155 protein-coding genes and 3 pseudogenes are annotated in these 161,652 nt (G+C 43.8%); 56 read left to right on the forward strand and 102 right to left on the reverse strand.

Features of this window, described 5'->3' with window-relative positions; all coding sequences use genetic code 11:
* The first annotated feature begins 145 nt into the window (after positions 1–145).
* The 3 genes from OH456_RS05520 to OH456_RS05530 are packed head-to-tail and all read left to right on the forward strand — an operon-like array spanning position 146 to position 1,632.
* A complete protein-coding gene (locus OH456_RS05520; protein WP_270032981.1) occupies positions 146–838 on the forward strand; it encodes an AzlC family ABC transporter permease in 693 nt (230 codons plus the stop codon).
* The gene (locus OH456_RS05525) at positions 835–1,152 is read left to right on the forward strand and encodes an AzlD domain-containing protein (protein WP_270032982.1); all 318 of its coding nucleotides are present in this window, start codon (positions 835–837) and stop codon (positions 1,150–1,152) included. Before OH456_RS05520 ends, OH456_RS05525 begins: the two co-directional genes overlap by 4 nt.
* Before the next feature lie 15 nt (positions 1,153–1,167).
* Positions 1,168–1,632, forward strand: coding sequence for a DUF3429 domain-containing protein (locus OH456_RS05530; protein ID WP_006072822.1), 465 nt, complete (start codon positions 1,168–1,170; stop codon positions 1,630–1,632).
* A gap of 22 nt (positions 1,633–1,654) precedes the next feature.
* Here OH456_RS05530 and OH456_RS05535 read toward each other — a convergent pair whose 3' ends face one another.
* A complete protein-coding gene (locus tag OH456_RS05535; RefSeq protein WP_252039746.1) occupies positions 1,655–2,029 on the reverse strand; it encodes a nitrous oxide-stimulated promoter family protein in 375 nt (124 codons plus the stop codon).
* 1 nt (position 2,030) lies between these two features.
* Complete coding sequence (locus tag OH456_RS05540; protein ID WP_031496709.1) at positions 2,031–2,510, reverse strand: LabA-like NYN domain-containing protein; 480 nt, start codon at positions 2,508–2,510, stop codon at positions 2,031–2,033.
* Between the two features lie 123 nt (positions 2,511–2,633).
* Between OH456_RS05540 and OH456_RS05545 the strand changes: the two genes are divergently transcribed.
* A complete protein-coding gene (locus OH456_RS05545) occupies positions 2,634–3,095 on the forward strand; it encodes a DUF4174 domain-containing protein (protein ID WP_124942051.1) in 462 nt (153 codons plus the stop codon).
* Positions 3,096–3,098: 3 nt separating this feature from the next.
* On the opposite strand, the gene OH456_RS05550 is transcribed toward OH456_RS05545, so the two are convergent.
* Positions 3,099–3,758, reverse strand: coding sequence for a potassium channel family protein (locus OH456_RS05550; RefSeq protein ID WP_006072826.1), 660 nt, complete (start codon positions 3,756–3,758; stop codon positions 3,099–3,101).
* 18 nt (positions 3,759–3,776) lie between these two features.
* Positions 3,777–4,295, reverse strand: a complete 519-nt coding sequence (locus OH456_RS05555) for an NUDIX hydrolase (protein ID WP_006072827.1) — start codon at positions 4,293–4,295, stop codon at positions 3,777–3,779.
* Positions 4,296–4,483: 188 nt separating this feature from the next.
* Between OH456_RS05555 and OH456_RS05560 the strand changes: the two genes are divergently transcribed.
* Complete coding sequence (locus OH456_RS05560) at positions 4,484–5,968, forward strand: DUF3943 domain-containing protein (RefSeq protein ID WP_270032983.1); 1,485 nt, start codon at positions 4,484–4,486, stop codon at positions 5,966–5,968.
* 208 nt (positions 5,969–6,176) lie between these two features.
* On the forward strand, positions 6,177–6,434 hold the full coding sequence (locus OH456_RS05565) for a putative hemolysin (protein ID WP_006072829.1): 258 nt from the start codon (positions 6,177–6,179) through the stop codon (positions 6,432–6,434).
* 69 nt (positions 6,435–6,503) lie between these two features.
* Here the strand turns inward: OH456_RS05565 and tdh are convergent, their stop codons facing one another.
* Together tdh and OH456_RS05575 are read right to left on the reverse strand one after the other, a co-directional pair.
* On the reverse strand, positions 6,504–7,535 hold the full coding sequence (gene tdh, locus OH456_RS05570) for an L-threonine 3-dehydrogenase (RefSeq protein WP_006072830.1): 1,032 nt from the start codon (positions 7,533–7,535) through the stop codon (positions 6,504–6,506).
* A 52-nt stretch (positions 7,536–7,587) separates the two neighbouring features.
* Complete coding sequence (locus OH456_RS05575; RefSeq protein WP_006072831.1) at positions 7,588–8,781, reverse strand: glycine C-acetyltransferase; 1,194 nt, start codon at positions 8,779–8,781, stop codon at positions 7,588–7,590.
* Between the two features lie 165 nt (positions 8,782–8,946).
* Here OH456_RS05575 and OH456_RS05580 point away from each other — a divergent pair, with 165 nt between their 5' ends.
* The 5 genes from OH456_RS05580 to OH456_RS05600 all read left to right on the forward strand — a co-directional run bounded on the left by OH456_RS05580 (position 8,947) and on the right by OH456_RS05600 (position 13,870).
* Positions 8,947–9,870 carry a LysR family transcriptional regulator gene (locus OH456_RS05580; protein WP_252039743.1) on the forward strand — a complete coding sequence of 308 codons (924 nt, stop codon included), beginning with the start codon at positions 8,947–8,949 and terminating at the stop codon, positions 9,868–9,870.
* 22 nt (positions 9,871–9,892) lie between these two features.
* The gene (gene gloA2, locus OH456_RS05585; RefSeq protein ID WP_006074341.1) at positions 9,893–10,279 is read left to right on the forward strand and encodes an SMU1112c/YaeR family gloxylase I-like metalloprotein; all 387 of its coding nucleotides are present in this window, start codon (positions 9,893–9,895) and stop codon (positions 10,277–10,279) included.
* Between the two features lie 363 nt (positions 10,280–10,642).
* Complete coding sequence (pdhA, locus tag OH456_RS05590) at positions 10,643–11,734, forward strand: pyruvate dehydrogenase (acetyl-transferring) E1 component subunit alpha (RefSeq protein ID WP_124942047.1); 1,092 nt, start codon at positions 10,643–10,645, stop codon at positions 11,732–11,734.
* Complete coding sequence (locus OH456_RS05595) at positions 11,727–12,725, forward strand: alpha-ketoacid dehydrogenase subunit beta (RefSeq protein WP_006074343.1); 999 nt, start codon at positions 11,727–11,729, stop codon at positions 12,723–12,725. Before pdhA ends, OH456_RS05595 begins: the two co-directional genes overlap by 8 nt.
* Positions 12,722–13,870, forward strand: a complete 1,149-nt coding sequence (locus tag OH456_RS05600) for a dihydrolipoamide acetyltransferase family protein (RefSeq protein WP_031493776.1) — start codon at positions 12,722–12,724, stop codon at positions 13,868–13,870. The genes OH456_RS05595 and OH456_RS05600 overlap by 4 nt, the downstream gene beginning before the upstream one ends.
* 17 nt (positions 13,871–13,887) lie before the next feature.
* Here the strand turns inward: OH456_RS05600 and OH456_RS05605 are convergent, their stop codons facing one another.
* The 7 genes from OH456_RS05605 to OH456_RS05635 form a co-directional block, all read right to left on the reverse strand.
* Entirely contained in the window at positions 13,888–14,256 is a 369-nt protein-coding gene (locus OH456_RS05605; RefSeq protein ID WP_270032984.1) for an MmcQ/YjbR family DNA-binding protein, read from the reverse strand.
* Positions 14,257–14,340: 84 nt separating this feature from the next.
* Positions 14,341–15,384 (reverse strand): NAD(P)H-dependent flavin oxidoreductase, encoded by a 1,044-nt coding sequence (locus OH456_RS05610; protein ID WP_124942046.1) that lies wholly within the window; start codon positions 15,382–15,384, stop codon positions 14,341–14,343.
* Positions 15,385–15,437: 53 nt separating this feature from the next.
* Positions 15,438–15,866 (reverse strand): NUDIX hydrolase, encoded by a 429-nt coding sequence (locus tag OH456_RS05615; protein ID WP_270032985.1) that lies wholly within the window; start codon positions 15,864–15,866, stop codon positions 15,438–15,440.
* Positions 15,850–16,287, reverse strand: coding sequence for an ACT domain-containing protein (locus OH456_RS05620; protein ID WP_270032986.1), 438 nt, complete (start codon positions 16,285–16,287; stop codon positions 15,850–15,852). Before OH456_RS05620 ends, OH456_RS05615 begins: the two co-directional genes overlap by 17 nt.
* A gap of 149 nt (positions 16,288–16,436) precedes the next feature.
* The gene (locus OH456_RS05625) at positions 16,437–17,180 is read right to left on the reverse strand and encodes a class I SAM-dependent DNA methyltransferase (protein WP_270032987.1); all 744 of its coding nucleotides are present in this window, start codon (positions 17,178–17,180) and stop codon (positions 16,437–16,439) included.
* 238 nt (positions 17,181–17,418) lie between these two features.
* Positions 17,419–18,363, reverse strand: a complete 945-nt coding sequence (locus OH456_RS05630) for an electron transfer flavoprotein subunit alpha/FixB family protein (protein ID WP_270032988.1) — start codon at positions 18,361–18,363, stop codon at positions 17,419–17,421.
* A 27-nt stretch (positions 18,364–18,390) separates the two neighbouring features.
* Positions 18,391–19,140 (reverse strand): electron transfer flavoprotein subunit beta/FixA family protein, encoded by a 750-nt coding sequence (locus OH456_RS05635; protein WP_270032989.1) that lies wholly within the window; start codon positions 19,138–19,140, stop codon positions 18,391–18,393.
* Between the two features lie 135 nt (positions 19,141–19,275).
* Between OH456_RS05635 and OH456_RS05640 the strand changes: the two genes are divergently transcribed.
* Positions 19,276–20,943 (forward strand): electron transfer flavoprotein-ubiquinone oxidoreductase, encoded by a 1,668-nt coding sequence (locus OH456_RS05640; RefSeq protein ID WP_270032990.1) that lies wholly within the window; start codon positions 19,276–19,278, stop codon positions 20,941–20,943.
* Positions 20,944–20,965: 22 nt separating this feature from the next.
* On the opposite strand, the gene OH456_RS05645 is transcribed toward OH456_RS05640, so the two are convergent.
* The 7 genes from OH456_RS05645 to OH456_RS05675 are packed head-to-tail and all read right to left on the reverse strand — an operon-like array spanning position 20,966 to position 28,530.
* Positions 20,966–21,724 carry an SDR family oxidoreductase gene (locus OH456_RS05645; RefSeq protein WP_031493739.1) on the reverse strand — a complete coding sequence of 253 codons (759 nt, stop codon included), beginning with the start codon at positions 21,722–21,724 and terminating at the stop codon, positions 20,966–20,968.
* Positions 21,725–22,648 (reverse strand): 3-hydroxyisobutyrate dehydrogenase, encoded by a 924-nt coding sequence (gene mmsB / locus OH456_RS05650; protein ID WP_240205318.1) that lies wholly within the window; start codon positions 22,646–22,648, stop codon positions 21,725–21,727.
* 11 nt (positions 22,649–22,659) lie between these two features.
* A complete protein-coding gene (locus OH456_RS05655) occupies positions 22,660–23,790 on the reverse strand; it encodes an enoyl-CoA hydratase/isomerase family protein (protein ID WP_270032991.1) in 1,131 nt (376 codons plus the stop codon).
* 9 nt (positions 23,791–23,799) lie between these two features.
* A complete protein-coding gene (locus tag OH456_RS05660) occupies positions 23,800–24,582 on the reverse strand; it encodes an enoyl-CoA hydratase (protein WP_006074358.1) in 783 nt (260 codons plus the stop codon).
* 24 nt (positions 24,583–24,606) lie between these two features.
* Entirely contained in the window at positions 24,607–25,761 is a 1,155-nt protein-coding gene (locus OH456_RS05665; RefSeq protein WP_270032992.1) for an acyl-CoA dehydrogenase family protein, read from the reverse strand.
* Positions 25,762–25,820: 59 nt separating this feature from the next.
* Positions 25,821–27,314: a CoA-acylating methylmalonate-semialdehyde dehydrogenase gene (locus OH456_RS05670; RefSeq protein ID WP_198558879.1), complete on the reverse strand. Its 1,494-nt coding sequence runs from the start codon at positions 27,312–27,314 to the stop codon at positions 25,821–25,823.
* Positions 27,315–27,330: 16 nt separating this feature from the next.
* On the reverse strand, positions 27,331–28,530 hold the full coding sequence (locus tag OH456_RS05675; RefSeq protein ID WP_270032993.1) for a thiolase family protein: 1,200 nt from the start codon (positions 28,528–28,530) through the stop codon (positions 27,331–27,333).
* A 244-nt stretch (positions 28,531–28,774) separates the two neighbouring features.
* On the opposite strand from OH456_RS05675, the gene OH456_RS05680 reads away from it, so the two are divergent.
* The 5 genes from OH456_RS05680 to OH456_RS05700 all read left to right on the forward strand — a co-directional run bounded on the left by OH456_RS05680 (position 28,775) and on the right by OH456_RS05700 (position 33,761).
* Positions 28,775–29,152, forward strand: a complete 378-nt coding sequence (locus OH456_RS05680; RefSeq protein WP_006074362.1) for a MerR family transcriptional regulator — start codon at positions 28,775–28,777, stop codon at positions 29,150–29,152.
* Between the two features lie 71 nt (positions 29,153–29,223).
* Positions 29,224–30,393, forward strand: coding sequence for an isovaleryl-CoA dehydrogenase (locus tag OH456_RS05685; protein WP_124942035.1), 1,170 nt, complete (start codon positions 29,224–29,226; stop codon positions 30,391–30,393).
* A gap of 11 nt (positions 30,394–30,404) precedes the next feature.
* Positions 30,405–32,018 carry a carboxyl transferase domain-containing protein gene (locus OH456_RS05690; RefSeq protein ID WP_270032994.1) on the forward strand — a complete coding sequence of 538 codons (1,614 nt, stop codon included), beginning with the start codon at positions 30,405–30,407 and terminating at the stop codon, positions 32,016–32,018.
* Positions 32,019–32,030: 12 nt separating this feature from the next.
* A complete protein-coding gene (locus OH456_RS05695) occupies positions 32,031–32,828 on the forward strand; it encodes an enoyl-CoA hydratase-related protein (protein ID WP_270032995.1) in 798 nt (265 codons plus the stop codon).
* A gap of 6 nt (positions 32,829–32,834) precedes the next feature.
* A complete protein-coding gene (locus tag OH456_RS05700; protein ID WP_006074366.1) occupies positions 32,835–33,761 on the forward strand; it encodes a hydroxymethylglutaryl-CoA lyase in 927 nt (308 codons plus the stop codon).
* Here the strand turns inward: OH456_RS05700 and OH456_RS05705 are convergent, their stop codons facing one another.
* Positions 33,762–36,176: a beta-mannosidase gene (locus OH456_RS05705; protein WP_270032996.1), complete on the reverse strand. Its 2,415-nt coding sequence runs from the start codon at positions 36,174–36,176 to the stop codon at positions 33,762–33,764.
* Positions 36,177–36,527: 351 nt separating this feature from the next.
* On the opposite strand from OH456_RS05705, the gene OH456_RS05710 reads away from it, so the two are divergent.
* A complete protein-coding gene (locus OH456_RS05710; RefSeq protein ID WP_006074368.1) occupies positions 36,528–37,094 on the forward strand; it encodes a PhnA domain-containing protein in 567 nt (188 codons plus the stop codon).
* A gap of 61 nt (positions 37,095–37,155) precedes the next feature.
* On the opposite strand, the gene OH456_RS05715 is transcribed toward OH456_RS05710, so the two are convergent.
* The gene (locus OH456_RS05715; RefSeq protein WP_270032997.1) at positions 37,156–38,097 is read right to left on the reverse strand and encodes an endonuclease/exonuclease/phosphatase family protein; all 942 of its coding nucleotides are present in this window, start codon (positions 38,095–38,097) and stop codon (positions 37,156–37,158) included.
* A gap of 577 nt (positions 38,098–38,674) precedes the next feature.
* On the opposite strand from OH456_RS05715, the gene OH456_RS05720 reads away from it, so the two are divergent.
* From OH456_RS05720 to OH456_RS05730, 3 genes are all read left to right on the forward strand, one after another.
* A complete protein-coding gene (locus OH456_RS05720) occupies positions 38,675–39,913 on the forward strand; it encodes an aromatic amino acid transport family protein (RefSeq protein WP_270032998.1) in 1,239 nt (412 codons plus the stop codon).
* A 144-nt stretch (positions 39,914–40,057) separates the two neighbouring features.
* Entirely contained in the window at positions 40,058–41,494 is a 1,437-nt protein-coding gene (locus tag OH456_RS05725) for a methyl-accepting chemotaxis protein (RefSeq protein WP_270032999.1), read from the forward strand.
* Positions 41,495–41,794: 300 nt separating this feature from the next.
* The gene (locus tag OH456_RS05730; protein WP_006074373.1) at positions 41,795–42,007 is read left to right on the forward strand and encodes a hypothetical protein; all 213 of its coding nucleotides are present in this window, start codon (positions 41,795–41,797) and stop codon (positions 42,005–42,007) included.
* Here the strand turns inward: OH456_RS05730 and OH456_RS05735 are convergent.
* Positions 41,982–42,641, reverse strand: a complete 660-nt coding sequence (locus tag OH456_RS05735) for an HAD-IA family hydrolase (protein WP_006074374.1) — start codon at positions 42,639–42,641, stop codon at positions 41,982–41,984. The two genes, OH456_RS05730 and OH456_RS05735, sit on opposite strands and share 26 nt — an antisense overlap.
* A gap of 124 nt (positions 42,642–42,765) precedes the next feature.
* Positions 42,766–43,266, reverse strand: a complete 501-nt coding sequence (locus tag OH456_RS05740; protein ID WP_198558870.1) for a flavodoxin — start codon at positions 43,264–43,266, stop codon at positions 42,766–42,768.
* A 73-nt stretch (positions 43,267–43,339) separates the two neighbouring features.
* On the opposite strand from OH456_RS05740, the gene OH456_RS05745 reads away from it, so the two are divergent.
* The gene (locus tag OH456_RS05745; RefSeq protein ID WP_006074376.1) at positions 43,340–43,816 is read left to right on the forward strand and encodes a CreA family protein; all 477 of its coding nucleotides are present in this window, start codon (positions 43,340–43,342) and stop codon (positions 43,814–43,816) included.
* Between the two features lie 52 nt (positions 43,817–43,868).
* Here the strand turns inward: OH456_RS05745 and OH456_RS05750 are convergent, their stop codons facing one another.
* Positions 43,869–44,816, reverse strand: coding sequence for a sensor domain-containing diguanylate cyclase (locus tag OH456_RS05750; RefSeq protein ID WP_270033000.1), 948 nt, complete (start codon positions 44,814–44,816; stop codon positions 43,869–43,871).
* Between the two features lie 213 nt (positions 44,817–45,029).
* Here OH456_RS05750 and OH456_RS05755 point away from each other — a divergent pair, with 213 nt between their 5' ends.
* Both OH456_RS05755 and OH456_RS05760 read left to right on the forward strand, forming a co-directional pair.
* Entirely contained in the window at positions 45,030–46,334 is a 1,305-nt protein-coding gene (locus tag OH456_RS05755; RefSeq protein ID WP_124942025.1) for an inosine/guanosine kinase, read from the forward strand.
* Between the two features lie 164 nt (positions 46,335–46,498).
* Complete coding sequence (locus tag OH456_RS05760) at positions 46,499–48,247, forward strand: formate--tetrahydrofolate ligase (protein WP_198558868.1); 1,749 nt, start codon at positions 46,499–46,501, stop codon at positions 48,245–48,247.
* 68 nt (positions 48,248–48,315) lie between these two features.
* Here the strand turns inward: OH456_RS05760 and OH456_RS05765 are convergent, their stop codons facing one another.
* On the reverse strand, positions 48,316–48,942 hold the full coding sequence (locus OH456_RS05765) for an OmpA family protein (RefSeq protein WP_124942023.1): 627 nt from the start codon (positions 48,940–48,942) through the stop codon (positions 48,316–48,318).
* A 189-nt stretch (positions 48,943–49,131) separates the two neighbouring features.
* Here OH456_RS05765 and OH456_RS05770 point away from each other — a divergent pair, with 189 nt between their 5' ends.
* Both OH456_RS05770 and OH456_RS05775 read left to right on the forward strand, forming a co-directional pair.
* Complete coding sequence (locus OH456_RS05770) at positions 49,132–49,758, forward strand: thioredoxin domain-containing protein (protein WP_006074752.1); 627 nt, start codon at positions 49,132–49,134, stop codon at positions 49,756–49,758.
* 15 nt (positions 49,759–49,773) lie between these two features.
* Positions 49,774–50,247, forward strand: coding sequence for an FKBP-type peptidyl-prolyl cis-trans isomerase (locus tag OH456_RS05775; protein WP_006074753.1), 474 nt, complete (start codon positions 49,774–49,776; stop codon positions 50,245–50,247).
* A gap of 65 nt (positions 50,248–50,312) precedes the next feature.
* Here OH456_RS05775 and OH456_RS05780 read toward each other — a convergent pair whose 3' ends face one another.
* A complete protein-coding gene (locus OH456_RS05780) occupies positions 50,313–50,909 on the reverse strand; it encodes a beta-phosphoglucomutase family hydrolase (RefSeq protein ID WP_256200716.1) in 597 nt (198 codons plus the stop codon).
* A gap of 269 nt (positions 50,910–51,178) precedes the next feature.
* Here OH456_RS05780 and OH456_RS05785 point away from each other — a divergent pair, with 269 nt between their 5' ends.
* Entirely contained in the window at positions 51,179–52,924 is a 1,746-nt protein-coding gene (locus tag OH456_RS05785) for a methyl-accepting chemotaxis protein (RefSeq protein ID WP_270033001.1), read from the forward strand.
* A 53-nt stretch (positions 52,925–52,977) separates the two neighbouring features.
* On the opposite strand, the gene helD is transcribed toward OH456_RS05785, so the two are convergent.
* Together helD and OH456_RS05795 are read right to left on the reverse strand one after the other, a co-directional pair.
* Positions 52,978–55,047, reverse strand: a complete 2,070-nt coding sequence (helD, locus tag OH456_RS05790) for a DNA helicase IV (protein ID WP_270033002.1) — start codon at positions 55,045–55,047, stop codon at positions 52,978–52,980.
* Between the two features lie 207 nt (positions 55,048–55,254).
* Positions 55,255–56,829 carry an arylsulfatase gene (locus OH456_RS05795; protein WP_270033003.1) on the reverse strand — a complete coding sequence of 525 codons (1,575 nt, stop codon included), beginning with the start codon at positions 56,827–56,829 and terminating at the stop codon, positions 55,255–55,257.
* A 307-nt stretch (positions 56,830–57,136) separates the two neighbouring features.
* Here OH456_RS05795 and OH456_RS05800 point away from each other — a divergent pair, with 307 nt between their 5' ends.
* Positions 57,137–58,702 carry an arylsulfatase gene (locus OH456_RS05800; RefSeq protein WP_006074758.1) on the forward strand — a complete coding sequence of 522 codons (1,566 nt, stop codon included), beginning with the start codon at positions 57,137–57,139 and terminating at the stop codon, positions 58,700–58,702.
* A 75-nt stretch (positions 58,703–58,777) separates the two neighbouring features.
* Here the strand turns inward: OH456_RS05800 and ssnA are convergent, their stop codons facing one another.
* The 8 genes and pseudogenes from ssnA to OH456_RS05840 all read right to left on the reverse strand — a co-directional run bounded on the left by ssnA (position 58,778) and on the right by OH456_RS05840 (position 71,700).
* Positions 58,778–60,106 carry a putative aminohydrolase SsnA gene (gene ssnA / locus OH456_RS05805; RefSeq protein WP_270033004.1) on the reverse strand — a complete coding sequence of 443 codons (1,329 nt, stop codon included), beginning with the start codon at positions 60,104–60,106 and terminating at the stop codon, positions 58,778–58,780.
* Positions 60,107–60,121: 15 nt separating this feature from the next.
* On the reverse strand, positions 60,122–63,238 hold the full coding sequence (gene ygfK, locus OH456_RS05810) for a putative selenate reductase subunit YgfK (protein WP_270033005.1): 3,117 nt from the start codon (positions 63,236–63,238) through the stop codon (positions 60,122–60,124).
* A gap of 411 nt (positions 63,239–63,649) precedes the next feature.
* A pseudogene (locus OH456_RS05815) lies at positions 63,650–64,129 on the reverse strand (MarR family winged helix-turn-helix transcriptional regulator); the annotation flags it as partial.
* 105 nt (positions 64,130–64,234) lie between these two features.
* A complete protein-coding gene (locus tag OH456_RS05820) occupies positions 64,235–65,593 on the reverse strand; it encodes an NCS2 family permease (protein ID WP_038223062.1) in 1,359 nt (452 codons plus the stop codon).
* A 116-nt stretch (positions 65,594–65,709) separates the two neighbouring features.
* Positions 65,710–67,026: a guanine deaminase gene (gene guaD / locus OH456_RS05825; protein WP_038223055.1), complete on the reverse strand. Its 1,317-nt coding sequence runs from the start codon at positions 67,024–67,026 to the stop codon at positions 65,710–65,712.
* Between the two features lie 118 nt (positions 67,027–67,144).
* Entirely contained in the window at positions 67,145–70,015 is a 2,871-nt protein-coding gene (locus OH456_RS05830; RefSeq protein WP_038226665.1) for a molybdopterin-dependent oxidoreductase Mo/Fe-S-binding subunit, read from the reverse strand.
* Complete coding sequence (gene ygfM, locus OH456_RS05835) at positions 70,015–70,812, reverse strand: molybdopterin-dependent oxidoreductase FAD-binding subunit (protein ID WP_270033006.1); 798 nt, start codon at positions 70,810–70,812, stop codon at positions 70,015–70,017. The genes OH456_RS05830 and ygfM overlap by 1 nt, the downstream gene beginning before the upstream one ends.
* A 294-nt stretch (positions 70,813–71,106) precedes the next feature.
* On the reverse strand, positions 71,107–71,700 hold the full coding sequence (locus tag OH456_RS05840; RefSeq protein ID WP_270033007.1) for an NTP transferase domain-containing protein: 594 nt from the start codon (positions 71,698–71,700) through the stop codon (positions 71,107–71,109).
* Between the two features lie 57 nt (positions 71,701–71,757).
* Here OH456_RS05840 and yqeC point away from each other — a divergent pair, with 57 nt between their 5' ends.
* The gene (gene yqeC, locus OH456_RS05845) at positions 71,758–72,561 is read left to right on the forward strand and encodes a selenium cofactor biosynthesis protein YqeC (protein WP_270033008.1); all 804 of its coding nucleotides are present in this window, start codon (positions 71,758–71,760) and stop codon (positions 72,559–72,561) included.
* Positions 72,562–72,583: 22 nt separating this feature from the next.
* Positions 72,584–74,173 carry a selenium-dependent molybdenum cofactor biosynthesis protein YqeB gene (gene yqeB / locus OH456_RS05850; protein ID WP_270033009.1) on the forward strand — a complete coding sequence of 530 codons (1,590 nt, stop codon included), beginning with the start codon at positions 72,584–72,586 and terminating at the stop codon, positions 74,171–74,173.
* Between the two features lie 261 nt (positions 74,174–74,434).
* Here yqeB and ygjK read toward each other — a convergent pair whose 3' ends face one another.
* From ygjK to OH456_RS05870, 4 genes are all read right to left on the reverse strand, one after another.
* Positions 74,435–77,236, reverse strand: coding sequence for an alpha-glucosidase (gene ygjK, locus OH456_RS05855; RefSeq protein ID WP_270033010.1), 2,802 nt, complete (start codon positions 77,234–77,236; stop codon positions 74,435–74,437).
* Between the two features lie 416 nt (positions 77,237–77,652).
* Positions 77,653–78,135 carry a tetratricopeptide repeat protein gene (locus OH456_RS05860; RefSeq protein ID WP_038226657.1) on the reverse strand — a complete coding sequence of 161 codons (483 nt, stop codon included), beginning with the start codon at positions 78,133–78,135 and terminating at the stop codon, positions 77,653–77,655.
* Between the two features lie 17 nt (positions 78,136–78,152).
* Positions 78,153–78,413, reverse strand: a complete 261-nt coding sequence (locus tag OH456_RS05865; RefSeq protein WP_006074772.1) for a hypothetical protein — start codon at positions 78,411–78,413, stop codon at positions 78,153–78,155.
* A 214-nt stretch (positions 78,414–78,627) separates the two neighbouring features.
* A complete protein-coding gene (locus tag OH456_RS05870) occupies positions 78,628–78,876 on the reverse strand; it encodes a DUF3297 family protein (RefSeq protein ID WP_006074773.1) in 249 nt (82 codons plus the stop codon).
* 295 nt (positions 78,877–79,171) lie between these two features.
* On the opposite strand from OH456_RS05870, the gene OH456_RS05875 reads away from it, so the two are divergent.
* Complete coding sequence (locus tag OH456_RS05875; protein ID WP_063603473.1) at positions 79,172–79,402, forward strand: PAS factor family protein; 231 nt, start codon at positions 79,172–79,174, stop codon at positions 79,400–79,402.
* A gap of 77 nt (positions 79,403–79,479) precedes the next feature.
* On the opposite strand, the gene OH456_RS05880 is transcribed toward OH456_RS05875, so the two are convergent.
* The 31 genes and pseudogenes from OH456_RS05880 to OH456_RS06030 form a co-directional block, all read right to left on the reverse strand.
* Positions 79,480–79,698, reverse strand: a complete 219-nt coding sequence (locus OH456_RS05880; protein WP_270033011.1) for a DUF7661 family protein — start codon at positions 79,696–79,698, stop codon at positions 79,480–79,482.
* 28 nt (positions 79,699–79,726) lie between these two features.
* Positions 79,727–80,191, reverse strand: a complete 465-nt coding sequence (locus tag OH456_RS05885; protein WP_198558855.1) for a GNAT family N-acetyltransferase — start codon at positions 80,189–80,191, stop codon at positions 79,727–79,729.
* A gap of 47 nt (positions 80,192–80,238) precedes the next feature.
* Positions 80,239–81,072: a DUF3626 domain-containing protein gene (locus tag OH456_RS05890; protein WP_270033071.1), complete on the reverse strand. Its 834-nt coding sequence runs from the start codon at positions 81,070–81,072 to the stop codon at positions 80,239–80,241.
* On the reverse strand, positions 81,065–81,580 hold the full coding sequence (locus OH456_RS05895; RefSeq protein WP_270033012.1) for a DUF523 domain-containing protein: 516 nt from the start codon (positions 81,578–81,580) through the stop codon (positions 81,065–81,067). Before OH456_RS05895 ends, OH456_RS05890 begins: the two co-directional genes overlap by 8 nt.
* A 245-nt stretch (positions 81,581–81,825) precedes the next feature.
* Positions 81,826–83,081 (reverse strand): annotated as a pseudogene (locus OH456_RS05900) (Nramp family divalent metal transporter).
* Positions 83,082–83,245: 164 nt separating this feature from the next.
* Positions 83,246–83,698, reverse strand: coding sequence for a GNAT family N-acetyltransferase (locus OH456_RS05905; RefSeq protein ID WP_198558853.1), 453 nt, complete (start codon positions 83,696–83,698; stop codon positions 83,246–83,248).
* A gap of 162 nt (positions 83,699–83,860) precedes the next feature.
* On the reverse strand, positions 83,861–84,325 hold the full coding sequence (locus tag OH456_RS05910) for a GNAT family N-acetyltransferase (protein ID WP_198558852.1): 465 nt from the start codon (positions 84,323–84,325) through the stop codon (positions 83,861–83,863).
* Between the two features lie 166 nt (positions 84,326–84,491).
* Positions 84,492–85,001, reverse strand: coding sequence for a hypothetical protein (locus OH456_RS05915; protein WP_198558851.1), 510 nt, complete (start codon positions 84,999–85,001; stop codon positions 84,492–84,494).
* A 61-nt stretch (positions 85,002–85,062) separates the two neighbouring features.
* Entirely contained in the window at positions 85,063–85,641 is a 579-nt protein-coding gene (locus tag OH456_RS05920; protein WP_270033013.1) for an O-methyltransferase, read from the reverse strand.
* A gap of 76 nt (positions 85,642–85,717) precedes the next feature.
* Positions 85,718–86,095, reverse strand: coding sequence for a DUF805 domain-containing protein (locus OH456_RS05925; RefSeq protein WP_270033014.1), 378 nt, complete (start codon positions 86,093–86,095; stop codon positions 85,718–85,720).
* Between the two features lie 43 nt (positions 86,096–86,138).
* The gene (locus OH456_RS05930) at positions 86,139–86,921 is read right to left on the reverse strand and encodes a carbon-nitrogen hydrolase family protein (RefSeq protein WP_270033015.1); all 783 of its coding nucleotides are present in this window, start codon (positions 86,919–86,921) and stop codon (positions 86,139–86,141) included.
* A gap of 112 nt (positions 86,922–87,033) precedes the next feature.
* Positions 87,034–87,498: an OsmC family protein gene (locus tag OH456_RS05935; RefSeq protein ID WP_270033016.1), complete on the reverse strand. Its 465-nt coding sequence runs from the start codon at positions 87,496–87,498 to the stop codon at positions 87,034–87,036.
* A 33-nt stretch (positions 87,499–87,531) separates the two neighbouring features.
* Positions 87,532–88,056, reverse strand: a complete 525-nt coding sequence (locus OH456_RS05940; protein ID WP_270033017.1) for a GNAT family N-acetyltransferase — start codon at positions 88,054–88,056, stop codon at positions 87,532–87,534.
* Positions 88,057–88,148: 92 nt separating this feature from the next.
* The gene (locus tag OH456_RS05945; protein WP_270033018.1) at positions 88,149–88,835 is read right to left on the reverse strand and encodes a hypothetical protein; all 687 of its coding nucleotides are present in this window, start codon (positions 88,833–88,835) and stop codon (positions 88,149–88,151) included.
* A gap of 157 nt (positions 88,836–88,992) precedes the next feature.
* A complete protein-coding gene (locus OH456_RS05950; protein ID WP_270033019.1) occupies positions 88,993–89,589 on the reverse strand; it encodes a DJ-1/PfpI family protein in 597 nt (198 codons plus the stop codon).
* Positions 89,590–89,619: 30 nt separating this feature from the next.
* Positions 89,620–90,150 (reverse strand): GNAT family N-acetyltransferase, encoded by a 531-nt coding sequence (locus OH456_RS05955; RefSeq protein WP_270033020.1) that lies wholly within the window; start codon positions 90,148–90,150, stop codon positions 89,620–89,622.
* 32 nt (positions 90,151–90,182) lie between these two features.
* Positions 90,183–90,659 carry a GNAT family N-acetyltransferase gene (locus tag OH456_RS05960; protein WP_270033021.1) on the reverse strand — a complete coding sequence of 159 codons (477 nt, stop codon included), beginning with the start codon at positions 90,657–90,659 and terminating at the stop codon, positions 90,183–90,185.
* Between the two features lie 68 nt (positions 90,660–90,727).
* Positions 90,728–90,964, reverse strand: a complete 237-nt coding sequence (locus OH456_RS05965) for a hypothetical protein (RefSeq protein ID WP_124942006.1) — start codon at positions 90,962–90,964, stop codon at positions 90,728–90,730.
* An 8-nt stretch (positions 90,965–90,972) separates the two neighbouring features.
* Entirely contained in the window at positions 90,973–91,473 is a 501-nt protein-coding gene (locus OH456_RS05970; protein WP_270033022.1) for an opioid growth factor receptor-related protein, read from the reverse strand.
* A 37-nt stretch (positions 91,474–91,510) separates the two neighbouring features.
* Positions 91,511–92,287 carry a carbon-nitrogen hydrolase family protein gene (locus tag OH456_RS05975; protein WP_270033023.1) on the reverse strand — a complete coding sequence of 259 codons (777 nt, stop codon included), beginning with the start codon at positions 92,285–92,287 and terminating at the stop codon, positions 91,511–91,513.
* Between the two features lie 104 nt (positions 92,288–92,391).
* Positions 92,392–92,829, reverse strand: a complete 438-nt coding sequence (locus tag OH456_RS05980) for a GNAT family N-acetyltransferase (protein WP_270033024.1) — start codon at positions 92,827–92,829, stop codon at positions 92,392–92,394.
* 146 nt (positions 92,830–92,975) lie between these two features.
* Positions 92,976–93,440, reverse strand: a complete 465-nt coding sequence (locus OH456_RS05985) for an acyltransferase (protein WP_270033025.1) — start codon at positions 93,438–93,440, stop codon at positions 92,976–92,978.
* Positions 93,441–93,552: 112 nt separating this feature from the next.
* Positions 93,553–94,038, reverse strand: a complete 486-nt coding sequence (locus tag OH456_RS05990; protein ID WP_270033026.1) for an AAA family ATPase — start codon at positions 94,036–94,038, stop codon at positions 93,553–93,555.
* 50 nt (positions 94,039–94,088) lie between these two features.
* A complete protein-coding gene (locus OH456_RS05995) occupies positions 94,089–94,355 on the reverse strand; it encodes a hypothetical protein (protein ID WP_236110317.1) in 267 nt (88 codons plus the stop codon).
* Between the two features lie 145 nt (positions 94,356–94,500).
* Entirely contained in the window at positions 94,501–94,911 is a 411-nt protein-coding gene (locus OH456_RS06000) for a GNAT family N-acetyltransferase (protein WP_006073496.1), read from the reverse strand.
* Positions 94,912–95,053: 142 nt separating this feature from the next.
* On the reverse strand, positions 95,054–95,791 hold the full coding sequence (locus tag OH456_RS06005; protein WP_270033027.1) for an SDR family NAD(P)-dependent oxidoreductase: 738 nt from the start codon (positions 95,789–95,791) through the stop codon (positions 95,054–95,056).
* A gap of 86 nt (positions 95,792–95,877) precedes the next feature.
* Positions 95,878–96,198: a DUF4144 family protein gene (locus tag OH456_RS06010; RefSeq protein WP_270033028.1), complete on the reverse strand. Its 321-nt coding sequence runs from the start codon at positions 96,196–96,198 to the stop codon at positions 95,878–95,880.
* Between the two features lie 80 nt (positions 96,199–96,278).
* A complete protein-coding gene (locus OH456_RS06015) occupies positions 96,279–96,695 on the reverse strand; it encodes a GFA family protein (RefSeq protein ID WP_270033029.1) in 417 nt (138 codons plus the stop codon).
* A gap of 125 nt (positions 96,696–96,820) precedes the next feature.
* Positions 96,821–97,288 carry a VOC family protein gene (locus OH456_RS06020; protein WP_270033030.1) on the reverse strand — a complete coding sequence of 156 codons (468 nt, stop codon included), beginning with the start codon at positions 97,286–97,288 and terminating at the stop codon, positions 96,821–96,823.
* A gap of 146 nt (positions 97,289–97,434) precedes the next feature.
* A complete protein-coding gene (locus tag OH456_RS06025) occupies positions 97,435–97,974 on the reverse strand; it encodes a DUF1353 domain-containing protein (RefSeq protein WP_270033031.1) in 540 nt (179 codons plus the stop codon).
* 314 nt (positions 97,975–98,288) lie between these two features.
* Positions 98,289–98,771 (reverse strand): hypothetical protein, encoded by a 483-nt coding sequence (locus OH456_RS06030; RefSeq protein ID WP_270033032.1) that lies wholly within the window; start codon positions 98,769–98,771, stop codon positions 98,289–98,291.
* Between the two features lie 111 nt (positions 98,772–98,882).
* Between OH456_RS06030 and OH456_RS06035 the strand changes: the two are divergent.
* A pseudogene (locus OH456_RS06035) lies at positions 98,883–99,152 on the forward strand (transposase); the annotation flags it as partial.
* 22 nt (positions 99,153–99,174) lie between these two features.
* Here OH456_RS06035 and OH456_RS06040 read toward each other — a convergent pair.
* The 13 genes from OH456_RS06040 to OH456_RS06100 form a co-directional block, all read right to left on the reverse strand.
* Positions 99,175–99,879, reverse strand: coding sequence for a hypothetical protein (locus OH456_RS06040; RefSeq protein WP_270033033.1), 705 nt, complete (start codon positions 99,877–99,879; stop codon positions 99,175–99,177).
* 155 nt (positions 99,880–100,034) lie between these two features.
* Entirely contained in the window at positions 100,035–101,147 is a 1,113-nt protein-coding gene (gene gapS4b, locus OH456_RS06045; RefSeq protein WP_270033034.1) for a GapS4b family protein, read from the reverse strand.
* Positions 101,137–102,084 carry a GapS4a family protein gene (gene gapS4a / locus OH456_RS06050; RefSeq protein ID WP_270033035.1) on the reverse strand — a complete coding sequence of 316 codons (948 nt, stop codon included), beginning with the start codon at positions 102,082–102,084 and terminating at the stop codon, positions 101,137–101,139. Before gapS4a ends, gapS4b begins: the two co-directional genes overlap by 11 nt.
* A gap of 192 nt (positions 102,085–102,276) precedes the next feature.
* Positions 102,277–103,122, reverse strand: coding sequence for a hypothetical protein (locus OH456_RS06055; RefSeq protein ID WP_270033036.1), 846 nt, complete (start codon positions 103,120–103,122; stop codon positions 102,277–102,279).
* A gap of 140 nt (positions 103,123–103,262) precedes the next feature.
* On the reverse strand, positions 103,263–103,679 hold the full coding sequence (locus OH456_RS06060; protein WP_270033037.1) for a GFA family protein: 417 nt from the start codon (positions 103,677–103,679) through the stop codon (positions 103,263–103,265).
* Between the two features lie 143 nt (positions 103,680–103,822).
* Positions 103,823–104,326, reverse strand: coding sequence for an AAA family ATPase (locus tag OH456_RS06065; protein ID WP_270033038.1), 504 nt, complete (start codon positions 104,324–104,326; stop codon positions 103,823–103,825).
* A 223-nt stretch (positions 104,327–104,549) separates the two neighbouring features.
* Entirely contained in the window at positions 104,550–104,780 is a 231-nt protein-coding gene (locus tag OH456_RS06070; protein ID WP_270033039.1) for a hypothetical protein, read from the reverse strand.
* 169 nt (positions 104,781–104,949) lie between these two features.
* On the reverse strand, positions 104,950–105,213 hold the full coding sequence (locus OH456_RS06075) for a hypothetical protein (protein ID WP_006073519.1): 264 nt from the start codon (positions 105,211–105,213) through the stop codon (positions 104,950–104,952).
* 179 nt (positions 105,214–105,392) lie between these two features.
* Positions 105,393–106,235, reverse strand: a complete 843-nt coding sequence (locus OH456_RS06080) for a histidinol-phosphatase (protein ID WP_270033040.1) — start codon at positions 106,233–106,235, stop codon at positions 105,393–105,395.
* Positions 106,236–106,423: 188 nt separating this feature from the next.
* Entirely contained in the window at positions 106,424–107,068 is a 645-nt protein-coding gene (locus tag OH456_RS06085; RefSeq protein ID WP_006073522.1) for a M91 family zinc metallopeptidase, read from the reverse strand.
* 261 nt (positions 107,069–107,329) lie between these two features.
* A complete protein-coding gene (locus tag OH456_RS06090; protein WP_270033041.1) occupies positions 107,330–108,442 on the reverse strand; it encodes an NADH:flavin oxidoreductase in 1,113 nt (370 codons plus the stop codon).
* A gap of 211 nt (positions 108,443–108,653) precedes the next feature.
* On the reverse strand, positions 108,654–111,152 hold the full coding sequence (locus tag OH456_RS06095; RefSeq protein ID WP_270033042.1) for a hybrid sensor histidine kinase/response regulator: 2,499 nt from the start codon (positions 111,150–111,152) through the stop codon (positions 108,654–108,656).
* A 154-nt stretch (positions 111,153–111,306) separates the two neighbouring features.
* Positions 111,307–111,702, reverse strand: coding sequence for a hypothetical protein (locus OH456_RS06100; protein ID WP_270033043.1), 396 nt, complete (start codon positions 111,700–111,702; stop codon positions 111,307–111,309).
* 283 nt (positions 111,703–111,985) lie between these two features.
* Between OH456_RS06100 and OH456_RS06105 the strand changes: the two genes are divergently transcribed.
* Genes OH456_RS06105 through OH456_RS06120 form a run of 4 tightly spaced genes read left to right on the forward strand, consistent with a single transcriptional unit; the run spans position 111,986 to position 115,254 of the window.
* The gene (locus tag OH456_RS06105; protein WP_270033044.1) at positions 111,986–112,819 is read left to right on the forward strand and encodes a phosphate ABC transporter substrate-binding protein; all 834 of its coding nucleotides are present in this window, start codon (positions 111,986–111,988) and stop codon (positions 112,817–112,819) included.
* 2 nt (positions 112,820–112,821) lie between these two features.
* Complete coding sequence (locus OH456_RS06110; protein WP_270033045.1) at positions 112,822–113,679, forward strand: PstC family ABC transporter permease; 858 nt, start codon at positions 112,822–112,824, stop codon at positions 113,677–113,679.
* The gene (locus OH456_RS06115; RefSeq protein ID WP_062459099.1) at positions 113,676–114,536 is read left to right on the forward strand and encodes a PstA family ABC transporter permease; all 861 of its coding nucleotides are present in this window, start codon (positions 113,676–113,678) and stop codon (positions 114,534–114,536) included. The genes OH456_RS06110 and OH456_RS06115 overlap by 4 nt, the downstream gene beginning before the upstream one ends.
* A 1-nt stretch (position 114,537) precedes the next feature.
* A complete protein-coding gene (locus OH456_RS06120; protein ID WP_270033047.1) occupies positions 114,538–115,254 on the forward strand; it encodes a phosphate ABC transporter ATP-binding protein in 717 nt (238 codons plus the stop codon).
* A gap of 115 nt (positions 115,255–115,369) precedes the next feature.
* On the opposite strand, the gene arcC is transcribed toward OH456_RS06120, so the two are convergent.
* The 8 genes from arcC to OH456_RS06160 form a co-directional block, all read right to left on the reverse strand.
* On the reverse strand, positions 115,370–116,311 hold the full coding sequence (gene arcC, locus OH456_RS06125) for a carbamate kinase (RefSeq protein ID WP_006073540.1): 942 nt from the start codon (positions 116,309–116,311) through the stop codon (positions 115,370–115,372).
* A 94-nt stretch (positions 116,312–116,405) separates the two neighbouring features.
* Positions 116,406–117,842: a dihydropyrimidinase gene (hydA, locus tag OH456_RS06130; RefSeq protein ID WP_270033049.1), complete on the reverse strand. Its 1,437-nt coding sequence runs from the start codon at positions 117,840–117,842 to the stop codon at positions 116,406–116,408.
* Positions 117,843–118,029: 187 nt separating this feature from the next.
* Positions 118,030–119,250 (reverse strand): YgeY family selenium metabolism-linked hydrolase, encoded by a 1,221-nt coding sequence (locus tag OH456_RS06135; protein WP_006073544.1) that lies wholly within the window; start codon positions 119,248–119,250, stop codon positions 118,030–118,032.
* A gap of 101 nt (positions 119,251–119,351) precedes the next feature.
* Positions 119,352–120,554 carry a diaminopropionate ammonia-lyase gene (gene dpaL, locus OH456_RS06140; RefSeq protein ID WP_006073546.1) on the reverse strand — a complete coding sequence of 401 codons (1,203 nt, stop codon included), beginning with the start codon at positions 120,552–120,554 and terminating at the stop codon, positions 119,352–119,354.
* A gap of 76 nt (positions 120,555–120,630) precedes the next feature.
* Complete coding sequence (gene ygeW, locus OH456_RS06145) at positions 120,631–121,818, reverse strand: knotted carbamoyltransferase YgeW (RefSeq protein WP_006073548.1); 1,188 nt, start codon at positions 121,816–121,818, stop codon at positions 120,631–120,633.
* 411 nt (positions 121,819–122,229) lie between these two features.
* Positions 122,230–123,525, reverse strand: coding sequence for a nucleobase:cation symporter-2 family protein (locus OH456_RS06150; RefSeq protein WP_006073549.1), 1,296 nt, complete (start codon positions 123,523–123,525; stop codon positions 122,230–122,232).
* 11 nt (positions 123,526–123,536) lie between these two features.
* Complete coding sequence (locus tag OH456_RS06155) at positions 123,537–124,043, reverse strand: (2Fe-2S)-binding protein (RefSeq protein WP_006073551.1); 507 nt, start codon at positions 124,041–124,043, stop codon at positions 123,537–123,539.
* A gap of 12 nt (positions 124,044–124,055) precedes the next feature.
* Complete coding sequence (locus tag OH456_RS06160) at positions 124,056–127,280, reverse strand: molybdopterin cofactor-binding domain-containing protein (RefSeq protein ID WP_240205249.1); 3,225 nt, start codon at positions 127,278–127,280, stop codon at positions 124,056–124,058.
* Positions 127,281–127,805: 525 nt separating this feature from the next.
* Between OH456_RS06160 and OH456_RS06165 the strand changes: the two genes are divergently transcribed.
* A complete protein-coding gene (locus OH456_RS06165) occupies positions 127,806–129,557 on the forward strand; it encodes a sigma 54-interacting transcriptional regulator (RefSeq protein WP_006073555.1) in 1,752 nt (583 codons plus the stop codon).
* A 130-nt stretch (positions 129,558–129,687) separates the two neighbouring features.
* Positions 129,688–130,731, forward strand: a complete 1,044-nt coding sequence (gene selD, locus OH456_RS06170; RefSeq protein ID WP_006073557.1) for a selenide, water dikinase SelD — start codon at positions 129,688–129,690, stop codon at positions 130,729–130,731.
* Between the two features lie 3 nt (positions 130,732–130,734).
* On the opposite strand, the gene OH456_RS06175 is transcribed toward selD, so the two are convergent.
* The 4 genes from OH456_RS06175 to OH456_RS06190 form a co-directional block, all read right to left on the reverse strand.
* Positions 130,735–131,604: a hypothetical protein gene (locus OH456_RS06175; RefSeq protein WP_270033050.1), complete on the reverse strand. Its 870-nt coding sequence runs from the start codon at positions 131,602–131,604 to the stop codon at positions 130,735–130,737.
* Positions 131,597–132,247, reverse strand: coding sequence for a DUF1007 family protein (locus tag OH456_RS06180; protein WP_006073561.1), 651 nt, complete (start codon positions 132,245–132,247; stop codon positions 131,597–131,599). Before OH456_RS06180 ends, OH456_RS06175 begins: the two co-directional genes overlap by 8 nt.
* Positions 132,240–133,538: a peptidoglycan DD-metalloendopeptidase family protein gene (locus OH456_RS06185; protein WP_270033051.1), complete on the reverse strand. Its 1,299-nt coding sequence runs from the start codon at positions 133,536–133,538 to the stop codon at positions 132,240–132,242. Before OH456_RS06185 ends, OH456_RS06180 begins: the two co-directional genes overlap by 8 nt.
* 184 nt (positions 133,539–133,722) lie before the next feature.
* Positions 133,723–134,649 carry an aldo/keto reductase gene (locus OH456_RS06190; RefSeq protein ID WP_124941979.1) on the reverse strand — a complete coding sequence of 309 codons (927 nt, stop codon included), beginning with the start codon at positions 134,647–134,649 and terminating at the stop codon, positions 133,723–133,725.
* A gap of 96 nt (positions 134,650–134,745) precedes the next feature.
* On the opposite strand from OH456_RS06190, the gene OH456_RS06195 reads away from it, so the two are divergent.
* The 4 genes from OH456_RS06195 (at position 134,746) to OH456_RS06210 (ending at position 139,393) form a co-directional block, all read left to right on the forward strand.
* Entirely contained in the window at positions 134,746–135,144 is a 399-nt protein-coding gene (locus OH456_RS06195; RefSeq protein WP_088878304.1) for a DNA-binding protein, read from the forward strand.
* A 343-nt stretch (positions 135,145–135,487) separates the two neighbouring features.
* Positions 135,488–136,720 (forward strand): porin, encoded by a 1,233-nt coding sequence (locus tag OH456_RS06200; protein WP_124941978.1) that lies wholly within the window; start codon positions 135,488–135,490, stop codon positions 136,718–136,720.
* Positions 136,721–137,131: 411 nt separating this feature from the next.
* Positions 137,132–138,331, forward strand: coding sequence for a porin (locus tag OH456_RS06205; protein WP_270033052.1), 1,200 nt, complete (start codon positions 137,132–137,134; stop codon positions 138,329–138,331).
* 165 nt (positions 138,332–138,496) lie between these two features.
* Positions 138,497–139,393 carry a hypothetical protein gene (locus OH456_RS06210; RefSeq protein WP_124941976.1) on the forward strand — a complete coding sequence of 299 codons (897 nt, stop codon included), beginning with the start codon at positions 138,497–138,499 and terminating at the stop codon, positions 139,391–139,393.
* A 47-nt stretch (positions 139,394–139,440) separates the two neighbouring features.
* Here OH456_RS06210 and OH456_RS06215 read toward each other — a convergent pair whose 3' ends face one another.
* Positions 139,441–140,322 carry a LysR substrate-binding domain-containing protein gene (locus OH456_RS06215; RefSeq protein WP_124941975.1) on the reverse strand — a complete coding sequence of 294 codons (882 nt, stop codon included), beginning with the start codon at positions 140,320–140,322 and terminating at the stop codon, positions 139,441–139,443.
* Positions 140,323–140,415: 93 nt separating this feature from the next.
* Between OH456_RS06215 and OH456_RS06220 the strand changes: the two genes are divergently transcribed.
* The 4 genes from OH456_RS06220 (at position 140,416) to OH456_RS06235 (ending at position 144,704) form a co-directional block, all read left to right on the forward strand.
* Positions 140,416–141,297 carry a DMT family transporter gene (locus tag OH456_RS06220; RefSeq protein ID WP_006070438.1) on the forward strand — a complete coding sequence of 294 codons (882 nt, stop codon included), beginning with the start codon at positions 140,416–140,418 and terminating at the stop codon, positions 141,295–141,297.
* A 91-nt stretch (positions 141,298–141,388) separates the two neighbouring features.
* Positions 141,389–142,399, forward strand: coding sequence for an ABC transporter substrate-binding protein (locus tag OH456_RS06225; protein WP_006070439.1), 1,011 nt, complete (start codon positions 141,389–141,391; stop codon positions 142,397–142,399).
* 167 nt (positions 142,400–142,566) lie between these two features.
* Entirely contained in the window at positions 142,567–143,460 is an 894-nt protein-coding gene (locus OH456_RS06230) for an ABC transporter permease (protein ID WP_006070440.1), read from the forward strand.
* Positions 143,460–144,704: a quaternary amine ABC transporter ATP-binding protein gene (locus OH456_RS06235; protein ID WP_062459154.1), complete on the forward strand. Its 1,245-nt coding sequence runs from the start codon at positions 143,460–143,462 to the stop codon at positions 144,702–144,704. Before OH456_RS06230 ends, OH456_RS06235 begins: the two co-directional genes overlap by 1 nt.
* 1 nt (position 144,705) lies before the next feature.
* Here OH456_RS06235 and OH456_RS06240 read toward each other — a convergent pair whose 3' ends face one another.
* The gene (locus OH456_RS06240) at positions 144,706–145,086 is read right to left on the reverse strand and encodes a nuclear transport factor 2 family protein (RefSeq protein WP_031495514.1); all 381 of its coding nucleotides are present in this window, start codon (positions 145,084–145,086) and stop codon (positions 144,706–144,708) included.
* A 117-nt stretch (positions 145,087–145,203) separates the two neighbouring features.
* On the reverse strand, positions 145,204–145,872 hold the full coding sequence (locus OH456_RS06245; RefSeq protein WP_270033053.1) for a hypothetical protein: 669 nt from the start codon (positions 145,870–145,872) through the stop codon (positions 145,204–145,206).
* Between the two features lie 443 nt (positions 145,873–146,315).
* On the opposite strand from OH456_RS06245, the gene OH456_RS06250 reads away from it, so the two are divergent.
* From OH456_RS06250 to OH456_RS06295, 10 genes are all read left to right on the forward strand, one after another.
* Entirely contained in the window at positions 146,316–146,933 is a 618-nt protein-coding gene (locus OH456_RS06250) for a TfoX/Sxy family DNA transformation protein (protein ID WP_270033054.1), read from the forward strand.
* Between the two features lie 376 nt (positions 146,934–147,309).
* On the forward strand, positions 147,310–148,932 hold the full coding sequence (locus OH456_RS06255) for a peptide ABC transporter substrate-binding protein (RefSeq protein ID WP_270033055.1): 1,623 nt from the start codon (positions 147,310–147,312) through the stop codon (positions 148,930–148,932).
* A 252-nt stretch (positions 148,933–149,184) separates the two neighbouring features.
* Positions 149,185–151,302, forward strand: a complete 2,118-nt coding sequence (gene nosR, locus OH456_RS06260) for a transcriptional regulator NosR (protein ID WP_270033056.1) — start codon at positions 149,185–149,187, stop codon at positions 151,300–151,302.
* A 73-nt stretch (positions 151,303–151,375) separates the two neighbouring features.
* Positions 151,376–153,268, forward strand: a complete 1,893-nt coding sequence (gene nosZ, locus OH456_RS06265; RefSeq protein WP_270033057.1) for a TAT-dependent nitrous-oxide reductase — start codon at positions 151,376–151,378, stop codon at positions 153,266–153,268.
* Positions 153,269–153,339: 71 nt separating this feature from the next.
* Complete coding sequence (locus OH456_RS06270; RefSeq protein ID WP_270033058.1) at positions 153,340–154,665, forward strand: nitrous oxide reductase family maturation protein NosD; 1,326 nt, start codon at positions 153,340–153,342, stop codon at positions 154,663–154,665.
* A complete protein-coding gene (locus OH456_RS06275) occupies positions 154,662–155,585 on the forward strand; it encodes an ABC transporter ATP-binding protein (protein ID WP_270033059.1) in 924 nt (307 codons plus the stop codon). The genes OH456_RS06270 and OH456_RS06275 overlap by 4 nt, the downstream gene beginning before the upstream one ends.
* Positions 155,582–156,400: an ABC transporter permease gene (locus OH456_RS06280; RefSeq protein ID WP_270033060.1), complete on the forward strand. Its 819-nt coding sequence runs from the start codon at positions 155,582–155,584 to the stop codon at positions 156,398–156,400. Before OH456_RS06275 ends, OH456_RS06280 begins: the two co-directional genes overlap by 4 nt.
* Before the next feature lie 25 nt (positions 156,401–156,425).
* Positions 156,426–156,911, forward strand: coding sequence for a nitrous oxide reductase accessory protein NosL (locus OH456_RS06285; RefSeq protein ID WP_270033061.1), 486 nt, complete (start codon positions 156,426–156,428; stop codon positions 156,909–156,911).
* Between the two features lie 303 nt (positions 156,912–157,214).
* Complete coding sequence (locus OH456_RS06290; protein WP_270033062.1) at positions 157,215–157,715, forward strand: hypothetical protein; 501 nt, start codon at positions 157,215–157,217, stop codon at positions 157,713–157,715.
* A 171-nt stretch (positions 157,716–157,886) separates the two neighbouring features.
* Positions 157,887–158,240 (forward strand): SMR family transporter, encoded by a 354-nt coding sequence (locus OH456_RS06295; RefSeq protein WP_270033064.1) that lies wholly within the window; start codon positions 157,887–157,889, stop codon positions 158,238–158,240.
* 63 nt (positions 158,241–158,303) lie between these two features.
* On the opposite strand, the gene OH456_RS06300 is transcribed toward OH456_RS06295, so the two are convergent.
* Both OH456_RS06300 and OH456_RS06305 read right to left on the reverse strand, forming a co-directional pair.
* Positions 158,304–160,070 (reverse strand): DUF1501 domain-containing protein, encoded by a 1,767-nt coding sequence (locus tag OH456_RS06300; RefSeq protein ID WP_270033065.1) that lies wholly within the window; start codon positions 160,068–160,070, stop codon positions 158,304–158,306.
* Positions 160,071–160,076: 6 nt separating this feature from the next.
* Entirely contained in the window at positions 160,077–161,576 is a 1,500-nt protein-coding gene (locus OH456_RS06305; RefSeq protein WP_270033066.1) for a DUF1800 domain-containing protein, read from the reverse strand.
* Positions 161,577–161,652 lie beyond the last annotated feature (76 nt).

Raw genomic sequence — 161,652 nt, forward strand, 5'->3', positions numbered from 1 at the left:
ATGAAACTAGATAGAGCTCTAATAATATTAAGGGGAGCAAGATATTATCAGGTCGTCAAATACAAAAATAATTTTGATTTCATATATCTACACACTTGAAAATTGACATTACAAATACAATCTCTTGCTTATAAAGGAGTGTTATATGGAAAGTTCTAAAACCAAATTCAAGAGGCTCGCCCAAGGAACTATAGCGATGATGCCGCTTAGTCTAGCGGTAGTACCATGGGGTTTTCTAGCCGGTTCATTTGCGATCGATTCTGGTTTATCACCACTAGAAGGACAAGCGATGAGCGCAATTCTTTTTGCAGGAGCGGCTCAACTTGTTGCTATGGGAATGATTAAGTCTGGCGCAACCTTGTTGGCTATGGTCATCACCATTTTCTTTATTACCTCTCGACATTTTTTATATGGCCTCTCAATGAGAAACCATATTTCTGTCTTACCGTTACGTTGGCGAGTCGTGCTCGGTTTCTTGCTCACTGATGAGCTTTTCGCTCTTTGCGGCCACCACGATCCTAAAAAGTTTGATCGTTGGTACGCACTCGGAGCGGGACTATCATTTTATTTGATATGGAATATCGCTACCTTCGTCGGTATCGTCATAGGATCCCAAATACCAGATTTACAGCAATACGGTTTAGAGTTCGCGGTAGCGGCAACGTTCATCGCTATTGTAGTGCCAAACATAAAAACGACGCCAATTTTCCTAGCAGCATTGTCAGCTCTTTTGGCATCTGTCGCGTTTGCCGCGCTTGATATTGGTATGGGTTTAGTATTGGCAAGCCTAATTGGAATGACAGTGGGTTATGTGAGTGAAGAGAGACTCAAACGATGACGTATTTAGTTATTTTAGTGTTGACCGCCGTAGTATTTATAAGTCGTTATTTGTTCTTAGAACCTAAAGTACCGTTGCGGTTGAGTAGTTCTGCTCAGCGATTTTTAAGTTACGCGAGTCCTGCTGTTCTAACCGCTATTTGGGGACCTATAGTATTTCTACCTCATGGAGAATTCTCACTTGCAGATAACTTACCTTATATGCTCGCCGCAACGTTTGCTGTTGCTATGGCATGGGTAACCAAAAATGTTTTATTAACGACAATAGTTAGCATCTTAGTATTTCTCGTCTTAAACTTGTTGATATTCAAGTAATAATAGGAAGCCACTATGATTGCTAAGGAGCGACTCCAACTTGTAAAGATGATGAACTGGTTGGGCTATCTCGGATTAATCCCCTTTGCGCTTTGTATCGCTAGTTTTAATGCCAATGCAGAACTTTTCGGCATAAATACCAGAATAGTCTTCATCGCGTACAGTGGGATTATATTGAGCTTTTTGTGTGGCATTCTGTGGTCACATGCCTTGTCTGGCGAAAACAAACCACTGTCGCTGCCTATGCTTTTACTCAGCAATCTGATTTGTTTGATGGCTTGGCTGGTTATTTTGATTGCTCCACAACAGTTTCAGCTAGCATTAGTAGTATCAATGGTGGGGTATATCTGTGTTTGGGCCGTAGAAAAAGCCAAGTTATCTACGGCAGGTTCATCCTTCCCTTCAACCTACTCGACTCTGCGCAATCATTTAACATTGGGTGTCCTTGTTTCACACGTTATTGCGCTCGCAGGCTCATAATTCCATTAGCTATCCAATGCGCTTACTTAACTTTACGCTTCGCTCGATTAGACTGCCCCGCCTCGGGCTTCTTAGGAACCTCTCTTCTCTCGTGTAAAAGGTGTCGAATTGATAAGATCGGGTGTGGCAGTAACATTCTTGGTCCAGAATAAACCATGACTTCTTTCATCTGAGCTTTAGGTTCTGGTTTATAACAGTGTATCGGACACTTGTTACACGTAGGCTTCGACTCACCATATGGGCAACGATCCAGTTTCGTCTCAGCGTAGACCAGCAATGATTTGCAATCTTCACACAACTCATCGCTTCCATGATGCTTTTTGCAATAAATGCGCATCATCGCAGAAACTGTCTTGAATTCTGTGGCTAGTGCGCCATTGAGAAGGTTGCTTTTCATTCTATTGACCTATCAACAAATCAGAATCAATTTCAATATAGTCGTCAGCTGCTTGGATTAGGTTATTGGCCGTCAACGATCTCACACCTGCTACCGTAACTTTGGTGTTAAACCTCTGCTGAATACGTTCCACCAATACTTGAAAATCACCATCTCCAGATATCAAGACGATTCTATCTACGCTATTTGCGGTTTCGTACACATCCAAAGCCAACCCTACATCCCAATCTCCTTTTGCGCTGCCATCTAAACGCTGAATAAAGGGCTTTAGCTGAACATTAAAACCAATACCTCTTAGAATGTGATGAAATTGCCTCTGCTTAGGGTCAGTTGACGAAATAGCGTAGGCTCTTGCAATGTCAATTCGATAACTTTGGCTCAGCTTAGCCCAAAGCGCATTGTAGTCAAATCGGCGACCGAACGCCTGACGGGTGGTGTAGTAGACATTTTGTACATCTACAAATATCGCTATTGATTCCATAATAAACATCTTTATCAATTTGCCGTCCATGATACCAGAATTCATGTTTGATTGTTTTAGCAATAGAAAACTCAATTGCTAAACTTAACGTATAACCGTTTGAGATAGCTCTAGGAGGTAACGATGAAAAATGTTGGACTAATCGCTCTGTTGACATTGTTGAGCGGCACCGCCTGTGGTTATCCAGAATATGGGTCTAGACACTCTGAAGAGGTTCATTACGATATGTCGCATCGAAGCGTGATGTACTTTGCACCTAGCAACGACGACAAAGTGAAAGAGTTTTTGTTGGGTACACTTACTAATGAATGCTCGTTAGATGAAAGAGATGTTGTCACTCTGGTTATTACCGAGGACGGGTTCTCCTCCCCTGCGTGGGTAAAAGAGACTTTTGATTACGCAACACTTATCAAAATGTATGGAATTAATAAGGGTGAGCATGCAGCTGTTCTAATTGGTAAAGATGGCTCGGAAAAACTGCGCTGGGGAGCAAAAACAGATTGGGCCCTAGTAAAGGAAACTATTGATGCAATGCCAATGAGACAGGCTGAAATGAAAAGAGCAGCCAGTCGCTGCTCTATCTAAGTACTAGTGGATTTCTTTTTGGGAAAGATGGCTGCTCACTAAACTGGCGACCATTATTGCTAAATAGAAGCTGCCTGTAATCGATTCTAGAAAAACGAAAAACTTGGGAATAGCAAGTGCCGGTGAGATGTCACCGTAGCCAACAGTCGTTAGTGTGATAAAACTAAAATAGATGACTTCGAAAAGGTTATCCAGCCATGGTTTTGCTTCCAAGCCGTTAAAGGGTTCAACAAACAGTTCAAGCTGTATCAGGTATATAAACGCAAACGACAAGCCAAAGAGCAAGTAAACGCATATAGAGCCCACAATCTGATTCAGTGTGACTTTTTTAGGTGTCATCACCTGCTTCAAAGCGGAAAAGGTTTGCGCTAAAACGAAGAACAACATCGCAAACATAGTGACTAATGAAAGGTCATAGTCTTCAAAAATAGAGATACTACCTGAAATCACGACCACGGTTATCATTACAGCGTACCAAGATCGATAAAAGGTCTGTTTTCTATGTACGCCGACAATCGACGTACTCATACAAAGAATGAGTAGTGCGAGAACATAGTCTTGCGCATCATCTTTGAACTGATGAACGACAGCACTTAAGAAAAACAATACCAGTAGAGAACCAAGCAAGAAAAAGAAATTGTCGTCTTTAGTCATCAATTTCATTGTGTAATCCCTTAAACTCTATAGCATTTCTTTTGCGATCAAGTGTAGCAAGTAGGTTTCCCTTTCGATGCTCATCCCTTTTTTATCGCTTTCTGCCATGGTCTTTTCATTAAAGGCGATTGCCTCGTGGATGTTTATCCAAACCGCTTTCATACCATTCTTTACTTCATAATCTTCGTAAGCAGTCGCGCCAAGCTCTCGGTCGACTTTGCATGAATAACAGTAAGAAATCATATGCATTACATCTGCATCATCTTTATACCATGGACGAAATTCTTCATATATTCCAAACGGCTTAATTGAATGGATATTTTGAGCACCCGTTTCTTCTTCTAGCTCTCTCACCATACCTGCGATAACGTCCTCACCTTCATCTAATCCACCTCCTGGAAGAGAATAGTCATGATAACGTTCCGTAAACAGCAGCAAAATGTTTTCACCGTCAATCGCAATTGCGCGAGTTGCATTACGTTTGATGATTTTTTTATCATCGAGATGTTCTATATCAGGATGAATAGCCGTGGTAATTTGTCTCACTTGTAACCTGCTAACCTATGAAATATTGCGAGAAGTCTATCACAAAAACATTCTTTTACACTTAGACACAGTTTTGCCCTGACTAAATAAGCGACTAACATAAATGAACGCTGTATTATTGCTCCCTCGCTTAAAGGGACCTTAAGCAACTAATATTATAAATTCGTTTGCCAAGTTCCTCTTACAATATGAAACTTCAAAAATCGCTAATCGCATTATCTATCTTAGTCGGCGTTCCAACGACTTTCGCTCAAGATGACACATTGTCCTCTGATAATCATAGTCCTGCTATTTCTCAGCAAGATTTTGTTCAACAAGCCATCGCTGAAGATCAGAAATTATCTGACTCAGAGTTTAACTCAACTCAGTCTTCACAACTGAATAGCCTTGGATACCGTTCCATATCTACTAACAGCAGTTTTGAAGAATTACGTATAGCAAATGAGTCAGACAACCCAACAAACTTTTATGATTCTCCATATCGTGTGTCTCTCTTTAACCCTCAGAATGGCGAAGACAGTGAAAGACTTTGGTCTCAAACTAAATCTATTTTTGCGTATGGCGTTGGTGTAGCTGGTGTTTTAGCACTGATGCCCGAATCTATTACTAACTGGGAAAAAGATGATGTCCAGTTAATGAATAAGTGGTGGGATAACGTGCGATCGGGTCCTGTCTGGGATCGCGATGACCACATTATCAACTACATCGGACACCCTTATTTTGGTGGTGTTTATTACCAAGCTGCTCGGAAATCTGGTTATAGACAATGGGATGCGTTTATGTATTCCACCCTTATGTCCACCTTTTATTGGGAATATGGTATCGAAGCCTTTGCAGAGATCCCATCAATTCAAGATTTGGTTGTTACCCCTACCCTTGGCTGGGTATATGGTGAATGGGCATTCAACAAAGAAAAAGAAATTCGCTTACGAGGAGGAACTGTTTGGGGTTCTGATGCCCTAGGTTCAACAGCTTTGTTCTTCCTAGACCCTGTCGATAGTCTGGGGCGAGGCGTAAACAACATTGCAGGGCGCGAAGTAATTAAAGCTGGTACTGGTTTCGTCGGCGTTCATTCCAATGTCATGCGCAATGGTGAAGTAGAGACTAAGTACCAAATGCAAGTTAACTATGCCTTTGGTGCAGGTGAAACGGATGACAGCCTTAAACGTAGACAGAAAAAGAACTACCATCAGTACACAGACGACCCCGTTACCTACGGTATCGTTGGTGTGAGTGCCGGCTTTGCGTATCCGCAATTGGATAAAGAACGTAACCTGAAAAACGACTTTGCTCCTGCCTTTACATTGGGCTTGTACTTCACAGAGCAGTTTTCTACTCGCTTAGGCTATATGCAAGGAAATTATGACTCGACGGTAAGCAACGAAAAGCACATCTATGAGAACTATAGCTTAGATATTCAGTACTACTTTATGCCCGGCAGCGCATTTAAACCTTATTTAAATGCTGGCGTAGGTGAAGCCATGTTGGATAAAGACCGCGATACTAAAAAGCTACAATGGAACATTGGCACCGGTGTACACTATTCCCTCAATGCCAATTGGTCTCTGCAGGCTGACTGGAAATACGCTTACCATCGTAATTCTGGTGCTCGAGACCAACTATGGGGAACTCGACTTATCTACCGTTTTGGTGAAGGTAACAAGTATATTTAGCGCTTCGAAGCGACTAAACGGTGAGTTTCATACTCACCGTTTTGTTCTTATTTAATCAATGAAGCACCGTTTGTAGGAATTTTGGGAACGAAACGACAATTGACCGGTCATTCTCATAAAATATTGAATAATTTGACTCAATCAAAACACTTTTCCTTTGAAATCTCCTACACTTAACTCAAAGCGTGAATTCCAACTAGGAGAAAGAATGAAAAAGTTACAATGGGTGATTGGCGCATTAGCGGTGGGAGTTATGGCTGGTTGTGCGAGCGAGCCAGATAAATATGATGTAGACGAAATAACGGTTGAAAGTGACCCTGCTTATGTTTACTGCGTTGAGCAAGGACATAAATTAGAAAGATTCTCAGAAGAAGGTAAACGTGTACCTTATTGCGTTATCTCTGACGACGAACGTTACACCGTTTGGGACTACTACGAAAATAGAGATAAAGAGCAAAACAATTAGTCGCTATTTATTAAATAAAAGAGCCAGAGAATTATCTCTGGCTCTTTTATTTCACAATATGCCTTAAAGTTATTCCCAATCGAGAATAACTTTTCCAGACTGCCCGCTGCGCATGACGTCGAAGCCTTCTTGGAAATCATCAATCTTATAATGGTGAGTGATAATTGGCGTCAGATCTAAGCCAGATTGAATCAAGCTTGCCATCTTATACCATGTTTCGAACATTTCACGGCCGTAGATACCTTTGATCACCAGACCTTTGAAGATCACTTGGTTCCAATCGATACCCATGTCTGATGGTGGAATACCTAGTAGTGCGATACGACCACCGTGGTTCATGGTTTCAAGCATTGAACTAAATGCCGCTTGAACACCAGACATTTCAAGACCTACATCGAAGCCTTCAGTCATGCCTAGTTCTGCCATCACATCTTTTAGGTTTTCTTTTGCAACGTTTACGGCACGTGTTACACCCATCTGTCTTGCAAGATCTAGACGGTATTCGTTAACGTCTGTAATAACTACGTGGCGCGCACCTACGTGCTTGGCAACCGCAGCGGCCATAATGCCGATAGGGCCAGCGCCTGTAATCAGTACATCTTCACCAACTAGGTCAAAAGACAGCGCAGTGTGAACAGCGTTTCCGAACGGGTCAAAAATAGATGCTAGATCGTCAGAGATACCTTCAGGGATCTTAAACGCATTGAACGCTGGAATAACCAAGTATTCAGAGAACGCACCAGTGCGGTTTACACCAACACCAACTGTGTTGCGGCATAGGTGAGTACGACCGCCACGGCAGTTACGACAGTGTCCGCAAGTAATGTGACCCTCGCCAGATACGCGGTCGCCAATTTCGAAGCCACGAACTTCTTGGCCAATACCAACTACTTCACCTACATATTCGTGGCCGACAACCATAGGAACAGGAATCGTGTTTTGTGACCACTCATCCCAGTTATAGATGTGTACATCAGTACCACAAATTGCCGTTTTCTTAATACGAATTAGAATGTCGTTGTGACCAAGTTCAGGCTTGTCCACTTCGGTCATCCAAATGCCTTGCTCAGGCTTTAGCTTAGATAGCGCTTTAATTTTCATAATGTAACCTTAAAGACAGGTTTCAGGTTCTAAACCCGAAACCCTAAAAACCTTAGATAAGACCCATATCCTTGCCAACTTCGATGAATGCATCGATAGCGCGGTCAAGTTGCTCACGAGAATGAGCCGCAGACATTTGAGTACGAATACGAGCTTGGCCCTTAGGTACTACTGGGAAAGAGAAACCAATAACGTAGATACCTTTCGCTAACGCACGCTCAGCAAACTCTGCAGCCACTTTTGCGTCGCCTAGCATGATTGGAATGATTGCATGATCGGCACCACCCATAGTGAAACCAGCACCTTCCATACGAGTACGGAAATGAGCAGCGTTCTCCCATAGGCGTTCACGTAGGTCACCACTCTCTTGTAGCAAATCTAGAACACGGATAGACGCATTGACGATAGCTGGTGCTACAGAGTTAGAGAACAGGTATGGACGTGAACGCTGACGTAACCAGTCAATCACTTCTTTCTTACCAGAAGTATAGCCACCTGACGCACCACCCATCGCTTTACCTAGCGTACCAGTGATGATGTCGATACGGTCTACAACGTCGTGAAACTCATGTGTACCGGCGCCGTTTTTACCCATGAAGCCAACTGCGTGAGAGTCATCAACCATCACTAGCGCATCGTATTTATCTGCCAAATCGCAGATTGCAGGAAGGTTTGCGACCACACCGTCCATTGAGAATACACCGTCAGTTACGATTAGCTTATGGCGAGCACCTGCTTCGTTAGCTGCGATCAGCTGCTGCTCAAGCTCTTCCATATTGTTATTAGAGTAACGGTAACGCATCGCTTTACATAGACGGACACCGTCAATGATAGAAGCGTGGTTTAGCGCATCAGAAATGATGGCATCTTCTTTACCCAAGATAGTTTCGAACAAACCTGTGTTTGCATCGAAGCATGATGTGTAAAGGATAGTGTCTTCTTTACCTAGGAATGTAGACAGTTTCTGCTCAAGTTCTTTGTGAATGTCTTGAGTACCACAGATAAAACGAACTGAAGCCATACCAAAGCCGTTTTTATCCATGCCCGCTTTACCAGCGTCGATAAGTGCAGGATGGTTTGCAAGGCCAAGATAGTTGTTCGCGCAGAAGTTTAGTACTTCTTCACCTGTTGAGATTTCAACAGCCGCTTGTTGTTGAGAAGTGATGATGCGCTCAGACTTATAAAGTCCTTCAGCTTTTACTTCTTCAATTTGCTCTTGGATTTGCTTATAAAACGCAGAAGACATAGTGGATTCCTTTTTCTATCCTATTTATCAATAGGTTATGTAGGGAGGTGATATTTACAGCGTATTGATTCGCCTTATATCTAGATTGGAATCATTTTAGTTCATTGTGGTGCAAACGATTATCCCTTAAGATGGAAAACCATTAGTGAATCTGAGGCAACAATAATGTTCAGCCATAAGCTATTAAGTTTATTACCTGACCTCGCATCTTTTATTTTGGTAGTAAACGAAGGCAGTTTTACCGCCGCCGCAAAAAAGCTGGGGGTCACGCCGTCTGCGCTATCTAAAACCATTACTCGTCTTGAAAGTGCGCTATCGGCAAAGTTGTTTGAGCGCACTACGCGCAAGTTGGTTATCACTCAGGCTGGGCAAAAGGTTTACGACCAAAGTGTGTTAATGGTGAACGCGGCACAACAGGCCATTGACGTCTCTCAATCCGACCATACTGAGCCAAGCGGGTCTATTACTGTCGCCGCACCGGAAGCGTTTCTTAACTCAGTATTACAACCTTTTATTACTCCCTTCCTAGTGCGATATCCGGAAATTCAATTGAAAGTTCGCGCCGTTGATGGCGAAATCGACCTGTTGCGCATGGGCATCGACGTTGCATTCAAGCTTACTGACAAACCAGACGAAAACCTCGTTATGAAAGAGTTAGGACCAACCAACCTCGTACTGTGTGCCAGTCCCGATTACATTGCTAAGCGTGGACTGCCCTATACACCAAGTGATCTTGAGAAACATGACTGCCTCTATCTTGCTGAAACGGAACGCGACAACACTTGGGATTTTCTCAAAGACGATGAGTTTCATACTGTGAAAGTAGCAGGACGCTATGCCATCAACCACTCTCAGATGCGCCTCCATGGCGTTAAACAAGGTCTCGGCATCGGAATATTTCATGATTTTGTTATTTCTGAAGCCATAGAAGATGGCAGTGTTGTGCCCGTCCTCTCGGATTGGACCATCAAGAGTAACTACCATGGAGCCGTTGCACTCCAATACGCACAAACCAAGTATATGCCGGCCCGCTTACGCGTGTTTATTGACTATGTCGTCAAGGAACTGCCATCCAAGCTAACCAATTAACCAATCAACGACGGAAGACAAAATGCTTAATGGGATCCATCACACCGCCATCATTTGTTCCGACTACGCAAAGTCGAAACACTTTTATGTCAACATACTAAAGCTGGAAATCATCGACGAGAACTATCGCGAACATCGAGACTCCTACAAACTAGATCTCGCCTTACCTGATGGCACGCAACTTGAGCTGTTCACTTTCCCTGGAGCTCCTGAACGTCCTAGCTTTCCAGAAGCTATGGGTTTAAGACATTTAGCATTTAATGTCACCAAACTAGAGCAAATTGTCGATTATCTAAAAGCAAATGATATTGACGTAGAACCAATACGAATTGACGAATACACTGGTAAGCGTTTTACGTTTTTCCAAGATCCTGACGGTCTACCACTCGAACTATGTGAAGAGATTTAGAGCTCAAGACCCACATATGGCAGAAAACCTGTTGTAGTTGCCCAACCTCTACATGAAATTACAACAGGTAATACCAGTGACATATATCACACCAAACAATCGCGCTCGTTCAAAACCAGTCGATATCCCCAGATTTGATTTTCAATTCCATATATTAATTCACATAAGTACCCCTGTAAGGTTAATTTTACTAGTATCAGGGCATCTAAATGCGGCACTTTTTAACAATTTGATTACACTTATAGTATCAATGATTCTTTTGTCTTCAGACGATTACCATCATGTCTGAAAACAAAAATCAAGGTTGTACCCTGGGATTTTCTAGCACTAGCTCTTATCAGAGCGTGCGAAAAGGAGTTCGAGATGAACGTACAAGCATTACCCATGCATCGTTTTATCGACTACCAAGGTAATCTCGTTAAGCCGTTGCCCCACTGGGCAGATGAGAACACCTTACTTCAGTTCTATCGCGACATGGTAGTTGCGAGAACATACGATGCAAAAGCCGTTGCTCTTCAGCGAACCGGCAAACTTGGTACCTACCCTTCCCATCTTGGCGCAGAAGCCATCGGTATCGCCATCGGTCACGCTCTCACAAGATCAGACGTCTTTGTTCCTTATTACCGTGATATGCCCGCTCTCTGGGTTCGTGGTATCGCTATAGAGAAAAACCTCCAATACTGGGGAGGCGATGAGCGAGGCAGTGATTTCGAATTTGATGATGGCTCACCATGCACCGATCTTCCCTTCTGCGTTCCTATCGCCACACAATGCACTCATGCCGTAGGAGTGGCGTCCGCGTTAAAAATTAAGGGGAACCACGATGTCGCTTTGGTAACTTGTGGAGATGGAGCCACATCTAAAGGCGACTTCTTGGAATCACTCAACTGTGCTGGTGCATGGAACATTCCTTTGATTTTTGTCGTCAACAATAACCAATGGGCGATTTCCGTCCCTCGCTCGCTACAATGTGGCGCAGAATTTTTAGCAGACAAAGCGGTTGGAGCAGGATTACCCGGCCTGACAGTAGACGGCAACGATGTTATTGCGATGTATGACACCATTTTACAAGCGGTCGATCGAGCTAGAAAGGGCAAAGGAGCCACTTTGATTGAAGCTATCAGCTATCGATTAAGTGACCATACTACCGCTGATGATGCTAGTCGTTACCGTAGTGATTCAGAGCTACAACAAGCGTGGGACTATGAACCAATAAAACGTCTGAAATCCTATCTAATCGCGCGCAGCCTTTGGTCTGATGAACAGGAACAGTTACTGGTTCAAGAAGCCAAAACCATCGTTGAAGAGGCTGTTACTCGCTATTTAGCCACCCCACCTCAACCACCAGAGTCGGCATTCGATTATCTCTACGAAGCCCCGCCAAGCGAGCTAGCACCGCAAAGAGATACGCTGATTAATAAGACGTTGCGAATGCAGGGAGGCAAACATGATTAATCAACAAACTCCCGAAATCACGCTCATTGAAGCGGTTAACTTGGCACTTCATTATGAAATGGAGCACGACAACAACGTCGTGCTACTAGGCGAAGACGTTGGAGACAACGGCGGTGTGTTTCGCGCTACTGTCGGTTTAAAAGAGAAATTTGGATTAAGAAGAGTGATTGATACTCCTCTTGCCGAAGCCCTAATAGGAGGTGTTGCAGTTGGCATGGCAACACAAGGGTTAAGACCTATTGCGGAATTTCAATTTCAGGGCTTTGTCTTTCCTGCGATGGAACACCTCATCTGTCATGCTGCAAGAATGAGAAACCGCACTAGAGGTCGGTTAACCTGCCCTGCGGTATTTCGGGCACCGTTTGGTGGCGGCATACACGCCCCTGAGCATCATTCTGAAAGCATCGAAACCCTGTTTGCTCATATTCCTGGATTAAAGGTCGTTATTCCCTCCTCTCCTCAACGAGCATACGGACTTCTGCTAGCTGCAATTCGTAGTAACGACCCTGTAATGTTTTTCGAGCCAAAGCGAATCTATCGAACAGTCAAATCCCCCGTAGTAAACGATGGACAAGCTCTGCCTCTTGATACCTGCTACACACTAAGAAAAGGACGGGATCTCACGGTCGTCACTTGGGGAGCTTGTGTAGTTGAAACCCTGCAAGCCGCCCAATCGCTTTCGGAACAAGGAATTGAAGCAGAAGTCATCGATCTCGCGAGTATAAAGCCTCTCGATATGGACACCATTATTAAATCACTGGAAAAAACAGGACGTTTACTTGTCGTCCATGAAGCAAGCCAAAGCTGTGGTGTCGGAGCGGAGATCATTACTCGAGTTTCCGAACATTCTATGTGTCTTCTCAAAGCCCCACCTAGGCGTGTTACTGGGCTCGACACCGTTATGCCATATTACAAAAACGAAGACTATTTCTTAATTCAAGAACAAGACATCACACTTGCCGCACGCGAACTTGTGGAGGGCTGGAAATGAAGTCATTTTTATTACCAGATTTAGGGGAAGGACTCGCTGAGTCTGAAATTGTTCAATGGCACGTTAACGTTGGTGAACATGTAGACGTTGATCAGGTGATCTTAACCGTCGAAACCGCGAAAGCCGTTGTAGAAGTGCCAGCACCTTACAGTGGCAAAATCGTCAGCCGTCATGGGGAGGAAGGTGACGTCATCAACATCGGCAGTTTGCTGATTGAGATTGAAGAAGTGGTCACGGAAGCGTCTGCCACCCACTCTAAAGCCACATCAAGCGATGCAGCAACTGTTGTTGGCAATGTGTCAAATCACACACACCACGTTGAAGTTGATGACTTTTGGGTTGGGCCTGCTCATCATTCAAACTCAGAACAAACAGTCACGGCGATGCCGTCTGCTCGGCTTCTCGCTAAGAAGCTCGGTGTTGACCTATTAAAGGTGAAAGGAAGCGGACATGACGGTGTTATCACTGACACAGATATTTACAACGAACTCGACCGACAGACACCCGGAACGGAGGTGCTTAAAGGTGCAAGACGCACCATGGTCGGCACTATGGCGGAGTCACATCACAACGTTGCTTCTGTGACGATCACTGAAGAAGCGTTGTTGTCCAATTGGTCACAAAAAGAGGATATCTCCGGCCGTTTAATTAAAGCTGTTGTGTTTGCTTGCCAAAAAGAACCGGCTTTAAACGCATGGTTTGATGCCGATACAATGACACGTTGTGTTCATAGCAAAGTGAATATCGGAATCGCGGTAGATAGTAGCCATGGATTGTATGTCCCAGTACTCAGAAACGCCGACAGCTTTGACCAACAAGGAATTCGCCATTGGTTAAATGACACTGTAGAGGGAATTCGAGCCAGGCGAATAGGCAGAGAACAACTACAACACGCGACGATAACACTGTCGAACTTTGGTGCCATTGCCGGAATTTTCGCGACTCCTGTCGTCTCACCGCCTCAAGTCGCTATCGTAGGAGCTGGTCGAATTATCGAGAAACTAGTTTTACAAGACGGCCAGCCAATAGTCATCAAAGCGCTACCTTTGTCGATCACATTCGATCATAGAGCCTGTACTGGTGGCGAAGCGGCGCGATTCGTCAAAGTACTGGTTGAACACTTGCAGCAGCCAACTATTGACTAAACGTTAAACGGGGTGAGTTAGTCGTCAATCACGATACCTAGCTCACCACGTTTTTTCTTACTTAGACCTAACGCCACCAACCGATATGATTCTTTAAGGTAATATTGTAATTCTTCGTCAAGTCGACCAGATGTCTCCACCTGCTGTATCCACTTCATTCCACGACTCACAAAGTATGGCGCAGGCCGATAGCCTTCACTGTCACTAAGAAACTCAAAATTCAAATCCGACGTTTTGAAAGTAAACGCTGCCCCGCTCTCTTTGTTCCAGCCCCCAATAGCGAAGACTTTGCCACCGACCTTCCAGACATGAGCATCACCCCATTGAATAACATGACTGGTCGCTGGGAAAGCGCCGCAAAATTCGTTGAATTGGTCGTAATCCATTGTGGTTTCTCTATAGTAATTCGGGTTTATTAATAGCCATGGTTTATGAATAAATAAGGTTTATCGCAATATTACGTTAATTACTCAGACTCTAGCGAGATCTCTGAGTATCTTTTCTGCCGATACTTCTTTACAACCGTCAGTGCTTTCTCCACACCAAAGCGGTGAGAAGTCTGCGCTACCTTGCTGCTCTGCCTGTCCTCTGAGCTGCGTGATATCGATAGACGCATAGGGAAATTGCGGTGCTTCCTGTGTTACAAAACCAAGCTCCCTCATTGCACGATTGACTATTCCTCGTGCCGGTCGCCCCGAGTATACATTGGTAATTGCAGTATGCTGAGACTGAGTGCTTTTGATAGCATCACGATGTAACGCCGATGTCGTGGCCTCATCGCACAATAGAAATGCGGTCCCCACCTGAACTACCTCAGCACCTATGTTAAACGCGTGTTCAACCTTGTCAGCAGTGCTGATGCCTCCAGCCGCCACGACGGGTACAGTAACATTATCAACAATTTCCTTGATAAGATCTTCGACCGGTAATTGAGTATCAAGATCATCCGTTAGGAACATTCCCCTATGACCGCCCGCTTCCACTCCTTGAGCAATAATCGCATCCGCCCCGTTTGTCTCTAACCAAACCGCCTCTTCGACGGTAGTCGCCGAAGACAAAATACATGTCCCCCAGCTTTTTACTCGTTCTAAAAGAGCCTTGTTCGGCAACCCAAAATGGAAACTGATGTAAGGAGGTTTAAATGCTTCAATAGCATCAGCGATATCCTCGCTAAATGGCATGCGCGTTGCCATGCTAGGTTGAATGGCAATATCGAGTTTCAACTCTTCAAAATAGGGTGCAAGTCGATTACGCCACTGAGCTTGGCGTTCTTGATCAAAGTTAGGCATTAAGTGGCAGAAAAAATTAAGATTGTATGGTTTATCGGTCGCTGATGTAATGGACTCTAACTCTTCTACAATACGCTCTTTAGAAAGCATGCCACAAGGTATGGAGCCTAAACCACCAGCTTCGCTTACTGCTATCGCAAGCTTACTGTCTTGTACTCCGGCCATAGGCGCTTGAATGATTGGCAGCTCAGTATGCAGCCATGATGAAAACGTCCTTTGTTTCATATTCATTTCCTTGTTAATTTGTTCATCTATCCAGTCGTTTTCTCTCGCTATCCTCAGCGTAACATTTCTAAGATACCGTCTGGATAAAGCGGTATCTTTCCTGCTAATAACGCGCTTTCTTCAACCCATTTAACGACAAATTCCACTCCATTAGTTTCAACCCCGTCGATATGCGTCTTTTGATAGAAACCTTGATCAACAAATCGTCCCTGATAGACAAACACAATTTCATGTCCAGAGCGTCCATCGAAGGTAAAGAGGTTCTCACTAACGCCAAGAAGTTCAAGGGAGGTTACATCTGCGCCGATTTCTTCTTTTACTTCTCGTTCAGCGGCCTCTCGCGACGTTTCACCAAACTCAATGCCACCACCAACGGGGATCAGGTAGTGCTGGTCTTTTGCAGGGTCGTAACCTTCTGCAAGTAACACCTTTCCGTTATGTCGAAAAAGGCAAACGGCTTTAGCTCTAATGGCAGCGGTCATTAGATGCTCCATCATTGCTGGATTTGTCGTCACTAAACTCTTGTAAAGCTAGTAAAGCTTTTTGAGCTTCTAGTGATGGCACGAAAATATGATCGTGATAGTAGGCAGCAATGACGTTGGCACTAATGCCTTTGTCCGCCAATTTTGAGGCGACGGCTGCGGTTAGACCTACAGCTTCAAGGCTAGAATGAACATTAAGCGTAATTTGTTGAAATACTGACTCAAAACTCAATTTCGCTTTGACAGCTTCGGCTTTAGGTAGGACAAGTGTGAGGCCTTCCGCTTCAATGAAGGTAGCAATCAACTCGAGTTTTGTATATTCCTTAAGCGCCCCTTTCACATGACAGAATACGACTTCGTCTTCGAGAAGACATGGACTCATAGAGCTCAATAACTGCTCTAGATCGGTAATACCAGCCATCAAACATTCCTTAGTGACTTAAAACAGAGTGCATTATCCTGCAAGCGAACTGCACTCGCTTCAAGTTAAGGGTGTTCAATATGATAGCTAGGTTGCATATTTAACGAGCTTTGATTTATTTACTCTCGATGCAACCTAGCACGACGCTGTTACTTCTTAACGCAAACCGCTAGAACATTGCCCGATTGCTGATCCCAAGGCGTGATTTTTTCATAATCATGTTCAAACAGGTGTACGTCGAATAGCGGTTCTAATAGTGCTTTTAGTTCTTGGATAGTGAAAGCCACCATCGGGTGTTCATCAAACCAACTTTGCGTTTCGTCATCTGTGGTTTTTTCAATGTTAAGCTTAAGCGCCTGACGCTCACCTTGGCCTTCATAATACCAACCTGAACGAAACGTAAATTTACTGCCTTCGCTCTCTGCCGAATGCTGAACAAAAGAATGGTTATTGATTTTTAGCCTATCAACCGCATTGAAGCAAAATACACCACCGACTGACAGAGCATTAAATACACTATTGATGCACTGTTTAAGCCCTTCTATCCCGTCACAATAGTGAATCGAATAGAGAAAACAGGTAATCAAATCAAGTGGCTGTGTAACCGTAAATTCGCTCATATTTTGCACCGAAAACTGAGCTTCCGGACATCTAACCGACGCGAAATCCAACATAGGTTGATTGATATCCAAACCACTACTTTGATAGCCATAATCAATAAAGTGACGAACATGAGGGCCAGTGCCACATGCTAAATCAAGATGAGTATTTCCTTGGTTTCCAAACAATTGATGCAATCGTTTTACGTTATGACTCTGCGCTTGGTAATCAATATCGACACACATTAGGTCGTAGTAACCAGAAAGGTCAGTATAGAGAGAATTGGCGGACATGTTTGCCTAGTCGTTGCCGACGAAAAACTGCGGGTGGCGCATCCTATACGAAATCAACGATATTCATAACAAAAAGTTAGCACCTAAAAACAACTTCTCTACCAATTCATTTTTAAGAGCAAAATAGTCTTTACTATTCAACATATTGGAAATACATTATCGACTAACAACCAACCTCATACGCGCTGTAGGAATTGTCCTAACAGCAAAGTAGCGACTTTGTTTTTAACCCAAGCTCTTAAGGTACTTTGTCGATAAGCTCCGGCATAATGTCAAACAAATCCCCTACTAATCCATAGTCCGCAACTTGGAAAATGGGTGCTTCAGGATCACTGTTTATCGCGACGATCACTTTAGAGTCTTTCATCCCTGCCATATGTTGGATTGCACCTGAAATACCGATAGCAATGTACAAATCTGGCGCGACTATTTTACCCGTCTGGCCTACTTGCAGGTCGTTAGAAACAAATCCCGCATCAACCGCGGCTCGCGACGCACCAATAGCACCACCGAGTTTATCAGCGAGTTGTTCCACCAAAGCGAAGTTGTCTTTACTGCCTACACCACGCCCACCAGAAATAACCACACTAGCAGCCGCCAATTCAGGGCGCTCACTTTCATTTTGTTGCTGAGAGACAAATGCAGAAAGACCATTCCCAACATCATGACCGCCGACCGTTATCACTGTCGCTTGATTCGCGGGGTCACGCCCCACTGCTTCAAACGCCGAACCGCGTATCGTCATGAGTATTTTTTCCTCTGTCGACTTCACTTTCGCTAGCGCGTTACCGGCATAGATTGGACGGATAACCGTATCTGCCGTCACAATTTCCACGACATCAGATAGCTGGCCTACGTCGAGCAACGCAGCAATACGTGGTAGCATATTTTTCCCAAATGTCGTCGCTGGAGCCAAAATATGTGTAAAGTCTTTGGCAAGCTGCACCGCTATTGGCGCTCCGTTCTCAGCAAGTAAATGACTAAATTGTTCATTGTCTGCGACGATCACCTGCTTGACGATACCGCATTGGCCAATACACTCTATTACCTCCTGACATTGATACCCCATGACAAGCACCGAAATGTCTTCACCTATTTGCGCTGCTGCGGATAGCGTTTTAAAGGTATCAAGCGCTACGCTGTGGTTATCGTGCTCTGCAATAACAAGAATTTGCGTATTCATAATCCTTTCTCCTTGATACTCACCGGCTTAAAGTACTTTTGCTTCATTCGTTAACTTATCGATCAACTCATCTACAGTTGCGACTTTCACGCCTGCTGGACGCGCTTTGGGAGCTAAGACTTCCAAAACCTGATGTTTCGGACTCAAGTTCACGCCCAATGAGTCAACATCGATAACATCCAGTTGCTTGCGCTTGGCCTTCATGATGTTAGGTAAGGACGCATAACGAGGTTCGTTCAACCTCAAATCAGTGCTGATGATGGCTGGCAATGTCAGTTTCAAGATCTCCAATCCCCCGTCTATCTCTCTAGTGACTTCAACATGCTCACCCGACAGTATGACTTGCGAGGCAAACGTTCCTTGAGGTCTACTCGTCAGAGCCGCTAGCATTTGCGCAACTTGATTGTTGTCCGTATCGATCGATTGTTTGCCTAGTAGAACCAGTGTAGGCTGTTCTTTTTCAACCATCGCTTTCAAGACTTTTGCTACTGCTAGAGGCTCAGGTGATGCTGCCGCGTCTATGTGGATCGCTCTGTCAGCTCCTAAAGCAAGGGCATTGCGCAACGTTTCTTGCACTGTCTTATCACCAATACTCACCACAATCACTTCGTCTACAGAACCTGATTCTTTGAGTCTAATGGCTTCTTCCACAGCAATCTCACAGAAAGGATTCATCGACATTTTGACGTTAGCGGTTTCAACGCCACTACCATCTTTAAGGACACGAACTTTCACATAGGGATCAACGACACGCTTTACAGCAACTAACACCTTCATACCGACTCCTTGAATAGAACGAACAAGCCTAATGGTTATTATTTGAGCTTAGTAAAGTTTACGTTTACGTCAACTGCACTATAGTTATACGTAGAGTTCCGAAATGGGCCCATTTGGTAAAATTAGGTGGTGAACATGGAAAGAGAATGCATGGAATTTGACGTGGTTATTGTTGGAGCTGGCCCAGCGGGTCTTGCTTGTGCCATTCATCTTAAACAGCTAGCCTCACAAAACGACGCTGAATTATCAGTGTGTATCATTGAGAAAGGTGCCGAAGTTGGGGCTCATATTCTCTCTGGTGCTGTGTTTGAAACCAGAGCGCTTGATGAGCTTATTCCTGACTGGCAATCGCTAAACGCACCTGTGAACAATCCTGTGCAGCAAGATGACTTCATCTATCTAACTACCCAGTACAATCATCTAAACATACCGCCATTTCTGACGCCAGCCACCCTACACAACAACGAAGAGAATCACATCATCAGTCTTGGCTTGTTGTGTCAATGGCTTGCAGAGCAGGCAGAACGCCTTGGCGTTGAAATCTTTCCTGGCTTTGCAGCGCAGAACGTTCTTTATTCAGATACAGGCGCAGTAGTTGGTGTTTGTACTTCAGATATGGGATTAGATAAGCAAGGAAAACAAAAAAGCACGTTTGAAGCAGGAATAGAATTAAAAGGTAAGTACACCATTTTCGCTGAAGGTGCGCGTGGCCATTTAGGCAAGGAACTTATTCATAGATTTAAGCTCGATCAGGGCAAGCAGCCACAGCATTACGCTCTTGGATTCAAAGAAGTTTGGCAACTACCCGATGAGCAGCCCCACTACGCCAAAGGCAAAGTCATTCATGGCGTCGGTTGGCCCTTGCACGACTCTAAAACCACAGGAGGCACCTTTGTCTACCACTTGGACAATCATCAAATCGCTGTAGGTCTTATTGTCGACCTTAATTACACCAACCCTCACCTAAGTCCCTTTGACGAATTTCAACGCTTCAAACACCACCCAGCCATTGCGAAATACCTTCATGATGGAGAACGTATCTCGTTTGGTGCAAGAGCCATCGCTAAAGGTGGTCTTCGTTCGCTCCCCAAACAGCAATTTCCTGGAGGGCTGCTCATTGGTTGTGACGCTGGCACACTGAACATGGGCAAAATAAAAGGCACTCATACCGCAATGAAGTCCGGCATGTTATCTGCCGAGGCGGTTTATCAGCAACTCGCGAAGGGATGCGCGCATAATGAAGCGGATTATCAAACCTTGTTTGAAGCGTCTTGGCTCCATCAAGAACTCAGCGACACACAAAACTTTTGCGCTAACTTGCATCGTTTTGGCGAACCTCTAGGGGGCATGCTCAATGTGCTCGAGCAAAATGTGTGGACCCGTTTATTCAAACGCCCGATTCCTTGGACAGTCACTGATACCAATGACGATCATTCACAGTTAGCACATAAAGCCAACGTTCCTAACATTAGCTACCCAAAACCCGATGGCGTCTTGAGTTTTGACAAACCCTCATCCGTCTATTTGTCGGGTACCCAGCATGAAGAGAATCAACCGTGTCATCTGCAACTTCTCGATGTCAATGTGGTCACCGATAGCCATATTCCACAGTTTGACGAGCCTAGTCAGCGCTATTGTCCTGCTGGTGTGTATGAGATTATTGAGGTGGGAGGTCGCAAACAGCTGCAAATCAACGCCAGTAACTGTCTGCACTGCAAGACTTGCGATATTAAAGACCCATCAGCCAATATAAAATGGACCCCACCAGAAGGCGGTGGCGGTCCAAATTATCAAGCTATGTAATCGTCAATGAGAACAAAGGCGGTTAAATCACTAAGCCGCCATCCACTTCGATGACACGACCGTTCACGTATTCATTTTCCAGTATAAAACGCACCGTATGAGCGATCTCTGACGGATCGGCCATTCGTCTTACGGGAACCATATGCTCAAGTCTTTCACGAGCTTCTGGCTTCATTTGCGCGGTCATTGACGTCTCAACGACGCCCGGAGCAATGGCAGCAGCGCGAATGCCATAGCGCGCAAGTTCTTTCCCCCAAACAGAAGCCATGGTCGCCACCGCCGCTTTAGAAGCGGCATAGTTGGTTTGCCCCATGTTTCCCGCCCTCGACACGCTTGAGATGTTGATAATCACACCTCTTGAGTCCGTTTCGATCATTTTTACTGCGGCTTCACGGCCACATAAAAACGTACCGGTGAGATTGACGTTAATGACCGAGTTGAACTGGTCTAAAGACATCTTAGATATCTCACCATCTCTCGCTTTAACTAGCATGCCATCACGAAGAATACCGGCATTATTGATTAAACCATTTAGCGCACCAAAATCAGTGACAATGTCACTAAATACAGATTCCACCTGTTCTTCATTGGTCACGTCAACTTGGTAGATCTGTGCTTTAACCCCTAAATCCTCACACAACTGTTTGGTCTGTGCCAACGCTTCAAGGTTTACATCCATTAATGCGAGATGCGCTCCTTGTTGTGCGAGACTTGTCGCCATTGTTTGACCTAATCCTTGGCCAGCACCAGTAATGGCGATAACGCTCTGTTTCAGTTCCATCTACTTCTCCCTTTCACTACGAAAATACTCAAACAGACTGGAGAAATCTAACTCTGCATTGCCATTATTGTTATGAAATGCATAGAGATTACGCGCTAATGCGCCCATAGGAACAGCCGATTGGCTATTAGCCGCTGCCTGCATCCCTAACCCCAAGTCTTTTGACATCAACTTACTCATAAAGCCCGGAGCGTACTGATTGCTCGCTGGAGCGGATTCCATTACTCCCGGACAAGGGTTATATAGTTCTAAAACCCAGTTTCTTCCAGAGCTTTGTTGCATAATATTTGAGAGTACCTCAGGGTTGAGACCGTTATCGATACCAAGGCTTAAGGCTTCGCAGGTGCCGGACATTACAATACCCAATAACAAGTTATTACAAATTTTAGCCATTTGGCCATCGCCAGCTTGTCCGGCATGAAATATGTTCTTACCCATATGAGCCAAGATTTGTTTGGAGGTTTCAAACGCTTGATCAGTTCCACCAACAATAAATGTAAGCGTTCCAGCCTTGGCACCAGCTACGCCACCAGAGACAGGCGCATCAACAAAACTCAATCCATTTTTGGTTGCCTCTTTAGCAACTAACTTTGCGGAATCCGGCTCGATTGTCGAAGAATCTATAAGGAATGTACCCGGTTTTACCAGTTTGAGTAGCCCTTCTCCTCCATGGTGGTCACCTAAATACACCGCTCGCACATGCTCTCCCGCAGGAAGCATGGTTATTACAGCATCAACATTTTCAACCGCAGCTTCTAGGCTGATAAATGCCTTCGCACCGACAGACTCAAGCTGCTTAGCAAGCTCAGGGACAAGGTCAAAGACATTGACGGAAAAACCCGCTTTTAACAGGTTTTCCACCATAGGGCTGCCCATGTTACCAAGCCCAACAAACGCAATGGTATTACATTCTGACTGATTCATAGCGCTTCTCCTTAAACCCGACCAAGCTGAAATAGCGGATGTTCTTGCTCTCGCCACAATGAGGTAAACAACTCGTCAATTACGGCTTTATTAACTGAGTTGATGTTTGGATACTTCCAATGCGGTGCGCCGTCTTTGTCAACTAGACGTGAACGCACCCCCTCTTCAAACTCCCCCAATGTGGCACTCCTAACACCAAGAATCAGTTCGAGTCGAAAGCAATCTGCAAGTGTTAAATGACTATAATCGTTGATTTGTCGAAAGCAGATGTGAGCTGTGATAGGGCTGCCTTGTGACAGGTTATGCTTTGCCGCCACCAACCACTTATCGTTACCCGGTAACGCCATAATGTTGGCAAACACACTGCCAATGTCAGTGGCGTTACACGCTGCACAGATTTCATCCAAACGTGGTTTCAACTGTGATGCTGGTAAACTAGTGTCATCTTTTTCGGCCAATTTCTCCAAGCACTCAGAGAGAAATTCGTAACTGTCGTCAACGCAGCTCCAATCGGTTTCCTGCAATTGATTAATCAGTTTCTCTTTTGCATCTGGGGCAACTAGGTGATCTGCCATATGAATGTCCATCGCATCCGTGGCATTAAACATGACGCCGGTCAGTCCTAAAAATAGGCCCAAGCGGTCTTCAAGTTGATTAAGAAAGTAGGTAGCGCCAACATCGGGGAACAGACCGATGCTGATTTCTGGCATGGCTAAGCGTGATGTAGGCGTGACAACCTTATGGCTAGTTCCCATAAAAAGCCCCATTCCTCCGCCCATTACAATGCCGTCCCCCCAACCAATGATAGGCTTACAGTAGCTATGAATGAGGTAGTCGCATTCATATTCCACGCTAAAAAACTGCTCGCAATACGCTTTGGCCACATCCGCGGGTTGTGTCTTCATCATAGTGTGCATGGCTCTGACATCGCCACCAGCGCAAAATGCCTTTTCTCCCGCACCATCCAACACGACACACACAACTCGCTCATCCTGATGCCATTGTTCAAGTTGTTGTTTTAGTAACACAATCATATTGTGAGTAAGTGCATTCAATGAGGCGCCATTGTCTAGAGTGGCAACTGCGATAACATAACCACCTTCACCACAAGGAATTTCTTGAAAGTTAACCGTATCTGACATTTTGCTCTCCTAGCTGTTCTTCCATTCGGGTGGCCTTTTTTCTAGAAAAGCATTCACCCCTTCTCGCTGATCTTCAGTATCAAACAATCGGATGAACAGTTCTCGTTCTTTGACTAAACCATGAGAAATAAAATCGTGGCGATTTGACTGAATCAATGCCTTACATGCCGTTACCGAGCTCGGTGATTGATGAGCAACTTGCTCTGCCAATGCTACCGCAACAGACAACGCCTTACCCCTTTCGACAACCTCTTCAACCAATCGTATATCCAGTGCTTTTTGTGCCGACACTTGCTCTCCACACAAAATGATTCGTTTTGCCCAACCTTCACCTACCAGAGCCGTAAGATTTTGCGTTCCCCCCGCACAAGGTAGTAAACCCACTTTTGCTTCCGGAAGTGCTAAGACGGCCTGTTGCTCTGCAATTCGAATATCACAAGCGAGCGCTACTTCTAAACCGCCTCCCATCGCGTAGCCGTTAATAGCGGCAATTGATACGCCGCGAAAACCGGACAACGCCTCAAACGCTTCTCCGAACACTCTTGACATGGTGCAAGCACTTTCTTTATCCCCTTGAGCAAAAACCTTCAAATCAGCACCGGCGGAAAAGAATTTGTCTCCGTTGCCTGTGATAACCAGCGCATAGACATCTTTGTTATCGTTTAGCTCGAATATCAGCTGTTTAAGACGAACTAAGCTTTCACACGTCCACGTATTGGCGGGTGGATTGTGCATGGTTAACACAGCCACGTGATTATCAATGGTATAAGGAATCGAACTGACCTCTGACATTTTGTCTTCTCCGTGTTGAATGCGTTACTCAATAGCGAATGCGTCGCTTAGGACTCGTCTTGCGATGATCATACGCATGATCTCGTTGGTCCCTTCTAAGATTTGATGCACTCTGACGTCTCTGAAATGACGCTCAAGCGAATATTCTTTGATGTATCCGTAACCGCCAAAGAGTTGCAACACACCATCGCACACGTTAAATCCAACGTCGGTAGCAAATCGTTTCGCCATCGCGCAATAAGTTGTCGCATCTGGATGTTGGTTATCGAGTTTAAATGCCGCCAAACGTACCATCTGTCTCGCCGCAACCAACTCCGTTGCTAAGTCTGCTAACTTAAACTGTAAGGCTTGAAACTGACTCAAACTGCTTCCAAACTGCTTTCGTTCATGGAGATACTGAGCAGCTTGGTTTAACGCATGTTGTGCCGTTCCTACGGAACAAGTCGCGATATTAATTCGCCCGCCATCCAAACCTTTCATGGCAAAGGTAAAGCCTTGTCCCTCTTCACCTAAGCGATATTTCGCGGGGACAACAACGTTATCGAATGTTATGGCTCGCGTTGGTTGACTATTCCAGCCCATCTTAGGCTCTTTGCGCCCATAACTGATCCCATCACAATCTGCTGGTACAACAAATGCCGAAATACCTTTAGCAGCAGCGCCACCCGTTCTTGCCATTACCACTAGTACATCGGTCTCCCCACCTCCTGAGATAAAGGCTTTTGAACCGTTAATGATATAGCTATCGTCCTGTCTCTCAGCAGTTGTCAGCAGAGAAGCCGCATCTGATCCCGCAGTCGCCTCCGTTAGACAGTAAGACCCCAGCCAGTCTCCACTAATTAAACTAGGACAAAACGCCTGCTTAGCCTCTTCCGTACCAAAACTGGCTACCATCCATGTCACCATATTGTGGATGGTCATAAAAGCCGTGGTGGAGGTACAACCCATGCTTAGCTTTTCAAACACAATAGACGAGTCAAGGCGGCTTAATCCTAAGCCACCTTCTTGCTCTGGTGTATACAATGCCAAAAAGCCCAATTCACCTGCTTGCTTTAACACGTCTTTAGGGAAGATACATTCTTCGTCCCATTGTGCTGCATTAGGCATTAAGTGCTCATTGGCAAACTGAAAAGCCGTCTCCGAAAACGCTCGTTGGTCTTCATTCAGTTCAAAATCCATAGCATTACCTCACCATCCACTGTCATGACTTAATCACTCTGCGATTTTCCGCAGTGAAACTACTTAAGTTGAATCGTCAAATTAGGCCCATCAGGAATATCATCGTCAAACCAACGCGAGGTGACTGTTTTGGTTTCCGTGTAGAACCTTACGGCTTGCTTACCGTAAGCATGCAGATCACCATAAAAACTCCCACGCCAACCGGTGAAAGAGAAAAATGGTAGTGGCACGGGAATAGGAACATTGATCCCTACCTGACCGACAAGCACTTCGTGTTGATATTTCCTTGCGGCAGCACCACTAGCAGTGAAAATTGACGTACCGTTACCGTAGGGATTTCGATTTACTAGCTCAAGCGCCTGTTCGAGCGTATCCACTTCAACGCACACTAAAACCGGACCAAAAATTTCTTGTTGGTAGATAGACATGTCAGTCGTAACACCGCTAAATAAGGTGGGGCCAACCCAATTGCCATTGGGATAGCCATCTACTCTACAGTGACTACCATCGAGTTCGCATATTGCTCCAGATTGCTTACCTTCCTCAATAAATGACAAAACTCGCTGCTTAGCCTGTTGGCTGATTAATGGACCGTAAGCAGCTTCAGGATCCTCTTTGGGTCCAGGTTTAATCTTCGCCATTTCAACTTTCAGTTCGGCTATCCATTGCTTAGAGGAACCAACAAATACCGCGACTGAAATCGCCATACATCGCTGCCCCGCCGCGCCGACGGATGCTCCTACAAGGTTATTTATTACCTGAGCTTTATTTGCATCCGGCATAACCACCATATGATTTTTAGCCCCTGCAAATGCTTGAACCCGTTTGTGGTATTGAGTGCCTACTTGATAGATGTATTGAGCGGTCGGTACCGAGCCTACAAATGATATGGCTTTGATATCCGGATGTTTCAGCAAATAATCCACTTGAGGCTTAGTACCGTGAATCACTTGAAGAACTCCGCTAGGTGCACCCGCCTGCTGAAATAACTCGGCGAGCATTATGGATGTTAGCGGCACCTGTTCAGAGGGTTTGAGGATAAAGCTGTTTCCGGCCGCAATCGCAATAGGAAACATCCAAAGCGGAATCATGGCTGGAAAGTTAAAAGGCGTAATGCCACAGCAAACGCCAAGAGGCTGAACAATAGAATAGCCATCTATGTCTGTCGCTACATTCTCGACGGTCTCTCCCATCATATTGCTGGCAATATTGGCGGCTTGCTCGACGACCTCAATGCCACGCCAAACATCTCCCTTGGCATCCGCCAATGTTTTGCCTGTCTCTTTTGAAAGCAATTCAGCGATATCATCATGATGTTCCTTGAGTAAATGCTGATAACGAAGCATCACTCGCGCGCGTTCAGAAACAGGTACGTCTTTCCAATCCTTTTGCGCTTGTAAGGCACTTTCAATAGCACGCTGCATCTCAATGTCTAGCGTGACTGGTACCGAGCCAATGATTTCATTGGTCGCTGGGTTGGTGACGTCTAGCCATTCAGATGCTAATGATTGACGGCATTCACCGTCGATAAACAAAGGCACTTTCTCACTCATGATCTCCCTCTCCGTATTAACGTGGAATTTCCACAGCTATTGCGGTCGCTTCCCCACCACCAATACACAATGCAGCTACACCTTTGAGCGAGCTTTTCTCGCTCTCTGAATCCGCTAGTTTTGCTATCAAACTATGAATTAGAGTAACCAATATTCGTGCGCCACTTGCACCAAGAGGATGACCTAACGCACAGGCTCCTCCATTCACATTCACTTTGTCGCTATCCAATTTAAAATGATTCACCGCTATTTGCGTGACGACAGCAAACGCCTCATTGATCTCCCATCCATCCACGTCATCCACGCGCCATTCGAGTCTAGTAAGTAACTGTTTGATAGCTCCAACGGGGGCCAGGGTAAATTCACTAGGCTTTCTGGCAAACGATGCATGTCCTTTAATAATGGCTAAAGGTTTGAGCTGCTGAGCCATAGCCTGCTCTTTTTCCATCAGTAGAAGCGCAGCCGCTCCGTCAGAGATAGCACTTGAGTTCGCTGCGGTAATAGTGCCATGTTGACTAAAGGCGGGTGTCAGCTTTGGAATTTTGTCGAGATTGATGGTTTTTGGCAGTTCGTCATCATTAATGGGCCCATATCGCTTGCTATCGAGTGGCGCTATTTCGCTGCGAAATAAGCCTTGCTGCTGGGCATTGAGCGCACGCTCTGCAGACATGGTCGCCCAACGGTCCATTTGCTCGCGAGAGAAACCAAGCTCATCCGCGGCAGCTTGTCCGTACACGCCCATTAGCTTGCCTTCATAGGCATCCTCTAAACCATCGGTAAACATATGGTCGTACGCAGACTTGTGTCCGATTCGCATCCCTTGTCTTGCATTGGACAACAAGTAAGGCGCGTTGGTCATGCTTTCCATACCACCAGCGATCACACAGTTTGCCTCGCCAAATTGAATCATCGAATGGGCAAGCATTACCGTTTTCATGCCAGAGCCGCATACCTTATTAATCGTGGTACAAGGAACCGACTCCGCTATCCCAGCGCCCAGAGCAGCCTGTCTCGCTGGCGCTTGACCACAACCAGCAGGCAACACACATCCCATCAAGAGTTCATCAACGGAAGATCGGTCTAAAGCAACATTATTCAACACCGCCTTTATCGCAGCACTTCCCAACTGTGGAGCAGTGAATGACGACAGTTCACCTTGAAACCGTCCCATCGGTGTTCGTTTTGCAGCGACAATCCAGACTTCTCGTTGATGCATTACTCTCTCCTTGTGCCCTTGTGACGACGTTGGTCTTTAAACTGCATTCTCGACTATTTCCTTGACGTATGAGTAAGCATAGCACTAACATTTACGTAAACGTAAAGAAACAACTTAATAACGTATCATTTTTTCATTACGCCAATGTCGGACATCACTACATCAAACGACTGGGTAATGACTTTTAAAATTAATGCAGTGGTCGCGAAGCCTGACCAAAACATAGTTCGGAGAGCAGTAACCGATGGAAACTTATAAGATCAGCGAGCTCGCAAAAGAATTTGATGTAACAACTCGCAGCATTCGTTTTTACGAAGATGAAGGATTAATACAACCTGACCGTAAAGGCACGATGCGAATCTATCAACGAAGAGACAAGATTCGCTTGAAGTTAATACTGCGCGGTAAAAGACTTGGGTTCTCTCTTGCGGAGATACGCGAGTTATTTGAGCTTTATGATACACATCAGGGAGAGCATCAGCTCACGCAAATGCTCAACATCATTGATGAAAAAGAAGCGGTTTTAAAACGCCAACTTGAAGACATTAATGCACTACTGGAAGACTTATCTGTGGCAAAGAAACGTTGTATCGAAGCCTTAGGAAAGCAGAAAACAAGCTAATTGCTTCTGACGCTGTGATTCATTGCCAAAGTAAAAGGATGTAGAGTCTCTTCCAGATAAAGGGAGGTTCTATGATTAGTCAGTACAGCCCACTGAACTTTGGGCTTGATGAATCCATCAATTTACTGCGCGAGCATGTCAGTGTTTTTGCTCGCGAACGCATCGCCCCTATCGCTGCACGAGTAGATGCGGATAACGCATTTCCAAACCACCTCTGGCCAGAGCTTGGTGAGATGGGTCTACTCGGCGTAACCGTTGACGAGCAATATGGTGGCGCTGCCATGGGATATCTTGCTCATGTCATCGCTCTAGAAGAAGTCAGCCGCGCTTCTGCTTCCATTGCCCTCAGTTACGGAGCTCACTCCAACCTTTGCGTTAATCAAATCTTTCGAAATGGTAATGATGCCCAGCGAGCAAAATACCTCCCAAGACTCGTTGATGGTACTCACATTGGTGCATTAGCGATGAGTGAAGCGAATGCAGGCTCAGATGTCATAAGCATGCAGCTTCGTGCAGAGAGACACGGTGACCATTTTGTGCTTAATGGCTGCAAGATGTGGATTACCAATGGTCCAGATGCGGATGTGGTTGTGGTTTATGCCAAGACTGAACCTTCAGCGGCTCAACACGGCATTACTGCTTTCATTATTGAAAAACAATTCGAAGGATTCAGCCACGCACAAAAACTAGACAAACTTGGCATGAGAGGCTCCAACACCTGCGAACTTGTGTTTCAAAACTGCAAAGTACCCTTAGAAAATGTTCTAGGGGAAATCAATCACGGTGTTGAAGTACTGATGAGCGGGCTTGACTACGAGCGTGTCGTGCTAGCAGCGGGTCCGCTAGGCATCATGCAAGCCTGCCTTGATTTGGTTGTCCCCTACGTTCACGAACGAAAGCAGTTCGGCCGCTCTATTGGTGAGTTTCAATTGGTCCAAGCAAAACTCGCTGATATGTATACACGCTGCAATGCTGCACGTGCCTATTTGTATGCGGTCGCCAGCGCTTGCGATAGAGGCGAAATTACTCGAAAGGATTCTGCTGGTGTCATTCTCTACAACGCTGAGCTTGCAACACAAATGGCGTTAGATGCGATCCAATTGTTAGGCGGGAATGGCTATATCAATGAATATGCAGCAGGACGTTTGTTGCGTGACGCTAAGCTATATGAAATCGGTGCCGGCACATCAGAAATCCGCCGCATGCTTATCGGCCGAGAGCTATTCCAAGAGTCTCAATAGCGGAGGGATTTATGACTAAAATTATCAGTAAAGTGAAACCCAATTCAGAGCTTTATCTAAAAAACCAAAAAGCAATGAATGCGCTTGTGGCACAGCTTGAAACCGACCTTTCAACCATCGCGGAAGGCGGTGGCGAAAAAGCCATTCAACGTCAACGTGCAAAAGGAAAGCTTCCGGTTCGCGAACGTATTGATGCCCTGCTCGATCAGCATTCTGATTTCCTTGAAATTGGTCAATTTGCAGCATGGGAGGTATACGAGGACAAAGTACCTTGTGCAGGAGTCGTCGCTGGAATTGGTACGGTTTGCAACACTCAATGTATGATCATTGCTAATGATCCCGCCGTTAAAGGCGGAACCTACTACCCGCTGACCGTCAAAAAGCACCTTCGAGCCCAAGAAATAGCGGCGCGATGCCACCTTCCTTGTATCTATCTTGTTGACTCTGGGGGAGCAAATTTGCCTCACCAAGCCGAAGTATTTCCAGACAAGGAGCATTTCGGGCGCATTTTCTTTAATCAAGCTCGAATGTCGGCAAAAGGCATACCGCAAATCGCTGTGGTTCTCGGCCTATGTACCGCTGGCGGCGCGTATGTTCCCGCTATGGCTGACGTATCCATTATGGTCAAAAATCAAAGTACGATTTTTCTCGCAGGCCCCCCTCTCGTAAAAGCAGCGACCGGAGAAGAAGTGACCGATGAAGAACTCGGCGGCGCGGACGTACACTGTAAAAAATCCGGTGTCGCTGACTATTATGCCCACAACGAACAACACGCGTTGGAGTTAGCACGACAAGCCGTTTCGAGCACTAACATAAGCAATACGCTACCAGCCACTCATGCCGCGACAAAAACAGGATCACCTAGTTATGACCCAACTGAGATATATGGCATTGTAAACTGTGACTTGAGGCTTTCCTTCGATGTCCGTGAAGTGATAGCACGAATCGTCGATGACTCTGAATTTGACGAGTTCAAAGCACTTTACGGAGCAACCTTAGTCTGTGGTTTTGCTCGAATTGATGGACGACTCATTGGAATTGTTGCCAACAACGGCATCTTATTTTCCGAGTCAGCCCAAAAAGGCGCGCATTTTGTTGAACTGTGTGCCAAACGTAAAATCCCGCTGCTGTTTCTTCAGAATATCACCGGTTTTATGGTCGGCAAGCAATATGAAGAAGGCGGTATAGCAAAACATGGCGCGAAACTGGTCATGGCGGTCTCATGTGCCGATGTGCCCAAGTTCACTATCATCATTGGGGGTTCATATGGCGCAGGCAATTACGGCATGTGTGGCCGAGCCTACGACCCAACAATGATGTGGATGTGGCCAAATGCGCGTATCTCAGTGATGGGGGGATTACAAGCGGCCAACGTACTCACTCAAGTAAAACGTGAAGTGAAGAAACGTCAGAATCAACAATGGCTTGAACAGGAAGAGCAAAGCTACAAACAAAATATCGTCGACCGCTATAACAATGAAGGCCATCCCTATTATGCCAGTGCTAGGCTTTGGGATGATGGCATTATCGATCCCAAAGACACACGCCGTATTTTGACGCTTGCGATGCGTGCTACTGATAACGCTCCTATCCTCGATAGTGAATTTGGCATCTTTCGAATGTGACGGGCAACGGCTATGACTGAACTTAATGCTATTCAATTTACCGTCGACACCAAGGGAGTCGCTCACCTGACGTTAGATCGTCAACATAAAAGCAATGCCTTTGATGACGCGATGGTTGCCGATCTGCTCGATGCACTGCATCGCGTTGGGAACGACAAGAATATCCGCTGCTTAGTGTTACGTGGTAACGGAAAGCACTTCTCCGCAGGGGCTGATTTAGCCTGGATGAAATCCATGGCTAACAAAAGTCAAAACGCAAACTTGGAAGATGCCCAAAAACTTGCCGAACTAATGAAGCGTCTAGACACGCTAACGATTCCAACCGTAGCTGTCGTTCAAGGTTCGGCATTTGGTGGGGCTTTAGGGTTGCTGTGCTGCTGCGATGTAGTGGTTGCCCATGCCGACTGTCGATTTTGTCTTAGCGAAGTGAAACTTGGACTTGTACCTGCGACCATTGGACCTTACGTCATTCGTACCATAGGTGCCCGTTATGCTCGACGTTATATGCTGAGTGCTGAAGTCATGGGCGCCCCTCAAGCTCTGGAGCTTGGAATTGTTCACGAGGTGCTACTAGGTAGTAAGATAGATCCCTTCGTGGATGCACTGGTCGACAAATTCGTTGCCAATAGTCCAAATGCAATAGCAAACACTAAGGCTTTGATTCAGCACTGCCACAATCATCCAATCGATCCTCAATTGATTGATTTCACAAGCCAAGTTATTGCCGAGGCCCGTACCTGTTCTCAAGGTCAGAAAGGTCTGCAAGCCTTCTTCGACAAAGTGCCGCCTATTTGGAAAGAAGAGGAGTAAATTCTAATGGCTACCCTTACTAATCCTGTCCTTCCTAGTCACGTTAATATTGTTGAAGTAGGTCCGCGAGATGGATTACAGAACGAAAACAACGTAGACACGTCACACAAAGTGAACCTAATCAATCAACTGACAGCCGCTGGACTAACACATATTGAGTCAGGAGCGTTTGTGGCGGCAAAACGTATTCCTCAAATGGCGGATTCATCGGAGGTTTTTCAACAAATAACGAAGAAGGAAAACGTCACCTACTCCACACTAACGCCTAATTTACAAGGCTTAGAAGCGGCTATCTCAGCAGGTGCTGACGAAGTGGCCGTATTTACTTCCTGCTCTGAGTCTTTTACTCAACGAAACATCCATTGCTCAATTGGAGAAAGCATTCGACGGTTCATTCCCGTCATTGAAGCTGCTCATCAACACAATTTAAGAGTTCGTGGCTACCTCTCGTGCATCGTTGATTGCCCCTATGAAGGTAAAACCACGCCTGAGCAAGTGGCAGCGATCAGTGACACCCTAATAGAGTTAGGTTGTTATCAGGTGTCACTAGGCGACACCATCGGTACAGGAACACCGCTGAGAATAGCTAGGGTGTTAGAAGCTGTCTTGGAGAATGTCCCCACATCGCAATTGGCCGTTCATTTTCACGATACGTACGGACAGTCGCTTGCCAATCTTTATCAAGCGCTACTAATGGGTATTCAAACCATAGACAGCAGCGTCGCCGGACTTGGGGGATGCCCTTACGCCGATGGAGCGTCTGGAAATGTGGCAACTGAGGACGTGCTCTATCTCTGCCATGAGTTGGGAATCGCAACAGGTGTAGACCTTGAGTCTGTCGCCCAAGCTGGTTGGACAATCTGTAACGCACTGAACAAAGAGCCAGCATCAAAAGTGTCACTGGCTCTAAGGGCGAAGCAAGGTCAACGTTAATTAGTAGCTATTGCTTAAGTCATAAACACGTAGCGTCGATAGCAGTGTCTCTAACTCCTCACCAATATAGTTAACCTGATAAGGCTCATTAGGCAACAAAGTAAAACTGGAATCACTAAATCGCCCAGAACCGTCGTGCTCCAAATGAACGAAAAACGCTGGTTTATCGGAGGTTAATATTATCGTACTTCCATCGATCTCCACTTGGATTTTCGCTTTGTTAATGGCCAACTGTTTCACTTCCGGTTTGGCAAACCATGTATTCTGACTCCACTCACCTTGAGATTCGAAGCGGACAAAGAAGAAACCATGGTCAGCTCGCGTCTGCCACCGCGATTTGTTCAACGACCAAACTTCTTGATTTTCATCCGGTGCGATATCAAGGTTCAAATTCCAGTTGCCAAGTGGTTCACCATTCCAACTCATCCACATCACTTCAGCGGTGACCTTTTCTTGAGTTCTTCGATTGTTAACCAGCCTCAAGGTAAGGGCATCATCAGTCTCAACAAATGGTACATAGGTAGGAGCAAATACACGTTTGGCATGATAATGAAGTTGTTTCCAGCGACCGCTATATTCAATACTTGACCAAGAACTTACCGGCCAGTTGTCATTTAATTGCCAGTACAACATTCCTCGACAAATCGGAGATATAGAGCGCCAGTACTCACAACCGGTTTTAATCGCAATGGATTGTTGAACTTGGCTTAAATACAGCATCTGCTCAAAGCTAGCCGGAAAGCGAAAATATCTGGTAAACATCTCGGTAATAATGCTATTACCAGAGGCATTCTTTTGGTGTCCTTCAAATGTAGGTGAGGTTACGTTCCAATCTTCTTGCGGTACAAAGGTTTTTACTTCTGATAATGAAGGCCACGACTGAAAGCCAAACTCCGAACAAAATCGGGGTTTAATATTATGGTAAGCATTAAACGACGCACCAGAATGCCACACTTCCCAAAAGTGCATATCACCTCGAGCGTCATCGTGCCATGAATCGCCATAATCGAGTTCTCCGTTACAAGGAGACGAAGACCAAAACTTTCGTGATGGATCTTCTTGAGTGACAAAATCGGCGAGTTTACGATTTAATCGGTCATAATTTACGACATAGCGATCTCTGCTGTTTCTCGATTCTTCATACCAATTTAATGCACCTATTACTTCATTATCACCACACCACAAGGCAATACAGGCGTGGTCTTTTAACCGCTGAACTTGGTAGCGTACTTCGGGTTCTACATCGTCAATGAATGTCTGAGTGGATGGATAAAGCGAACAGGCAAACATGAGGTCTTGCCAGACTAGCAAACCTAACTCATCACATGTTTGATAGAAGATATCGGCTTCATACTGGCCGCCACCCCAAACTCGAATCATATTCATGTTAGCGGCGACCGCATCACCCAATAAGGACTCATAACGAGTTTTGCTTTCTCGCGCAGGCATGGCATCCATAGGAATCCAGTTCGCACCGCGCGCTGTAATAGGAAAATCGTTAATACGAAATTCCATCGCAGAGCCAATGTCATCTTCTGCATTGTTAAGCTCTAGCTTACGCAAACCAAGGCGTTTGTTTATTGTTTGACCGTCCATTGTGACGTTTAAATCATACAGTGGCTGCTCACCATATCCCGCTGGCCACCAGAGTTTGGGAGTCTCAATGGTAAAACTCACTGACGTCACCTCGCCGTCTGAGCTTTTAACTCGCGTTTCAATTTCATCAAATCCAATCGATATCTCTACGCCAGAAACAGCTTGGTGGTAAACCTGTACCACAACTTCAACTGAGCCGTCCTCTTTCCAGATTTGCTCCGTTGATACGCGATCTAAGCTAACTTCGTTAACCACGCTGATGAATACATCGTCATAGATGCCGGAAACAACTAGGCAAATTCCCCAATCCCAACCCGAGTGGCACTGGGTTTTACGGAGCAAGTTCATATGAGGAATTTGGTTATTGCTTCCCATCGAAGACGGTATTGGGAAAGGTAATGATATCGATCTATTTTTAGCTTCAAGATGGGCTGGCGTAAAAGTGATACAAATGGTGTTAACGCCAAGCTGAACATATGGCTTGATATCTATCCTACGCGAGACAAACATATTGGAAAAAGTGTCGACTTCTGTTCCGTTGATGACAAGCTTCGCTACCGTATCTAGGCGAGACAAGCACAAGAGTAACTGCTCAGAGGATAACTGCTGCTGACTCAATTCAAAGGCGCGACTAATTTGCCACTCACAATCCCGAACCCACTGAACCTCTTGCTCGTTACAACCCCAATATGGGTCGTTAATCACACCGGCTTTAAGTAGAGCAGAGTAATTATCGCCTGGTACTTGCATTGTTACTTCAACTTCCGGTTTTTGTTTACTTGTTAACAGCCAATCACCGTTCAGATTTATTCTCGTCATACACTTTCCCTAATATGCTTCAGACTTAAAATAACTATATAGTTTTATATTTACTCTTAAACTATATAGTTATCTAGTGAAACAAATGGGTTATGTGAACTGTTTATTTGTGGAGTAACAAAAGTTTGAACTCATACCCAAACCTTGCCTTGATGCCCATTTTAATCTCACTCAGTGAGAATATTCTTACAGCCCAAAAAGTCTATCGTGCGGTTTTAGTCGCTCCCGATCACACTTTTGGCTAAAACCATGTATAATGCGCGGCTATCAAACCGGTGATACTCAAAGTAAGTACCACATAACTATTCGGACGGAGGCTTAGGCCCGTCTCACCAAATAAAAGGTATAAGTATGTCTATTGAAGCAACTATGCTTGAACGCTGCGAAAACAAATGTGAACTATGTGGTGCTGAAACAGCACTTAAGCCTTTCGCGGTGGCTCCACATACCCAAATCACGGTTGATCACGCGATTATGCTTTGTGACACTTGCACAGGCCAAATTGAAAACCCAGAAACAATGGATGTTAACCACTGGCGCTGCCTAAACGACAGCATGTGGAGTCAAGTTGCTCCTGTTCAAGTTATGGCTTGGCGTCAACTTAAACGTCTTTCTGCTGAAGGCTGGGCTCAAGATCTTGTTGATATGATGTATCTAGAAGAAGAAGTAGCCAAATGGGCAGAACTTGGCCTAGATGAAAACATTGAAAAGCCACGTGATGTAAACGGCGTAGAACTTAAAAAAGGTGACGATGTAACGGTCATCAAAGACCTGCCAATCAAAGGCTCTTCTCAAGTAATCAAGCAAGGTACTGTGATTCGTGGCATCAGCGTTAACGCAGATGACCCTAAACACGTTCAAGGCAAAGCAAATGGCCAAGCCATGTATGTGATTGCAGAATACTGCCGCAAGAAATAATGATGTTCAATTTATAATGAACGAAAGAAGAGCGACCTTAGGGTCGCTTTTTGTTGCTCCCCTATAACTTAAAACGTGTTTCGACAGGAACATGGTCCGACCCATGAATCTGTTTCAAACTATCTCGAGAGCAAATAGTATTTTGCGAGCCACCGACACGCCTTATCCAAAAATGATCTATTGCAACAACAGGTACAAAAGGTATCGACCAACGTTTAATGAACCTAGGCCAACTGGCAACGGGTTGCTTGTCAAAGCTTGGTAGTATTTGATCGAATCGCTTTGTCGTACTCGCTAAATTAAAGTCCCCGACCACAATGGTCACATCTAACGGCGACGCTTGTGCCATATCAACAACATCTTCAATCACTTCATTCCTTTCGCGCCAGAGTACTTCTGATCGCGGTGATGGCGGATGGGCAGCTATCAAAAACAAATCTCGTTCGTTGGATGCTCGCCAGACCACTTGAATAATGTTGTGCCCCGATATCGAGGTGGTGGTATTCATACCATACAACGGTGCGCGGCTAAGTATCATTTGACCACTTGGATAACCGACTCGCCTCTGCCCACCATATTGATAAGGATAAAGATCTTTCAACAGTTTAAGCTGTTCCCCATGTTGCGGAGACACTTCTTGTAATACCAAAATATCTGGGCGTCGCTCACGAACAAAATCAATAAAGTTCCCAAGCTGCTGATTGTCATAATAGGTGTTGTATTGCATCACACTGACGTAATTCTCATCACAACCATCAGAAGTAATAAACTGTGGCGTTGTTCCGAATAGAACCAATGAGATAACCGACAACACCGCAGCCATCATTGCTGCTGACGTCTGTTTAATGATAATCAAAACAATCGTGAAGATAAGATAGCACGCGGGAATGAAGACAATAAATGCGGACAGATTTTCCAGCTGCCAGTTCAGGTCAAAATAGTAGAGATAACATCCCGAAAGTATGGGAAATAGAATAATGCAGAGTAGTAGTAATCGTTGCAAACCATCTCATCTCCAACCGAATTCATATATTCAGTGTAGCGGCTTTAAGTCTATGTGCTCACACAGTTAATTGGTACGAGCTGGTTTGCATGTAGTAATGTTGATTAGTCTTCCGTTTGCGACAATTCTTCGCAGTCAGGTAATTCGAAGCCGATCTCCATAGCATCAAGCCATTCGAGTGCTTCTTCGTTTGTTTGTGTTTCCATAATGTCATCCTGTTTTAGAACAAGCGCCTTTGTATTCATAGCCCTAAACACCAGACCGCTAACTACAAATCGCTTGAACACTCGTCATAGAGTTTTACCTAACGTATATGACAAAAGTAAGAAACCCAAGAGAAATCGACATTTATTTTGATACAACTCATTGTTAAACGATTGCGGAGCCAATAAATCTCCTACTCCAACACTCACTGCAAACAAAAATTTACACTAGATAAATTTATGTTTACATTATGCTTGTTATTTGGATTATTACACTGCATACTTCTCGAAAATTCAGCATTAATGACTCAAATTTGAGTGTTCGTTAAAACGATAATGCAAAGTAACCTACAAGCTGTAAAGTAGACTGTACAATGAAATCAAAAGTTCTCGGAAGCACACTTATTATTGCCGGTACAACCATTGGTGCTGGTATGCTCGCCCTTCCAATAGCCTCTGCTGGTATTGGTTTTGGTACTTCTTTAGTACTAATGTTCGCCTTATGGGCCTTAATGGCTTATACCGCTCTGTTGATGGTAGAACTTCACCAGTACGCCGATCATTCCGCGACATTACACACACTAGCTAAACAAGTACTTGGGAAAAAAGGTAAATACATCGCGAGTTTCGCCATGCTATTTTTGTTCTATGCACTTTGTGCGGCCTATATCGCGGGTGGCGGTGGCCAGTTCGCTGACCGTTTAGATATGCTTTTTGGTATTCGTTTGCCAGGAACCGTGGCCACTCTTCTTTTTACCGTTTTAGTCGCGTTAACAGTTACCATTGGTACTCATGCGGTAGATAAACTCAATCGAGTACTCTTTACGCTGAAACTGATCGCAATGGGCAGTGTTCTATTTCTACTAGCTCCTAATGTTACCCAAGGCTACCTGATGAGTATGCCTGTTCAGCAAGGTCTCATTGTCGCTTCTATCCCAGTCATTTTTACTTCTTTTGGTTTCCACGGCAGCATTCCTGCGATTGTGAACTACCTCGAAGGCAACACAAAAGCGCTGAAAAAAGCAATTGTTATTGGCTCTAGCTTACCCCTTGTTATTTATATTTTCTGGCAAATTGTTACCTTAGGCGTGGTACAACAAAGTACACTGATTGAAAACTCTGGTTTGTCTAACCTAATTGGCTTATTGGCGGAAGCAGTCCATGTCGAGAAGCTCGCTACTATTATCGGTGTATTCGCTGATCTAGCCCTAGTAACATCATTCTTGGGTGTGAGCTTAGGTCTTTTTGAATACTTAAGAGATTTGGGCAGCAAGTTCACTTCAAAACAAAATGGCACCAAGCAAACAGAAGGCCTGTCATTCTCTCAACGCGCAATTGCTGCGCTAGTGACATTTCTTCCACCGCTATGTTTTGCTTTGTTCTATCCACAAGGTTTCATCATGGCACTAGGGTATGCAGCGATCGCACTTGCTGTACTGGCTATCTTCCTACCAACCATCATGGTGGCCAAAACACGTAAACAGTTTACAAGTGAAACTGGCTATCAAGTCGCTGGCGGACACATTGCACTTTATTCCTCGATGTTGTTCGGTGTGATTATTGTTGGTTCTCAGTTACTTGTAACATTTAAGATCCTCCCTGCACTTGGCTAGTTAAGTGATCGTTGTCACATTTAAAATGAATGCCGCTAAGTGTATTTCATAAAATGTCGATATCATACCAAGATTGAAGGTCCTCAATGAGGGCCTTTAATTTTATCAGTCTATTCAAATAACAATATCACTCCCGGAGTTATCATGAGAGAAGTGAAATTTAGAAAGATCGACGCCTTGTTCATCAAGATGTCGATTAATGACAAGATGTGGGTACTATTTGCCCTATTTTTCGCCGCACTTACCTTTTCTGCGGTCAGTCGTTATCAAGACAGCGTCTCAAATGCAGAGCAACAAGCAATCGCTAGTGCTGAAGCCAAGCTATCTAGTTATTTAGAAGTAAGTTCAGCAACGGGTAACTCAAGCATTTTGAAAAACTTCAACGTTATAGAATCCATAAGCCAAGCATCTTCGATCAATAACGGTCAGGTAACAGCAACAGCTCGCGGGTTGGATGGCAAAAATTACAGCCTAACCACTTCAGCTTCTATACAAATAGACAACGCCAAGTCTCAAGCACTCACTTCTCTCGCTCTCACTTATCTCTGGCTACTGCCTTTTTCTATCTTTAGCTATTGGTTGGCCACTTTCCTCGGTGGTGCACTATTTACTCTTTACTCCACCACTCAGAAAATTGCCGACGGCGACCTAACCTCTCGTCTTAATTTTGTCGCTGGCCGCGATGAGTTTGGCACCATAGGTGTGGCATTGGACCGCGCTATGGACACTTTAACTGAGCTAGTCACCACCGTTAAGTCATCTGCAACCAGCCTGGAAGAAACAGCGTCTTCTTTTCAAGAGGAAATGGCGAAAAGTAACAACCAAATCAACAATCAATATGCGTCACTTGACTCAGTTGCTACCGCTATGGAACAGATGACGGCTTCCGCTCAAGAAGTGTCGAACATTTCTCGTCAGTCAAATGAACAGGCAGAAGAAGATACTAAGCAAGTTGAGCTCAGCTATCAACGCGTTCAACAAGCTATTGGTGATATCAATCAATTGTCTGCGTTTATCGAAGAAGCTTCACATTCTGTAGCGGCTTTGACGGATAATACGACCCAGATTAATGAAGTAATTACCACCATCAATGCAATCTCTGAACAGACTAACCTATTAGCGTTAAACGCAGCTATTGAAGCTGCAAGAGCGGGTGAACAAGGCCGAGGTTTCGCAGTCGTCGCAGATGAGGTTCGCACGTTAGCTGGTCGTACTCAGACAGCCACGGTCGAGATTCAAGCTATGATTGAAAAGCTTCAATCTGAAAGCCAAAATATTGCCGCCATTACTCAACAAACGGTAGAACAAGCCGAATCCAGTAGCGCACTGATTTCGGAGATTGGACATGACGTCAATTCTATCGCCGACTCATCTCGCGCAGTAATGGACATGAGTACTCAAATTTCTACATCAGCGGCGGAACAAAGCGCGGTGGCTGCTGAAATCGCAGCAGAGCTCAGTGATATTCGAGTTCAGTCCGGTACCATTCGCGAAGTAGCGGAACAAAGCGAGGTGGGCGTATCAAACCTTACTAAAGCGACGATTACACTGGGAGAAGTACTGACTCGTTACCGCACTTAACGTGCTCTGCTCATAAAACAGTATTTCAAATTAGAAAGCCAGCATAGCTGGCTTTTTTGTTGGCTTATTTTCAATATACAAAGAAACACCAAATACAAACCTAGATGCATATTAAATTACACATCAACACGCATATTCATTCGTTGAACCAATATCTCATCTGTACAAATAGCGACTAATAATGACTGTTAGTGACATAAGTCGCATTAGCGCGTGAAATCGAACAGTTTTCCACACTAGATATTTGAGCTCGTATTACTATTAGGAGGGTCAAGGTAACTTCGAGTAGTTAGGAGAGATATGTCACATAGCAAATCACAAGAACCATATACAGGACTATGTCCCGAGTGCGGAGCAGATGAAGGCCTGTTGTCTGAAGATAACGAAACGTTCTTGTGTGCGGAATGTGGCTACTACACCACAGAATTGACGAAGCAAACAACTCGTAGCTACCAACAAAAGTTCAATGCCACGTCAATCAAACCTTTTACGCTAAACTGTTCTGTTCATTAATGTGTTCAATGACCTGTTTCATTGATGTCAAACAGGTTGCATTTTTCTGTTCGTAGTCACAGCTGGTGGCAAAGTGTACGGTTCTAATACCCGCTGCTATGCCCATTTTGACGCCTTTCGATGTGTCGTCAATATAAACGCACTCATCCGGTAGAAAACCCATCATGGTTACTGAGTATTGAAGCAAATCGGGTTCAGGCTTCCAACTGTTGGCATCAAAAGCAGAAATGACTTTACCTCTGAATTTATCACTCAAGCCAACAATAGAGAGCATCTTTTGGGCTTTAGAAAGTGGACTGTTGGTAACAACACAATATTCAATGCCTTGTTGATCCAAGTGAGAGAGCAGCTCCAATGCTCCTTCCATAGGTCTAAGCTTCTGCTCAAACAAGCGTTGAGTTTCATTACGATAAATAGGTTCTAGTAAATCCAGCGAAACATGACTTTGTGCCAACGATTGAGCGGAAGATAGAACGTCCGCTATCTTGCCGCCCGAAAAGTTATCCGATACCGCTTCTATACTTAGCGTTACCCCTACCTGCTCAAACGTGGCAACTATCGCCTCACAACACAATCTTTCACTATCGACCAGTGTTCCATCACAATCAAACAACACACATTTTACTTTTGACATCAAACACCAAGCCTTACAACACTTATTTTTCGTAAAATATTAATATACTTCCCTGATCAATATGTGGGGCTAGGCGTGAGTTTTTATATATTGTTTTACTTGATGATCGAAACTTCCAAGCAGATCACCGTTTTTCAATCCAAAGGTCAGATTCTTTTGCAATATCTAAGGTTTGTATTAGAGACGCTATAATGGGCTCCGGGCTTAAATCCTGTGCGCTATGACAGGTAACTAAGTCCGAGAAAAGAATAACGGTGTCTTCTTTACTCACCAACACCGCGGCACAAGCTTCGCCACCCTCAAAGCCCAGATATAGGTCATGCGACTGGTCCAAAATAATTTGTGCGAAAAATTCCACTATCGCATTCTGATGGTGTTCAACCGCCCACCTTTTCGCCTGCAATAGAGCAAACATGACTGTTAATCTATGAAAATCAACCTTGTGCCACTCGATGTTCAATTCGCTTTCAGAATCCACCTTAAGCGACTCTAAGTAGTTGCTCGACAACGACTCCTGATACAATTCCCTTCCCTGTACGCTTTCAGGTGTTGGGAAATCAACGTCTATCTGGCTCGCTAGCCATTGATTTTTGTTGGTATAAAGTCGTTCTGCGACATCTTTCATAATAATCCTGTTCGATTTTTCGAGTAACCTTGGTTATGGTATACAAAAGCGTTGATAAAAAGGAATGCTCTCTATGTTTAAAAAGCTCTTGCTGGTCCCTGCTCTAACACTAGCCTTGTATGGTTGTGGTGATAAAGAGGTAGGTGATGTATCGCTGGGTATGTTCACATTAAAAGATATCAAACTCAATACTCTAACCGATCCTATTGTTACCGGTGTTACTTGCCATATTGCCAGCATTGAAGCTGACTTAAGCCTATCTGATCCAAGTGACAGCTCTATCTCATGTCGACAAACTGGTGAGATAACACCAGAAATGATCGCGCAAATCGATAAGTCGAAGTCAGGTGAAGTGGTCTTCAAGAAATCTAAGAGTATTTTCTTTAAGAGCATGAAAGTACGTCGCATCTATGACAAAGATAACCAAACGCTTATGTATCTTTCATACTCTACCAAAGAAACGTCAGGTAGCTTTAAGCACAGTCTCTCAACTGTTCCACTATGGAATACTGCTGCCTATGTTGAGCCGGCCACTGAAGTAGCCCAATAAAACATAAGCGGGTACTTTAATAATTAGAGGTACCCGCTTCCGCTAATAGTCATTATTTACATTGACCCGCTTGTATACAACCATTACAGCTTGTGACGGACTCTAAATGGTCACAAAACACGTAACTGGTATTCTTCCCTTTAGCGTTGAGCTTTACTTCCATTAAGGCTTTATCTGCCAATGCCAACAGTTGATCTTCCAATCCTTTTTGCAGAGATGCGACCCCAAGGCTTATCTTGATCTTGAACGGATGACCAGTGCTCGAATAGAGGGTTTTACTTGCTACTGATTCACGTACTCTTTCAGCCAATCTATAAGCATCGGGCAGCGAGGTTTTAGGAAGTAAAATAGTGAACTCATCTCCACCAAACCGAAAACAAAAATCCTCTTCTCGCACCGCTCCTAACAGGGTCTTACCTATCGACTGGAGAACGTAATCTCCAATACTATGCCCAAATCGGTCGTTAATGGATTTAAATCCATCCACATCCAACATTAAACAGGACATGTCATGGCCATGTCGTTTAAACGATGCGATCTCATGCTTTAATTGGAGTTCAAGAAATCGACGATTGTACAAGCCGGTTAGTACATCCCGAATGGCGAGGAACTCAAGTTCATTGTGGCGCGCCACGGTCTTTGAAATATCAATCGCTAACCCAAATATGCCGACCACCTCATTATGGCTGTTGAAAATGGGTGACTTCATATTTTGGTAGTGCTTAACCTCACCCGATTTCAACGTGTTCACTTCAACGTTTGAAACCGTTTTTCCATTCAGAACCGACACATCATTTTTGATAAGGTCACTTGCCTGCTCTATCGAGAAAAACTGATTGTCATCAGCACCGATAATCTCTTCTCTAGCACGAGCAAACAATTGACATACCGCTTCATTGACGTAGGTGTAACATCCGTTTTTGTCTTTGATAAAGAAATAACAATCCATGCGATCAAGCACTTCTTGAATTTTCTCTGGGCTTAGGCTCGAAATATTCAATATGCAATCCGTGTCATTGTAACTAGTCTTAGGTTAGTCGGCTGATAAACCATGTCAAGACTATGGTTATGCATTGGTTAACAGTCTGATTAAAGATTGGATTTCACCCCTTTCTGCATATGGTCAAAATCACACAAACGCTGCAATTTTATGAAACATTATTGAAGTCATTGTGATATCATGCCGCCAAATTTCGTTCCATCAGCGTTTACTATGAGATTCCCTGGACAACGTAAGTCAAAACACTATTTCCCAACTAGCAAGAAAGATCTGTCTGTTAGCCAAGCTCAGTCAGCTCCAAAGCTATTCCGACCGACTATTATTGGTGTTGGTCAAACGATCGTTGATATCGAAGCACGAGTTGACGATGCTTTTCTTGCTAAATACGACCTAAGTAAAGGTCACTCTCTGGTACTTGAAGAAAGTAAAGCAGACGCGCTTTATGAAGAACTGGTTGCTGAAGGACTAATTACTCACCAATTCCCAGGTGATACTATTGGTAACACGCTACACAACTATTCAGTTTTGGCAGATAGCAAATCTGTTTTACTGGGCGTTATGTCAAAGAACATTGAAGTAGGTTCGTACGGTTACCGTTATCTATGCCGAACGTCTTCACGCATGAACCTGAACCATTTACAAACTGTTGATGGTCCAATTGGCCGTTGCTACACGCTAATCACCGACGATGGTGAACGAACATTTGCGATCAACGAAGGTGAAATGAACCAACTTAAGCCAGAGAGTATTCCAGAGTCTGTGTTTAACAAGGCTTCAGCTTTGGTTGTTTCTTCTTATCTAATGCGTGGTAAGCCAGAAGATCCGATGCCTAAAGCGGTTGCACGTGCAATTGAGATCGCAAAATCTAAATCGGTACCCGTGGTGTTAACGTTAGGAACTAAGTGGGTTATCGAAGGCAACGAAAAGTTCTGGCAGGATTACATTAAAGACAATGTCACTATCGTTGCTATGAATGAAGAAGAAGGTGAAGCACTCACTGGATTCTCCGACCCACTACTTGCCGCCGACAAGGCGTTAGACTGGGTTGATTTGGTATTGTGTACAGCTGGTCCTGACGGCCTATATATGGCCGGTTATTGCGACAATGTTGCACTCCGTGAAACGACGCACGATATTCTTGAAGGCGAAATCGATGAGTTCAACAAATTTGAATTTAGCCGAGCAATGCGTAAAGCGGATTGTGCAGACCCGCAGAAAGTCTACTCTCATATTGGCCCATATTTAGGTGGCCCACTGGAGATTAAGAACACCAACGGCGCAGGTGATGGTGCTCTTTCGGCTCTACTTCACGACATGACAGCCAATGACTTTCATTGCCAGAATGTTCCAGAGTCAGATAAACATGTTGCACCTTGCTTAACCTACTCTTCTCTTTCACAAATTTGTAAGTATGCGAACCGAGTGAGTTACGAAGTCCTAACACAGCACTCGCCACGACTCACCCGCTCTTTACCAGAGCGAGAAGACAGCTTGGAAGAAGCATACTGGGATCGATAAAAAAGAGGCTTCGGCCTCTTTTTGTTTTCAAAACAATCAACTAAATAAAGAGTGATTAAAAATAGAACAGGTTGCTGAATATTTAACTTTACAAAGGATTTTTAACCAGTATTATCCTGACGCAAACGTTTCCTCAATAATTTTGTGGCTTTTAAGGACCGTTAATGCTATCTGATATTGATATCTGTCGTACGACGTCTCTTTCCCCTATTTCTGAGATTGCTAAGCAATCTGGACTACTCGACTCTGAGTTTCATCCTCAAGGTTTTCACAAGGCAAAAGTATCCTTAAACGCGGTAAACCGACTCAAAGACAATATTGATGGCAAGCTTGTTGTCGTCACTGCCATCACTCCTACACCACTAGGTGAAGGCAAAACCGTGACAACAATTGGTTTATCACAAGGTCTGAAAAAGCTTGGTCAATCGGTCATGGCGTGTATTCGTCAGCCGTCAATGGGTCCAATTTTCGGTGTGAAAGGTGGCGCTGCAGGTGGTGGCTACTCTCAAGTTGCACCGATGGAAGAATTGAACCTTCACCTGACGGGCGATATTCACGCGGTTACCGCCGCTCACAACCTTGCTGCTGCCGCAATTGACGCTCGTATTTACCACGAACAACGCCAAGGTTATGAAGCTTTTGAATCTCGTACCGGGCTTAACGCGTTAAAAATTGATATCAAGAATGTCGTCTGGAAACGCGTAGTTGACCACAATGACCGAGCACTTCGCATGGTGACAGTTGGCCAAAACGAGGTGAACAAAACCATTAATGGTTATGAGCGTGAAGACGGATTTGATATCTCCGCAGCCTCAGAGCTGATGGCGATTTTAGCACTATCGAAAGACTTAAAAGATCTGCGTTCACGTATCGGCCGCATTGTCGTGGCTTACTCTTTAGATGGTGAGCCAATTACCACCGAAGATCTTCAGGTTGCAGGTGCTATGGCTGTTAGTATGAAAGAAGCCATTGAGCCAACCTTAATGCAAACTCTTGAAGGTGTTCCAACGCTTATCCATGCGGGTCCTTTTGCCAATATCGCTCATGGTAACTCATCCATTATCGCCGATAGCATTGCGACAAAGTTGAGCCGCTATACGATCACTGAAGGTGGTTTTGGTTCTGATATGGGTTTTGAAAAAGCGTGTAATATCAAAGCCTCTGCAACAGATAAAAAACCTGACTGTGCTGTGATCGTGGCGACACTTCGTGGCTTAAAAGCGAACTCTGGACTCTATGACCTCAAACCAGGTACGCCTATTCCAGACTCTATCTACGGTAACGACTCGAACGCCCTGAAAGCTGGGTTCGAGAACTTGAAATGGCATATCAACAACGTAGCTAAATATGGTGTACCAGCGGTCGTCGCTATTAACCGCTTCCCTCAAGATAGTGACGAGGAACTTAACCTTCTAAAATCTTGGATTGAAGCGCTTGAACAAGATTGCCGAGTAGCAATTAGTGAAGGATTCGCAAAAGGTGGCGAAGGCACCAAAGAACTCGCACAGCAGGTTATAGCGGCCTGTGAGAACGAAGCGAACTTCAAACCACTTTACACACTCGATCAATCCATTGAATCTAAACTAATGGCCGTATGTGAAGGTGGTTACGGTGCCGCTCGAGTCACTCTGTCTTATCAAGCGCAAAAGCAGCTTGAACTATATGAAAAACATGGCTTCAATCACCTCGCCGTATGTCTTGCTAAGACCCCTCTGTCTATCACCACCGATGGCAGTATCAAGGGCGCACCAAAAGACTTTGATGTTGTAATACGTGAACTGCGTTTGTGTGCTGGTGCTGGTTTTATCTATGCACTTTGCGGCAATGTAATGACGATGCCAGGCTTACCAGACAAACCAGCCTTTATGTCTCTTGATCTTGATGACGAAGGCAACATCATTGGACTAAGTTAATCTACTTATCTGATTTAGCTATAAAAAAGCGACGTTACAACGTCGCTTTTTTTTAATCTATTAACTATCTACTGCGCTACTATCAAGGTCAATTCGACTCGCCTATTACAAGCCTTCCCATATTGTGTTTGGTTCGTGCACTCTGGAACATTTTCGCCATAACCACGCGTATAGATCATCTGCCTAGGTACTCGTTGACTGATCAAGGTTTGGCGAACGGACTCAGCACGTTTGTCAGATAGCTTATCGTTGATTGCCACAGTTCCGGTATTATCTGTATGTCCCCCGATTACAACATCAATCCCTTGCTGGCCAGATAAGAAGCTCGCCAGTTGTTGAAGCCATTGTGCAGAGGTGCTAGCTACATGTGCAGAGCCAGTATTAAAGTGGATTTTTTGCTTTAAACGGATCATGACATAGTCACCAGGAACTAACTCATAGTCGAGACCATTGTTGACCAAGTAGCGCTCAAGAACATTCCAAGACTCGGTGCGCATTTGCCCATAAGGTCCTTGAACGCTGGTTGAGGCGATTTTTGGCGCATCCGCCCATTCTGGATGCATCACATCAAACTCTGACTTCGGAGCCGTTTGCAGCATGTCTGGAAATAGTTTATTTGTTGTCGATGACACGGCACTACATCCCGCTAGTAAGGAGGCAGCCAATACCATCCCTGCTTGTTTCAACGTAAACATGTCACTCTCCAATTATTCCTTTATACGCTGTTAACTATCGGCGATTAATACAGAAACTTTATAGCGAAACATAAAAAAACTGACGGAATTTAGGTTTCGCTTTGTAACGATTTGACGAGCTGAATTGCTTGTAAGCAGACTTAAATAAAAGTTAAACTCTGTGAGTTATTTTCATATAGAAGCTCAAACATGTTTAAAACTCTTACTAAAACTTTATCCGTGATGGCCTTGGCTCTTGTTGTTTCGGCTTGTAGTGACTCTGATACAACACCCGTTGAGGGCAAGCAATATCGCACACTTGATGCCAACCTGAGCACACTGCGCTTACCTCAAGTTACCGAAGTATTCTCTCTAGGCTGTGGTCACTGTCGTAACCTTGAACCAATGCTCCCTGAGTTAGAGTCATTGACTGACAGCAAACTTGGTAAAGTCCATGTGATGTTTAATGAAAGCGCACAAATCGCTGGTATGTTGTTCTACTCTGCCGTCATGCAATCAGAAAACAACGTCGTTCCTGCTGACATGAAAGACGAGCTATTTGCACTCGTTCAAAACCCAGATATGGATGGCAGCGCAAAGAAAGTTGAATTGGATCGAATCTTTGAATCTCGTGGAATGGTTAGCCCATACAACCTGAGCGAAGCGCAGCAAAAAGAGCTGTTTAATTACATTCAAACCGCAGAAACCGTATCGACTAAAGCGCAAATTAATGCAGTTCCAACGTTTATCGTTAATGGTAAATACGAGGTGATGCTAGCGGGTCACCAAGACATTAATGAAATCGCTGAAACCATCAACTACCTAAAAACAAAATAACAATAAGGAATTACTGTGTCTAAAGTCTTAATCCCTCTCATTGTTCTGCTATTAGCGGCATTCATGATCTATCGAACTTGGACCAACAGCAAAGCTGGTGAGGAGAACTTTCAGCAAGGCCAAGCATTCCTTCTAGAAAACGCTAAGAAAGAAGGCATTATTACTACCGAGAGCGGCTTACAATATGAAGTGCTTGAAACTAGTGGCAATACTGAAAAACCAGGTCCTAAAAGCAAAGTTAAAGTGCATTATCACGGCACGCTTATCGACGGTACTGTGTTTGATAGTTCAGTTGACCGTGGTACACCAATTAGCTTCGGGCTGAACCAAGTTATCAAAGGATGGCAAGAGGGTCTTCAACACATGTCTGAAGGTGACAAATATCGCTTGTACATCCCAAGTACATTGGGTTATGGCAAGAAAGGTACTGGCCCTATCCCTCCGTCGGCAGTACTGATTTTTGATGTTGAATTGATTGAAATTCAATAATCAAAACTATAAACAAAAAGAGCACCTATAAGGTGCTCTTTTTGTTTCGTTCTCTATCGAAAAGGTCACTGTACCGGATGAAATTCAAAGCCTGACTCAGTAACCAAATAACAGTCCATTCCACCAGCATGCGCAGCTTGAAGGCCCAATTGAGTGTCTTCAAAAACTACACACTTCTTAGCGTCTACACCCATATTCTTAGCCGCTAACAAGAACGTTTCTGGATTAGGTTTGTGACTCTCAACATCGGTTGCCGACACTACACAGTCTAAGTCATTCAAAACTCCAGCGTGCGTCAATAGCTTCAAAGCAGAGTCACGTTGGCTCCCTGTACCTATCGACATGGGTTTGGTGCCTTTATATTGCTGAAACACTTCATAAGTGTGTGCTATTGGCTTACCTGTTAGTGGCAATTGTGCAAAAGCATTCATCTTAAATATCGACACTTGTTTCGGATCCAATTCGATACCATAACGCTTTGACACCTCACCCGCGATCTTGACACTTGGCATACCTCCCAGAGAATGCAGCCAATGGCGATCAAATGGAAAATCGAATTTCGTTGCCGTCATTTCCCACGCTAAGACATGGTTTGGCATGGTATCCAACAACGTGCCATCCATATCGAAGATAATTCCATCATACAACTCTAAATCTAACAACTGGTTAACCTCTTGTGGTTCATTAAGGGCATTAACATTACAAATTTATTACTAAAGAACGGCGTACGCTTACCGATACAATAGTAAATAATAAAAAAACGGCTTAGTTTTGTGTAGTCTTTCCATTTTTGAGTTTAGAAAAACTTTTATAAGTGACTAGAAATCAACAAGTTGATACATTCCGCGCTCAGAAATATTTAAGCACACATATTCATATTGCCAATCCAATTGCTGGCAATATCTTTCTCGCGAATATGAAAAGGTTGATAATGAAGATCAAGCACCAACTTCTACTTTTAGGGTCAATATCCGTATTGGCTATCGCCTCAATGTTAATGTCTAGTAGCTACTTTGCGAAGACTACAGATAACCTTACCAATGCTCTCACTAAACTGAGTCAACTTGAAGTCACTTTGTTGAATCTTCGTAGAAATGAAAAAGATTTTTTATTACGTAAAGACGAAAAGTATCTAGCAAAGTTCAGAGTCAACGCTAAACATTTCCGTAATCAACAGAATGAACTTCAACTCACCCTTGCCAACGCAGGTGTCTCTCTTCCAAATCAACTATCAGCGGAGCTTGCAGCGTACGAACAAGCCTTCACAAAACTGGTAAATGGTTACGTTGTACTTGGTCTAAACCTTTCACAGGGTCTGTCTAAGCAATTTCTTGAAGTATTCCATCAAGAGCTTGAGCGAGACATCACTCATGAATTATTGCAGTACCACGATGACGTTATGTTTGGCAATGTTGCGACCGTGAAACCAACCAACAACCCATCACTTAATACTGTTGGTCAAAATGTCCTTAAGCAACGTGAAGTCATTGGCTTTGCCTACGACCAAGGTTTGCTTGGGCTAACTCGCAGCAATTCTCATAAGATTGAAACAGATTTTGAGGATTTTAATGCTCAATTAAACCGTGTACTTGATGACAAGATCCAAACCATCATGACCGCAAAATGGACCATTTCTGTTCTATTACTTGTTGTCATTGCCGCTCTCATCACTTACATAGTCAGAGCGATCAACCTTAATGTAAACCGCTTGCAGTCTACTATCTCGGATATTGCTGAACACAATGACCTAACCAAAAGAGTGTCAGTTAAAGGCAACGATGAGATCGCCTCGATTGGTAAAGCCGTCAATTCATTGCTGGATAACTTTGCTTCATTAGTTGGCAACACACAGAAGCAGTCTTCAGAGCTTAGAAGCAGCAGTACCAATATGGAAGATGAATTGGAGAATGTGATTCATCAATTCCATAGTCAAAGTGACCACACTAACTCAATGGCAACGGCGGTTCAGCAAATGGTAACCACCATTGACGAAATTGCACAAACTACTCACAACGCCGCTGATGTGGTCAACAAAGCAGCGGACAACTCTCAGAACAGCCGCGCATTTGTTGAGAACACTGTCGGCAATATCGAGTCTCTTTCTTCCGTACTAGCGGAAAGTAACAATGAAATCCGTTCCTTGAACGAGCATGTTGGCAAAATTGGCGGAGCAGTTCATATTATCCAAGACATCGCGGAGCAAACCAACTTATTGGCACTAAACGCCGCTATTGAAGCTGCTCGAGCTGGCGAACAAGGGCGTGGATTCGCTGTGGTTGCGGATGAAGTTCGCGCCTTGGCTAGCCGAACCCATCAGTCAACGGAAGAAATCACCAACCTCGTCAGTGCAATTCAGGCTCAAATGACGACGGTGGTTACCGACATAGAGCAATGCAACGCTCAAGGAGCAGAAACATTGTCTGCCTCTGCGAAGCTTGATAGTGCACTACAGCAAATCTCTGAGGACATGGCCGAAATTCAGACCAATTCCGATCAAATTGCTGCGGCGATTGAAGAGCAAGGCATAGTAATGGGTCAGGTAGGCGAATCCATCACAGAGCTCAATGAGATCTCTAATGACAACATGTCGAATGCACGTAACTGCTTAGATGAAGTGAAAAACGTGTCTAGCCAAACCACCAAAATGGACAGTGCGATTTCAATCTTTAAGATTTAGGGAACGGTAACTAAGACAAAGGCCACATTAAAATGTGGCCTTTTTGTATTCCATTACTTTTTAACAAGCACTTGTTCGTGCTCCATAAGTTCGCGTACAAATATCGATGGTGAGGATTGATACGTCACCCACACTTTGGTTTTTGCTCTTGTTAATGCAACATAGAACAAGCGCCGTTCTTCAGCGTGTTCATAAGTATCAGTGCCTATGGTCAATGCATTATTTAGGTGAACGAACTTCCTTTTCGCTGGAAATTGTCCCTCATCAGCGCCTACCACAATAACGTAATCTGCTTCTTTGCCTTTACTAGAGTGACAGGTCATAAACTCCAAAGACAAGTTTGCAAACTGCTTACACCAATCACCAAACAATTCCGGTTTATGATAGTGGTTACGTCCTAACAGCAACACTGATTTGCCTTGTTTGGACTTGCTATTAAGTTCCTCGAGAATTTTCTCTACACGACTACCCTGCTCCACAATCACTGCCTTTTGCTTAGCGGATTTGTGGCTCTTAATATCTTTAGTCAGTTGTGTCGGATTGGCTTGAATGAAGTCAGACGCCACTTCCAACAACTTGTCATTAAAACGATAAGTCGTATCTAACAAGTAGATAGAGGCGTTAGGGAATCGCTGCTCAAAGCCTGTCGTCAAATCCACATCAGATCCAGTAAACTGATAGATGGACTGCCAGTCATCGCCCACAGCATAGAGTGTTGCATTGGTACCATCTTGAAGCTTTTGTTCACAAAGGGCTTGAACCAACTCCAAACGATCAGGGGAAATATCCTGATACTCGTCGACCATGACAAACTTCCAGTTCGATTTGAAGCGCGAAGCAGAAACATGTTTAGTCGCTTTAGTAATCATCGAGGTAAAGTCAATTTGCTCATTCTCTTTGAGCATTTTTTGCCACGCTTGATAACAAGGCCAACATAGCGCCAACTCACTATTAAGCCGCGCATACTCTTCTTCGTCTATGATCTTTTCTTGAATCGCTTTCTTCGATAATCCAGCAGAAATCAATTGGTCTAGTTGCTGTTCTAGCCACGCGATGAGCTTAGGGTTTTCACTTTGACTGCCAAGCTCCTCATCTCCTTTTAAGTAGGCAATAGGCCATTTAGATAAGTGCTTTTGCCAACGTTTGAAGTTGGTTGGTGTCATCCAATGCTTCTTCAGCCAGTCAATGCACCAGGCAGTTTTTTGTGTTTGCTCAGTCGCTAATGGCGTTAATTGAGGTGGTTGATTCTCAGTTTCTTTGAGTATCTTCAGTCCTAATTGATGGAAGGTCAGCACCGAAATAGCGTCAGCCGTTTGCCCCAGCTTTTTCTCAAGACGTTGCTTCATTTCATTAGCAGCGTCCCGACCAAACGCCACCAATAGTATCTGGTCAGCCTGTGCGAGATGACTTTGCAGCAGATAGGACACACGCGCCATCAGCACACTCGTTTTACCTGAACCTGCTCCGGCAAGGATCAAATTTTGATCATTGTTATGCAGGACCGCCATTTGTTGTGAGTAATTAAGTGGAGATGACTCAGATTGCGAGAATAATACTTGCCAATTCTCACGCTCATTTTCCAACCATGTTTGGTTTCGTTCTGCTAGCACTGTCGCTGTATCATCCAACCATGGAATGAGGTTGTTGATTCGCTTTGGCATTGTGCGCATCGCTTCAGAAAGTGACATGTTGATTTCAAGAAACTCGGAGTTTACTTCATCCGCCCATGACACCATTTGTGATTGAGGCAAAAATTGTGGCAGAGAACGCAAGCGTCGTAACTCATCTTCCCATTTCGGTAGATAGGTATTCAGCAAACCGCATTGTTTATGGTGCCATTGCTGATAACAACTCACAGCATGTTTGGCAAAGTCCTGCGCTTCTCTCCAAGGTACCCCCTGAACCACCCAGCACACCTGTTTGCCATTCTCTTCGTGCGCAAACACTGACACGGATGACCATACTAACCCTCGCTTAACACTTAATTTTCCCGACCATTCACTAAACGGAATTCGAACCTCGGCGCGCACCGAGTGCAGCACAAGGCTATCGCCATTAAGTTCAAGGGAGCGAAATTCGTGTTGAGTAAATAACTCAGCGGTTGGGGAGGCAGTTAGCAGCATGTTGTTCTAAGGGTTCTAATCAGCAAATCTCTCACTAGTCTACTGTATCAGCCAATGATTTCCAGATAACTTTATGTAAAATCTGCGAAAAGGAATCCAAACTCGAATTACGATTTCCTATTATTCTCTAACAGACAGAGTGCTTTTCATTACGAACATGCACAAAAAAGCGCCCAATACTTAGGGCGCTTTCCGGACACAGATTAACTACTTATTCGTCGGGGTCTGAAGTTTGTCCATAACCTCATCCAAGTTAAAGCTTGCTGCTTTTTGCCTTGGCGGGAATTCTTTAAAGGTCTCTAAGAACTTCCCTACATAGACTTGAGCCGGAACTAACAAGTAAACACGATCCAACATCCAGTCATAGTAAGTATTGGAGGTAACATCAGCGACCTCATAAGGGTCCATTCTCAAGTTAAAGATTTTTGGCACGCGGAGTGTCACGAAAGGTTCTGCCCATATTTGCAACGTCCCCTCTACCCTCTGCTCCATAAATACGACTTTCCAGTTGTTATAACGCAGTGCGGTTAAATCACCATCGTCTGAGAAGTAGAAAATCTCCGCACGCGGTGACTCTTTACTTTCACCTGTTAAGTAAGGAAGAAAGTTGTAACCATCAAGGTGAACTTTAAAGGTTTTGTCACCGGCTTTGTGCCCCTTAAGAAGTTTCTCTTTTACATCAGGCTCACCAGCCGCTGCTAACAACGTAGGCAACCAATCCATGTGATGCATAATATTGTTGGAGACCGAGCCCGCTTCGATTTTACCCGGCCATTTCACCATCGCAGGGACACGATACGCTCCTTCCCAGTTAGTGTTTTTCTCACCTCGGAAAGGAGTAAGACCCGCATCTGGCCACGTATTCATGTGCGGACCGTTATCCGTTGAGTAAAAGACAATTGTGTTGTCTTCGATTCCCAACTCATCGACTTTTTTAAGGAGTTCGCCTACTTGGTTGTCGTGCTCAATCATCCCGTCAGCATAAAAACTAATGCCTGATTTACCGAGGTTTTCATCTTTCACATGAGTACGGAAATGCATGCGTGTCGCATTCCACCATACGAAGAAAGGTTTCTTGGCCGCTACCGCGCGATCCATAAAGTCTAGAGCCGCAGAAAGAGTCTCTTCATCCACGGTTTCCATACGCTTACGAGTTAAAGGGCCAGTATCTTCAATTTTGCCGTCGGCATAGGATTTGATAACCCCTCGAGGTCCAAATTGTTTACGGAATTCGGGATCTTTCGGATAGTCGATATTTTCAGGTTCTTCCTCAGCATTTAGGTGGTAAAGGTTACCAAAGAACTCGTCAAAGCCATGATTGGTAGGTAAAAACTCATCTTTGTCGCCAAGGTGGTTTTTACCAAATTGCCCTGTCATATAACCATGAGGCTTTAGAAGCTCCGCAATGGTTGCATCTTCCGCTTGTAACCCAAGGTCAGCCCCCGGCAGACCCACTTTACTTAAACCTGTGCGCAATACACTTTGACCGGTTATAAATGTCGAACGTCCTGCCGTACAAGATTGCTCGCCGTAGTAGTCGGTGAACATCATGCCTTCTTTCGCAATGGAATCAATATTAGGCGTTTTATACCCCATAAGACCAAATGTATATGCACTAACATTGGACTGACCAATGTCATCCCCCCATATCACCAAGATGTTGGGCTTATCTTCTGCATATGCACTGGCTGATATACCAAATAACGCGGTAGCCAAAACTGCTAAGCTCCGCTTAAACCTTCTGTGTGTTGTCATGTAAACCTCTACGTAAGTTGGTCGCATCCTGCCCATTAACGTATAGTCGCAAACACTCATAAGCGCCAAAAATCTAAGGCAATTTTCACTATTAATAGATTAATAAACATTAGCCAGATTTTTTGATTAATCTCACATAGCACTAAAGTTGTAAGTGACCACCCCATTGGAACTCAACCTTATGATTTAGATAAGAATATTTACCAGTTATAACTTTTTTTTATAGTGTTTATAAGACGACACCATCTCTGACCTCAAATAGAGTGCGAGGCAAATAAGCACCTCACTGGGTGTTTACTGCAAAATCAATGAGTAAAAGACGATGGAGTCTAGAATGGCAAACCACTTAAGTAAGATTGCAATGGGCGTTGGGCTTATTGCTACATCTTCAGTTGCAGTTGCAGCAGATAAACCGAATATCCTTGCGATTTTCGGCGACGATGTTGGTTATTGGAACATTAGCGCGTATAACCAAGGCATGATGGGGTATGAAACTCCAAATATCGACCGTATCGCTAACGAAGGTGCACTTTTCACTGACCATTATGGTCAGCAATCTTGTACAGCAGGTCGCGCAGCCTTCATTACTGGTCAAGAACCTTTCCGTACTGGTCTATTAACAATCGGTATGCCAGGTTCAACACACGGTATTCCAGACTGGGCTCCAACCACTGCTGATCTACTCAAAGAGCAAGGCTACATGACGGCACAGTTTGGTAAAAACCACTTAGGTGACCAAGACCAACACTTGCCAACTAACCATGGTTTCGATGAGTTCTTTGGTAACCTTTACCACCTAAATGCTGAAGAAGAACCAGAAACTTACTACTACCCTAAAGATCCAGAGTTCCGTAAGAACTATGGCCCTCGTGGTGTAATCAAGTCTTTTGCTGACGGCAAAATCGAAGATACTGGTCCTATGACGCGTAAGCGTATGGAACATGCTGATGAAGAGTTCCTAGAAACGTCTCTCGCGTTTATGGAAAAGGCAGTAAAAGCTGATAAACCATTCTTCATCTGGCACAACACCACACGTATGCACGTTTGGACTCGTCTACAAGAGAAGTATCAAGGTAAATCTGGTATCTCTATTTATGCCGACGGCATGCTAGAGCACGATGACCAAGTTGGTATCCTGCTAGACAAACTGGACGAGCTAAACATCGCTGACAACACGATTGTTATCTACTCTACTGATAACGGTGCTGAAACAGTTAGCTGGCCTGATGGCGGTGCGACACCATTCCACGGTGAAAAAGGCACAACTTGGGAAGGCGGTATGCGCGTTCCTCAACTTGTCCGTTGGCCTGGCGTAATTGAACCAGGTACTAAGATCAACGAAATGATGGCTCACCAAGACTGGCTACCAACGCTTCTTGCTGCAGCAGGTGTTCCTGATGTGAAAGAAAAGTTAGCTAAAGGCTACAAAGCAAACGGTAAAGACTGGCGCGTACATATTGATGGCTACAACTTCAAACCATTCTTTGAAGGTAAAACTGACAAAGCACCTCGTGAGTCTCTACTTTACTTCACAGCAAACGGCGAATTGAATGCGGTTCGTTGGAATGATTGGAAACTACACTTCGCAACGTTAGAAGGTAACATCACTGACGCGGTACGTTTCTCTCCTAACTGGCCGAAGATCATTCACCTACGTGCTGACCCATTTGAGAAAGCACCACACGAATCTGGCATGTACCTACGTTGGATGGCAGACAACATGTGGCTATTCGTTCCAATTCAAGACGTACTTGGCGAATTCTTCCAAACTCTGCCTAACTACCCAATGCAGCAAGGTCAGATGATGAACCCTGCTTCGATTGACTACCAGTCTCTGGGTCTTCAAGGCAAGATGAAGCAACTTGACCAGCTTCAAAAACAAGTACAACAAATGAAGTAATCACCTCAGATTCTCTTCATAAAAAAAGACCAGCTTATGCTGGTCTTTTTATTATTGGTCAATCAAGCGAAAGGGTTAATCAAGATTGTCCATGTCTTTCCATAAACGAGCTGCGACTTCCCTCGCCTCTTTATAGATAGGCTCAACGTCGAATGGGAACTCACGGTTTAGATAAGAGAACTTACCTTCCACCATCACACTGTTTACGTTGCTCGCATTGAGTGCGAATGCAAAGTGACCCGGCAAGTTATCAGCAACCAAAGGTGTTGGTGAGGTGTAATCAAGAATCGTTAGATCCGCTTTATATCCTGCTTCCAAACGACCAAACTTAGCACCAAAGTTACGACCAAGAATCTCGTTGCCGTTCCATAGATGGCGCATAAAGCTATCAGGCCACATTTGACCACCAGCATCACGATGCTTGAAGAACGCAAATTTAAGCTCTTCAAACATATCCGCACCAATGCCATCGGTACCAATCGCGACATTTTTGAACTGACGTAACTGATGGTTATAACCTACATTGTTGTTCATATTCGAACGTGCATTATGAACCAAGAAACCATCGTGTTTGTTCAAGATATTAATGTCCTTCTCGGACAAGAATAAACCATGAGCAAGCAGTGTTTTGCTATCGATTAAGCCAAAGCTATCGAGACGCTCAACAATATCTTGGTCGTAATGATGATGACTATGAGTCACATCGTAACGGTCTTCTGCAACGTGAATATGTAAGCCACGCCCAGTCGCTTTCACCGCTTCCGACAGCATTGCCATACCTTCATTCGACACGGTAAACGGAGCATGAGCGCCGATATGAGCTTCAACCAGATAAGGCTCAACACCTCGCTCTTTTTCTGCATCCACAAGTTGTGCGAAGCGAATATTCTCTTCTACACCTGCCGCCATTTCTTCAACGCCGCCGTTACGGTCAGTCGTCTCAAAACAGGTCATACCGCGAAGGCCAGCTTTTAAGAAGCCTTTACGAAGTGTCGCCAGAGACCCTTCAATGTAGTTCGGTGAGGCGTGATGGTCGATAACCGATGTACAGCCATGACGAATGGCTTCTAATGAACAAATCAAACCGCTGTAGTACAAAGCTTCTTCATCCAACGCACGGTCCATTCGCCACCATAGGTTCTTCAGGATGGAGATAAAATCTGGACTTGGTTTAATGTCCGCCATGATGCCGCGAGCCAATCCGGAATAGAAGTGGTTGTGAGAACAGACAATGCCCGGCATTACTAACTTACCAGTAAAGTCCTTCACTTCAGCTTTTGGATACTTGGCACTAAGAGACTCACCGACTTCTATGATAAGGTCGTTTTCAATCGCAATATCAATCCCTTCCTTAATAAAGGCAGGTTCCATCTGTACTGCTGTTGCGTTCTTAATTATCAACATAATTCTATTCTCCTTTTACACTTCTACAGCGCCAAGCAAGTATTTGTGGTTCGATAGAACGTACTGAATAATAGTGGCTTCATCAGCTAACGTTTCTGGCAACTCGATTTGACCATTTTGATTAATTGGATACGTTGCGACTTCCCCTTTAGCTCTTAGCAACAGTTCATCGCCTTGAACCAAGAAACCTGGGTTAGTGCTTGAATCAAAGTCTTCTTTCAGACTGAACAACGTAAATTTGTCTTTGTATGGTTTGCTGTCCCAAGGGCAGAACTGAGCACAGTTGCCACACTCGTTACAGTAAGCATCAAGGTGGAGCGTTTGATACTGGTCTTTAAAGCCCGGAATCGGCAGTGACATGTTGGCTCGGTTCGGACAAACATCCACACACTTACTACACACATAAGAACACTCTAAGCAACGCTCTGCTTCTTGCTTAACAAACTCATTGCGGTCATTTTCTTCAAGCTTGTTCGCTTCAAGCAGTGCAACTTTGATTTCGCCCTTCTTACGATACACTTCCGCTGCCGTCACTGAAGACTCAACTTGAGCCAACGTTTCAGATTGAAGTTCACGTTCGATAATTGTCGACGCCGCTTTACGACCACCAGAAATTGCCGAAACAATCGATGATGGACCAGTTTGCGCATCACCTAACAAGAACACGTTTTCGACCTGAGTCTCACAAGTGTCATTGTTGACTGCTGGCCAACCGTCGTCACCCATTGGTACACCGATACGCGTTAACACATCACGGTTCGCTTGCTCACCTACCGCTGTAATGACTGCGCTGGCCTTGAGTGAAATAGTTTCATCGGTTGCTACTGGACGTCTACGGCCTTTCTCATCAGGCTCACCCAATGTCATGACACGCGCTATGATAGTGCCATCTTGATGGAACTCTTCTGGATTGGTTAAGAACTTGAAGTTCACGCCATCTTCGACCGCTTCGTCATACTCTTCTTTGTATGCTGGCATTTCAGCTTCAGTACGGCGATAAAGTACTGTTACTTTCTCAACACCTTTGACTTTAAGCGCGGCACGCGCACTATCCATCGCGGTATTACCTGCCCCAACTACTACCACATGGTCACCAAGCGCTAACGCCTCGCCATCGTTGTAGCGACGTAAGAAGTCTAGAGACTTGTAAATGTTGTTATTGTCACCCGCTAACTTGATAGGGTTACCTTTATCCGCACCGATACCCAGACAGATATACTGATAGCCCTGCTCTTTCAGTTGGTCGATAGTGATATCTGGATTCGCGCCATACTCAAATTCCACACCATGAGCTTCAACAAACTCAATGTCATGTCTAATGGCTTTCTCAGGAATTCTGAATTGAGGAATAATGTGTTTCACCACACCACCTGCGCTCTCTTCTTTCTCGAAGATTTTCACAGGGTGACCAGCTCGAGCAATGAAGTACGCCGCTGATAGACCTGCAGGACCTGCTCCAATAACCGCGACTGGCTGTTTGGTTGTATCCAGATTTGGATGATGCCATTTAGATTGGTAGCCATCCCAACCTTTATCCAGCGCAATTTTCTTCATTTCACGAATGTTCAATGCACCTTCGTAATCGCGACGAGTACAGTTGTATTGGCATTGGTGATCACAAATATGACCTGTGATGGAAGGTAGAGCGTTTCGAGCGTAAATGACTTCCAACGCTTCGGTATACTTGTGCTGACCCATTAGGCGTAGGTATTCAGGGATATCTTGGCTGATAGGACACGCTGTTACACAAGGTGCGACATAACAATCCGTTAGTGGCACTGGTTGTTCGACAGTAATTTCTTCTGGACCACGCCACTCTTTTTGCGTGTATTCAGCGCACAAAGATTTCTCTGCCAGTTTTTCCAAACGCTCTAGGTTAACACCACGCATTGCCCAATCAGTGCTCACTTCAAGCTCTTTGGCACAGTCAGCAAGGCGCAAGTAGCCGCCTGGTTTGAGCAGATCTGTCGCCATAGTGATTGGACGAATACCAGTTTCAAAAATCTCTCTGATGTTAAACTTGCTTGCACCACCAGAATACGAGATTGGTAACGTGCCATTAAATTCGCGAGACAATTCCAACGCCACATTGATAGATAGCGGGAACAATGCGCGGCCAGACATGTACATTTCTTTGTCAGGAAGACGGCCTTTATTGTTCAATGTACCAAGAGTGTTGGTCAGTTTGACACCAAAGCCGATGTTCTTATCTTTACCAAGCTTAACTAAACGATGAAGCATGGCCTTCGCATCTTGCAGTTGCAAGTCGTGAGAGAACGCTTCTTTGCTAAGGGAGATATAGTCAAAACCCGTTTGATCAAGAATGCTGCGAACACGGTCATAACCTAGCAGCGTAGGGTTTAATTTAACGAAGGTATTGATACCCTTGTCTTCCAACATATAACGACAAATCGCTTCGATTTCGTTTGGTGGGCAACCGTGCATGGTTGATAGTGTTACCCCTTCAGTCAAACTAACCGGGATATCATCTACCATTTCGAATAATTGTTGCAGTTCAGTTTCTGATGTTTTGCTATTCAACAGTTTATTATTGGCAATAAAGTCTTTTAACTCTGTTGAATATTGTGCAAATTTTGGATGCTTTGAAGAATCGAGCATATTATCAATATACTCTTGCATTGGCTCGGTCAAAATACCATCTAAATCATAGCCAACACTCATGTTAAAAATAAATGATTTCGCTTGCTTCGCCGCTTTACTATCAAATACTGATTCCAGTAGATGGAGCGCAAACCATGCTTTCAAATATTCGTCATACGCTTTGTGTAACGTAAACTCGGTTGACCATTCTGTATTAAAACACTCATCTTCTGCATCAATACATGGTTTAGCAATTTCAAGACGATCTAACTTCTGAACAGTCTTAAGCTCCATGAAGCGACCACCAGCAAGCCAAGACGTAACTATATTCTGAGCTAATTGAGTATGAGGTCCGGCGGCAGGTCCTACAGGGGTTTCGCAGTTTTCACCCCATACCGCAAGGTGTTGGTTTGTCTGTTTTTTATAGAACTGCTTTTCTGGGATGCCGAAAATCGATTTGCTTTGATGATACTCACCAAACATGCGTTCAAGCAGCTCGGTGAATGGAATTGGGCGCATGATATCTCCCATGGTAACACTCCTTTATTAATTCGCTTGTACTTCTGTGTAAATGAATTAATGAGATAAGAGCAATCACTAAGCCAAGGTTGTCTAATTACTTAACATGAAGACATTTTAACTGCTATTTCGTGACAGAGGTCTGATAATAAAGGCTATTGAGAATAGTTATTAATTTGATTAAAGTGTAATCTTATTTAATACCGTTTTTTATGATAGTCAGCTCGAGTGTTTTGTTAATTACATCTATCATAACAATAAAAAAGCTATCATATTGATAGCTTATTATTCTCACAATAATTGTCTGCTAAATGTTTAGCTTTCTAATACGACTTCTGACTGGTTAGGTATATCGATCGCTTTAGCTTTACGCTGCCGTTGGAGTACATTCTCGTCCTGCTTCGGCTCCGCATAACCACCTTTCTCTACATGCTCCAACCAAACTTTCAAATGCGCTGTGGTTTGTTGTCGTTGTTCCAAAGAAAGACCGGACACCAACTGTTTTTGCTTATCAACGTGAGCATCAATCAGAGCGTTAGCGATGTCATATCCCGTTTGTGTAAGTTGAACCACAACACAACGTCTATCGCAGTTCGAATGGTATCGGGCAATCAGTTTTTTACTCTCTAAACGATCCAGCCGATGGGTCATTGCGCCTGATGTCAGCATTAAAGACTGTGTAAGTTCACTGGGAGTTAAACGATAAGGTGCAGAAGAGCGCAGTAGTGAAGCTAGCACATCAAACTCTCCGGTTTTTAAACTGTATTGACGGCATAAACTCGCGAGTTCTTGTTCCACACATTTACTCACTCGCATTAATCGCCCAATAAGAACCATTGGCTCTGTATCTAGCTCCGGTCTCTCGTGTTTCCACAGTTCAGCAATACAATCCATCAGGTCCATATTAATCCCCTTCCAACCAACAATAAGGGCACCAAGAAAGTGATTCGAGGTGCCCTTGCTTTTATATACTAATAATCACGTTCATCGAGCTCATCGACATGCGTCTTAAATCGCCCAACCACCCGCGTAGAACACCACCAATACGATAGTAATCAACACAGTACCAACGTTAAGTTTTTTCCATTCGCCTGATACTACACGGCCACATACTAGTGTTAGGAAACCAAGCATGATACCTGTCACGATGTTACCAGTTAGTACGATGAATACCGCACAAACAAGACCTGATAACGCATCAACAGAGTCATCGAGATTAAGCTTGCTGACGTTACTCATCATCAATAAACCTACATACATCAGCGCAGGTGCAGTAGCGTAAGAAGGAACAAGGTAGCTCAATGGAGCAAGGAACAGTAGCAATAGGAACAAACCACCTACCACAACGGCTGTCAGACCTGTTTTACCACCCGCTGCAGTACCTGCTGCAGATTCGATATAAACCGCAGCTGGCGCACCACCAACAAAACCAGAGAAAATACTACTGACTGAGTCAGACGTCAGTGCTTTACCACCGTTGATGATGTTGCCATCTTTATCGAGTAGATTAGCTTGTCCCGCTACCGCACGAATCGTACCAGTCGCATCAAAAATCGCTGTCATAACCAAGGCTAATACACTTGGTAGAACAAGTGGACTTAATGCACCCATAATGTCCATTGAACCAAGTAGTGAGCTTTCACCTGAACCAAACGATGGCATGGCGAATACACCTTGGAATTTAACGCTTGGGTCAAACATCAGACCTAGCACAGAAATCGCAACAATAACCAGTAAAATGCCTCCAGGAACACGACGCTTCTCTAAGCCGAAAATCGCGGCTAAACCAAGTACTGACATGATTACTGGGAACGATGTAAACTCACCCAAGCTAACAGGTAGACCTTCCACTGGGTTTTTCACCACAAGTCCAACACCATTCGCTGCGATAAGTAGCAAGAACAAACCGATACCAATACCCGTACCGTGTGCAATACCAAAAGGTAGGTTTGTTAGGATCCACTGCCTTACCCCTGTAACGGTAATCGCAGTAAAGACCACACCCATTAAAAAGACCGCTCCCAGCGCAACAGGTATAGATATTCCTTGCCCGAGCACCAAGCTGAAAGCGGTAAAGGCGGTTAGGGATATCGCACAACCAATAGCCATCGGCAAGTTAGCCCAAAAGCCCATGAGCAGTGAACCAAATGCCGCAACCAAACAGGTGGCGATAAAGACGGAGCCTTGATCGAACCCAGCAACACCAAGCATGCTTGGTACTACGATCACTGAGTAAACCATGGCTAAGAAAGTAGTAAGCCCAGCAATTAACTCTTGCCTAAAATTACTACCACGTTGTGAGATTAAGAAGTAATTGTCGACCCAACTATTGTTGGTTGACGTGGGTTTATCTTCAGCAATCTCCATCGTACTTTGCTGATTTGAGATATTTTCGGACATGTTATATTCCTTTTGATTAAGTCTTGGTCATCCCTTGTATTGAGACCAATGCATCTGCTGTATTTGCTATATTTGCCATAAAATCAGCTGCGCTCATAAACCAAACACCCGTCAACGTAGGTACGATAAATACTTCTATCGTCGCCGAGGGTCATGAGCACAAACAGTTTTTCAATAAGTTCAGAAGAGTTGTCGTATCGAAGTTGCTGGAGCGGTGTCGCACAAGGATCAATCACAACAAAGTCAGCTTCTTTGCCAACCTCAAAGTTGCCCAATAGGTGGTCTAGTGAGAGTGCTTTCGCTCCACCTAATGTCGCCAAATATAATGCCTCAAACGCCGAGAGCTTCTGCTGCTGCAATTGAGCAACTTTGTATGCCTCGTTTAACGTTTGCATCATATTAAAAGTGGTTCCTGCGCCGATATCCGTCCCGATACCTACTTTCACGTTTCGTTTCCACGCCTCCTGCATTTTGAACAGGCCGCTGCCTAAATACAGGTTGGAAGTTGGACAAAACGCGATAGCTGAATCCGTTTCTTGTATGCAGTCCCACTCTTGGTCCTCTAGATGAACACAATGTGCGAATACACTCTTTGATCCAGTCAGGCCATAATGGTGATAAACATCTAAATAACCGTCTTGTTCAGGGAAAAGTTCTTTAACCCAAGCAATTTCGTTCGTGTTTTCTGACAAATGCGTATGAATATACGTATCTGGGTATTCCTCTCTTAACTTATGCGCCATTTCCAACTGTTCCGGTGTGGAAGTGGGTGCAAATCTTGGGGTAATCGCGTAAAGCAGACGGTCCTTTTTATGCCATTTCTCAATCAGTGTTTTTGTTTGGTTGTAACTTGTCTCCGGTGTGTCTAGTAAGTAATCTGGCGCGTTGCGGTCCATCATGACCTTACCCGCGACGATTCTCATATTGAGTTTGTTTGCTTCAGAGAACAATGCATCTACGGACTCTGGATGAACCGTTCCGAATACCATGCCTGTCGTCGTGCCATTTCGAAGCAACTGCTTAATAAAGAACTTAGACATCTCCTTGGAGTAGTCTCTGTCTTTATAGCGCGCTTCTGTTGGGAACGTATAGTTGTTCAGCCATTCAAGTAGCTGTTCACCATACGCGCCAACCATTTCTGCTTGTGGGTAATGAATATGGGTATCAATAAATCCTGGCATGACAATTTTGCCTGGATAAAAACGAATACGTACTGAGTCTGGGACTTTATCTTTGCCTTCTTCCCACTCGCCGACCCACTCGATACGACCTTGGTCAACAAGAAGAAGTCCATCTTCAATAAAACGTACGTGCTGTTCGATATCTTCAGGCTTATCAACTACTTTTGTGATATCAAGTATTGAAGCCCTAATAGCCTTAATTGATTGGGTATATTGCATAATTACCTCGACCTTAACGCCCCTATTCACTACTTTGCTCACTAACAGAGGCATTGCTTCCCGTTATTTGGAATAAATGTGCGGCAGCGTTTTTTGGTCTCCGCTGCCGCACTGTTTGTTATAATTTATTGAGACCTTTGAGGATTTTCTCTGGTGTAAAGTGCCACTCACGTAGCCATACACCACAAGCGTCATGAATTGCTGTTGCAATGGCAGGCGCTGCACCGTTTACACCAATTTCAGAGATAGATTTCGCACCGTACGGTCCAACTGGATCATCACTTGGCACCAACACCGCTTTGAAATCTTTTGGAATGTCACCAATCTTCGGCGCACCATAGCTCTTAAGATCGGTGTTGATTGGCACACCGTTGTCGTCGTAAATAAGCTCTTCAAACAAGCTGTGACCGATAGCGCGCATACTCGCACCGTAGATTTGACCAAGTGCCAAATCTGGATTCACTGGAGTACCGCAATCGAGCAATGCATGGAACTTATCAAGTCGGATTTCACCGGTTCTAGTATTGACGGCAACTTCTGCAAAGTTCGCCCCGTAAGGGAAAGCGAACTCAGCAGTAGTGAAGCATCCTGAAGCCAACAGTTGTCCCCAACCCGTTCCGCTTTCTGCTTTATGCGCGATGTCGAAGAAAGTTACTTCACCAGCAGGCCCTTTTACCAAGCCAGGTGCGACGATTTGTACATTTTCAACCGACTCTTCAAGCATTTCCGCACCGTACTTCAAGATTTTCTCACGCATCGCTTCTGCAGCGCGTTTTGCTGCATTACCTGAGAAGCAAGTGCCAGAAGAGGCATACGCGCCTTTATCGAAAGGTGCATGGTCAGTGTCACCAGAATGAATCGTAATATCTTCCAGTGGACACTTAAGAACTTCAGCAGTTAATTTGGCGATCACTGTATCAAGACCTGTACCGATGTCTGCGCCACCTGAATGAACGATGAAAGTACCATCGGAGGCCATCTTGATGCTGCAGTTCGCTTGGTCGATATCAGGAATTCCTGATTTCTGTTGAATGATCGCTACACCTCGACCCACTTTCCAATCACCTTGATGATCTTTTGGTGAATCCCATTCGATGAGCTTACGACCTTCACGAAGAATTGCTTCTAACGCACAACTGTGTACCTTAGGAGTGGTGGTAGGCATTTTACCTTCGCCGATAGCACCAAGAATCTTAAGCTCTTGGCCTTCAACGACTCGGTTTTTCTCAATCATATCGAGATGGTCAATACCTAGCTCTTCCGCAAGTTCCGCCATCGCCATCGTCAATGCGTAGTTACCTTTCGGCGCACCATAACCTTGATAAGCACCTGTTGGACAGATATTTGAATAGTACGTAGTAACTCGGAAATCGACGTTGTCACAAGGGTAAAGCGGCAGTGACAAGGCAGGACCATTTGATGGTACCGTCAATGCGTGGTTACCATAAGGGCCAGTATTCGCGAGGAATTCCATATCAATAGCGGTAAGCTTACCGTCTTTGGTCGCCCCAAGTTTCACGGTCACTTTCGCTACGTGACGAGTGGAGTTACAAATAAACTCTTCTTCGCGAGTATGGTGGAAATATACTGGACGACCCGTGGTATAGGTTGCCCAAGCACAGACGTCTTCAAGAAGGATGTCTTGTTTTGAGCCGTAGCCACCACCAACACGCTCTTTGACGATGTGAACTTTGTTCTGTTTCACATTAAGGATCTTGGCGACTTGGCGACGTACGTGCCAAGGCACTTGCGTAGAGTCGTGCATGATGACGCGATCGCCATCCATGTAGCTATAACAGATATGGGTTTCGACTGGCAGTTGCTGTACCTGCTTCGACTCATAAGTACGCTCTAAAATAACGTCCGCTTCTGCAAAACCTTTGTCTAGATCACCAATGTGTCCACGAACGCCTGCTGCGATGTTCTTTCTTGGCTCACAGCCAATTGGGAAATTCACAATCAGCTTACCTTCGCGAGGATCGGCGTTGGCGTTTTGTTGCTCTAGATCGTCTGGTGCCCCTACTCCATATTCAATAGGCTCATTATGGACGATTGGTGCATCTGGAGCGCGCGCTTCGTCGATACTCATGACAGGCTTGAGTACTTCATACTCAACATCGATCAGTTTCAGCGCTTCGTTAGCAATGTCTACTGACTCGGCAACAACAGCAGCAACGCGGTCACCAACGTGACGCATTTTTTGGCCGAACATACGTCGATCAAGCGGTGAAGGCTCTGGCGCACTTTGACCACCCGGCGTATAAGGAATATCAGGACAGTTAAGGTGAGTGATGACACTTACTACACCTGGTAAGGCTTCGGCTTTAGATACATCTAGATGCGTGATCCAAGCATGAGCATGTGGGCTGCGCAGCATTTTGATGACACAAGCATTTGCAGGAATTCTATCTTCTACATAACAAGGCTTAGCCTGAACCATTTTCGCAGAGTCGAGTTTTGGACAGTTCTTACCAACTACATCCAAGTCATCTCTAAACTCTGGCGCAAACATCTCGGTGTATTGAGGATCAGCTTGGCGTTTCACCGCCAATTCAACAACTTCATAGAATTGTTGGTAACCAGCGTCACGGCTAAACAAACCAGATAGAGCATCGTCTATTTCTTCGCGTGTAGGTTGTTGAATACGCTCTAGTAAATCAGTCAACAGCAATGCCAATGCAGGGTCGTTATATCCCGATTGAACAACACCAACATCGATCATCGCTTGTTGAACTAAACTGAGTTGATTCCAAGAAGACAGTGCTTCGGCCGTTTTGACTTCACCACCTTCCAATTGAGCTGCAATAAGCAGTGATGCGTTGACAAGTTTACCGTTGAACAACACAACATCTGAGCCCGCGAAACCCCAACCATCATCACTATTTCGGACCGAATGCAGTCCCATAGAATGCAATAGTGTTTGAACGTTGGTTTCTGGTGCGCAATGAGCCGTTTCAGGTCGGCCATTAAGATTAAATTGAATAGACATTACGCTACCCCCTTCGCCATTTCACGGCATTCAATTAGTAGGTCAGAGATCACGATGGCACTTAGGTAAGTTTTGTACTCAGCGCTACCACAAATATCCTCCACGGCGTGAATTGAATTCTTAATGGCTTGCTCTAATTCATCACCAGTAAATGTCAGACCTTCAACATCGCGCAGTCTTATTGGCTTAGCGATTTCGTCAAAACGAGTCGCGACCCCTTCCATAGCAACAATCTGTTTGCCTTGCTTATCTACAGACACCGACGCATTGATTACGCGTAGGCCATCAGCGCTTCTTGCTACTCGTTTGCTTAGTGCAGCAAGCGTGATGTCAGGAATGACGATCTCTTTAATAAGCTCATCACTTGGTTGCTGAATGTAAGCTTCCAATTCAACCTGCTTGTCATCCGCGAAGCGAACTAAAGCATTGAGAGCCATAAGGACAGGAACTAGCGGAGCTTCACACTGATGCGCAGCTATTTCACCACCAATCGTTGATTGATTTCTTAGATGTCTTGAATAGATGAAGCCCGCAGCTTGTTTAATGTTGCTTGGGACTAACTCACTATCGACAAGATCTTGAATTCGGCTCATAGCGCCCAAAGTGAGGGTGTTGCCATCTAGTTTGATATAGTCCAAACCAAGTTTGTCGATTGCGACAAAAACACCTGCATCACTGCGAGTCGGTGCTGCGTTTAACTTAGATCCTCCGGCAAACCACACCGCTTGACTTCCATGGTTAGCTTTAAGCTCCAACGCTGCACTCACTGTGTCCGGCGTGAGGTATTTAATATTCATATTCTTCGCCTTTTAGCATTGATTAGATTGAATTACAGAAAAACTGTTACTAGGTAAAAGGCAACATTTGAGCCAATGCTTACTTTGTTATTTAGTATTCGTGAGCTCGGTCTAATATTGAAAGAATTTGCGATATAGATCGTGATTTTCAATATCAAATTAAACTGTACAGACTAGCCAAGTGTTATTTATTGTCATTGATTTTAACCATCAATTAACAAATTAATTATTCATTATTAGGTGATAGATGAATATCAAATTGATACTTTCGATACTATTTTATCAAGTTGATAGTTAATACTTTGATTGCGTTAACTTAAGCAGTTTTTGGTAGGCTTCGGGAGTATCTACATCTAAATGAATAGTTGGGTCGCAAAGTCTAAGGTATGCCATCTCTCCTAGTTTTAGAATCGACTTCATCGAGTCAAAGTTTCTCTGGTCTCGTTGAGCCTTAAAGCTTGCCGTATGTATCAACACAGGGTGGCCTGTTGCGCGTGGTTCACCGGGGAATAACGTGCCAGTAACCTTATGTTCCCAAAGAGTTTTATAAATTCCCTTTTCGATACAAGGCATATCACCATGGCTGATATAGAAGAACTCCGTGTCGACCTCATTAATGCCTAATTGAAGTGAAGAAAACATACCTGAGCGGTAATGTTGGTTTCGTACAATGGTGACCTTTTTGTTGTCTTGAAACTGCTCAATCAACTCGTCTTCTCTATGCCCAACCACTAAAATCACACGAGTACAGAATGACAACGCATTTGTGATACTTTGCTCTAAGATCGTATTGTCTTTATAAGGTAGAGTTAATTTCCAGCATCCCATTCGAGACGATAATCCGGCTGCTGGAATGACACAGTCAATGTTATTTTTATTTTTTATCATACGAAATTCGAATTGAGTTTTTTGTATTTTAATCTATTGAATTGGGTAAATATGCCAATGTCGTCAAATAATTCTTTTTCCGAGTTTGCACATTCATTAATTTCAAGAGCCACCAGTACCCGTGAACCTATAACTATTTCTTTGGTGGGTGGCGGAGGAAAAACGCAACTATTGTATCGGCTTGCTAATGAATACCAGCAATTCGGGCACAATGTATGTGTTACGACAACCACCAAGATGTATTTTCCTAATGCACCAGAGCTGAATCAAGTCACTGACTTTGCCTCGCATTCACCATTGCCATCAACGGGTATTGCTTTTGTTTATAGTGAACGTTTGTGCCCAAACGACAACGATACAAAAGTGAAAGTTCGTGGCCTCTCTAACGAGCAGATTGAATCCCTAAAACGTCAGCAACTGTACTCTGTTTTTATCGTCGAAGCCGATGGTTCACACCGACTTCCTCTTAAGGCACCTGCTAGGCACGAGCCTTGCATTCCTAACCATAGTGATGTGGTAATTGGTGTCACTGGTGCAGATCCGATACTTAACCCGGCTAATCCTGAAGCCATTCATCGTTGGAATGAATTCAGTATGTTAACGAAATGCAACGAAGGGTCAGTCATCGGGAAAAATCAAATTCAAGCACTAGTGCATAGCGACCAAGGTCTGTTTAAAGGATGCAGTGAGCAACAAAAAAAAATATGGGTCATCAATAGATTCGATTTAGCCAGCGATAAAGCACAACTGACTGAATTGGCCAAGCAGATATTTGATGAAGAACCTCAGCTCGCTCAACTCGCGATAACACAAATGACGACAGATAACCCAATCCACCACATTTTCAATCGGACTCTATAGCATTTACACAGAGGTAGTTTGGATGAACATTTTCGCCAAGGCAGCACATTTAGAGCAAACCAATACACCATTTGCGTTTGCCAATATCATTGAAACAAAAGGCTCTTCTCCTCGTCATACTGGAACCATGCTCGTAGAACAAAGCGGACAAATTCATGGCACTATTGGTGGTGGGATGATAGAGCGCTACGTTATTGAGCAAGCTATTGAAGCAATAAAAGAAAACAAACCTCGCGTCGTTACTGGACGAATGACGCGTACCGGCCCTGAAGCGATGGGTATGGATTGTGGCGGTGCAATGACGCTTTCAATTGATGTTTATGGCTCTCGCCCTCGCCTTTACCTAATTGGGGCTGGTCATGTAAACAGAGCAGTTGCCCAAGCCGCCGCTCAATTAGGATTCGATATTACTGTTGTCGATGCTTATGAAGGAAGCTTAGCAGAGGAGCATTTCCCCCAAGGCACTCATCGAGTACTAGGCGACACCATGCTCAGTGCCATTGACTCTCTTGATATCACACCAGATAGCTACGTCATTATCGCCACCAACCACCAAGATCAAGACGCTATCAACGCAATCGCCCAGAAAAAGACCACGTATACAGGTTTAATGGCCAGCCGCAGAAAAGTACAAACACTATTCCAAGGTTTACGCGAATTAGGCACCAGCCAAGAAGAAATCGATCATATCCACTCTCCTATCGGCTTTGATATTGGCGCTGAAACACCAGAAGAAATCGCCATCAGTATTTTGGCTGAAGTACTTAACGCGAAAAATGGCGCTTCAGGGGCCAAATTGAAAGAAAGCGTTGGTAGCTTCAATCAAAAACTGGTACTAGTACGCGGTGCGGGTGATATCGCAACCGGAGTCGCTGCGAGATTGCACAATTCCGGCTTTAAAGTAGTCATGAGTGATATTGAGAAGCCAACAATGATTCGCTGCACGGTTTCATTCGGCCAATGCCTCTATGGCAAACCTGTCACGGTAGAAGGCATTACGGCAGAAAAAGTTCAGTCTTTTGATAAAGCCTGCCGATTGTTAGAAAAAGGCAAGATTCCTGTGTTTGTCGACGAAACAGGAAAACTCGCCGAGGCCATCAAGCCTGATTTTGTCGTTGATGCCATTCTTGCGAAAAAGAACCTTGGCACACACAAAGGAATGGCACCAGTCACCATCGCTTTAGGCCCTGGTTTTACCGCTGGTGAAGACTGTCACGCAGCAATAGAAACCAATCGTGGACATCAACTCGGTCGAGTAATTTACGACGGTCCATGTCAGCCTAATTCAGGTATACCAGGTAGCATTCTAGGTTATACAGAGCAACGGGTGATTAGAGCGCCTGGCGTAGGTATCTTCACTGCGGAAGTGAAACTTGGCGATTTGGTTGAAGAGGGGCAACCTATTGCGAAAGTCGATGACATGGTTGTTTATGCACCGTTAAGCGGTAAAGTCAGAGGCCTGCTAAATAACGGATTGAGCGTTCATCAAGGCTTTAAGGTGGGCGATGTCGATCCGCGTGGTGAAAGTGTTGACCACTGCACGATTTCTGATAAAGCGCGCGCTGTTGCAGGCGGTGTTCTTGAGGCGATGCTATGTTTAAGTGGTCGGTAGTGGGTATTAATAACCCATCACCCTCATAACGACGCCTTACTGGCTTACGTCCGTCATCCTCATGAAAATGAGGACCTTCTACAACGCGTAAAAAACCAAACGTGGTGAGCACGTTAAGTAAATTGAGTTTACGATGCGCTAGCGGAGATTTCCTTTTTCAAGGAAATGACGAAGGTTTTTGATATCACTACATTTCAACAAACAACGCCTGATGGTCTCATCAGGCGTTTTCTTTTATTAGAACTTACAGAGCTAACTCACCTACTTTCCGTAGAAGTTACGGTACATCATGTAAGTGTGAGCTGCTGACCAACTGAAGTTGCTGGCACCTTGAACCGCACCTGTTTCTGGGTTGTAGTTTTCACGAATTGCGCCGTCGCTACCAAAGCCTTCGCCGTTTTGGAACAGGTCTTCAGCGATACGTACCGCATCATTATGGCGTCCATACTTCTCAAGAGCTTGAAGGCCGAAATAGAATTGATCCAACCATACACGCCCACGCCAATAGATATCAGCTCCGTAAGCTGGGTTATCACGACTTGCCGTCCCTAATGACACCCCTTCACCTTGATATTCTGTAGAACTATCAAACTTACTCGCATCAAGCATGACATCCATGACTTTGTCCGCGTTCGCTTGAGTCGCCGCACCGTTAAACAATGGAGACCAGCCGTCTGGAGCCTGACCGCGCTCAGTTAGTACGACACCCGCACAGTAAACATTTTTGCCTTGATAAGGCGTATCCACTCGCTTCAAATTAGCCCCAGGTACTGGATTTCCTGATGAATCTAAGAAACTCTTACCATCTTTGTCAACAAGTCGAATGTCGTAGTAGAACGAGGTAGCAGAATCAAACATACAAGTGTTGATGTAGTCTTTAATAAACTCTGCATGCTCCACAAATTCTTGTCCACGGTCTTTCCCTTCAACGCCATCAGAGACTAAGCCAGCCATTTCAGATAAATACTTGTTGTCACTGTACATGTAAGAGGCTTGGTCTACCGATTCTTGCAGCATAGAGAAGCCAACTAGGTTGCTGCCACTATCGTGGTTCTCACCAAAACGCACCTGCCAGTCTTTGCGTGCATCACGCAGTTTTGCCATGTTTGCATCAGAAACGTCACTGTAGGCCCAGTTTTCTGACGAGCCCGTAATCGTGTTATCGAAGTTATAGTGCTGTTGAGCATAGCGACCTAACTGATCGTATTCCGTTGCTGCAGATACTGTTGTGATCCAATCGCGAGAGTTGGTTTTCGCTAAATCATAGATAAAGCCAAAACGAGCGGCATCATCCATACCCGATTCCCATGACGTCGCTGTTTGTGAACCATTGCTGTAACCAGTAATAGCCAGCTCTTCGTAGTTATCCAGAACCAAGTTATACGAGTCCACACCGATAACTTGATACTGCTTCGACGTGCCATTGCTATCAATCTCTTTCACCTTATCAGCGCCTACCAGAGCTTTTAGATCGTCACCTAACTCTGTCCACACTTTAATGTACATATGCCCATCATCAGTGTTGTGCGAAGGATCAACAGCTGCACCGTACTCTGGGACACCGTTCGAGTTGTGGTCGCGATTTGATAGCCACCAATCATGATACGCCACCAACTTTGGATACATTTCATCAATCCACGCTTGAGCATCATTAGCACGGCCAAATTCGTTGATAAGAGAATGGTAGATTTCCATTACAGCCCAAGCCGCTAACGAAGGCTTTGTATTACGCTCATTCCAATTCATTGACGCATCGTTTTGTGCCGCAGAAGGAATGTCGTATTTGTCGTCGTAATAACCAGAATCAATTCGATCTTGTGGTAGCGAGTAGTTAACAACATCCAACAAATAGCCTGCGTCTTGCGGTCTGATTGGGTCGTCATTTTTGACTTGAAACTGGAACACAGTACGGATATTTTCCATCGCCACATCTGGATTAAAATGAGCCATCGCATACGCGTGTTTCCATGTATCCCAAGGCCAGGTATTGTTACCTGAGAACCAGATAGCCGTTACCGATGGCGTAACAGTACCGTGTTGAACAATACCCGCCGGTGAGCGCCAGTTTCCGTTAAGGGTCATCATGGCTTTCACTGCAACATTACTTTCGGCTTTAGTCGCAGAGTCGTTAGCTAATCCATGCTTTAAATAGTCATTCCAGCGAGCCTTAGCGGTGCTCATTGCTGTTGCGCCTTGCTGCAACAACGTGCTCACCGCACTTGCTTCACTAATAGCTTCTGTTGGGTTGTGTACATAAGAGTACGCGTTATAGAAAGTAGTATTGCCATTCGCGTTAATAGTGACCGAACCTTCAGAACGATAGTTATAGTCGGTCACTGCAGTAGTTGCATTACCGATAGAGCGAGTCACAAAAAACTCAGCTCCCTCTTCACTCTTTAAGCCCGACCAAGACGCTGCTTTTTTAAACGTCAGCTCAACACCACCGTTTTCGCCAGTAAGCGCCTTATAAACCGTATTAGCGGCGACATCATCCCCTACCGTACTAAAGTCTCTTAGGAAACCACCCGTCCAAACAAGTTTAAGATTACGCACTTGATCTGACTTGTTGCTGATTTTGGTTTCAATAATAGATGAACGATTAGTACCAAAACGTGTCGTCATTTCTATCTTAAATTCATTATTTTCGATAACTTGATGTAACGCATCTGGTGTAGAAAAAGCCTTAACCTCCGCAGATAGTAAACTTATTTCTTGATTGTTATCTGCGTCAATTAGAGTAAGTTTGTCAAAGTTTTCATTAGCGATATAACTAGAGTACTCCTGGTCAACAATCATAATACCACCAGCAGAACCTATCGCAGAATCATCGCTTGGTAATAAATGACCATGCCATGCGCCTAAGTCTGTAAATGCGTTATAACTTAAGTTACTTTGCGCATCACGGTCTTTCATTCGATCCGGATTACCTACTCTATCTAATACGTTAACAAAATTGCTTACGTCTGTTGAAGGTAGTGTTTCTGTCGAATCTGAACTCGAACTGTTGCAACCAGAGAGGGAAATAACCGAACCTACAAAAATAGCCAAGATAGTCTTTTTCATCTTTCAATCCATTTATTGTGATATTTATCACTATTATTAATTGAGATTTGCAGAACAAATCTCTACGCAGGGGATGTGGGATGAATAGTACGCACTAGCGTTATTCACTCAATAAATGTCGAAGGGAAATTTGTGGTTATGGGGAAAGATTACTTTCGTTGCACTACATTACTTGACAATTTAAATAGTATTATTCGCCAAATGAATATAAAGCAAACCAATATTTATATAAATACCGAAATAATGTTAAGTTATTTACGAATAATATGATAGTTTATATTTTCAGGCTAACAAATATACTAAACAAACGCCATTTACTAATAATAGAATGGTAAATGACGCTCGTTAAATTTGGAATGAATATCATATTCCTTTTCACAGCTTCGATTTAGGCTTTCAATCTATTACGCTTGTTTTTACCAAGTTCTGTCGAGATCATCTGAATACAAAGAGATTGCTCGTTTATATTCCTTTATAGCTTCGCTATTGGTTGTCGACAATAAGAGATTCAATAACAACTGCACGGCCTCTTTGTGCCGTCCTAAGTTGTACAAGCACATTGCATAAAATGGCTGGACTTCTTCTGCTTTTGGGTATTCAGACATGGTCTGTTCAAAGTAATGCAACGCCTCAACATATTCTCCTAAGCTTCTGTAGGTACAAGCTAAGCCAAACAATGTGTCAAAACGCTCTTGATTCGCTAACTTACCAAGTAATGCCGATTTATAATGTGGAATCGCGGATTTTTCTTTGCCTTCATTATCGTATGACCATGCAATCTGTAAATGTGCAGAAGCAGCGTACAGTGGATCAACAAGTAAAGTTTCGAGGAGTTGACGAGAGTCTTGATGCTTTCCGGCTTTGCGAAGCGCTATGGCTTCTGAAATGACGGTGTTCATAGGGGAATAACGAGTCCTTATCTTTTATGTACTTCAGCCTTACCGCATCGGTCGCATCGATACAGTTGCTCATCATCAGGATAGTCGACTATTTCGATTTCGCGACTCGAAAACAGACTGATAAGTAACCCAAACAACGTGTTACGTGTCGAATCACTGGCAGCTTTTCGCTGAAGTTTTAACTCTGAGTTGGGGCTATAGATCAACAAATGTGGCGTTAGTTGATTACAATGGCGGCAGAGAAATGGGCGCGTCTGATAGTCGCTATAGAGCTCCATGACCTAACCTTCCTTGAGATCTCATTAGAACATTTCAATTTAACGTAATGTAGATAAGATAAATTAACATATCTTAATCTGAGTGATCGTAAGGAACTGTCAAAGTAGACAAGGAATAATGCAGAAAGTGATGTGGAGTGGAAAGTGGAATATCAACACATAAAGACATCGGGCGATACCTCTATGTGCTGAACAAGCAACCGTGGTTAACGAATTAAACGTAGTACGCTTCCACAGTGCCTTTTAATTTGATTAGTATAGGTTGACCGCGACGATCCAGTGCCTTTGGTGAAGGGATTTTTACCCAACCTTCGCTGATGCAGTATTCTTCAACATCAGTACGCTCTTTACCGTTTAGGCGAATACCAATCTGGTGCTCAAAACACTCAGCTACGTGGTGTGGGCTGCGTGGGTTACCTGAAAGATGATCTGGTAAAGCTGGCTTTGCGTTGTTGTCGCTCATGATTATGACCTAATGTATTTAAGAAGTGGCTTATTGTAGTCAATACCGTACCAGCGCTCAAGAAAAGTCATGGCATAGCGAATCTCGACTGCTCTAATAATGCGCAAACCAGCAACACCAATCTATGGCTCTTCGAACTATACAACTTAATGGAAGGAAAAGCGTCCCCACTCTGGTGCGCAACCAAGCACATATTTTTACATTTCAATTACAACATCGATCTACATCACAGAGATTCTGCTACAAAAAAGGCTAAACTTGGGGTCCCCCGAAGCTACACACAAAATAATGAACCATGGATACTACTAAAACTCTTATTTACGATACTTTAATTCGTCTTGCTGATCATGCCCCGGAACAACATGCACAAATCCGTCAAGATTTGTATGAGCAACTAGAACTGCCCTTTAGCAAGCAGGTTGCTCTCTATACCAACGTACTTGCTCCAGCCAGCCTAGGACGACTTGACGACAAAGAACGTCTCGACAATGCCGTTAATCTTGCCGATTCAATCTTGAACTCATAAAAAATAAGCGTTGATTCTCAAAATGTTAGAATCAACGCTCTGTTTGTAGTCATACTCCATCACCCACTTTTTATTGTTCACAGCTTCAACACTCTTGGAAATCTAACGCTGGCCATCTCATGGTAAATATCATCTAAATAGGTGACTAAATCCTCTTCCTTTAAGTCAGAAGGTATCACGACATCATAGATCTTTGCCCTAATACCCACTTGTGATTCTCGATACAAAACCCAAGTATCGTGCTCTCGTGTCACTGACATGATTTGACCAAACACATTAAACTTTAATCGCGTCATCGAATCACCCTGTTATTCCCCGGTTAATTTACACGTGGCCAAAACACTGCCTTGTAACCAAACCCCACTTGTGGTCTTGATACTTATCTTCCACATAGTTTTGTGAGGTGTACTCACCAACGACATCACGCCAGAAACTCACTGCGTGATCAGCTCCGGCGACTTGTTTGATTTCCCACGTACCTTGGAGTTGCATAAATAATTGAGTAATAAACTGCTTACCGACTTTATTCTTACGAAAACAAGGAAGTACATAGAAATCACAGATTTCATAACATTTTGGTGTTTTTTCTTCAATCGCAGCTAATGCCGCGAGTACTCCATCCAAATAAAGTAAATAGCCTGATACCTTGCCCTCGATTTTTGGATAGATTTCGAACAGTCCACTAGCATCTGGTTTGTCATCAATGATTCTTGAAAATTCGGCCGCATAACCCTGATATAAATTTGCGTATATCTGCATATTTGAGCTATCAACTTTTACAATCTTCATAGCGTGCTCTCAACAATAGCCAATCACATTTTGATCGCCTTTATGGCTTAAGCTCGATATCCAAACCTCGCTAAGTAGTGCCAGATTTTCTTAATATCTTGCTCGTCAAAGTGCTGCTCCGTTACCGCCAAACCAAGTAACTTTGCATCGATCATTCCATCTCGCGCTAGTTCTCTCGCTAATTCGATAAACTGCACACCTCGATAATCGGGGTATTGATTCATTGTTTCAATAGACAGTTGATAGCCGTTATGCCACTGGATGGGAATACCCAATTCAAGCGCATATTGTTCAATCATAGTGGCTTGGAAAACAGGATCTAAGACTAAGCACTCAACGTCATCTTTTAACGATACTGTCCCGTGAATGTGTGCTTCAATGTAGTCATCAAGTAAGTCTCCAGAAGAAGACGTTGCGATATTGATCAGGTTATTCAGCGTTTCTGAAACAGCAAAATCTTCTGGTTCAAAAAAACTGTCTGGGTAACAATACGTCGCTCGTTCGAGCACATGCGGTTTTAACTCAAAATACGCCGACCCAAACCTAGGTGACGCTCCGTTCGCATAGTTTCGGAAGTTAACCGCGCCGTACTTCGGCCTCAAATTCATAGGTGCACGGTCATAAGCACCATCAAATACCCGTTGTTCCCATAACCAACGGTCGCCACCTTCAAAAGCCGTCAAGCCGCCGTTACTCGTATTGGTTTCAAACTGGGATTTCAGCTCACCATCTTTGGCGATGGCGAGCAAAAGAGGCTGCCCTTCAGGCGTGTATCTATCAGGATGAAAGTTGATCGTAATGCGGCTAGTATTCGTGGATGGCTTACCCTTCGATTTAGCTCGTATATTATCCAGTGCTGTACTTATGATGTCTTTATCCATGAACTTCCATCCGCTCATGCAACTCCAACGTTTCCAACTCATGTTTGAGATTGGAGAGAGTATGTTGACTATACACCTTGATGCCTTCCCTAATTAACATGGCGGCAGTCACTCCTTGCCCGGGAGTTTTTACGCCTGTGAATGTGCCATCATAAATCTGTACGCTGCCACATGACGGACTACCCTCTGCTAGTATGGCGTAACGAATACCCTGTTCACGACACTTCTTAAGTGCAAGCTCTGCACCGTGCAAAAATTCAGCGGTCACCTCATGACCGTCATCCCCAACAACAGAAGCTTTGCGATCAATAACATCGGCACCTTGTCCTAAAACAATTTCTGCTGGCGGTCTCGGCGTAGGAAGACCTGCCGAGACTTCGGGACACATAACTATTAATTCGACATTCAGCTTGAGCCAAACTAAATCTTGCTCAGAAATAGATAACCCACTCGCATTGTAACGAACCTTGTTACCTAGCAAGCATGAACTAATCAAGACTTTTTCCAACGTTTTCTCCTTGATAGGTTGTAAAGCAAGGTGATAATCAATTGAATGACGTGTACTAAGCATAATCGATAATTGGAGTTAGATATTCAATCAGTAAATCAAGATCTTGTCGAACTTCTAACAATTGTGTGTTTAAGGGTTTCAAGTTTTTATAAGATAAAGAAAAGACGCTTTGAAAAGCGAATAGTCTAAAAGCAAAAAAACGGAAGCCGCTCGGCTTCCGTTATATTGAGAAATAATCACACTTAGACGATTAATGTGAACATCAAGTAGGCGTTCAAAGCGAGCACTAAACTTACAATCACCATACCCGCATAAGAAACCCATTTGTTATTTCTGAACTCTCCCATTAAACGTTTACTGTTGGTAAAAATAAGCAATGGGATAATGGCGAGAGCGATCCCAAAGCTCAATACAACTTGGCTCATCACTAGGATATCAGTAGTGTTCATCCCCATACCTATAACGACAAACGATGGCGCCATAGTAATAAAGCGACGTAACCACATCGGAATAGAAAAGCGAACAAACCCTTGCATCACGACTTGACCCGCCATAGTACCAACGACAGTAGAAGATAAACCCGAAGCAATTAGTGACACACCAAATAAAACCGACGCTGCTTTACCGACTAATGGTGTTAGTGTCATATAAGCCGTTTCAATTTCAGCAACGTGTTGGTTGCCAGAGTAATGAAAGACCGCTGCTGCCATCGCCACAATGGCGATATTGACGAATCCTGCAATAACCATCGCGATCAACACATCAAATCGAGTACTGCGAAGGCGAGTCTCAGTACTTTCCCCAAAGCTGTTCTTAAACAAAGCAGAATGAAGGTAGATAACATGAGGCATCACCGTCGCCCCCAGAATCCCTGCGGCAAGATAGATTTGACGAGAATCAGTAAAGCTAGGTGTAAGCAAGCCTGTCATCATCTCACCACCTGCTGGGTGAGCGAAGAAGAGTTCGGCAATATAAATAACCGCAACAAGCATGAGTAAAGACCCTATCACTACTTCTAAAGGTTTTTGTCCTTTTTGATGCAGCATTAGGATCATAACTGTCACAACGGCGGTTATCAGAGCCCTTCCATTAAGCTTATGCCAAATACTAATTGGAAACCGACTGCGGCGCCGATAAACTCGGCTAGATCAGTGGCAATGGCAATGATCTCTGCTTGAGTCCAGTAAAATCCAACCGCCCACTTATTCGGTAGATGATCACGTAAATGTTCGGCTAAGTTTTTACCTGTAACAATACCTAGCTTGGCAGACAAGTACTGAATCAACATCGCCATTAAGTTCGCCCAAAGCACTACCCAAAGTAGTTGGTAACCAAATGAAGATCCTGATTCAATATTTGTTGCGAAGTTACCTGGGTCGATGTAGCCAATCGCTGCAATAAACGCTGGGCCTAACATCAGTAACTTACGTTTTATTTTGGCAAATGATGATGCTTTTTGTGCCGCATTAGCATCTACGTATATGGATGCGCCGTTCATAAGTATCATTCCTCTTTCGTCTATAAGAGAAATGATACCCGCACGCAAATGATAATCAATCGCATCTTTGTGCGTAAAAGTGATAACTAAGTTTTCACCACTTAATTGTCAACAATTAATACATATTACCTATCAAAAATCAGATGCAACTTTAACCATCACGATCAGTAAACGATGCTTGCTGCTATATCTCCCCAATCGAATCGTCCGTATTCTTTAAACCCAAGTTTTTGATAGAATTGTTGGGCTACCTTATTCTCATCACAGTAGCCTATGTGTATCGCTTTAGGTTTAAGTTCTTCAATTTCTTTGATAAGTGCCTCCATCATCAACCGGCCATACCCCTTTCCTTGATACGACTTATCCGTCATCACACGAAAAATATAGTACTCACCAAGTTTGTCACCCGTTGCCCATGGCGCATTCTTCCATTCGCTATACATGACAAATCCTATGACTTCACCATCAACCATAGCAACTCTCGGTTGATAATCCGGATTCACCGCAGCTTGAGCCATTGAGACAACATTTTCTGAGACGAAATCGCGTTGTGCTTCATCCAATTGCAACGCCAATACCGCATTTAAATTGTTATTCGTTACTTTCTCTAATTGCATGCTTTGATCGTTCCTATTAAAGATATTTTGCTATTAACACGGCATTCCTCGTGAACCACGTTAAGCCTTTCTTTGAAGTAGATTAACCACTCATAATGTCGCGAAGCTTGTGAGCCAGAAAACATGAATTGATAATCACTTCCTCCGTGCGAACACACTTCACTAATCAGCATTAGTGAAGTTCGAATCCAAAGAAAACACCAACTCAATCTCTCGCCCTTCCACTAAGGTGCCAGTCTCGACAAAACCACAGCTTAGGTAAAAGTGCCTAGGCCCTTTTTCATCACGAACGACACTCGTAAACAAATCTATTGTTCCAAACTCTTGTCTCAACTCCTGATAAAGCAAAGTGATAGCTTGTCTACCGAAGCCTTGCTTTTGATAGTTTTTATCTAACATAAATCGCCACAGTGAAAGTCTATTGGATTGTGAGTCGACGTTAACCAGAATAAAGCCAATGGGTTGTTCTTTGGCATAGATAGCTCTATACCACGGAGACGCCATAAAATTTGCTTCCGCTAGAGAGATAGCATTGCTATCAATATGTGAAGTTTGATGAGGGGCGACTTCAAGCTGACAAATTGCGTAGAAGTTGTCACCCGTGATGGTTCTTAACGCTATGTTCATGTTTCAGTTTCTAAAAAGGAACTCGGATGGAATGAAAATATCATGGTAAGTAGAGCTTAAACATAGTTAATTTCAACATTTAGATTTTTAATACCTAGAAAACAAAAAAGGTTCAAAACCCATGTTCCGAACCCTTATTGATATATCAAGCTCTCCAAATCAAAGCTCAATTCATGGCTATATGATTGTACCTAAGCCCTGCTTCTTGAAGAATTTTCTCTAGTGCCTCCTGAATCATCAGATCAGGATCTTTTCTAGCTAATGACGTACGGTAAGATTCACCCGTAATCAATAGTTGCCTACTTGCTGCTTTTCTAAAATCAATCTTTATTTTTATCATGTAGTTTGTAATGTCCCACTGCCAGTTATCAACATATGTAATTACAATGTCCGCATCATCAGGGATGTTATCGCTATTAAGTGGTGTAGCAGGATAACCCAACAAAGTTAACTTATCGGCAATTACATAATTCAAGTGTCTTTTGTCTGGCGAGAAATGCTGGACATATACATTCCCCAACTCACTTAATGACTGTCCCGGAGCAACCGTGGCTTCCAGCCTAGTCGCACATCCCGTTAATAACGCAAAGACACCTAATGACAGCAGTAATTTTATTATTTTCACATTCATTCTCATATTGTTATGTTTTTGGGAAACAAATACTAAACCAAGCACTTATGAAACTGAATGACCTTGAGCAATTTTTTCAAAACAACCTTATGATTTTATGACGATTCTATCTTTTCAAGACCAGCAACTCCCCCTTCCCAACAGGAACCAACGACGTAGTTAAGTTACTCTGGCTCTTTACCCAAGCGACAAACCCTTCTAGCTCTGAAGTATGAGATATGGCATTGTCACACACAAGCAATCCACCTGGTTTTAGGCGTGAGAACAGAGGCTCAGCAATGGACAAATAATCGCTTCTGTCTGCATCGAGAAAAATGAAATCGACCTGTTCCGGTGTCTGCTTTAGAACCTCACAAACATCGCCTGACCATTGGGTAATATTCTGCAAAACTTGAGCTTGTTCGAAGTTGTCACGGGCCTCTTCTATCTTGAGAGGGTTTACTTCAATGGTATGCACCATTCCGGTGTTCGGGATTGATGCGGCTAACCAAATCGTTGAGTATCCATTTGAGGTGCCAATTTCTAAGATACGCTGAGCATTCGTGGCTTTAACCAGCACTGAGAGAAACTCACCGGTATCTTTTGTAATGTTGAGGTACTTTTTCGCTCGCTCTGACTGCAGACGATCGTTGTCATTGCCTAATCGCTCCAATCGTTCTAAAACCTGTTGCGTCTTAGTATTCATATTTCAGCTTCCTTGTATGTGGCGCTAATTAAACAAGACCAGCTCAGATCTGAACTCCAGATCTGAGCAAAAACGATTATCCATTAATCTCGTATGCCTTCGGGTTACTACCATACTGATTGGACTCTGGTTTGCTGTCCAACACCAAGAAGTACAGTAGTATTAAAAAACCGATTATTGGAATGATATACAGCAACATCCACCAGCCGGAGCGACCGGTATCGTGTAAACGACGTGCGGTGACAGCTAAGCTCGGTAACAAAATCAACAGCGTGAACACCCCGCTCAAAATCCCGACTTCTTCGGCAGAGTTGTACCAGCCAAGTGCATTATCTATCACTGACAAAACGATCGTTAATATCAAACTGTATAAAAAGAAATACCAATACTCTTTCCGCCTGGCGCGACCTTTAAAATCAACAGGCCGTTTTAATACACTTAGAAACCAATTCATAGACCACTTACCTTTTGTTTGTTATCTCATTAAAGAACAGACTTTACTTAAGCTTCTTTTCTATCTGCCCTATCTCACTTATCAGATCCACACCAATCACTTTCTTGGTCTCGATCTTACTCAGTTCGATAGTTTCAACAGCAGCTACTGATTTCAGCTGCGCCAAAATTTCACCACTGGGCGATATCACTTGGCTATTACCACAATATTCGCCAACGATATTCTGGGTTTTATCTGTACCGACTCGATTACATGTCGCTACATAACAGTGGTTTTCAATCGCTTTGGTACGAGAGAGAAGTAGGCTCTGTTCGCCACCAAAGTTTGCTGGATGCAACAAAATATCGACATTAGATATTGCGTATTCGCGAGTAATTTCCGGAAACCACAAGTCAAAACAAATCGCGACTCCGAAAACATAACCTTGGTATTCAAACGTCAGCAATGAATCACCGCGAGAGAAGTACTGCTTGTCGATATTGGTTTGGCTGATTTTTCTATAGCGGTGCTGTAGGCCAGTTCTATCTATAACGGCAACGCTATTGTAGAAACGCCCTTCATGATGCTCTGCAATGCCAGCAACGATGACTGATTGATAAGTCGCAGCCAGTTGCTGTAACGTTTCAATGGTGGGACTGTGTTGATACTCCTCACACAACTCATGGATATCCTGAGGCGAGTCGAAAATATAGCCAGTAGAAAACAATTCAGGCAGCAAAATGACATCCCCAACCTCTCGAGTTTCTGAGAGAAGTTGAGCGACTTGAAGTAGATTCTGATGTTTGTCTTTATAGACCACATCGGTTTGAACAATAGAGATCTTCATCACTGAATAGCCTTGTCCTTGTTAAACTTGATCTAACATACGATAGCTATTCAATGAATTGTATAGTGGTTTTGTCGGGTATTGTCAGAACTCGATCGGACGACACCAATCCTTAACTAATTTCGGTCATAATTTCAGTCTTTACAGAATTGGCGATAAAGCAGTTTTCATGCGACAAATGGTGCATTTTTTCAAGCTGTTCTCGGGTAGGTACGCGCTCTCCAGAGAACACCACATCCGGGCGCAAAATGACTTTGGTGACTGCCATTCTTCCCACTTCATTCTCTGCAAGTATTCCAACAGCTTTATCGATGTAGCTGTCGATAACATATTTTCGTTTTGCAGCAATCGATAAGAAAACCAGCATATGGCAGCTTGATAAAGCAGCAATATAGGCTTCCTCTGGATCAATGTTTTCTTCTATAGAGAGAGGCAACGGCACCACATGAGGTGAAGGTGATGCAGGGACCGTCAAACCGCCATCAAATTCCCATACATGACCACGGCTATAGTTATTATCACTAAATACTTCGTCCTGTTTTCGCTGCCAACTTATCTGTGCGTAATGCTCTGACATTTCATCCTCCTGATAGCAATGGCGATAATTAAACTAACCTTGAATGCATTCAACCCAATATCTCGCAATTGGGTTAGGAAACACCTCCCCCATGACGATATTTTCTAACTCACCGCCATTGGATTCAATAACGCGTCTTGAAGCGACGTTATCTTCATCTGCGGTCACCAAGGCTCGTTCTATGCCTAAGGCATTCGCTTTAGGTAAAACAAGTTTGAGCATATGCTTTCCATAGCCTGCCCCTCGATATGAAGGGGCAATGTCGTAACCAATATGACCACCTTCTGATGACAGAAATTCATTATTAATATGATGACGGACACGAATCGCACCTAGAATTCTCTGTTCAGAATCTAGCAACCAAAAATGACTGCAAGGCACATAGCCTTGGCGTAAATTGACGCCCTTTTCTTCATCGATTAAACGCTGAACATATTTCGGAAAATCACTGACGCCTTCGCGGTAATACTCCGCATTGTCCACATCGTGGAGCTCAAAATCTTGATAGAAAACCGCAAAGGCTTGCATCCGTTCTAACGAAGGAGTAACGAGTTCCATGTTATTGATTCCTTTATCTTTGCAAGGTGCTAGTTCTTTATGCCAACAACCATAGCAGACATAATACCTTCGCTTCTAGACAGCTGAGTCGATTACTTCAAAAACTCCGTGACTTTTTGAAGATTGAATCTCAGTAACCGCTTATCAAAATCGCTGGCACTTTCGCTATCCACCACACCATTTTTGAATTCATAGCGAGAGCCAACTTTTTCGACGTATTTATTAAAGTCGACCGTTTGCTCGTACTCCGTGAATATCTGTTGCAGTTTCGCATCGTTTATCATTACGTCGTTGATTGTCCATTTCCAATGATCACGCCCCATCACAAACAAGCCATCGATGTAGTGTTCTTCTGGCTTTTCGACAAATGGCAACCAATCAAAAGAGAACCAGTTATTCTCGTCTTCTTTTTGCAACCTAATGCTCACGCCAACTTCATCTGAAAACAGAAACGGTATCCAAAAATTATTGCGCTTAATCTTGAGCGTATACGCGCTGCCATCCATTAAATCGAAACGCTTCAACAAACTAATGTAGAGTAAAAAGTTTTGGTTGTTACAAGTCCCAGGCTCGTCGATATTCACCAAATGCGAATCAACGGCAATAGGAAAGCAAGGCGCAGAAAAATCTTCGGTTTTAAACCTCTTAAAGCGCTCGCTGAGTACTTCATTGATTCTATGATTCTCTCCCATCAAACTCGCTCCCGCGAATATAGTAAGAAACACAACAATCAATGAGAATGTCAGAAATAAAGGAATGGTTCGTTTAGATTTGCCCATCAAACACTGCCTACATGAATATGCTTTATCGGTGCTGGCCGATAATATTTTTATCCATTAAGAATAACACCCATAAAGAGCGTGATATGTATGGAAAGGTCGTCTTGTGTCTACGTAGGAACTAACAATGAATGACGTTGGTTGTAAAGTCGTTTTGCTATAAATATGCCCCAACCACTGATAAGCAATGCTCGACCGATTTTTCTTTCTCACCTACAGGGGCGACGTAATGTATCGCGGCCTTCGCATGCTCTATGTCAGCAAGTTTACCTATTACCCAAGCCGCTAAGTACTGCGAAGACATACAACCACCGGATGTAGCCACATTACCTTGTGCATTTAGAGGTTGTTCCAGCACCTCGATTCCTAGATCTTGGACCCAAGGTTTCGTGGTGAGGTCGGTACAAGCGGATACTCCATTCAGTAAATCCAACGCTGCCAGAAGCAACGTACCGGAACACTGTGCGCCAATGATTTGCCTGTTAGGGTCAAGAGAAAGTCGTGACAGAATGGTTCGGTCCGTCGCAATTTGTCGCGTCAACATACCGCTGCCAAACAACACGGCATCGGCTTGATTTGCAAACTCTAACGGCTGCTGCGCTACCACCTCTACACCATTCATTGATGTCACCACATCCGTCGGACACGTTATCTGAACATTCCACCCGTGCGGTTTCATACGATTCAAAATTGCCGAGGCAATAAAAGAGTCCAGTTCGTTAAATCCATCAAACGTTAGTATTGCTATATCCATATAACCCTGCTCCTAAACAACCATCGCTTTCTATAAACTGATTTTTGAGTAAATCACCGTGTTACATAGCTCACCGTTTGGCAATCGCCGTTCATTGAGCGCAATACCCTCTAAGTGATAGCTGCAACGCTCAGCAACTGAACGACTTTTTGCGTTCGTTTCAGCAGCTCTGATAATCACCCGGTTCGCCTCTAATGATTCAAAGGCATACTGCTCAACAAGCTTTACCGCCTCAGTTACATAACCGCAGCCTACGCTTGATGTATTCAGCCAATAACCAATTTCGAAAAATGGCACCGCCTTATCACGAATGATCAGTCCCACGGCGCCTACTAACGTATCGGTCTCTTTATCAATGATTGAAAAGCGCAGTTCATTTTCGAAGTTTTCAAAATCTGCCATCGCTTGTTTGGTGGTCTCCACCGATTCTTCTTGGGTCAAAGCATATGGTACCCAAGGAAGATATTCTCCAAGCTCCGATTTACTCGCTTGGATTGCCGCCAACATTTGAGGCTGGTACTCCAATGAAGGAGGAACGAGTTTTATTCTGTCTGATTCCACGGGCATTACTCCTTAATAAACTCCAACTTGGCCTAATCATTTTCAGTAACATCTAATACCATCGGGATATCAACCATACCTTTCTCACGTCTTACTCCGTCTATACGTTTAAAGCCAAACTTCAGATAAACGTTCTCTGCACTAAGCGCAGAATTAACGGTAAACCGGCCTTTATTTCCGTTTCGTAACGCAAACCCTTTCACGCTCTCCCAAAGTTGGCGCGACAAACCTTTCCCTTGATATTCATCATGAACAAACAAGTGGTACAAGTGCGTATTATCACGAACGCCACCAACGCCGATAACCTCATTACTTTCCGATACAGCGACAACGTAGGAATAATTGCTTGCCATATACCCTTCAATGCGTTCTGGAGACATAGAGCCTAGCAACACATTGTGTACAGATTCATCACAGTCAGGGCAGACGTATTTGTTGGTTAGAGGGATAATTAACTGACTGATTGCGAGTGCATCACTTGCTCGTGCTTTTCTGATTGTGAAGTGCATAAGGGCTCCAATTTGGGGGTAAATCTTCGTTATAGACTCTATTAACGCCGAAGCGCTATATAAGAAAATCAATCTAAATGATCAGGAGTATGCAGGTAGGTTCCACAGTTCTGGCATTTATAATCCCCTGTCGCCTCTCCATCCATCAACGACGTTAATATCGCTGCAAATAGCCCAGAGAAAAAGCCCGTAGCTTCGTTCTTTGGGTGTTTACCCTCTGTTCCAAACGAGGTGTATTTATGCTGTGTTAACGCCTTGCAATTACAACAGAACGCCTTCATCTTCTCCGTACTGTACTGGCTCATTAGTTGTCCTAGTCCTCCAAGGCATTACGCCAATATTGGATCGTTTTATCCGACACAGTGCCGTCTTCTCTAGCTGCAGTAACGAGAAACTCAGATAGGTTTATTGCAACCTGTTCATTGCCCAGCAAATACAAACTACGAATTGCTCGTGTCAGTCTCAATTGATTATGATCGTGACTTTTTAACCAAACGTGATTCTTCCCACTCAGCGGTAAGACAGAGGTGATTTCAAATCCATTTCTCTGCATTCCCCAAAAATCCAACATGACATCAAGTATCTTCAAATGAGCAACTCGAAGCGCTTCTGAATTGGCAAACACGTCTCTATCTTTCTGCGTTACTAAAGGAGCATGCTGATTAAACTTGGTTCCCTCGTCGATTGGGAAAAACACCTGAATATACTTATGGTCATGCTCCAACCAAAAGTGGTTATACGCCAAGAGCTCATCAATATAACGACCAAATTTATCTGGACTTTCTCCAATTATAAAACGAGCAATCTCACTCATTTATTCACCCTGACAATAGTTATTGTTGTATTTTTAGTTATAAACCTAATAGCTTATTTGAGTATGTGACACAGCCTTTGGCACCAAAACCATGCTCCGTCTTTTCATAGTCGAAATAGGTGATAGATTTCTTGTTTCGCTCTGCTTCAACAACAAGATTACCCTGTTTATCGATAACTGCCGTCGGAGCGGTTTGCTCAAAGGTTGTCGAGTTAACCGATATCACTGAAAACACATTTTCAATCGCCCGAGTCACAAGGTGCGATTTAATAATCGAATAACGATTGGCATCAAACTCTTGTTGAACATCACATAAGCTCACGATAGCAACATCGACCTGTTCTTTATAGAGTTCTCTAAAGAACTCAGGGAATCGAATTTCATAACAGATTCGAACACCAACCTTAATACCCTGAATATCGACAACACCATTAAAGTCATTCCCTACGTCAAAATTCTCCGCATCCCAACCCCACAGGGCTCTTTTGTCATAGCAATACACCTCACCTGAGGGTTTGATGATCGCAACCGAGTTCGCCGCTTTATCTCCAAACTTGCGAATAAGCCCCAAGAAAACAGTGATCTGCGTGTGTTTAACCAAGTCTACAATCTGATTAAACGCAGCGTCTTGAAGTTCAAAATCAATATCGGCAACAGCACCAATTTCAATAGGTGGATAACCAGACAAGGCGCATTCTTGAGTAACTAACACATCTGCACCATCGCGCTTGGCTTCGAAGATAGCACGCTTGATTTGTTCATGGTTTTTGGTTGATTGAGCACTAATTGGGAACTGTAATAATGCAAACTTCACAGTGTCTACTCCTTGAAATCGTCTTCGGTGCTTAACAAAGAGGCCGCGTCAGCACTCATTTTATTAATCTAATCCATCTACGTTCTGCTATGTAAAATGCACAACTAAACAGCAGGTTCCACTTCGTACTTCATTTCAATAAGCTGATGCTCACCAACAATCTCAACTTCTCTGATATATTCAAATCCAAAGTTCTCGTAGTACTTTCTTAAATAAGCGTGGGCGTGGATATCGATACATCTCACTCCGATATTGCTGGCATGTTTTATTAGGGCCCGGACTATTTTTGATGCAACGCCATCACCACGATATTCCTCGGAAACCGCCACTCGCGCCATGGTCGACGAACAGTCTTGATTCACCGTTAAACGAGCGGTCGCTACAGGCTTATCGCCATCCCAGACTAGAGCGTGAAATGAGTCATTATCCAACCCATCCAAGTCCAACTCTGTTGGGATATTTTGTTCAAGCGTAAATACTTGATAGCGTATAGCCTGACCCATTGAGATCAGTTCAAGACTCTTGCCAATAGTAACGTCCATGGTCATTCCTTTGTTTTACTGCATGGTTGGTGTGGAGTTTCCAATACCACTTGCCACTCTATGCTATGTCGTTCACCAACTTACTCAGTCAAACAAAATATTATAGAAAATGGCGTTAACATCTTGTTTATAATTACTTTTCTAACTTAAGGCAAGCTTCGTAGTTTTTTAGCCGGATTCCCTGCGTAAATACCTTTCTCCGTAATGTCCTTTGTCACGACACTTCCGGCACCGATAACAACCCCTTCACAGATATTGACCGACAGAATCGTAGCGTTTGACCCTATCGTCACGTTGTCGGCAATAACAGTACGTCCCCAACTCTCTGGGTTTGGAGCGGGTTGACCGCTCTTAAAAAGGTCATTGGCAAACATAACCCCGTGGCCTACAAAGCAATCCTCACCGATAGTCACATATTCACAAATAAAGCTGTGCGATTGGATTTTAGTTCGAGCACCGACAACTGAGTTCTTTTGTATCTCAACAAATGGGCCAACAAAAACTTCATCTTTTAACTCACAGCCATAAACATTCGCAGGTTCGATAATCGTGACGTTTTCACCACAAACAATGTTGGTGATTTGAGACTTTAATAGTCTTGGGTTTGCCATTAGTACTCCAGAATATTTGGTTTTAAAAATAGATAGGTGTTAAACGGATGGGTCGGATTTAGAAGGGTTAACGGCTCGGTCCACGCAAGCCAATCAAGTTACCAAACGGGTCTTATATCTTCACTATGTTCAAACCTTCATCGTCCGTCGGTTCTTCAAAGTACTGCGTCACATGATGAAACACATCCTCAGTGTCAAAATGTGCCCTTTCTGGCTGCTCAACCCGACGCTTGCCGATTTGAACCAAACAAACCTCATCCGGCACATCGAGATAGCAAAGTTCATGAGCACATTGCACTTCAGAACATAGAGATGAAAACCACGAACGCTGTCTAACTGTATTGGCAGGAAAGTCCATTACCACATCAACGCCTACCGTTAATAAGCTCTGAACATGTGACTTAATAAAAGGTTTAATAAGAGTAGAGAACTTGATGTAGTCCTCAAACGATTGGATTTGATTGGGATAGTGTGCGGCTAACCACTCATCCTCAGAAATGAGTACCGCCCTTTGCTTGGCCGCAATTAGCTTGGATTGTGTTGTCTTACCTGCGCCCATTTTTCCGCAAAAGAAGACTAACTTCCCTGTACTTTCCATAAGCTTTCCTACTCTAAGAGGTTGAGTACAAGAGGAACTGACAGCAACCTCTACAACTTAATATCTACGTTATTTCGAACATAAGTAGGAGTCGACAACTCCTCGTCTAAATCCTTGAACTTCGGCTGCTTTGGCATTGACTCAATAATCGAATTCAATTCCTGATAACTGATACCTACCACACGGCAGGCCGTCATGATTCCATTGATAAAACACTTTTTATCGCGCTTTTGCTGATGCTCACTGGCAGGAATCGACGCGTATAGTTCACACTCTTTAACTAACAAGGCTAGAAGTTCTTCTTTTGGTGCTTCCATATAACCACTCACTCTCGACATATCTTATTGTTAATATCGGCAATTTCGCCATTGAAATGCAAACCAGAACATCTTGAGTCGAGTCATGATGACAAGCATCAACGCTTATACATCAACGAATAGAAGCTACCCACATGTTTTACGGCTATGCTCTTGGCTTAAATTTCTTGGTCATGCCTTGGCTAGATGGCGAAACCAACCTATACCCTAACTTTTCATAGAATGCAGGCTCGTCAGCAATCATGGAAACATACGAGCCATCCATAGCAACGTTGGCTAGGTAGTCATCAATGTATTCCATCACTTTTCGTCCTAAACCTTGCCCCTGATAACTAGGATCCACCGCCACGTCTACCACTTCAAAGTTACATGCTCCATCGCCTACCACGCGACCCATTGCAATCAGTTTTGCCCCATCTCTTACAGAAATACCATACAAACTGTTTGGCAGTGCTATCGTTGCCGCTTCTAATGATTTAGGTGATAACCCTGCGGTCACGCGCATTTCACAAAACTCTTTCGGACTTGGGACTGTCTGCTCGTATTGTAATGTCATTGTGTACTACTCCTTTCATATTAAACGGAGAATACACAACAATACTGTATAAATAAACAGTTGAGCTAATTTTGGTGGTTAAAGCCATGTCTGGTTAAATCAACGGCAACCACAACAGATCCAGCTAAAACTCATCCACTGCCTAGGTCAACGAAAGCCCACCATCGACCACCAGCGTATGGCCAACAACATAACTGGCTTTATCTGACAGTAAAAACTCTATCGCATTCACTATCTCGTCAATGTTCCCAAATCGTTTGATAGGCACTACCTCAGAAACATCAGCACGCACATTAGGAGACTCTATTTGTCTCTCTTCCCAGCGAGGCGTCCACGTAACACCAGGCGCAACAGCGTTAATTCGAATACCAGCACCAATGTTCTCCAGCGCTACGGATCGGGTTAACCCTTCTAAAGCATGTTTTGAAGCGCTGTACATAGATGCATTCGGAGTAGGTCTAAGACCGTTGATGGAGCTGACGTTTACAATCGAAGCACCAGTCTTCATTAGTTGCAGTTCAGCACGTAGGCATAGAGCTTGACTGAAAAAGTCCACCTGAAGCGTTTCTTTAAGTAGCGGTGTATCAACCTCAGACAGCTGCCCGCGCGAGACCAGTGCTGGAGAAGCGTTATTTACCGCAACGTCAAGCTTACCGTACTTGTTAGAGATATAATTGAACAGTTGATTTAATTGTTGTTCGTCAGAAATATCTACCGAGTGATAATCTACACTACTTAACTCTGGATACTCAGCAAGCGCGCTACTCCAAGCCTCTTTTGAGCGAGAACAGGTAACAACTTTATATCCTTGGTTTACAAGTCTCAAAACCACGTGCAAACCAATTCCTTTTGAACCACCAGTAACCAATGCAACTTTCACCGTCAAACTCCTTTCAATCTGAATCTCTAGACCGTAGCAACGTTAAAAACTCCCATGTCACTATCAACTCGAATCCTCTGCTCCATTTACTTCTCAAACGACAGCGATTGAATAGCCTGCTCCACAGACGCAAACTGTATTTTTGTCAAACACACTTTAGCCTTTGAAAACTCGTGCTCTTGAATAAGTTGAGTAATTTCAGATAACGACAAAACAGAGTCGCTCAGTTCGAATGTATAACGTCCGCTCGCTTGGCAAATTGTGAAGCTGTGACCATCACTATCGATCAAGCGATCAGAACTACTCCAAATCAAAGACTCTAATTCACTCGCTAACGCTGACTCAGAGCCAAAATACATAAGCTCCGGGTCGCCCTCTAGTTTGAAAATACACGGCCATCTAACCATTGTTGTTCCTATACACCTATGCCATAAGCACTAACGATAACAAGTGAGACACGCCATTGTAGCGTTCGCTCAATAGTGCTCTAAACCTCGTCAGCAAAATACGCCATGATCTCCTCAGTGGTCATTTCCTTGGTCTCATTCGCAAAGCAATAATACCCAGGGCGCATATCACTAAAATACTGCATATCCATTTCCAATCCTTCTACGTTAGGAAACAGACCTAATGACATATTGTAATCACCGGTTGCTTTAAATTTGTAGAAAAGATGAGTGCCACATTCTGTGCAAAAACCACGAGAGGCCCAAGACGATGATTGATACATTTTAACTTTATCACCACCTTCAATCTTCACTTGAGTGCCACACTTCACCGCAAAATATGGAGCACCGCCCCACTTCCTGCAGGATTGGCAATGGCACACAGTAAACTTGGGATTAACATTTTCGGCTTTGATTGTCACCGCGCCGCAAAGGCAACTTGCTTGTGTATAAGACATTGAACTACTCCTAATTTAATGAAATAGACTGTGATTTTTTCGAGTGACTGGCTCACTTAAATGGATGTTTGCTAACTGAAAAGTGGCTTGGAGGGCAAGTCTCTAAATAATGTACTCAGCATTTGTCATTGACGTTCATCTTCGCAGAATCGGAATAGGTAGCCATCAGGACTTTCGACAATAAACTGAGCTTGTGTGACCGTTTTACCGTCAACTGAATAAGATTTGCTTTCCATGGGAAGAAAGATCGAACTGGGTGCTTTTGACTGCACTGTTGAGTATAACGCGTTGATATCACTTACATCCCATTGGAAGTTAACACCTCGTCCAAAGGGATATTCTAAGTTGCCAGTTAACCATTTTCGGGAGTCGCCACCTACTCCCTCAAGCATCAAGTCAACTCCCTCAAGCATCAAGTCAACTCCCTCAAGCATCAAGTCAACTCCCTCAAGCATCAAGTCAACTCCCTCACGCGTTAAGTAAACAAACTCCTCTTCTTCTCGTTGGTACTTGATAGCAAAGCCAAGCACGTCGACAAAGAACGTGATGTTGTCCTTGATGCTTTGACAATAGAGTTCTGGGACGACTCTCATGTTGGGTTTTCCTTTATTCGGCTAACGTCCTGTTCAGAAGTCGACATACACTACAAAAGTTTCGGACTTCCCTAGAATCTATAGAACCTACAATAAAGCCTATATGTCACGCATATCGAATCTACTTGAACAGCCTGTTAGTTACTCTAATCCAGCTTTGTTTCGACAAGCATATCTAATTGATCTAAATCTTCTGTTTCAAGATAGCTTTCTGCAGAATCAACTATTTCCCAAAATTTTTGAGAAACATATTCATTTTCAGGGTTATTTCTATAAATTTCTTGTGAAGACAAATTAGCTGATTTAAAAACAGAGCTTAATTGCGCGGACCAAGACCCAAACCGAACACCAATGTATAAGATGGCGGCAAACCGTCGGCTACATCCTTCGTGACGGCAAGCCTCATAGAACATACGATCAGCTTTTTTTCTGTCTTCATTTGATACGTCAGGATTACATAATTCACCGACAGCGACATCATGGACTATTGACGATTTTCTATAGGTTCCTGAGTATGGAGAGCCTATAGCTGTCCATAAGGCCCTCGGGATTGTTGCTCCGTTTAAGCAACTCCCTTTAGGGGCATTCCATTTTGTTCCTTGATTATCTATGAAATAAAAGTCTTCCTCAAGATTCATATTTCTAGAGCCAGACCAACGGGTTAAAGGTTCACCAGAAAATGCCATAGTACTTATCCTTAAGTTAGCTATCAATTATTACAACGAACTCAGGCTGAGCAGTTCTCAGCCAATTAATAGTAAACTATAGGGAGCTAGAGAGGTACATATTAATCAATCAACAGATGACGCGTATTGGTAACAACTCCAAAGTGATAATTATATGTCTTGAAGTTTTTACTTAGTTAGCCAGTTTGAAACAGTGTTATCCCCAATAAACCACCTTCAGCATCATTTTACCTGTTATAACCACAATAATTTTTTCTCAAAGTCACTTAAAGCTGAATATGTCCATACTTTCCTCTCGGAGCATAAACAGATTATTATGTAATTTTATTGAGATAGAACACTACAGCTAAAGCAAAGGCAAACAAATTAGACAGTTTAGCCTTTTTCGTCGCATACTCATCGAAAACTGTAGAAAGACAAAGAAAACCCACTGACGTTGCCAAAACATAAGCTTCAAAATTTTCACCAGTTAAAGCTTGGGGTTGTGTAATGTAGAGTAGTACCGTTATAAGCATTAAAACGCACAAATTCATACCAAAGCCAATCTTAGCTAAAAGTTTCTGTACTGAGCGCTCCCAGCTAGGCTTTGGGAATGTCTTACGTATTTCTTGAACAGTTTTGGGGTCAAAGAGCGCACTATGAAAAGTACAATGCTCGCAAGAATCAACCTTAGAGATCAGAGCTTGCTCATCTTCTCTGGGAGTTTCAGTATCTTGTGACACAAAACCTAAAACACCTCTATGCGCACGTTGTGCTTCACAATATTGGGTAACTAAATATCTAATGTTATTTGTCAAAATTGCCTCTCTTATATAACACCTTGCGAAAGAGTAATAACGCGATACCAATCAATTTAAAACTGAGTCCTAAACACTGAAGCCAATTTATATGAAAATGGCCAAGCGCTAGGAATCGCTCCAATCACACGCGAAAGTGGACGCTACAAAGGTAAGCGTGTAATCCAAGGCGGTCGAGCGCAAGTACGAACCGTTTTATACATGGCGATGATGTCAGCCATGCAATGTAACCCTGTTTTCAAAACCACTTATTCACGACTTTTAGAAGCTGGGAAACCTAAGAAAGTGGCTATCATTGCCTGCGTTCGCAAGATGGTTGTAATACTGAATTCAATGTTACGAGATGGCGTCATGTGGGATGAAAATATAGCCAAAATTTAGCTATTGACGCCATAGTCGTTTGTTAACTCTCTTTTAGTGATGGAATTGGTCTAACCTCAATATGCTCTTGGGTAGCAATAGCTAGTTCTCTGCCATTCCTAGAAACAACGAAAATTGTATCGAATACCTCAAACACCGATTGCGCCAAACATGTTCTATGGAATTTAGTTAAGCCAACTTGAATATTGAGTTGTGGAACACCCCAATTGTCATCAATAAGTAGCCAATTCCTATCATGGTGTTTGAACCCATCATTGGACCACAACTTGACTTTACACTCCGTAAAGTAACTCATTGCTTGAGCCCAAACACGCTCAGGTTTATCTCCCATCATTGGTAATCCGGGACGATTCTCTTCGATCTCTTTCTTGAGTTGCTTACTTTTTTTCCGTCTTTCTCCTATCTCAGTTAGCAAAGGAAAATATACATCCGGTCCGCATCCCTTTTCCCTGAGGAAATCCGCATGAGCAGAGTTTTGTGACACGGCTTCGGTGACTTCAACGCCAATTGAAATATCGGAAGTTAAAATGACAAAATCGGGGCGATCTGAGTGCTCAACTTGAATTGGATACTTCAATAGGTCAGATTCCGAAATAGCAGCCAACAGATGAGAAATCGCGTACTTTTCTACATGCTCTGTTTTCCTACCTTCAGAACGTAATGGGACAACCAAGCTCATATTCTTCAGTTGATTCAATAGCGAGCTACTATTATCTGCATCGATCATAAATGTACCTTAAGAGTTAACGCCCAATTACGTTGTGAGCAACGCTACCACAAAACTAAACCATACCACCTTAAACACAAAACCCAACAATGGAATGAAAAATTCCAAGCGTTGGGAATCACTCTTAAATTGTTTGTTATAAGCACGAGAACACGTTACTTATTCGCATATTTCTCAAATAACTCAATTTTCTTAGGCTCTAAGTGTACTAATAACATCTCTTTCAGTTTACTTGTAGAAATCGATACATTCTTCTTACTAAACCTCAAGTTAACAACTTTGATTACCAACTCTGATGATTGATTCTCTTTTGCTACCAAATCTGGAAAATCAAACGATATACGACATGAACCTGAGTAGTCTTTATAGTCAAAACTGTAATCTGCATCAACTCGATGCATCTGTATATACTGATGATAAGACTTGTTATGAATAAAGAATGTGGAATGTAAGTTCTTGCCCTGTAAGATCAAGTTTGTAATTTTTTCTTGCATCCAAGATAGGTCTTCAGGAAGCTCTTTACTTGTATCTGGTCGGAAGCCGATATCTTTCGTATCTTTGAAAAGCAATTCATTGTCAAATTGCTTTTGACTTAACTCCTTCAAAAATTGAATTCTAGATTCATTCGTAAAATCATTAAACTTAATTGTTTTAATTGACGTATTACGATCAACCAAACCACAGTTTTTAAACGTATTTACAATATCCTTTGCTATTAAATTAGCTACTTCTTTAGTTTGAGGAGATGTATGTGACAAATTGATACATATATCAACATTATCATCACCTTTTTTAAACCTTACTTTCCCTGTAAATTGGGATCTGTTCTTATCCCAACTTTTTGTATAGTCAAACCTTTCGACGGTGAAAGACAACTCCACATGATCTTTATTTCCATCTATTGCTTTAAAACTTGGAGCTCCTAAGACTTTGTAATTCGAAAAAGGCTTTGATATTAACTTGTTGATATCATATGACTTGGGAACAGATTGTAATAGACTTTGCTCCCCACCCGCCCATTTAACCGTCTGAGTCTGAACCTTAGGGTTCTCTTCCTTTACACGGATTTTTTCTTGGACCTCAATTAACTCAGCTGGAGTTAGACCTGTACGACAAAGCATTGTCACATATGAGGGTCTGTTGTCACTCCCAACAAAAACACCTCTTCGTCGCAAAACTAATTTAAGGTCAGCCTTTGTAATCCCTTGATCATTCAATAAATCTCTTAATGCATCTCCATAAGGTAGAACAAACTTCTTATCTTTCATTAATTAAACCTCTAAAGTCGTTCTCATAAGAGTAAACTGAAATATCAACATGATTAGCTTTTTCCGCTAGAAGCCGAGTCGATTTTTTAACGACTGATTCATGACTTAAAGGATCATAATCTGGGAATAGGAAAATAAATTCATTTGTAAACTCAAGAGAGACATCACTTGCTAATGATAACAGCCTAGAAATCGAGCCTTCAGAAAAATTTTCCGAGCATGAAATGCAAAACTTAACCTTATTATTGGATACGACCCTAAATGGTAATATATTAGAAGTCAGGTACTCCACTGGAAGTACTTTCCCATATTTTTGAATAGATGGATCATTATAATTTGATGAACCAAAAGCATAATGAAAATAAATTTCATCTTCGGTGAATTTATTTTCAATGTAAGTTATTGAGTCATATATAAATGATGCTTTATTATTATCAACAATATGAATTGCACCAAATTCAAGATCTTTCTCAATCTGGACTGAGCTCACTTTAGAAACCACGTCTTGATCAGAAGACCTATCGTTAGTTAACCAAAATAAAACACCAGTATCACAAGCTTGGCTAATCCCTGTCATTTCATATGATTCGTTATTTTCCGACCTAAGCTCTGAGCACATAAAACACTCTATAGTTTGAGCTAAATCTTTTATATGAGATTTAAAAGTTGCACTAGGATTAGAAGGATATGGTTTAGATGTATATTTAACTGATATAATCACGTTATCTAACGTGTAATCTTGAAGTTGCGACTTTGATGAATAAAATAGATCAATACCGTGTGTCTTGCGGTCTGAGTCCTGCTTTCTCTTATGCTTTTGTGGCTCAGAACAAGCTAGAGACTCCCCTTCTTGAGCCCCACTCCAACCGATAACTTCGAGAAAGTTTCTAACAACTTTTTCACCGTGCTCACCTATACTCTTTGATAACTCACCCATAAGCCCTTCTAATATATAAAGTTTGTTTTTTTAGCATGATATACCAGTAGGAACCTACAAGCTACTTGTTGAGTGTAAAGTTGCTTATGTAGTGCTTATAACGCCAAGCTAACGGGCGATAACGCAATACCGCCCAACCTAAAATTTGTGCCCTAAACACTAAAGCTAATTTGGAATGCAAATAGCCAAGCGTTAGGAGTCCCTGTTAAGCGCCTTGTTAGGCAATTTATCACGCGAAACAAACCTTAGTTCAACATCAGCAGGGCATTGTTCAACTTTGCGGTGCCAAGCTTTTTCAATACGAGCCAATTCGCTAGAATCAAAGTAGTAAACTACCGTTAAAATAAGTTTAAAACTTGAATTGAAAAATTTATCGGCAACAACTGCATTATATAAAACACGATCAAGCATTATTGTGGACATTAAAGGTGATTTAATCGCTTTTACTTCCGCAAACATCGGTTTCTGATATGAAGCGGAGATAAACGCATCAAATGATACATCCGTGCCGCCTAAAGCTATATCTCGTTGTATTTCGCTATTGAATTCCTTTGCAAGGGAGTCAATGACCACACCTTCAACAACCTTCAAGTCTTGTCGGAACTCCTCATGCTCTCGCCTTCTAGCCTCTTTTTCAGCTTGATCAGATGTGTTTCTTTTCTGCTTACGAGTTGGAGGTACGTTATTTGGTTCTTCTACTTTCTCTTTTAAATCACCTAAGGTTTCGCTAACCTCATTTTCGAGTTTCATCTCTTGCTCTTCTGGAGATAATGTTCGTAGAAATGAGGTATCATCTTTGAAATCTGCAGGTGCATAGAGTTTTCCGTGATGGTTTGTAACCAAGCGATAAAATGCAATTAAAACTAGAACAGGGAAGACAACCACAAAGATGATTAATGGCCACCTTTCATTCTCGGTCAATTTCTCTGCCGATGAGTTTAGAAGCAAGCTGGCAAACCCATAGATTAACGAGATAAACAAAGCAATAATCCCCAATGGGTTTCTCGCAAACTCTTTCGCGCTTTTCAAAAATTCCATCAATACCTCTTGAATTGCCTAACGCCTTGTTAAGTAGCAGCTAACTACCAAGACACTCAAACAAAGCCACCGTAATCACTAAACTCACCCAAGCCAAATTCGCCAACTGTTAGCTGTCTGCTTGAACAATTTGTTAGCTGCTAGCTCGGCTGTTTGAGAAAGACCTTCACATTATTTGGTATCTGATACCAATCCAGTTTTTCACTAACCCAAACATGCGCTTGAGGTTCGAAAATATCAGTTAAAGATTGATCAATTGGTTTAAGCTTTAACTTAACTGTTTCCGGTGCATCTGGATTAAAGTGATAAATTCTATTTCCACAACTTGGGCAGAACATTGCACAGTTACGATTACCACTATCAGCTAAGCGCTCCCAACTTCTTAGTTGACCCGAAAACTCTACTTTAGATGCATCAACAACCGCAGTGATGCTAAATGGGCTGGTAGATAGCTTTTGACACTCTGTACAGTGGCAAGCAAAAACCATTAGTGGTTTTTCATGTAATTCATAGGTAACTTGTCCGCACTGACATGCTCCTTGAAGTGGGTAATCCATTTGTTCCTCCTTTGAACATGAATGACAGCTAACGCCTTGCTAAGTTGCAGCTAACGACCACAACACTCAAGCAAAGCCACCGTAACCACTAAACTCAACCAAAACACAAATGCCAAGCGTTAGCTGTCGACTTGAGCAATTTGTTAGCTGCTTTCTACCCACCTGACAATTTCTTTAGCCACGGAGGCTGGTGATAAATTAGTTGTATCGACTGAATGAAGGCTTAACTCCCTTAGCTCTCTTGCGTCTACGAGTGACTCTGTTATCTTGCTTTGTTGCCAACCTCTTTCCCAGAGGCGATTTATTCGAACTTGGTCGTCACAATCCAATAGCAACCACTCGATGTCTGTGAAAAAAGATGTATCTTGGGACTGAATGTCCTCAGGAGTGTTTGGGCAAAACCAAACGACAGACTTCCCATTTGCTGTAAGTGACTTCAAAATATCAAACCACAGATTTCCATATGGAACCCATGTGTCTGGATCTGTATAAATACTGCTCTTTGCCAGTGTACTTGCTGAATCTGCAATCAAATCTATGTCAAGAAAAACACAATTTGATTGGTAAGCGTATTCTAATAACTCATTCACTACCGTCGATTTGCCAGAGCCTGGGGCTCCAGTTACTATGCGCAATTTTTTATTCACATGTTTGCCCATAAATGTATTTAATAAAAACAGCTAACGCTTATTAGACGGATTTAATCCACCTAACTTCCCCACACAATGCAAAACTTACCCCTAACTTTCAATCACCTACAACAAAAAATGCAAATACAGTTGCATATTAAACAGAAAAAGCGGAATTATTCCGCCTAACGTAGGTAAATACGGATTTCTAGTCCTGCGAAGCACGCGTGAATGGTTATCGTCAGTCTTCGATGGTTTTAGTCCCGCATTGTTCGCAAATGCAATGACGTGAGAAATCGTCCATTGAGGCCAGAAATGCGCCAAATACCCAGCCTTTTAAAAAGCCAGTCAAAAACTCTTTGCGTTTACGCTTTTTGTCTTCTTTGAATGGGCTTTCTTTGCGTACCAATACGACGACGTGGTCAGTGTTTTTCCCGCAAACACTGCAATAACGGTTTTCTCTTTTTTCCATCACGGCTACCGCACTCTTTTTAGCAAGAGCAAGCTGTTGATTTTGTTAAAGTCTGTTAATGAGCGTTACTTTATGAAATTGTGGCGAAGGATACTGTTAACTTGGTTGCATAATTGATATGCAACCAATGTCGATTATTCGTACATAGGTGAGATGGGACTAATTTTAGCTAACGCTTTTCACAGTCTTTTTTGTTTTTGATGAGATTAGTAAGTGCGGTGGCTTCGGTGCGTTCAGCGTCTTGGTAGGCTTCGAAAACGTCGCCGTTGTGGTAGCCCATAATGTGTAACGTGACTTGAATGATAAAAGTGAAGAAGCCGATAATCAGAGTCAGGAAAGGAACTACGCCGAATTGTTCAAACCACAATAACGCAGCGGAAATCATAACGACAACCAATGCTGTTATGGCTTTGTTTTTACTAGACAGTGTCATACAACCACCACTCTACTTTTCGTCTGAGTTCATCCTAACGCCAATACGTTGCACATAATTGGGGTGAGTTCACGAAGCCGAGATACAGAGTACAGAATAGGAATAACTGTGAGCTAAGCCGCTTTACAACATACTTTACAATCGAGGCTTTAAAATTAGGTTCAAAAGCGGCGCTGCTATTAGAGAATGGACACATCCTGCCATTTACCATCAAGTAAGATACGCTGCTGTTGATACCCCGCTTCTAATAGGATTTCTCGACACTTCTCGTGATACACGCCTAAGTGATGAGGCGCGTGAGCGTCGGCGTTAATCTGTACTGGGATATTCTTTGCTTTGGCATGCTTAAGTAGCCAAGGGGATGGATAAACATCGTCGGTTGCACCGCGCAGCATACCGCCATAATTGACCTCCAATATCACGCCAGCCTTTGCAACGGCGTCTAGTGTGGCAATGGCGATCTCTTGGTACCAGCTATCTTGTTCATCAAAGAAAGCGAACGCTTTGTTGTGTTTTTTGACCAAGTCGTAATGACCTAAAATATCAAACCCACCAGCTTCGCATAACTCTCGAACGCGCTGGTAATAGACTTCAATCATCGAGCGCGCACTGCCGTTGTGCACTTCATCCAACAACACTTTAAATTCATCGTGTGGCCCGTCCACGCTTAGCATAGAATAACGCTCGTTTGGGGCATCTAATGTATGAACCGAGCCAATCTTATAGTCGAGGGGATACGCGTCCCACTTCGTATCGCTTGGCGCAGTCAAACCGACTATAAAGTCGATTTCTAATCCTAAATACACGTCAATGTCAGAACGATCTTTTTGCTGTTTAATGTCGGCAACGTAGGCCTCTAGGTTTTCCGCTAACATACAGAAATCGTTATCGAAAGGCAAAGGAGCGTGAGAGCTAAAGCCCACCGATTTAAAACCAAGGGATACGGCTTTATCCACCATCTCTTTTGGTGTTCCTTTCCCATCACAATAATGACAATGCATATGGTAGTTGCTTAGTAACATGGTTGACTCTCCAAACCCGTTAATCCTTATTTTAGCTATGGATATAGTAACCCTGGTTATCATCCAAGCAAGCGATAACTGCCTTGGTTTAACGTTGATTTTGTAAAGTGGTGTGATGAGCCAGCACGCAAAAGTAAAGCCGCAGTTTAAACACCGCGGCTCTTGTCTCACTGATTAGCAATAAAGGATTAGAAGTACTGAGTACGCTCCGCTAAGCCAAATTGACGGCGGAAACAGTTTTCACTCATTGGATTGTTGGAATATTTTCCTAACCCGGTTGTCCAGAGTTCCTCATCTTTCCCATCCATCTTTGTACCTTGAAGACAATGGAGCGAATGAATGAGCTCGTGAGCAAGTACGACATAAGGTTCCGCTTTTTCACCTTTGCGCGTCATCACCTGCACGTTAGTGAAGTGCATATAACACACTGAGCCAGTGGCATTGGTAGCTGCGGTTTGATTGACGGCGGAGTTATGACTACCACCAGCCATCCAGAACGGACAACCTTGGGGAGCAAACCTTGCTTGGTTACTCGCAGTCATGCCCGTTACGTTTGCTTGACCATCGCTGTCATAGAGCACATCACGCTTAAAGCCACTTTGAGTGAAGTTAAGGTGTGTTGGCACACAAATAACGTTGATGTTGTTAGGAAACGACCCCCGCGCCGCAGGCTTAGCCGCTTGAATTTCAGAGAGCAGCGATTTGCCCGCTGATACTTGTTTAAGTTTTCTTAGGTTCTCTTCCATGATTGGTCGAAAAAAGGGATTTTTGCTTGGATCGTACTGAACAGCGAATCCGGGGAAGTTATTAAGTACTTGCGTAATTAATGCCATAGCTTACCTCTATTTGAATACTCGACTACTCACTCAATGTTCATCCTGAACCGATCATTGCGATGATCGTATTGAGTTAATACTTAGTGTAGTCACTATTCAGAGGTTGTAGGCATAAAATGGAATTTTTCGTGCTAGATCATGAAGATTGGTATATCGACAAGAGCCAGTGGCATTCTGGCTCCTATACACTAATTCTGTTTGGGGCTAAGTTTACACAGCGACTTGGTTAGCAAATAGCGATGTTACGTAGCGGTAAGATTACATAGCGGCAAGCGCAACTTTTCTTTCCTTATTCACCACACAGAAGTTACCGCGCTTAGTACGACATTTTGAGCAGCGCTCACACTCTACTGGCGCTCGATCACCCTGTTTCCAACGCTTTATCAACTTAGGCTCTGACAACAATGGGCGTGAAAGTGCGAAGTACTCAATACCAGTACTTTCTGCAATGGATTCAATCGCAGCAATATCCGTCAAACCACCAACCGTAATCACAGGTACGTTCACTTCTTGGCTGATCGCATGACCGTATTCGTGAAAATAGCCTTCCTCTTGAATGGTATAACCATCGTGAGTTTCGCCAACCATAGTGTTAGCTTTGCCGTGGATATTGCCCGAGATAACCAGCGCATCAACGCCCATCGATTCAAGCGTTTTACATACCACTCGCGTTTCGCCGAACGTTAAACCGCCTTCAAAAAACTCAGTGGCTGTCAGTTTCACCAAAATCGGGAAATCATCACCAACTTGCTCGCGGCAAGCTTGATAGATTTCAACTAAGAATCGCATGCGGTTTTCTAAGCTACCACCATACTCATCATCGCGACGGTTATAGTACGGGCTCAGGAACTGGTTAATCAGATAGGTATGCGCGGCATGCAGTTCTACCCCATCAAAACCTGACTGTTTCGCTCTTAACGTTGCTTTAGCAAAGGCATCTACAATGTAGTCAATCTCTGCTTTGGTCATGGCTTTGCCTTGTGTTTGCGTACCCATTTCAGGGACATCACTCGGCGCAAAGATCACCCTTTCACCAACGTTAAACGTGGTTTTCGTGCCGCCATAAGCCAACTGCATTACAATCTTCGAATCATGCTGATGAACCAAATCGGTTAGCTTCTGGTACTCGTCGATAAAAGAGTCATCGTACATCCCCATCATGCCAGCATTGGGTTTTTCTTCTTTTACGATGTTGGCATAGCCAGTCACAATTAGACTAACCTCACCTTGGGCAAGTTCTTCATAGATGGCGTAAAGCTTGTCAGTCATATGACCGTCTTCTGTCGCCATATTTTCCCAAGTTGCACTTCGCATGAAGCGGTTTTTCAGCACCAAATTGCCGATGCGACTCTCTGTGAACAAGTGGCTCAACTCCAATCTCCTCAATGTATTGTTATGCTTATTATTGGTATCAAAAGCGAGGCGCGATAATACAGAGAATGGACGAGGCAAAACTTAATCTAGATTAATATATTGGCGTGCAATCAATGGAATGTTTGATTACTTCATTGGAATAGAAACTAAAAAGTCAGTCAGCCATAAACAACGACCTGACTGACTCATTTTTTGTGACATTGTCACGCTAAGCGCTAGTGCGATTTTCTGATTTGGAATCATCGTCGTCTATCTGACAATGAGATATCCAACGTTCCAGCGACTCACCAAGTGCTTTTGCGTTAATAGGTTTAGAAATATAGTCATCCATCCCTGCTTCTAAGCATTTTTCGCGGTCGCCTTGCAGTGCGTTTGCCGTCATTGCAACAACAGGAATCGAATGGTTGATGTTGATATTTTTAGTATTTCTTATCTCTCTCGTTGCTTCATAGCCATCCATTTCTGGCATTTGGCAATCCATATAGACAAGGTCGTAGTTGGCAGGTGTTCTAAGAGCAGCTAGTGCCTCAAGTCCATTCTTAGCTTTATCGACTTTGATACCAAATTTCGACAGCAGCGATTGCAGCACGACTTGGTTAGTGGTGACATCATCCACAATAAGAATGCGCGCGTTGTATTGGGCTTTCTTCGCCGGCGTATGTCGTGTCACAAACGCTTCACTTCTATCACTTCCCGACAATCCCGATACTTTTTCTAACACACTCAACAGGTCGGCTTGCTGCATCGGTTTAGTGAGATAACCGCTAAAGCCTGCCTTTTGCATTTTCTTCGCATCGCCACGCTGCACTACCGATGAAAACATCACCAAGCGAGTGTCATTGTAATTAGGGTTATCTTGGATTTGTTTGGCTAGCTCGACCCCGTCCATATTCGGCATTTGATAATCGAGAATCGCAATGGTGAAGGATTGCTGTTGTTTGTGGTTATCAGCTAAAACCCTCAACGCCTCTTCACCACTATTAGCTACCTGATATGGAATCTCCCAACGAGTGAAGATCTGCTCGAGTAAATTGCAGTTGGTATCGTTGTCATCCACCACTAAGATACGTTGTTTTTTCAGGTCTCCAGTAGGCAAATAAACCACGGACTGTCTAGATGAGTTTTCCAGACAAACTGTAAACCAAAATGTCGATCCTTTGCCCGTTTCACTGGTGACACCGATCTCGCCACCCATAATTTCCGTTAAGCGTTTGCTGATGGAAAGCCCCAAACCCGTCCCACCATATTTTCGAGTGGTTGAACTGTCTGCTTGCGAGAAACGCGAGAACAGCTTTTGTTGCTGCTCTTCACTAATGCCAATACCGGTATCGCGTATTTCGAATCTCAGTATACTGTCGGTGAGTCGTTTTTCATCCACGGTCACGTACACCGCGACTTCTCCGTCTTCAGTAAACTTAATCGCATTACTGACCAAATTGTTGAGCACTTGACGAATACGACCAGGGTCCCCTCGGTAACAAAGATCCATCACAGGTGTAGCCGGACATACCAGTTGAATCCCCTTCTGCTCTGCCGCAAAATAGAGCATAGCCCCGACATCCTCGACCACTTCACCCAAGTCAAAATCAATCAACTCTAAGTCAATCTTACCTGCTTCTATTTTCGAGAAATCGAGTATGTCGTTAATAATAGAAAGCAATGATTCAGCGCTATTTTTGGTGGTTTCAGTCATTCGTATTTGCTGCTCGTCGAGCTTGGTATCAAGTAGCAAGTTAGTCATGCCTATAACACCATTCATTGGCGTTCTAATTTCATGACTCATGGTTGATAAGAACTCACTCTTCGCTTTGGCTGCAGCTTCTGCGCGGTCGCTTTCATCACGAAGCTTCTGGTTGTACTCCTTCATTTTTTGATCATTTTTCAATAAGTTGAACGCCATATCTCTAAAGCTCGATGTGAGCATTGCGAACTCGTCTCTTCCTTTTAAATGGCGGCTACGGTTGAGTGTTTCTAATCCATTTTGAAGTTGCCCTTTAGCAACGAGTTGGGTTGCACTCAGTAATGTATCCATACGTTGTTTAACACGTTTAGAGCTCCATGCCGCTACAAAAAGTGAGACCAGTGCTGCAAACAAGGTTCCAAAAAACAACACAAAGGAGGTTTGACTCGCGGACTTTGACGACGCCATACTGCGAATAGTGATAAGCTCTTGCTCTATTTGAATAAACGTTGCAAATTCCCCACGTATTTCATCAATAATACGTTTACCTTCTTTCTGTTGTGAAAGGTCTTCGATGCTGTCTTGCTTCGCTAGTCCGTTCTCCAACAAACGTCTTTGAATAATGGCTTTGTCTGCAATGTCTCTGAGCCAAGTATTATGCAAAGTATTGATTCTGGTGAGTCGTTCGACTTGAACGGGGTTATCACTCACCTGTTTAGACAAGGTAGTGATTTTTTTATCCCACACCTCTAACGATAAATGAAAAGGTTCAAGAAACACTTCGTCACCGGTGAGCAAAAAGCCTCGTTTACCCGTCTCCATATCCACCGTAAGGCTCAGCAGTTCCTGCGCGCGACCAATAGCTTTGTGTGTGTGCTCAACCCAACGAGCGTCCTCCTCCATAGATTGAGTGTTTTGAAACACGGCTACAGAAACGGCAAGCATCAACAAAACAGGCACAGAAAAGCTGAGTAATAGCTTCTTGGTAATTGAGATGTCATCGAACCATCGATTGAGACTCGGCATAATCAACCTATCGCTACTGAGGTAATTATCTTTAGTCTAGGATAGGAAAATTGGATTGTTAGAAAATCGAAAGGACTGTAATAACTAATCATCTGAATTAGCAAAAGAAAACTGAGTCTCGCTACTCAGTTTTCTTGTTCTCTATCAGCAGGGTTTACTCGTCTTCAACGATACGAATCTCGATAGCAAAGATGCCATGCTGAGGTATCATTTCTTTATATTCATGGAAGCTGTATAACATTTCTATCCCTTCTTCAATGGTATTGCACAGCTTGGAGAGGACTTGCATACCTTCACTCGTCAATAGTGCTCTTGGATCGGGATATTGACGTACTTCGACTACTTCTACGATTAACGCATTTGGCTTAATGACATCCAAACCAACAAAAGGAGGGCCGGAAATCACCTGAAATGTGATTCTGTCTCCCGGCATTAGTTTGTCGTATTCAATCGCTTCGTAGCTATTATTGGTTCGAATCTCTACTTTCTTAACACCAGAACGTATAGCGTCTAACGGTGCTTGATAAATCTCTAATGGGTATTCAGTCATTGGTCTCTCATACTGTCTTTTGGCCTTTTAACGTTAAGATAGAAGGTGTAATTATTTAAAGCCATCCTTCCTTATCAAGACATTTCTCAAATAAAGTCCAAACCAACCTTAAATCATAAACATTTATGATTTAAATCAAACACTAATCGTCATTTCTGTCTAACAGTCACATAGTTTTCGAAAATGATTAGGCGTAATCTAGATTGGTTAATTTGACATGATTTACACCGAATACATTCCGTGATTCGTCCCTTATGTTTTCGATTAAGACAAAGGAGTAGTTATGCGTTTTAAAACTGGTTTCATCAGACTGTTAGCCTGTAGTCTGTGCTTTATTCCAGTCATTAGTCAGGCCGCAGATACCGATACATTTGCTGGCCAATCAGGCACCATTAATATTGCGGGCGGCACCGCACATATTCCCGTAATGAAACTCGCATCGCGCGCGATTATGAAATCCAACCCTGATATTCGTATCACCATTGCTGGAGGTGGTTCTGGTGTTGGGGCACAGCAAGTTGCCAAAGGTTTGGTTGATATCGGCAACACCGGTCGCGCATTAAAACCTAGTGAAGCTGAGCAGGGTTTGGTCACATTTCCTTTTGCGATAGATGGTGTGGCTATCATCGTTAATCCAGAGAACCCCGTTAAAGATCTAACTCAACAGCAAGTTATCGACATTTATTCTGGAAAAATCACCAACTGGAAAGCGCTGGGTGGTGAAGACCGTTCTATTAACCTTTTTACCCGCGATGAAGCCAGTGGCACACGCGCGGTATTCTTTAAAAAGATGCTCAACAGTACTGCTATCGTAACGAACGCCAACGTTATCCCATCAAATGGTGCCATGAAAACCGCCATTGCCCGTGACCCTGGCGCCATTGGCTATAGCAGTGTTGGTTACATCGATGACACAGTGAAAGCCCCTGCGCTCGATGGTGTCCACCCAACCAACGAATCTTGTGCATCAGGCGAATACAAAATCGTCCGCAAATTGTATATGAACACCAAAGGTGAACCTCAAGGTTTAGTCAGCGAGTTTGTTGACTTTATTTATAGTCCTCAAGGCGCAGAGTATATCAGCGCATCTGGTTATATCCCATTAAGCAAGCGTTAACCATGCGCCATTTGGTTGCACCAGAACGAGTACTACTTTCCCTAGTGATGGTAGTGCTCGTTTTGATGTCATTGTTGTTTGGTTTTCTGATTTGGTTTGCATTGCCTGTTGTTACTGACCCAAGCGTCGCCGTCTTTTCTCTTCAATGGCAACCTGATCAAGGACACTATGGCATTTTCCCCATGGTATTCGGCTCTGGTGTTCTTGCTATTACAGCCAGTTTAGTTGCCTTCCCTTTTGCTCTTGGCATTGCCAGTTTCTGCCAATATAGCAGTTACCAACCTATCGCTATTTGGATTCGCCGCTTAGTCAGGCTAATGGCTGGCATTCCGACTGTGGTCTATGGTTTAGCCGCGGTTTTCTTGTTGGTTCCACTATTAAGAGAGACCTTTCGTAGTGGTTCCGGCTTTTCCCTGCTTGCTGTTACGTTGATGATGGTGCTGCTGATCTTACCCGTCATGATCATGATGTTGGACTCTCGGTTTCAATCCTTGACGCAGCAGTTGCGATTAACCTCTTGTTCACTTGGCATGACCGACAGTCAAATGATTGCCCACGTCATCGTACCAAACTCAATGCACGCCATCGCAAGCGCCGCCTTGTTAGGGTTTAACCGAGCGATTGGAGACACTCTGTTACCACTGATGTTGGCAGGCAATGCACCACAAATCACAGGAAGTATTTTAGATTCTGTTCGCACCCTCACCGCTCATATTGGCTTGGTTCTCGCTACCGAAAATAGCAGCGCTATGTACAATTCGTTATTTGCTGCTGGCCTACTTCTACTCACCATTAGCGTTTGCGTTACTGTACTGATTCGCAAACTGACTCACTCAACTGATGGAGGAATAAACGGATGAAAGCTCGCTTATTCCATCTCTGGAGTGTGCTGTGCACGTTGCTGTTACTCGCAGCTTTGAGTGTTTTTATCGGCTTTATTATTTATCGCGGTGCACCAACGATAAGTACTGAGCTATTTTTTGGTGATGCATCACCCATTGACGCCATGTTAGGTCGAGAACCTATCTGGGATGGTATATGGCCCGCGTGCGTTGGCACACTGTCGGTCATCTTATTGGCGCTAACACTAGCCCTCTTGCCTGGACTCGCTACCGGAGTTTGGCTCGCGACGAGTAAACCTTCGTTGTTAAAACGTTGCCTTGCGATTGGCATCGATATTCTTGCAGGCATTCCGTCTATTTTGATGGGGCTATTTGGTTTTACTCTGATTCTCTCTTTAAGGCATTGGTTTTTACCCTCTGCCAATGCTTGTTTGCTGTTATCCGCACTATGCCTCGCTATGTTAATCATCCCTTATTTGGCCGTTGCTACACGAACGGCTTTACAAGCTCTTCCGTCATCACTCAACGTCACAGCTCTTTCTTTGGGGATGTCGCAATGGCAGGCGTTACGAACCGTTTTGTTACCACAAGCGAAAAGCGGCATTATCGGAGGCATTATGCTCGCCATAGGCAGAGCCGCCGAAGACACAGCAGTCATTATGTTAACTGGGGCAGTTGCCAACGCTGGATTGCCCGGTGGTATTTTTGAACGCTACGAAGCGCTACCTTTCACCATTTTTTACTACAGTGCGCAATATCAAAGTGAGACTGAACTACATATGGCGTTCGGTGCAGCGTTTACCTTACTTTGTCTAACTGCCAGCTTGTTTTCGTTAGCAGGACTCACTCAGCGTAAATCGATAAGGAGAGCCTGACATGAGCTTTCAACCCTCTTCACCGCTTGCTGGTTCAGTCTCAAATTTGACCATCGCCTTTGGCTCCAATCAAGTTGTCAGCAACGCCAATATGGATTTTTATCGGAACCAGATCCATGTGCTTACTGGAGCTTCTGGCTCTGGAAAAACCACTTTTTTACGCGCTCTGAATCGCCTCAATGACTGTTTTGCCGAGTGTAAAACTACAGGTGATATCAAACTTACACTCAATGATACTCAACATTGTGTTCAGAAAATGCCTGAACACCAACTTCCCCACCTTAGGCAAAAAGTCGGTATGGTATTTCAACATCCTCAACTGTTGCCGGGTTCAATTCTCGATAACCTGTTGCTTCCATTGAGAGTAGTCAACTCAGTCACTGGACAAAAGGCACATCAAATCGCCCAAACCGCACTCAAACAAGCAGCTCTTTGGGAGGAAGTCAGTGATCGCTTGAGTGATCATGCTGCTTCGCTATCGGGAGGACAGCAGCAACGGCTTTGTTTGGCGAGAACGTTGGCTTTGGAGCCAGAAATTTTATTACTTGATGAGCCTACCGCGTCATTAGATAAACACACGGCGCAGCAAATAGAGGCGTTGATTGTAGAATTAGCCAAGCGTTACACCATTATCATGGTGTCTCACTCAGCCAAACAAACGGAAAAGTTGGCTAACCGAGTTAGCCATTTTGAGTCAGGAAAAGTGTTTACACGTTAACCACATCGTCACGGAGTAAACTAATGTGTTGAGTAGAAATAAGGTATCGAATAAAAGTAAGGAAAAAAAACAGGCCGTAAAACAAACACGGCCTGAGTGGGTTAAGTTAAATCGTTTAAGCCGGAACCGCCTCAAAATCTAGCGATACACAAGTTCCGCAATTTTCAGCCAGTACATCTAAGCTCTCATCAAGTGCACCGATATACGCTCTGCCACCAAACTCTGCGAAGTCGACAACCGCATCCACTTTTGGTCCCATGCTACCTGCTGGGAATTGGTATTGTTTCAACTCACTTGGACCCACACTGCGCAGTGCTTGTTGGTTCTCTTTACCCCAGTTAAGGAACACTGCTGGTGCGTCAGTTAGGATAAGTAGCTTCTCTGCCCCTAGCTGTTTCGCTAACAAGGTTGCGGCTAAGTCTTTATCAATAACGCCTTCAACACCTTTAAAGCCAGATTCGCATTTACATACTGGGATACCACCACCGCCACAAGCGATGACAACTTGTCCAGCTTCTAGCAAGGTATCAATAGAGTGTTTGTCGATGATGTTTTTCGGAAGTGGTGAAGGCACTACTCGACGCCAGTATTCGCCATCGCGCTTCATCGTCCATGCGTTCTTCTCGGCTAAAGCGCGGCCTTCTGCTTCATCGTAAACTGGACCCACAAACTTAGTTGGATCAGAAATACTTGGGTCATCACAGTCCACTTCAATACGAGTTAGTAGCGTAGTCACGTCTCTTTCAGGCAATTTGTTTTGTAGCTCTTGAGCTAGCATGTAGCCGATCATGCCTTCACTTTCTGCGCCCAATACATCCAGTGGATAAGGTGATACTTTGTCGTACGCTAGGTTTTGCAATGCTAGCAGACCGACTTGAGGACCATTACCGTGAACAATCACCACTCGGTATTCTTTGGCAATTTCAGCGATCGCTTTGGCGGCAATTTTGATGTTGTCGAGTTGGTTAGCGAAGCTTGGCTCATCGCCACGTCTTAATAGTGCGTTACCACCGAGGGCAACCACTACAGTGCTTTTGTTTGTTTTGCTTGCGTTCATAGGGACTCCTTGAAAGACGCCGATCATTCGCTGTGCTCGGCCTCCACATTCTGTATAAGTAATAAATCGTGTGTTATTTGAGTTGTTTCTGTCGTTATTCTGCTGAGAAAGGCAGACGGTGAATAAACTGCCCGTCCCCCGCTTCTCCGGTAAATTCACCGTCGTACGCAACTAACTTACCTCGACTGAACGTCATGAGTGGCCAACCTTGACAGGCAATGGACTCGTAAGGCGTGTAGTCTGCATTATCATGTAAGCTATCGTGTCTTATGGTTTGTTTCTTGTTCGGGTCAAACAACACCAAATCGGCATCCGCGCCACAGCCTAGATGGCCTTTTTGTGGATAGAGACCAAACAATTTGGCAGGCTCATAACTGGTTAGAGACACGAACTGATTGGGGGTAATTCGTCCAGCTATGACACCTTCTGAGAACATCAGAGGCATGCGAGTTTCGACGCCAGGAATGCCGTTTGGTGTTTTGGTAAAATCTTTTGCGCCTAGCTGTTTTTGTTCTGCAAACGTAAACGAGCAGTGATCAGTCGCGACAGTATCAATCGAACCGTCCGCTAAGCCTTTCCAGAGTTTTTCGCTTTCCGCTTTGTCTCTTAATGGTGGACTAAGCACGTATTTCAGCGCGTCTTCACGTTCGTAACGGTCATTGTTCAACACCAAGTATTGTGGGCAAGTTTCAACCCACACTGGCTGGTTGTTCTCTCTTGCGAGGCGGGTGTAATCCAGTCCTAGACCGTTAGAGAGATGTACGATGTAGAGCGGCGCAGAATCAGCTAGTTGGGCAAGGTTGATCACTCTTGCTATCGCTTCCGCTTCACATTCTAGTGGACGACTTAGCGCATGATATTTCGCTTCTACTTTGCCCTGCTCTATGAACTGTTTGCGTTTCAGTGACAGTGCTGCATCGTTCTCTGGGTGAACCGTTGTTAGTGCGCCAACTTTTTTCAATTGCGTTAACGCTTTAAGGACCGAACAATCATCCAACTTGTAAGAGTACGTGAGGTACAGTTTGAAGCTCGGAATACCGCGCTCATGTACCATGGCATGCATCTGTTCCAAAATCTGGTCATCAATGTGCTGAATAACACCATGGAAACTGTAGTCAATGACCGCTTTATCAGCCGCGTAACCATGGTAAACATCCAATTGATGGAACAAATCACACCCTTTTGGACCAAAGCCCATATGATCGATGATCATCGTCGTGCCGCCACAAGCAGCCGCTCTGGTGCCAGTAAAAAAGTCATCACAGCTTCGAGTGATTCCTGCATCAATGTTGAAGTGGGTATGTACGTCAATACCTCCGGGCATGACGTACAACCCTGTTGCATCCACCACGCGAGTATCTTCACTCACGGGTTTTAGGTTTTCAGCGACTTGCTCAATCTTTCCATCAATGACCAAAACATCGGCTTTACGAATTTCAGCATGGTCAACCACAGTGCCATTTTGAATCAGCAATGGCGACGATGAATTATCGAGAAGGGATTCGATATTGTTGAATTGTTCAAAAGTCATAAGATCACCGGAAAGTTACATGTCGCATCAAGATAAAGGAGTCGCGATAAGCTGTGACGGAAAATCCCATCCTAGAGCGGACTCCGCCAACTTCAGGCAGACACAAGTTGGCACTCTAGGATGGAGAACGACGTGAGTCGTCACGCGCTAACTTATACAACTCAATGTGTTAGCGCGCGGTACTACCTTATTGGTTGCGTTTTTTCTCTAAATACATTTGAGGGATAACCGCGTACATTGCAGCACAAGTCACCAAATGCTCTTTCCAAGTTTTCTCGTTTGGCGCATGAGCTTCTGGCTCTTTACCTGGGCCAAAGCCGATAACTGGAATGCCGTAACGACCCATGATAGATACGCCGTTAGTAGAGAACGTCCATTTGTCGACAAGTGGTTTTTTGTCGAATAGTAGCTCGTATGATGCTTCTAGAGTCTTAGTTGCAATGTGGTCTTCGTCGATCTTCCATGCTGGGAAGTAACACTCTGTTGGGTAAACCAAACCGGTGTAAGCAGGACGGTCATAGTTGTACATAGACACTTTCGCGCCATACTTCTGAACTGCAGGTAGGTTTTGAATCTCTTCGATTGCGCCTTCCCACGTTTCACCCCAAGTGATACGTCTATCGATAGATACTGCACAGCTATCTGCTACCGCACAACGGCTTGGAGAAGTAAAGAACACTTCAGACACAGTTAGCGTACCTTTACCCAAGAATGGGTCGTCGCCAAGGTTGCCAGCCAATTTCTCGATATCGTTAAGAATGTGACCCATTTTGAAGATAGCGTTATCACCACGCTCAGGTGCAGAGCCGTGGCAGCTAATACCAGATACGTCTACGCGGATTTCCATACGGCCACGTTGACCACGGTAAATTTGGCAATCTGTAGGCTCAGTAGACACAACGAATTCAGGGCGAATATCGCTTTCTTCAATGATGTACTGCCAGCATAGGCCGTCACAATCTTCTTCTTGAACCGTACCAGTCACAAGCAATGTGTACTCGTCTTCTAGGCCCAAGTCTTTGATGATCTTACCTGCATAAACCATAGACGCCATGCCGCCTTCTTGGTCTGATGCACCACGACCACCGATAACTTCATCGTCTTCCATACCTTCGTATGGGTCAAAGTTCCAGTTGTCTAGGTTACCCACACCTACAGTATCGATGTGTGCGTCCATTGCGATCAATGTAGGACCGTTACCAATCCAGCCTAATACGTTACCCATCGGGTCGATGTCGACGCGGTCAAAACCTACTTTTTCCATTTCTTCTTTGATGCGAAGAACGACTTTTTCTTCGTCACAACTTTCGCTTGGAATCGCAATCATATCGCGAAGGAAACGAGACATATCAGCTTTGTATTCTTGCGCTTTTTCCAATACGGTTGCAAAAGGGATACTTACAGTCATTGTTACTACTCCAAATTCTGTTCCCAATGGAGCCTTGCCCCACCGGGAATGTTAATGCTTGAAATTACTAATCTTTCTTTGTCACTTTTTTCTGCGTTGTTTTAGATTGTCGCGTGCTTACCTTGCCAAACGACTTCGCGATAGTGCACAGGATCTGTGTCGCCTTCGGTGTTAATAACCAAAACAACAGAATCTTTATTAAGCGCTAAATGCTCTTTTAGGCTCTCTTTTTCACGGCTGTATTCCACCGCTGCCAATAGACCCAAACCAACCGCGCCAGACTCACCAGAGATAACCGCAGGATCGCCACTTAGAGGGTTGCCCAATACGCGCATACCAAACGCAGCTACACGGTCTTCGCAGGAAACAAACTGAGTGGCACAGTTTTTAAGCACTTCCCAACCCAATGGGTTTGGTTCGCCACAAGCTAGACCAACCATGATGGTGGCAAGATCGCCGTCTACGTTGACCATGTCGCCAGTCTCAGCAATACCTGAACGATAAATACAGTCTGCTTGGTTTGGTTCCACAACGACTGAGCGAAGCTGACCTGGGCCACAATATTCAGCCAGATAGCCCAATACGCCACCAGCCATTGCGCCTACACCCGCTTGTAAGAACACGTGCGTCGGTTTATCCAGACCTAGCTCAACCATTTGTTCAACGGCTTCCACTGCCAAGGTGCTATAACCTTGCATGATCCACGTTGGGATCTCGGTATAGCCTTCCCACGCCGTGTCTTGAACCACTTTCCAGCCATGCTCGTTAGCAGTTTTGATGGCTAGTCTTACGGTATCGTCGTAATTCATGTCAGTAACGATGCACTCTGCGCCAAGGGCACGAATGTTGTTAACGCGCTCATCAGCTGCGCCTTTTGGCATGTAGACAACTGCGTTTTGACCCAGTTGATTCGCCGCCCAAGCGACGCCACGACCGTGGTTACCATCAGTAGCCGTTGCGAAGGTCATTTTGGTTTTGATTTGAGTTTTGAAAGTTTCGAAATTGAAACCGTCGATGTCCATCTTGTATTCATCACACAAGAGTCGCGCGATAGCGTAAACGCCGCCTAACATTTTGAATGCGTTTAGGTCAAAGCGATACGCTTCGTCTTTAACAAGAATGTTCTTCACACCAAACTCTTTTGCAAGGTGGGTTAAATTGTGAAGAGGTGTTGGTTGATAGCCATCTAATTGCAAATGAAATCGGCGCGCTTTTTCGGCTTCACTGATGGAAAACTGATCGGAGAGGCGTCCATTAAAATGCTGGTTATCGGCAATATGAATATTAAAATTCAACTTTGACATAGCGATACCTTATTTAATCCATTTACACGCTCGCCTTCGTAGGAATAAAGGCGAGGTGTAATATTACGGGAGTACTTTATTTAACTCTTTTTTCTGATTCGTTTAGTAGCTCATCAAGAACGCCTGCGACATCTTGATATTTTCTGTTCAGAATCATTGCCGCGATAATATACGGCTTCCAACTTGCTTCTTTATAAGTTGCAATGCGGTACTTCTCGAATACAGACTCTTCTACTTCACCTTCTTCACAAGACACGCCTGTAATATCTGCAGGTAGACAGTGCATGTACAACGCTTCACCGCCTTTAGTTAGCTTCATCATCTCTTCAGTACAGTGCCAGTCTTTGTGCTGTGCGTTTTGTGCCAAGCACGCTTTCTCTAGCTCTTTTAGTCCATCATGGTCATTAGCGCGTAGCAGATCAGTACGCTCGCCCATAACTTTGTAAGGTGCCCAAGATTTTGGATAAACGATGTCTGCATCTTTGAATGCTTCTTCCATAGAAGTTACTTGAGTGAAGCTACCGCCAGACTCTTGTGCGTTTTTCTTCGCTTCTTCAACCACTTCAGGAATTAGGTCATAGCCTTCAGGGTGCGCTAGCACGACATCCATACCGAAACGGCTCATAAGACCGATGATGCCTTGTGGCACAGATAGAGGCTTACCGTAACTTGGCGAGTACGCCCAAGTCATCGCTATCTTCTTGCCTTTAAGTTGGTCTAAGCCACCGAAGTGCTCTTCCAACCATGCTAGGTCAGCCATAGACTGTGTTGGGTGGTCGATATCACACTGTAGGTTAACCAATGCTGGACGATGAGGAAGTACGCCTTCTTTAACACCATCATCTAACGCTTCACCTACTTCACGCATGTAAGCATTACCAGCGCCTAAGTACATGTCATCACGAATACCAATCGCATCAGCACAGAAAGAAATCATGTTCGCAGTTTCACGAACTGTCTCACCGTGAGCGATTTGAGATTTACCCTCATCAAGATCTTGTTGCGCTAGGCCTAACATGTTGATAGCGGAAGCATAAGAAAAGCGAGTACGAGTCGAGTTGTCTCTAAATAAGGAAATGCCTAGGCCGTTTTTAAATACATTAGTGGCGATATTTTCACCACGCATGGTTTTTAGTACTTGTGCAGTTTTTAATACTCTTTCTAATTCTTCTGGGCTTTGCTCCCACGTTAATAGAAAGTCTTTATCGTGAAGTTTTGATTCTAGTTGAGAAATTTCTTTAATCAGTTCATTCATATTTTTCATTTGCTATCCCATTATCCATCTAGATTAACTATAAAAAATACAACTCAAGATAATATTCGCATGCTATTTATATTTAACAGGCTAACAAAGCGTATTTGCCCTCTTGTTTGTATTTGTATTTACTCCTAACTGGCCGATCGTCTGGCCTTCAGATTTCTGTCACTGGTTCTTATATTCCAAGTTCTGTGCCAATAATTCGTATCAAATAAAAAAGAATGAAATTTCTTTGAAAGCCCCGTCTTATAAGGGTTCGTCGTTTGACAATGGAAGGGATGAAAACGATGACAGTCTCAACTATCAGTCTGATTAGAGCACCGAAACCAAATTGATAGCGATAGTAAAAGGGTGAGTATCATATTGATATTGGGTGATAGACACTCTTCTCAGGGCGAGAAGAGTGTCTTAGAAGGGTTATTCTTTGCTGGCTTTTGACTTAGGAAGGATAAGGTTTAGCGTAACGGCAGCTAAGGTGCCTGTGGTGATGCCAGAGTGGAAAACAAGTTTCAAACTCTCTGGGAAATGACGCAGCAGATTAGGCTCGTAGGTAACCGCTAAACCTGATGCTAACGCCACACAAACCACGATCGCATTGCGTCGAGAATCAGTGGCTTTCATTAGCATTCGAATACCCGCGTAAGCAATCATACCGAACATAACGAAACCAACCCCACCGAGCACAGGTTTTGGCACCGTCACCGCTAATGCTGCAAATTTAGGGAACAGACCACCAAGTACCAACAAACAGCCTGTCACTGCGACAACAAAGCGGCTAGCGACTCCACTAATACCAACGATACCAACGTTCTGACTGAAACTTGCCACTGGCATGGCTGAGAAGAACGAGCCAAAGGTACTGCCTAAACCATCGGCCAACAGTCCTTTTTTCAAGTCATTCCCTTTCAGCTCAACACGACAGTTGCTCGCCAGTGCCATAAAGTCTCCTGTTGCTTCTGCAACTACCACCAAATAGACCAAACTCATGGTAATAATAGCTGGGATGGAAAAACTCATCCCAAAGTGCAGAGGCATAGGAGCTGCCACCCAATTCGCTTCGCCAATTTGAGTAACATCGACCATACCCAGTGGAATAGCCATCATATAACCTGCGGCTAATCCAATGATGATACTCGATGCAGCGACAACGCCTTTACAGAACACTGATACGCCTATCACCACGGCTAACGATGCGGCTGCCAAGAATATTTTCGGCAACGTCGCGAACTCTGGATGACCTTGAGGCGCATCACCAATCCAGTTCATTGCTACAGGTAAAATGGTCAAACCAATCAAGGTTACAACCACACCACTAACAATGGTAGGAAATAGCTTGCGAATATGGCTCATATAAAAGCTTGAACCTACCACCAGAAATGACCCTACAAATGCGGCTCCAAGCACTGCATCCAACCCTTCGGTTTTGCCAATGGCGATAATGCTGCCAATAAAGGCAAAACTCGAACCCATAACGACAGGTAGCCGGATTCCGATCTGCTTAAAACCAATACATTGCACAATAGTGACCAAACCCGACACAAGCAATGACGCGCTGATTAGCGTGACAATGTCTTGAGGCGGCAAGCCAATCGCGCTTCCCGCTATAAGCGGCACTGCGACAATACCTCCTATTGATGCCAACATGTGCTGTACTGCGAGAAATAAGGTAACGCCATACGGGGGTTTTTCGTCTAGTTCATAGAGGAGTTCCATACTGCTTCCTTTTATAGGCTGTGCTCTACTTGAGATTGAGGAATGTTGCAAAACTCTGTGGCGCGCCTAATTGCTTCTACAATCGGCTGATAACCAGTGCATCGGCACAGGTTGCCTTCCAGAGCATCACGAATTTCTTCTTCAGTCGGGTTTGGATAGCGTTTAAGCAACGCCCAAGCACTGATGATCATGCCTGGCGTGCAGAAACCACACTGTGTTCCTCCGGTGGTCAAAAACTCATCCATAAGAACCACTCCCAGTGGATCCTTTCTTAACCCTTCAATGGTGACGATTTCACTGCCTTCGCACTGAATAGCCAGTGCCAGACAAGAACAAACCGGCTTGCCATCTTTAATCACGGTGCATGCACCGCACTCACCTACCGCACACCCTTCTTTCGTGCCAGTAAGTGACAATTGCTCTCTTAACATGTCGAGTAGCCGTGTATTACCCGTGACTTCGAGGTTATACACACCGCCATTCACCGTTAGCGATATTTGTTTTGTTTCTTTAACCATTGAAATGCACTCCTATGCTAACGACTGGTCATCTGACAGTTTGGTTTGGATTTCCGACATAAGCTCTCGGAACATGTTCAGATAAACAGGCTGTTTGTATGCAGCTGACCAACGTCCACCAATTTCTGTTTCGATAATGTCTGATAGCACGCTGATAGCACGGCCAATAACCTGCTCGTCTAACGTGGTTTCACACAACACTTCTTCTACTTGATACAAGCGTCGTGGATAGCTAAATAGCGCGCCATCAACAAGACGACACTCTTTGACTATGCCCTGTTCGACATTCATCAAACAGCTCAAGCTCAAACGCGTGATGTTCAGTGCATTACGACGTCCTAGTTGAACGTACTCGGTTAGCTCAAATGGTTTATCTGGAATCGTAAGAATGATCTTAGTCAGTAGCTCATCTGGTTGAATGTCCGTGCGATAACCGCCTTTAAGAAGCTCAGCTATAGGTAAGCGTCTCACTTGTTTTTCAGACGCTAGCTCAATTTCTGCCTTGTAAGCGATCAACGGAGGAATTGAGTCGGCACATGGTGCTGCATTGGCGATGTTGCCGCCTAATGTTGCACGGTTTCTGATTTGTGTTGAACCTATGGTTTTGCATGCAGTTGCTAATAATGGGAAGTGGTGACGTACTTCTTCGTGCTCCACGACATCAGTGATGCATGCACCACCACCAATCACTATGCTGTTACCTTCGTGAGTGATAGTTTTTAGCTCTTTGAGGCCCGTGATATCGAGTAGTGGTGCTGCGGTTTCTTGCAAACGATGCTGAACAAGCACATCGGTACCACCCGCTAAGATAGTCATTGAACCTTGCTGCATTAACGACAACGCCTCACCCAAGGTTTCAGGTCGAGTCACATTGAGATCGCACAAGCGGTTCACTTGATGATGGTTGTCGCCGCTGCATAAGAGTTCACTTTGACGCACTGGTTTTTTAAGGTTGTAGCCTAAATACACTTGCTCCAGTGTCAGTGGTAACGTTCTGTGACGTTTTTTGGTGGCAAACGCAACAGCATTAACGATGGCAGCAGCGGCGAGCTCTGCGGCAGGTTCACCAATACTTTTCGCGCCGTAAGGGCCTGCTGGGTCAGGATTTTCTATCGCGTGGATATTGAGGTTGGGAATATCTTTAATAGTGGGCATTAAGTAGGTATCGAAGTTATCGGATTTCACTTCGCTCTGTTCGATATTGTAGTCTTCTAAAATACCGAATCCGATACCTTGAGCGATACCACCCGCTACTTGACCTTCAAAACCGACAGGGTTAATGACTTTACCTACATCGTGTACTGCGGTTACCCCAAGTACATCTACTTTACCTGTCGAGGTATCTACTTTTACTTCTGCAACTTGGCAGCCGTAAACCCAAGTAAAATATGGCGAGCCAGTACCTTTCTCCTCATCCCAATGAATCGGAGGTGGATCGAACCAACCGTAGGCCGCAAGGTTAATCCCTTGCTGACGACAACGTGAAATCGCCTCTTGCAGTGGCACTTGAATATCAGACTGTAAGTTCGATTTAATCTGACCGTTGCGCCATGTGGTATCTTCAATTCGCGTGACTTTGAGGTCGGATTTTATGGTATCAAACAAACGAGCTCGGATGGTTTCTGCGCCGAGTTTCACCGCATTACCGCCCGTCATTGTGGCGCGAGATGCAACGGTAGGTCCGCCGTCAGCGATTAGGCTGGTTGGCGACTCTGAGAAACGTACCATATCCAAAGGCACACCTAACACTTCGCCCGCTATCATTGCCATGGTAGTTTGCAGGCCTTGTCCGTTCTCGCACACACCGGTTGAGATATTTAGACTGCTGTCTGCATTTAACGATAATAACGCGGTGGAGTTATCCGCACCTTCCGCTCCTAAAGAGCAGCCCCGATAACTAAGTGCTAAACCAATACCATATTTGATGGGCGAATTGACGTTGTTCTTGGCGTTCATTTCCGCCATACGCTCATAGAACTGAGATTTTTCCGCTGCGGTTTTCAATACTTCTGATGCTGAAACCGTATGCTGATCAAAACATTGTCCTGTCATGCTCAAAGAGCCTTGTTTCAGAACATTGCGTTCACGCACCGTAATTGGGTCGATATCGCATGTTAGTGCTATCTCATCCATCAAGGATTCGTGAGCGAAGATAATCTGAGGAGAACCAAAACCACGCATTGCGCCCGATACGCTGTTGTTGGTGTAAACCCCTGTCACGTCTACTCGAACATGGTCAATATCGTACGGACCCGCGGCTTGAACTGAAGATCGCCAAGTTACAAACGGCGTACAAGTCGCGTAAGCACCAGCATCCGCGATAATGTTGATTTTAATTCCTTCAATTTTACCCTCACGCGATACGCCTACTTTGTAGCGCATAGTGTATGGATGACGCTTGGTACTTTCGATAAGTGACTGCTCTCTGTTATAGGAGAACTTGACTGCGCGTTTAGTAAGGTAAGTAGATAGCGCCGCACGACAAGCAAGATGATCAATGGTGTCATCTTTACCACCAAACGAACCACCAAGCACAGAACGCTTCACGTTGATTGTTGCTTGCGGAATACCAAGGAAACCGGCGACAAAGCTTCTTACTCTATGAGGGTTTTGAATTGAACCAACGATAGTCAACTCGTTATTATTGGGGTCGAGATAAGTGGTTATTGATTCTGGCTCAATATAGCCATGTTCTTGATAGTGCGTTTGATAGGTGTGTTCGATAACCACATCGGCCTTCGCAATTGCCTTATCTGCATCACCTTTAACGGTGTGGTGAGTGTTAACGACATTAGAATCTTTATCCGGATGAATCAGTCTTGCATCACTTTCTAACGCTGACTCTGGATCAGTAACGGGCTGAAATGGTTCATATTCGACTCGGATCTTTTCACTTGCTTCACAAGCAGTCTCATAACTGTCTGCAATAACGAGTGCAATAACATCACCACTAAAACGTACCCATTCCTGACATATAGGGTAAAAGTCTCGAATGATCACCCCAACTTTGGGGTCTCCCGGAATATCGTCATAAGTAATGATTCGTTCGACTCCAGGGACTTTCATTGCGTCCGAGGTATCTAAAGAAAGAATTCTACCCGCAGGTATATCTGTGTAACGGCAAACTCCGTGAAGAGAACCCGATATGTGAACATCGTCGCCGTAAACTGCCGTACCTTCTACTTTGGCTCGTCCATCTACTCGAGGCATTCTGCTGCCTAAGCCAGCTTCATTCATAATAACTCCCTCTTGGTTGAATGAGGTGTGCATCACGATTCGCGGCACGCCCACGAAATAGAGCAGTAAAGCAGGCGTGCCGGAAAGCTAGATCAAAGCATTTATCAAGCCATTAATTTCATAAAGTCAGTCGTCAGCATAAATATTCTTGTTAAAAATGAACTACCTAAAAAACTGTGATGGAGATTTTATTTATCGGATGATATAAAGGCGATATATATCTTAGCTATAAAATACTCGAATCTAAGTTAATTTATTTATAAACCTGAAAATTGCAGATTATCATTGTGAGACTATCAATTTGATAGCCTCGCAGGCTGATAGACTCATTTCGGAAAATTCTCTTTTTCTGACATCAAATGGGAATAATGCTTATTTATTCAAAAGTGCGTATTGATAAATATGTGACCCAGATACCAAAGCTCTGAAAATTGACAGGCGTGTACATTTGTCTCTGACCTAAATCAAACTCATAAGGAGTAATTAAAAATAGAATGTCATTCTCTTAATAACGATTAAAACATTATGCCTGAAACTAAGAACGCTTCCGAACTCATGGCTATACAGCCAACCATCATCCGATTCACCCAGATGCTATCTACCGTTCTAAAGGTGGATGCTGAAGTGGTTGACGCGGATTTGGTCCGTATCGCGGGAACAGGCCCCTATAGCCAATTTTTTGGAAAAAAACTCAACGCCAGCTCACGACTTTTCAGATACATTATTGAAACAAAAGAAGAAAAAACACTCATCAAGTCTCAAGCCGATCCGCTCTGTGCCGAATGCACAACTAAGGATGCGTGCCGAGAAACTGCCTTCCTAGGTGTTCCTATTCTTCTTGAAGATCGTTGTATTGGCGTAATGAGCCTTGTCGCTTTTACAGAAGAATCTCAACAGACTATTAAAGACAACGCGAAGCTTTTTTCCGACTACATTAAACATACCGCGCAACTTGTTGTGGCAAAAGTCACAGAAAACCAAACACCGAATAAAGGCCTTGAAGATGTCTTTATTAACTTAATAGACAATATGGACCAAGGAGTTTTAGTTCTTGATGAAAATAACTACGTTAAATATGGCAATCAACCTGCCCTAGCTAACCTGAATATTACTATTCAAGAACTGCCAGAAAAGAAAATAAATATTAGACCCCTATCACAATGTCGTGGTAGTAATGATCACCAACAGCAACATATTGTTTCTATTGGTCGTCGAGAAGAATTATTAGTGGGGCAATTTTATAATTGTCGAACTCATAAACTATTCTTAATGTCATTCTACCAACCACATAACCCTGTCCTACCTTACGAGACCAACGCCGTATTTGCCGAAGTCATCGGTGAAAGTGCAAAAATGCAAAAGCTGAAAGGACTCATGTCGCGCATTTCTAAGAGCCCATCGAGTGTTCTTATTAATGGTGAAAGTGGTACAGGTAAAGAAGTCATCGCCAACGCTGTTCATAAGCTCAGCGGACGAGCACAAAACCCGTTTATTGCTATCAACTGTGCAGCGATCCCGGATCAGCTACTGGAAAGTGAACTATTTGGTTATACCAAGGGCGCCTTTACCGGTGCGTCCAGTAAAGGCCGAGTCGGTTTAATCCAAGCCGCAAACAATGGCACACTTTTCCTAGACGAAATCGGCGATATGTCGATGCAGTTACAAGCGAAACTGCTTCGTGTACTAGAAGCGCGCGAAGTCATGCCAATTGGCTCTAACAAAGCCACTCCAGTGGACATTCGAATCATTTCTGCGACCAACCGAAACTTCGCCGAGATGATTGCTACTAACAAGTTCCGTGAAGACCTTTACTACCGACTTAACGTTATTCCTTTGCAACTACCTGCATTGCGTGAGCGCGAAGGTGACGTACCTCTGTTGGTTAATCACTTTATGGACATACATACCCAAAAACTGGGTACCAATTACCCAGGTATGTCTGAAGAAGCCATGAGCTGTTTAACCAGTTACCATTGGCCGGGCAACGTTCGTGAATTGAGTAATTTAGTAGAGTATCTGATTAATATCGTACCGGAAGGCGAACAGATTGATGTTGACCTTCTCCCCCCTCACTTTGAAGCACATCAACCCGAGCCCAAACCTAGCCCTATTCAGGATTCAGGAATGAGCTTAGAAGACATGGAACGAGTCAGAATTGAAGAAGCAATTGGCCGACTAGGAAACCGCAAATTAGTTGCGGAAGAACTAGGCATAGGAATTGCTACTCTTTATCGAAAACTCAAAAAATATGGTCTGAACGAGAAGTGCTATAGCTAACTATTTTCGACAATCTCTTGTTGAACGCTCTCAATAGCTAAAATGGGGCGCTGTAATAACCAAGTCTGCACTTGGTTATTGCCTCATTGATGCTTCTCTCCCTAATTCACTTACGTACGGAGTTGTTGCTATGGAAAATATCGCGCTTACCCAATACAGTCATGGTGCCGGTTGTGGCTGTAAACTGTCACCAAAAGTCCTTAACCAAATTCTTGCCTCCTACACACCTACGCCAAGCAGTGATCAATTAATCGTTGGCAACCTTAGCCGTGATGATGCCGCGGTTTATCATATTGGCGATGGACACTGCGTTATCAGTACCACCGACTTTTTCATGCCAATCGTTGACGACCCGTTTGATTTTGGCCGTATTGCTGCCACTAACGCTATTAGCGACATCTATGCGATGGGTGGGAAACCTATTATGGCGCTAGCGATTTTAGGCTGGCCTATCGACAAATTGGCCCCAGAGATTGCAGGAAAAGTTATAGAGGGAGCACGCAGCGTCTGCCAAAAAGCAGGTATTGAGCTTGCGGGCGGCCATTCCATTGACTCCCCAGAGCCGATATTTGGCTTGGCCGTAACCGGAACTGGCAAGTTAGATCAAATCAAACAGAATTCAAAAGCCACCGCAGACTGTGACCTCTTTCTAACCAAACCTCTAGGTATCGGTTTATTAACCAGTGCTGAGAAGAAAAAGCAGCTTAAACCAGAACATAAAGGACTAGCAGTGAAATGGATGTGTGAGTCCAACGTGATTGGTCAGCAGCTTGCTGAGTTTTCACAAGTAAAAGCTATCACAGATGTAACGGGGTTTGGCTTACTTGGCCACCTTACTGAAGTCTGTAATGGTTCCAATCTAGATGCCCATATCGATTTACCTGCGATACCTCTGCTACCTGGCGTTGAGGAATATATTGAGTTAGGCACCATACCTGGAGGCACTCACAGAAACTATGACTCAGTCAAACATATGCTGGGTGAAATAAGCGACTTTGACAAAGCCATCTTATGCGATCCACAAACTTCTGGTGGCCTGCTTCTCGCAGTAGAAAAGAGCGGCGTAAACGATATGCTGAACTTCTGCAGAAGTTGTGGTGTTACGGCAACAAGAATTGGGTCACTGACTCAGCCAGCCAATAGTCAGCAACCACAAATTAAAATAGAACGTTAATAGTCACAAGATGGGAGACATTTGTACTGCACTTGTCTCCCAAAACAACCAGCCGACCATGATATAAAAGCTTGAAATAGCGAAAACCGCGACATAACCCCACATCCATTGTTTCTCTTGGTTTTTATGTCGACGATGAAGTAAAGATTCCAGTTTAAACCAAGCGCTTTGACCGAATACGACCACTAAGCTTAATGATAGAAAGCTACCGAAAAAGCTCGCCAGCATCAAACCTAACGACAACTGCCAGCCAAACCAAAGCATACTGAAAAGCCCTATCAATGCCGAGCTGCTGCAAGGTCGCAATCCATATAATATAACGTTTGAGAAATTCCATGTCGCCACGGTACTGACTTCAGGTTCGTGTGGCCGTTTTTGTTTGATACAACCTTTAATCAAATAAACGACGCCAAGCACCACCATACCAGCGCCAACAAACTGATTGATGGATGCAACCCAGCCTATGGAAGCCCGATACCCAATAGATAAGAACTGGTTGGCAAGCAAAACAATGGAGATCGTCACTGCTGCTTGCAACATATTGATAAGTAGGCTTAACCAAACTAGTTTCCATCGGCTTAAGGTTGAGCTTGTTGCGAGCAACATCACCGCACTTTTGCCATGCCCCGGCCCCAAAGAATGAGTAAAACCATAAGCAAAAGTACACAGTGCAGTAACAATGAGTGCCTGCCAGTCGCCAGAGTCAACCAGATCCAAGTAGTCAGATAGCTGTTCTAGTAGCGATCGCTGTATCGAAACAAACACCCATCTAAGGGAGTCAATGTTCTCGATCACACCCATAATCACGGCGACAAAAACGGCCAATATTAGTGCCAGCGTTAAAGCTTGAATCCAACGGTTCAAGTTATTCACAATGTATGCTCACTTTCTGACTAAAATGAGCACCAAGGTCGTCATCCCCTTGTTCATCAATGCCTAATGAGTTCGCGTAATCAAGGATTTCTTGAGACGGATTTGGGGTTTCAAGGGTAGTCTTGCATTTGCCACTTACGTCTGGACTAAGCGTAACGGTCGACGGGTCTTTCCAAGAAATATCGATGAAGTAGGTATTATCGTAAACCTGAACATCCAGCTCCTGAGTCGATACATCGATAGCGCGAGATAACGGCAATGTAAAAGTCAGTACCATACGTCGTCCTCGCTTAGTTAATGCGTAGACCTCTGGCAAACGAAACTTAAGCGGTTCGCCATCAACATACAAATAGGTAAAGTAATGTGTATTCAAAAGATTCGACATCAACCTTACCGCTTCTTTATGCGCTTTTTCTTCGCTATCAAACACTGAAAAATCGCCGTCTAGCGCATAGGCGCTGGTGAAAGGATCAAACACCCATTCCATGCTGATGCTATCCACCAGTGTCCCTTTGCCATTGATCGTTAACTGGTTACCTATCCACGAATGTGGGTGTGCGTTGACGTTGGTCGCCAACGTCAACAAAACCACAAAGAATACTCCCTGCCAGTTGAAAGCTCTCAATGCGAACCGATTAAACATGGCGTTTTTCTTGAACCGCCGGAATATCGCCTTCGTTACCAACAAGTTGGTCAAATTCCGAAATTCGCGCAATAAACGCAGGCTTATCCTTCGGTGGTATCGACGTTGCCATCGGCAAGTTAGCTGTAATTGGATCAACTGCACGATTTCGTACTAGCACTTCAAAGTGTAAATGGGGCCCCGTTAAGCGCCCAGTTGCTCCAGATAAAGCCACTGTCTGACCACGCTTAACATGGTCACCTCGTTTAACAAGAATACGCTGCAAATGTAAGTATCGTGTTTTGTAGACACTGTTATGCTCAATAACTAAATACTTGCCCGCATAAGGGTGGTTGCGCACGGCAATTACCTTACCATCACCAGTCGAATGAACGGGTGTGCCGACAGGCGCTGCAAAGTCAGTACCGTTATGTGGTGAAATACGCCCAGTAACAGGATGGATGCGTCGTGGATTAAATGGTGAGGTAATTCTTCTGAACGGTTTCGCAACGGGGTAGCGGTCAAAGGCTTGCTCTAAACTGTTACCTTCACGATCATAGAAACGACCATCTTCAGCCAAGAACGCAGCGACTTCTTTTCCTCTAATCGTAATCGAGATACCTTGTACTTCGGTATTACCTGTTAAGTGGTTACGCAGGTATTGCTCATTGACCAGAATGTTAAAGGTATCACCCGCTCTAAAATCTTTGGCGAAGTTTATTTTGTCTCTTAGGACTCGGGTAATGTTGGCGATCTGTGTGATCGTTAACCCTGCTTTATGGGCAGAGCTCGAAAAGCTGCCAATTACTTCTCCAGAGAAGAGATGTGTCTTCCACTCACCCTGTTCTTCAATAAATTCATAGCTGTAGCTGCCATCTTCCAAGCGTTTGTATACAGCCCTTTCCACTAAGCTTTCATGATAGGTTAATTGCTTGAGCTGGTTAGTGTTTCGATCTATCACCATTTCTAGGTGGTCGCCAGGCTTAATAGTATCGAGTTTCAGAGAGTCTAAATCGGCCTCTAGTAGACTTTGCAGAGTGTTATACGACAAGTCCCAGGCATTAAAAATGGTGCTTAACGAGTCACCAACTTTAACGATGTAATGGACTTTAGCAAGGTTAGGCTTTTTTGCTTGCAGCGATGTCGTTGGGGTTGAAGCGCTAATTTCAGGGTTATCGAGCGTAGACTTGTATGGTGTAATTTTAATAGTTACAGGTTCAGGTTGAGGCTGTTCTTGTTCAAGTGAGAGGTACGCTGCGAGGGAAAATGAGACAGCAGCGATAGCAAACAAGACGTATCGTGGAGACTTCATAGGATAACAATAACTAAAACACAATTGTTATGTTATAACATCACTCTCGCTAATAATAAACACTGTTTATGTCAGAATATGTATCACAGTAAGCACTACTCACCAAGTCAGCGATTGTTAGAAAAAAACCTTGCTATGAATCACAGCAAGGTCCTCGTCATTTAATAAGGGCGACTTAATGTGTCTATGGCACACCGTGACCTTTTGCTGCAACCCAAACTCTGAACCATTGTTCACGAGTAAGTTCTATTTCTAGAGAAGCAACGGCTGCTTTAACTCGTTCAATTTTGCCTGAACCAATGATAGGTAAAGGATTCGAAGGAAGACGCTTAACCCACGCATAAATCACCTGATCGATGCTGGCCGCCCCTACTTCGTTGCGAATTGCCTCAAGTTCTGCTCGGACTCGCTTCGCTTGTTCCGATTTGCCGTTGAAGATTTCTCCACCAGCAAGTGTTGACCATGCCATTGGCAACACACGAAGTTGTTGCAATTGATCTAGCGTACCGTCATGAGCCACTTCAAAATTAAGCGGGTTAATTTCTACTTGGTTAGTCACTAGTGGCTTGCTCAAACGCGATTGCAGCAATTCAAACTGGCGTGGCGAGAAGTTTGAAACGCCGAAGTGTTTGACCTTACCAATCTTGTATAGTTCATTAAACGCATCAGCAACTTCATCAGCATCCATTAAAACGTCTGGACGGTGAATTAACAGTACATCTAACTCGTTTACGCCCAAGCGTTGTAACGAGTTATCTACTGACTCATAAATATGTTTTGCACTGGTATCGTAATGGTTGATCTTACGATCCGGGTATTTATCTGAGCACAGTTTGATGTCGCATTTTGAGACGATTTGAATCTGTTCACGGACTGAGCTATCTAGTGCTAACGCCTCACCAAACAAACGTTCGCACTCATAGTTACCGTAGATATCAGCATGATCAACAGTAGTAACACCGAGTTCAATATGCTGTTTAAGGAAGGTCAGACGTTGTTGCGGTGTCATTCCCCAATCGGCTAATCGCCAATACCCCTGAACCAGTTCTGAAAACTCTGGTCCATTTGGCGCCATTGTCACTTTCGAAACAGCTGTAACATTCGAAACCATTGGTTATCTCCTTATTTAAGTCTGCCAACATCCTATGCTTGTTTTACCTAGCTCTCAACGGGTAAACTTCGAAAAAACGAACTAGAGTACGAAGTTGTGAGCTTTGCAGACAGACTACAAGAATTGATTGGACAAGAGAGTGTTAGCGGATTTGCTCGACGTGTCGAACTATCAGAAGCACTCATTCGCAAATACTTAAAAGGTAGTGAACCAAGCTTAGCAAAAGCTAACCAAATCGCCATGAAAGCCAACTGTTCACTCGAATGGTTAGCAACAGGATGCGGATACCTGTACCGCCAGGCCGAAGTTGTTGATATGGAAGCCTACCAACTGGCCTACGATGCCGTTAACGGCACTCGGCTGGCTGAAAAGGACATTTTCGAGCATCGTAAGCTCATCACTGCTTATCAATATTTACGCGCGACCAAAAAGCCAGATGGATATTTGGACCAATCAGGCATGAAACGACTGCTGACTTCGCTTGCTGAGTTATGAATACACTCAAAAATCCCTCAACTTTATTACCGAAATACCACTAAGAGTAATATTTTATTAACAACCATTCGTTTTATAAAAAGTACAACCCTCCTTCTATTTGCCTAGTTCATACATGAGCAATCATCGGTCCTATAAATGTGACCGAGGTTAAACACACGTTTGAAAAAAATATCTTACACTAAATATAAATAACGTATTTATTAATAAAGTAGGAAACCATCAACAAAGATTAATTAATCTGCTCCAAACTATGTCCCCTAATAGTGGTATTCAAAAATAGATTTATTTTTGAATGGGGATTGTTTTATCCAAAAAACGGAAATTATAAAAAGGAATAACTATGAAAAGTCTATTCAAACTTTCTACATTAGCTGTAAGTGTATTTGCTGCCTCTCAAGTTAGCGCTATCGAATTATATAATAACGAAGGCACTGAACTTACTATGTATGGTGCGATTGCTGCACAAGTGAGTAAGTATGATTATGATAAATCAACACCAATGGGGTCAGATGATGCCTATGGCCTTAACGGTGACTCTACATTTATCGAAGATCCAGGGTCATATGTTGGATTTGATATCAGTCATACACAAGGAAAGTTTAAAGGTATAGCCAAAATAGCGTTTGATGTTAACTTCGGGACTCAAACAGACGTTAATGGATATGGAGATAGTTTAGAGGCACTTACCGCAAGACAAATTTACGCTGGCTTCGGCCACGAGGACTTTGGTACCGTGACTATTGGTCGCCAAGAAAGTCCATATATGAAAACGGACAAAGGCTACTACTCTTACTGGGCTGGCGGTCTCAATATGATGCAGTCTGACGAGCTGGGTAGTCGTCGCTCTCCGAATACCGTCGTTTGGCAAAATGATTTCGATAATTTGTACGTAGGATTGCAATATCAAGCGCGACGTGATGTGGAGCAAATCGCATTCGGTAACGGGTTAAACTTTGGTTCCTTTATCGTAGGTGGCTCGATCGACGCGAATGGCTTAACTCGTTCAAAAATAAAAATAAAAGATGGGTTCGGTGGTGCTTTAGCGTATACGTTTGACTTCGGAACATACGTGTCTGCTGCTTATAACCAAGCAAATGATATCAGCGGGAATTTTATCGATATCTTAGGCAGCGCCACCGGTACAGCAGACAATGCCGAAGTGAAGCAATATGCGTTAGCTGCTGAGCATCACTTTATGGATGGGGCAATTTCTGTCTCTGGACGATATGAGCATTTCGAAGCAAAAGATGGTAGTAGCAGCCCGATCTTCGACAGTAAAACTGACAACTTCGGATTAGGTGCTAACTTCTACTTTACGGAATCAATGCGAATCTACGGAAGTTATGAATATGCTAAAGAAAACAATAACCTGACAGGTAAAACGCAATCTGAAGCAAATATATACAATATTGGCTTTGGTTGGGCGCCAGTCGCTTGGGGTGAAGTGTATCTAGAAAGTTACTACGATGACGTACAGCTTAACGACAGTATTAACTATGAGACTGGCGCTGCTCCAGCTGACACAGAATCAAAAGGCGCTCACTTCTTCCTCGGCGCAGCTGTTTTCTTCTAAATAGTGACTAAAATGTGACCTACTTAATGCCTCCTTCTCTGGAGGCATTTTTACATTCCAACCACATTTCACCCTTGATATTTCAACATACCTAAATCAGCGACAGATTTCTTTACTCCCCTCAACCCTAATCCATTCATTAATTCTATAAGTAAGAGTCATTACCATAGTCTAATTAATTACATAAAAAATTATAAAACTATAAGTTGTGATTTGTACCATGAATAACTCCACACCATTTAATTAAACTCCGGTCAGCCAACAAATTAATGCAGAGGGACATAATAACCTAAACAAAAACATAACAAATTCAAACATAACAAATATAGAAAAGATAATTAAATACTATGACATGCTAGCGTTTAAAACGTAGGCAAAGACTTTTGCAACCTAATTATAAGCTTAAGAAACATGACTAAACTGAACCCTATTTTCCTAGCACTTTTGGCAACTTTTTCTTCCAATGCAATAGAGCTTTACAACGACGAAGGTACCGAACTATCAATTTACGGGGCGATAGCCGCGCAGCTTAGCCGTTATGATTACAACTCAGCTAGCGCCATGGGTAACGCCAATGGCTACAACTACAATAGCGATGTTATCCACGTAGAAGATCCTGGCTCATATTTGGGCTTCGATATCTCTCACACCCATGGGCACTTTAAAGCCCTCGTAAAACTGGAATGGGACGTTAACTTTGGTACTCAATCAGATACATCGGACATTGCATTACAGCAACGCCAAACCTATGTTGGCTTCGGCCATGATATTTACGGACAAGTAACTATTGGCCGCCAAGAAAGCCCTTACATGAAAACAGACAAGGGCTATTACGCATATTGGGCTGGTGGCTTAAATATGATGCAGTCTGATGAGCTGGGTAGCAGACGAACCAAGAATACTGTTGTGTGGTCAAAAGAGTCAGAGAATTACTATGTTGGACTGCAATATCAAGCCAGTCGTAATGAGGACCAAATCTCGTTTGGTAATGGCCTTAACTTTGGCTCCGTATATGCGCCTGTTGAGACGCGCCCTACTATCACCATAGATAATGGCTTTGGTGTCGCTGCAACCTATACTTTTGATTTCGGTACTTACCTAGCGGCGGCATATAACCAAGCCAATCATATTAATGGCGAGTTTATCGACTTACTTGGTATCCCGGACCCAAGTGCCAGCCTGACCGCAACGGATGCAACCATTGAGCAGTATGCCATTGCTTTTGAACATCATTTTGCTGAGGGATTACTCTCTGTCTCCGGACGCTACGAACGATTTATGTCTGAAGATGGCGCAACCAATCCAGCGTTCAAAGGCACCACGGATAATGTTGGTCTTGGTGCAAACCTATATGTCACCGAAAATATCCGTCTCTATGGCAGTTATGAATGGGCGTTAGATAAAGATGACTTGGCTAACAAGACCAATACTAAAGTGGCGATGATTAATTTAGGTGCAGCTTGGGCTCCTGTTCCGTGGGGAGAAATCTATGTTGAGGGTTACAGAGACGATGTCACACTCAACGACACGTTAAATTGGAATACGAATCAACCGACCGACTATCGGGGTTCATCCAATCATTTCTTCTTAGGCGCGGCAGTGTTGTTTTAAAAACGAGGGATAAACAAAGTGGAGCAGCTTAGCCTCTGCTCCACAACGTAACACAATTCGGACCACCATCATTTATTGGTGGTCTTTCGAGTAAGATCACAACAACCTGCTATTATTTTACATAGAGTTATATTGAGCAAATAATAGACAACAAGGAAGGTAGGTATGTACGATCTAAAGAAAGAGTATGACCAGTTTGGCCCCTGGTTGATCGAAATAAAATCGCAAGAAGACATTCCACCCCAGTTCTCAGAACAGCAGCATTTCTTTGAAGACGCGGTATACAGCTTTAAGATTCCTGTGCATCAAGAACGTAGAAATATGAAGCCAGGCATGTTGCTTTATCCCGAAGTTGTCATCATTCAACAAGATTTCATCATGCATTTGAAGATTGATGGTGAGCGGATTCAAGCCGAGAAAATGTGGTACACCGATGTGTTGTTCCTCACTCATGGCGGTGATTTGCTCGACAACTACATTGGCCTTCAATCGATTCAAGGCGAGATGATCATCAAATACAACCTCGTATCTCAAGACGTTGCCAGCCATGTGATAAAACTATTGCGTGAAATTGTCTCTCCGAGAACCAGTTACCCTATTTCTACAGAACTAAATGACGCGAGTTTGTTGGACAAAGTGACCTACAGTTTCTATTGTGGCACCGAAAAGCTATTAGAGCCGCTGCACATACTGGCTTACCAAAGCGAAATGATGCTCACAGAGAGAAAACGCACGAGCATCATGGATCTTTACCATAATTTCGTGCAATACAAACTGTTACGCTCAATGATTATGACAGATGGCGTTGATTTGATTATCGCTAACCAAGGTAAACACATTATCGATGTTAAAGATGCCAACTATAAATTCGGTCACACCTTTATTCGAATAGGCTTGATTGAAAACGTATCGCTAGAACCTCACCCTCACTTCCCTGAGCTAAACTCGCTCATTATTAAAGTAGGATTATGCGAGTTTACTTTAGCGGTCGATAAAGCCTTCTCTATCAATAAAGTCAATGAGCTACTTCTTGCCACTAAGCAAGTGAAAGAGCCAGCCTAATGCGTTAAATACGCTAAGCGTTCTTCCTAATTGAACTAGGGAGAACGCTAACTACACTGCTGTTGTAGCCAACTAGCCAGTTTCTTGATTTCCGGCTGTCGGGCACGACTCTTCTTGTAAACGAAATAAAAATTGTCGCCCGTTTCTAATCCATGTGAAGGGATCACGACCAAATCTTGTAAGTCTCGCTCAGTCATCATGTAACCATTAGCGAAGGTGATTCCTTGGTCATACTTCGCCGCTTCTACGGCCAACAACATATGGCTGAAGTGCTGCATATCAAGGTCTTTTGGCATGGTTATACCGCCTGCTTGACACCATTTTAGCCAGTCTTTACCTCTTTCTCTGAATACAGAATCCGTCGACAAGATGGGATAGTTCCACAACGCCTCAGGAAGGTTTTTTCCATCTATCTCTTTCCAGATTTTATGGCTACAAACTGGGTAAAGAACCTCGTTGTATAAAGGCTCGGCAACAAAATTCCTTCGAGGTTTCTCTACAGTAATAAAGCAATCACCTATGTTATCTGATAACTCGGGATCTTCCGCTACCATGTTTAGTGTCAGCTCGATTTCAGGATATAGGCGCTTAAAATCAGACAACCTTGGAATCAACCACTTTACGGCTAACGAACTGTATAGCGCCAAACGTATCGTGCCACGCTCCCCTTCTCTAATTCTCTGGCTGGCCTTCGCAATAGACGCAACGGCAGGGCTAATCTCTTCCAAATAGCTTTCACCAATTTGAGAAAGTGACAGCTTTCTCCCTTGTCTAATAAATAGCACTTCGCCTAAATACTCTTCCAATAAACGAATCTGATGACTGATGGCACTTTGGGTCACATTGAGCTCTTCAGCGGCAAGTGAAAAGCTGAGGTTTCTTGCTACAGATTCAAAACAATGGACGGCACGTAACGGAGGAAGTTTCATTATCTAAATATCTCATACTAAGTGAATATTTATCATTTCACTTCATCCTAGGTCATCTCGTATGCTCTCGTAAAGAGGAAGAGGAGGATAAACATGAAACCAATGACCGTCGGCGTAGCGATGCTTTTGCTCGTATTTGGTAATCAAATTGCTATTTTGTCAGACGCACTAATTAAAAGTGTGGGTAATGACGTCGCTGTTTTTCAGTTCGTCTTCTTCCGTCAGTTGTCAGCGGTTCTGATCTTGTTGCCTTTTTTCCTATTTAGTAAACCAAAAAACATCACTGAAGGTTTGAAGTGGCATGCTCTGCGAGCACACGTTTGGTTGTTTGGCGCCATATTCATGGTTTACGCCATTTCATCAATGCCATTGGCAACAGCCAATGCTATTTTCTACGCAGCACCGCTGATGATGTTACCTTTGGCTGGCCTGTTTTTTGGTGAGAAACTCTCGCGCCAAACTATCGCGGCAGCGATTATGGGTTTTGCCGGTGTGTTAGTCATTATCAGACCTGACCAAGTCGATTTTGCCGCCTTATCGGCCTTGGTGGTTGCGCTTACTATTGCGGTAAACAATCTATTAATTCGCAAACTGCCCAAACAGCAATCGGTCGTACACACGTTACTCATAACTAATCTTGTTGGAATGCCAGTCTCGTTATGTTTGGCATACATGGAAGGTCAATCTTGGGATTGGAGTTCGTTCCCTGTGGCCGCCGCATCAAGCACCTTTATTTTGATTTATGCGGCGACGTGTGTGTTAACCTATCGTTCTGTAGATAGCAACAAAATTGCCAGCGCAGAATACAGCGGTTTGATTGGCGCAGTGGCAGTGGGCTTACTGTGGTTCGGTGAAGTTCCCGATATCTTTATGGCAATTGGTACCTTGATGATCGTCGTTCCTATTGTCTGGTTAACCAAACATGAGAAGAAACGCAAACGAATGCATAAAGAGACCGCGATTGTTGAAAGCTAGGTCACAGCAATGTGAACAGTTTGTGAATGCAATTTGTAATATTTTTTCCATTTCATATACTTAATAGCGAACTCTGAAATGGAAAATCACTATGAAACACTTAACTAGGACGTTATTGTTCTCATCTCTTTTAGCTACATCAAGTCTTCAAACAGCCTCTGCAAACGAGTGTGGTACTGTCACTATCGCTGACATGAACTGGAATTCAGCCACACTCATCGCCAACATCGATAAATTTATTCTGGAACATGGTTTCGACTGTGATGCAGAACTTGTTCCCGGCGATACCATGCCAACAGGCGCATCGATGATTTCAAAAGGACAACCTGATATCGCACCTGAGTTCTGGAGTAACTCTATGCGTGAAGCCTTAGATCTCGGTGTTAAGGAAGGTCAGATTCAATACGCCGGAACTACGCTTACCGATGGCGGTGAAGAAGGCTTCTGGGTTCCTGAATACATGGTTAAACAAGATCCTACTCTCGCAACGATCGAAGGCGTACTTGCCAACGCGAAGAAATTCACTCACCCAGAAGACCCAAGTAAGTCAGCATTTTATACTTGCCCAGCAGGTTGGAACTGCCAAATTTCTGCTGGTAACTTATTTAATGCACTAGGTATGGAACAAGCGGGATTTGAACTAGTCGACCCAGGTTCAGGTGCAGGTCTTTCCGGCTCGATTGCGAAAGCCTATGAACGTGAAGAAGCGTGGTTTGGTTATTACTGGGCACCGACTGCGGTTCTTGGTAAATACAAAATGGTCAAAGTAGACTTTGGCAGCGGTGTCGACGAGACCATGTTTAAAGACTGTATTACCCAAGAAGAATGTCTTGATCCTAAACCTACGATGTACCCACCTTCAGCTGTTGAGACGGTTGTTACCGATAGCTTTGCGAAGAAGTCACCAGAAGCGATGGCGTATTTCAAGCAGCGTGAATTCACCAATGCTCAAATGAATGGCCTACTTGCTTGGATGGAAGACGAGCAAGCAGATGGTGAATATGCCGTTGAGCACTTTATGAAGGAATACAAAGATACGTGGGCAGCATGGCTGTCACCTGACGTAGCCGCAAAAGTACAAAAAGCGGTTGATTCACTGTAAAAGAAATAAAGCTCTAGAAGGATTGCCTCTTCGGATTTAGAGGCAAATTAGAGTCAGAGATTGATCCAATACTCGCCGTGATGGCATTGGTTGGCGTCAATCACACTAAAAGAAGATCCCTAAGTTAGGGATCTTCTTAAATGGCAGAAGTAATCAAGGAGTAACAGATGTCTAATGCCAGTTGGTTGAGTGAAATACCTCAGCTCGATAGAAAACAACTACTCGATATTCGTAAAACCCTCGACGGCGCATATCGCGACTTCTCTCGCGAATATGGCGACGCCATCGAATCCATCTTTGACCCTCTCTTAAGTTTTTTAATCTGGTTTGAAAAGCTGCTTCTTTCTAGCCCTTGGTGGCTCATCCTCGGTATTTTGGTCGGCCTAGCCTACTTAGCCAGTCGCTCATGGAAGCTTAGTGCTTCTGTTGGTATTGCATTCTTTCTAATCGGCTTCTTCGGAATGTGGGACAATACCATGCGAACCATGAGTATTATTCTCGTCTCCACCTTTGTCGCCATCGCGCTCGGAATACCTACCGGTATAATTATGGCTCAGTCTAAGAAAGCACGAGCCGTGATCACTCCGATACTCGATATTATGCAAACCATGCCAGCGTTTGTTTATTTGATACCCGTGGTCATGCTACTTGGCATTGGTAAAATTCCGGGCGTTATTGCCGTCGTCATTTATGCCATTCCACCAGTGATTCGACTGACAGATCTTGGCATTCGCTTAGTAGACAAAGAAGTTCTTGAAGCTGCTACTGCGTACGGCGCAAGTCCGATGCAGCGCCTGTTTGGCGTGCAAGTTCCATTGGCAATGCCAAATATTATGGCAGGTATCAACCAAACCATTATGATGGCGCTCGCCATGGTAGTTATCGCCTCTATGATTGGGGTTAAAGGATTGGGTCAACCTGTGCTTAAGTCTATTACCAACCAATACTTCACTTTAGGTCTTTTAAATGGTCTAGCGATCGTTGCACTTGCTATCATCTTCGACCGCGTTTCCCAAAGCTACGCTAAGCGTACCCAAGCTCACTTAGGAGGAAGAGAATAATGACTCAACCTCAACCAATTATTCAAATTAAAAACCTCTATAAGATCTTTGGTCCTAAAGATAAGTCATACTTACAAGCTGTCAAGGACGGTGAGACCAAAGATGAGCTACTAGCCCGTACTGGCCATACTCTCGGACTTCAAGACATCAACCTTGATGTCTACCCTGGCGAAATTTTCGTCGTTATGGGACTTTCCGGCTCGGGTAAATCCACTTTGATTCGTCACTTTAACCGCCTTATCGACCCTTCTGAAGGTGAGATTATCGTTGATGGTTCTGACGTGATGAAACTATCCGATAAAGACTTGCGAGATTTCCGCCGCCATAAGATGTCGATGGTATTTCAACGTTTTGGATTACTTCCGCATAAGTCAGTCATCGACAACGTAGCGTATGGGTTACAGATTCAAGGCTTAAGCAAAACAGATCGCTTAGCCAAGGCAAAAGAATGGATTAAGACCGTTGGCTTAGAAGGCTATGAAGAACAATACCCTAGCCAACTTTCAGGAGGACAACAACAACGTGTTGGCCTTGCTCGCGCCCTTTGTACCGATGCCGATATCCTTTTAATGGATGAAGCATTCTCAGCACTCGATCCGTTAATCCGCAGCGAAATGCAGGACCAGCTGATCGAACTTCAGGAAAAACTGCACAAGACCATTATCTTTATCACTCACGATTTGGATGAAGCACTGCGCTTAGGTGATCGCATCGCAATCCTTCGCGATGGCGTGGTTGTTCAACAAGACAAACCTGTCGATATACTGCTAAACCCAGCAGACGACTATGTTGAAGCCTTTGTTAAAGACGTTAATCGTGCGCGTGCATTAACCGTAGAGACAGTGATGCAACCTCCTATTTCGCGCATTACTGCCGAAACTCTTGGTGAAGCACTGACACAAATGCGTCGTTCAAAACACGATTATGGTTACGTTGTCACTGATGAAGGATACCAAGGAGTCATTACCCAAGAAGCGTTGGAGCAAGTTGAGCGCTCTGATTACCATAAGGAAATTCCTGATGAGATGTTGGATGATGTTCCCGCGGTGAAAAGCGATGCTTTGTTGGAGGAAGTGATTCCAGAAACGCTGGATAACGATCACCCTCTTCCGGTTGTCGATGACAACGGTGACCTTCAAGGCCACCTATCTAAGTCAACGCTTGCTGATGTGCTAAGTGATAACACCAGCGAAAACGAAATCTCGGAAGAGGAGACGTCTGAGCCAAAAAAGGGCGCAGCCTAACCTAACTAATGGCGCAAACCCAGCGTTTGCGCCATTCTGCCGCCGGATAGTCGTCTGGCCAATATTCTACTTGCTTGACGATTTCTCCATTTTCCACGGTATGAAAAGTAATAGCTTTTGCTTTGATCTTTCCATCAGTGACATTAACATCGGTAACGACCGTATTACCCTCTGCAACAATAGAAACAATATCAAACTGCCACAACCCATTAGCGGGATACTCAGTGTTTACCGCAGCAAAGTTCTCTCTTCCCACGATTTTTTCATTCGACTGAGGCCAATGAACTTCAATACTTTCTGCTAAACACTCACTCGCATAATAGAAATCATTCCCTTCCATTGCACGCCAATACGCTTCAACTATCTGTTTAACGTTTTCCATAAATCTACCTTCCACGTTGTTACTAGTGATAATTTAACGTAGAAATAACTGTATGCATATACAGCCAAGTGAGTTTTGAGAACTAAGACAGAGAAGAAGCGAATGGTATAACGTCAGCTATACCGTCGTCCTAGGTTGAATGACGAAATTGCCCTCCTGCGACTCGGTATAACGATATCGACTCTCTTTTAATAACCAAGACAGCGGATGGCGAACCCATGGCTGTGGGTCAGTTGGAGCAAAAGCATCGACACCCCGCAAGGAAATACAGTGCCAACCACATTCTTCTGCCTGACGAATACAGCGGCTTGCATGCCAAAGTTGAGCAACAATATTCACCTTGCGAACTTGGGTATACTGAATAGCCTTCAAAGCGACTTCTTTTGTTGTCATATAAGTCTCGTTATGCCCGAACTGAATGGAAGTAACGCGCGACTTAAAATTTGGCTGAGAGTCTAAAACAATGTCGCAGATTTCCCATTGCAGGATAGCTTGAATCCTTGGCTGACTGAGCATAATAGTAATGACTTGCTCGGCAATGAGTTGATTAACCTCTCTGCCTTCTCCATATGAAAAGGCCAAAATGGGAAATCTAGGGTCAACGACACCACGAGGTTCGGTGAAGTATTGGTATCGTTTAAGATAGATATCTAACTCACAAAGGGCCCTAGTTGTTACGAGTTGTTCGCAACGAGGGTAGTAATTACGATGAGTCAAAACCCACGAAGTGTCAGGCGTTATCAATTGATTATCAGTCCATGTTAGAACGGTACAAGGCTCTAGCATTTCCACTCCTCACGATATTCAGAAATTGCATTGCAGCATTCGACAACCCAAAACAGTTACCTATACTCCAAACTCAAGCCATCTCGGTAAAGCCTTACCAACAAACGTTCTGAACATGTATTCTACTGACTGTAGTCGCGATTCATTATTCAAGTAAGTAGTAAACCGACTGAAAACTAATCTGTCTCAAACTTGGATCAAATCTAGAACTTAACCTATTCGCTACTATGGTTTGCCTCTTCATGTTTTAACAAAGTCGCGCTTCAGTTTTATGAACAGTGAAAAACCTTTACGTCAAAATCGCTTCTAACCGCACCATAACTCCAACCTCACTCTCACAAAATTTGTAACGGCTAAGAATCTGGAACAATTAATGCAGTTGTAATCACAGTTTCTTATCGAAAGCGCAAATTGCCCTATTCGTAACACATTCAAGGAGAGAGATGATGTTAGATAACTTTGTAGACTCAATACAGGCGTACACTGAGCTTAAAGAGATAAGCATCCGTTCTGTATTTGGCGGGAAAGGCGTTCTGTCTAATGGTGTGATGTTTGCACTAATAAAGGGCAACGAGCTCTACCTTAGAGCACCGAATAGTAAGTTTAAGGACGAGTTTTCGCAATTAGGGTGTACGCCATACGAGTTTCACTGGCGCTCATCGTCTCGCAACTACCCTAGCCTTTCTAGTTACTATTCCATTCCTGAAGCAGTAAAGCATTGCGATAAACAAATAGCACAGCTCTGCGAAGAAGTTTGGAGTGTAGGTTTGGAAGAAAAAAGGCGTAAAGAAACGCCCACGCGCATCAAAGACCTTCCTAATATGCAATATAAAACGGAACGAATGTTACGTAAGGCGGGCATCCACTCCATTGATGAATTAAGAGCGCAAGGTCCTGTGAATGCTTATAAAGCAGTGTGTGGTAGCCACGATAAACAGCCGGGAATCAACTTACTGTTTTATATCGCTGGTGCGTTGGAAGGCATACATTGGAGTATCCTTCCTGAAACACTGCGAGAAACACTTTCTCGCCAAGCAGGCTCTGACTATCTTACTCATTAAAAAAACGCCCTGCGGCCAAAGGCTGCAGGGCAAAACATTAATACAATGTCTATGTTGGATGCATGTGTTAATTGAAAGTGGACAGGACAACTAAGCACATACCGTTATTAAACCACGTGCTTCAGTGGTTCGATAGCGAATAACCTTATCAAGTGATTGCAAACCCACTTCAATAGATGACCAATTGTTTCGAAATGTAGATCAAGCCCCGTCATATGTAGGCTACCCGACCCAAATCACACTCCACTGTACTAATTTGTAAATTAAATCATTAAACTTATTGCGGTTAATTGTAGTTAAGTTGTTTAAATAGGAGACAATTTTAGTTATAAATGGGAGTTATTACGGACAAAGTTTTACGTATAGGATGTACTCAATGAACAAAAAAACGCTCCCCCTCACCATTGCCTCTTTACTTATCGCGACGTCTTTTCATGCACTCTCTGCCAATGTTCCGGATGGGACGGTATTAGCAAATGAGCAATATCTTGTTAGAGGAAATGGAGCCGAGCCTAGTACTATCGACCCAACCTTCGTTAATTCGGGCATGCCGGGCGACATTATTGCCAACGATATGTTCGAAGGATTAATTATCGAGGACCAAAATGGGCGAATGATTCCAGGCCAAGCCAAGTCTTGGAGTGTCTCCGACGACGGTTTAACAGTGACTTTCCAACTAAAAGAAGATCTTAAATGGTCTGACGGTTCACCGCTAACAGCAGAAGACTTTGTCTTTGCTTGGCAACGCGCGATAGATCCTAGTACGGGTAACAACACTGGACACTACTTCAAGACCGCCAACATCGCTAATGCTGGCGCTATCTTATCGGGAGACGTTAAAGCTTCTGAATTGGGTGTAAAAGCGCTTACAGACACTGCTCTTGAAGTAACCTTAACCAAACCAACACCGTATTTCTTAAGCTTGATGAGTGTGAAGACCTTCTTTCCTCTTCCTGAAGCAGTAGTAACAAAGTTCGGTAACCAGTGGACTCGTCCAGAGAACATGGTCACCAATGGTGCTTATAAGTTGGTTAAGTGGGTACCTAATGAGTATGTTGAAGTAGAGCGTAATCCACAATATTGGGACAACCAACACACTGTCATTAATGGCGTGACCTATCTTGGTCTTGCTTCTCAAAATGCTGAACTTGTGCGTTATCAATCAGGTGAGATTGATATGACCAACCGAATTCAGTTGGAGCAATATCAACGTTTGATTAAAGAGGATCCATCTCAAATCCAAGGGTTGCCACTACTTGGTTCGTATATCTACTCTTTCAACACCCAAAAAGCGCCGTTCGATAACGCCAAAGTTCGACAAGCCCTTACCGTTGCTATCGACCGCAACATACTGGTTGAGAAGATCACTGGTCAAGGAGAAGTCGCTGCTTATACGCCCGTTCCATCTATCATTCCAAATTACGATGCTCCACATATGGCATACAGCGATAAGAGCATGCAGCAGCGTTTGGAAATGGCAAAACAGTTGTTAGCAGAAGCTGGATATAACAAAGACAAACCGCTCGAATTTACAGTGACTTATAACACCAGTGAAAACCATAAAAAGATAGCCTTGGCCCTCGCCTCCATGTGGAAGCCGCTTGGCGTCAAAGTTCACCTGCAGAACATGGAATGGAAAGCCTATGTCTCAGCTAAATCTTTAGGAGATTTTGAGATAGCGCGTTCATGGTCATTTGGAGACTATGCGGAACCATCCTCAGTGTTAGCTTCCTATACTTGCAATCACGTTGAAAACGAAAGTGGCTTCTGTGATGCGAAGTTTGATGAGCTAATGCAACGTGCTAGCGTAACCGCAGATAAAGCCAAGCGCTACCAACTGTTCAACCAAGCAGAAACCATATTAGCCGAGGCCGCACCGATGATTCCACTCTACTATTACAAGCATACTCGACTGGTTCGAAATACTCTGAAGGGCTTCCCTATTAATAACCCGAAGGGCAATATTTACGCTAAAGATATGTACTTTGTAGCACCTTAGTCTGCATTTATATCCATAATCGGTAGACTTCATCTGATTCTACCGATTATGCCATTAAATATTTTTTACATTTATGTGAACGCATGCAACATTTCATCTATTGATAGCTTTCATTTTATTCAACATTGATTTAAATCAAAAACAGAGTGTTAACCAGCCTCTAGTCTAACCGCATCTCTACTAACACCAACGCACAAAGTATTGTGTTGTTAATTGTTGGTAATCACTAGGACGGATGGCTAGGGAGCGCTTATGCAGAGGAAATTTACCCGAGTTCTAGTGTGCCAGTTAGTTGCACTTCTTTTCGTAAGCTTCGACAGCTTTGCATTATTTGTCAGTCCACCAAAAGACCCAATCCCCCTCATACAGCAAGTGTTCCCCGACCTTACATCTATCTCTGAAAAACAAGGAGAGCCTTTAGTCAGAACGATTAGCAAGGATGACAATATTATCGGGTATGCTTTCGAGACCAATGATATTGCGAGTATTCCTGCCTATTCTGGCGAACCCGTGAATATGCTTGTTATCATCGACCCTCACGGTGAGTACTTGGCATCAAAAGTACTAGAGCATCATGAGCCCATCATTTTAGCTGGTATTCCTGAAAGCAAATTATGGGAGTTTAGCGATCAATACGTCGGGTTATCGGTCAAAGACCGCATCAAAGTGGGTGGTAAAAAAAACGCAAACTATGTTCCTATCGATGGTCTATCAGGTGCTACAGTCACAGTAATGGTAATGAATGTGGCTATAACTAAAGCAGCCACAAAAGTTGCCGTGTCACTCGGAATTGTGAAACCCGCTAGCAATATTATTCAACCTAAATCCACTATAAAACGCGACCTCTTCTCTGTGAAAAACTGGCTTGAGCTGACAGGAGACGGTTCAATTCGAAAACTATTAATTCGTAAAGGAGCCGTTCAAGAGGCATTTAGTGATACCGATGCAGAAAATGTCGAACGCGTGAAGGATGATGAGACTGAACAAACATTTGCTGAGCTTTATTACACGTTAGCTGACATCCCTACAATCGGTAAAAACCTATTTGGCGAACAGGAATACCAATGGTTAATCCAAGACCTAAAACCTGATGAGCATCTCATCGCAATTTTTGGTAATGGTTACTCATATAAAGGTTCAGGTTATGTCCGAGGTGGGATTTTTGACCGACTTCAAGTTCATCAAAATGACAACGAAATTTCTTTTCGTGATTTAGACCACCGTCGAATTTTGGATCTGTACATTCCCGGTGCACCAAAGTTTCATGAAATGTCTATTTTTAGGGTACAAGCGCATCATGAGTTCGACCCCGGTGCGAGCTGGCAAATTGAGTTACTTGTACGTCGCCAATTAGGTGCTATCGACAGTGTGTTTACCAGCTTTAAAGGTGAATATGCGCCGCTATCTGAATACGTTGATACGCCTGAACCCATTGTTATCAAACCAGAACTTTCTTTGACGCAACAAGTTTGGCTCGAGAATAAAGTAAAAGTCATCGTACTTTTTGCACTTATTAGCACATTAATACTCATCCTTTTCTTCCAAGATATTTTGGTTCAGCACCCGACCTTTATGCATCGTCTTCGCCACGGTTTCTTGGTCATCACCGTCGTTTTTATTGGCTGGGTTTGGGGTGGTCAACTCTCTGTGGTAAACGTATTCACCTTCCTAAATGCGCTGATGACACAATTCTCATGGGATCTCTTTTTGCTCGACCCCGTTATCTTCATTCTTTGGTGTGCTGCGGCCGTTACCATATTAATGTGGGGGCGTGCAGTTTATTGTGGTTGGCTATGCCCATTTGGTGCGCTTCAAGAACTTATCAACCAATGTGCTCGATACTTAAAAGTCCCTCAGTTTGAACTTCCTTGGGCCATTCATGAACGACTTTGGGCAATTAAGTATCTAATATTGCTTGGTCTGTTTGCACTCTCTTTGGATTCTCTCGCACTTGCCGAACAATTTGCGGAGATAGAGCCTTTTAAAACAACGTTCCTTCTAAAGTTCGACCGTGAATGGCCTTTCGTCTTGTGGGCAGTCCTGTTGCTCTCAGTCAACATTTTCAATCGCAAAACCTTCTGCCGCTACCTTTGCCCATTAGGGGCTGCACTGTCAGTGTCGAACAGTATTCGTCTATTTGACTGGCTCAAGCGTCGCCCTGAATGCGGCTCACCTTGCAAAATTTGCGCGAAAGAATGCGAGATTCAGGCAATTCACCCCAATGGTGAAATTAATATGCGCGAATGCCACTACTGCCTAGATTGCCAAATTACCTATTCCAACGATGGTAAATGTCCACCATTGAAAAAACAGGCATATAAACAACGGAAACAGAGAAATGCTGATATCCCAGTAACCGAAATCCCTTAAGTGGCGAGGTATCGCAGTACTCGTTGCAGGCAGCTACATGTATCAGCCCTACACATAATGAATGGAGACTCACATGAGCGATGACAACAAAAACCTCAATAAAGACAATTTGCCGGTGAATGTTGACCGACGAAAATTCTTTGGAACCAGTGCCGCAATAGGATTAGGTGTTGCCGCCGCCCCTATGTCTGCCGCCATGTTTGCTTCTATGGCTAAAGCTCAAGCAGCAGAAGCTGGAAACAGTCCATATGTTGAGCCGGGTGAAATGGACGAATACTATGGATTTTGGAGTGGCGGTCACTCCGGTGAGGTTCGTATTCTTGGTATCCCTTCTATGCGCGAGCTTATGCGTATCCCCGTTTTTAATACCGATAGTGCGACAGGCTGGGGTTTTACTGACGAAAGTAAACGAATTAAAGGTGACAGCGCACACATCATGTCAGGGGACTCCCACCACCCTCACATGAGTATGACCGATGGTCGTTATAACGGTAAATATGTATTTATTAATGACAAAGCCAATTCACGTGTTGCTCGTATTCGCTGTGACGTCATGAAAGTTGACAAAATGATCACCATTCCTAATGTTCAAGCGATTCATGGCCTTCGTGTACAGAAAGTACCCGAAACCAAATACGTTATCTGCAACAGTGAATTTGAGATCCCAATGAATAACGACGGTAAAGCGACATTGGAAGATGTCAGCACCTACCGTTCTCTGTTCAATGTGATTGATGCGGAAAAAATGGAAGTGGCATTTCAGGTCATGGTCGATGGCAACCTCGATAACACGGATGCCGATTATGACGGTAAGTACTTCGCTTCAACCTGTTATAACTCAGAAATGGGAATGAACTTAGGCGAAATGATCACAGCCGAGCGCGATCATGTGGTAGTTTTCAGTCTAGCCCGTTGTGAAGAAGCGTTAAAGGCTGGCAAGTTCAAAACCTATAACGGTAACGATGTTCCCGTACTTGATGGACGCAAAGGTTCTGCCCTAACTCGCTACATTCCTGTTCCTAAATCACCGCATGGTATGAATACCTCACCAGACGGTAAGTACTTTATTGCTAACGGCAAGCTCTCACCGACCGTTTCTGTCATTGCCACCGCGAAACTTGACGACTTATTTAACGATAAGATTCAACCAAGAGATACCATTGTCGCAGAGCCTGAACTTGGACTTGGTCCACTGCATACTGCGTTTGATAATCGTGGTTTTGCCTACACCACCCTTTTCCTAGATAGTCAAATTGCAAAATGGAACTTAGATGAAGCTATCAAAGCCTACAACGGTGAAAAAGTTAACTACATCAAACAGAAGATCGATGTCCACTATCAGCCAGGACACAACAGTACATCTAGTGGTGAGACTCGTGATGCGGATGGTAAATGGCTTGTGTCTCTGTGTAAGTTCTCTAAAGACCGTTTCTTGCCTGTTGGCCCGTTGAGAGCTGAGAACGACCAACTTATCGATATTTCAGGTGATGAAATGAAGTTGGTACATGATGGACCAACTTTCGCAGAACCTCATGATGGAACTATTATCCACCGCAGTAAAGTCAAACCAAGCAAACTGTGGTCTCGTGACGACCCTATCTTTGCCGAAACAGTAGAGATGGCCAAACGAGATGGTGTCAACGTTATGACAGATAATAAAGTTATTCGAGATGGCAATAAGGTTCGCGTTTATATGACATCAGTAGCGCCGACCTTTGGTATGAACGAATTCAAGGTCAAGTTGGGTGATACGGTAACTGTTGTAGTAACAAACCTCGATACTATCGAAGATGTCACCCATGGATTCTGTATGACAAATCATGGCGTTCAAATGGAAATCAGCCCTCAACAAACTGCGTCTATTACCTTCGTCGCAGATAAACCTGGAGTTCAATGGTACTACTGCAACTGGTTCTGCCACGCGCTCCATATGGAAATGCGAGGTCGAATGTTAGTGGAGGCATAACCGACACTTCATTAAGCTCCCTCAAAACAGAGGGAGCTACCTAGAATTTTCACAACGTTAGGATGGATTCATTGAAGCATACTTCTTGGTTACTCATAGTTACGCTCACCTATCACGGTTTTGCATTCTCCGCCGTAACAGCAGTACATCCAAATGATGATTTACAGGCAATTCTGAATCGAGCTGAGAAAGGCGACACTATTGTTTTGAAAAAAGGACGGTATGAAGGAAACTTTACCGTATCTAAACCACTCACCCTTACCAGCAAGCAGGGTGCAATTATTGACGCGGGTGAAAAAGGCAACGCTCTAACACTCACAAGCTCAGACATCGAAATTTCTAACTTAAACATCGTCAACTGGGGGCGTAATCTTACAGACCAAAATGCCGGCATTTATTCAGATAAAACGGTAAAGAACCTCATTATTGTCAATAATAAACTTAAAGGTGATGGCTTTGGGATGTGGATTCAACGAGCTCAAAACATCACTGTTAGCAACAATGTGGTTGTCGGTAATCCTTCACTTCGCTCGGCAGACAGAGGTAACGGCATTCAATTGTCTACTGTAAAACACGCCTATGTCAGCAACAACACCATCTCGCAAACTCGCGACGGACTTTACGTTATTTCGAGCCAACATTCTGAGCTTCGTAACAACACCATGCATGATCTGAGATACGGTATTCATTACATGTATTCTCATAGTAATCGGGTTATTGGTAATCTTGCTTACAATACCCGAGCGGGTTATGCCTTAATGAGTTCTAAACAGCTTTCTGTTTTAGGTAACACCAGCCGTGATAACGAAGATTATGGCATGTTAATGAATTTCATCACTCATTCCACCATTAGCTACAACCAAATCAAAAACATTTGGACCAAGCCTGAAAACAAGGTTATCGGGAGAGAGGGCAAAGGACTGTTTGTTTATAACTCTGGTTACAATGAAATCAGCTACAACACTATTGATACGACCGAAATAGGTATCCACCTAACCGCTGGTTCTGAAAACGTTCAAGTCAGTGGCAACAGCTTTATCAACAATCCTGTACAAGTCAAATACGTTTCCACTCAAGAGCAAGAATGGAGCATAGAAGGACAGGGAAATTACTGGAGCAACTACCTTGGTTGGGATTTGGATAACAACTCAAGAGGAGACACACCTTTTGAACCAAATGACGGTATTGATAAAGTCGTTTGGAAGTATCCCGAGTCAAAAGTTCTTCTCGATAGCCCTGCGATCATTTTGCTCCGTTGGATTCAAAAACAGTTTCCTGTACTAAAACCATCGGGTGTTAAAGATTCGTTCCCATTGATGTCACCGCTGGATATTTCCACAGAACTAGAACAGCTTTCCCACCCTGCTTCATTACCAACACAAGAGAGCCATTTATGAGTAAAGCCATCGTTCAGCTCCATAACGTTAGCAAACAATATAAGTCTCTCCACGCAGTAGATAATCTCAGTTTTTCCATTCAACCGGGCGAAGTCCTCGGACTATTTGGTCACAATGGCACGGGTAAGACGACTACGATGAAACTCATTCTTGGCGTTATTGAGGCATCAGCAGGAGAAGTTAACGTTTTTGGTACAGACCCCTCGACGAAACAAGCCTGGCAGAGCCGAAAACAGATTGGCTATCTACCTGAAAATGTGAGCTTTTATGAGCAGCTTACCGGGTTAGAAGTACTGACTTATTTCGCTCGCTTGAAATCTGCACCACAAGGTCAGGTAAAGGAATTACTCACCCAAGTAGGACTAGCTGACGCATCGAAGCGACCAGTCAAAACTTACTCAAAAGGAATGAGACAACGGTTAGGCTTAGCTCAGGCGTTCTTAGGTGAACCCAAATTGCTTTTACTTGACGAGCCAACAGTAGGGCTTGACCCCATTGCGACGCAAGAGTTCTACCAAAGCGTGGATAGACTAAAGAAAGGTGGCGCAAGTGTCCTTCTCTGCTCTCATGTCCTTCCTGGAGTAGAACAGCACATTGACCGAGCTTTGATTTTGTCTCGAGGCAAAGCTGTCACCATCGGAACACTTGAGGAACTGAGAACACAAGCGAAGTTGCCAACAAAGATAAGAGCAACTGGTCTAAACGGTGCTATTCGCTCCAACGAACTCTTGTCATCCTTTGCGACATCAAACAATCAACTTTCAGTACCCAACAAAGATAAAATTCAGGTATTACGCGAACTGCTTACCTATGAGTCACTAAGCGATGTTCAAATGGAACCCGCTAACTTAGAACAGATATACCAGCATTTTCTTCACTTACCCTCAGAAGAGAACCAGCCTAAGGAGTACAAGTCATGAACCCTATTTTTGCTGTTGCTCTTAAAGAGTTTCAAGATGGCTTACGAAACCGGTGGTTCATCTCTATTACGTTGATCTTTGCGTTCCTGTCTATCGGCATAAGCTATTATGGAAGCGTTGCATCTGGTCAACTCACTACCCCTTCACTTTCAACTACGATTGCTAGCCTATCTAGTCTCTCTGTGTTTATCATTCCACTAATTGCGCTGTTATTGTGCTATGACAGTTTTGTTGGAGAGCAGGAATCAGGAACCTTGCTACTTCTTATGACCTACCCTATAAGCCATGCGCAACTATTACTCGGTAAGTTTATTGGTCAAGGGAGTATCATTACTCTATCAACCATTTTGGGCTTCGGTTCAGCCGGAGTATTGCTTAGCGCTACGACAGAGCATCAGTCTATCAGCAGTGCGTTTACATTGTTTATTGTAACATCGAGCCTGTTGGGTCTTTGTTTCATCACACTGGCTTATTTAATTAGCTTGCTGGTATCGGAGAAGTCGAAAGCTGCGGGAGCCGCGTTGTTAGTTTGGTTATTCTTTGTATTGATATTTGACCTCATATTACTAGGCATTCTGGTAGGTGGATATGAAGTCCTTGATCAGCAGGTATTAGTTCAAATTATGTTGCTAAACCCCGCCGATCTTTTCCGTCTTATTAACCTCTCCGCACTAAACAATAGCGATATCAATGGCGTATTAGCTGTCGCCATAAACAGCAGCTTATCCACTTTGAACTTACTGATGGTCATGTTTGCTTGGATAGCAGTTCCACTGACCATTTCTCTTTTTATCTTCCGAGCAAAACACCTATAAAGCCACTACATAAGGATTCCGTATTATGAACGTCGTAAAATCTATGTTTGTTACTCTGATAGCAATGATTCTGTTTGGGTGTGGTGAATCGGAACAACAACAGATGGTCAAACAAGCTCAAGCTATCGAAGCCGCTGATGAATGTCATGTCTGTGGAATGGTCATTAAGAACTATCCTGGGCCTAAAGGCCAGGCCTATCAAAAAGGTGAAGAAAATACGGTTAGATTCTGTTCGACACGAGATATGTTCAGCTATCTATTACAGCCAGAGAACCAACGACAGATTGAGCAGATATTTGTTCACGATATGAGTAAAACACCATGGCAGAAGCCAGAGGACGATTATTTCATTGATGGCAAACTAGCATGGTACGTTATAGGGTCGACCCAAAAGGGTGCTATGGGCAAAACACTTGCCAGCTTTAGCAAGCAAAATGATGCAGATTTCTTTAGCGAACAGTTTGGTGGCAAGGTTTATAAGTTTGATGAAATAACCATCGATCTTCTTTAACTAAAGAGGACTAATCTCGGAAGTATCGAGCCTTCGTGACATGTCGCTAAGTTCGATCTTCCCTCTCCCATTGCCAGCATTGCTCTCACTGCCATTCTCAAATTTTATTATTAAAGTCATCAGTATTAGAGCAAAATATAGCCCCTGCCTAATAATTACACATCAATGAGTTCAATTAATAGGTTAGTCATCCAATCCTAACTTGTTCGCATAGAACCGTTTTTTCACCTAGTGACGCTGTCCTTCACTCTCGATAGAATCCGCGCCCAACCTCCTATAACACCCTATTTAGAGAATCCAATAATGAATCAAGTATTCAATTCAGCACATATGACAAAAACGCTAATGCTAACAATCTGGATCGTAGCCGGTACGGTTATTCTTCAGAAGTTAGGTATTCACGATAAATGGCCTGCATTCCTTGCGCTAATCTTTTTCTTTGAAGCAAAATTTGACCTAAGCAAACTTAAGAACATTTTCGCAGCTGGTATTGTAGGTATCGCCATGGGAATGCTAATCCCTGCAACCTTGGGAGCACTGGCGCCTATCGTTGGCGGTGAGAACGCGTTTTACATTTACGTTGCTGGTGTTGTTCTGATTACTATTGGTATGGGGCCAATCGCGCACTTTGCATTTAGTTATATTACGTTCGCTTATGTGGTGATGTGTATTCTTCACAAAGACCACGTTGTTGAGCATGGCTTATCTTGGATGGCAGTGGCTCTTCTTGGTGGCGCTATGTACATTGCTGGTGTTACTGCGATTGCTAAATTACTTGAGAAAAAGGCACTCGTGGCTCAGTAAGCATAAGACTACGTGGGAGCGGTCTGTGACGGCCGCGCTCACTTATTTATTATCTCTTTGGTGTAATAATTATTTACCCAACCAACACTACCAAAGTTTTTGAAATTATTTATACTCTCGCCCATCAGAATACGAGCGGTTTCGTATTCACTTGTTTGGTGGTAATGCAGTATGTTTCAAACTCTTGTTTCTCTGCCTCCAGCTATTGCACTTTCAATAGCCATTGTGACTGAAGTGATCGCAACTTCGTTTATTCCTAAGACAGAACAGTTTACCAAGCTGGCTCCTAGCCTAGTGGTTGGTATCGGTTACGCCGTGGCTTTCTTTTTGTTATCTGTCACCGTTAAAAGTATGCCGGTTGGTGTGGTTTATGCGATCTGGAGCGGTGCAGGCATTGTCTTAGTAGCGACGGTCGGATATTTTGCTTACGGACAGAGATTGGACCTAGCGGCAATTGTCGGAATCGGGCTTATTCTATCTGGCGTTCTTGTCGTCAACTTGCTTTCGAAAACCGTAGGTCACTGATCTCAACCTCATCAACGATTTCACTAGGGGCCCTGATTCGGGCCCTCCGTTATTTGTAATAACCTATGCAGGCTTACCCCATACTTCAATTTCTTGGAAGTTGTTCCATTTGACCAGCTTGCTGTTCACAGGGTCATTATTGCCGTTACAAGTAATTCTTAGGGTACGGGCCTGTTGACCACCAAGCTCTACGTCCACATAGCCAGTTGTATCTCCCGGCGTTTGGTAACTCATGAGTTTAGTGAACTGCACGCCATCGCTACTTACCGATATATCCATAAAGTACTGCCTTACATCGCCCTTAGCTTGTGAAAAACGCAGCACATCAAGGCTAGATATCTGTGACAATGTAATATCAAAATGAATCCCTTCGCCTTTCGCCGTCCATTTCGTCGTAGGGTCACCATCAATAGCCATCTCTGGTGTATGATCTACCCGAGTCACAGAAGCCGCGACACCGGCGATTGCTAGATTTTCGCTTTCCGTTAAATCCTGTCCTAAGAAACCTAAGTAACGGCTTGGGAAGTGATTTTCCTTATCTGGCGACAAAGTTGGGAAGATATAGTCAACTCCGGATTCCGATAATCCAAACCATCGACATAATGTCGCAGCATACTGTTCCGACGCTGTGGTAGGTATGAACTTGTTGCCTATTGCGTCTGGACCATCCTTAACAAACTCTGGATAGCGACCATAAGCTTTGCCGCCTTTTACACTACCGCCTATAACTAATTGGTTACTTCCCCATCCATGATCTGTACCTCGATTACTGTTATTTTGAATGGTTCTACCGAAATCAGACATAGTGAAAGTTACTACGCTATCTTGCAATCCATCAGCCTCAAGGGAGGCATAAAATGCGGAAACAGCATCGTCAATCGTGGTCAGCAAACCATCATGCTTACCACGCTGGTTGCTGTGATTATCGAACCCACCTAGCGAAACAAAAAATACCTGACGTGCTTGATTAAGGCCGCCACTAGATTGGATAAGTCTTTTAACCATTTTCAACTGAGATCCAAGGTAGCTGGAAGGAATGTTTGGATCTTCTGGGTATTGGTCGAGCAAATCTCCCAATGTATCTTGAAAATCTAAGATGTCTTGGAAGCTCTGCAAGTATGCCTTACCGAACTCCGATGCATTATTATCAGCAAGTAATTTGGTAATATTATTGTTTACTGAGTTTACCGACAAAGAGGACATTGCACGAATTCCCGATGAACTCACTCTAAGGTCTTGCACTCCCGAACCATTCATTAGCTCGTTACCACTGAAAGAGAGATTAGGTGAAATGGATTCAGCCCCAGTCGCTAGTAGGTCCATCATCATTCCAGCCCAACCGTAAGGATGATACTGACTCGTCGCCCAGCTTCGCTGCCATGCCAGTTGCTGCTTATTATGCGCCCCTAAATTGGGAGAGCGTTTGACACTGTTGTAGTTTTCCTTGGTTGTTGGTTCGATTAATGAACCGACATTAACGATACTTGTCGCCACTTTGGCCTCGAACAAACTGGATATTTTGGGCATAGCGGCATTGAGGGCTAAGGATTGCTGATTGTCGTCCATAATATAACCAATTTGCGACACCTCATGATCCCATAACTGAATATCTGGCCGGGAATCTCTATAATTATTTAAATTTTCTCCATCTTTTGGAACAAGCATATTAAAAGAATCATTACCACCATAGAGAAATAAACAAACCAAGGCTTTATAATCACTTCCTTCATTTGCTAAAGCGCTCGACGGCAATGATAACGTCAATGGAATAGAAGTTGCTGCAGAACTATAAAGAGTGCTTTTAATAAAATTACGTCTTGTTAATTTCATAGTACTTTACTCCTGAACCATAAAGTTGGGAGAGATAAATGCAAAATAAAGCATGGCCGATACCGAGTAGGGTTTATTATTATCGCTTTTCGCATTCCATAAACCTTCAAATCGAGGCGCTAAATCTGCAGGAACTTCTCCTCCAAAGAATCGATTTGCAATTAAATTTATAAGCTGTGAGTAGTCTCCAGATGCCGATACAAAATCCGACACATCCGGATAGAGTTCTCCAGAACTATTTGAGCTAGTTTTATAACCATTATCGGTAACCAGTTTCCAAGCAATATTGCTCATTTTAACGGTTTGGTTCCAATCAATGATCTCAAGCTCAGGAGCAGTTAGCCCTTGCCCGCCAAGACTGCCCATTGGTAGGTAATCTGGAGAGTAGAAATTAAATACCGAAGGTGAACCCAGTGGATATTGACCAAAAGTGTCTTGATATAGCATGGCATTTGGTGTGATAGTTGCGCCTGCCCCCGGTTTGCTATCCAGAGCACGATACAGGTAGGTCATGGCCAATATGGGCTCGCGAAGTTTCGCGCGAAATAGACTTCCTTCCGCATTTACTTCGTCATCAAGTAATACTGCTTTAATCACTGCTGCTAGGTCTCCATCCGTTTGTTTAAACACGGATGAGACTCTCTCCACATAGGCAGGAGTCGGGTTAGAGGTGACAAATCGCTTAATCAACAAGGTAGAAATATTCGGGGCGGTATTAGGGTGTTTGACTAACACTTCCAGCACGTGATCGAGTTCTTGTTCCGCTCCAACGCCAGCCGGAAAGCTCTCTCCCAACACCTTTTTTGATTCCATATCGTGGTAAGAATTGTTTGCTTCCATAGGAGCATTCATGCTGCTATTAGACATAAACCAACCAGTAAATATTCTTGCCATATCTTCTACATCGGCATCGTCATAATTAGCTTCGGGGTTACCTTCCAAATCTAAGTAAAGTGTTCCGTCTGGATTAAGTTTATTTAGACCTATCGTAAACAACTGCATGATTTCTCGTGCATAGTTTTGATCTGGATTCACTCCAGTTTGAGACTTGGGAAGGTTACCCACCATAGTCAAGTAATGACCCATGATGGGTGAGCGTGTGACATGGTAAAGCAGCGTTTTGTAGTCGCTAAAAGCGTAGGTTGTCAGAATGTCATAGTAATTGGCCAACTCTAATGGATACGGTGCCAACTGCGCATCACGGTCGCCCACAACCAGTATTTGACTGAGTGCGAAGGCAACTCGTTGACGTAACTGAGCCTCATCTTGCAAAGCAAGATCAAACCAAGCGCAGACTCTCATTTCCTGAGTGAGAGTTGTTTGACCACGCTGTTGCTGCTGGATTAACGTTTGTGAAACATGATTTGTGTAACTGAGGTTAATCTGTTGGTCGATCCAGCCGTTTCTATCATCACTAACTAATAACGCTTCAACATCGCCTTTCTTAATTCCCATCGTCGCTGCATCAAGAAATTTAGATGCCTGTTTATATGATAAACCATCCATAGTTATTCCTTATATTATTCCCTAGCTCGCATTTATAAAACTAGTACCCACAAAATATATTTCAAACACAAAATGC

It is taken from the genome of Vibrio sp. La 4.2.2, assembly GCF_027586995.1.
In the GTDB taxonomy this organism is placed as follows: Bacteria; Pseudomonadota; Gammaproteobacteria; order Enterobacterales; family Vibrionaceae; genus Vibrio; species Vibrio mediterranei.

What these genes read in the sequence shown, in the direction of transcription:
- OH456_RS05710 (WP_006074368.1), top strand. Translation starts at nt 36,528, where the DNA reads ATGTCTATTGAAGCAACTATGCTTGAACGCTGCGAAAACAAATGTGAA.
- selD (WP_006073557.1), top strand. Translation starts at nt 129,688, where the DNA reads ATGGAAAATATCGCGCTTACCCAATACAGTCATGGTGCCGGTTGTGGC.
- OH456_RS05935 (WP_270033016.1), bottom strand. Translation starts at nt 87,498, where the DNA reads ATGTCAGAGCATTACGCACAGATAAGTTGGCAGCGAAAACAGGACGAA.
- OH456_RS06150 (WP_006073549.1), bottom strand. Translation starts at nt 123,525, where the DNA reads ATGGAACTCCTCTATGAACTAGACGAAAAACCCCCGTATGGCGTTACC.
- gapS4b (WP_270033034.1), bottom strand. Translation starts at nt 101,147, where the DNA reads ATGAAAGATAAGAAGTTTGTTCTACCTTATGGAGATGCATTAAGAGAT.
- OH456_RS05700 (WP_006074366.1), top strand. Translation starts at nt 32,835, where the DNA reads ATGGCTACCCTTACTAATCCTGTCCTTCCTAGTCACGTTAATATTGTT.
- OH456_RS05875 (WP_063603473.1), top strand. Translation starts at nt 79,172, where the DNA reads ATGGATACTACTAAAACTCTTATTTACGATACTTTAATTCGTCTTGCT.
- OH456_RS05540 (WP_031496709.1), bottom strand. Translation starts at nt 2,510, where the DNA reads ATGGAATCAATAGCGATATTTGTAGATGTACAAAATGTCTACTACACC.
- OH456_RS06290 (WP_270033062.1), top strand. Translation starts at nt 157,215, where the DNA reads ATGAATCAAGTATTCAATTCAGCACATATGACAAAAACGCTAATGCTA.
- OH456_RS05990 (WP_270033026.1), bottom strand. Translation starts at nt 94,038, where the DNA reads ATGGAAAGTACAGGGAAGTTAGTCTTCTTTTGCGGAAAAATGGGCGCA.
- OH456_RS05595 (WP_006074343.1), top strand. Translation starts at nt 11,727, where the DNA reads ATGATTAATCAACAAACTCCCGAAATCACGCTCATTGAAGCGGTTAAC.
- OH456_RS05695 (WP_270032995.1), top strand. Translation starts at nt 32,031, where the DNA reads ATGACTGAACTTAATGCTATTCAATTTACCGTCGACACCAAGGGAGTC.
- OH456_RS05765 (WP_124942023.1), bottom strand. Translation starts at nt 48,942, where the DNA reads ATGTTTACGTTGAAACAAGCAGGGATGGTATTGGCTGCCTCCTTACTA.
- OH456_RS05655 (WP_270032991.1), bottom strand. Translation starts at nt 23,790, where the DNA reads ATGTCAGATACGGTTAACTTTCAAGAAATTCCTTGTGGTGAAGGTGGT.
- OH456_RS05745 (WP_006074376.1), top strand. Translation starts at nt 43,340, where the DNA reads ATGTTTAAAAAGCTCTTGCTGGTCCCTGCTCTAACACTAGCCTTGTAT.
- OH456_RS05860 (WP_038226657.1), bottom strand. Translation starts at nt 78,135, where the DNA reads ATGAACACCGTCATTTCAGAAGCCATAGCGCTTCGCAAAGCCGGAAAG.
- OH456_RS06200 (WP_124941978.1), top strand. Translation starts at nt 135,488, where the DNA reads ATGAAAAGTCTATTCAAACTTTCTACATTAGCTGTAAGTGTATTTGCT.
- OH456_RS06010 (WP_270033028.1), bottom strand. Translation starts at nt 96,198, where the DNA reads ATGGTTAGATGGCCGTGTATTTTCAAACTAGAGGGCGACCCGGAGCTT.
- gapS4a (WP_270033035.1), bottom strand. Translation starts at nt 102,084, where the DNA reads ATGGGTGAGTTATCAAAGAGTATAGGTGAGCACGGTGAAAAAGTTGTT.
- OH456_RS06230 (WP_006070440.1), top strand. Translation starts at nt 142,567, where the DNA reads ATGTCTAATGCCAGTTGGTTGAGTGAAATACCTCAGCTCGATAGAAAA.
- OH456_RS05550 (WP_006072826.1), bottom strand. Translation starts at nt 3,758, where the DNA reads ATGAAATTGATGACTAAAGACGACAATTTCTTTTTCTTGCTTGGTTCT.
- OH456_RS06215 (WP_124941975.1), bottom strand. Translation starts at nt 140,322, where the DNA reads ATGAAACTTCCTCCGTTACGTGCCGTCCATTGTTTTGAATCTGTAGCA.
- OH456_RS05730 (WP_006074373.1), top strand. Translation starts at nt 41,795, where the DNA reads ATGTCACATAGCAAATCACAAGAACCATATACAGGACTATGTCCCGAG.
- OH456_RS06295 (WP_270033064.1), top strand. Translation starts at nt 157,887, where the DNA reads ATGTTTCAAACTCTTGTTTCTCTGCCTCCAGCTATTGCACTTTCAATA.
- OH456_RS05560 (WP_270032983.1), top strand. Translation starts at nt 4,484, where the DNA reads ATGAAACTTCAAAAATCGCTAATCGCATTATCTATCTTAGTCGGCGTT.
- OH456_RS05575 (WP_006072831.1), bottom strand. Translation starts at nt 8,781, where the DNA reads ATGTCTTCTGCGTTTTATAAGCAAATCCAAGAGCAAATTGAAGAAGTA.
- OH456_RS05685 (WP_124942035.1), top strand. Translation starts at nt 29,224, where the DNA reads ATGATTAGTCAGTACAGCCCACTGAACTTTGGGCTTGATGAATCCATC.
- OH456_RS06210 (WP_124941976.1), top strand. Translation starts at nt 138,497, where the DNA reads ATGTACGATCTAAAGAAAGAGTATGACCAGTTTGGCCCCTGGTTGATC.
- OH456_RS05625 (WP_270032987.1), bottom strand. Translation starts at nt 17,180, where the DNA reads ATGTCCGCCAATTCTCTCTATACTGACCTTTCTGGTTACTACGACCTA.
- OH456_RS05945 (WP_270033018.1), bottom strand. Translation starts at nt 88,835, where the DNA reads ATGGGCAAATCTAAACGAACCATTCCTTTATTTCTGACATTCTCATTG.
- nosZ (WP_270033057.1), top strand. Translation starts at nt 151,376, where the DNA reads ATGAGCGATGACAACAAAAACCTCAATAAAGACAATTTGCCGGTGAAT.
- OH456_RS05795 (WP_270033003.1), bottom strand. Translation starts at nt 56,829, where the DNA reads ATGCGACCAACTTACGTAGAGGTTTACATGACAACACACAGAAGGTTT.
- ygfK (WP_270033005.1), bottom strand. Translation starts at nt 63,238, where the DNA reads ATGGGAGATATCATGCGCCCAATTCCATTCACCGAGCTGCTTGAACGC.
- OH456_RS05705 (WP_270032996.1), bottom strand. Translation starts at nt 36,176, where the DNA reads ATGACGAGAATAAATCTGAACGGTGATTGGCTGTTAACAAGTAAACAA.
- OH456_RS05725 (WP_270032999.1), top strand. Translation starts at nt 40,058, where the DNA reads ATGAGAGAAGTGAAATTTAGAAAGATCGACGCCTTGTTCATCAAGATG.
- OH456_RS06185 (WP_270033051.1), bottom strand. Translation starts at nt 133,538, where the DNA reads ATGAAGTCTCCACGATACGTCTTGTTTGCTATCGCTGCTGTCTCATTT.
- OH456_RS06245 (WP_270033053.1), bottom strand. Translation starts at nt 145,872, where the DNA reads ATGCTAGAGCCTTGTACCGTTCTAACATGGACTGATAATCAATTGATA.
- OH456_RS05680 (WP_006074362.1), top strand. Translation starts at nt 28,775, where the DNA reads ATGGAAACTTATAAGATCAGCGAGCTCGCAAAAGAATTTGATGTAACA.
- OH456_RS06155 (WP_006073551.1), bottom strand. Translation starts at nt 124,043, where the DNA reads ATGGTTAAAGAAACAAAACAAATATCGCTAACGGTGAATGGCGGTGTG.
- dpaL (WP_006073546.1), bottom strand. Translation starts at nt 120,554, where the DNA reads ATGTCAAAGTTGAATTTTAATATTCATATTGCCGATAACCAGCATTTT.
- OH456_RS06285 (WP_270033061.1), top strand. Translation starts at nt 156,426, where the DNA reads ATGAACGTCGTAAAATCTATGTTTGTTACTCTGATAGCAATGATTCTG.
- OH456_RS05620 (WP_270032986.1), bottom strand. Translation starts at nt 16,287, where the DNA reads ATGGCTGGTATTACCGATCTAGAGCAGTTATTGAGCTCTATGAGTCCA.
- OH456_RS06205 (WP_270033052.1), top strand. Translation starts at nt 137,132, where the DNA reads ATGACTAAACTGAACCCTATTTTCCTAGCACTTTTGGCAACTTTTTCT.
- OH456_RS05885 (WP_198558855.1), bottom strand. Translation starts at nt 80,191, where the DNA reads ATGAAGATTGTAAAAGTTGATAGCTCAAATATGCAGATATACGCAAAT.
- OH456_RS06095 (WP_270033042.1), bottom strand. Translation starts at nt 111,152, where the DNA reads ATGCCGAGTCTCAATCGATGGTTCGATGACATCTCAATTACCAAGAAG.
- OH456_RS06190 (WP_124941979.1), bottom strand. Translation starts at nt 134,649, where the DNA reads ATGGTTTCGAATGTTACAGCTGTTTCGAAAGTGACAATGGCGCCAAAT.
- OH456_RS05940 (WP_270033017.1), bottom strand. Translation starts at nt 88,056, where the DNA reads ATGGAACTCGTTACTCCTTCGTTAGAACGGATGCAAGCCTTTGCGGTT.
- OH456_RS05630 (WP_270032988.1), bottom strand. Translation starts at nt 18,363, where the DNA reads ATGAATACGCAAATTCTTGTTATTGCAGAGCACGATAACCACAGCGTA.
- OH456_RS05980 (WP_270033024.1), bottom strand. Translation starts at nt 92,829, where the DNA reads ATGGACGTTACTATTGGCAAGAGTCTTGAACTGATCTCAATGGGTCAG.
- OH456_RS06060 (WP_270033037.1), bottom strand. Translation starts at nt 103,679, where the DNA reads ATGGATTACCCACTTCAAGGAGCATGTCAGTGCGGACAAGTTACCTAT.
- OH456_RS05970 (WP_270033022.1), bottom strand. Translation starts at nt 91,473, where the DNA reads ATGAGTGAGATTGCTCGTTTTATAATTGGAGAAAGTCCAGATAAATTT.
- OH456_RS05675 (WP_270032993.1), bottom strand. Translation starts at nt 28,530, where the DNA reads ATGCATCAACGAGAAGTCTGGATTGTCGCTGCAAAACGAACACCGATG.
- OH456_RS05635 (WP_270032989.1), bottom strand. Translation starts at nt 19,140, where the DNA reads ATGAAGGTGTTAGTTGCTGTAAAGCGTGTCGTTGATCCCTATGTGAAA.
- OH456_RS06135 (WP_006073544.1), bottom strand. Translation starts at nt 119,250, where the DNA reads ATGACTGTAAGTATCCCTTTTGCAACCGTATTGGAAAAAGCGCAAGAA.
- OH456_RS06055 (WP_270033036.1), bottom strand. Translation starts at nt 103,122, where the DNA reads ATGGAATTTTTGAAAAGCGCGAAAGAGTTTGCGAGAAACCCATTGGGG.
- OH456_RS06250 (WP_270033054.1), top strand. Translation starts at nt 146,316, where the DNA reads ATGATGTTAGATAACTTTGTAGACTCAATACAGGCGTACACTGAGCTT.
- OH456_RS06255 (WP_270033055.1), top strand. Translation starts at nt 147,310, where the DNA reads ATGAACAAAAAAACGCTCCCCCTCACCATTGCCTCTTTACTTATCGCG.
- OH456_RS05605 (WP_270032984.1), bottom strand. Translation starts at nt 14,256, where the DNA reads ATGGATTACGACCAATTCAACGAATTTTGCGGCGCTTTCCCAGCGACC.
- OH456_RS06165 (WP_006073555.1), top strand. Translation starts at nt 127,806, where the DNA reads ATGCCTGAAACTAAGAACGCTTCCGAACTCATGGCTATACAGCCAACC.
- OH456_RS05800 (WP_006074758.1), top strand. Translation starts at nt 57,137, where the DNA reads ATGGCAAACCACTTAAGTAAGATTGCAATGGGCGTTGGGCTTATTGCT.
- OH456_RS06120 (WP_270033047.1), top strand. Translation starts at nt 114,538, where the DNA reads ATGAGCTTTCAACCCTCTTCACCGCTTGCTGGTTCAGTCTCAAATTTG.
- ygjK (WP_270033010.1), bottom strand. Translation starts at nt 77,236, where the DNA reads ATGAAAAAGACTATCTTGGCTATTTTTGTAGGTTCGGTTATTTCCCTC.
- OH456_RS05920 (WP_270033013.1), bottom strand. Translation starts at nt 85,641, where the DNA reads ATGAATACTAAGACGCAACAGGTTTTAGAACGATTGGAGCGATTAGGC.
- yqeB (WP_270033009.1), top strand. Translation starts at nt 72,584, where the DNA reads ATGAACATTTTCGCCAAGGCAGCACATTTAGAGCAAACCAATACACCA.
- OH456_RS05890 (WP_270033071.1), bottom strand. Translation starts at nt 81,072, where the DNA reads ATGGATAAAGACATCATAAGTACAGCACTGGATAATATACGAGCTAAA.
- OH456_RS06000 (WP_006073496.1), bottom strand. Translation starts at nt 94,911, where the DNA reads ATGACATTACAATACGAGCAGACAGTCCCAAGTCCGAAAGAGTTTTGT.
- OH456_RS06305 (WP_270033066.1), bottom strand. Translation starts at nt 161,576, where the DNA reads ATGGATGGTTTATCATATAAACAGGCATCTAAATTTCTTGATGCAGCG.
- OH456_RS06075 (WP_006073519.1), bottom strand. Translation starts at nt 105,213, where the DNA reads ATGACACTGTCTAGTAAAAACAAAGCCATAACAGCATTGGTTGTCGTT.
- OH456_RS06070 (WP_270033039.1), bottom strand. Translation starts at nt 104,780, where the DNA reads ATGGAAAAAAGAGAAAACCGTTATTGCAGTGTTTGCGGGAAAAACACT.
- OH456_RS06085 (WP_006073522.1), bottom strand. Translation starts at nt 107,068, where the DNA reads ATGGCATTAATTACGCAAGTACTTAATAACTTCCCCGGATTCGCTGTT.
- guaD (WP_038223055.1), bottom strand. Translation starts at nt 67,026, where the DNA reads ATGCAATATACCCAATCAATTAAGGCTATTAGGGCTTCAATACTTGAT.
- OH456_RS06100 (WP_270033043.1), bottom strand. Translation starts at nt 111,702, where the DNA reads ATGACTGAATACCCATTAGAGATTTATCAAGCACCGTTAGACGCTATA.
- OH456_RS06235 (WP_062459154.1), top strand. Translation starts at nt 143,460, where the DNA reads ATGACTCAACCTCAACCAATTATTCAAATTAAAAACCTCTATAAGATC.
- OH456_RS05755 (WP_124942025.1), top strand. Translation starts at nt 45,030, where the DNA reads ATGAGATTCCCTGGACAACGTAAGTCAAAACACTATTTCCCAACTAGC.
- OH456_RS06240 (WP_031495514.1), bottom strand. Translation starts at nt 145,086, where the DNA reads ATGGAAAACGTTAAACAGATAGTTGAAGCGTATTGGCGTGCAATGGAA.
- OH456_RS05930 (WP_270033015.1), bottom strand. Translation starts at nt 86,921, where the DNA reads ATGAAGATCTCTATTGTTCAAACCGATGTGGTCTATAAAGACAAACAT.
- OH456_RS05520 (WP_270032981.1), top strand. Translation starts at nt 146, where the DNA reads ATGGAAAGTTCTAAAACCAAATTCAAGAGGCTCGCCCAAGGAACTATA.
- OH456_RS05690 (WP_270032994.1), top strand. Translation starts at nt 30,405, where the DNA reads ATGACTAAAATTATCAGTAAAGTGAAACCCAATTCAGAGCTTTATCTA.
- OH456_RS05905 (WP_198558853.1), bottom strand. Translation starts at nt 83,698, where the DNA reads ATGCAATTAGAGAAAGTAACGAATAACAATTTAAATGCGGTATTGGCG.
- OH456_RS05545 (WP_124942051.1), top strand. Translation starts at nt 2,634, where the DNA reads ATGAAAAATGTTGGACTAATCGCTCTGTTGACATTGTTGAGCGGCACC.
- OH456_RS06115 (WP_062459099.1), top strand. Translation starts at nt 113,676, where the DNA reads ATGAAAGCTCGCTTATTCCATCTCTGGAGTGTGCTGTGCACGTTGCTG.
- tdh (WP_006072830.1), bottom strand. Translation starts at nt 7,535, where the DNA reads ATGAAAATTAAAGCGCTATCTAAGCTAAAGCCTGAGCAAGGCATTTGG.
- ygfM (WP_270033006.1), bottom strand. Translation starts at nt 70,812, where the DNA reads ATGAATATTAAATACCTCACGCCGGACACAGTGAGTGCAGCGTTGGAG.
- OH456_RS05525 (WP_270032982.1), top strand. Translation starts at nt 835, where the DNA reads ATGACGTATTTAGTTATTTTAGTGTTGACCGCCGTAGTATTTATAAGT.
- OH456_RS05760 (WP_198558868.1), top strand. Translation starts at nt 46,499, where the DNA reads ATGCTATCTGATATTGATATCTGTCGTACGACGTCTCTTTCCCCTATT.
- OH456_RS05965 (WP_124942006.1), bottom strand. Translation starts at nt 90,964, where the DNA reads ATGAGCCAGTACAGTACGGAGAAGATGAAGGCGTTCTGTTGTAATTGC.
- OH456_RS05735 (WP_006074374.1), bottom strand. Translation starts at nt 42,641, where the DNA reads ATGTCAAAAGTAAAATGTGTGTTGTTTGATTGTGATGGAACACTGGTC.
- OH456_RS06220 (WP_006070438.1), top strand. Translation starts at nt 140,416, where the DNA reads ATGAAACCAATGACCGTCGGCGTAGCGATGCTTTTGCTCGTATTTGGT.
- OH456_RS05785 (WP_270033001.1), top strand. Translation starts at nt 51,179, where the DNA reads ATGAAGATCAAGCACCAACTTCTACTTTTAGGGTCAATATCCGTATTG.
- gloA2 (WP_006074341.1), top strand. Translation starts at nt 9,893, where the DNA reads ATGCTTAATGGGATCCATCACACCGCCATCATTTGTTCCGACTACGCA.
- ygeW (WP_006073548.1), bottom strand. Translation starts at nt 121,818, where the DNA reads ATGAAAAATATGAATGAACTGATTAAAGAAATTTCTCAACTAGAATCA.
- OH456_RS05600 (WP_031493776.1), top strand. Translation starts at nt 12,722, where the DNA reads ATGAAGTCATTTTTATTACCAGATTTAGGGGAAGGACTCGCTGAGTCT.
- OH456_RS05870 (WP_006074773.1), bottom strand. Translation starts at nt 78,876, where the DNA reads ATGAGCGACAACAACGCAAAGCCAGCTTTACCAGATCATCTTTCAGGT.
- OH456_RS06040 (WP_270033033.1), bottom strand. Translation starts at nt 99,879, where the DNA reads ATGATCGATGCAGATAATAGTAGCTCGCTATTGAATCAACTGAAGAAT.
- OH456_RS06225 (WP_006070439.1), top strand. Translation starts at nt 141,389, where the DNA reads ATGAAACACTTAACTAGGACGTTATTGTTCTCATCTCTTTTAGCTACA.
- OH456_RS05665 (WP_270032992.1), bottom strand. Translation starts at nt 25,761, where the DNA reads ATGGATTTTGAACTGAATGAAGACCAACGAGCGTTTTCGGAGACGGCT.
- OH456_RS06015 (WP_270033029.1), bottom strand. Translation starts at nt 96,695, where the DNA reads ATGTCTTATACACAAGCAAGTTGCCTTTGCGGCGCGGTGACAATCAAA.
- OH456_RS06300 (WP_270033065.1), bottom strand. Translation starts at nt 160,070, where the DNA reads ATGAAATTAACAAGACGTAATTTTATTAAAAGCACTCTTTATAGTTCT.
- OH456_RS05865 (WP_006074772.1), bottom strand. Translation starts at nt 78,413, where the DNA reads ATGGAGCTCTATAGCGACTATCAGACGCGCCCATTTCTCTGCCGCCAT.
- OH456_RS05925 (WP_270033014.1), bottom strand. Translation starts at nt 86,095, where the DNA reads ATGAATTGGTTTCTAAGTGTATTAAAACGGCCTGTTGATTTTAAAGGT.
- arcC (WP_006073540.1), bottom strand. Translation starts at nt 116,311, where the DNA reads ATGAACGCAAGCAAAACAAACAAAAGCACTGTAGTGGTTGCCCTCGGT.
- OH456_RS05640 (WP_270032990.1), top strand. Translation starts at nt 19,276, where the DNA reads ATGGAAAGAGAATGCATGGAATTTGACGTGGTTATTGTTGGAGCTGGC.
- ssnA (WP_270033004.1), bottom strand. Translation starts at nt 60,106, where the DNA reads ATGTTGATAATTAAGAACGCAACAGCAGTACAGATGGAACCTGCCTTT.
- OH456_RS05670 (WP_198558879.1), bottom strand. Translation starts at nt 27,314, where the DNA reads ATGAGTGAGAAAGTGCCTTTGTTTATCGACGGTGAATGCCGTCAATCA.
- OH456_RS06080 (WP_270033040.1), bottom strand. Translation starts at nt 106,235, where the DNA reads ATGTTACTAAGCAACTACCATATGCATTGTCATTATTGTGATGGGAAA.
- pdhA (WP_124942047.1), top strand. Translation starts at nt 10,643, where the DNA reads ATGAACGTACAAGCATTACCCATGCATCGTTTTATCGACTACCAAGGT.
- OH456_RS05645 (WP_031493739.1), bottom strand. Translation starts at nt 21,724, where the DNA reads ATGGAACTGAAACAGAGCGTTATCGCCATTACTGGTGCTGGCCAAGGA.
- OH456_RS05995 (WP_236110317.1), bottom strand. Translation starts at nt 94,355, where the DNA reads ATGGAAGCACCAAAAGAAGAACTTCTAGCCTTGTTAGTTAAAGAGTGT.
- OH456_RS05820 (WP_038223062.1), bottom strand. Translation starts at nt 65,593, where the DNA reads ATGGAGATTGCTGAAGATAAACCCACGTCAACCAACAATAGTTGGGTC.
- OH456_RS05530 (WP_006072822.1), top strand. Translation starts at nt 1,168, where the DNA reads ATGATTGCTAAGGAGCGACTCCAACTTGTAAAGATGATGAACTGGTTG.
- OH456_RS06025 (WP_270033031.1), bottom strand. Translation starts at nt 97,974, where the DNA reads ATGGCATTTTCTGGTGAACCTTTAACCCGTTGGTCTGGCTCTAGAAAT.
- OH456_RS06275 (WP_270033059.1), top strand. Translation starts at nt 154,662, where the DNA reads ATGAGTAAAGCCATCGTTCAGCTCCATAACGTTAGCAAACAATATAAG.
- hydA (WP_270033049.1), bottom strand. Translation starts at nt 117,842, where the DNA reads ATGACTTTTGAACAATTCAACAATATCGAATCCCTTCTCGATAATTCA.
- nosR (WP_270033056.1), top strand. Translation starts at nt 149,185, where the DNA reads ATGCAGAGGAAATTTACCCGAGTTCTAGTGTGCCAGTTAGTTGCACTT.
- OH456_RS05740 (WP_198558870.1), bottom strand. Translation starts at nt 43,266, where the DNA reads ATGAAAGATGTCGCAGAACGACTTTATACCAACAAAAATCAATGGCTA.
- OH456_RS05950 (WP_270033019.1), bottom strand. Translation starts at nt 89,589, where the DNA reads ATGGATATAGCAATACTAACGTTTGATGGATTTAACGAACTGGACTCT.
- OH456_RS05985 (WP_270033025.1), bottom strand. Translation starts at nt 93,440, where the DNA reads ATGGCAAACCCAAGACTATTAAAGTCTCAAATCACCAACATTGTTTGT.
- OH456_RS05610 (WP_124942046.1), bottom strand. Translation starts at nt 15,384, where the DNA reads ATGAAACAAAGGACGTTTTCATCATGGCTGCATACTGAGCTGCCAATC.
- OH456_RS05910 (WP_198558852.1), bottom strand. Translation starts at nt 84,325, where the DNA reads ATGAACATAGCGTTAAGAACCATCACGGGTGACAACTTCTACGCAATT.
- helD (WP_270033002.1), bottom strand. Translation starts at nt 55,047, where the DNA reads ATGCTGCTAACTGCCTCCCCAACCGCTGAGTTATTTACTCAACACGAA.
- OH456_RS05880 (WP_270033011.1), bottom strand. Translation starts at nt 79,698, where the DNA reads ATGACGCGATTAAAGTTTAATGTGTTTGGTCAAATCATGTCAGTGACA.
- OH456_RS05535 (WP_252039746.1), bottom strand. Translation starts at nt 2,029, where the DNA reads ATGAAAAGCAACCTTCTCAATGGCGCACTAGCCACAGAATTCAAGACA.
- OH456_RS06110 (WP_270033045.1), top strand. Translation starts at nt 112,822, where the DNA reads ATGCGCCATTTGGTTGCACCAGAACGAGTACTACTTTCCCTAGTGATG.
- OH456_RS06280 (WP_270033060.1), top strand. Translation starts at nt 155,582, where the DNA reads ATGAACCCTATTTTTGCTGTTGCTCTTAAAGAGTTTCAAGATGGCTTA.
- OH456_RS05830 (WP_038226665.1), bottom strand. Translation starts at nt 70,015, where the DNA reads ATGTCTATTCAATTTAATCTTAATGGCCGACCTGAAACGGCTCATTGC.
- OH456_RS05660 (WP_006074358.1), bottom strand. Translation starts at nt 24,582, where the DNA reads ATGTCAGAGGTCAGTTCGATTCCTTATACCATTGATAATCACGTGGCT.
- OH456_RS06105 (WP_270033044.1), top strand. Translation starts at nt 111,986, where the DNA reads ATGCGTTTTAAAACTGGTTTCATCAGACTGTTAGCCTGTAGTCTGTGC.
- OH456_RS05580 (WP_252039743.1), top strand. Translation starts at nt 8,947, where the DNA reads ATGTTCAGCCATAAGCTATTAAGTTTATTACCTGACCTCGCATCTTTT.
- OH456_RS05720 (WP_270032998.1), top strand. Translation starts at nt 38,675, where the DNA reads ATGAAATCAAAAGTTCTCGGAAGCACACTTATTATTGCCGGTACAACC.
- OH456_RS05565 (WP_006072829.1), top strand. Translation starts at nt 6,177, where the DNA reads ATGAAAAAGTTACAATGGGTGATTGGCGCATTAGCGGTGGGAGTTATG.
- OH456_RS05960 (WP_270033021.1), bottom strand. Translation starts at nt 90,659, where the DNA reads ATGCACTTCACAATCAGAAAAGCACGAGCAAGTGATGCACTCGCAATC.
- OH456_RS05770 (WP_006074752.1), top strand. Translation starts at nt 49,132, where the DNA reads ATGTTTAAAACTCTTACTAAAACTTTATCCGTGATGGCCTTGGCTCTT.
- OH456_RS05615 (WP_270032985.1), bottom strand. Translation starts at nt 15,866, where the DNA reads ATGACCGCTGCCATTAGAGCTAAAGCCGTTTGCCTTTTTCGACATAAC.
- yqeC (WP_270033008.1), top strand. Translation starts at nt 71,758, where the DNA reads ATGTCGTCAAATAATTCTTTTTCCGAGTTTGCACATTCATTAATTTCA.
- OH456_RS05840 (WP_270033007.1), bottom strand. Translation starts at nt 71,700, where the DNA reads ATGATAAAAAATAAAAATAACATTGACTGTGTCATTCCAGCAGCCGGA.
- OH456_RS06180 (WP_006073561.1), bottom strand. Translation starts at nt 132,247, where the DNA reads ATGTTTAATCGGTTCGCATTGAGAGCTTTCAACTGGCAGGGAGTATTC.
- OH456_RS06020 (WP_270033030.1), bottom strand. Translation starts at nt 97,288, where the DNA reads ATGAGAGTCGTCCCAGAACTCTATTGTCAAAGCATCAAGGACAACATC.
- OH456_RS06160 (WP_240205249.1), bottom strand. Translation starts at nt 127,280, where the DNA reads ATGAATGAAGCTGGCTTAGGCAGCAGAATGCCTCGAGTAGATGGACGA.
- mmsB (WP_240205318.1), bottom strand. Translation starts at nt 22,648, where the DNA reads ATGAATCAGTCAGAATGTAATACCATTGCGTTTGTTGGGCTTGGTAAC.